Source organism: Roseococcus microcysteis (genome assembly GCF_014764365.1).
GTDB classification, from domain to species: domain Bacteria; phylum Pseudomonadota; class Alphaproteobacteria; order Acetobacterales; family Acetobacteraceae; genus Roseococcus; species Roseococcus microcysteis.
The window spans coordinates 1,511,681-1,727,823 of record NZ_CP061718.1 but is presented as its reverse complement, the minus strand read 5'-3'; the positions used below and the strand labels follow the sequence as shown (position 1 = coordinate 1,727,823).

At 71.2% G+C, this 216,143-nt stretch carries 232 protein-coding genes, 2 tRNA genes, 4 pseudogenes and 1 riboswitch (2 of these 239 running past the window's edge); of the genes and pseudogenes, 126 read left to right on the top strand and 112 right to left on the bottom strand.

From position 1 onward, the window contains the following. Window positions 1-351: the 3' portion of a glutathione S-transferase family protein gene (locus ICW72_RS08330; RefSeq protein ID WP_191085769.1), read on the top strand. It extends 630 nt beyond the left edge of the window; 351 of the gene's 981 nt are visible here — the last part of the coding sequence; the start codon falls outside the window, past its left edge; the stop codon is at window positions 349-351. 31 nt (window positions 352-382) lie between these two features. Here ICW72_RS08330 and atzF read toward each other — a convergent pair whose 3' ends face one another. The 5 genes from atzF to ICW72_RS08305 form a co-directional block, all read right to left on the bottom strand. Beyond that, the gene (gene atzF / locus ICW72_RS08325) at window positions 383-2,119 is read right to left on the bottom strand and encodes an allophanate hydrolase (RefSeq protein WP_191085768.1); all 1,737 of its coding nucleotides are present in this window, start codon (window positions 2,117-2,119) and stop codon (window positions 383-385) included. Beyond that, window positions 2,116-2,949, bottom strand: coding sequence for an alpha/beta hydrolase (locus ICW72_RS08320; protein WP_191086185.1), 834 nt, complete (start codon window positions 2,947-2,949; stop codon window positions 2,116-2,118). The genes atzF and ICW72_RS08320 overlap by 4 nt, the downstream gene beginning before the upstream one ends. Before the next feature lie 70 nt (window positions 2,950-3,019). Beyond that, complete coding sequence (locus tag ICW72_RS08315; RefSeq protein WP_223880914.1) at window positions 3,020-3,979, bottom strand: D-2-hydroxyacid dehydrogenase family protein; 960 nt, start codon at window positions 3,977-3,979, stop codon at window positions 3,020-3,022. A gap of 18 nt (window positions 3,980-3,997) precedes the next feature. Continuing rightward, on the bottom strand, window positions 3,998-5,800 hold the full coding sequence (locus tag ICW72_RS08310) for a heavy metal translocating P-type ATPase (RefSeq protein ID WP_191085767.1): 1,803 nt from the start codon (window positions 5,798-5,800) through the stop codon (window positions 3,998-4,000). Beyond that, entirely contained in the window at window positions 5,797-6,183 is a 387-nt protein-coding gene (locus ICW72_RS08305) for an acyl-CoA thioesterase (RefSeq protein ID WP_191085766.1), read from the bottom strand. Before ICW72_RS08305 ends, ICW72_RS08310 begins: the two co-directional genes overlap by 4 nt. Window positions 6,184-6,399: 216 nt before the next feature. Between ICW72_RS08305 and minC the strand changes: the two genes are divergently transcribed. The 8 genes and pseudogenes from minC to ICW72_RS08265 all read left to right on the top strand — a co-directional run bounded on the left by minC (window position 6,400) and on the right by ICW72_RS08265 (window position 13,677). After that, the gene (gene minC / locus ICW72_RS08300) at window positions 6,400-7,140 is read left to right on the top strand and encodes a septum site-determining protein MinC (protein WP_223880913.1); all 741 of its coding nucleotides are present in this window, start codon (window positions 6,400-6,402) and stop codon (window positions 7,138-7,140) included. 28 nt (window positions 7,141-7,168) lie between these two features. Continuing rightward, window positions 7,169-7,990 (top strand): septum site-determining protein MinD, encoded by an 822-nt coding sequence (gene minD, locus ICW72_RS08295; protein ID WP_191085764.1) that lies wholly within the window; start codon window positions 7,169-7,171, stop codon window positions 7,988-7,990. Continuing rightward, entirely contained in the window at window positions 7,987-8,268 is a 282-nt protein-coding gene (minE, locus tag ICW72_RS08290) for a cell division topological specificity factor MinE (RefSeq protein WP_191085763.1), read from the top strand. Before minD ends, minE begins: the two co-directional genes overlap by 4 nt. Continuing rightward, window positions 8,265-9,293 carry a serine hydrolase domain-containing protein gene (locus ICW72_RS08285; protein ID WP_191085762.1) on the top strand — a complete coding sequence of 343 codons (1,029 nt, stop codon included), beginning with the start codon at window positions 8,265-8,267 and terminating at the stop codon, window positions 9,291-9,293. Before minE ends, ICW72_RS08285 begins: the two co-directional genes overlap by 4 nt. Then, window positions 9,290-10,812, top strand: a pseudogene (locus tag ICW72_RS08280) (YifB family Mg chelatase-like AAA ATPase). The gene ICW72_RS08285 and the pseudogene ICW72_RS08280 overlap by 4 nt, the downstream one beginning before the upstream one ends. Then, a complete protein-coding gene (locus tag ICW72_RS08275; RefSeq protein WP_191085761.1) occupies window positions 10,809-12,470 on the top strand; it encodes a gamma-glutamyltransferase family protein in 1,662 nt (553 codons plus the stop codon). The pseudogene ICW72_RS08280 and the gene ICW72_RS08275 overlap by 4 nt, the downstream one beginning before the upstream one ends. 137 nt (window positions 12,471-12,607) lie before the next feature. Further along, window positions 12,608-13,075, top strand: coding sequence for a peptidase S1 (locus ICW72_RS08270; protein WP_191085760.1), 468 nt, complete (start codon window positions 12,608-12,610; stop codon window positions 13,073-13,075). A gap of 134 nt (window positions 13,076-13,209) precedes the next feature. Further along, a complete protein-coding gene (locus ICW72_RS08265; protein ID WP_191085759.1) occupies window positions 13,210-13,677 on the top strand; it encodes a peptidase S1 in 468 nt (155 codons plus the stop codon). Window positions 13,678-13,690: 13 nt separating this feature from the next. Here the strand turns inward: ICW72_RS08265 and ICW72_RS08260 are convergent, their stop codons facing one another. After that, the gene (locus ICW72_RS08260; protein WP_184386698.1) at window positions 13,691-14,023 is read right to left on the bottom strand and encodes a DUF1491 family protein; all 333 of its coding nucleotides are present in this window, start codon (window positions 14,021-14,023) and stop codon (window positions 13,691-13,693) included. 85 nt (window positions 14,024-14,108) lie between these two features. Between ICW72_RS08260 and ICW72_RS08255 the strand changes: the two genes are divergently transcribed. Beyond that, window positions 14,109-14,357: a hypothetical protein gene (locus tag ICW72_RS08255; protein WP_191085758.1), complete on the top strand. Its 249-nt coding sequence runs from the start codon at window positions 14,109-14,111 to the stop codon at window positions 14,355-14,357. 162 nt (window positions 14,358-14,519) lie between these two features. Here ICW72_RS08255 and ICW72_RS08250 read toward each other — a convergent pair whose 3' ends face one another. From ICW72_RS08250 to tsaD, 7 genes are all read right to left on the bottom strand, one after another. Next, a complete protein-coding gene (locus ICW72_RS08250) occupies window positions 14,520-15,260 on the bottom strand; it encodes a metallophosphoesterase family protein (RefSeq protein ID WP_191085757.1) in 741 nt (246 codons plus the stop codon). Between the two features lie 43 nt (window positions 15,261-15,303). Further along, window positions 15,304-16,704: a sensor histidine kinase gene (locus tag ICW72_RS08245; protein WP_191085756.1), complete on the bottom strand. Its 1,401-nt coding sequence runs from the start codon at window positions 16,702-16,704 to the stop codon at window positions 15,304-15,306. A 33-nt stretch (window positions 16,705-16,737) separates the two neighbouring features. After that, complete coding sequence (locus tag ICW72_RS08240; RefSeq protein ID WP_184386702.1) at window positions 16,738-17,418, bottom strand: winged helix-turn-helix domain-containing protein; 681 nt, start codon at window positions 17,416-17,418, stop codon at window positions 16,738-16,740. 149 nt (window positions 17,419-17,567) lie between these two features. Further along, window positions 17,568-18,644, bottom strand: coding sequence for a trypsin-like peptidase domain-containing protein (locus tag ICW72_RS08235; RefSeq protein WP_191085755.1), 1,077 nt, complete (start codon window positions 18,642-18,644; stop codon window positions 17,568-17,570). 123 nt (window positions 18,645-18,767) lie between these two features. After that, complete coding sequence (locus tag ICW72_RS08230; protein ID WP_191085754.1) at window positions 18,768-19,406, bottom strand: trimeric intracellular cation channel family protein; 639 nt, start codon at window positions 19,404-19,406, stop codon at window positions 18,768-18,770. A 2-nt stretch (window positions 19,407-19,408) separates the two neighbouring features. After that, window positions 19,409-20,623, bottom strand: coding sequence for an MFS transporter (locus ICW72_RS08225; RefSeq protein ID WP_191085753.1), 1,215 nt, complete (start codon window positions 20,621-20,623; stop codon window positions 19,409-19,411). Window positions 20,624-20,655: 32 nt separating this feature from the next. Then, entirely contained in the window at window positions 20,656-21,696 is a 1,041-nt protein-coding gene (gene tsaD, locus ICW72_RS08220; protein ID WP_191085752.1) for a tRNA (adenosine(37)-N6)-threonylcarbamoyltransferase complex transferase subunit TsaD, read from the bottom strand. A gap of 25 nt (window positions 21,697-21,721) precedes the next feature. Here tsaD and hemC point away from each other — a divergent pair, with 25 nt between their 5' ends. From hemC to ICW72_RS08200, 4 genes are read left to right on the top strand one after another with little or no spacing between them, the layout of a single operon-like run. Then, window positions 21,722-22,717, top strand: coding sequence for a hydroxymethylbilane synthase (gene hemC / locus ICW72_RS08215; protein WP_191085751.1), 996 nt, complete (start codon window positions 21,722-21,724; stop codon window positions 22,715-22,717). Between the two features lie 19 nt (window positions 22,718-22,736). Next, window positions 22,737-23,420, top strand: a complete 684-nt coding sequence (locus ICW72_RS08210; protein ID WP_191085750.1) for a uroporphyrinogen-III synthase — start codon at window positions 22,737-22,739, stop codon at window positions 23,418-23,420. 53 nt (window positions 23,421-23,473) lie between these two features. Then, a complete protein-coding gene (locus ICW72_RS08205) occupies window positions 23,474-24,388 on the top strand; it encodes a COG4223 family protein (RefSeq protein WP_191085749.1) in 915 nt (304 codons plus the stop codon). A 3-nt stretch (window positions 24,389-24,391) separates the two neighbouring features. Continuing rightward, entirely contained in the window at window positions 24,392-25,627 is a 1,236-nt protein-coding gene (locus ICW72_RS08200) for a heme biosynthesis HemY N-terminal domain-containing protein (RefSeq protein ID WP_191085748.1), read from the top strand. A gap of 15 nt (window positions 25,628-25,642) precedes the next feature. Here ICW72_RS08200 and ICW72_RS08195 read toward each other — a convergent pair whose 3' ends face one another. The 3 genes from ICW72_RS08195 to ICW72_RS08185 are packed head-to-tail and all read right to left on the bottom strand — an operon-like array spanning window position 25,643 to window position 29,185. Next, on the bottom strand, window positions 25,643-26,620 hold the full coding sequence (locus ICW72_RS08195) for an NAD(P)H-dependent glycerol-3-phosphate dehydrogenase (protein WP_191085747.1): 978 nt from the start codon (window positions 26,618-26,620) through the stop codon (window positions 25,643-25,645). Next, window positions 26,613-27,431, bottom strand: coding sequence for a 23S rRNA (adenine(2030)-N(6))-methyltransferase RlmJ (locus ICW72_RS08190; RefSeq protein WP_191085746.1), 819 nt, complete (start codon window positions 27,429-27,431; stop codon window positions 26,613-26,615). The genes ICW72_RS08195 and ICW72_RS08190 overlap by 8 nt, the downstream gene beginning before the upstream one ends. Beyond that, window positions 27,431-29,185: a glucan ABC transporter ATP-binding protein/ permease gene (locus ICW72_RS08185; RefSeq protein ID WP_191085745.1), complete on the bottom strand. Its 1,755-nt coding sequence runs from the start codon at window positions 29,183-29,185 to the stop codon at window positions 27,431-27,433. The genes ICW72_RS08190 and ICW72_RS08185 overlap by 1 nt, the downstream gene beginning before the upstream one ends. Window positions 29,186-29,314: 129 nt before the next feature. Between ICW72_RS08185 and ICW72_RS08180 the strand changes: the two genes are divergently transcribed. From ICW72_RS08180 to ICW72_RS08170, 3 genes are all read left to right on the top strand, one after another. After that, window positions 29,315-30,328, top strand: a complete 1,014-nt coding sequence (locus tag ICW72_RS08180; RefSeq protein WP_191085744.1) for a tripartite tricarboxylate transporter substrate binding protein — start codon at window positions 29,315-29,317, stop codon at window positions 30,326-30,328. Window positions 30,329-30,413: 85 nt separating this feature from the next. After that, window positions 30,414-31,397 (top strand): Bug family tripartite tricarboxylate transporter substrate binding protein, encoded by a 984-nt coding sequence (locus ICW72_RS08175; protein ID WP_191085743.1) that lies wholly within the window; start codon window positions 30,414-30,416, stop codon window positions 31,395-31,397. 4 nt (window positions 31,398-31,401) lie between these two features. Next, window positions 31,402-31,704, top strand: coding sequence for a hypothetical protein (locus tag ICW72_RS08170; protein WP_191085742.1), 303 nt, complete (start codon window positions 31,402-31,404; stop codon window positions 31,702-31,704). On the opposite strand, the gene ICW72_RS08165 is transcribed toward ICW72_RS08170, so the two are convergent. From ICW72_RS08165 to ICW72_RS08155, 3 genes are all read right to left on the bottom strand, one after another. Then, window positions 31,701-33,155 (bottom strand): M81 family metallopeptidase, encoded by a 1,455-nt coding sequence (locus tag ICW72_RS08165; RefSeq protein WP_191085741.1) that lies wholly within the window; start codon window positions 33,153-33,155, stop codon window positions 31,701-31,703. The genes ICW72_RS08170 and ICW72_RS08165 overlap by 4 nt on opposite strands. 57 nt (window positions 33,156-33,212) lie before the next feature. Beyond that, on the bottom strand, window positions 33,213-33,446 hold the full coding sequence (locus ICW72_RS08160) for a hypothetical protein (protein WP_191085740.1): 234 nt from the start codon (window positions 33,444-33,446) through the stop codon (window positions 33,213-33,215). A gap of 188 nt (window positions 33,447-33,634) precedes the next feature. Continuing rightward, entirely contained in the window at window positions 33,635-34,765 is a 1,131-nt protein-coding gene (locus ICW72_RS08155; protein ID WP_191085739.1) for a M20/M25/M40 family metallo-hydrolase, read from the bottom strand. Window positions 34,766-34,792: 27 nt separating this feature from the next. Between ICW72_RS08155 and ICW72_RS08150 the strand changes: the two genes are divergently transcribed. Next, window positions 34,793-35,524 carry an aspartate/glutamate racemase family protein gene (locus tag ICW72_RS08150; protein WP_223880912.1) on the top strand — a complete coding sequence of 244 codons (732 nt, stop codon included), beginning with the start codon at window positions 34,793-34,795 and terminating at the stop codon, window positions 35,522-35,524. Between the two features lie 230 nt (window positions 35,525-35,754). Here ICW72_RS08150 and ICW72_RS08145 read toward each other — a convergent pair whose 3' ends face one another. Both ICW72_RS08145 and ICW72_RS08140 read right to left on the bottom strand, forming a co-directional pair. Continuing rightward, on the bottom strand, window positions 35,755-36,690 hold the full coding sequence (locus ICW72_RS08145; protein WP_191085738.1) for a tripartite tricarboxylate transporter substrate binding protein: 936 nt from the start codon (window positions 36,688-36,690) through the stop codon (window positions 35,755-35,757). Between the two features lie 52 nt (window positions 36,691-36,742). Beyond that, window positions 36,743-38,182 (bottom strand): NAD(P)-binding domain-containing protein, encoded by a 1,440-nt coding sequence (locus ICW72_RS08140; RefSeq protein ID WP_191085737.1) that lies wholly within the window; start codon window positions 38,180-38,182, stop codon window positions 36,743-36,745. A gap of 194 nt (window positions 38,183-38,376) precedes the next feature. Between ICW72_RS08140 and ICW72_RS08135 the strand changes: the two genes are divergently transcribed. Beyond that, window positions 38,377-38,658 carry a YbaN family protein gene (locus tag ICW72_RS08135; RefSeq protein ID WP_191085736.1) on the top strand — a complete coding sequence of 94 codons (282 nt, stop codon included), beginning with the start codon at window positions 38,377-38,379 and terminating at the stop codon, window positions 38,656-38,658. 111 nt (window positions 38,659-38,769) lie between these two features. Here ICW72_RS08135 and ICW72_RS08130 read toward each other — a convergent pair whose 3' ends face one another. From ICW72_RS08130 to ICW72_RS08115, 4 genes are read right to left on the bottom strand one after another with little or no spacing between them, the layout of a single operon-like run. Then, on the bottom strand, window positions 38,770-40,107 hold the full coding sequence (locus tag ICW72_RS08130; RefSeq protein ID WP_191085735.1) for an NAD(P)/FAD-dependent oxidoreductase: 1,338 nt from the start codon (window positions 40,105-40,107) through the stop codon (window positions 38,770-38,772). Between the two features lie 7 nt (window positions 40,108-40,114). After that, complete coding sequence (locus ICW72_RS08125; RefSeq protein WP_191085734.1) at window positions 40,115-40,879, bottom strand: short-chain dehydrogenase/reductase; 765 nt, start codon at window positions 40,877-40,879, stop codon at window positions 40,115-40,117. Then, window positions 40,880-41,503: an FMN-binding negative transcriptional regulator gene (locus ICW72_RS08120; protein WP_191085733.1), complete on the bottom strand. Its 624-nt coding sequence runs from the start codon at window positions 41,501-41,503 to the stop codon at window positions 40,880-40,882. A 22-nt stretch (window positions 41,504-41,525) separates the two neighbouring features. After that, on the bottom strand, window positions 41,526-42,446 hold the full coding sequence (locus ICW72_RS08115) for a DUF429 domain-containing protein (RefSeq protein WP_191085732.1): 921 nt from the start codon (window positions 42,444-42,446) through the stop codon (window positions 41,526-41,528). 9 nt (window positions 42,447-42,455) lie between these two features. On the opposite strand from ICW72_RS08115, the pseudogene ICW72_RS21325 reads away from it, so the two are divergent. Beyond that, window positions 42,456-43,006: pseudogene (locus ICW72_RS21325) on the top strand (cytochrome b). 3 nt (window positions 43,007-43,009) lie between these two features. On the opposite strand, the gene aat reads toward ICW72_RS21325, so the two are convergent. From aat to aroQ, 4 genes are all read right to left on the bottom strand, one after another. Then, on the bottom strand, window positions 43,010-43,678 hold the full coding sequence (gene aat, locus ICW72_RS08105) for a leucyl/phenylalanyl-tRNA--protein transferase (protein ID WP_223880911.1): 669 nt from the start codon (window positions 43,676-43,678) through the stop codon (window positions 43,010-43,012). A 91-nt stretch (window positions 43,679-43,769) separates the two neighbouring features. Further along, window positions 43,770-45,113, bottom strand: a complete 1,344-nt coding sequence (accC, locus tag ICW72_RS08100; protein ID WP_191085730.1) for an acetyl-CoA carboxylase biotin carboxylase subunit — start codon at window positions 45,111-45,113, stop codon at window positions 43,770-43,772. 154 nt (window positions 45,114-45,267) lie between these two features. Continuing rightward, window positions 45,268-45,747 carry an acetyl-CoA carboxylase biotin carboxyl carrier protein gene (gene accB, locus ICW72_RS08095; protein WP_191085729.1) on the bottom strand — a complete coding sequence of 160 codons (480 nt, stop codon included), beginning with the start codon at window positions 45,745-45,747 and terminating at the stop codon, window positions 45,268-45,270. Next, a complete protein-coding gene (gene aroQ / locus ICW72_RS08090; protein WP_191085728.1) occupies window positions 45,747-46,199 on the bottom strand; it encodes a type II 3-dehydroquinate dehydratase in 453 nt (150 codons plus the stop codon). Before aroQ ends, accB begins: the two co-directional genes overlap by 1 nt. Before the next feature lie 139 nt (window positions 46,200-46,338). On the opposite strand from aroQ, the gene thiS reads away from it, so the two are divergent. Both thiS and ICW72_RS08080 read left to right on the top strand, forming a co-directional pair. Next, the gene (thiS, locus tag ICW72_RS08085) at window positions 46,339-46,581 is read left to right on the top strand and encodes a sulfur carrier protein ThiS (protein ID WP_191085727.1); all 243 of its coding nucleotides are present in this window, start codon (window positions 46,339-46,341) and stop codon (window positions 46,579-46,581) included. A gap of 1 nt (window position 46,582) precedes the next feature. Beyond that, window positions 46,583-47,374, top strand: coding sequence for a thiazole synthase (locus tag ICW72_RS08080; RefSeq protein ID WP_191085726.1), 792 nt, complete (start codon window positions 46,583-46,585; stop codon window positions 47,372-47,374). A 3-nt stretch (window positions 47,375-47,377) separates the two neighbouring features. Here the strand turns inward: ICW72_RS08080 and ICW72_RS08075 are convergent, their stop codons facing one another. The 3 genes from ICW72_RS08075 to ICW72_RS08065 are packed head-to-tail and all read right to left on the bottom strand — an operon-like array spanning window position 47,378 to window position 50,219. Further along, window positions 47,378-48,322 (bottom strand): Bug family tripartite tricarboxylate transporter substrate binding protein, encoded by a 945-nt coding sequence (locus ICW72_RS08075; protein ID WP_191085725.1) that lies wholly within the window; start codon window positions 48,320-48,322, stop codon window positions 47,378-47,380. Further along, window positions 48,319-49,203 carry a class A beta-lactamase gene (gene bla, locus ICW72_RS08070; RefSeq protein WP_223880910.1) on the bottom strand — a complete coding sequence of 295 codons (885 nt, stop codon included), beginning with the start codon at window positions 49,201-49,203 and terminating at the stop codon, window positions 48,319-48,321. Before bla ends, ICW72_RS08075 begins: the two co-directional genes overlap by 4 nt. A gap of 59 nt (window positions 49,204-49,262) precedes the next feature. After that, window positions 49,263-50,219 (bottom strand): Bug family tripartite tricarboxylate transporter substrate binding protein, encoded by a 957-nt coding sequence (locus ICW72_RS08065; protein ID WP_191085723.1) that lies wholly within the window; start codon window positions 50,217-50,219, stop codon window positions 49,263-49,265. A 72-nt stretch (window positions 50,220-50,291) separates the two neighbouring features. On the opposite strand from ICW72_RS08065, the gene ICW72_RS08060 reads away from it, so the two are divergent. Next, complete coding sequence (locus tag ICW72_RS08060) at window positions 50,292-51,578, top strand: replication-associated recombination protein A (protein ID WP_191085722.1); 1,287 nt, start codon at window positions 50,292-50,294, stop codon at window positions 51,576-51,578. 19 nt (window positions 51,579-51,597) lie between these two features. Here ICW72_RS08060 and ICW72_RS08055 read toward each other — a convergent pair whose 3' ends face one another. Beyond that, on the bottom strand, window positions 51,598-53,109 hold the full coding sequence (locus tag ICW72_RS08055; RefSeq protein WP_191085721.1) for an aldehyde dehydrogenase family protein: 1,512 nt from the start codon (window positions 53,107-53,109) through the stop codon (window positions 51,598-51,600). A 100-nt stretch (window positions 53,110-53,209) separates the two neighbouring features. On the opposite strand from ICW72_RS08055, the gene ICW72_RS08050 reads away from it, so the two are divergent. Next, window positions 53,210-53,713: a pyridoxamine 5'-phosphate oxidase family protein gene (locus tag ICW72_RS08050; protein WP_191085720.1), complete on the top strand. Its 504-nt coding sequence runs from the start codon at window positions 53,210-53,212 to the stop codon at window positions 53,711-53,713. A gap of 167 nt (window positions 53,714-53,880) precedes the next feature. Here the strand turns inward: ICW72_RS08050 and ICW72_RS21320 are convergent, their stop codons facing one another. Further along, on the bottom strand, window positions 53,881-54,072 hold the full coding sequence (locus tag ICW72_RS21320) for a hypothetical protein (protein ID WP_223880909.1): 192 nt from the start codon (window positions 54,070-54,072) through the stop codon (window positions 53,881-53,883). Between the two features lie 161 nt (window positions 54,073-54,233). On the opposite strand from ICW72_RS21320, the gene ICW72_RS21315 reads away from it, so the two are divergent. From ICW72_RS21315 to ICW72_RS08020, 7 genes are all read left to right on the top strand, one after another. Next, window positions 54,234-54,389, top strand: coding sequence for a YdeI/OmpD-associated family protein (locus tag ICW72_RS21315; protein ID WP_223880908.1), 156 nt, complete (start codon window positions 54,234-54,236; stop codon window positions 54,387-54,389). Window positions 54,390-54,435: 46 nt separating this feature from the next. Further along, window positions 54,436-54,987, top strand: a complete 552-nt coding sequence (locus tag ICW72_RS08040; protein ID WP_191085719.1) for a P-loop NTPase family protein — start codon at window positions 54,436-54,438, stop codon at window positions 54,985-54,987. After that, window positions 54,984-55,187 carry a CoA transferase gene (locus ICW72_RS21405; protein WP_456300182.1) on the top strand — a complete coding sequence of 68 codons (204 nt, stop codon included), beginning with the start codon at window positions 54,984-54,986 and terminating at the stop codon, window positions 55,185-55,187. Before ICW72_RS08040 ends, ICW72_RS21405 begins: the two co-directional genes overlap by 4 nt. Further along, window positions 55,184-56,188, top strand: a complete 1,005-nt coding sequence (locus ICW72_RS08035) for a CaiB/BaiF CoA transferase family protein (protein ID WP_456300181.1) — start codon at window positions 55,184-55,186, stop codon at window positions 56,186-56,188. The genes ICW72_RS21405 and ICW72_RS08035 overlap by 4 nt, the downstream gene beginning before the upstream one ends. Next, window positions 56,185-57,033, top strand: coding sequence for an alpha/beta fold hydrolase (locus tag ICW72_RS08030; protein ID WP_191085718.1), 849 nt, complete (start codon window positions 56,185-56,187; stop codon window positions 57,031-57,033). Before ICW72_RS08035 ends, ICW72_RS08030 begins: the two co-directional genes overlap by 4 nt. A gap of 205 nt (window positions 57,034-57,238) precedes the next feature. Continuing rightward, window positions 57,239-58,477 carry an NAD(P)/FAD-dependent oxidoreductase gene (locus tag ICW72_RS08025; protein ID WP_223880907.1) on the top strand — a complete coding sequence of 413 codons (1,239 nt, stop codon included), beginning with the start codon at window positions 57,239-57,241 and terminating at the stop codon, window positions 58,475-58,477. A gap of 15 nt (window positions 58,478-58,492) precedes the next feature. Beyond that, the gene (locus tag ICW72_RS08020; RefSeq protein ID WP_191085716.1) at window positions 58,493-58,840 is read left to right on the top strand and encodes a DUF5368 domain-containing protein; all 348 of its coding nucleotides are present in this window, start codon (window positions 58,493-58,495) and stop codon (window positions 58,838-58,840) included. 59 nt (window positions 58,841-58,899) lie between these two features. Here ICW72_RS08020 and hemB read toward each other — a convergent pair whose 3' ends face one another. From hemB to ICW72_RS07995, 5 genes are all read right to left on the bottom strand, one after another. After that, entirely contained in the window at window positions 58,900-59,910 is a 1,011-nt protein-coding gene (gene hemB / locus ICW72_RS08015) for a porphobilinogen synthase (RefSeq protein WP_191085715.1), read from the bottom strand. A gap of 117 nt (window positions 59,911-60,027) precedes the next feature. Next, window positions 60,028-61,314 carry an O-acetylhomoserine aminocarboxypropyltransferase/cysteine synthase family protein gene (locus tag ICW72_RS08010; RefSeq protein ID WP_191085714.1) on the bottom strand — a complete coding sequence of 429 codons (1,287 nt, stop codon included), beginning with the start codon at window positions 61,312-61,314 and terminating at the stop codon, window positions 60,028-60,030. 64 nt (window positions 61,315-61,378) lie between these two features. Continuing rightward, a complete protein-coding gene (locus ICW72_RS08005; RefSeq protein WP_191085713.1) occupies window positions 61,379-61,810 on the bottom strand; it encodes a hypothetical protein in 432 nt (143 codons plus the stop codon). A gap of 14 nt (window positions 61,811-61,824) precedes the next feature. After that, the gene (pyk, locus tag ICW72_RS08000; protein ID WP_191085712.1) at window positions 61,825-63,261 is read right to left on the bottom strand and encodes a pyruvate kinase; all 1,437 of its coding nucleotides are present in this window, start codon (window positions 63,259-63,261) and stop codon (window positions 61,825-61,827) included. 10 nt (window positions 63,262-63,271) lie between these two features. Beyond that, window positions 63,272-64,564, bottom strand: coding sequence for a glycerate kinase type-2 family protein (locus ICW72_RS07995; RefSeq protein WP_191085711.1), 1,293 nt, complete (start codon window positions 64,562-64,564; stop codon window positions 63,272-63,274). 99 nt (window positions 64,565-64,663) lie between these two features. On the opposite strand from ICW72_RS07995, the gene ICW72_RS07990 reads away from it, so the two are divergent. The 6 genes from ICW72_RS07990 to ICW72_RS07965 all read left to right on the top strand — a co-directional run bounded on the left by ICW72_RS07990 (window position 64,664) and on the right by ICW72_RS07965 (window position 69,427). Beyond that, complete coding sequence (locus ICW72_RS07990; RefSeq protein ID WP_191085710.1) at window positions 64,664-65,980, top strand: LLM class flavin-dependent oxidoreductase; 1,317 nt, start codon at window positions 64,664-64,666, stop codon at window positions 65,978-65,980. 79 nt (window positions 65,981-66,059) lie between these two features. Further along, window positions 66,060-67,046: a Bug family tripartite tricarboxylate transporter substrate binding protein gene (locus ICW72_RS07985; RefSeq protein ID WP_191085709.1), complete on the top strand. Its 987-nt coding sequence runs from the start codon at window positions 66,060-66,062 to the stop codon at window positions 67,044-67,046. After that, window positions 67,046-67,516 (top strand): DUF427 domain-containing protein, encoded by a 471-nt coding sequence (locus ICW72_RS07980; RefSeq protein WP_191085708.1) that lies wholly within the window; start codon window positions 67,046-67,048, stop codon window positions 67,514-67,516. The genes ICW72_RS07985 and ICW72_RS07980 overlap by 1 nt, the downstream gene beginning before the upstream one ends. Before the next feature lie 51 nt (window positions 67,517-67,567). After that, window positions 67,568-68,647 (top strand): tartrate dehydrogenase, encoded by a 1,080-nt coding sequence (locus ICW72_RS07975; protein ID WP_191085707.1) that lies wholly within the window; start codon window positions 67,568-67,570, stop codon window positions 68,645-68,647. 65 nt (window positions 68,648-68,712) lie between these two features. Then, window positions 68,713-69,063 carry a DUF1244 domain-containing protein gene (locus ICW72_RS07970; RefSeq protein WP_191085706.1) on the top strand — a complete coding sequence of 117 codons (351 nt, stop codon included), beginning with the start codon at window positions 68,713-68,715 and terminating at the stop codon, window positions 69,061-69,063. 64 nt (window positions 69,064-69,127) lie between these two features. After that, window positions 69,128-69,427, top strand: a complete 300-nt coding sequence (locus tag ICW72_RS07965) for a DUF2312 domain-containing protein (protein ID WP_184385649.1) — start codon at window positions 69,128-69,130, stop codon at window positions 69,425-69,427. A 7-nt stretch (window positions 69,428-69,434) separates the two neighbouring features. Here the strand turns inward: ICW72_RS07965 and ICW72_RS07960 are convergent, their stop codons facing one another. From ICW72_RS07960 to ICW72_RS07945, 4 genes are all read right to left on the bottom strand, one after another. Then, window positions 69,435-69,929, bottom strand: coding sequence for a response regulator (locus ICW72_RS07960; RefSeq protein WP_223880906.1), 495 nt, complete (start codon window positions 69,927-69,929; stop codon window positions 69,435-69,437). A 16-nt stretch (window positions 69,930-69,945) separates the two neighbouring features. Continuing rightward, a complete protein-coding gene (locus ICW72_RS07955) occupies window positions 69,946-71,019 on the bottom strand; it encodes a sensor histidine kinase (protein WP_191085705.1) in 1,074 nt (357 codons plus the stop codon). Further along, window positions 71,006-71,563, bottom strand: a complete 558-nt coding sequence (locus tag ICW72_RS07950) for a methanogen output domain 1-containing protein (protein ID WP_191085704.1) — start codon at window positions 71,561-71,563, stop codon at window positions 71,006-71,008. The genes ICW72_RS07955 and ICW72_RS07950 overlap by 14 nt, the downstream gene beginning before the upstream one ends. A 243-nt stretch (window positions 71,564-71,806) precedes the next feature. Beyond that, on the bottom strand, window positions 71,807-72,325 hold the full coding sequence (locus ICW72_RS07945) for a hypothetical protein (protein ID WP_191085703.1): 519 nt from the start codon (window positions 72,323-72,325) through the stop codon (window positions 71,807-71,809). A gap of 181 nt (window positions 72,326-72,506) precedes the next feature. Here ICW72_RS07945 and ispH point away from each other — a divergent pair, with 181 nt between their 5' ends. Genes ispH through rnhA form a run of 3 tightly spaced genes read left to right on the top strand, consistent with a single transcriptional unit; the run spans window position 72,507 to window position 74,922 of the window. Then, window positions 72,507-73,469 carry a 4-hydroxy-3-methylbut-2-enyl diphosphate reductase gene (ispH, locus tag ICW72_RS07940; protein ID WP_191085702.1) on the top strand — a complete coding sequence of 321 codons (963 nt, stop codon included), beginning with the start codon at window positions 72,507-72,509 and terminating at the stop codon, window positions 73,467-73,469. A 15-nt stretch (window positions 73,470-73,484) separates the two neighbouring features. After that, window positions 73,485-74,456 carry a homoserine kinase gene (locus tag ICW72_RS07935; protein ID WP_191085701.1) on the top strand — a complete coding sequence of 324 codons (972 nt, stop codon included), beginning with the start codon at window positions 73,485-73,487 and terminating at the stop codon, window positions 74,454-74,456. A 1-nt stretch (window position 74,457) separates the two neighbouring features. Further along, on the top strand, window positions 74,458-74,922 hold the full coding sequence (rnhA, locus tag ICW72_RS07930) for a ribonuclease HI (protein WP_191086180.1): 465 nt from the start codon (window positions 74,458-74,460) through the stop codon (window positions 74,920-74,922). A gap of 379 nt (window positions 74,923-75,301) precedes the next feature. On the opposite strand, the gene ICW72_RS20615 is transcribed toward rnhA, so the two are convergent. From ICW72_RS20615 to ICW72_RS07875, 13 genes are all read right to left on the bottom strand, one after another. Then, window positions 75,302-75,775, bottom strand: a complete 474-nt coding sequence (locus ICW72_RS20615) for an amidase family protein (protein WP_223880905.1) — start codon at window positions 75,773-75,775, stop codon at window positions 75,302-75,304. Further along, the gene (locus ICW72_RS07925) at window positions 75,742-76,704 is read right to left on the bottom strand and encodes an amidase (protein ID WP_223880904.1); all 963 of its coding nucleotides are present in this window, start codon (window positions 76,702-76,704) and stop codon (window positions 75,742-75,744) included. The genes ICW72_RS20615 and ICW72_RS07925 overlap by 34 nt, the downstream gene beginning before the upstream one ends. 56 nt (window positions 76,705-76,760) lie before the next feature. Then, complete coding sequence (locus tag ICW72_RS07920; protein WP_191085700.1) at window positions 76,761-77,132, bottom strand: cupin domain-containing protein; 372 nt, start codon at window positions 77,130-77,132, stop codon at window positions 76,761-76,763. After that, window positions 77,129-77,482, bottom strand: coding sequence for an acyl-CoA dehydrogenase family protein (locus ICW72_RS20610; RefSeq protein WP_223880903.1), 354 nt, complete (start codon window positions 77,480-77,482; stop codon window positions 77,129-77,131). The genes ICW72_RS07920 and ICW72_RS20610 overlap by 4 nt, the downstream gene beginning before the upstream one ends. Before the next feature lie 26 nt (window positions 77,483-77,508). Continuing rightward, the gene (locus ICW72_RS07915; RefSeq protein WP_223880902.1) at window positions 77,509-78,297 is read right to left on the bottom strand and encodes an acyl-CoA dehydrogenase family protein; all 789 of its coding nucleotides are present in this window, start codon (window positions 78,295-78,297) and stop codon (window positions 77,509-77,511) included. Window positions 78,298-78,574: 277 nt separating this feature from the next. Continuing rightward, complete coding sequence (locus ICW72_RS07910) at window positions 78,575-79,351, bottom strand: enoyl-CoA hydratase/isomerase family protein (RefSeq protein ID WP_191085699.1); 777 nt, start codon at window positions 79,349-79,351, stop codon at window positions 78,575-78,577. A 29-nt stretch (window positions 79,352-79,380) separates the two neighbouring features. Then, on the bottom strand, window positions 79,381-80,490 hold the full coding sequence (locus ICW72_RS07905; RefSeq protein WP_223880901.1) for an acyl-CoA dehydrogenase family protein: 1,110 nt from the start codon (window positions 80,488-80,490) through the stop codon (window positions 79,381-79,383). Then, on the bottom strand, window positions 80,487-81,131 hold the full coding sequence (locus ICW72_RS07900; protein ID WP_191085698.1) for a 3-oxoacid CoA-transferase subunit B: 645 nt from the start codon (window positions 81,129-81,131) through the stop codon (window positions 80,487-80,489). The genes ICW72_RS07905 and ICW72_RS07900 overlap by 4 nt, the downstream gene beginning before the upstream one ends. Window positions 81,132-81,177: 46 nt before the next feature. Next, a complete protein-coding gene (locus tag ICW72_RS07895; protein ID WP_191085697.1) occupies window positions 81,178-81,858 on the bottom strand; it encodes a 3-oxoacid CoA-transferase subunit A in 681 nt (226 codons plus the stop codon). A gap of 135 nt (window positions 81,859-81,993) precedes the next feature. Beyond that, window positions 81,994-82,809 (bottom strand): isocitrate lyase/PEP mutase family protein, encoded by an 816-nt coding sequence (locus tag ICW72_RS07890; RefSeq protein WP_191085696.1) that lies wholly within the window; start codon window positions 82,807-82,809, stop codon window positions 81,994-81,996. Between the two features lie 85 nt (window positions 82,810-82,894). Next, complete coding sequence (gene der, locus ICW72_RS07885; protein ID WP_191085695.1) at window positions 82,895-84,259, bottom strand: ribosome biogenesis GTPase Der; 1,365 nt, start codon at window positions 84,257-84,259, stop codon at window positions 82,895-82,897. Beyond that, complete coding sequence (locus ICW72_RS07880; RefSeq protein ID WP_191085694.1) at window positions 84,256-85,626, bottom strand: PQQ-like beta-propeller repeat protein; 1,371 nt, start codon at window positions 85,624-85,626, stop codon at window positions 84,256-84,258. Before ICW72_RS07880 ends, der begins: the two co-directional genes overlap by 4 nt. Beyond that, window positions 85,626-86,276 carry a tetratricopeptide repeat protein gene (locus ICW72_RS07875; RefSeq protein WP_191085693.1) on the bottom strand — a complete coding sequence of 217 codons (651 nt, stop codon included), beginning with the start codon at window positions 86,274-86,276 and terminating at the stop codon, window positions 85,626-85,628. The genes ICW72_RS07880 and ICW72_RS07875 overlap by 1 nt, the downstream gene beginning before the upstream one ends. A gap of 94 nt (window positions 86,277-86,370) precedes the next feature. Here ICW72_RS07875 and ICW72_RS07870 point away from each other — a divergent pair, with 94 nt between their 5' ends. Genes ICW72_RS07870 through ICW72_RS07855 form a run of 4 tightly spaced genes read left to right on the top strand, consistent with a single transcriptional unit; the run spans window position 86,371 to window position 88,121 of the window. Further along, window positions 86,371-86,769, top strand: coding sequence for a hypothetical protein (locus ICW72_RS07870; RefSeq protein ID WP_191085692.1), 399 nt, complete (start codon window positions 86,371-86,373; stop codon window positions 86,767-86,769). A 43-nt stretch (window positions 86,770-86,812) separates the two neighbouring features. Beyond that, complete coding sequence (locus tag ICW72_RS07865; protein WP_191085691.1) at window positions 86,813-87,388, top strand: helix-turn-helix domain-containing protein; 576 nt, start codon at window positions 86,813-86,815, stop codon at window positions 87,386-87,388. Continuing rightward, entirely contained in the window at window positions 87,385-87,906 is a 522-nt protein-coding gene (locus ICW72_RS07860) for a GNAT family N-acetyltransferase (protein WP_191085690.1), read from the top strand. The genes ICW72_RS07865 and ICW72_RS07860 overlap by 4 nt, the downstream gene beginning before the upstream one ends. Next, window positions 87,903-88,121 (top strand): hypothetical protein, encoded by a 219-nt coding sequence (locus tag ICW72_RS07855; RefSeq protein WP_191085689.1) that lies wholly within the window; start codon window positions 87,903-87,905, stop codon window positions 88,119-88,121. The genes ICW72_RS07860 and ICW72_RS07855 overlap by 4 nt, the downstream gene beginning before the upstream one ends. A gap of 1 nt (window position 88,122) precedes the next feature. On the opposite strand, the gene ICW72_RS07850 is transcribed toward ICW72_RS07855, so the two are convergent. After that, window positions 88,123-89,439, bottom strand: a complete 1,317-nt coding sequence (locus tag ICW72_RS07850) for a dihydroorotase (RefSeq protein ID WP_191085688.1) — start codon at window positions 89,437-89,439, stop codon at window positions 88,123-88,125. A 53-nt stretch (window positions 89,440-89,492) separates the two neighbouring features. Between ICW72_RS07850 and ICW72_RS21310 the strand changes: the two genes are divergently transcribed. Then, the gene (locus ICW72_RS21310; protein ID WP_408639223.1) at window positions 89,493-89,744 is read left to right on the top strand and encodes a DUF1289 domain-containing protein; all 252 of its coding nucleotides are present in this window, start codon (window positions 89,493-89,495) and stop codon (window positions 89,742-89,744) included. On the opposite strand, the gene ICW72_RS07840 is transcribed toward ICW72_RS21310, so the two are convergent. After that, a complete protein-coding gene (locus ICW72_RS07840; RefSeq protein ID WP_223880900.1) occupies window positions 89,716-90,585 on the bottom strand; it encodes a tetratricopeptide repeat protein in 870 nt (289 codons plus the stop codon). The genes ICW72_RS21310 and ICW72_RS07840 overlap by 29 nt on opposite strands. 79 nt (window positions 90,586-90,664) lie before the next feature. Here ICW72_RS07840 and ICW72_RS07835 point away from each other — a divergent pair, with 79 nt between their 5' ends. Continuing rightward, on the top strand, window positions 90,665-91,534 hold the full coding sequence (locus ICW72_RS07835) for an SDR family oxidoreductase (protein WP_191085685.1): 870 nt from the start codon (window positions 90,665-90,667) through the stop codon (window positions 91,532-91,534). On the opposite strand, the gene ICW72_RS07830 is transcribed toward ICW72_RS07835, so the two are convergent. Continuing rightward, window positions 91,484-92,098 carry an alpha/beta hydrolase gene (locus tag ICW72_RS07830; protein ID WP_332308986.1) on the bottom strand — a complete coding sequence of 205 codons (615 nt, stop codon included), beginning with the start codon at window positions 92,096-92,098 and terminating at the stop codon, window positions 91,484-91,486. The two genes, ICW72_RS07835 and ICW72_RS07830, sit on opposite strands and share 51 nt — an antisense overlap. A gap of 152 nt (window positions 92,099-92,250) precedes the next feature. Between ICW72_RS07830 and ICW72_RS07825 the strand changes: the two genes are divergently transcribed. After that, window positions 92,251-93,492, top strand: a complete 1,242-nt coding sequence (locus ICW72_RS07825; RefSeq protein ID WP_223880899.1) for a glycosyltransferase family 4 protein — start codon at window positions 92,251-92,253, stop codon at window positions 93,490-93,492. Here the strand turns inward: ICW72_RS07825 and ICW72_RS07820 are convergent. Further along, the gene (locus ICW72_RS07820) at window positions 93,423-94,268 is read right to left on the bottom strand and encodes an NYN domain-containing protein (RefSeq protein ID WP_191085684.1); all 846 of its coding nucleotides are present in this window, start codon (window positions 94,266-94,268) and stop codon (window positions 93,423-93,425) included. The genes ICW72_RS07825 and ICW72_RS07820 overlap by 70 nt on opposite strands. A 128-nt stretch (window positions 94,269-94,396) precedes the next feature. On the opposite strand from ICW72_RS07820, the gene thrS reads away from it, so the two are divergent. From thrS to ICW72_RS07735, 17 genes are all read left to right on the top strand, one after another. Further along, window positions 94,397-96,349, top strand: a complete 1,953-nt coding sequence (thrS, locus tag ICW72_RS07815) for a threonine--tRNA ligase (RefSeq protein WP_191085683.1) — start codon at window positions 94,397-94,399, stop codon at window positions 96,347-96,349. 68 nt (window positions 96,350-96,417) lie between these two features. Then, window positions 96,418-96,942 carry a translation initiation factor IF-3 gene (gene infC / locus ICW72_RS07810; protein ID WP_191085682.1) on the top strand — a complete coding sequence of 175 codons (525 nt, stop codon included), beginning with the start codon at window positions 96,418-96,420 and terminating at the stop codon, window positions 96,940-96,942. 364 nt (window positions 96,943-97,306) lie between these two features. Continuing rightward, window positions 97,307-98,677 (top strand): signal recognition particle protein, encoded by a 1,371-nt coding sequence (ffh, locus tag ICW72_RS07805; protein WP_191086177.1) that lies wholly within the window; start codon window positions 97,307-97,309, stop codon window positions 98,675-98,677. A gap of 21 nt (window positions 98,678-98,698) precedes the next feature. After that, entirely contained in the window at window positions 98,699-99,034 is a 336-nt protein-coding gene (gene rpsP, locus ICW72_RS07800) for a 30S ribosomal protein S16 (protein WP_191085681.1), read from the top strand. A 26-nt stretch (window positions 99,035-99,060) separates the two neighbouring features. Next, window positions 99,061-99,567, top strand: coding sequence for a ribosome maturation factor RimM (gene rimM, locus ICW72_RS07795; protein WP_191085680.1), 507 nt, complete (start codon window positions 99,061-99,063; stop codon window positions 99,565-99,567). Next, window positions 99,564-100,271 carry a tRNA (guanosine(37)-N1)-methyltransferase TrmD gene (gene trmD / locus ICW72_RS07790; protein ID WP_191085679.1) on the top strand — a complete coding sequence of 236 codons (708 nt, stop codon included), beginning with the start codon at window positions 99,564-99,566 and terminating at the stop codon, window positions 100,269-100,271. Before rimM ends, trmD begins: the two co-directional genes overlap by 4 nt. A gap of 23 nt (window positions 100,272-100,294) precedes the next feature. Beyond that, window positions 100,295-100,699 (top strand): 50S ribosomal protein L19, encoded by a 405-nt coding sequence (rplS, locus tag ICW72_RS07785; protein WP_184385713.1) that lies wholly within the window; start codon window positions 100,295-100,297, stop codon window positions 100,697-100,699. 68 nt (window positions 100,700-100,767) lie between these two features. Beyond that, window positions 100,768-102,198, top strand: a complete 1,431-nt coding sequence (gene leuC / locus ICW72_RS07780; RefSeq protein ID WP_191085678.1) for a 3-isopropylmalate dehydratase large subunit — start codon at window positions 100,768-100,770, stop codon at window positions 102,196-102,198. Window positions 102,199-102,201: 3 nt separating this feature from the next. Next, window positions 102,202-102,813: a 3-isopropylmalate dehydratase small subunit gene (leuD, locus tag ICW72_RS07775; RefSeq protein ID WP_191085677.1), complete on the top strand. Its 612-nt coding sequence runs from the start codon at window positions 102,202-102,204 to the stop codon at window positions 102,811-102,813. Window positions 102,814-102,895: 82 nt separating this feature from the next. Continuing rightward, complete coding sequence (gene leuB, locus ICW72_RS07770) at window positions 102,896-104,008, top strand: 3-isopropylmalate dehydrogenase (RefSeq protein WP_184385718.1); 1,113 nt, start codon at window positions 102,896-102,898, stop codon at window positions 104,006-104,008. 92 nt (window positions 104,009-104,100) lie between these two features. Next, window positions 104,101-104,176: transfer RNA gene (locus tag ICW72_RS07765), tRNA-Arg, on the top strand. Between the two features lie 171 nt (window positions 104,177-104,347). Next, window positions 104,348-105,286 (top strand): alpha/beta hydrolase family protein, encoded by a 939-nt coding sequence (locus ICW72_RS07760; RefSeq protein WP_223880898.1) that lies wholly within the window; start codon window positions 104,348-104,350, stop codon window positions 105,284-105,286. A 116-nt stretch (window positions 105,287-105,402) separates the two neighbouring features. After that, on the top strand, window positions 105,403-106,854 hold the full coding sequence (locus ICW72_RS07755) for an NAD(P)-binding domain-containing protein (protein WP_191085676.1): 1,452 nt from the start codon (window positions 105,403-105,405) through the stop codon (window positions 106,852-106,854). After that, window positions 106,854-107,279: a carboxymuconolactone decarboxylase family protein gene (locus ICW72_RS07750; RefSeq protein ID WP_191085675.1), complete on the top strand. Its 426-nt coding sequence runs from the start codon at window positions 106,854-106,856 to the stop codon at window positions 107,277-107,279. Before ICW72_RS07755 ends, ICW72_RS07750 begins: the two co-directional genes overlap by 1 nt. Further along, the gene (locus tag ICW72_RS07745; protein ID WP_191085674.1) at window positions 107,279-107,869 is read left to right on the top strand and encodes a peroxidase-related enzyme; all 591 of its coding nucleotides are present in this window, start codon (window positions 107,279-107,281) and stop codon (window positions 107,867-107,869) included. The genes ICW72_RS07750 and ICW72_RS07745 overlap by 1 nt, the downstream gene beginning before the upstream one ends. Next, a complete protein-coding gene (locus ICW72_RS07740) occupies window positions 107,869-109,122 on the top strand; it encodes an aspartate aminotransferase family protein (RefSeq protein WP_191085673.1) in 1,254 nt (417 codons plus the stop codon). Before ICW72_RS07745 ends, ICW72_RS07740 begins: the two co-directional genes overlap by 1 nt. A 42-nt stretch (window positions 109,123-109,164) precedes the next feature. Beyond that, window positions 109,165-110,424 (top strand): FkbM family methyltransferase, encoded by a 1,260-nt coding sequence (locus ICW72_RS07735; protein WP_191085672.1) that lies wholly within the window; start codon window positions 109,165-109,167, stop codon window positions 110,422-110,424. A 12-nt stretch (window positions 110,425-110,436) separates the two neighbouring features. Here the strand turns inward: ICW72_RS07735 and ICW72_RS07730 are convergent, their stop codons facing one another. The 8 genes from ICW72_RS07730 to ICW72_RS07695 all read right to left on the bottom strand — a co-directional run bounded on the left by ICW72_RS07730 (window position 110,437) and on the right by ICW72_RS07695 (window position 119,318). Beyond that, the gene (locus ICW72_RS07730) at window positions 110,437-111,501 is read right to left on the bottom strand and encodes a mandelate racemase/muconate lactonizing enzyme family protein (protein ID WP_191085671.1); all 1,065 of its coding nucleotides are present in this window, start codon (window positions 111,499-111,501) and stop codon (window positions 110,437-110,439) included. Beyond that, the gene (locus ICW72_RS07725) at window positions 111,501-112,487 is read right to left on the bottom strand and encodes an ABC transporter ATP-binding protein (protein WP_191085670.1); all 987 of its coding nucleotides are present in this window, start codon (window positions 112,485-112,487) and stop codon (window positions 111,501-111,503) included. The genes ICW72_RS07730 and ICW72_RS07725 overlap by 1 nt, the downstream gene beginning before the upstream one ends. Next, entirely contained in the window at window positions 112,484-113,482 is a 999-nt protein-coding gene (locus ICW72_RS07720) for an ABC transporter ATP-binding protein (RefSeq protein WP_191085669.1), read from the bottom strand. Before ICW72_RS07720 ends, ICW72_RS07725 begins: the two co-directional genes overlap by 4 nt. Beyond that, entirely contained in the window at window positions 113,479-114,366 is an 888-nt protein-coding gene (locus ICW72_RS07715; RefSeq protein ID WP_191085668.1) for an ABC transporter permease, read from the bottom strand. Before ICW72_RS07715 ends, ICW72_RS07720 begins: the two co-directional genes overlap by 4 nt. A gap of 1 nt (window position 114,367) precedes the next feature. Next, a complete protein-coding gene (locus tag ICW72_RS07710; protein WP_191085667.1) occupies window positions 114,368-115,285 on the bottom strand; it encodes an ABC transporter permease in 918 nt (305 codons plus the stop codon). 3 nt (window positions 115,286-115,288) lie between these two features. Continuing rightward, window positions 115,289-116,809: an ABC transporter substrate-binding protein gene (locus ICW72_RS07705; protein ID WP_191085666.1), complete on the bottom strand. Its 1,521-nt coding sequence runs from the start codon at window positions 116,807-116,809 to the stop codon at window positions 115,289-115,291. Window positions 116,810-116,886: 77 nt separating this feature from the next. Then, complete coding sequence (locus tag ICW72_RS07700) at window positions 116,887-117,924, bottom strand: uroporphyrinogen decarboxylase family protein (protein ID WP_191085665.1); 1,038 nt, start codon at window positions 117,922-117,924, stop codon at window positions 116,887-116,889. Next, the gene (locus ICW72_RS07695; protein ID WP_191085664.1) at window positions 117,924-119,318 is read right to left on the bottom strand and encodes a M20/M25/M40 family metallo-hydrolase; all 1,395 of its coding nucleotides are present in this window, start codon (window positions 119,316-119,318) and stop codon (window positions 117,924-117,926) included. The genes ICW72_RS07700 and ICW72_RS07695 overlap by 1 nt, the downstream gene beginning before the upstream one ends. Before the next feature lie 123 nt (window positions 119,319-119,441). Between ICW72_RS07695 and ICW72_RS07690 the strand changes: the two genes are divergently transcribed. Then, window positions 119,442-119,517, top strand: a tRNA-Glu gene (locus ICW72_RS07690). Window positions 119,518-119,519: 2 nt separating this feature from the next. Here the strand turns inward: ICW72_RS07690 and ICW72_RS07685 are convergent. The 5 genes from ICW72_RS07685 to ICW72_RS07665 are packed head-to-tail and all read right to left on the bottom strand — an operon-like array spanning window position 119,520 to window position 122,280. Continuing rightward, a complete protein-coding gene (locus tag ICW72_RS07685) occupies window positions 119,520-120,731 on the bottom strand; it encodes a tyrosine-type recombinase/integrase (RefSeq protein ID WP_191085663.1) in 1,212 nt (403 codons plus the stop codon). Further along, the gene (locus tag ICW72_RS07680; RefSeq protein WP_191085662.1) at window positions 120,661-121,041 is read right to left on the bottom strand and encodes a hypothetical protein; all 381 of its coding nucleotides are present in this window, start codon (window positions 121,039-121,041) and stop codon (window positions 120,661-120,663) included. Before ICW72_RS07680 ends, ICW72_RS07685 begins: the two co-directional genes overlap by 71 nt. Next, the gene (locus ICW72_RS07675; RefSeq protein ID WP_191085661.1) at window positions 121,034-121,228 is read right to left on the bottom strand and encodes a hypothetical protein; all 195 of its coding nucleotides are present in this window, start codon (window positions 121,226-121,228) and stop codon (window positions 121,034-121,036) included. Before ICW72_RS07675 ends, ICW72_RS07680 begins: the two co-directional genes overlap by 8 nt. A 34-nt stretch (window positions 121,229-121,262) precedes the next feature. Then, entirely contained in the window at window positions 121,263-121,751 is a 489-nt protein-coding gene (locus ICW72_RS07670) for a hypothetical protein (RefSeq protein ID WP_191085660.1), read from the bottom strand. After that, window positions 121,744-122,280, bottom strand: coding sequence for a hypothetical protein (locus tag ICW72_RS07665; protein WP_223880897.1), 537 nt, complete (start codon window positions 122,278-122,280; stop codon window positions 121,744-121,746). Before ICW72_RS07665 ends, ICW72_RS07670 begins: the two co-directional genes overlap by 8 nt. On the opposite strand from ICW72_RS07665, the gene ICW72_RS07660 reads away from it, so the two are divergent. Next, window positions 122,279-122,587 (top strand): hypothetical protein, encoded by a 309-nt coding sequence (locus tag ICW72_RS07660; protein ID WP_191086360.1) that lies wholly within the window; start codon window positions 122,279-122,281, stop codon window positions 122,585-122,587. The genes ICW72_RS07665 and ICW72_RS07660 overlap by 2 nt on opposite strands. 23 nt (window positions 122,588-122,610) lie before the next feature. On the opposite strand, the gene ICW72_RS07655 is transcribed toward ICW72_RS07660, so the two are convergent. The 13 genes from ICW72_RS07655 to ICW72_RS07600 form a co-directional block, all read right to left on the bottom strand. Continuing rightward, on the bottom strand, window positions 122,611-122,877 hold the full coding sequence (locus ICW72_RS07655) for a hypothetical protein (RefSeq protein ID WP_191085658.1): 267 nt from the start codon (window positions 122,875-122,877) through the stop codon (window positions 122,611-122,613). Between the two features lie 470 nt (window positions 122,878-123,347). Next, window positions 123,348-123,443 carry a TraR/DksA C4-type zinc finger protein gene (locus ICW72_RS21305; RefSeq protein WP_408639222.1) on the bottom strand — a complete coding sequence of 32 codons (96 nt, stop codon included), beginning with the start codon at window positions 123,441-123,443 and terminating at the stop codon, window positions 123,348-123,350. 10 nt (window positions 123,444-123,453) lie between these two features. Continuing rightward, the gene (dnaN, locus tag ICW72_RS07650) at window positions 123,454-124,596 is read right to left on the bottom strand and encodes a DNA polymerase III subunit beta (RefSeq protein ID WP_191085657.1); all 1,143 of its coding nucleotides are present in this window, start codon (window positions 124,594-124,596) and stop codon (window positions 123,454-123,456) included. Beyond that, window positions 124,589-124,792, bottom strand: a complete 204-nt coding sequence (locus tag ICW72_RS07645) for a TraR/DksA family transcriptional regulator (RefSeq protein WP_191085656.1) — start codon at window positions 124,790-124,792, stop codon at window positions 124,589-124,591. Before ICW72_RS07645 ends, dnaN begins: the two co-directional genes overlap by 8 nt. Next, window positions 124,782-124,991 carry a hypothetical protein gene (locus ICW72_RS07640; RefSeq protein WP_191085655.1) on the bottom strand — a complete coding sequence of 70 codons (210 nt, stop codon included), beginning with the start codon at window positions 124,989-124,991 and terminating at the stop codon, window positions 124,782-124,784. Before ICW72_RS07640 ends, ICW72_RS07645 begins: the two co-directional genes overlap by 11 nt. Continuing rightward, entirely contained in the window at window positions 124,991-125,221 is a 231-nt protein-coding gene (locus ICW72_RS07635; protein ID WP_191085654.1) for a hypothetical protein, read from the bottom strand. The genes ICW72_RS07640 and ICW72_RS07635 overlap by 1 nt, the downstream gene beginning before the upstream one ends. Further along, entirely contained in the window at window positions 125,221-126,756 is a 1,536-nt protein-coding gene (locus ICW72_RS07630) for a hypothetical protein (protein WP_191085653.1), read from the bottom strand. Before ICW72_RS07630 ends, ICW72_RS07635 begins: the two co-directional genes overlap by 1 nt. A 91-nt stretch (window positions 126,757-126,847) precedes the next feature. Further along, entirely contained in the window at window positions 126,848-127,345 is a 498-nt protein-coding gene (locus ICW72_RS07625) for a hypothetical protein (protein WP_191085652.1), read from the bottom strand. Then, the gene (locus ICW72_RS07620) at window positions 127,342-127,680 is read right to left on the bottom strand and encodes a hypothetical protein (protein WP_191085651.1); all 339 of its coding nucleotides are present in this window, start codon (window positions 127,678-127,680) and stop codon (window positions 127,342-127,344) included. The genes ICW72_RS07625 and ICW72_RS07620 overlap by 4 nt, the downstream gene beginning before the upstream one ends. Continuing rightward, window positions 127,677-127,922: a hypothetical protein gene (locus tag ICW72_RS07615; RefSeq protein WP_191085650.1), complete on the bottom strand. Its 246-nt coding sequence runs from the start codon at window positions 127,920-127,922 to the stop codon at window positions 127,677-127,679. The genes ICW72_RS07620 and ICW72_RS07615 overlap by 4 nt, the downstream gene beginning before the upstream one ends. Further along, window positions 127,919-128,074 carry a hypothetical protein gene (locus ICW72_RS07610; protein WP_191085649.1) on the bottom strand — a complete coding sequence of 52 codons (156 nt, stop codon included), beginning with the start codon at window positions 128,072-128,074 and terminating at the stop codon, window positions 127,919-127,921. Before ICW72_RS07610 ends, ICW72_RS07615 begins: the two co-directional genes overlap by 4 nt. After that, entirely contained in the window at window positions 128,067-128,465 is a 399-nt protein-coding gene (locus ICW72_RS07605; RefSeq protein WP_191085648.1) for a hypothetical protein, read from the bottom strand. Before ICW72_RS07605 ends, ICW72_RS07610 begins: the two co-directional genes overlap by 8 nt. A 105-nt stretch (window positions 128,466-128,570) precedes the next feature. Continuing rightward, the gene (locus ICW72_RS07600) at window positions 128,571-129,290 is read right to left on the bottom strand and encodes a helix-turn-helix domain-containing protein (protein ID WP_191085647.1); all 720 of its coding nucleotides are present in this window, start codon (window positions 129,288-129,290) and stop codon (window positions 128,571-128,573) included. Window positions 129,291-129,373: 83 nt separating this feature from the next. Between ICW72_RS07600 and ICW72_RS07595 the strand changes: the two genes are divergently transcribed. Next, window positions 129,374-129,601, top strand: coding sequence for a helix-turn-helix domain-containing protein (locus ICW72_RS07595; protein ID WP_191085646.1), 228 nt, complete (start codon window positions 129,374-129,376; stop codon window positions 129,599-129,601). Window positions 129,602-129,606: 5 nt separating this feature from the next. Here the strand turns inward: ICW72_RS07595 and ICW72_RS07590 are convergent, their stop codons facing one another. Continuing rightward, a complete protein-coding gene (locus tag ICW72_RS07590) occupies window positions 129,607-130,434 on the bottom strand; it encodes a hypothetical protein (protein ID WP_191085645.1) in 828 nt (275 codons plus the stop codon). Between the two features lie 45 nt (window positions 130,435-130,479). Here ICW72_RS07590 and ICW72_RS07585 point away from each other — a divergent pair, with 45 nt between their 5' ends. The 34 genes from ICW72_RS07585 (at window position 130,480) to ICW72_RS07425 (ending at window position 157,226) form a co-directional block, all read left to right on the top strand. Continuing rightward, entirely contained in the window at window positions 130,480-130,800 is a 321-nt protein-coding gene (locus ICW72_RS07585) for a hypothetical protein (protein WP_191085644.1), read from the top strand. Between the two features lie 197 nt (window positions 130,801-130,997). Then, window positions 130,998-131,312, top strand: a complete 315-nt coding sequence (locus ICW72_RS07580) for a hypothetical protein (RefSeq protein WP_191085643.1) — start codon at window positions 130,998-131,000, stop codon at window positions 131,310-131,312. Window positions 131,313-131,381: 69 nt separating this feature from the next. Then, window positions 131,382-132,014: a GcrA family cell cycle regulator gene (locus tag ICW72_RS07575; protein ID WP_191085642.1), complete on the top strand. Its 633-nt coding sequence runs from the start codon at window positions 131,382-131,384 to the stop codon at window positions 132,012-132,014. Window positions 132,015-132,105: 91 nt separating this feature from the next. Then, entirely contained in the window at window positions 132,106-132,384 is a 279-nt protein-coding gene (locus ICW72_RS07570) for a hypothetical protein (protein ID WP_191085641.1), read from the top strand. A gap of 221 nt (window positions 132,385-132,605) precedes the next feature. Further along, the gene (locus ICW72_RS07565; RefSeq protein WP_191086175.1) at window positions 132,606-132,872 is read left to right on the top strand and encodes a DUF2312 domain-containing protein; all 267 of its coding nucleotides are present in this window, start codon (window positions 132,606-132,608) and stop codon (window positions 132,870-132,872) included. After that, complete coding sequence (locus ICW72_RS07560) at window positions 132,872-134,362, top strand: DnaB-like helicase C-terminal domain-containing protein (protein ID WP_191085640.1); 1,491 nt, start codon at window positions 132,872-132,874, stop codon at window positions 134,360-134,362. The genes ICW72_RS07565 and ICW72_RS07560 overlap by 1 nt, the downstream gene beginning before the upstream one ends. 49 nt (window positions 134,363-134,411) lie before the next feature. Beyond that, window positions 134,412-135,257, top strand: a complete 846-nt coding sequence (locus ICW72_RS07555; protein WP_191085639.1) for a hypothetical protein — start codon at window positions 134,412-134,414, stop codon at window positions 135,255-135,257. A 17-nt stretch (window positions 135,258-135,274) separates the two neighbouring features. Then, entirely contained in the window at window positions 135,275-135,892 is a 618-nt protein-coding gene (locus tag ICW72_RS07550; RefSeq protein ID WP_191085638.1) for a hypothetical protein, read from the top strand. A 357-nt stretch (window positions 135,893-136,249) separates the two neighbouring features. Beyond that, on the top strand, window positions 136,250-136,783 hold the full coding sequence (locus tag ICW72_RS07545) for a hypothetical protein (RefSeq protein WP_191085637.1): 534 nt from the start codon (window positions 136,250-136,252) through the stop codon (window positions 136,781-136,783). Continuing rightward, on the top strand, window positions 136,761-138,740 hold the full coding sequence (locus tag ICW72_RS07540) for a phage terminase large subunit family protein (RefSeq protein ID WP_191085636.1): 1,980 nt from the start codon (window positions 136,761-136,763) through the stop codon (window positions 138,738-138,740). The genes ICW72_RS07545 and ICW72_RS07540 overlap by 23 nt, the downstream gene beginning before the upstream one ends. A 14-nt stretch (window positions 138,741-138,754) precedes the next feature. Continuing rightward, entirely contained in the window at window positions 138,755-138,964 is a 210-nt protein-coding gene (locus ICW72_RS07535; RefSeq protein WP_191085635.1) for a hypothetical protein, read from the top strand. Beyond that, window positions 138,961-140,541 carry a phage portal protein gene (locus ICW72_RS07530; protein ID WP_191085634.1) on the top strand — a complete coding sequence of 527 codons (1,581 nt, stop codon included), beginning with the start codon at window positions 138,961-138,963 and terminating at the stop codon, window positions 140,539-140,541. Before ICW72_RS07535 ends, ICW72_RS07530 begins: the two co-directional genes overlap by 4 nt. Beyond that, the gene (locus ICW72_RS07525) at window positions 140,541-141,989 is read left to right on the top strand and encodes a S49 family peptidase (protein ID WP_191085633.1); all 1,449 of its coding nucleotides are present in this window, start codon (window positions 140,541-140,543) and stop codon (window positions 141,987-141,989) included. Before ICW72_RS07530 ends, ICW72_RS07525 begins: the two co-directional genes overlap by 1 nt. 25 nt (window positions 141,990-142,014) lie before the next feature. After that, complete coding sequence (locus ICW72_RS07520) at window positions 142,015-142,569, top strand: capsid cement protein (RefSeq protein ID WP_191085632.1); 555 nt, start codon at window positions 142,015-142,017, stop codon at window positions 142,567-142,569. A 71-nt stretch (window positions 142,570-142,640) separates the two neighbouring features. Beyond that, window positions 142,641-143,597 (top strand): Mu-like prophage major head subunit gpT family protein, encoded by a 957-nt coding sequence (locus tag ICW72_RS07515; RefSeq protein ID WP_191085631.1) that lies wholly within the window; start codon window positions 142,641-142,643, stop codon window positions 143,595-143,597. Window positions 143,598-143,599: 2 nt separating this feature from the next. Next, on the top strand, window positions 143,600-143,914 hold the full coding sequence (locus tag ICW72_RS07510) for a head-tail joining protein (RefSeq protein ID WP_191085630.1): 315 nt from the start codon (window positions 143,600-143,602) through the stop codon (window positions 143,912-143,914). After that, window positions 143,908-144,639: a DUF6441 family protein gene (locus tag ICW72_RS07505; RefSeq protein ID WP_191085629.1), complete on the top strand. Its 732-nt coding sequence runs from the start codon at window positions 143,908-143,910 to the stop codon at window positions 144,637-144,639. The genes ICW72_RS07510 and ICW72_RS07505 overlap by 7 nt, the downstream gene beginning before the upstream one ends. Further along, a complete protein-coding gene (locus tag ICW72_RS07500; RefSeq protein ID WP_191085628.1) occupies window positions 144,636-145,097 on the top strand; it encodes a hypothetical protein in 462 nt (153 codons plus the stop codon). The genes ICW72_RS07505 and ICW72_RS07500 overlap by 4 nt, the downstream gene beginning before the upstream one ends. 11 nt (window positions 145,098-145,108) lie before the next feature. Continuing rightward, window positions 145,109-146,074, top strand: a complete 966-nt coding sequence (locus tag ICW72_RS07495) for a phage tail tube protein (RefSeq protein ID WP_191085627.1) — start codon at window positions 145,109-145,111, stop codon at window positions 146,072-146,074. Next, window positions 146,071-146,580, top strand: coding sequence for a hypothetical protein (locus ICW72_RS07490; protein WP_191085626.1), 510 nt, complete (start codon window positions 146,071-146,073; stop codon window positions 146,578-146,580). Before ICW72_RS07495 ends, ICW72_RS07490 begins: the two co-directional genes overlap by 4 nt. Before the next feature lie 23 nt (window positions 146,581-146,603). Then, on the top strand, window positions 146,604-146,774 hold the full coding sequence (locus tag ICW72_RS07485) for a hypothetical protein (RefSeq protein ID WP_191085625.1): 171 nt from the start codon (window positions 146,604-146,606) through the stop codon (window positions 146,772-146,774). A gap of 195 nt (window positions 146,775-146,969) precedes the next feature. Beyond that, a complete protein-coding gene (locus tag ICW72_RS07480) occupies window positions 146,970-147,455 on the top strand; it encodes a hypothetical protein (protein WP_191085624.1) in 486 nt (161 codons plus the stop codon). A gap of 99 nt (window positions 147,456-147,554) precedes the next feature. Beyond that, on the top strand, window positions 147,555-149,144 hold the full coding sequence (locus ICW72_RS07475; RefSeq protein ID WP_191085623.1) for a hypothetical protein: 1,590 nt from the start codon (window positions 147,555-147,557) through the stop codon (window positions 149,142-149,144). 127 nt (window positions 149,145-149,271) lie between these two features. Next, a complete protein-coding gene (locus ICW72_RS07470; protein WP_191085622.1) occupies window positions 149,272-150,042 on the top strand; it encodes a hypothetical protein in 771 nt (256 codons plus the stop codon). Then, on the top strand, window positions 150,033-150,617 hold the full coding sequence (locus tag ICW72_RS07465) for a hypothetical protein (protein ID WP_191085621.1): 585 nt from the start codon (window positions 150,033-150,035) through the stop codon (window positions 150,615-150,617). The genes ICW72_RS07470 and ICW72_RS07465 overlap by 10 nt, the downstream gene beginning before the upstream one ends. Further along, window positions 150,614-151,012, top strand: coding sequence for a DUF6950 family protein (locus ICW72_RS07460; protein ID WP_191085620.1), 399 nt, complete (start codon window positions 150,614-150,616; stop codon window positions 151,010-151,012). The genes ICW72_RS07465 and ICW72_RS07460 overlap by 4 nt, the downstream gene beginning before the upstream one ends. After that, entirely contained in the window at window positions 151,000-153,228 is a 2,229-nt protein-coding gene (locus ICW72_RS07455) for a phage tail protein (RefSeq protein WP_191085619.1), read from the top strand. Before ICW72_RS07460 ends, ICW72_RS07455 begins: the two co-directional genes overlap by 13 nt. Before the next feature lie 16 nt (window positions 153,229-153,244). Then, entirely contained in the window at window positions 153,245-155,089 is a 1,845-nt protein-coding gene (locus ICW72_RS07450; protein WP_191085618.1) for a sialidase family protein, read from the top strand. Window positions 155,090-155,098: 9 nt separating this feature from the next. After that, the gene (locus ICW72_RS07445; RefSeq protein ID WP_191085617.1) at window positions 155,099-155,842 is read left to right on the top strand and encodes a hypothetical protein; all 744 of its coding nucleotides are present in this window, start codon (window positions 155,099-155,101) and stop codon (window positions 155,840-155,842) included. Window positions 155,843-155,882: 40 nt separating this feature from the next. Continuing rightward, on the top strand, window positions 155,883-156,125 hold the full coding sequence (locus ICW72_RS07440) for a hypothetical protein (protein ID WP_191085616.1): 243 nt from the start codon (window positions 155,883-155,885) through the stop codon (window positions 156,123-156,125). Window positions 156,126-156,217: 92 nt separating this feature from the next. After that, window positions 156,218-156,493 carry a hypothetical protein gene (locus ICW72_RS07435; protein ID WP_223880896.1) on the top strand — a complete coding sequence of 92 codons (276 nt, stop codon included), beginning with the start codon at window positions 156,218-156,220 and terminating at the stop codon, window positions 156,491-156,493. Next, a complete protein-coding gene (locus ICW72_RS20605) occupies window positions 156,466-156,864 on the top strand; it encodes a hypothetical protein (RefSeq protein WP_223880895.1) in 399 nt (132 codons plus the stop codon). Before ICW72_RS07435 ends, ICW72_RS20605 begins: the two co-directional genes overlap by 28 nt. Continuing rightward, a complete protein-coding gene (locus ICW72_RS07430; protein WP_191085615.1) occupies window positions 156,857-157,066 on the top strand; it encodes a hypothetical protein in 210 nt (69 codons plus the stop codon). Before ICW72_RS20605 ends, ICW72_RS07430 begins: the two co-directional genes overlap by 8 nt. Window positions 157,067-157,082: 16 nt before the next feature. After that, the gene (locus ICW72_RS07425) at window positions 157,083-157,226 is read left to right on the top strand and encodes a hypothetical protein (RefSeq protein WP_191085614.1); all 144 of its coding nucleotides are present in this window, start codon (window positions 157,083-157,085) and stop codon (window positions 157,224-157,226) included. 3 nt (window positions 157,227-157,229) lie between these two features. Here ICW72_RS07425 and ICW72_RS07420 read toward each other — a convergent pair whose 3' ends face one another. The 8 genes from ICW72_RS07420 to ICW72_RS20600 form a co-directional block, all read right to left on the bottom strand. Next, window positions 157,230-157,406 (bottom strand): hypothetical protein, encoded by a 177-nt coding sequence (locus ICW72_RS07420; RefSeq protein ID WP_191085613.1) that lies wholly within the window; start codon window positions 157,404-157,406, stop codon window positions 157,230-157,232. Between the two features lie 690 nt (window positions 157,407-158,096). Further along, a complete protein-coding gene (locus ICW72_RS07415; protein WP_191085612.1) occupies window positions 158,097-158,795 on the bottom strand; it encodes a response regulator in 699 nt (232 codons plus the stop codon). After that, entirely contained in the window at window positions 158,792-161,449 is a 2,658-nt protein-coding gene (locus ICW72_RS07410) for a sensor histidine kinase (RefSeq protein ID WP_191085611.1), read from the bottom strand. Before ICW72_RS07410 ends, ICW72_RS07415 begins: the two co-directional genes overlap by 4 nt. Window positions 161,450-161,458: 9 nt before the next feature. Beyond that, a complete protein-coding gene (kdpC, locus tag ICW72_RS07405; protein ID WP_456300188.1) occupies window positions 161,459-161,971 on the bottom strand; it encodes a K(+)-transporting ATPase subunit C in 513 nt (170 codons plus the stop codon). Then, window positions 161,869-164,019, bottom strand: a complete 2,151-nt coding sequence (gene kdpB / locus ICW72_RS07400; protein WP_456300180.1) for a potassium-transporting ATPase subunit KdpB — start codon at window positions 164,017-164,019, stop codon at window positions 161,869-161,871. The genes kdpC and kdpB overlap by 103 nt, the downstream gene beginning before the upstream one ends. A gap of 10 nt (window positions 164,020-164,029) precedes the next feature. After that, entirely contained in the window at window positions 164,030-165,613 is a 1,584-nt protein-coding gene (gene kdpA / locus ICW72_RS07395; RefSeq protein WP_456300179.1) for a potassium-transporting ATPase subunit KdpA, read from the bottom strand. A gap of 100 nt (window positions 165,614-165,713) precedes the next feature. Next, a complete protein-coding gene (kdpF, locus tag ICW72_RS21300) occupies window positions 165,714-165,800 on the bottom strand; it encodes a K(+)-transporting ATPase subunit F (RefSeq protein WP_191086174.1) in 87 nt (28 codons plus the stop codon). A 234-nt stretch (window positions 165,801-166,034) separates the two neighbouring features. Next, window positions 166,035-166,742 (bottom strand): MFS transporter, encoded by a 708-nt coding sequence (locus ICW72_RS20600; RefSeq protein WP_223880894.1) that lies wholly within the window; start codon window positions 166,740-166,742, stop codon window positions 166,035-166,037. Between the two features lie 4 nt (window positions 166,743-166,746). Here ICW72_RS20600 and ICW72_RS20595 point away from each other — a divergent pair, with 4 nt between their 5' ends. The 8 genes from ICW72_RS20595 to ICW72_RS07350 all read left to right on the top strand — a co-directional run bounded on the left by ICW72_RS20595 (window position 166,747) and on the right by ICW72_RS07350 (window position 177,918). After that, window positions 166,747-167,016, top strand: a complete 270-nt coding sequence (locus ICW72_RS20595) for a DUF6950 family protein (RefSeq protein WP_223880893.1) — start codon at window positions 166,747-166,749, stop codon at window positions 167,014-167,016. Further along, window positions 167,017-168,441, top strand: coding sequence for a phage tail protein (locus tag ICW72_RS07380; protein WP_223880892.1), 1,425 nt, complete (start codon window positions 167,017-167,019; stop codon window positions 168,439-168,441). It abuts the gene before it with no gap. Between the two features lie 39 nt (window positions 168,442-168,480). After that, window positions 168,481-168,726, top strand: coding sequence for a hypothetical protein (locus tag ICW72_RS07375; RefSeq protein ID WP_191085608.1), 246 nt, complete (start codon window positions 168,481-168,483; stop codon window positions 168,724-168,726). Between the two features lie 171 nt (window positions 168,727-168,897). Then, window positions 168,898-169,197 (top strand): hypothetical protein, encoded by a 300-nt coding sequence (locus tag ICW72_RS07370; RefSeq protein ID WP_223880891.1) that lies wholly within the window; start codon window positions 168,898-168,900, stop codon window positions 169,195-169,197. 1,155 nt (window positions 169,198-170,352) lie between these two features. Next, on the top strand, window positions 170,353-172,587 hold the full coding sequence (locus tag ICW72_RS07365; RefSeq protein ID WP_191085607.1) for a coiled-coil domain-containing protein: 2,235 nt from the start codon (window positions 170,353-170,355) through the stop codon (window positions 172,585-172,587). Next, on the top strand, window positions 172,584-173,591 hold the full coding sequence (locus ICW72_RS07360) for an OmpA/MotB family protein (RefSeq protein ID WP_191085606.1): 1,008 nt from the start codon (window positions 172,584-172,586) through the stop codon (window positions 173,589-173,591). The genes ICW72_RS07365 and ICW72_RS07360 overlap by 4 nt, the downstream gene beginning before the upstream one ends. Beyond that, window positions 173,588-175,072 carry an EH signature domain-containing protein gene (locus tag ICW72_RS07355; protein ID WP_191085605.1) on the top strand — a complete coding sequence of 495 codons (1,485 nt, stop codon included), beginning with the start codon at window positions 173,588-173,590 and terminating at the stop codon, window positions 175,070-175,072. Before ICW72_RS07360 ends, ICW72_RS07355 begins: the two co-directional genes overlap by 4 nt. A gap of 14 nt (window positions 175,073-175,086) precedes the next feature. Next, window positions 175,087-177,918: a DEAD/DEAH box helicase gene (locus ICW72_RS07350; protein WP_223880962.1), complete on the top strand. Its 2,832-nt coding sequence runs from the start codon at window positions 175,087-175,089 to the stop codon at window positions 177,916-177,918. Between the two features lie 7 nt (window positions 177,919-177,925). Here the strand turns inward: ICW72_RS07350 and ICW72_RS07345 are convergent, their stop codons facing one another. The 7 genes from ICW72_RS07345 to ICW72_RS07310 all read right to left on the bottom strand — a co-directional run bounded on the left by ICW72_RS07345 (window position 177,926) and on the right by ICW72_RS07310 (window position 184,829). Further along, window positions 177,926-178,114, bottom strand: coding sequence for a hypothetical protein (locus tag ICW72_RS07345; protein WP_191085603.1), 189 nt, complete (start codon window positions 178,112-178,114; stop codon window positions 177,926-177,928). 107 nt (window positions 178,115-178,221) lie between these two features. Continuing rightward, complete coding sequence (locus ICW72_RS21295) at window positions 178,222-178,776, bottom strand: ASCH domain-containing protein (protein ID WP_223880890.1); 555 nt, start codon at window positions 178,774-178,776, stop codon at window positions 178,222-178,224. Window positions 178,777-179,782: 1,006 nt separating this feature from the next. Then, window positions 179,783-179,983, bottom strand: a complete 201-nt coding sequence (locus ICW72_RS07330; RefSeq protein ID WP_191085600.1) for a hypothetical protein — start codon at window positions 179,981-179,983, stop codon at window positions 179,783-179,785. Between the two features lie 96 nt (window positions 179,984-180,079). Next, window positions 180,080-180,823 carry an ABC transporter ATP-binding protein gene (locus ICW72_RS07325; RefSeq protein WP_191085599.1) on the bottom strand — a complete coding sequence of 248 codons (744 nt, stop codon included), beginning with the start codon at window positions 180,821-180,823 and terminating at the stop codon, window positions 180,080-180,082. Next, window positions 180,820-182,664, bottom strand: a complete 1,845-nt coding sequence (locus tag ICW72_RS07320) for a branched-chain amino acid ABC transporter ATP-binding protein/permease (protein WP_191085598.1) — start codon at window positions 182,662-182,664, stop codon at window positions 180,820-180,822. The genes ICW72_RS07325 and ICW72_RS07320 overlap by 4 nt, the downstream gene beginning before the upstream one ends. Next, window positions 182,661-183,536 (bottom strand): branched-chain amino acid ABC transporter permease, encoded by an 876-nt coding sequence (locus ICW72_RS07315; RefSeq protein ID WP_184385754.1) that lies wholly within the window; start codon window positions 183,534-183,536, stop codon window positions 182,661-182,663. The genes ICW72_RS07320 and ICW72_RS07315 overlap by 4 nt, the downstream gene beginning before the upstream one ends. Before the next feature lie 69 nt (window positions 183,537-183,605). After that, the gene (locus tag ICW72_RS07310) at window positions 183,606-184,829 is read right to left on the bottom strand and encodes an ABC transporter substrate-binding protein (RefSeq protein ID WP_191085597.1); all 1,224 of its coding nucleotides are present in this window, start codon (window positions 184,827-184,829) and stop codon (window positions 183,606-183,608) included. A gap of 287 nt (window positions 184,830-185,116) precedes the next feature. Here ICW72_RS07310 and ICW72_RS07305 point away from each other — a divergent pair. Next, a pseudogene (locus tag ICW72_RS07305) lies at window positions 185,117-187,500 on the top strand (xanthine dehydrogenase family protein molybdopterin-binding subunit). On the opposite strand, the gene ICW72_RS07300 reads toward ICW72_RS07305, so the two are convergent. After that, a complete protein-coding gene (locus ICW72_RS07300; protein ID WP_191085596.1) occupies window positions 187,501-188,136 on the bottom strand; it encodes an isochorismatase family protein in 636 nt (211 codons plus the stop codon). It abuts the pseudogene before it with no gap. Between the two features lie 113 nt (window positions 188,137-188,249). Between ICW72_RS07300 and ICW72_RS07295 the strand changes: the two genes are divergently transcribed. The 5 genes from ICW72_RS07295 to ICW72_RS07275 all read left to right on the top strand — a co-directional run bounded on the left by ICW72_RS07295 (window position 188,250) and on the right by ICW72_RS07275 (window position 195,659). Continuing rightward, entirely contained in the window at window positions 188,250-190,322 is a 2,073-nt protein-coding gene (locus ICW72_RS07295; protein WP_191085595.1) for a hydantoinase/oxoprolinase family protein, read from the top strand. A 10-nt stretch (window positions 190,323-190,332) separates the two neighbouring features. Then, entirely contained in the window at window positions 190,333-192,102 is a 1,770-nt protein-coding gene (locus ICW72_RS07290; protein ID WP_191085594.1) for a hydantoinase B/oxoprolinase family protein, read from the top strand. Then, the gene (locus ICW72_RS07285) at window positions 192,099-193,385 is read left to right on the top strand and encodes an amidase (protein ID WP_191085593.1); all 1,287 of its coding nucleotides are present in this window, start codon (window positions 192,099-192,101) and stop codon (window positions 193,383-193,385) included. Before ICW72_RS07290 ends, ICW72_RS07285 begins: the two co-directional genes overlap by 4 nt. A 10-nt stretch (window positions 193,386-193,395) precedes the next feature. Next, window positions 193,396-194,379 carry an isopenicillin N synthase family dioxygenase gene (locus tag ICW72_RS07280; RefSeq protein ID WP_191085592.1) on the top strand — a complete coding sequence of 328 codons (984 nt, stop codon included), beginning with the start codon at window positions 193,396-193,398 and terminating at the stop codon, window positions 194,377-194,379. A gap of 179 nt (window positions 194,380-194,558) precedes the next feature. After that, window positions 194,559-195,659, top strand: a complete 1,101-nt coding sequence (locus tag ICW72_RS07275; RefSeq protein ID WP_191085591.1) for a YihY/virulence factor BrkB family protein — start codon at window positions 194,559-194,561, stop codon at window positions 195,657-195,659. A 10-nt stretch (window positions 195,660-195,669) separates the two neighbouring features. Here ICW72_RS07275 and ICW72_RS07270 read toward each other — a convergent pair whose 3' ends face one another. The 5 genes from ICW72_RS07270 to ICW72_RS07250 form a co-directional block, all read right to left on the bottom strand. Then, window positions 195,670-196,422 (bottom strand): ABC transporter ATP-binding protein, encoded by a 753-nt coding sequence (locus ICW72_RS07270; protein ID WP_191085590.1) that lies wholly within the window; start codon window positions 196,420-196,422, stop codon window positions 195,670-195,672. Further along, window positions 196,415-197,386, bottom strand: a complete 972-nt coding sequence (locus ICW72_RS07265) for a FecCD family ABC transporter permease (protein ID WP_191085589.1) — start codon at window positions 197,384-197,386, stop codon at window positions 196,415-196,417. The genes ICW72_RS07270 and ICW72_RS07265 overlap by 8 nt, the downstream gene beginning before the upstream one ends. Further along, on the bottom strand, window positions 197,383-198,198 hold the full coding sequence (locus ICW72_RS07260; protein WP_223880889.1) for an ABC transporter substrate-binding protein: 816 nt from the start codon (window positions 198,196-198,198) through the stop codon (window positions 197,383-197,385). Before ICW72_RS07260 ends, ICW72_RS07265 begins: the two co-directional genes overlap by 4 nt. A gap of 77 nt (window positions 198,199-198,275) precedes the next feature. Then, window positions 198,276-200,462: a TonB-dependent receptor gene (locus tag ICW72_RS07255; protein ID WP_191085587.1), complete on the bottom strand. Its 2,187-nt coding sequence runs from the start codon at window positions 200,460-200,462 to the stop codon at window positions 198,276-198,278. A 4-nt stretch (window positions 200,463-200,466) separates the two neighbouring features. Then, window positions 200,467-201,252, bottom strand: a complete 786-nt coding sequence (locus ICW72_RS07250; protein ID WP_191085586.1) for a hypothetical protein — start codon at window positions 201,250-201,252, stop codon at window positions 200,467-200,469. A 28-nt stretch (window positions 201,253-201,280) separates the two neighbouring features. Between ICW72_RS07250 and ICW72_RS07245 the strand changes: the two genes are divergently transcribed. Genes ICW72_RS07245 through cbiB form a run of 3 tightly spaced genes read left to right on the top strand, consistent with a single transcriptional unit; the run spans window position 201,281 to window position 203,766 of the window. Next, entirely contained in the window at window positions 201,281-201,787 is a 507-nt protein-coding gene (locus ICW72_RS07245) for a Fur family transcriptional regulator (protein ID WP_191085585.1), read from the top strand. 18 nt (window positions 201,788-201,805) lie between these two features. Continuing rightward, window positions 201,806-202,810: a threonine-phosphate decarboxylase CobD gene (gene cobD / locus ICW72_RS07240; protein ID WP_191085584.1), complete on the top strand. Its 1,005-nt coding sequence runs from the start codon at window positions 201,806-201,808 to the stop codon at window positions 202,808-202,810. Then, on the top strand, window positions 202,807-203,766 hold the full coding sequence (cbiB, locus tag ICW72_RS07235) for an adenosylcobinamide-phosphate synthase CbiB (RefSeq protein WP_191085583.1): 960 nt from the start codon (window positions 202,807-202,809) through the stop codon (window positions 203,764-203,766). The genes cobD and cbiB overlap by 4 nt, the downstream gene beginning before the upstream one ends. Here cbiB and ICW72_RS07230 read toward each other — a convergent pair. From ICW72_RS07230 to cobU, 3 genes are read right to left on the bottom strand one after another with little or no spacing between them, the layout of a single operon-like run. After that, entirely contained in the window at window positions 203,726-205,207 is a 1,482-nt protein-coding gene (locus tag ICW72_RS07230; protein WP_223880888.1) for a cobyric acid synthase, read from the bottom strand. The genes cbiB and ICW72_RS07230 overlap by 41 nt on opposite strands. After that, window positions 205,207-205,812 carry a cob(I)yrinic acid a,c-diamide adenosyltransferase gene (gene cobO / locus ICW72_RS07225; RefSeq protein WP_191085582.1) on the bottom strand — a complete coding sequence of 202 codons (606 nt, stop codon included), beginning with the start codon at window positions 205,810-205,812 and terminating at the stop codon, window positions 205,207-205,209. Before cobO ends, ICW72_RS07230 begins: the two co-directional genes overlap by 1 nt. Continuing rightward, window positions 205,809-206,312, bottom strand: a complete 504-nt coding sequence (cobU, locus tag ICW72_RS07220) for a bifunctional adenosylcobinamide kinase/adenosylcobinamide-phosphate guanylyltransferase (protein ID WP_223880887.1) — start codon at window positions 206,310-206,312, stop codon at window positions 205,809-205,811. The genes cobO and cobU overlap by 4 nt, the downstream gene beginning before the upstream one ends. A gap of 52 nt (window positions 206,313-206,364) precedes the next feature. Beyond that, window positions 206,365-206,576: riboswitch (cobalamin riboswitch) on the top strand. On the opposite strand from cobU, the pseudogene ICW72_RS21290 reads away from it, so the two are divergent. From ICW72_RS21290 to ICW72_RS07185, 7 genes and pseudogenes are all read left to right on the top strand, one after another. Next, window positions 206,572-207,006, top strand: a pseudogene (locus ICW72_RS21290) (DUF1636 family protein); the annotation flags it as partial. Its footprint overlaps the riboswitch before it by 5 nt. Before the next feature lie 40 nt (window positions 207,007-207,046). Further along, on the top strand, window positions 207,047-208,087 hold the full coding sequence (cobW, locus tag ICW72_RS07210; protein WP_191085581.1) for a cobalamin biosynthesis protein CobW: 1,041 nt from the start codon (window positions 207,047-207,049) through the stop codon (window positions 208,085-208,087). A gap of 4 nt (window positions 208,088-208,091) precedes the next feature. Then, a complete protein-coding gene (gene cobN, locus ICW72_RS07205) occupies window positions 208,092-211,334 on the top strand; it encodes a cobaltochelatase subunit CobN (protein ID WP_191085580.1) in 3,243 nt (1,080 codons plus the stop codon). After that, on the top strand, window positions 211,334-212,419 hold the full coding sequence (locus ICW72_RS07200; RefSeq protein WP_191085579.1) for a nitrite/sulfite reductase: 1,086 nt from the start codon (window positions 211,334-211,336) through the stop codon (window positions 212,417-212,419). The genes cobN and ICW72_RS07200 overlap by 1 nt, the downstream gene beginning before the upstream one ends. Further along, a complete protein-coding gene (locus tag ICW72_RS07195; protein ID WP_191085578.1) occupies window positions 212,412-213,038 on the top strand; it encodes a precorrin-8X methylmutase in 627 nt (208 codons plus the stop codon). The genes ICW72_RS07200 and ICW72_RS07195 overlap by 8 nt, the downstream gene beginning before the upstream one ends. Next, on the top strand, window positions 213,035-213,754 hold the full coding sequence (locus ICW72_RS07190; RefSeq protein WP_191085577.1) for a precorrin-2 C(20)-methyltransferase: 720 nt from the start codon (window positions 213,035-213,037) through the stop codon (window positions 213,752-213,754). Before ICW72_RS07195 ends, ICW72_RS07190 begins: the two co-directional genes overlap by 4 nt. Continuing rightward, complete coding sequence (locus tag ICW72_RS07185; RefSeq protein ID WP_191085576.1) at window positions 213,751-214,506, top strand: precorrin-3B C(17)-methyltransferase; 756 nt, start codon at window positions 213,751-213,753, stop codon at window positions 214,504-214,506. The genes ICW72_RS07190 and ICW72_RS07185 overlap by 4 nt, the downstream gene beginning before the upstream one ends. On the opposite strand, the gene ICW72_RS07180 is transcribed toward ICW72_RS07185, so the two are convergent. Next, a complete protein-coding gene (locus ICW72_RS07180; RefSeq protein ID WP_191085575.1) occupies window positions 214,479-215,237 on the bottom strand; it encodes a cobalt-precorrin-6A reductase in 759 nt (252 codons plus the stop codon). The genes ICW72_RS07185 and ICW72_RS07180 overlap by 28 nt on opposite strands. Here ICW72_RS07180 and cbiE point away from each other — a divergent pair. Beyond that, a protein-coding gene (gene cbiE / locus ICW72_RS07175) for a precorrin-6y C5,15-methyltransferase (decarboxylating) subunit CbiE (RefSeq protein WP_191085574.1) crosses the window boundary here: on the top strand, window positions 215,236-216,143 show its 5' portion. Its footprint extends 313 nt past the window's final position; the window shows 908 of its 1,221 coding nt (coding positions 1-908); the start codon lies at window positions 215,236-215,238; its stop codon lies off the right edge, out of view. The two genes, ICW72_RS07180 and cbiE, sit on opposite strands and share 2 nt — an antisense overlap.

Genomic DNA, 216,143 nt, shown 5'->3' with positions numbered 1-216,143 from the left:
ACGCTGGACTGGCTGGAGGGCATTCTCTCGCGCCGCCGCTACCTCTGCGGCGACACCATCACCGAGGCCGATTGGCGCCTCTTCCCCACGCTGCTGCGCTTCGACGCGGTCTATGCCGGCCACTTCAAATGCGACCGGCGGCGCATCGCGGACTACCCCGCGCTGTCAGGCTATCTGCGCGAACTCTACCAATGGCCAGGGGTGCGGGAGACGGTGAACTTCTCCCACATCCGCCGCCACTACTATGAAAGCCACCGTGGCCTGAACCCGCATGGCATCGTGCCGGTGGGGCCGGTGCCGGATCTGGACCGGCCGCATGGGCGCGGCGGCGGCGGGATCGGCGTCGCCTGATCCACGCCCGCGGGCCTTCGCCCCGTGGCGATCATCCCTTCGCCGCCAGATGCGCGCGCCAGCCGCCCAGCGCCGTGATGTCCGGCGCGCTGGCCACGCCCTCGGCCTCGGCCAGGAAGCCCAGGATGCGGCTGCCATCCTCCAGCGCCACCTGGCCGAAACCGAGCGGCGGCGGGATTTCGGCGAGGAAAGGCCCGATGCTGGCGGCGGGCAGGGCCCAGACCTCGCCCGCGATCATGCCGCCGCCGGTCGCCACCCGCACCATGCCGGGCCGGTTGCCGAGGTCGTGCAGGCGATAGGCCGGCGCCGTGCGGGCCGCGCGCAGGAAGCGCCCGCCATGGCCCAGCAATTGCCGGTTCAAGGGCAGGCCGGCCATATGCGCGCCGATGGCGAACAGCGCCAGCTCATGCGGCGCCAGCGGCGCGGGGGTGGGCGGCAGCGGCCCGATGCCGGCCGCGTGATGGATGGCCGCACCCATGCCGCACAGCCGCCCCTCGCTATGCGCCGGCCCGACCAGCGTGACACCCGCTGGCGCGCCATCCGCCCGGAAGCCCGCGGGCACCGCCAGCGCCGCCAGGTCGCAGAGATTCACGAAATTCGTGTAGGTGCCCAGCCGCGAATTGGCCGCGATGGGCGCCGCCTCCATCGCCGCCAGGGTGGGGATGCCGGGGCAGGTGGGCAGCAGCAGCGCGTCCACCTCGGCGAAGAGGCGCCGGGCCAGCAGCCGCGCGCCGGCGGCCGCGTGGAAATCGTCGAAGGCGTCTATGGTGCGGCGATCGAGCCCGCCTTCCAGGATGGCGCGGGTGACGGGGTGCAGGGCGTCCGGCCGCCGCACGACCCATTCCCGCAGCGCCGCCGTGCGCTCGGCCACCCAGGCCCCGTCATAGAGGCGGCGTGCCACCTCCAGCAGGGGGGCGATGTCCACGCGGCGGATGGTGGCCCCCATGGCCTCGGCGCGGGCCAGCGTGGCGTGAAACACCGCCGCGTCGCCCGGCGTGTCGAAGACGAGCTGTTCCTCCAGCGGCGCGGCCAGGCGCGGCGCGGCGGGCGGTGCGTCCAGGGCGCGCCAGGTGGCGGGGGCGGGGCGGCTGTAGGGGTCCTCGGCATCGGGGCCGGCGGCGATGGCCAGCACGGCCGCCGCATCGGCCACCGAATGGGCGAAGATGGACACCACGTCGAGCGAACGGCAGGCCGGCACCACGCCCCGCGTCGGGATCAGCCCCAGGCTCGGCTTCAGGCCCACCAGGTTCTGCGCGGCGGCGGGCACCCGGCCCGAGCCCGCCGTGTCCGTCCCCAGGCTGAAGGCCGCGATGCCCGCCGCGACCGCCGTGGCCGAGCCGGAGGAGGAGCCCCCCGGAATCAGCTCCGCCCGGACGGCGTTGCGCGGGGTGCCGTAGGGGCTGCGCGTGCCGTTCAACCCGGTGGCGAACTGGTCCAGGTTCACCTTGCCCAGCAGCAGCGCGCCGGCCGCGCGCAGCCGCGCTACGGCGGGTGCATCGGCCTCCGGCACATGGGCGAAGTCCGGGCAGGCGGCGGTGGTGGGCATTCCCGCCACGTCGATATTGTCCTTCACCACGAAGGGGATGCCGTGCAGCTTGCCCTGCGGCAGGCGCGCCGCCTCGGCCATGATCTCGGCCTCGGGGCGCAGGTGCAGGAACAGCGCGGGGTCGTTGAATGCCGCGATGCGCGCCAGCGCCTCGGCCGCGATGGTGGTGGCGGGCGTGCCGGCGGCGAGGCGGGCGCGCAGCCCCTCCAGGGTGACGATCATCGCAGCATTTCCGCCGCCACGCGCAGCAACAGCCCGTCGGGCCGGCGCAGCGCCTCCAGAACGCGGAAATGATCGGCGCCGGGCACGGGCCAGAGCGGGCCAGGTGCTTGCGCCGCCGCGCGCCGCGCGTGGAAGTCGCGCGATTGGCGGCACAGCTCGGGCAGTTCCGCCCCGCCATGGACGATGGCCATGGGCTTCATCACCACCGGCCGCCGCATGGGGGAGAGGTTGATGATCTCGTCATCGGTCAGCTTCAGCGCCGCGTTCAGGTAGGTGTCGCGGATCGGCCCCAGTTCGAAGATGCCGGAGATGGCGACGGCCGCACTCACCGAGGGGTGTTCGGCCCCCAGCGCCGTCAAATGCCCGCCCGCGCTCCAGCCGGACAGCACCAGCGGCCCGCCCATGCCGTGCTCGGCGCCATGGGCGGAAAGCCAGTCCAGCGCCGTGTTCAACTGCCAGACGATGCGGGTCAGCGTGGCATCGGGCGCCAGGCTGTAGCCGCAGAGGGCCACGCCCCAGCCCATGGCCAGCGCGCCCTCGGCCACGCAGGCGAAATCCTGCCTTCGGTTCCATTGCCAATAGCCGCCATGGATGAAGGCCAGCACGGGGGCCGAGGGGTCGCGGCCCGGGAAGAGGTCCCAGGCCTCGCGCTCGGTGGGGCCATAGGGCAGGTTCAGGTGGCCGGGATGGGCGGCGCGGAAGGCTTCGGAGGCCTGGTTGCGTTCCTCGGTCAGCGCGGGGCTGTCGGCCACGGCCTTGCGGTTGTCATAGGCGTCGTCGCGTTCGCGCTGCGTGAGGCTTGCCCAATCCAGACCATTCGCCAGCTTCATCCGTGCCACCTCGGGGTTTTGCGGCGCAGCACACACCGCCGCGCCGCGCCTGTCCACCTTTCCCGGCGGTTCAGCCCGTGATGACGCGGATGGGGCTGCCCGCCTCATAGGCCTGGATGGCCTCGACCGCCCCCGCGAAATAGCTGCGGTAATTCTCCTGCGTGACGTAGCCCAGATGCGGCGTCAGCACCGTGTTGGGCGCCGACAGCAGCGGGTGGTCCATGGGCAGCGGCTCGATGTCATAGACATCAATGCCGGCACCGGCGATGCGCCCTTCGCGCAGGGCCGCGATCAGCGCCGCCTGGTCAATGATGGGCCCGCGCGAGGTGTTCACCACGAAGGCATCGGGCTTCATCAGCGCGAGTTCCGCGGCCCCCACCAGCCCGCGCGACCGCTCGGAGAGGATGAGGTGGATGGAGAGCACATCGGCGCCGGAAAAGAGCTCCGCCTTCTCGACGCGCGTCACGCCATGGGCGGCGGCGGCCTCGGCGGTGAGGTTCTGGCTCCAGGCGATGGTCTTCATGCCGAAGGCCTGGCCCACCTTCGCCACCTTCTGGCCGAGCTTGCCCAGGCCCAGCAGGCCCAGCGTGCGCCCCTGCAGCCCCACGCCCACCTCCGTCTGCCAGCGGCCGGCGCGCAGCGCGTCCTGCTGCCCCGGGATGCCGCGGGCGAGGGCGAGGATCAGCCCCCAGGTGAGGTCCACGGTCGGCGCGCCGAAGCTCGGCGTGCCGCTGAAGGTGATGCCGCGCGCGGCGCAGGCGGCGGCGTCAATGCCGCGGTTGCGCTCGCCCGTCGTGATCAGCAGCTTCAGGTTCGGCAGCCGCTCCAGCAGCGCGGCGGGGAAGGGCGTGCGCTCGCGCATGGCGAGGATGGCGTCGAAGGGCGCGAGGCGGGCCACCAGCGCGTCCTGGTCGTGCAGGGTGTCGCGGAAGACGGTGGTCTCGATGTGCGGCAGCTTCTCCCACGGGCCCAGGGCGAGGGTGACGCCCTGGTAGTCGTCCAGGATGGCGAGGCGCATAAGCTTTGGCATGGAATTTCCCCTTGGTGGTCAGGCTCTCAGCGCCCGTAGGGCATTGAGAATCACCGCCACGTCAATCGCCTCCTGCAACAAGGCGCCCTGCACGGGCGTGAGATAGCCCGCCGCCGCCGCGATCATGCCCAGGGTGGAGAGGCCAATGCCCGCCACCACGCTCTGCCGCGCGATGGCGCGGGCGCGGGTGGCGGCGGCCAGCACCTCCGCGAGGCGCCCCAGGCCATCGCCCAGCAGCACCGCATCGGCGGCCTGGGCGGCGGCGGCCCCGCGCACGCCGACCGCCACGCCCACATCGGCGGCGGCCAAGGCGGGCGCGTCGTTCAAGCCATCGCCCAGCATCATCACGGGGCCATGGGCGCGGGCGGCGTGCAACAGGGCGACCTTGCCCGAGGGGGCCAGCCGCGCATGGGCCTCATCGGCGCCCACGGCGCGGCCGATGGCCGAGACCCGCGCCTCGGTGTCGCCCGAGGCCAGTTCCACCCGCGCCACCCCCTGGCGGCGAAGTGCGGCGAGGAGGGCGGGAGCCTCCGGCCGCAGCCGGTCGGCGAAGAGCAGCACGCCGGCCACGCGCCCCTCGACGGCGACGAGGGAGCGGGTGGCGCCTTCCAACCCTTCCTCGGCATCCAGCGGGGGCGGGGCGCCTTCGGCGCGGGCCTGCACGAAGCCCGCGCCGCCCACCAGGACGCGCTGGCCTTCCACCAGGCCTTCCAACCCTTCGCCCGGGGTTTCGCGCACCGATTCGGGCGTGGCCAGCGCCAGCCCCCGCGCCCGCGCCGCCCCCACCAGCGCGCGCGCGATGGGGTGGGTGGAGGCCTGGTCCAGGCTGGCCGCCAGCCGCAGCGCCTCCTCGCCGCCGGCATGGGCCACCAGCTCCGCCTGGCCGCGCGTCAGGGTGCCGGTCTTGTCCATGATGACGACTCGGATGCGCGACATGGCCTCCAGCGCCGCCGCCGATTTCACCAGCACGCCGAGCTTCGCCGCGCGCGAGAGGCCCGCCATCAGCGCCACCGGCACGGCCAGGATCAGCGGGCAGGGGGTGGCGACGACCAGCACGGCGAGCGCGCGGGTGGCCTCGCCCGTCGCGGCCCAGGCGCCGCCCGCGATGGTGAGGGTCAGCGCCAGGAAGCCCAGCGCCCAGCGGTCCGCGAGCCGCGCCATGGGCGCGCGGCTCTCCTGCGCGGCCCGGACCAGGCGCAATATGCCGCCATAGGTGCTGGCCTCGGCATCGGTGGTGGCCAGCAGGTCGAAGGCCTCGCCCGCATTGGCGCAGCCGGACAGCAGGGCGTCGCCACGGGTGGCGCGCAGCGGCAGGGGCTCGCCGGTGACGGCGGCGGTGTCGAGCAGCGCCGCTTCGCCCTCCAGCACCCCATCCACCGGCAGCACTGCCCCGCGCGGGACCAGCAGCCGGTCGCCGGGGCGGAGTGCCGCGATGGGCACCTCCTCCAGGCCCTGGGCGCCGTGACGCAGCGCGGTGCGGGGCTGGCGGGCCAGCAGCGCCGTCATCTCGGCGCTGGCGCGGTGGCGGGCGTGGTCGTCGAGGAACTGCCCGCCGGCATACATCAGCGCCACCACATTGGCGGCGAGGTTCTCGTCCATCACCAGGGCGAAGCCGATGGCCAGGGCCGCGATGAGGTCCAGCCCGAAATCGCCGCGCCGCAGGCTGCGCGCCATCTCCGCCAGCAGGATGACCAGCACGGGCAGGGCGCCCATGGCGAAGGCGGCGCCCGGCACATGGCCCAGCGCCCAGAGCACCCCGCCCACGAGCAGGCCGAGCAGCGGCGGCGCCAGCAGCGCCCGCCGGTCGGCCAAAGGGGTCATGTCAGCAGGGCCTCGGCGGCGCGGCGCAGCGCCTCCGGCAGCGGCACGGTGCGGGATTGCTGGGCGCGGTCCACATAGACATGGGTGAAGTGGCCCTCGGCCGCGGCCTGGCCCTCCTCGTTGCGGAACAGGGCCAGCTCGTAGGTGATGGAAGAACCGCCCAGGCGCCGCAGCCGCAGGCCGCCGGTGACTTCGTCCGGGAAGGCCATGGGGGCGTGGTAGCGACAGCCCGTCTCGACCACGAGGCCCACATGGGGGCTGCGCGCCAGGTCCAGCACCCCATGCGCCAGCAGGAAGCGCGCCACCAGCGTGTCGAACAGGCTGTAGTGCTGGACGTTGTTCATGTGGCCGTAGATGTCGTTGTCCATCCAGCGGGTGGCCATGGGGCAGAACCATCTGTAGTCGGCGCGGCGGCCGGGGGGTGCTCTCACGCGGGGTTCCTTTCGGGGGTCAGGGACGCAGGATGTCCCGGTTCATCCCCGCTTTCCACCGGGCAAAAGACGGGAAGGGCTTCGCTCCGGCGCGCGGGGCGGCTATGCAGGCGCGTTGCAGCCTGGATGACACAAAGCCCCATGTCCGTCGCCGCGAGGCCCTCCCCCATGCCGGAAAGCTTCCGCCTGCGCGCGAGCAATTACAGCCTGCTGACGCTCCGCCTGCTGACGGGCCGCATCGAGGAGGTGCTGCCCGCGCTGGGCGACCAGTTCCAGAAGGCGCCCGGGTTCCTGCGCTTCGCGCCCATCGCCATCGGTCTCGATGACCTCGGCGATGACCGGGTGGATTTCCCCGCGCTGATCCAGGGGCTGCGGGCCCTGGAAATCCTGCCCATCGGCGTCACGGGCGGCACGCAGATGCAGCGCGCGGCCGCCGCCGGCGCCGGCCTGCCCACCCTGCGCCCCACCGGCCAGAAGGAGACGGAGGTGCAGGCCCCGGCGCCGGTGGCGGCACCCCCCGTCGCCATGAACCCGCCGCCCGTTTCCCCCGCGCCCATGCCGGCCCCCGTCGCCGCCGCCGCGCGCACGCTGGTCGTCGAGCAGAACATCCGCGCCGGGCAGCGGGTCCATGCCCAGGGGGCGGACCTCGTCGTCATCGGCACCGTCAATGCCGGGGCGGAGGTCATCGCCGACGGCAATGTCCACATCTATGGCGCGCTGCGCGGCCGGGCCGTTGCCGGCGCGGGCGATGACGGCGAGGCGCGCATCTTCGCACAGATCTTCGACCCGGAACTCGTCGCCATCGCGGGCTTCTATGCCGTGCGCGACGGGCTTTCGGGCACACCCATCGGCCGCGGCGCGATCGTCCGGCTGGAGGGCGAACAGCTTCGGTTCAGCCCGATCGGCTGAGCCGACCCAACCGGGAGGGATTTTCTTCATGGCGCAGGTGATCGTCGTCACATCGGGCAAGGGGGGCGTGGGCAAGACCACCAGCTCCGCCGCCTTCGCCACCGGCCTCGCGCAGCGGGGCAAGAAGACCGTCGTCATTGATTTCGACGTGGGGCTGCGGAACCTCGACCTCATCATGGGCGTCGAGCGTCGGGTGGTGTTCGACATCGTCAACGTCATCCAGGGCGAGGCGAAGCTCAACCAGGCCCTGATCCGCGACAAGCGGGTGGATGGGCTCTCCATCCTTCCCGCCAGCCAGACCCGCGACAAGGACGCGCTGACGCGCGAGGGCGTGCAGGGCATCATCGAGGAGCTGTCGAAGGAGTTCGACTACATCCTCTGCGACAGCCCGGCCGGCATCGAGAAGGGCGCGCTGCTGGCGCTGTATTTCGCCGACGCCGCGGTGGTGGTGACCAACCCCGAGGTCAGCTCGGTGCGCGACAGCGACCGCATCCTGGGCGTGCTGCAATCCAAGTCGAAGCGCGCCGAGGAGGGCAAGGAGCCGGTGAAGCAGCACCTGCTGCTGACCCGCTACGACCCCGCCCGCGTCGAGCGCGGCGAGATGCTGAAGCTGGACGATGTGCTGGAAATCCTGGCCATCCCGCTGCTGGGCGTGATCCCGGAGAGCGAGAGCGTGCTCAAGGCCAGCAACAGCGGCAACCCCGTGATCCTGGACAGCGAGAGCCCGGCCGGCCAGGCCTATGCCGACGCCGTGGCGCGCTTCCTGGGCGAGGAAAAGCCGCACCGCTTCATCGAGGCTGAGAAGAAGAAGGGCTTCTTCGGGCGCCTGTTCGGCGGGAGGGCGGCATGAGCTGGCTGAACTTCTTCCGCACCCGCCGCGACGAGGCGGCCGCCGCCACCAACGCCAACATGGCGAAGGACCGGCTGCAGGTCATCATCAGCCATGAGCGCGTCTCCCGCACGCGGGAGGATTTCCTGCCCAAGATGCAGCAGGAGCTGGTCGCCGTGGTCACGCGCTATGTCGCGGTGGACCCCGAGAAGGTGCAGGTGAACCTGGAGCGCGGCGCGGACCTCTCCACGCTCGCCATCGAGATCGAGCTGCCGGGCCCCAAGGGCAAGCTGACGTGAGCTTCCAGGACGCGGTGGCGCACGCCCAGGCGCACGAGACCCCCTGGCCGCGCGACATCCTGGCGCATCTGGAAAGCGGCTTCTTCGAGCCCGCGCCGGACAACGAGGTGCTGGGCCCGACCGCCCCGCGCGGCGGCCCGGCCGGCATCATCTTCCAGCGCGGGCAGCGCGTGGCCGAATGGGGTGACACGAGCCGCGCGGACATGACCTTCAGCGTGGCCAAGTCCTACCTGGCCATGCTGGCGGGCCTGGCCGTTCAGGACGGGTTGCTGCCGGACCTGGACGAGGAGGTGCGCCGCCGCGCCGCCCACCCCGCCTTCGACGGCGCGCAGAACGGGCGCATCACCTGGCGGCATTTGCTGACCAACACCTCCGAATGGGAGGGCACGCTCTTCGGCAAGAGCGACCTGATCGACCGCGGACGGAATTTGGGCGTGGAAGGGCAGGGGAAGAAGCGCAGCACGCGGCCCTTGCAGGCGCCGGGCGCCTATTGGGAATACAATGATGTGCGCGTGAACGCGCTCTCGCTTGGCCTGTTGCTGCTGTTCCGGCGCGCGCTGCCCGATGTGTGGCGCGAGCGGATCATGGACCCGATCGGCGCCAGCGCGGATTGGCATTGGCATGGCTATTCGACCTCGGGCGTCGAGGTGGATGGGCGCGTCATCGAGAGCGTCTCGGGCGGCGGGCATTGGGGCGGGGGCATCTTCATCTCGGCCGAGGACCAGGCACGCGTCGGGCTGCTGGTGGCGGCGGATGGCGAATGGAATGGCCAGCGCCTGATCTCCAAGGAGTGGCTGGACCTCTGCCGCACCCCCTGCGCGCTGAACCCGCATTACGGCTTCCTGTTCTGGCTCAACACCGGCCGCACCAAGTGGCCGAGTGCCAGCGAGGGCGCGGTGTGCTTCTCCGGCGCCGGCGGCAACACGACCTGGATGGAGCCGGAGGGTAACATCGTCAGCGTGACGCGCTGGCTCGATCCCGCGCAGCTGGATGGCTACATGGCGAGGGTGCGCGCCGCCGCATGAGTCTCGCGCGTGTGGCCACCTTCGCCTTCGCCGGCATCGAGGCGGTGCCGGTGGAGGTGCAGGTGCAGCTCGCCTCCGGCCTGCCGGCCTTCCTGGTGGTGGGGCTGGCCGACAAGGCGGTGGGCGAATCGCGCGAGCGGGTGCGGGCGGCGCTGACCGGCCTCGGCCTCTCATTGCCGCCCAAGCGCATCCTGGTGAACCTGGCGCCCGCCGACCTCGCCAAGGAGGGCAGCCATTACGATCTGCCCATCGCGCTGGCCCTGCTCGCCGCCATGGACGTGCTGCCGCGCGAGGAACTGGCCGGGTTCGCGGCCCTGGGTGAACTCGGGCTGGATGGCGCGCTGCTGCCGGTGGCCGGCGTGCTGCCGGCCGCGCTTGGTGCCTCGCAACGGAACCTGGGCCTGATCTGCCCAGCCCCCAAGGCGCCGAGGCGGCCTGGGCCGGGCGCGGCCAAGTGCTGGCGCCCGCCGACCTGCCGGCCCTGCTCAACCATTTCCGGGGCGTGCAGGTGCTGGCGCCGCCCGCGCCGCCGCACCTCGCGCCCGAGCCCTGGCGCGGCCCCTGCCTCTCCGAGGTGAAGGGGCAGGAGACGGCCAAGCGCGCCCTGGAAATCGCCGCCGCCGGGGGGCACAATTTGCTGCTGGTCGGGCCGCCCGGGGCCGGGAAATCCATGCTGGCCCAGCGCCTGCCCGGCCTGTTGCCGGACCTCTCGCCGGAGGAGGCGCTGGAACTCTCCCTGGTGCATTCGGTCGCCGGGCTGCTGCGCGACGGGCGCCTGCTGACGCGCCCACCCTTCCGTGACCCCCACCATTCCGCGAGCCAGGCGGCCCTCATCGGCGGCGGCAACAAGGGGCGGCCGGGCGAGATCAGCCTGGCCCATCACGGCGTGCTGTTCCTGGACGAGTGGCCCGAATTCCCGCGCCCCGCGCTGGAGTCGCTGCGTCAGCCCATGGAAAGCGGCCGCGCCGTGATCGCGCGCGCCAACGCGCATGTCACCTGGCCCGCGCGCTTCCAGCTCATCGCGGCCATGAATCCGTGCCGTTGCGGCTTCCTGGGCGAACCGGGGCGGGAATGCTCACGCGCACCGCGCTGCGGGGAAGAGTATTCGGACCGTCTCAGCGGCCCGCTGCTGGACCGCATGGACCTGACGGTGGAGGTGCAGCCCGTGCCGGCGGCGGAACTCTCCCGCGCGCCGGCGGGCGAGCCCACCGCCGCCGTCGCCGCGCGCGTGGCCGCGGCCCGCGCCGCCCAGCGCGCCCGCTATGGCGAGGACGGACCGCGCCACAACGCGGCAGCCGAGGGCGCCGCGCTGGAAGAAAAGCTCGTGCTGGACGAGATGGCGCGCCAGCTTCTGGAACAGGCGACGGAGCGGCTGGGGCTTTCGGCGCGTGGGCACACCCGGATGCTGCGCGTGGCGCGCACCATCGCGGATTTGGCCGGAAGTGCGGCCGTCACACGCGCCCATGTGGCCGAAGCCTTGGCCTATCGCGGCCGGCGCGGCATGCGGAGGATCGGATGAAGCGCTTCCTGCTGGCCTTCCTGTTCTGTGCGGCGCCGGCCTGGGCCCAACCCCAGCCGGCCAACATGGTCGTGGCGGGCCATCCGCTCGCCGCCGAGGCCGGCATGGCCATGCTGCGCGCGGGCGGCACCGCGCTCGATGCCGCCATCGCCGTCCAGGCCGTGCTGACGGTGGTGGAGCCGCAGGCCTCCGGCATCGGCGGCGGCGCTTTCCTGATGCATTGGGACGGGCGCGCCATCACCGCCTGGGATGGGCGCGAGGAAGCCCCCTCCGCGGCCACGGGCGAATTGTTCCTGCGCGACGGCCGCCCCATGCCCTTCCGCGAGGCGGTGGTGGGCGGCCGCGCCGTGGGCGTGCCCGGCGTGATGCGGATGCTGGAGGCGGCGCACCGCGAGCATGGCGTGCTGCCCTGGGCGCAGCTTTTCCAACCCGCCATCCGGCTGGCGGAGGAGGGCTTCACGGTCTCGCCCTATCTGGCCCGCGCCCTGGCCGCGACGGCGCCGGCCCTGCGGAGCGACCCCGGCGCGGCGGCGCTGTTCCTGACACCGGAAGGCGCGCCACTGTCCGCCGGGACCACCCTCCGCAACCCCGCCTTGGCCGAGACCTTCCGTGCCCTGGCCACGCGCGGCGCCGACGCGCTGCACACAGGCCCCATCGCGGAGGAGATCGTTCGCGTGGTGCGCGGCCACGCCAATCCCGGCCTGATGACGGCGGAGGATCTGGCGAACTACACCCCGCGCCGCACCCGGGCGCTGTGCATGCCCTATCGCGCCTTCACGCTGTGCGGGCCGCCCCCGCCCTCGGGGGCCGCGGTGGTGCTGCAGATCATGGGGCTGCTCGCGCATTTCGACCTGCCGGGCGTGCCCCCGGACAGCGCCGATGCCGCCATGCTGGTGGGCGAGGCCGGGCGCCTGGCCTTCGCCGACCGCAACATGTTCATGGCCGACCCGGCGCATGTGACGGTGCCCGTCGCCGGCCTGCTGGACCCCGCCTACCTGACCCAGCGCGCGCAGTTGATGAACCGCGACCGCGCCATCGCCGCCATCGCCCCCGGCAATCCCCGCTTCGGCGGCCCGCCGATGGCGAGCCAACCGCCCCAGCCCGAGGGCGGCACGGCGCAGGTCTCGATCCTGGACGCGGCCGGACGTGCCGTCAGCATGACCACCACCATCGAGGGCGTGATGGGCGCGCATGTGCTGGCCGCGGGCTTCCTGCTGAACAACCAGCTGACCGATTTCAGCTTCCCGCCGGAGCGCGACGGCCGGCCCATCGCCAACCGCGTGGCGGGCGGCAAGCGGCCGCGCTCCTCCATGTCGCCCATCCTGGTGTTCCGGGACGGGCGGCTGGAGGCCATCACCGGCTCACCCGGCGGCGCGCGGATCATCGGCTATGTGGCGCAATCCCTGGTCGGCCTGCTGGATTGGGAGATGGCGCCGCAAGACGTCGCTTCCATGCCCCATGTGGGCCCGCTCAACGCCACGGTGGAGCTGGAGGCGGGCACGCCCGCCGCCGCCCTCGCCCCCGCCTTGGCCGCGCGCGGGCTGGAGGTGGCGGTGCGCGAGATGCATTCGGGCCTGCACATCATCCGCCTCCGTCCCGGCCAGCCGCCCCTGGGTGGGGCCGATCCTCGCCGCGAAGGCGTGGTGGCCACGGAATAGGTGGGGTTGCCCTCCGGTTCACCCTGGCCCTAGCCTGCAACCACCGCGTGTCCCCGGCCTGGGGCAGCGGATGGGAGGCGAATGGGCGCGGGCGCCATCGGGGCGGACCGCACGCCGGCAAGCGGGGAGAGGCAGCAATGAAGCAGGGTGTTCTGGCGGCGGCGGCCGTATTGGCGGTGACGATGGGCCCGGTGGTGGCGCAGAACTACAACCTCCGTCCCTCCTTCGGCACGGTCAACCTCAACGCGAATTTCTATCCCGACCCCTATGTGATCCGCGTCACCGCGGGTGGCTCCATCCCGGCCGAGCGGCTGGGCGGTTCGCAATGCGTGGGCACCATCGCCGAGGCGCCGGATGTCCGGCTGAACTACCGGGCGGGGCAGGGACTGCCGCTCTATCTCTCGGCCACCGCACGCGCCGACATCACCCTGGTGGTGAACCTGCCCAATGGCCGCTGGGCCTGCAATGACGACTTCATCGGGACCGATCCCGGGCTCGTCTTCCCCAACCCCATGTCCGGCCAATACGACATCTGGATCGGCCATTACGGGCGCGGTTCGGGCGTGCCCGCGCAGCTGCGGATTTCGGAGATTCCGCCGCGCTGAAGTTTGGGGCGACTTCAATTTTGGGTTGATTTTCCCTCTTCATTGATCCTGCCCGATGCGCCAGGATCAAGGCGGCAAGGAGGGAACAGGCGGGCCACGGGGGCGCGCGCCTTCCGCGCCCACGGAAAAACGCCATGTCCGCCAGGCTTCTTGCCGCAGCCACCCTCCTCTCCGTGACGGTGGGGCCCGTCGTCGCGCAGAACTACAGCCGCCCGCCCTCTTTCGGTACGCTCAACCTCAGCGCGAATTTCGCGCCGGACCCTGTGGTGGTGAACGTCACCGCCGGTGGCAATGTCCCGGCTGAACGTCTGGGTGGGTCGCAATGCGTGGGCACCATCGCCGACGCACCGGATGTGCGGCTGAACTACCGCGCGGGGCAGGGGCTGCCGCTCTATATCTCGGCCACCTCGCGCGCCGATGTGACGCTGGTGGTGAACCTGCCCAATGGCCGCTGGGCCTGCAATGACGATTTCCGGGGCACCGACCCGGGCCTCATCTTCAACAATCCCATGTCCGGCCAATACGACATCTGGATCGGCCATTATGACCGCGGCAGCCGCGTGCCGGCGCAGCTGCGGATTTCGGAAATCCTGCCGCGCTGAGGCGGCGGGGCGGTCAGATCAGCCGCGCCTCGAAGGGCGGCAGCAGGTCGGGCGCGTCGAACTCGACCACCCAGAGGTCGGGGTCGCGCTTCACCTGGCGCGCCACATAGGCGTCGGCGGTGTCCTCGGCCACGGGGGCGTCGCCCGTGCCGCGCAGCCAGGCGGGGCGGCCCTCGGCATCGCGCGCCTGGGCCAGGACCACCTGCCCCTCGCGGCCCCGCAGCACGCAGAGGATGCCGCCCGAATCCGGGTCGCCCTTGCGCAGCACGGCGGCGCCGCGGCCGGCCATGTCCGACATCCGCACCGCCATCGAGACCCAGATATGCGCCTTGACCTTCGCGTCCATGCGGCCTGTGTGGCGCGCCACCCCGCTTGCGGCAAGCCCCGCGCCCGTCCACATAATGGGCTCCTCCATACATGGACCCACGGGCATGGACTCGATCAAGGTGACGCGTGAGACGCAGGGCCTGGCCTCTCTCACGCCCGGCCAGCGCGCCTATGAGGCGAAGCGCGCGGCGAAGGCCGGCATGACGCTGGAGGCCTGGATGCGCGACAAGGAACGCCGCGCCAAGGCCGAGGCCGCCGAAGCCGCGAAGGCGGCGCGCACCGAGGCGGCGCTGCCGGCCAAGAAGCCCGGCTTCTTCTCCCGCCTGATGGAACGCGCGCAGCGCCCGCTCTGAAGCCGTGCGCGGCTGACTCACGCCTTCGGTGAGCACCGAAGGCGATCAGACGCCATACGCCGCGCGGCCGATTCACGCCTTCGGTGAGCACCGAAGGCGATCAGACGCTACACGCCGCGCGACCGATTCACGCCTTCGGTGAGTACCGAAGGCGATCAGACGCTACACGCCCACGAAAAGCCGTTCGGCCAGCAATTCCGGCAGGCCGGCCGCGCGGATCTTGTCGGCCGCGCGCGCCACGTCATAGGCCACGCGCCGCTGGGTGATGAGGCGCGCGCCGGGGTCGAGCAGCGCGTAGCACGCCTCCGCCTGGCCGTTGCGCGGCTGGCCCACGGCGCCCACCACCGCCAGCCAGCGATGCGCGGCATCGAGGGCGAGGGGCCGGTCCTCCTCGAAGGGCACCGGCGCCACATGCTCCGCCCCCGACAGCCGCCACAGGGCCGGCACATGGGTGTGGCCGCACAGTGTCAGCCAGGCGGGCGTGGCCAGCAGGCTGCGCCGCGCGCTGCGCGAATCGGTGACGTATCGCCATTCGCCCGGGGCCGAGGCATCGGCATGGGTGAAGAGGACCTCCCCCTCCGCATGGGTCAGCGGCAGCCCGGCCAGCCATTCCCGTGCCTCCGGCGACAGGCGCTCCATGGTCCAGCGCATGGCGGCGGCGGCCAGGGTGGAGAAGCCCCGCGGCCCGAAGCTCGCCGCCTCGTCATGGTTGCCGCGCAGCACCACCGCGCCCTCGGATTGCAGGATGCGCGCGCGCGCCACCACCTCCCAGGGGTCGGCGCCATAGCCCACCAAATCACCCAGGAAGACGAGGCGCTCCGCCCCCGCCGCGCGCGCATCGGCGAGGCAGGCCTCCAGCGCCTCCAGATTGGCGTGGATATCGGTGAGGATCGCGACCCGCATGGGCGTCAGGCTTGCCCGGCCGGGCGGGGCTGGCAACCCCGCATCACCCCAGGCTGTCGGACAGGCGCAGGCTGACCCGCAGCCCGGGCGGTGCCACTCCCGGCCGCGCGTCTGCCAGCAGCACCTCGCCGCCATGCAACTGCGCCACCGCCCGCACCAGCGAGAGGCCGAGGCCCGAGCCCGGCGTGTTGCGCGAGGCATCGGCGCGGAAGAAGCGGTCTGTGGCGCGTGCCCGTTCCTCGGGCGGCAGGCCCGGCCCCGTGTCGCTCACGGCCACCTCGATGCCGCCCTCCTCCTGCCGCGCGGCCAGGCGCACCACCCCGCCCGGTGGCGTGAACTTGATGGCGTTGTCCAGCAGGTTCGCCACGGCCTGGAGCAGCAGGTCGCGGTCACCCACCATCACCAGATGCTCGGGCAGGGCGGTTTCCAGCCGCTGGTCGCGCGCCTCGGCCATCACCTCGTAGAACTCGGCGGCGTCGCGCAGCACCTCGGGCAGGTCCATGGGCGCGAAGGCGGCGCGGCGGGCGCCGGCCTCGGCCTCCGCGATCCGCAGCAGGGCCTGGAAGACGCGGCTGATGTTGTCGAGGTCCTGGATGCCCTGCTCGACAGCGGCCCGCCAATCCTCCTCGGTGCGGGCGGTGGCGAGGCTTTCCTCCAGCTTGCCGCGCGCGCGGGCGATGGGGGTGCGCAGGTCATGCGCGATGGCGTCGGAGACGCTCCGGACCCCGGCCATGAGGGCGGCGATTCGGTCCAGCATGTCGTTCATGGTGGAGGCCAGGCGGTCGAACTCGTCGCCATGGTCCGAAAGCGGCACGCGGCGCGACAGGTCGCCCCCCGCGATGCCCAGCGCCGTCACCACCGCCGGCCGCATCCGGTTCTGCAGGGAGCGGCGGACGATGTTCGCGCCCAGCAACGCGAAGAGGAACATCCCCCCCAGCGACCACGCCACGCCCTCGGTCAGCAGCAGGCGCAGCTGCACGCGCTCGCTCTCGTCGCGGCCCACCAGCAGGCGCAGCCCGGGCAGGTCACGCCGATGGACCCGCGCCTCTGAGATCACGCCATCCTGGTCGAAGCGGGTGCGGAACCACAGGCCTTCCTCGCCGATGGCGGTGGGCCAGCGTTCCAGGTTGCCCGCGAGCTTGATGCCCTCATCGTCCAGCAGGAGGTAGAGCGTCTCCGCCGCGGCATCGAGGGCGAGGCGTTCCTCGATGGCCTCGATCAGCCCGTGCAGCCCTTCCTCGCGGTGGCGTTCGGCGAGGGCCGCCGCGTCGGTGCGGATGGCGGCGATGGTCTGCCGGTCGAGCGCGCCCGCCGTCGCCCACCACAGCACCGCCACCAGCAGCCAGGCGGCGGCGGAGAAGGTGCCCATGAAGAGCAGGGCGATGCGGAAGGCGGCCGATTGCAGCAGCCGTGGCGGCGCGCTGCGTGGGAAGCCCTGCGCCATGCCCCGGAGGGGGCCGGGACCCTCCGCCAAGCCTCAGCCCTCGGCGCGGATCATGTAGCCGGCGTTGCGCACCGTATGGATCAGCGGCTTGTCGAAGCCGCGGTCGAGCTTCTGCCGCAGGCGCGACACATGCACGTCGATCACGTTGGTCTGCGGGTCGAAATGGTAGTCCCAGACCTTCTCCAGCAGCATGGTGCGCGTGACCACCTGGCCGGCATGGCGCATCAGATGCTCCAGCAGGCGGAATTCGCGCGGCTGCACGTCAATCTTCTTGCCCGCCCGGGTGACGGTGCGGCTGAGCAGGTCCAGCTCCAGGTCCGCGACCTTCAGGCGCGTGACGGGTGCCTCGCTGGAGGGGCGGCGGCCCAGCGCCTCGCAGCGTGCCAGCAACTCGGCGAAGGCGAAGGGCTTCACCAGGTAGTCATCGCCGCCGGCCTTGAGGCCGCGCACCCGTTCATCCACGCCGGACAGCGCCGAGAGGAACAGCACGGGCGTCCGGTTGTCCTGCTGGCGCAGGGTTTCCACGATGCGCACGCCGTCCACGCCGCCGGGCAACATGCGGTCCAGCACCAGCAGGTCGAAGGCCTCCGAGGCGGCGAGGAACAGGCCGTCGCGGCCATTGCCCGCCTGCTCGACGGTGTGCCCGGCCTCCTGGAGGCCCTTCTTCACGAAGCGGGCGACCTCGACATCGTCCTCCACCAGCAGGATCCGCATGGGCTGTTCCGTTTCCGTCCTTGTCGGGCGATGGGTCGCGGGCCGCCGCCGCCGCCGGGCACACCCGGGGTTGCGGCGCCGGCGGGCGCCTCATCGCGGAGATTCTAGCCGAAAACCCCGTCGGGCGAAATCTCCCGCACGATTCGGGCTCAGGCCGGGCCGCCAGGGCGCCGCCCCACCTGCAGGCGCAGTTCGATCTGCCGGCGGTCGCGCAGCACGGAGAGGCGCACCGTCTGCCCGGGCGGCATGGCCGCGATGTTGCGGACCAGGGTGCGCGAGGTCTCGATCGTCTCGCCATTGATGCCGGTGACAATGTCGCCCGCGCGCAGCCCGCTGCGGGCGGCCGGGCCGGCGCGGTCCACGCCCGCCACCAGCACGGCGCGGCGCCCGGCGCGGGAATCCTCGGCCACCACATCCTGCACCTGCACGCCGAGCCAGCCGCGCGCCACCTGGCCATCCCGCCGCAGCGTCTCGATCACCGGGCGCGCGAGGTCGGAGGGCGTCGCGAAGCCGATGCCCGCATTGGCGCCGGAGGGCGAGTAGATGGCGGTGTTGATGCCGATGACCTCGCCCGCCGTGTTGAACAGCGGCCCGCCGGAATTGCCCGGGTTGATGGCGGCATCGGTCTGGATGAAGTCGTCGAAGGGGCCCGCGCCCAGGTCGCGCCCGCGCGCCGAGACGATGCCCGTGGTGACGGTGCCGCCCAGCCCGAAGGGGTTGCCCGCCGCCATCACCCAATTGCCCACGCGCATTGCGGCGCTCGACCCCCAGGACAGGGCGGTGAGGTCCGTGCGCCCCTCGATCCGCAGCAAGGCGAGGTCCGTCAGCTCATCGCCGCCGATCAGCGTGGCCTGCACCTCCTGCCCGCCCTGGAGCGAGACGGTCAGGCGGGAGGCCTGGCCCACCACATGGTTGTTGGTGACCACGAGGCCCGAGGCATCGATGATGAAGCCCGAGCCCGCGCCCTGCACGCGCTCGCGCCGGTTGCGGAAATGGCGCTCCAGCGGCGTGCCGCGGAATTCGGGCGGGATGGTCGCGGCCTGTTCGCTGGTGACGGCGATGTTGACCACGGCGGGCAGCACGCGTTCGGCCAGGTCGGCGAAATCGGGCAGGACGCCGCGCTGCGCCACGGCCGAACGCGGCCCACAGGCGGTCAGGAGGGCGGGTAAAGACAGGCCGGCCAGCAGGGCGCGGCGACGCGGGAGCGCGGAAGGATGGGCCGCCATGACGGGTCCGGATTCTCCTGGGGCGCCCGGGGAGGGCGCCTTGGGGTGTTGCGCAGGGGCCGGCGGCGTGCCGGCCCTCTGGAAGGTTGGTCGCGCAAGGCCTTGCGTCAACTGAGCGCGCGCTCAGCGGTCCGGATGTTCGCGCCCGGGGCGGCCCTTGTAGGCGGGCAGGCTCCAGCCGCGCAGCAGGGCGAGGGCGCGGATGGTGAAGCAGGTCAGCAGGCCGAGCGCGAAGGCGGGTTCCCGCCACAGCCCGGCCTGGGTCAGCACCACGAAGCCCGCCGCACCGGCGGCGGCGGCGGTGACATAGATCTCGCGCCGCAGGATCAGCGGCACCTCGTTGCTGATCACGTCGCGGATGATGCCGCCGAAGGTGGCCGTCACCACGCCCAGCAGCACGGCGGCCCAGGGCGCGGCGCCCGCTTCCAGCGCGATCTCGGCGCCCGCCACGGCAAAGAGGGACAGCCCCACCGCATCGGCCCAGAGCAGGGCGCGGAAGCGGTTCTCGACCCGGTGCGCGATGAAGAAGACCAGCAGGCCCGCGGCGGCGGCCACCCCCACCACCTCCGGCGCGCGCAGCCAGAAGACCGGGGTGTTGCCCAGCAGCAGGTCGCGCAGCGTGCCGCCGCCGAAGCCCGTCACGCAGGCCAGCAGCACGAAGCCCACCGCGTCCATCTCCTTGCGCGAGGCGACCAGCGCGCCGGAGGCCGCGAAGACCGCGATGCCCGCCATGTCCAGCCATGGCAGCCATTGCTCCAGCATGGCTATTCGGCCGGCTGCATCCGGGGGGCCGGGGCGGACATGCCCCGCGCCGCGCCGGCGCAGAGCAGGGAAAGCCCCAGCAGCACCGCGACCGTGGGCAGCACCGCCCAGGCGAAGCCCAGGTCAATCAGGAAGCCCATGGGCACGGGCATGATGGCCGAGCCCAGCGGCAGGCCGGCGCTGACGAAGCCGAAGACCTTGCCGACCTCGCCGGGCGGGCAGGCCTCCTTCAGCATCACGTCGCGCGGGGTGCGGGAGGCGCCGAGGCACAGCCCCGCCGCGAAGGCCACCGGCAGCAGCAGCCATTGGCCCCAATCCACCAGCCCCATGGAGAGGATCAGCGCCATGGAGATGCCGGTCAGCACCACCACGAAGCCCAGCAGGTTGCCGCCCTTCTTGTCCGCCCACCAGCCGCCGACCAGCGTGCCGCCCGTCGCACCCGCCATGTAGCCCGTCAGCGCCACCGAGGCGATGGCGACGGGCGTGGCCCACAGCACCCCCAGCACGGTGATGAGGAAGGCCGTCACCCCCGAGCCCGCCATGGCCGAGAGCAGGAAGAAGGCGAAGAAGGCGAGGATGGGCTTGGAGGTCAGCAGCCGCGCCCCGCCCTCGGGTTTCGGGCCGCGCGCCTTGGGCTGGTCGCTCAGGATGCGCGATTGCAGCAGGATGGCCCCCACCACCGGCACGCCCAGCAGCCCCACCAGCAGCAGCGCCCCGCGCCAATCCATCACCAGCAGCAGCGTGGCGATGACGGGCGGCGCCATGGCGAAGCCGAGATTGCCCGTGAAGGTGTGCAGGGCGAAGGCGCGGCCCATGAACTCCTTCCGCACGGAGCCCGCGAGGATGGCGTAGTCCGCGGGATGGATCACGGAATTGCCGATGCCCGAGAGCACCGCCAGCACCAGGATCAGCCGGTAGTCGGTCACGAAGGCCATGGCGGCGATGGACAGCGCCATCAGCAGCGTGCCGCCCACCAGGTAGGGCCGCGCGCCGTGGCGATCCACGAGAAAGCCCACCGGCGTCTGGAGCAGGGCGGTGACGCCGCTCATCAGCGCCACCGAAAGGCCCAGCATGGCGAAGGAGACGTCGAACTCCGCCCGCCAGGCCAGGAACAGCGGCGGCAGGCAGAGCACGTAGAAATGGCTGAGGAAATGCCCGGTCCCGATCAGGGCGCAGATTTGCGCGTCACGGCGGGGGGACAGGGTCGTTTCGGTCATGTTTTTTATGGTGCGCCCGCCTCCTCCCTGGGTCAATGCGGAGCGGCGAGCTCCCCCAGCGGCCAGCGTGGGCGCGGGGCGAGGTCCATCGGGTCCCGCTGCCCCGCCCGCAGCCGCTCCAGCCCCGCCCAGGCCACCATCACGGCATTGTCGGTGCAGAGGCGCAAAGGCGGGGCGAGCAAGGGCAGGGGGGTGGCCGAGGCCAGTGCGGCCCGCACCGCCTGGTTGGCGGCGACGCCGCCCGCCACCACCAGCGCCGTCGCCTCGGGCAGCATGGCGTGCGCGTGGCGCGCGCGATCGGCCAGCACGGCGGCGACGCTGGCCTGGAAGCTGGCGGCGATGTCGGCATGGGCGAAGCCCTTGCCCACCGCCTGGGCCACCGCCGTCTTGAGCCCGGAGAAGGAGAAGTCGCACCCCACCCGCCCCAGCAGCGGCCGGGGCAGGGGCACGGCGCGCGCATCGCCTTGCGCGGCCAGCCGTTCCAGATGCGGCCCGCCCGGCCAGGGCAGGCCCATCAGCTTGGCGGCCTTGTCGAAGGCTTCGCCCACCGCGTCATCCAGCGTGGTGCCGAGGCGGCGGTAGCGCCCCAGGCCTTCCACCGCCACGCATTGGCAATGCCCGCCCGAGAGCAGCAGCAACAGGTAAGGGTAGGCCGGCGGTTCCGGAAACAGGCCCGGCAGGCGCGCGGTCAGGGCATGGGCCTCGAGGTGGTTCACGCCGATAAAGGGCAGGCCCGCCCCCATGGCCAGCCCCTTGCCATAGCTGGCGCTGACCACGAGGCCACCGATCAGCCCAGGCCCGGCCGTGGCCGCCACGCCGCCGAGATCGGCCACGGAAAGCCCCGCTTCCGCAAGCACCCGCCGCACCAGGCCGGGCAGGCGCGCCAAATGCGCCCGGGCCGCGATCTCGGGCACCACGCCGCCGAAGCGGGCATGTTCCTCCTGCTGGGTGAAGACCGCCTCGGCCAGGATGCGCCCCTCCGCGTCCAGCACGGCGGCGGCGGTTTCGTCGCAGCTCGCCTCAAGACCGAGAATCGGGCGCGGCAGACCTGCATATGGTCGGGTTTCGTTCATCGGATGCGACCTATATGACCCCTCCATGTCTTCCGCCATCTCCGGACCCCCGCGCGTGAACCACGCGCGGAAGCGAAGCCTGCCGCTGAGGGTGGGCACCCGTGCCTCGCCGCTCGCGCTCTGGCAGACGCGGCATTTCCTGGAAATCCTGACGCGCTTCTGCCCCGTGCTGCGCGCGATGGATGCCTTTGAGGAACATGCCATCACCACAACGGGTGACGCCATCCAGAACCGCCGCCTGGCCGAGATCGGCGGCAAGGGGCTGTTCGCCAAGGAAATCCATGAGGCGCTGGCCGATGGGCGGGTGGATTTCGCGGTCCATTCCCTGAAGGACCTGGAAACCGAGCTTCCCCCCGGCATCGTGCTCGCCTGCACGCTGCGGCGCGAGGATGCGCGGGATGCGCTGATCCTGGGGCAGAACACGGGCGCCCCCGACCCGGCCGATCCCTATGCCTGCCTGCCGCATGGCGCCGTCATCGGCTCCTCCTCGCTGCGGCGGCAGGCGCAGATGCTGGCCGTGCGGCCGGACCTGCAGGTGGTGACCTTGCGCGGCAATGTGCAGACGCGCCTTTCCCGCGTGGCGGGCGGCGAGGTCGCGGGCAGCCTGCTGGCGCTGGCGGGCCTGCGCCGGCTGGGGTTGGAGGATCGCGCCTCCCTGGTCCTGGACCCCGAGGTGATGGTGCCCGCCGCCGGCCAGGGCATCGTGGGCATCACCACGCGGGCCGACGACGTGGAACTGCGCGAGATGCTCTCCGCCATCGAGGACCAGGAGGCCGCCGCCGTCTCCAAGGCGGAGCGCGCCCTGCTGGCCGCGCTGGACGGGTCCTGCCGCACGCCCATCGGCGGCCATGCCCGCCTGCTGCCCGATGGCACGCTGCGCCTGACGGGGCTGGTGGCGCGGGAGGATGGCTCCTTCCTGCTCAAGCGCGAGGTGCGTGGCGACGCGACCGACGCCGCCCGGATCGGCCAGGCGCTGGGCGAGGAGTTGCGCGCCGACAGCCCGGTGGACATCTTTGGTTGACGAGGCGCCCCGGCGGGGCGTGCTGATCACCCGCCCCGAGCCCGGCGCGGCCGAGACCGCGTCCCGCATCGCCACGCTCGGTTGGTGCCCGGTGCTGGCGCCGGCCCTGGTGCTGACGCCCTGCCCGCCGGGCCCATTGCCGCCCGCCCAGGCGCTGCTGCTGCCCAGCCGGGCGGCGGCCCGCGCGCTCAGCCCCTGGCCCATCCCGGTCTATGCGGTGGGCGAGGGCACGGCCGAGGCCGCCCGCGCCCAGGGCTTCACCGATGTCGTGGCGGCGGAGGGGGATGCGGCCTCGCTCACCCGCCTCTGCGCCGCGCGGCTGGACCCCGCGGCGGGGCCGCTGCTGCTGGCGGTGGGGCGCGGCTATTCCATGGAACTGGCCAACAACCTGCGCGCCCTGGGTTTCCGGGTGATGCGGCGCATCGCCTATGCGGCGCGCGAGGCGCCAACCCTGCCCCCCGCGGCCGCGTTAGCGATCGGGCAAGGGAAGGTCGGGCATGCGCTGTTCTTCTCGCCACGCAGTGCCGCGTGTAGCTTGCGCCACCTTGCCGAAGGCGGCCTGACGGGGGCAGCCCCCGGCATGGTCGCCATCGCGATCAGTCCACGCGTCGCGGCGGTGCTCTCCGCATGGCCCTGGCGCACCGTCCGGATCGCTTCGCGGTCTGATCAAGATCATATGCTGGAGTTGCTAGGTAGCCCATGACCCAGAGCACGAAGCCCTCGCCGGCGAACCCTCCTTCGAGCCCGGATGTGACCATGCAGACGCTTGCGACCGGACATGACCACCCGCCCAGCGGTGGCCTGCCCTTCGACCCGGCCTGGCTCGCCATCGGCGTGGCCGCCATCGTGCTGGTTGGCGCCAGCTTCTCCGTGATGCGCGGCGGCGATGCGCCCGCCCCGGCCCCGCAGCCGCGCCAGGAGGCCCCCGCCGCCCCGGCCGAGCGCGCCACGCCGGCCACGCCCGCCCCCGTCTCGGCCGCGCCAGCACCGGCGGCGCAGCCGGCCCCGGCGCCGCAACCCGCGCCGGCCCCGGCCGCGGCACCTGCCCCCGCCGCCGACCTCTCCGACCTGCGCGCCCGGCTCGATGCCGCCGAGACCCAGGCTCGTGAGGCCGCCGAACGCCTGGCCGCCATGCAGAACAGCCTGACCCGCAGCGAGGCCGAGGCGCAGGCGCTGGCCGCCCGCATCGCCCCGCTTGCCGAGCGGCTGGAGGCCGCCGAGGCCAACACCGCCCGCCTCGTGCTGGTCGAGACCCTGCGCTCCCGCCTGGCGGCCGGGCAGCCGCTTGGCCCGGTGCTGGCGCGCCTGCCGGGCGAGGCGCCGCCCGCGCTGGCCCGCTTCGCCGAGACGGCGCCGCCGACCGAGCCCGCCCTGCGCCTCTCCTTCGAGGAAAGCGTGCGCGCCGCCCGCGCCCAGGTGGCCGAGGGCCAGCCGCGCGGCATCGGCAGCCTCTTCACCATTCGCCGCGGCGAGGACGTGATCTGGGGCGATGCCAACGAAGCCATGCTGGAACGTGCCCGCCGCGCGCTGACCGCCGGGGACCTGGCCGGCGCCGTGCGGCACCTGGGCCAGCTTCCCGACAGCCATCGCGCGCCCATGCAAGGCTGGATCGCGCAGGCGGAAGCGCTGGTCGCGGCGCGCGCCGCGCTGCGCGACCTCGCGGGGGGCTGAACCATGGCGCGCATCCTCAACTACGTCATCCTCATCGCGGTCGTCATCGCGGTCGTGGCCTGGGCGCTGGGGCTGAGTGGGCAGATCGAGATCGCGGCCGGGGAATACTGGATCGGTGTCTCGCTGCCCGTCGCGGTGCTGCTGCTGCTCGGCGCCTTCGTGCTGTTCCACCTGGGGCTGCGGCTCTATTCCTGGATGGTCCGCACGCCGGAGCGGCGGAAGCTGCGCGTGGACCTGGACAACCGGGCCATGGCCGAGATCGCCGTTACGCGCGCCATGGTGGCGCTGGCCGCCGGCCAGCCCGCCACCGCCCGCGCCGAACTGGCCGAGGCCAAGCGCCTGGCCGGCGAAACCGCGCCCCTGCTGGCCATGGAGGCCGAGGCCGCCCGCGCCCAGGGCGACGAAGCCGGCGTGACCGCCGCCTATGAGGCGCTGGCCGCCCGCAGCGACGCCAAGTTCCTGGGCCTGCAGGGCCTGATGGAACAGGCCAAGGCCCGCGGTGATGCCGAGGCGCAGGAACGTCTGGCGCGCGAGGCCGCGAAGGCCGAGCCCCGCGCCCAGTCGCTGCGCCTGGAGCAGGGCGAGGCCGCGATGCGCCGCCAGGATTGGCGCGAGGCGCTGGCGCTGGCTCCCGACGACGCGCCCATCGCGCCCTTGGCGCTGGCCGCCGCGCGCGATGCCGAAACCGCCGCCGAGGCCCGCGCCTTCGAGCGCCAGGCCTTCCAGGCCGACCCGGGCTTCGCCCCCGCGGCCCTGGCCCTTGCGGCCCGCTTGGGTGGCGATGCGGGCCTGTCCGTGCTGCGCCAGAGCTGGGAGGCCGCGCCGCACCCGGCCATCGCCAGCGCCTGGATCGGTCCCGAGACGGACCCCGCCGGAAGGCTGCGCCTGGTGGACGACCTGACGCGCACCCATGTGGCCCATCCCGAAAGCCGGGCGCTACGCGCGCTGGTGGCGCTGGGTGCGGGCCAGACGGTGCGCGCGCGACAGGATCTGGTGGCGTGGGAACAGTCGGGCGACCTCGACCGCCGCTGGTATCAGCTCATGGCCGCACTGGAGCGGTCCGAGCAGGGCGCGGGTTTCTCCGACGCCGCGCAGCAAGAATGGGACCGCCGCGCCCAGGAAGCCCCCCCGCCCCCCGCCTGGGTGTGCGAGGCCTGTGGCCATATCCATGCCAATTGGGAGCCCGCCTGCTCCGCCTGCGGGACGGTGGGGCGGATCGTGTGGCGCCGGCCGGGTTGAGGCTGAGGCGTCTGACTATTCGGCCTTGAGCGGCCGCTCCAGCAGGGCGCGCACGGCGCCCTGGACATCGAGCCGCCCCTCCAGCAGGGCGGCCACCGCGGCGCAGACGGGCAGCTCCACCCCGGCCTCCGCCGCGCGGGAAAGCAAGGCGGGGGCGGTGGCCACCCCTTCGGTCACGCTGCTGCGTCCGGCCAGGATGTCGGCCAGCGCCTCACCCCGCCCCAGCGCCATGCCGAGCGAGGTGTTGCGGCTGCCCGGCCCTGTGGCCGTCAGCAGCAGATCGCCCAGGCCCGAGAGGCCCGCCGCCGTCTCGGCCCGCCCGCCCAGGCCCACCACCAGCCGCGAGAGTTCCGCCAGCCCGCGCGTGATCAAGGCCGCACGGGCATTCTCGCCCAGCCCCGCCCCGGTGGCGACGCCGGCCGCGATGGCCAGCACGTTCTTCGCCGCCCCGCCGAGCTGCACGCCCAGCACGTCCTCACTGGCATAGAGGCGCAGCGCCGCGCCCGAGAGCAGGGCCTGGGCCTCCTCGCGCAGCGTGGCATCAGCGGCGGCAACGACGCTGGCCGCTGGCAGGCCGGCCGCCACCTCATGCGCGAAATTGGGGCCGGAGAGGATGCCCGCCGGATGGCCGGGGCGGGCCTGTGCCAGCACTTCCAGCGGCAGCAGGCCGGTGGTCGCCTCCAGCCCCTTGCAGGCCAGCAGCAGGGGCGGCAGGGCGGCGGGCAGGGCGGCCAGCACCTGCCGCAGCGGCTGCATGGGCACGGCCAGGATGACCAGCCGCGCGGAGGCCATGGCAGCGGCGTCGTGGGTGGCGTGCAGCCCCTCCGGGAAGGGCTGGCCTGGCAGGCGGCGCGCATTCACGCCCGCCGCCGCCATGGCGCGGGCGTGGTCCGCATCGCGCGCCCAGAGCGTCACGCGATGGCCGAGCCGCGCCGCATGGATGGCCAGCGCCGTGCCCCAGGCGCCCGCGCCCATCACCGCCACCTCACTCATCGGCGATGCGGGTCAGCGCCCAGCCGCCCCCGGCCTCTCCGGTGGCGAGCCGCGCGTGCAGGGCGGCCAGGATGTCGCGGGCCGCTTCCTCGAAGCCGAAGGGCGGGTTCACCACGATCAGCCCGCAACCGTTCAGCCGCGCCGCATCGGTGGGTTCGCGCAGATGGAGTTCGGCGGCGAGGATGTCGCGCACGCCCGTCTCCGCCAGCGCGGCGTGGAAGGCGCGCACCGGCGCGCGGCCCTTCACCGGATACCAGGCGGCCTGCACCAGGCCGCGGGCGCGGCGGTTCACCTCGGCGATGGCGGCGGTCAGGCGTTCGTATTCGCCGGGCTGCTCGAAGGGCGGGTCCATCAGCACCAGGCCGCGCTTCTGGGGGAAGGGCGTCAGCGCCCGCACCGCCTCCCAGGCGTCGCGGCGATGGATGGCCACGCGCGGGTCGCGGCGGAAGGTGGTGCGCAGCGTGGCGTGGTCCGCCTCATGCAGTTCCACCAGCGAAAGCCGGTCCTGTTCGCGCAGCAGCGCGGCCGCCAGCGCGGGCGAACCGGGATAGCCGCCCTCCGCCCGCACCAGCGCCACATAATCGGCCAGCGGCCCTTCGGTGAGGTCCATCAGCCGGCCAATGCCCGCGCGCCATTCGCCGGTGCGCTGGGCTTCCTCGCTGTCCAGGCTGTAGCGGCCGATGCCGGCATGGCTGTCCAGCACATGGAAGGGTGCGGGCTTGCGCGCCAGCGCCCGCAGCAGCCAGACCAGCAGCGCATGCTTCATGCAGTCGGCGAAATTGCCGGCGTGGAAGGCGTGGCGGTAGTTCATCAGGCCACGCCCGTCAGCTGCGTGCGCACCAGTTCCGCGAAGCGGCCCTCGGCAGCCACGAGCTGCTGGAAGCTGCCGCGTTCCATGATGCGGCCCTGGTCGAAGACCAGGATTTCATCGGCCTCGCGCACGGTGGAGAGGCGGTGGGCGATGATGAAGGTGGTCCGCCCCGCCATCAGCGCCCGCAGCGCCTTCTGCACCCGGGCTTCGGTGGCGGCATCCAGCGCGCTGGTCGCCTCGTCCAGGATCAGCACCGGAGGGTCCTTCAGCAGGGCGCGCGCGATGGCGAGGCGCTGCCGCTGTCCGCCCGAGAGGCTGGCCCCCCGCTCGCCCACCAGCGTGTCATAGCCCTTGGGCTGGCGGGTGATGAAGTCATGCGCCTCGGCCATGCGGCAGGCGCGCTCAATTTCCTCCTGCGTGGCGTCGGGGCGGCCCACCAGCAGGTTCTCGCGGATGGTGCGGTTGAACAGCATGCTCTCCTGGAAGACCACGCCGATATTGGCGCGCAAACTGTCCTGCCGGATGTCACGCAGATCCACGCCGTCCAGCGTGATGCGCCCGCCCGTGGGGTCCCAAAGCCGCTGGAGCAGCTGCATCGAGGTGGTCTTGCCCGCGCCCGTGGCCCCCACCAGCGCGATGGTCTGGCCAGGGGCCGCCACGAAGTCGAGCCCGTGCAGCACCTGGCCCGAATTGGGGTAGGCGAAGTCCACGCCCTCGAAGGCCACGCGACCCTCGGCGCGGCCCATCTCCCGCGCATCGGCGCGGTCGGGGACGGAGTTCTCCGCGTCCAGCACCGCCAGGAATTCCGCCATCGCCGGCGCCTGGAACAGCATGTAGGAGACGAAGGCGACGGCCGCCTCCAGCCGCGCCACCAGCAAGGTGGCGAAGCCCATGAAGCTGACGATCTCGCCCACGCTGGCCTGGCCGCGCAGGTGCAGCAGCGTGCCCAGGATGAAGATGAGGATGACGGTGATGGTGCTGGCCGCGCGCGTCAGCACATGCACCAGCGCCCACCAGTTCAGCACGGGGAACTGATGGTCCAGCACCTGTCGGCTGATCTGGCCGAACTGCCGCGCCTCCATGTTCAGCCGCGTGAAGGACTGCACGACCATCACGTTGGACAGCGCATCCTGCGCCGAGCCGGCCATGCGCGTGTGGAAGCCCTCCACCGCCATCTGCGCCACCTGCGTCTTGCGGATGACGAAGGCGGTCAGCACGGTGAACACCACCACCAGCGCGATCAGCAGCAAACCGAGCCGCCAGTTCAGCATCAGCGTCAGCGGCAGCAGCACCATGGCGCCCACGAAGGTGATCAGGTGCTCGCGGAAGAAGCCGAGCCAGAGGCCGAACAGGTTGTCGCACCCCACCACCATGATCTTGAGCAGCCGGCCCGACTGCACATCGCCATGATAGGAGAGCGGCAGCGCGAGCACGTGCCGGAAGTAGCGCGACATCATGGCCAGCCGGTTGCGGTGCGCCATGCGGTCGGCCAGCAACGAGACGGCGACATTGGCCGCGATGGCCGTCAGCCCCACCGCGGCCCAGATGGCCAGCAGGGTGAAGGCCTCGGCCCAGACCGCGCTTTCCGCCATGCGTTCGGAGCGCGCCAGCAGGTCAATGACGCGGCCGAAGAGCACCGGCTCCAGGAATTGCAGCCCGGCCAGCGCGACCGCCGCCGCCGCCAGCCCAAGGGCCAGGCGACGGTCGGGCGCGAGCAGGCCCAGAACGCGGGCATAGAGCCTCAGGAACGCCATCGGGGGTCTTTCATCGAAGGCTGCCGGGATACAGGGACCGTCACGGGGCGCAAGGCACTCCGGGCTTGAACCGCACGGGGCAAGGCGGCAGTCTCATCCGGCAAACAAAAAAATGTTCTGGAGACGTTCATGCCCCATCCGATCGCACGCCGCCACCTGCTGGCCGGCGCCGCCACCCTGCCGCTTGCCGTCCCCCTGGCCGCCCCCGCGCTGGCGCAGGCGCAATGGTCGCCCAACCGGCCCATCCGCCTCGTCGTCGGCTTCCCGCCGGGCGGCACCACCGACATCGCGGCCCGCATCATCGCCGACCCGCTGAGCCAGCGCCTGGGCCAGCCGGTCATCATCGAGAACCGCGCCGGCGCCGGCGGCAATGTGGGGGCGGATGCCGTCGCGAAGGCCGAGCCCGACGGCTACACGCTGCTGATGCAGACGGTCAGTTCCGGGGCCATCAACTACCAGCTCTATGGCGCGCGGATGCCCTACAAGCCCGAGGATTTCGCGGGCGTCTCGCTGGTGGTGCGGGTGCCCAACGCCATCTTCGTGCATCCTTCGGTGCGGGCGAACACGCTGGCGGAACTGATCGAGCTGGCGCGCGCCAATCCGGGGCGCATGAACATCGGCAGCTCGGGCATCGGCACCTCGCTGCACATGACGGGCGAATTGCTGAAGCTGGCCACGGGCATTGACCTCGTCCACGTCCCCTTCCGCGGCGCGGGCCCCATGCTGGCCGAATGCGTGGCCGGGCGCATCGAGGTGGCGGTGGACAACCTGCCCTCCGTCATCGGGCATTTCCGCGATGGCCGCCTGCGGCCGCTGGCCGTCACCACCGCCACCCGCTCGCCCCAGCTGCCCGAGGTGCCGACCACGGCCGAGGCCGGCCAGCCCAGCGTCGAGGCGACGGCCTGGTTCGGCGTGATGGCGCCGGCCCGCGCCCCGCGCCCCGCGATCGAGCGCGTGGGCCGGGAGATCGAGGCGGTGCTCGCCAACCCCGCCATCTGGGCCCGCATGGCCGAGCTGGGCGGGATGCGGGCGGACCTGGTGGAAGGCGGTGGCTCGACGCCCGCCACCTTCGACCAGTTCGTGCGGGCCGAGGTCGAGAAATGGACCGAGGTGGTGCGGCGTTCGGGCGCCACCGTTTCATAACGGAGCGCGCAACGAAGGGGACGGGAGGTGGATTTGTGGCGCCACCCCCGTTATCTCCCCCGGCAACATCAGCCGGAGGATATCCATGCCGTCACGCCGTTCGATTCTCGCCGCGGGCACGCTGCTCGCCGCCCCCGCCCTGCTGCCCGTCTCCGCGCGCGCCCAGGGCTGGACGCCCTCCCGCGCCGTGCGGATCATCGTGCCCTTCACCGCGGGTGGCGCCACCGACGCCGCGGCCCGCATCATGGCCGAGCGGCTGAGCGCGGTCATCGGCGGCTCCTTCGTGGTCGAGAACCGTGCCGGCGCCGGCGGCAATGTGGGCGCGGACGCGGTGGCCAAGGCCGAGCCCGATGGCCACACCCTGCTGATGGCCACGATCGGCACGGCCAGCATCAACCAGTTCCTCTACCCGAACATGCCGTTCAACTCGCGCACCGACTTCGCCTCGATCGCGATGGTGATGGGCGTGGCCAATGGCATCATCGTCCATCCGGGCGTGCAGGCCGCCGACTTCCCGGCGCTGATGGCCCTGGCCCGCAGCCAGCCCGGCCGCCTGACCTATGCGACGCCGGGCAACGGCACCTCCGGCCACATGTCGGGCGAGTACATGAAGTTCCGCGCCCAGGTGGACATCACCCATGTGCCGTATCGCGGCACGGGCACCATCCTGCCCGATTTGATGGCCGGCCGCGTGACCATGGCGGTGGACAACCTGCCCGCCTATCTGGGCGCCATCCGTGACGGGCGGCTCAAGATCCTCGCGGTGACGAGCGCGCAGCGCTGGTTCGCCGTGCCGGAGGTGCCGACGGTGGCCGAGAGCGGCATCCCGGGCTTCCAGGCCATTCCCTGGTTCGGCCTGCAGGCGCCGGCCCGCACCCCCGCCCCCGCGCTGAACCGCCTGCGCGAGGCGGTGGCGGGCATCCTGGCCGACACCTCCGTCCAGGGCCGCATCCGCGAACTGGGCGCCGAGCCCATGCCGCTGATCGGCGCCGATTTCGACCGCTTCATCGCGGAAGAGAACGACAAGTGGCGCGAGGTGATCCGCGCCGCCAACATCAGCCTGGGCTGACGCCATGGCGATGCCGCGCGCCAATGAGCGCAAGCTGCTGGGTGAGGCCGATTTCGCCCTGGTGGCGCCCAGCCACTACCCGGAGGTGGGGCGGCTCGACCGCCCCGCCCTCATCGAACTGGCGCGGCGGCTGCGGGAGGCGCGGGACGCTTCCCGCGCCACCCTCGCCACCATGCGCCGCGCCAAGCGCGGCAAGGGTGATCCGCGCGGCGGGCTGAACGACACGGGCGTGGCGGCGAAGAAGCAGGTCTTCGCCGCCGCGCTCAAGCGCGTGAGCAAGCTGCTGGACCGTAGCGAGCCGGCCTAGCCTGCTCGCCACTCTTCCGGCACATGCCGGAAGGGCAGGCGCGCCAGGTCGAGTGCCGCGGGCCCCGGCGCGTCGCATTCGATGATGGCGCTGCACCGCCCGGCGAAGGCGGCGCGGAAGTGGTTCTTGGCCTTGTTGGCCAGCAGCCGCACGCCGCCCAGGTCAATCCCGTGCAGGGCGAAGAAGGCGGGGTCCACCACCGCCTCCTTGCGGGTGGTCAGCACCACGCGCAGATGGCCGCGCCGCACCACGGCCGTCGGGCCGAAATCCACCGGCGCTCCATGTTCCATGGGGCCTGTGTTGAGGAATTGCCCCGCCGTCAGCACCTCCACCACGCCCTCGAAGGGCACGGGCGGGCCGAAATCCGTCGTGGCCTGGCCGCCGAGGGGGCGGTTGAAGGCGCCGCCCCGCCCGGCCACCTGCGCCGCGCGCACGGCCCCGGGGTCGTGCAGGAAGCAGAACACCGTCTCGACCTCCAGCGCCGCCTCGACCAGGGTGCGCAGCAGGCCCGGCGTGTCCGCCACCCCGCCCGAGAGCGGGTTATCGGCCGGGTCCAGCAGCGCGACCACGCCGGGAGGTGCGGCCAGCGCCTCGCGCAGCGCCACCTCGGGAGAGGCAAGGGTCACGGCGAAACGGGGCTGGCGCGCGGCGATGGAATCCGCCAGGTCCCGGGCCAGCGCCCGTGCCGCGCCATGCTCGCGCGCCCAGACCATGGCCGAGGGCCCGGCCCAGGGGCTGTCCCCCCAGGCGAAGCCGCCAAAGAGCGAGGCGTCCTGGATCACGCCGCCCTCGGCCGCCGCGGCCTCCGCCCAGACCTCGGCCATGGGGCCGGCCTCGTGGCGCATGTGGAAGCTGTGCAGCACCATGGGTCGCTTCACCAGCGCGCCGTGGAAGGTCTCGCCGTCCAGCGCGCGCTCCAGCATGGTCAGCGCGCGCCGGGCGGCCGCGTCCATGTCGATGTGCGGATAGGTGCGATAGACCGAGGCTCCGTCCAGCAGCCCCACCATCCGTGGCGAGGCATTGCCGTGGAAGTCGAAGCTGGCCGTCAGCCTGGCATGGGGCCCGATGGCCGCGCGGATGCGGCGCAGGATGGTGAGGTCCGCCTCGGGGTCCTGCTCGGTCACGCAGGCGCCGTGGAGGGAGAGATAGATGCCGTCGAAGCTGCCCCGCGCCAGGGGTCGTTCCACCTCGTCCAGCCAGGTGTCGAAGGCGTCCTGCGTCATGGGCCCGCCGGGCTGGGCCGAGGCGCAGCGCAGCAATGTCAGGTCCCAATGCGGGCGGGCGGCCACGAAGGCGTCCAGCGCGCCGATCTCGGTCGCGGTGCCGCGATAGCGCTGCAAGGCCTCTTCGCCGGCCACCCATTCGCGGCCCTGGAAGGCCGAGAGCGGCGTGGGAACAGGAGAGAAGCTGTTCCCTTCGAACCAGAGGCGGGCGGCGGCGATTCGCGGCATCGGGACCCTTGCGTGTCTGGGGTCCCTATCGGTGCGGGCAATCCCTGCCCGCGTCAATCAGCGCCGGGGCGGGGTGCTTCCGCCGGGCACATGGGTCAGCGCACTGGCCGGCGGCGGTGCCGAGTTGCGGGCGAGGCCGGAGCTGTTGAAGCCCTGGCCCAGGCGCTGCTGCATCTGCTGGCGCGTCATCCGGTCCCCCGCGGCGGTGCCGGAACGCGGTGCCAATTCGGGGCGGGCATTCAGGGCCTCGCCGGGAATCTGCCGCTGCGCGGCGGCGCGGGAATTGGCCACGCCGCCGGGTGAGAAGCCGCTCTGGGCAAAGGCCGGAACCGCGAGAAGCATTGAGGCCGCGAGAGCGAGGGGCAGGCGCATATCCATATTCCGCAGAGACAATACGGAGAAGGTAAATGAACCCACCCCGGATTGCATCAAAATAAACATTTGGTACGCAAAAAAATGCGGGACGGCGCCCTCAAAAATCAGACGCTCTGCAGCAGCCCCGCGAAGAGCTTGGCCCGCGGCACCATGGAGCTGATCTGCACATGCTCCTGCAAGGTATGCGCGAGCGCCCCCTGGATGCCGAGGCCGTCCAGCGTGGGGATGCCCATGGCCCCCGTGAAATTGCCATCCGACCCGCCGCCCGAGCTTTCATGCGGCAAAGCGAAGCCCAGCCGCTTCGCCAGTGCTTCCGCCTTGGCGTGCAGCGCCAGCACCTTGTCGTCCGGCTCCCACACCGGCCGCGTCACGCCGCGCGTGACATCGAGCTTCACCTCATTGCCCGTGGGCTTGAGCGACAGCATCCGCTCCACCGCAGCGTCCAGATCCTCCTGGCGCTTGGCCATGGAAAGCGCCTCGGCGTCGCAATGGGTGGCGACGCAGTTCACCCACTGCCCGCCATGGATGACGCCGACCGAGAAGGTGCAGGCCTCGGTCGTCATCTCCTCGATGGCGATGATCTGCTTGCACATCTCCCGGATGGCGCTGCGACCCTCGCCCAGCCGCGCGCCCGCATGGGAGGGCCGGCCCGTGGTCCGCAGGTTGAAGCGCGCGATGGCATAGCGGCCGGTGACCACGCCGCCATCGGGGCGCGCGGGCTCCGGCACCAGCACCACGCTGTGCCGCGCGGCCTCGGCCTCGATCAGGTCACGCGTGGAGGGGCTGCCCACCTCCTCGTCGCTGGTCAGCAGCACGGTCACGGGCTTGGAGGTGGGGATGCCGGCCTTGATGAGCTGGCCGATGGCCTCCACCGCCAGATAGGTGCCGCCCTTCATGTCCTGGATGCCGGGGCCATAGGCCTTGTCGCCCACGCGCTTGAAGGGCAGCCCCTCGGCCAGGGTGCCCACCGGATGCACCGTGTCGAGATGCGCCAGGACCAGGATGCCCTTCTCGGTGCTGGTGTGCGGAAACCGGGCGCGCACGCAGTCGCCAAACCCCTTCCGGCCCGGGATGGTCTCGACGGTCGCGCCCATCAGTGCCAGGTGGCGGCCCGCCATCGCCATCATGCGGTTCACCGCCGCGGCGTCATGGGTGGGGCTTTCGCACTCCACCCAGCGGCGCAGGCCGTTCAGCATCTTGTCCGCGTCGAAGGGCAGGTCGAGCTTGGCTTCCATGGTGATTCCCTCTTGGATGGGAAAATCATGCGCCTGCTCATCGCCAACGCCAACACCACCGAGGCCATCACGCAGCGCTGCGCGGACGCCGCGCGCGCCGCCGCCGCGCCCGGCACCGAGATCATTCCCGCCACGCCGCGCTTCGGCCCCGAGGTCATCTCCACCCGCGCGGAGAACATCATCGCGGGGCATGCGCTGCTGGAATTGCTGGCCCAGCATGCGGGCGCGGTGGAGGGCGTCCTTCTCGCCGTCAGCCACGACACGGCGCTGGAGGCCGCGCGCCAGCTCATGCCCTGCCCGGTGGTCGGCATGACCGAGGCCGCGCTGTTCGGCGCCTGCTTCCTCGGCGCGCGCTTCGGCCTGGTCACCTTCGGGGGCGTCGAGACCTATCGCGAACGTATCGCCGCGCACGGCCTGACCTCGCGCTGCGCCTCCCTGGTCGGGCTCGACGTGACGCCCCAGGACAGCCTGCGCGACCCCGATGGCGTGGCCCGGCAGGTGTTGGGCGGCATCCAGCGCGCCGTTGCCGAGGGCGCGGACGCGGTCATCATGGGCGGCGCAGCCCTGGCCGGCTTCGGCCCCCAACTCCAGCCGCAAGCCCCGGTGCCCCTGCTGGACGGCATCGCCTGCGGGGTGAAATTCCTGGAAGCCCTGGTCGCCCTGAACCCGCCCAAGCCCAGCCAGGGCAGCCTCGCCCCCCCGCGCGGCAGAGCCAGCACCAACCTGGACCCGAAGCTGGCCGCGCTGCTTCGGGGGTAGGGTGCGCCCTGCGAGGGGGCGCCGCCCCCTCGCGCTCCCCCGCCAGGGGCCAGTGGGCCCCTGGACCCGATGCGTTTGTCGGGTTTGCGGGGAGGGGCATGGCGTACGTGTGACAACCGGGGCGCCCGTGACGCCCCTCCCCGAAAACCCGACCAAGGTCTCAAGGGGTCCGGGGACCCAAAGTCCCCGGCGGGAGGGTCCGGGAGGGCGGCGCCCTCCCGCGGAGCCCCTTACCGCCCGATGCCGAGCGTCCGCATCAGTTCCTGGTTGGCCTGGCTTTCTTCCGTGAGGCGGGTGCGGAAGGCGGCGCCCGGGGTGAAGGCGGGTTCGGCGTTGAGGCGGCGTGCGGCGGCCTGGAAGGGCTCGCTGTTCACCGCCGTCTGGCAGGCCTGTTCCAGGCGCTGGGCGATGGCGTCGGGCAGCCCGGCCGGGGCGATGAGGCCGCCATAGGTCGAGCCGCGCATGGGCACGCCGAGTTCCGCGACCGAGGGCACGTCCGGCAGGCTCGGCATGCGCTGGTGGTCGATGGCGGCGAGGATGCCGAGGCCCGTGGTGGCCGGGATGGTGGCGGCCTCGGCGAAGACCATGATGTCGCCGGCCAGTGCGGCCTGCGCCATGGGGCCCGAGCCTTGATAGGGCACGAAGAGGCCCGTCACGCCCGCGCGTTGCAGAAGCTGCGCCATGACGAGGTGCGGCGTGCTGCCCTGGCCTGGCCCGCCATAGACCAGCGCCTCGGGGCCGGTGCGGGCATGCGCGATCATCCCCGCGAAGTCGCGGAAAGGCGCGTTGCGGGCGAGGACCACGACATAGGGGTTCTCATAGACGCCGCAGATGTAGCGGAACTGGTCCACGGCATAGGTGCCGGGCTGGAGGTGCGGCTGGGTGGTCAGCGCGTTGTTGGGTGAGAGGCCGATGGTGTGACCATCGGGGGCCGCGCGATGCACCTCGCGGTTGCCGATGGTGCCGGCGGCGCCGCCGCGGTTCACGGCCACCACGGTGCCGCCCAGGATGCGCGACATCTCCTGCTGCAGGGCGCGGGCCATCAGGTCCGTGTTCCCGCCGGCGGGGAAGGGGATGATCATCTGCACGGGGCGGCTGGGATAGTCCTGCGCCGCGGCCGGCAGGGCGAGGCCAAGCGCCAGGATCAGCGCGCAAAAGCGTTTCATCGTTTCTCTCCCGATCTCTGCCGAGGAGGGTAGGCGGGGCGGATGCCGATGGCTACTCCGCAGCGTGGCGGACGAGGCGGGCGGGGTCCAGCTCCACCTGTTTCTGCTCATAGGCGCGCAGGTCGGCGTAGAGGCGCGGCAGGTCGGCCTGGAACAGGCCGCGCGTGACGCCGGCGGCCACGCGCGGCGCGCTGATGGACATGGCGTTGATGGAACTGCCGGCCGGGCCGAAGCTCATCGTCGTGCCGATGCCGAAGAGGTGGATGTCCGCGATCCAGGGCGTCTCGCCGGGGCGGCGTTCGAGGAAGGCGCTGTCGGGGTTGAGGTAGGGGAATTGCGCGAGGCGCGGGTTCGCCTCCTCGGGCGGGGGCGTGTAGCGGTCGGCCCAGAGGGCGATGTTGTCCGCGCAATGGACCAGTTCGGGGCAGAGGCCCGGGTCCATGCGCGTGCCCGTGCCGGTGATGAGGAAATCCGCCGTGAAGGGGCCGGTGGGCGTGTCCAGCGCCACGCGGCCGTTCTGGATGGCGGCGCCCGTCCACTCACGGCCCACATGCATGTGGAAATTCGCGTGCTTCATCACCCGGTCGTAGTGGTCCTGCGCGAAGCCCTCGCGCAGGCCCAGGATGTAGGACATGAAGCGCCAGCGCCATTCATCGGGCATCTCGCCCATGTGGCGCAGGAAGCCCGCGAAGGTGAGCCAGCGATAGGGCTGCACCACCATGGGCTCGGCGCGGCGGCAGAAGAGGTGGACCTCGGCCGCGCCCTGCTCCAGGGCCACGGCGGCGTTGTCGAAGGCGCTAGCGCCGGCCCCCAGCACGGCCACCACCTTCCCGCGCAGGGCGTCGAAGTCGATCATCTCATTGGTGTGGGCGCGGAAGGGGCGGGGCAGGGCCTCGATCTGCGGCGGCATCCACCAGCCGCCCACACCCTCCTGCCCCGTGGCCAGCACCACCTTGCGCGCGCGCATCATGCCGGCGCTGGTGACGACCTCCAGCGCTGGCAGGCCGCAATCGGTGCGGATGGGGCGGATGGGGCCGGCCTCGACGCCGTTTCGGACGGGAATGCCGGTGACGCGGCGGAACCACAGCAGGTAGTCGTTCCAGAATTCCTTGGGAATCCAGCGCATGCGGTCCCAGTCGTCGCGGCCGAAGCTCGCCTCGTGCCAGGCCTGGTAGGTCAGCGAGGGCAGCTTGAGGTCCGGTCCCGTCTGGTCCTTCAGGCTGCGCAGGGCGCGCATCCGCGCATAGGTGACCCAGGGGCCTTCCTGGCCGTAGCCCGCGCGGTCCACGACCAGGATATTGTCCACCTTGTCGCGTCGCAGCGCGTGGGCCACCGCCAGCCCGCATTGCCCGCCGCCGATGATGAGCACGTCCAGGATGTCTCGGCCCCCCACCTGGCGCGGCACCAGCCAGGGCGCGCGGGGATGGGCCGTCAGCTCCAGGTCCCGCGCCACATCGGCTTCCAGTTCGGCGAGGTTTCGCGGTGCGGGCATGGGGTCCTCGATGGGCGACGGCGCATGGAAGCCGGGCGATGGGCGCGCTGCAATGCCCCGTTGCGAAGCTGTGGCCGGCTGCACGGAGACGCTGCCGGCAAAAGCGCCAGATGCGCATGGAACTGGCCAAAGCCGCCGCATTCCAGGCGGCGTCTCGCTTGAAGGGGGGAGGGGCAGGGGCCACCTCTGCCGCCATGGTCGTGCTTCGCCCTTCCCTGACCCGCAAGCTGCTGGGCTTCGGCGCCCTGTTCCTGGGCGTGATCGGGCTGATCCTGCCCATCATGCCGGGCTGGATCTTCCTGGCCCTCGCCGTGTGGATGCTGCGCGACCAGTATGTCTGGGCGGCGCGCGGCGTGGACAAGATCCGCGCGCGCTGGCCCCAGGCCATTCCCGCCATCGAGGAGCGCGAGCGCCGGGCGCTGGCCTGGTATGCCAGGCGCAGCCGGCCGATCCGGCGCATGTTCCGCCGGGCCTGAGCTTTGTTGAGCGGCTGAGTCACGCCTTCGGCGATTCCGCCAAAGACGATCAGACGCTTTGCCACGCGGCTGATTCACGCCTTTGGCGATTCCGCCAAAGACGATCAGACGCTAGATCCCCGCCGGCGCCCTCAACTTCGACCCGTCATGGAAGCGCGACAGCGCGAAGGCCGCGGGGTCCACCACGGGCGGCGCGCCGGTGGCGAGGTCCGCGGCCAGCCGCCCCGCGCCCGGCCCGATGCCGAAACCATGCCCGCTGAAGCCCGCCGCCACGACCATCCCGGGCAGGGATGCCACGGGGGAGATGACCGGCACCGCATCGGGCGTCGAATCGATCCAGCCCGCCCAGAGCCGCGCGGGCTTGAGCCCGGACAGTTGCGGGAAGGCGGCGGCGATGGCGTCCAGCGCCGGCTGCACGATGCTCGCCTTGGGCTTGGCCTCCAGCACGCGCATCCGCTCGAAGACGGTGGGTTGGTCGAAGGACCACTTGCCATGCCAGGCGTCCGGCCCCTCGAAGAAGGAGCGGCCGAAGCGCAGCTCCACCAGCTTCCAGTTCTTCCGCAGGCTGGGCAGGAATTGGCGGGCGTAGCGGATGCCGGCTGGCGTGAGTTCCAGCCGCCCGCGCGCCTTGGCCGCCACGAGATACCCACCATCGAGCAGCGGGGTGAGGATGACCTCGGGCGTGTAGATCGGCCCCTCGCTGACGCGCGGCCCGGGCGTGGTGGCGAAGATGGTCGAGTGGACCGAGGATTGGGGCATGTCCACGCCATGCCGCCGCAGGAACATGGATGCCCAGGCGCCCGCCGCCAGCACCACGGCCTGGGTGCGGATGAAGCCCTTCTCGGTGAAGACACCGCTGATGCGCCCGCCCGTGGTGTCCAGGCCCCGCACCGCGCAGTTCTGGTGCAGCGTCGCGCCGCGGGCGCGGGCGGCGCGGGCCAAAGCGGGGGCGGCCAGCGCCGGTTCCGCCCGGCCATCGCGTGGGGAGACGACGCCGCCCACCCAGTCCTCGCCGGGGCAGGGGGCGAGGCGTCGCGCCTCCTCGGCATCAATCATGCGCGCGCCCATCTGGTAGGGCCGCGCCATGTCCAGCCAGGCCTCCCAGGACGCGAGCTGCGCCGGGTCCTTGGTGACATAGACGAGGCCCGCGCGCCGAAAGCCCATCTCCGCGCCGATCTCGCCGGGCAGCGTGTCCCAGAGCGACTGGCTGTGCTGCATGAGCGGGATTTCCCGCTCGTCGCGATTCATGGTGCGGCACCAGCCCCAGTTGCGGCTGGATTGCTCGCCGGCCACCACGCCCTTTTCCAGCAGGGCCACCGAATGCCCGGCCTTGGCCAAATGCCAGGCGGCCGAAACGCCGATGATGCCGGCGCCGATGACCACCACATCGGCGGATTCGGGCAGCGGGTCATCGCCCTCCACGAGGTCGAGCGCGCGGGTTGCGACCATCAGGCCCTCACCCCTTGAACTGGCCGGCGCCATCAATGTCCACGACGGTGCCGTTGAGATAGCCCGCGCGGGCGGAACTGCCGAAGACGGCCATCTCCGCGATCTCCCGCGGCTCGATGGGTCGGTCATAGGGCAGGCCGGTCACCATCTCGCGCCAGCGCGTGGGGTCGCCCAGCGCCTGCTCGGCGCGGAAGCGGGCCTGGGTTTCCATGCGCTCGGTGCGCGTGACGGCCGGGTTGATGCCAAAGACGCGCACGCCATCCTTCTGCGCGTCGAAGCCCACCGCGGAGGTGAAGGCGATCAGCGCCGCATTGCCCGCCGTGCCCGCGATGTAGCCCGGCTTCCAGGCCCGCCCCGCCATGCCGATGATGTTGCAGATGACGCCCTGCCGCCGCGCCCGCATCGAGGCCAGGAAAAGCTGCGTCAGGTGGAAATAGCCGAAGACCTTGAGGTTCCAGGCCTCCATCCAGCGTTCCATCGAGATGTCCGCGATGCCGCCCGAGGGGATGGCGCCGGCATTGTTCACCAGGATGTCGGCCTCGGCCGCCACATCGTGCAGGCGGGCACGGTCCTCGGGGCGCGAGAGGTCGGCCGTCACGGCCTCGATGCGCAGCTGGAAGCGGGCGCGCAGCCTGGCCGCGGCCTCCTCCGGCTGGCGGGCGGCCAGCACCAGGTCGCAGCCCTCCGCCGCGAAGGCCTCGGCGCAGGCAAAGCCGATGCCCTTGGAGGCGCCCGTGATGACGACGCGCTTGCCGCGCAGACCCAGTTCCATTCACTCGCCCCCTTGCTGCGCGCGCATGGCATGGGCCAGCGCGGCCTGTTCCGTGGTCAGTCCGGCCAGCGCCCCTTCGCGGTCCGCGGCATTGCGGTTCTGCGAGAGCTTGCGCTTGCCCGTCAGCGTCTCGATCCGCAGCACCATGCCGACGATGCCCTTGAGCTGGCCCTGGATGAAGTCTTCCGGCGCGTCGGTCACGCGCCAAGGGTTCGCGCGCGCCCCCTCGTGCAGGTCGGTCAGGCTGCTCACGATCTCGTGCAGGCGCGCGGCGTCCTCCACGATCTCCACCGGGCCCTCCGCGAGCACGGCCTCGTAGTTCCAGGTCGGGACGACGCGGTGATGCTCGGCCTTGGAGGGGTAGGAGGAGGGCGAGATGTAGCCCTCCGCCCCCTGGAAGATGGCGATGGCCCGCCCCGCCGCGCGCAGCGCCTTCCAGTGCGGGTTGGCGCGGGCGAGGTGGCCCAGGATGATCCCTTGGCCCGGGCTGTGCATCAGCGGCAGCAGGGTGATGTCGGGCACGCCCCCCGCGCCGTTGGAGACCAGCGTGGCCAGGCGGGCCTGCGCCATGAGGCGGTGCAGGATTTCGGGGCGGTCCTCGCGGAAGGCGGGCGGCGTGTACATCACGCCAAGGTTGCCGCAGCCGTCACGCCAGCGGAAGGGCCTGGCCCAGCACCCAGCCCTCCCAGGCGCGCACCATGGGGTCGTCGGGGATGGTGTCCGCCCGCACCCCGTCCAGCACCGCGATGAGGCAAAGCAGGCCCAGCGTGCAGTCCAGCCGGTCCTCTCCCGCCGCATCGGCGCCGAAGCCCGCGCGCGCCATGGCGGCGAGCGCCGGGGTCGCTTCCACCCCCAGCGCCGCCATGCAGGCCAGCAGCGCTTCGGCCAGGGCGCGGCGCGGGGCTTCGGCGCGCTTGCTGCCCAGCAGCCGCAGGCCGAGTTGGCGCAAAGCCTCGGCCGGATAGACCTCCGCCAGGGCAAGCCGCCCGGGCCGCAGCAGCCCGTGCAGCGGGCCGGCGAAGGGCCAGAGGTCATAGGGCGCGCCCGCCGCCAGCGCCGGCGCCAGCCAGTCCCGCCAGGCGGTGATGGCGGCCTTGCCCGACTGGTTGGCGCCCAGCGTCCAGAACACCGGCGCGCCGGCCGGGCGCGTGGAGGTGGCGCGGTCGCACCAGCGGTTCAGCGCGGCCGGCCCATCCAGCCCCAGCGCCGCCGCATGCGCCGCCCGTGTCATGCCCTTCACCCCCCGCGCCGGATAGAAAGGGGCGTCCCGCCCCACGCCCTCCAGCCCCGGGTTCACGGTGAAGAAGCGCGCATCCCCGGCGCGGCTGGCCAGGAATTCCACGAAGCCGCCCTCGGGCCGGCCCGCCGCGAAGCCGCGTGGCACGCCGAGCGGCAGGTCGAGGCCCAGCACCGCCGGCATGCCCTCCGCCAGCAGCGCGGCAGCGAGGCGCGCGGGCTCGCCCACCGGCACGGGCGCCTCCATCCGCCAGCCTTGCGCGCCCCGCCGTGCCACCGCCACCCAGCGCTTGCGCGGCTCCATGGACCAATCGGCGTGCGCCGCGATCATGGCCATGGCATGATGCGGGTGACGGGGCAGGAGGCGCGCATGGGCTACACTTCCACGGCGAAATGGTTCCACTGGGTCACGGCCGCGCTGATGGCCGTGGCATTGCCGCTCGGCTTCGTCATTCCGCATGTGAAGGACGAGAGCAAGATGGCCTTCTACGCCATCCATGAAAGCGCCGGCTTCACCCTGTTCTTCGTGGCCCTCGCGCGGCTGGCCTGGCGGCTGCGGAACCCCGTCCCCCCAACCCCGCCGTACCGGATGGCATGCGCCGCGTGGCGGACGGCGTGCATCACGCGCTCTACGCCGCCCTCATCCTGCAGCCGCTGCTGGGCTTCTTCGCCACCAACGCCTTTGGTTTCCCCATGCAGGGCGCCACCGCCTATATGGGCCTGATCGACCTGCCGAAATTCATGGAAGCCAATGTGCCGCTGGCCGAATGGCTGCTGATGTTCCACCGCTGGCTGGGCTGGACCATCGCGGCGCTGCTGGTGGTCCATATCGGCGCCGCCATCTTTCACCAGGCCGTCCGCAAGGACGGGACGCTGCTGCGGATGGTGTAGCGCTCAGCCAGGCTTCTGCCGCATCCGTTCCAGCTCGGCCGAGAGAAGCGCGGGCTCCGGCGCCGCCTGGAACTCGGCGGGCTTCTCCACCGCATCCGCCAGCAGCTGCTTGTAGAGATTGCGCGGCACCTCGCGCGTGCCGAACTGCGCCAGGTGTTCGGTCTGGAACTGCGCGTCCAGCAGGGTGAAGCCCCCCAGCCTGAGCCGCGCCACGAGATGCACGAGCGCGATCTTCGACGCATCATCGGCGCGGCTGAACATGCTCTCGCCGAAGAAGGCCGCGCCCAGCGCCACGCCATAGAGCCCGCCCACCAGCTCCCCCTCCCGCCAGGCCTCCAGCGAATGGGCGTGCCCCTGGGCGTGCAGGGCGAGGAAGAGGCGGCGGATTTCCTCGTTGATCCAGCTGTCATTGCTGTTGGGGCGGGGTGCCGCGCAGGCGTCTATCACCGCCTCGAATTCCGTGTCCGCGGTGATGACATAGGGCGCTTGCCGCACCCGCCGCGCCAGGCGCCGCGGCAGGTGGAATGCCTCCAGCGGGATCACCCCGCGCTGCTCGGGGTCCAGCCAGTAGAGGGTCTGGGCGTCACGGCTTTCCGCCATCGGGAAGAGCCCGATACGGTAGGCGCGGAGCATCAGCTCCGGCGTGATTTCCATCTGGCGGCGGGTGGACATGCGTGATGCTCAGCCCGCCCGACGCGCTGGGACAGCTTTGGGCATGCACGGGATGATGCCACAATCGCGCCGGGAAGGCACGGGCTTCGCGTCAGCCGTTCCGGCCCACGAACCGTTCCAGCCAATGGATCGTGTAGTCGCCGGCCTGGAATTCCGGGTCTTCCATGATGCGCTTGTGTAGCGGCAGCGTGGTCTCGATGCCGTCCACCACCATCTCGTCCAGCGCGCGCCGGGTGCGGGCGATGGCCTGGGCGCGGGTGGGCGCATGGACGATCAGCTTGGCCACCAGGCTGTCGTAATGCGGCGGCACCGAATAGCCGGAATAGAGCGCGCTATCCACCCGCACGCCGAGGCCCCCCGGCGCGTGGTAGGTCGTGACGCGGCCCGGCGAGGGCGCGAAGGTCTCGGGGTGTTCGGCCGTCACGCGGCACTCGATGGCGTGGCCGGAGAAGCGCACATCCTCCTGGCCGTAGCCCAGCTTCTCGCCGGCGGCGACGCGGATCTGCTCGCGCACCAGGTCCACGCCGCAGACCATCTCGGTGACGGGATGTTCCACCTGCAGGCGGGTGTTCATCTCGATGAAGGCGAACTGCCCATCCTGCCACAGGAATTCCAGCGTGCCGGCGTTGCGGTAGCCCAGTTGCCGCAGGCCCGCCGTCACCTGGGCGCCCAGCGCGTCGCGCTCGGCGGGCGTCAGCACGGGGCTGCCCGCTTCCTCCACCAGCTTCTGGTGGCGGCGCTGGAGCGAGCAGTCACGCTCGCCGAAATGCACGACATTGCCGTGGGTGTCGGCCAGGACCTGCAACTCGATGTGGCGGGGGCGGTCGAGGTATTTCTCGAGATAGACCTCGTCATTGCCGAAGGCGGCCTTGGCCTCGGTGCGGGCCACGCGCCAGGCCTCCTCGAGCTCGGAGGCATCGCGGGCCACCTTCATGCCGCGCCCGCCGCCGCCCGCCGCGGCCTTGATCAGCACGGGGTACATGACCTCCTCGGCCACGGAACGCGCCTCCTCCAGCGAGGCCAGCGCGCCCTTCGACCCCGGCACCAGCGGCACGCCCAGGCGGCGCATGGTGTCCTTGGCGGTGATCTTGTCGCCCATCATGCGGATGTGGTCCGCCGTGGGGCCGATGAAGGTGAAGCCGTGCGCCTCCACCATCTCCGCGAACTTGGCGTTTTCGCTGAGGAAGCCATAGCCCGGATGGATGGCGTCCGCCCCGGTGATGGCGGCGGCGGAGAGGATGTTGGCGACGTTGAGATAGCTCTCCCGTGCGGGCGGGGGGCCGATGCACACGCTTTCGTCGGCCAGGCGCACATGCATGGCCGTCTCGTCGGCCGTGCTGTGGACGGCGACGGTGCGGATGCCCATTTCCTGGCAGGCGCGGTGAACGCGAAGCGCGATCTCGCCGCGATTGGCGATCAGGACCTTTTTCATCATGCCCTCAAGCGCCGGGCGCCGGCTCCGCCGGCTTGGCTACGCCGCGCGGCAGGCGCGCTGGTGGGCGGAGTCAGGTGGGCGGCGCCGGCCGCGGTGCGGCCGGATTCTCGTGGCGAGGTGCTGGTCACGGTGATGACGTGCCGTTCGGGCTGCATCACTCCACCAGCACCAGCGGCTCCCCGTATTCCACGGGCGTGCCGGCCTCGACCAGGATGCGCGTGACGGTGCCGGCCCGCGTCGCCTTGATCTGGTTGAAGGTTTTCATGGCCTCGATCAGCAGCAGGGTCTGGCCGACCGCCACCTTGCTGCCCAGGCTCACGAAGGGCGCCGCGCCCGGCTCGGGCGCCAGGTAGGCCACGCCCACCATCGGCGAGGTCACCAGCCCGGGATGCTTCGGGTCGAGCGAATCAGCAGCCGCCGCCGCCGCGGCGACGGGCGCCACCGGCACCGGGGCCGGGGCGGGCGCCTGGGGCGCCGGATAGTAGGCGGGGGCCGCCGGCGCCACCGTCACCACCCGCGCCACGCGGATGCGCGCATCCTTCTCGGACAGCTCGATCTCGGTCAGGTCGGTTTCACGCAGGATGTCCGCGAGGCGACGGATCGCCTCCGGGTCGAACTGGATTCCGCTGGTCATTATTCCTCGTCCTCACCATCCGCGATCAGCCCCGCCATGGCCTGGAGCGCCAGCGCGTAGCCGGCCACCCCGAGCCCGGCGATGACCCCCGTCGCCGCCTTGGAGACCAGGCTGTGCTGACGGAATTCCTCGCGTCGGTGGATGTTCGTGATGTGCACCTCGATCACCGGCAGCCCGACCGCGAGCAGCGCGTCGAGCACGGCCACCGAGGTGGTGGTGTAGCCCGCCGGGTTGATGACGATGCCCTGCGCATGGCCCCGGCATTCCTGGATCCAGGTGACGAGCTCGCCCTCGGAATTGGTCTGGCGGAAATCGATCGCCAGCCCCAGCTCCTCCGCCGCCTCGGCGCAGAGGGCCTCCACATCGTCCAGCGTGGCGGTGCCGTATTTCTCCGGCTCCCGCGTGCCGAGCATGTTGAGGTTGGGGCCGTTCAGGACGGCGACGAGCTGCATGGCTTGATCCGGACCGGTGACAAAAGGCGCGAGCGGTGCGGCTAGCACGCGCGCCCGCAGAGCGGCAAGCGGCCCGAGGGGAGGGCAGGGACGCGGGGGCGTCCTTGCCCTGATGGCGGGGCCTCGCCATGTTCCTCCCATGACGGACACCTCCCTGGCCGGGACGCGCACGGCCCCCACCCTCCGCCTCACGGTGAATGGCGAGGCCCTCTCGCTGCCCGCGGGCGTGAGCGTGGCCGGGCTGCTGGACCATCTGGGCCTGCCCCGCCGCAAGATCGCGGTGGAACGCAACCTCGAGATCGTCCCGCGCTCCCTCTACGACGAGACGTCGCTTTGCGATGGCGACCAGATCGAGATCGTCCATTTCATCGGGGGCGGCTGACATGAACGCGACCACCTTGGAGGATGACGGCTGGACCGTGGCCGGGCGGCGCTTCCGCTCGCGCCTCGTGGTCGGCACGGGTCGCTACAAATCGCTGGAGGAGACGGCGGCCAGCATCGCCGCCAGCGGCGCCGAGATGGTGACGGTGGCCGTGCGCCGGGTGAACCTCAGCGACCCCAAGGCCCCCATGCTGCAGGATTTCGTCCCGCCCACCCAGTACACCTACCTGCCCAACACGGCCGGCTGCCACACGGCGCAGGACGCGGTGCGCACCCTGCGCCTGGCGCGCGAGGCCGGCGGCTGGAACCTGGTCAAGCTGGAGGTTCTGGGCCCGCCGCCCTTCCTCTACCCTGACATGGCCGCGACCTTCGAGGCCGCCGCCGCCCTGCTGGCCGACAATTTCGAGGTGATGGTCTATTGCGCCGATGACCCCGTGGCGGCCAAGCGCCTGGAGGAGATGGGCTGCGTGGCCATCATGCCGCTGGGTGCCCCGATCGGCTCCGGCATGGGGGTGGTGAACCCCTACATGATCCGCGCCATCAAGGCCCAGGCGAAGGTGCCGGTGCTGGTGGATGCGGGCATCGGCACGGCCAGCGAGGCCGCCTTCGCCATGGAACTGGGCTGCGACGCGGTGCTGCTGAACAGCGCCATTGCCCATGCCCAGGACCCGGTGCGGATGGCGGCGGCCATGAAGCATGCGGTGATCGCGGGGCGCCATGCCTATCTCGCGGGGCGGATGCCGCGCGACTACCGGGCGGACCCCTCCAGCCCGACCACCGGCACCATCCGCTGAGCCTCAGTCGAGGCGGATTTCCTCCTCGGCGATGATGCGCGCCATCAGGGCGCGCTCCTCCGCCAGGAATGCCGCGAGATGGGCCGGGCCCCGCGCCTCCGGCTGGAGGCCGAGGGCGGCGAGGCGGGGCGCGATCTCGGCCTCGCCCATCGCTTCGATGGCGGCTTCCGCCAGGCGCGCGACCACCCCCTCCGGCGTGCCCGCCGGCACCAGCAGCGCCACCCAGTCGCCATGGGCGAAGCCGGGGAGGCCCTGTTCGGCGATCGTTTTGACGTCCGGCAGCGCCGCCGCGCGGGTGGCGGTGGAGACGCCCAGCGCCCGCAGCCGTCCGTCGGCCAGCAGCGGCGCGGCCAGGGCGAGCGAGGTGAAGCCGAAGGGCACATCGCCGCGCAGCATGCCCTGCACCTGGTCGGCCCCGCCGCGATAGGGCACGTGCTCGCCCGCGATGCCGGCGCGGCGCAGCAGGGCGGCGGCCGCGATATGGGTGCGCGAGCCCACGCCCACGCTGCCATAGCGCGCGTGGCGCGGATCGGCCCGCAGGCGTTCGACCAGGGCCGGCACATCCCCCACGCCGAAGCCCGGCCGCGCCACCAGCAGCAGGGGCAGGGTGGCCAGCAGGGTGACGGGCGCCAGGTCGCGCGCATAGTCGAAGCCGAGGCCGCGCATCAGGGCCGGGTTTACCGCCTGCCCCCCGGAATCGAGCAGCAGCGTGCCCCCATCGGGCGCCGAATGCGCCACATGGCCCGAAGCCACGGCCCCGCCCGCGCCGCTGCGGTTCTCGGGCGTCACCAGCGCGCCCAGCCGTGCCGCCAGGCGCGGCGCCAGCAGCCGGCCCAGGATGTCGGTGGAGCCGCCGGGCGGAAAGGCGATGACGAGGCGGATACTGGCAGGCTGCGCGCGCGCCGTGGCGGGCAGCAGCGGCAGGGCCAGCAGCGCGCGGCGCCTCATGCGGTGGCGGCCACCACGGCCGCGCCCAGTTCCGCCAGCGCCGCGTCCCGCGCCGCCATCGCGGCCGGGCCCTCGGTCAGGTAGGCCGTGACCAGGAGGGGCGGCCGCCCGCCAGGCGGCCAGAGCAGGCCGATGACGGCGCGGCTGTTGAAACCCCCGGCCCCGGTGCGGTCCCCGGCCTCCCATCCCGCGGGCAGGCTGGCGCGCAGCAGGGGGCCGCCCGTGCGGTTCGCGCGCATCCAGGCCAGCAATCGCGCCCGGCTGTCCTGCGAGAGCGCATCCCCCAGCGTCAGCGCCCGCAGCGTGCCCAGCATGGCCAGCGGCGTGGTGGTGTCGCGCGGGTCGCCGGGGCGGGCCTCGTTGAGCGCGGTCTCGACGCGGTCCAGGCGGGATTGCGTGTCGCCGATGCCGCGCAGGAAGGCTGTCAGCGCCGAGGGGCCGCCCAGCGCGTCGAGCAGCAGGTTGGCGGCGGTGTTGTCGCTGATGGTCATGCAGGCCTCGGCCAGGGCCTCCACCGTCAGCCCCGGTCCGCCCGCCGCGACTTCCGTCACGGGCGACCAGGTGACCAGCGCCTCCCGCCCGAAGGCGATGCGCCGGTCCAGCCGCTCCTGCCCCGCCTCCACCCGCGCCAGCACGGCCCCGGCCAGGGGCAGCTTGAAGGTGCTGGTGAGGGGAAAGCGTTCCTCGCCCCGATGCGCCACGGTCTGCCCCGTGGCGAGGTCCAGCACCGCGGCGCCGAGCCTTCCGCCGTGCCGCCGCTCGATGGCGGCGAAGGTCTCGGGCAGGGCGGCCCAGCCCTGGGCCAGGGCGACCAAGGGGGCGGCCAAGGGGGCGGCCACGGCCGTGGCCAGCCCCAGCCCCGCGGTGCGTCGTGTGATCATGCGCCGGCCATAGACCATCCGGCGCAGGGGCGTAATCGGCTATTCTTGCCGCCTGCCCGTCAGCCCTCCAGGCGGATGCCCTCGGCCTGGATCAGCGCGCCCATCTCGTCCCGCCGCTGGCGCAGGAAGTTGGCGAAGGCCTCCGGCCCATGCGCGGCGGGTTCCAGGCCGAGGCTGAGGAAGCGCTGCTGCAATTCCGGGTCGTTCATCGCCGCCCGCACCGCGGAGGCCATGCGCGCGATCGCCTCGCTCGGCGTGTTGGCCGGCGCGTAGATCGCGTGGAAGTCATAGATGGAAAAGCCCGGGAAGCCGCTTTCCGCCACGGTCGGCACATCCGGGTAGGCGCGCGCCCGCTGCGGTGTGGAGGCCACCAGCGGCCGGATGGCCCCGTCGCGGATCAGCCCCGCGATGGTCGGGATGGTGCTGAAGGTGGTGATGGTGTCGCCGCGCCGGATCGAGGTCAGCTGGTCCGCGCCGCCCCGATAGGGCACATGCGTCGCCTGCAACTGCGCCCGCCGCATCAGCAGCGCCCCTGCCAGGTGCGACCCCGTGCCCACGCCCGAACTGCCATAGCTGACCTGCCCCGGATTGGCGCGCGCATGGGCCACGAAGCCCTGGAAGTCCCGGATGGGGCTGTCCCCGCGCACGATCAGCAGGGCGGGCAGGATGGTGGCCTGGGTCACGGGCGCGAAGGCCGTCGCGTAGTCGAAGCCGAGGCCGCGCATGAGGTGTGGGTTGGTCGTGGCCCCGCCGGCATCGAGGGCGAAGGTGCTGCCATCCGCCGGCGCCTGCGCCAGGGCCGCCATGGCCACCGCGCCATTGGCGCCGCCGCGATTGTCCACCACCACCGTATGGCCCAGCTGCCGCTCGATCGCGGGCGCGATGATGCGGCCCAGGATGTCGGTGGACCCACCCGGCGGGAAGGTGACGAGAAGCCGCGTCACGCGCTGCTGCGCGATGGCGGGCGCGGCGAGCAGGCCCGCGCCGGCGATGAGAAGGCCACGTTTCGTGGGCATTGGTTTCCTCCGTTGCTGATCGGCGTAGGATGCCCCTATGCCCGTGCTTCGCAAGCCCAATCAGAGGTCATCATGAGCCTCTTCGCCGGCCAGGCGCCCCGGCCCCTCGCGGACCGGATGCGGCCCGCCCGCCTGGATGAGGTGGTGGGGCAGGACCACCTGCTCGGGCCCGAGGGGCCGCTCGGGCGGATGGTGGCGGCTGGCGCGCTGTCCTCGCTGATCCTCTGGGGGCCGCCGGGCACGGGGAAGACCACCATCGCCCGTCTGCTGGCCGAGGTGTCGGACCTGCATTTCGAGGCCATCAGCGCCATCCAGTCCGGCGTGGTGGAGTTGCGCAAGATCTTCGAGGCGGCGCGACGCCGGCGCGAGGGCGGGCAGGGCACGCTGCTGTTCTGCGACGAGATCCACCGCTTCAACCGCGCCCAACAGGACGCCTTCCTGCCAGTGGTCGAGGACGGGACGGTCACGCTGGTGGGCGCGACGACGGAAAACCCCTCCTTCGAACTCAACGGCGCGCTGCTCTCCCGCTGCCGCGTGCTGGTGTTGCGCGCCCTGGATGAGGCGGCGCTCGGCGCCCTGGTGGCGCGCGCCGAGGCGGCGCTGGGCGCGCCGCTCCGCCTGACGGAGGAGGCCCGCGCGGCGCTGCTTTCCCTCGCGGGCGGGGATGGGCGCTACTTGCTGAACCTGGTGGAACAGGTGGCCACCCTGCCGGGCGATGAGGTGCTGGACCCCGCGGGCCTCGGCCGCGTGCTCCAGCGCCGCATGGCGACGCACGACAAGGCGGGCGACGGGCATTACGACCTGCTGAGCGCCTTCCATAAGTCGCTTCGCGGCTCGGACGTGCAGGCGGCGCTGTACTACGCGGCCCGGATGATGGTCGGGGGCGAGGCGCCGGAGGTGGTGTTCCGCCGCCTGCTCTGCGCCGCCAGCGAGGATGTGGGCACCGCCGACCCCCAGGCCATGGTGCAGGTGATTTCGGCCTGGGACGCCTATGAGCGCGTGGGCTGGCCCGAGGCCAAGCTCTTCATGGCCCAGGCCATCACCTATGTGGCGACGGCCCCCAAGTCGAACGCGGCCTATATGGGCTTCACCCGCGCCTTGGCGGCCGCCGAGCGAACCGCCCATCTGCCGCCGCCGCTGTCGGTGCTGAACGCGCCCACGAAGATGATGAAGGAGCTGGGCTACCACGCCGGCTACCAGTACGACCACGACGCGCCGGAAGCCTATGCGGGGCAGGATTTTTTGCCGGAAGCGCTGCGCGCCGAAATCTTCTTCACGCCGAATGAGCGCGGCTTTGAACGCGAGATCCGAAAGCGCCTGGACTACTGGTCCGGCTTGAAGGCGCGGCGCGGCGGTTGAGGCCGCGCCGCACAGCCCATCAGGCCATATTCACCATGATGGTCTTCTTGTGGGTGAAGTGCTCCAGCATGGCCTCCAGGCTCGCTTCCTTGCCGAGGCCGGACGACTTCACGCCGCCATAGGAAAGGTTCGCCTGCACCACCAGGTTCTGGTTGATCTGCACGAGGCCCGCCTCCAGCCGGTGCGCGAGGTCGAGGCCGACCTTGAGGTTGTTGGTCCAGAGGCTCGCCGCCAGCCCGTATTCGCTGTCATTGGCTTCGGCCAGCACGGCCTCGGCGTCGTCGAAGGGCTGGATGACGGTGACGGGGCCGAAGATTTCCTCGCGCACCAGGCGGGAATTGCCATCCAGGCCCGTGAAGATCACGGGGCGCAGGAAAAGGCCCTTCTTCAGCGCGGGGTCGGTCGGCATGGCGCTGCACTCATGCGCGGTGGCGCCGGGCGTGCGCTTGCCTTCCTCGATGAAGCCCTGGACCTTCTCGAACTGGCCCTCGCTGATGATGGTGCCGATGTCGGTCTTCTCGTCCAGCGGGTCGCCCATCACCATGGCGTCCACGGCCTTCTTCATCTCGGCCACGAAGCGGTCGAAGATGGGGCGCTCCACATAGATGCGGCTTGCCGCCGTGCAACTCTGGCCCTGGCGGGTGAAGCGCATGGAGGTGATGGCGCCGGAGACGGTCTTCTCGAAATCGCAATCCGCGAAGACGATCATGGGCGACTTGCCGCCCAGCTCCAGCGTGACGGGCACGAGCTTGTCGGCCGCGGCCTTGGCCACGATCTTGCCGGTCTCGACGCTGCCGGTGAAGGTGACCTTCCGCACCTTGGGATGCGTGACCAGCGGCGCGCCGCATTCCGGCCCGAAGCCGCTCAGCATGTTGAAGCAGCCGGGCGGCAGGATGCGGTTCATCAGCTCGCAGATGCGCAGCACGGTCAGCGGCGCTTCCTCGGCCGACTTCACCACCACCGTGTTGCCGGCCACCAGCGCGGGCGCGATCTTCAGCGCCATCAGCAGCAGCGGCACGTTCCAGGGGATGATGGCGCCGACCACGCCCAGCGGCTCACGCACCGTCACGGACAGCACGTTGGGGGCGAAGGGGACGCTCTCGCCCTTCAGCTCGGAACCCAGGCCGCCGAAGAACTCGAACACATCGGCCACCACGCCCGCTTCCACGCGGCTTTCGGTGCGCAGCGCCTTGCCGGTTTCCAGCGCGATGAGGCGCGACAGCTCCTCCTGATGCGCCTTCAGCAGGGCCGCGCATTGGTGCACCAGGGCGCCCCGCTTGCGGGCCGGGACCTTGGCCCATTCCTTCTGGGCGCGGGCGGCGTCCTGGACCGCGGCGTCCACATCGGCGGCATCGCCCTCGGCGGCGCGGGCCACTTCCTCGCCCGTCGCGGGGTTCACCACCGCGAAGCTCTTGCCGGAGCGGGCCGGCACATAGCGCCCGCCGATGAAGTGCAGGCCGGACAGCGCCTTGGCCAGAGCGCGGCAATCCGTGGTGGGGTCGGCCGGGGTGGGGTGCGGCGTGTCGAGCATGGCGGTGTCCTCCGTAGGGGTCGGACCATGCGACGGATGGGGGGCGCCGGGCAACCCTGGCGGGCCGCCGCCGTTGCTTGGTCCATAGAGGAGACCCCCGATGACCGAGCCCACCACCCCTGATGCCATGTCGCGCGAGAAGGCCCGCGCCCTGCTGGACGATATCCGCATCGTCATGCTGGCCACCCATTCGCCCGAGGGCGGGCTGCATGCGCGCCCCATGCAGATCGTGGGCCTGGAGGGCAGCACCATCTGGTTCTTCACCGATGTGGATAGCCCGAAATCCATGGAGATCGGGCGCGACCATGACGTGCTGGTCGCCGCCTCCTGCCCCGAGCGGAAGGAATATGTCTCGGTGGCCGGCACCGCCCGTGTGGTGCAGGACGTGGCGAAGCAGCGCGAGCTCTGGACCGAGGATGCCCGCCCCTGGTTCCCGGAAGGCGCGCGGAGCGAGGATCTGGCGCTGATCTCCGTCACCATGCGCTCGGCCGAATACTGGGACAGCAAGCCCACCGGCGGCTTCCTGGCCTTCAGCTACATCCAGGCGATGCATGAGGGCGAGGAAGGCGAGGCCCAGCACGGCAAGGCGAAGTTCGGGGGCTGATGCCCCCGGCCGCAAGGCCGCTCGGGTAACGCCGGCTGATGACCGTGGCGCGGCGCGGCGATGACGCTGTAGTGAAAGCGCCGCCGCCCGGCCGGAGGCCCGATGCCCGACCACCCCCTTCTCGACCTTCCCGATCGCGCCGCTTGGCGCGCCTGGCTCGCGGAGAATCACGGCGCTTCGGGCAGCGTGTGGCTCGTGATCCCGCGCAAGGGCCATGGCGCGCTGACCAGCGAGGACGCGGTGCTGGAGGCGCTTTGCTTCGGCTGGATCGACAGCCGCCCGCGCAAGCTCGACGCCACGCGCTCCCTGCTGCTGATGTCACCGCGCCGACCGGGCAGCGCCTGGTCGGGCGTGAACAAGGCGCGGGTGGAGCGGCTGGCGGCCGCCGGCCTGATGGCCGCCCCGGGTGAGGCCGCCATCCGGCGCAGCATGCAGGATGGCGGCTGGACGCGCCTCGACGCCGCGACGGCGCTGACCGAGCCGGAGGCCCTGCTGGACGCGCTGCGCGACGCCCGGCGCCTTGGAGGCTTGGCAGGGTTTTCCGGCCTCGCACCGCCGGGCGAACCTCGAATGGGTGGCGCAGGCCAGGCGCCCCGCCACGCGGGCCGTCCGCATCGCCGAGATCGCGACGCGGGCGGCGCGGGGTGAGCGTGCCAACACTTGGAAGCGTCCCTGATTTCGCGCTTGCGCCGGCCATGCTGCAAGTGCGAAGGGGCCTTCCCATGGCGGGAGGTATCCACATCACCGGCGCGGCGGGGGCGGGGACCTCCACCCTGGGTGCGCGGCTCGCGCAGCGCCGGGGCTGGGCCTATGCCGAAACGGACGACGCGCTGTGGCTGCCCACCGAGCCACCCTATCAGGAGCTGCGTCCGGCGCCGGAGCGAATCCCCTTCCTTCGCACGCAGATCCCGCAGGGCCAGCCCTATGTTCTGGCCGGTGCCGTATTGGGCTGGGGCGAGGCGCTGACCCCGGAATTCCGCCTGGTGGTGTTTCTCGACACCCCGCGGGAGGTGCGGCTGGCGCGCCTCAGGCTGCGCGAGGCGGCGCGATTTGGCGCGGCGGTCGCGCCTGGCGGCGCACGCCGGGCGGAATACCTGGAATTCCTGGCCTGGGCCGCCTCCTATGACGCCGGCACCGAGCCGGGGCGCAGCCGAGCCCGGCACGAGGCCTGGTTCACCACCCTCCCTTGCCCCCTGCTGCGCCTCGAAGGCACTCTGCCGCCGGATGAACTGGTGCGCCGCACGGAAGCGGCGCTGGAGAAGATATTCGCATGACCAATCCTTCCGGCCCGCTCAAGGGGCTTCGCGTGCTCGACCTCACCCGCGTCCTGGCGGGCCCCACCTGCACCCAGATGCTGGGGGACCTCGGCGCCGAGGTCATCAAGATCGAACGGCCCGAGGCGGGCGACGACACGCGCGGCTTCGCCCCCCCTTCTGGCCGGAGACGAAGGAGAGCGCCTATTTCCTGGGTGTGAACCGCAACAAGCTCTCGGTCACGGTGGATATCGCCAAGCCCGAGGGCCAGGCGGTGATCCACAAGCTGCTGGAGCATTGCGACATCCTGGCCGAGAACTTCAAGGTCGGCGCCCTGGCCAAGTACGGGCTGGGCTGGGAGCAGCTGAAGGAGAAGTACCCCCGGCTGATCTATTGCTCCATCACCGGCTTCGGCCAGACCGGGCCCTATGCCCCGCGCCCCGGCTATGACGCGCTGATCCAGGCGATGGGCGGCGTCATGTCCCTGACGGGCGAGCCCAATGGCAGCCCGCAGAAGGTGGGCGTGCCCGTGGCGGACCTCTTCGCCGGCCTCTATGGCTGCATCGGCATCCTGGCCGCGCTGAACCATCGCAACGCCACCGGCCAGGGCCAGCAGATCGACATCGGCATGCTGGACACGCATGTGGCGTGGCTGGCCAACCAGGGCATGAACTACATCGCCACCGGCGAGAACCCGCCGCGCCTGGGCAACCAGCACCCCAATATCAGCCCCTACCAGGAATTCCCGACCAAGGATGGCTACATGATCCTGGCCGTCGGCAACGACCCCACCTTCGAGCGCTTCTGCAAGGCCTTCGGCCAGGAGGCGCTGCTGGCCGACCCGCGTTTCGCCACCAACCCCCAGCGCGTGGCCAATCGCGACCTGGTGACGCAGACGCTGACGCCGCTGACCAAGTCCAAGACCACCTCCGAATGGGTGGAGGCGCTGGAGGCGCTCAAGATCGCCTGCGGGCCGATCAACACGCTGGAGCAGGTCTTCGCCGACCCGCACGTCCAGGCGCGGGGGATGCGGGTGAAGATGCCCCATGCCTCGGGGCAGGAGATCGAGGTCATCGCCAACCCCGTGAAGCTCTCGGCCACGCCGCCCGACTACCGTGTGCCGCCGCCGGTGCTGGGCCAGCACACGGAGGAGGTGCTGCGCGGGCTGCTGGGCATGGAGGCGGCCGAGGTGGCCGCGCTGAAGGAAAAGGGCATCCTGTGACGCCGCGCGCGGGGCAGCTCCAGGCGCAGACACCGGCCGGCAGTGTGCTGCTGCGCTGGGTGGAGTGGGGGCCGGCCGATGGCCGACCCGTGCTCTGCGTCCATGGGCTGACCCGCAACGGGCGCGACTTCGACGCACTGGCCATGGCGCTGGCGGAGCAGGGCCGGCGCGTGGTCTGTCCTGATATTCCGGGGCGTGGCGCGTCGGGGTGGCTGCCCGGTCCCACAGCCTATGCGGTGCCGACCTATCTCGCCGCCCTCGCCCCCCTGCTGGAAGGGTTGGGCGAGGTGGATTGGGTGGGCACCTCCATGGGCGGGCTGATCGCCATGGGACAATGCACGGTGCCCGGTGCGCGCATCCGGAGGCTGGTGCTGAATGATGTCGGCCCATACCTGTCGGCGGAGGCCACGATGCGCCTGCGCGACCATCTGCGCGCCGCGCCCGCCGACTTCGCGGACATGGCCGCCTATGAAGCCCATTTGCGCCGCGCCAATGCGGGCTTCGGCTCGCTGACCGACGCGCAATGGGCGGCCATGGCCCGGCATGGCGCGCGGATGACGCCCGGTGGCCGTGTGGTGGCGCATTTCGACCCGGCCATCCTGGTGCCACTGATGAAACCTGTGCTTGCCGATGTGGATCTCTGGCCGCTCTGGCCCATGGTGGCGAAGCGGCCGGTGCTGGTGCTGCGCGGCGCGCACTCCGACCTCCTGGCGCCCGAGGTGGCGGCGCGCATGGCCCAGAGCCCGGGCGTGCGGCTGGAAACCATCCCCGAATGCGGCCACGCGCCCTCCTTGATGGACAGCACCCATGTCGCCCTCGTGGCGGGGTTCCTGGCGCGCGCCTGAAACCAGAGATTTGATCTGGATCAAAGGCCGCCGCGCCGAAGCCGCCTAGTTTGTCCTTTATTAAGGACATTCAGATATACGGAAACGCTCAGATAAAGCGATCCGTCGAGGAGGCGGCATGCCGGTCTCAGCAGAAATTCTCCGTGCGGCCTTGGGCCGGCGCGGCCTTTTGGTAGGCGCGGGCGCCCTGGCAGGGGTGGGCGCCGTGGCGCGCGCGCCCCAGGCGGCGGTCGCCACCTCGGCGCGGATCATCGTGATCGGCGCCGGCGCGGCCGGCCTCGCCACCGCCTCCCGCCTCGCCATGGGGCTGTCGGGGGCCAGCATCACGATGCTCGACAAGCGGCGGGAGCATCACTACCAGCCGGGCTACACCCTGGTGGCCGCGGGGCTGAAAAGCCCGGACTATGTGCTCTCCTCCACCCGCGAATGGGTGGCGCGCGGCGTGAACTGGGTGGAGGAGGCCGCGGCCGAGATCGACCCGGTGGGCAAGACCGTCACCACCGATGCCGGCCAGCGCCTGCCCTACGACTTCCTGGTGGTGGCCACGGGCCTCACGCTCGACTACGGCGCCATCGAGGGCATGGATGTCTCCCGCATCGGCCAGAACGGGCTGGGCAGCGTCTATGCCGGCCCCGCCCAGGCCGCAGCCACCTGGCGCGCCATGTCGGACTTCGCGGACAAGGGCGGGCAGGGCGTCTTCCTGCGCCCCGCCACCGAAATGAAATGCGCCGGCGCGCCCCTGAAATACGCCTTCCTGACCGATGACTTCCTGCGCCGCCGCGGCAACCGGGGCCGCGCGGAACTCACCTACAACGCGCAGAACCGCGTGCTGTTCAGCGTGCCGATCGTGGCCGAGCGGGTGCGGATGCTCTATGCCGAGCGCAACATCCGCGTGACGCATGACCATGTGCTGCGCAAGATCGACCTGGACCGCCGCATCGCGACCTTCCGCACGCCGCAGGGCGATGCCGAGCAGCAATACGACTTCATCAACGTGATCCCGCCCATGCGCGCGCCGGAGGTGGTCCGCAACTCGCCGCTGCCCTGGCAGACCGGCCCCTGGGCCGCCGATGGCTGGGCGGAGGTGGACCGCCACACGCTCCGCCATGTCCGCTTCCCGGAGGTCTTCTGCGTGGGCGACATCGCGGGCGTGCCGAAGGGCAAGACGGCGGCCAGCGTGAAGTGGCAGGTGCCGGTGGCGGTGGACCACCTCATCGCCACCATCCAGGGCCGCGAGAGCGCCGAGCGCTACAACGGCTACACTTCCTGCCCGCTCATCACGCGGGTGGGCCGGGCGATGCTGGTGGAGTTCGACTACAACGACAATCTGGTGCCCTCCTTCCCCGGCGTGATCGCGCCGCTGGAGGAGCTCTGGATTTCCTGGATCATGAAGGAGGTGGGGCTGAAGCCCACCTACCTCGCCATGCTCCGTGGCCGCGCGTGAAGGGGGGGTGAACCCATGAAGGAACTCGATCTCGCCACGCTGGTGGCCGTCTTCCAGGAAATGCTGGGCTGGACCTTCTGGCCGCTGGTGGCGTTGGCCGCCCTGGCCACGCTGGCCTTCCTGCGCGTGCTGCTGCGTGACCGTTCGCTCATTCCCCAGCGGCTGGTCTGGGCCGAGGCGCTGGGTGTCATGGGCGGCGTGGTCGCGGTGCTGGTGATGTTCACCGTGACCAGCTCGGGCTTCGCCGACCTCGGCGGGCCGATTGATTGGCTGCTGGTGCTGGCCATCTTCGGCTTCGGCACCGTGGGCACGGCGCTGGGGCTCTACGCGGCGCTCGGGCTGTTCCGGCGCCGCGTGGCGTAGCGTCTGATCGCCTCCGGTGGCAGCACCGGAGGCGTGAATCGGCCGTGCGGCTTGAGAGGTCAGCCCGCCTTGAGCAGCCGCGCGGCCTTGACCGCGAAATAGGTCAGGATGCCGTTGGCGCCGGCGCGCTTGAAGCAGATCAGGCTTTCCATCATGGCGCGGTCATGGTCCAGCCAGCCGCGCTCGACCGCCGCCATCAGCATCGAATACTCGCCGCTCACCTGATAGACGAAGGTGGGCGCGCCGAACTCCCGCCGCACCCGGTGCACCACATCCAGATAGGGCAGGCCGGGCTTCACCATCACCATGTCCGCCCCCTCGGCGAGGTCCAGCGCCACTTCGCGCAGCGCCTCGTCGGTATTGGCCGGGTCCATCTGGTAGGTCTTCTTGTCCTTGGGCCCGGCGCGGTCTGGGCCGGTCAAGGAGCCGATGGCGTCGCGGAAGGGCGCGTAGAAGCCCGACGCATACTTGGCCGCGTAGGACATGATGCGTGTGCGCTGCAGCCCCTCGGCGTCGAGGGCCGCGCGGATGGTGCCGATGCGGCCATCCATCATGTCGGAGGGCGCCACGATGTCCACGCCCGCCTTGGCGTAGTTGATGGACATGGTGACAAGCGCCTTCACGCTCTCCTCATTGTCCACCTCGCCATTCCGCACCACGCCGTCATGGGCGTGGCTGGTATAGGTGTCGAGCGCCACGTCGCCGATGACGCCAAGCCCCGGATGCGCGGCCTTCAGCGCGCGCGCGGCGCGGCAGGTGAGGTTGTCGGGGTCGAGCGCGCCCGTGCCGTCCTCGTCGCGCGCCTCCATGGGCGTGTAGGGAAACAGCGCCACCGCGGGGATGCCCAGCGCGGCGGCCTCGGCCACATGCTCCGCCACCACATCGGGGCTGACGCGCAGCACGCCGGGCATGGAGGGCACCTCGACCCGCTGGCCGGTGCCTTCCGTGAGGAAGATGGGCCAGATCAGGTCGCCCACATGCAGCGCGTTCTCGGCCACCAGGGCGCGCGTCCAGGCGTCCTGACGGTTGCGCCGCATGCGGGTGGTGGGGAAGCTTCCCGCGTAGTTCATCACGCCTCCGATGGCTGGAGCGCCCGCAGGGCGCGGAAGGCTGAATCGGCGGCGCGCATCACGCCTCCGATGGCTGAAGCGCCCGCAGGGCGCGGAGGACTGAATCGGCGGCGCGCATCAGTTCAACGCCTGTTCGAGATCGGCGATGATGTCGTCAATGTGCTCGATGCCGATGGACAGGCGCACATAGCCCGGCGTCACCCCGCTCATCGCCTGCTCGCTCTCGTCGAGCTGGCTGTGGGTGGTGGTGGCCGGATGGATGGCGAGACTGCGCGCATCGCCGATATTCGCCACGTGGTAGAACATCTTGAGCTTCTCGATGAAGGCCTGCCCCGCCTCCTTTCCGCCCGCCAGCTCGATGCCCATCAGGCTGCCCATGCCGCCCTTGAGGTGCGCGTCGGCGCGCTTACGTGCCTCGCCCTCCGCGAGCGAGGGGTGGATCACCTTCGTCACCTTGGGGTGGGCCGCCAGCCAGGCGGCGGCCTTGATGGCGTTGCTGCAATGCCGCTCCATACGCAGCGGCAGCGTCTCCAGCCCCTGCAGGAACATGAAGGCGTTGAAGGGCGACATGGGCGCGCCGATGTCGCGCAGCAGGCAGGTCCGCATCCGCAGGATATAGGCGATGGGGCCGAGCGGCTTGGCCGCCTGCGACCACACCGCGCCGTGATAGCTCGGGTCGGGCTTGTTCAGCGTCGGGAACCGGTCGCCGCCCGCCTCCCAGTCGAAATTGCCGCCATCCACCACGATGCCGCCGATGGAGGTGCCATGCCCGCCGATCCACTTGGTGGTGGAGTGCATGACGATGGCCGCGCCATGCTGGAAGGGCTTGCAGATGATGGGCGCCGCCGTGTTGTCCATGATCAGCGGCACGCCGAGCCTGCGCCCGATGGCCGCCACCTCCGCGATAGGAAACACCTGCAGCTTCGGGTTGGGCAGGGTCTCGGCGTAATAGGCGCGGGTGCGGGCGTCGGTGGCGCGGGCGAAGCCCTCGGGGTCGGCGGGGTCCACGAAGCGGACCTCGATGCCGAACTGCTTCAGCGTGTTGGCGAAGAGGTTCCAGGTGCCGCCATAGAGGTCGGTGGAGCTGACGATGTTGTCGCCCGCCTCGCAGAGGTTCATCACGCAGAAGGTGGTCGCCGCCTGGCCCGAGCCCACCGCGAGTGCGGCCGCACCCCCCTCCATCGCCGCGATGCGCGTCTCCAGCGCATCACAGGTGGGGTTCATGATGCGGGTGTAGATGTTGCCCAGCTCCGCGAGCCCGAAGAGGCGGGCGGCGTGGCCCGTGTCCTGGAACTGGAAGCTGGTGGTCTGGTGGATGGGCACCGCGACGGAGCCCGTGTTCGGGTCCGCGCGGTGGCTGCCGCCGTGGAGGGCGATGGTCTCGGGGTTGGTGTACTGGCTCATCCTGGCATCCCTCGCATTTGCCGCGAGGGTGCCATCAGTTGCCCGCCGGCGAAAGGGTTGCGGCTCAGGGGCGGGCGGGGGCCTGGGTGCCGGGGGTGACGCCCGGGGTGATGCCCGGGGGCGGCGTCTCGGTGGCCGGGCGCAGCGTTTCGCTGCCATTGCCCTGGGCGCCCATCAGCGTCCAGCTGCCCTCCATCACGTCACCGTCGCGCAGCTCATAGATGCCCATGCCGGTCATGTTGCCGGCGGTGAAGGCGGTGGCGAAGGTGCGGCCGGAGACCATCCCCACCCCCTCGATCGTCTCGCGCCCGATGTTCCAGATCAGGTGGAAGCTTGTCAGCCCCACCTGCCGCAGTTCCAGCAACCCCCGGTATTCGGAGCCGTCGAGGTTGCGCCCCGTCACCTCATAGACACCGCTGCGCTGGGCGGCGGCCGGGGCGGCGGCGGCCCAAAGCAGGGTGGGGGCCAGCAGCGCGGCCAGGAAAAGGCGCTTCATCGGGGCGGGTATCCTCATTTCACCAGGGCGACACGGAGCGAGTTGGTCGTCCCCGGGGTGCCGAAGGGAACGCCCGCGGTGACGACGATCTCCTCGCCCGTCCTCGCGAACCCCTCCTGCATGGCGGCCCGGGTGGCGCGCGCCACCATCTCCGTCATGGAGTGGATATCCTGGACCACGAGCGGATGCACCCCCCACACCACCGCCAGGCGCCGCGCCGATTCCATGCGGGGCGTCAGGCCCAGGATGGGACAGTCCGGCCGCTCCCGCGCCACCCGCAGGGTGGTGCTGGCGGTGGAGGTGAAGGTGGCCACCACCTGCGCACCGATGGTGCGCGCCACCTGGGCGGCCGCGGCGGCGATGGCGCCCGCGCTGGTGCGCTCGGCCTCGGGGCGGCTCTGGTCGGTCTGGGCGCGCCAGCCGGCATCCTGCTCGGTGCGGGCCACGATGCGGTCCATGATGGAGACGGCCTCCAGCGGGTATTGCCCCGCCGCCGTCTCGGCCGAGAGCATCACCGCATCCGCCCCGTCGAACACCGCCGTCGCCACGTCACTGGCTTCGGCGCGGGTGGGGGAGGGGGCGGTGATCATGCTCTCCAGCATCTGCGTCGCCACCACGACCGGCTTGCCCAGCGCCCGGGCGGCGCGCACCAGTCGCTTCTGCACCAGCGGCACCTCCTCGGGTGGGAGTTCCACGCCAAGATCGCCGCGCGCGACCATCACGGCATCGGCCAGCGCCAGGATGCCGTCCATGTTCTCGACGGCCTGGGGCTTCTCCATCTTCACCATGATCCAGGCGCGTCCGGCCGCGATCTCCTGCGCCTCGGCCACGTCCTCAGGGCGCTGCACGAAGCTGAGGCCCACATATTCGATGCCCAGCGGCAGCACGAAGTCGAGGTCCGCGCGGTCCTTGGCCGTCAGCGCCGGGATGGGCAGGGCTACGTCCGGCACGTTCACGCCCTTGCGGTCCGACAGGGGCCCGCCCACCACCACCTCGGTCTCCAGGTGGTCGCCCTCCACCTGGCGCGTGACGCGCAGCTTCAGCTTGCCGTCATCGAGCAGCAGCGTGGTGCCGATGCGCGCGGCGGCGATGATCTCGGGGTGGGGCAATTGGGCGCGGCGCACATCGCCCGGCGTGGGGCTGAGGTCGAGGCGGAAGGGCTTGCCGGGGGTGAGCTGCACGCGCCCGGCGGCGAACTTGCCCACGCGCAGCTTGGGCCCCTGCACATCGGCCAGGATGCCGATAGGCCGGCCCAGGCGCTTCTCCACGTCGCGGATCATCTCGATGCGCTGGGCGTGGTCCTCATGGCTGCCATGGCTGAAATTCAGCCGGAACACGTCGGCGCCGGCGCGGAACAGCTTCTCGATCATCTCGACCGTGCTGCTCGCGGGGCCGAGGGTGGCGATGATCTTGGTGCGCCGGTGGCGCCGCATGGGAATGCGAGGGGGCATCGCGTCTCCTTCAGGCGCCGATCAGGATGGCGCGGACGTCGTTCACATTGGTGAGGGTGGGGCCGGTCCGCAGCGCGGTCCCCGCGGCCTCGAAGACGTCGAGGCTGCGATGCTCCTCCAGGCAGGCGCGCGGGTCGAGGCCTTTCTGGCGGGCGGCGGCGAGCGTGCCCGGTCCCGCGATGGCGCCGGCGGCTTCCGACCTTCCGTCTATCCCATCCGTGTCGGCGGCCAGCGCCCAGGTGGCGGGGGCGCCGTTCAGCGTCAGCGCCATGGCCAGCAGGCAGGCGGTGTTGCGCCCGCCGCTGCCCTTCGTGCCGGCAGGGAGGGTGACCGTGGTCTCGCCGCCCGAGAGCAGCACGCAGGGGGCGGGCAGGGGGTGGCCATGCGCGGCCACGCTGCGCGCGATGCCGGCCAGGGCCGTGCCGACATGCCGGGCCTCGCCCTCCAGCGCATCGCCGAGGATGAGGGGGGTGAGGCCTTCCGCCCGCGCGGCCTCGGCCATGGCCCGCAGCGCCATCATGGGGGTCGCGATCATGCGGAATTCGGCGGTGGCGAGGCGCGGGTCGCCGGGCTTGGGGCTTTCCTCCGCGCCCGCCTCCAGGTGGCGCCGCACCGCCTCGGGCAGCGCCATGCGGTGATGGGCGACCAGGGCGCGCGCCTCGGCGAAGGTGGTGGGGTCGGCGACGGTGGGGCCGGAGGCGATCACCTCCGGGTCATCCCCCGGCACGTCGGAGATGGCGAGCGTCACGACGCGCGCCGGATGCGCCGCCGCCGCCAGCCGCCCGCCCGAGAAGGCCGAGAGATGCTTGCGGATGGCGTTCATGGCGTGGATGGAGGCGCCCGAGGCCAGCAGCGCCCGGTTGGTGGCGATCAGGTCCTCCAGGGTCAGCCCCGGCGCGGGCAGAGTGGCCAGCGCCGAACCCCCGCCCGAGATCAGGGCCAGCACCAGGTCGCGCTCGGTCAGGCCGTCCAGCATGGACAGGATCTCGCCCGCCGCCGCGGCCCCCCCGGCATCGGGCACCGGATGGGCACCGAAGCGCAGCGCGATGCGCGACAGCGGCAGCCCCGCCCCGTGCGGCGCGATGACGAGGCCGGTCAGCGGCACATCGGCCCAGGCGGCTTCCACGGCCTGCGCCATCTTGGCCGCGGCCTTGCCGACACCCACCACGATCACGCGGCCCTGGCGCGGGGGCTCGGGCAGATGGGCGGCCAGCACCGACAGCGGATCGGCCGCGCGCACGCCCGCCGCGAACATTGCCCGCAGCGCGGCCTCGGCCCGCGCATCATCCCAGCCGCCAGACATGCCTTGCCCTCCTCTTCCTCCCACTATGGACAAGGATGCGCGCCACGGCCACCGGGGCGCTGATTGACAGGGCAGGGCCGTGGCTTTTCAGTCGCTTCCATGAACGCCCTCGCTCGCCCCATGCGCCTTGGCCTCTTCCTCCAGGGCGCGGGCCACCACGTCGCCGGATGGCGCCACCCCGAGGCGGAGTTCGGCGGCGAGAACCTGGGCCTGATCCAGCGCATCGCCGCCACGGCCGAGGCGGGGCATTTTGACCTGCTCTTCCTTGCCGATGGGTTGACCACCAGCGTCGATGCCCACCCCTCCTTCGTCGCGCGGCTGGAGCCGGTGGCGCTGCTTTCGGCGCTCGCCATGGGAACGCGGCACATCGGCCTGGCCGCCACCATGTCCACGACCTACACGGAGCCCTTCCACTTGGCCCGCGCCTTCGCGAGCCTGGACCACATCAGCGGCGGCCGGGCCGCGTGGAATGCCGTCACCACCTCCTATGCGCGGTCCTCGGCCAATTTCATGCGGGGACAGCACCCCTCCCATGACGACCGCTACGCCATTGCGGAAGAATTTATCGATGTCGTGCGCGGGCTTTGGGACAGCTTCGCCGATGACGCCTTCGTGAAGGACAAGGCGCGGGGCGTCTATGTCGAGCCGGGGCGCGTCCACACGCTGAACCATCAGGGCGAGTTCTTCACGGTGTCCGGGCCCCTGAACGTTTCGCGGCCGCCGCAGGGGCATCCGGTCATCATCCAGTCGGGTTCCTCCGGGCCGGGGCAGCGGCTGGCGGCGCGGGTGGGGGAGATCATCTTCACCGCCCAGCAGACTGAGGCCGAGGGCCGCGCCTTCCGCGAGGGCCTCCACGCCCAGGTGCGCGAGGCGGGGCGCGACCCCGCCCATGTGATGGTGCTGCCCGGCGTCTGCCCCGTGATCGGCGGGACCGAGGCCGAGGCGAAGGCGCTCTACGCCCAGCTCCAGGGCGGCATTGACCCCGCCGCCGCCATCCTGCTGCTGAGCGACCGGCTGGGCCATGACATCTCCGGCTACGACCTCGACGGCCCCCTGCCCGACCTGCCGCAATCCGACCAGTTGCAAAGCCGCGCGCGGCTGCTGACCGACCTCGCCCGGCGCGAGAACCTGACCCTTCGGGAGCTCTACTACCTGGTGGCCGGGGCGCGGGGGCACCGCATCGTCTGGGGCACGCCCGAACAGGTGGCCGATGCGCTGGAGGAATGGTTCCGCGGCGGCGCGGCCGATGGCTTCAACATCATGCCGCCCTTCTTCCCGACCCAGTTCGAGCGTTTCGTCGAGGATGTGGTGCCCATCCTGCGCCGGCGCGGCCTGGTGCGCGGCGAATATGCGGGCGCCACCCTGCGGGAAAATCTGGGCCTGCCACGCCCACCCAACCGCTTCTTCCCCGGCTGAGGCGCCCGCAAGCCGTTCCCTTGCGGGCGATCGTCGTCCTAACCTCCTCCCCAACAACAAGCAGGAGGAGAACACCAGGATGGCGATCCACACATCGCGCCGCGTGGCGCTGGGCCTGATGGGGGCGGCGCTGCCGGCCGCCGCGACCCGCGCGCAGTCGGCCTTCCCCGAGCGGCCCATCACCGTCATCGTCCCCTTCGCACCCGGCGGCTCGCCCGACATCGCGGCCCGCCTCATGGCGCCGCGCATGGCCGAACTGCTGGGCCGCCCGGTGAATGTGGACAACCGCCCCGGGGCCGGTTCCACCATCGGCTCGCGCGCCGTGATGCAGGCGCAGCCCGATGGCCACACCATCATGATGGCGCCCATCTCCTTCCTGACGGCGCCGCTGACCATGGATCCGCCGCCCTTCGACACGGCGGCGAGCTTCCGCGTGATCAGCCATATCGCGACCGTGCCCTACATCCTGGTGGTGCGGAATGACTTCCCGGCGCGGGACATGGCCGAGTTCCACCGTTACGTGGCGGCCAACCCAGGGCGTCTCAACTATGGTTCGTCCGGCAATGGCACGCCGCTGCACCTGGGCGGCGAGATGTACCGGATGATGATGGGCGCCGACATCGTGCATGTCGCCTATCGCGGCTCAGGCCCCGCCATCGCGGCGCTGATGGGCGGGCAGGTGCAGATGGTCTTCGCCGACCTGCCCGGCGCCGGCGCGCAGATGCGGGCGGGCACCATCCGGCCCCTGGCCTCGCTGGTGCAGGCGCGCATCCCGGGATACCCCGACGTGCCCACCATGGCCGAGACCGACCAGCGCCTGGCGGAATACGAGGTCTACACCTGGGTCATGCTGGTGGCGCCCAAGGCCACGCCCGATGCGGTGGTGAACCGGCTGAACGAGGTGGCGCTGGCCGCCGCCCAGGCGCCCGAGATCGCCCCGCGCCTCGCGGAACTGGGCTTCGCGCCCATCCACTCCAACCCCGCGGATGGCGACGCCTTCCTGGCGCGGGAGCAGGCGAAATGGGGTGCCCTGATCCGCAGCGCCGGCATCCGCTCCACCTTCTGATGCCCGCCCGCGAACGCGCCCCCGACTACCCCCGCCCGCCCCGGCTGGAGCCCAGCACGCGCCGCGTGCGGGTGATCCTGGGCGGGGAGGTGATCGTGGACAGCCGGGAGTGTTGGCGGGTGCTGGAAACCTGGCACCCGCCTTCCTGGTATATCCCCGCCGCCGCCTTCGCCCCCGGCGCGCTGCGCCCTGCCCAGGGGTCGAGCTTCTGCGAATGGAAGGGCAGCGCGCGCTATCTGGACCTGCTGGGCGGCGGGAAGGTCGCGGCGCGCGCCGCCTGGTCCTACCCCGACCCCACGCCCGAATTCGCCGCCATCGCCGGGCATGTCGCGCTCTATGCCGGCCGGGTGGACGCCTGCTGGGTGGACGAGGACCGCGTCGAGCCCCAGCCCGGCGGCTTCTATGGCGGTTGGATCACCCCCGATGTGGAAGGGCCCTTCAAGGGCGCGCCCGGCACCCGGGGCTGGTAGGCCCCGTCCGGCCATGGCAATGCGGCGGGGAAGGCAAGGAGGCACCCCCCAATGCGGACCCACAAGATCGCGGCCATTCCGGGCGATGGCATCGGCCAGGAGGTCATTCCCGCCGGCCTCGCCGTGCTGCGGGCCCTGACCGAGCGCGCCGGCGATTTTTCCCTCGACGTGACGGAATTCCCCTGGGGCAGCGACTACTACCGCGCCAATGGGCGCATGATGCCCGAGGACGGGCTGGACCAGCTCAAGCGCTTCGATGCCATCTATTTCGGCGCGGTGGGCGACCCGCATCTGCCCGATGACCTGACGCTGTGGGGCCTGCGCCTGGCCATCTGCCAGGGCTTCGACCAGTTCGCGAACATCCGCCCCACCCGCGTGCTGCCCGGCCTCGAAAGCCCGCTGCGCGGCCTGGCGCCCGGCGCCATTGACTGGGTGATCGTGCGCGAGAACAGCGAGGGCGAATATGCCGGCCATGGCGGGCGCGCCCATCGCGGCCACGCCATCGAGGTGGCGACCGAGACCTCCATCTTCACCCGCGCCGGCGTGGAACGGATCATGCGCGCGGCCTTCGCCATCGCGGCCTCACGCCCGCGCAAGCTGCTGACGGTGGTGACCAAGTCCAACGCCCAGCGCCACGGCATGGTCTTCTGGGACGAGGTGGCGGCCAAGGTCGCCGAGGACTTCCCCGAGGTGCGCTGGGAGAAGGAGCTGGTGGACGCCATGGCGGCCCGCATGGTCCGCAAGCCGGCCGGCATTGATACCGTCGTGGCCACCAACCTGCACGCCGACATCCTGAGCGACCTGGCGGGCGCGCTGGCGGGTTCGCTGGGTGTCGCGCCCACCGCCAACCTGGATCCGACCCGGCAATACCCCTCGATGTTCGAGCCCATCCATGGCTCGGCCTTCGACATCATGGGACAGGGCGTGGCCAACCCCATCGCCACCTTCTGGACCGCCTGCATGATGCTGGAGCATCTGGGCGAGGCCGCCGGCGCCCGCCGCCTGATGCGCGCCATCGAGGCCGTGACGGCCCAGGGCGTGCTGACGGCCGATCTCGGCGGCACCGCGCGGATGGATGACGTGACCCAGGCCGTCATCGCCGCCATCCGGGGCGACAACGCCCCGGATTGAAGCCCCCTCGTTGAAGCGGGGCCCCTTCGGGCGCATCTGGGGCGGGAGAGCAGAGGAGAGACGCCATGCCCGCCCCCCAGCCCGAAGCCGACCTGGCGCTCGGCGCCGCCACCAGCCTGGACCAGGCCACCCGTGACCGCATCGAGGCCGCGGCCTTCCGCAAGCTGGTCGCCCATCTGCGCGACCGGACCGACGTGCAGAACATCGACATGATGAACCTGACGGGGTTCTGCCGGAATTGCCTCAGCCGCTGGTACCAGGAAGCCGCCGGCGAGGTCGGGCTGCCCCTGGAGACCCCCGCCGCGCGCGAGATCGTCTACGGCATGGACTACAAGGCTTGGCAGGCCGCCCACCAGAAGGAGGCCAGCCCCACCCAGCAGGCCGCCTTCAAGGACGCCATGGCCAAGCACGGCTGACGGCTTTCGCGCAGGGGGTTTTGGGGCTAGACCCAGCCCCCCTGAACGGCCCAAGGAGGCGCCCATGTCCGACACGCCCGACACCGCCGCCGAGAGCCGCGCCCGCCAGGCCAAGGCCGCCGAATCCGAGGTGGGCGGCATCGCGCCCGAGCGGCTGCGCTCCATCATTGACCGGATCGAGCGGCTGGAGGAGGAGCGCAAGGCGCTCGCTTCCGACATCAAGGACATCTACGCCGAAGCGAAATCGGCGGGGTTCGAGCCCAAGGTGATCCGCCAGCTCATCATGCTCCGCCGCAAGGAGCCGGCGGAGGTGGAGGAGCAGGAGACCCTGCTCGACCTCTACAAGCGCGCGCTGGGGATGTAGCGGCGCCTCAGCCGCGTTCCTGCCGGTAGCGCAGCAGGGCGCGACCGAGGGCGTTGGTGACTTCGGTCCGCGTATAGGGCTTGGACAGCCAGCCGAGCGGCGCCGCCGCCACCTCCGCCCGGTGGCGGGTGGTGGGGTCCGAATGGGCCGTGGCGAAGACGGAGGGGATGCCGAAGCGGTCGCGGATTTCGGCCGCGGCATCAATGCCGTCCCGCCGGCCGACGAGGCGGATGTCCATCAGCACGATGTCGGGCGATTGCGATTCGGCCAGGGTCACGGCCGCCTCCGCCGTGGCGGCGATGCCGATGACGGTGAAGCCGGCGGCCGTCAGGCTGTCCTCGGCATCCATGGCCACGAAGAACTCATCCTCGACGATCAGCACACGTCCGCGCGGGAGCTCGACGCCGCCCTGGCGGTCATCGGCCGCGCGCACCATGCGCCCGGGCCGTTCGGCATCGCCCTGCGCCATGACGGTTTCGCCGCGATCCTTCACCTGCGACATGTCCGTCGCACTCCTTTCATTCCTTCGGCGGGTCGACCGATGCCGGAAAACGCAGCACCGCGCAGGTCCCTCCCACCGCGCCCGGTGTCACCGACAGTTCACCATTTAACTGCCGCGCAAGTCCGAGCACCAGCTTCAACCCGGTTGCGCCCACGCGGGTTGCGGCGTCGAGCGTGAAGCCGGGTCCATCATCCTCGACCCGCAGCTCGACCAGCGCACCCTCAAGGCGTCGGAGGGAGACGCGAATGCCGCCTGGCTCCACGCCGTCCGGGCAGCCATGCTTCACGGCATTGACCAACAATTCGTGAAGAACGAGGCCGAGCGGCACGGCGGCATCGTTCGAGATCTCGAGCGGGTCCGCCGAGAGGCTGACGCTGTGGGGCACCCCCATGCTGGCCAGCACCGCGCCGGCCACCTGTTGCAGGAAGGTCTCGCCCGGTACGCCACGCAGATTGTCGCCCAGGTACAGCATCTGGTGGACCGTGCCGACCGCCGCCAGGCGGCGCGAGGCTTCGGCCAGCACCGCCTGCGGGTCCGTCGCCCAGGCCGCGGCGCGACGGGTCATGGCCAGCATGCCCACCAGCATCTGGATGTTGTTCTTCACCCGGTGGTGCAGCTCGTTCAGCAGCACGTCCCGGTCCTGCACCGCGACCTCAAGGGCAAGCTGGGCGCGCCGCCGGCGGCTGATCTCGATGTTCAGTTCGTCGAGCTTGCGGCCCAGCAGGGGGAAGCGGTCATCCTCGCGGTCCACCAGGCGCAGCAGAAGCTTGGCGCGGCTTTCGGCCCCCGCGGGGGCGAGGATGGCGCCGAAGCCACGGAACCGGGTCACCTGGCCGTCGGCGCCGCGCAGCTGCAACGCGCCCGGCAGGGCGGTGCGGCTGCCCGAGCAGCGCCGCAGCCATTGCCGCATCCGCTCGGCCGCCGCCGGGTCGGGGCCCAGGGCGGTGAGGTCCGCGCCCGCCTCCACGCCCGCGCCGAAGCGCGCCCGCGCCGCCCGGTTCGCGAAGCCGATCCGCGCATCGGTGCCCAGGACGAGTGCGGGTTCGGGTAGGGTCTGGAGCACCTGGGCCGCGCCTTCAGCCAACGTCATCTCGACGAAAGTACTCCCGGGCCCCTGGCGTTGCAGCCTCGTCGGGGCGGAGCAGCACGACCACCCGGCAGGCGGGGTCTCCGGCCGCGATCGTCCGCTCCAGGCGCACGGCCGCATAGCCCTGGCTCTCGGCCGCGATGGCGCCGAAGACGTTGGAGGTCATCATGCAGAGCGAGGGCCGCCCCTGCACGAAATCGCCGAAGGGGCAGGCGGTGTTGCCGAAGACGATCTGGTTCTCATCCTCCTCGAGGATGGAAAAATCGCCATGGATGCGGCGCTTCAGGTCCACCAGGACCTCGGCAAGCTGCCGGCGGTCGAGGCGCCCTACCGCCAGGGCGCGGCGATATTCATCGTGGATGTGCTCGCCCATGGCGGCGCCCACGAGGCTGATGTAGCCCGAGGCCTCTTCCAGCCCGACCACATCCTCGAGGGCGCCCGAAAGCTCCCGCAGCAGGCGGCGGAGGAAGACGTCCCGCTCCAGCGGCACGGCGAGCCCGGCGACATCCCCCGGGGGCGGCGATACGGGGGAGTGATGATCGGACATGTCCACATCCCCCATCGAGAGAAGCCAAAGGTGCGGGAATCGCACATTTACGTGCCGTGCCTCGGAACAGCTCGGTGTCCCTTGGAACAAATAAGTTTGCACGGACCAATTATGGTGGCCAAGGGCCATCCGGGTCAAGGAAGTAGCTGGAGGTTCCCGCGTGGCAAACCTCAGAAGATTTCACCCGGGATCTTTGCCGCTTGATTCTTGGGTGTTTCGCCGGGCGGGTTTGCGCCTCGCATGTCAGCGTGGCCCGCGCGTCCGGTTGAGCGCCAATTCCTCCGGCGTCAGCAGGAAGCCCACCATGATCCGGTGGTCCTGGATGCGACGCTCGGCCCGGAGGGGGAAGACCAGTTCGAATCGGGGCGAGGTCACGGTCGCGACCGTCGTGTTGGGGGCGAAGGTCACGCGCTGGACGAAGGTCTGGCGGTTCAGGATCGTCTCCGTCCCGTCCTCGACGATGGCGATGAACCAGGGCAGGTCCACGCTGCGCTCCGTGCCCGCGGGGCCGCGTTCCACCTGGAAGCGGGCGGCGAGCGAGACGGAAACGCCCTCGCCGCGCCGCGCGCCGCGGCAGGTGCCGTCCAGCGCCTGGATGCGGGCGTCGAGCAGCAGGGTCGAGAGGTCCGGCGGCGTGCCGGGGCGGTGGCGCGAGAGATCGGCCACGTCCGAGGGCAGGCTCAGCGTCGGGCAGGCGATCAACAGGTTGTCCACGCGGGGTTGCGAGCATCCGGCCAGCCCCAGCGCGGCCAGAAGAACCATCCCCAAACCCCAGAACTTGCCCCGCATCGCCACTTCCCTCTGTTCCACGCGCAGCCCGGCGCCCGCATGACTTGTCGCGGTGCCGGGGCGGCGCCATGTCTCCGGCGCCTCACGTCTGGCACCGATCGCGCCGAAGCGGTAGTCTCGGGTGCTCGAACACGCGCTGGGAATACAACCATCCATGGACCAAAAGCCCACCCTGAAGGTTCTGCTCGCCGGTCCGCGCGGCTTTTGCGCCGGGGTGGACCGCGCCATCAAGATCGTCGAGGAGGCGCTGAAACGCTACGGCGCGCCGGTCTATGTGCGGCACGAGATCGTCCACAACCGTTTCGTCGTGCAGTCGTTGGAGGCGCAGGGCGCGGTCTTCGTGGAGGAACTCGACGAAATCCCCAATGACGGCCAGCCCGTGGTCTTCAGCGCCCATGGCGTGCCCAAGGCCATCCCGGCCGAGGCCGAGCGGCGCCAGATGTTCTTCCTGGACGCCACCTGCCCGCTGGTCAGCAAGGTCCACCGCGAGGCCGAGCATCACTTCACCCGCAACCGCCACATCTTCCTGATCGGCCATGCGGGCCACCCGGAGGTGATCGGCACCATGGGCCAGCTGCCGCCCGGTGCCATCACCCTGGTCGAGGACGAGGCCCAGGCCCGCAGCGTGGAACCCCCCGCCGGCCACGACCTCTCCTTCATCACGCAGACCACGCTCTCGGTGGATGACACGGCCGAGATCGTGGACATCCTGCGCGAGCGCTTCCCGCAGATCTCCGCCCCCGCCAAGGAGGACATCTGCTACGCGACCACCAACCGCCAGGCCGCCGTGAAGGAGATCGCGCCGCGGGTGGAGATGATGATCGTGGTGGGGGCGCCCAATTCCTCCAACTCGCTGCGCCTGGTCGAGGTGGCCAGCCGTTCGGGCTGCAAGGCCGCGGTGATGGTGCAGCGCGGGCGTGAGCTGGATCTGGACCAGGTGGCCCGGTATTCCAGCCTCGGCATCACGGCCGGCGCCAGCGCGCCCGAGCTGCTGGTGGAGGAGGTTCTGGCCAGGCTGCGTGAGCGCTACAGCCTCGACATCGAGGAGGTGGTGGTGGCCGAGGAAAAGATCATCTTCAAGCTGCCCTCCGCCCTCGCCACCGCGCCCGCCGCCTGACCTGCATCCTGTTCAGTGGCGGTCTACACCGAGGTCACGGATGAGGCGCTGCGCGCCTTCCTGGCCGAATATGGCATCGGCGAGCTTCAGGCCTATCGCGGCATCGCGGAAGGCGTCGAGAATTCCAACTACGCGCTGAAGACGACCCAGGGCGACTTCATCCTGACCCTGTATGAGAAGCGGGTGGACCCGGCGGAACTGCCCTGGTTCCTGGGGCTGATGCGGCATCTGGCGGCGCAGGGCATCTCCTGCCCGGAGCCGGTGCCGGGGCGGGATGGCGCGGCGCTGCGGCAACTGGCGGGGCGGCCGGCCGCCATCTGCACCTTCCTGCCCGGCTTCTGGCCGCGGCGGGTGCGGCCCTCGCATTGCGCGCCGCTGGGCGATGCGCTGGCGCGGCTGCACGCGGCCGGCATGGGCTTCCCGGCCACCCGGAAGAACGGGCTGGGCGCCGATTCCTGGGCCCCGCTGCTGGACCGCTGCCGGGCGGATGGCGAGCCCGGCCTGATCGTGGAACTGGACGCCGCACTCGCCGCCATCCTGGTCCAATGGCCCGCCACGGGCGCCCTGCCCATCGGGCATATCCATGCCGATTTGTTCCCGGACAATGTCTTCTTCCTGGAGGATGCGGGGCGGCGGCCGCGCATCTCGGGGCTGATTGATTTCTACTTCGCCTGCACGGACATGCTGGCCTATGACATCGCCATCGTGCTGAACGCCTGGTGCTTCGAGAGCGACTACCAGTTCAACGTGACCAAGGCGCGGGCCATCCTTTCCGCCTATCAGGCGCGGCGCCCGCTGAGCCCGGCCGAATGGGCGGCGCTGCCGGTGCTGTGCCGGGGGGCCGCCATGCGCTTCCTGCTGACCCGCCTCTATGACTGGGTGAACACGCCCCCGGGCGCCATGGTCACGCGCAAGGACCCGCTGGAATACCTGCACCGCCTGCGTTTCTTCGCCCATGCGCGCGACGCCGCCGCGATCGGGGGCTGAGATGGTGGAGACGCCGGAGAACACGCCGGGCGGCGTGGTCGAGATCTGGACCGATGGCGGCTGCAAGCCCAATCCGGGCCCGGGCGGCTGGGCGGCCATCCTGCGCTTCGGCGCGGCCGAGCGGGAACTGACGGGCGCCGAGCCCGCCACCACCAACAACCGGATGGAGCTTTCCGCCGCCATCGCGGCGCTGGAGGCGCTGAAGCGCCCTTGCCGCGTGGTGCTGCACACGGACAGTGAATATGTCCGCAACGGCATGGAGCGCTGGATCAAGGGCTGGGTGCGCAACAACTGGCGCAACGCGGCGCGCGAACCCGTGAAGAATTACGAGCTGTGGCAGCGCCTGCTGGCCGCCGCCAAGCCCCACCAGGTCGAGTGGAAATGGGTGCGCGGCCATGCCGGCGACGTGATGAACGAACGCGCCGATGTGCTGGCGACCCAGGCGCGGGAGAGCCTGGGCCGGTAGCGCCTGATCGGCCGCTCGGCAATCAATAGCGCCGGCCTACCGCTCCGGCTGCAAACTGCGCGGCCCCACGCGCAGCACGGGCGTTGCGCAGACCTCCAGCCCCGCCATCTCGATGGCGCTGCCATCCACGAAGACCACCCGCACCGCCTGCGGTTCGGCGCCCGCCGGCGTCTGGAAGGTGCCGCCGGGGGCAGGAGGTTGGGCGCCAGCCGGTCACGCCCCCAGCCGGCCGGGCCGGTGCCGCTGACATAGAGCTGTTCGATGGCCTGGCCCGCGCCATTGCTCACGCGCAGCACGGCGTCGCAGCGGCCCATGGGCGTGCCGCCGCCGGCCGCCACGCAGCCGGCCAGGAGGAAGAGGGGAAGAACGCGCCACATGGTCAGCTCCAATTCGGGTCAATGGCGGGGATGGCGCCGCCGCCGGTGATGGCCTCGCCGGCCGCCAGCAGCGCATCCTCGCGGTAGCGGGGCCCGGCGAGCTGCACGCCCACCGGCCGGTCGCCCGCCATCCCGGTGGTGATGGCGAGCGCCGGCACACCGATGAAGGGCAGGCCCACCTGGGTCAACTGCGCTTCCAGGAGTTCCCGGAAACGGTCGAAGCCCTTGGTGTCCTCCTCATTGTCGAAGGGCAGTTCACCACAGACCGGCAGCAGCACCACGGGGTATTGGGTGAAGAATTGCATCCACTGCCGCACGAAGCCCGCGCGGGCGGTCAGCGCGTCCTGCAACTCCGCGAGGTCGGCCGGCGGCGGGGTCAGCTTCGCCAAATGCCGGTAGACGGCGAGCGAGGCGGGCTCGTTCTCCTGCTCCACCGCGGCCATCACGCCCCGGTGCAGCAGCTCCATCCAGAGCATGCCCTGCAGGCGGGCGGGCTCGCGCAGGGGGGCAGGGCGTCCACCTCCTCCACCACCCAGCCTGCTTCCTTGAGGCGGGCGGCGGCCTCGCGCAGGGCCTTCTCGATGGCGGGGTCCACCTTCATCCCCTCCGGCGCCACGCAGAGGGCGGCGCGGCGCGGCAGCTCCGGCCCTTCATGGGGCGCGGGCACATACCAGGGGTCGCGGTGGTCGGGCAGGCTCATCGCATGCAGGCCGAGGCGCACATCCGCCACGCTGCGCGCCAGCGGGCCGCTGACCGACATCAGCTGCGGGCCGATGTCGCGTTCGGGCAGCGAGGGGTTCCACACCGGAATCCGCCCCAGCGTCGGCCGCAGCCCATGGATGCCGCAGACATAGGCCGGGTAGCGCACGGACCCGCCGATATCCGTCCCATGCCCGATGGCGCCGATGCCCGCCGCCGTGGCCGAACCGGCCCCGCCCGAGGAACCCCCCGGCGTGATGTGCTTGCCCAGCGGATTATAGGTCGCGCCATGGATCAGGTTCGAGCAGAACCAGCGCACCGAGAAGGCGGGCGTGTTGGTCCGCCCGATGATGACGGCGCCGGCCTTCTTGAGGTTCGCCACCACCGGGTTGTCCTCGGTGGCGCGGTGGCTGGCCTGGGCGCGCAGCCCGTTGGTGGTGGCGAAACCCGCCTGGTCCACATTCACCTTGATGGTGACGGGCACGCCGGCCAGCAGGCCCGGCGCCTCGCCCCGTGCCAGGGCGGCGTCCACGGCGTCGGCGGCGGCCAGGGCCTGCTCCGGCATGGTCTGGACCACGGCGTTGAGGCGGGGGTTCACGGCATCGAGCCGCGCCAGCGCCGACTGCGCCACCTCCCGCGCCGAAACCTTGCGCGCGGCGATGGCCGCCACCGTTTCGCTGGCCGTCCAGCCCCAGATCTCCGTCATCGCCGCCCCCGTGCTCGGTTCTCCCGGCATCATCGCCGGGAGGGGCCGGGCGTCAATCAGCCGGTGCCGAAGCCCGAGCCCGGCTTGCGGTATTCCGGGCGCGGCGGGCTGAAGATGTCGAGCACGCGGCACCCCTCCGGCCCTGCCCGCATGGTGTGGGGCACGCCGCCGGGCGTGCGCCAGAAATCGCCCTTCTTCACCTCGATGGCCTCATCGCCCTGGAAGCGGATCGCGCTGCCTTCCAGCAGCACGCCCCATTGCTCCTCCGGGTGATGGTGCATGACGCCCTCGGCGTTGGGCGCGATCTCCACCACCGAGAGCATGGCCTGCTCGCCCGCGAAGATGCGGGTGGTCACACCCGGCGCGAGTTCCCGGAACAGGCCGGCCGCCGTGTCGGTGAGGCTGTGGAATTCGTCGCGCTGGCTCATCCCGGCAGTTCCAGCACGTTCTTGCTCAGGATGTTCCGCTGGATCTCGTTGGTGCCGCCATAGATCGTGGTCGGCCGCGCCTGGATGTAGAGCGCGCCGGGGTTGAGGTTCCGGTTGCCCTCCATGGGGCCGAACAGCCCGGCATTCTCGCCCGCCACCTCCAGCGCCGTCTCGGTGATGCGCTGGAACAGTTCCGACTGCACGATCTTGAGCTGCGAGACATCGGCGCCCAGCGGGCGGCCCTGCTTCAGCACCTCCACATAGCGGGCGTAGAGGGCCTTGAGGTCCTCCAGATCGGTGCGGTGGCGGCCGTAGCGGTCGGCAAACAGAGGGTCGTCCGCCAGGCCCATCCGCTCGGCCAGCTGCCGCAGCCGGGTCAGGGCGTAGGCGGATTGGCGGGGGAGCCCAGGTAGATGCGCTCGAAGCTCAGCAGCGCCTTGGCCATGTCCCAGCCCTTGTTGAGCTGGCCGACCAGGTTCTCCTTCGGCACCTTCACATTGTCGAAGAAGACCTCGCAGAACTCGTCATGCATCTCGAGGTTGATGATGGGCCGCACGGTGATGCCGGGCGTGTTCATGTCCACCAGCAGGAAGGAGATGCCCTCCTGCTTCTTCGCCGCCTTGTCGGTGCGGACCAGCAGGAAGATCCAGTTCGCGTCCTGCGCCAGCGTCGTCCAGGTCTTCTGGCCGTTCACGACATAATGGTCGCCCATGTCCACCGCCTCGGTGCGGAGGCTGGCCAGGTCGGAGCCGCTGTTGGGCTCCGAATAGCCCTGGCACCAGATATGCTCGCCATTCAGGATCTTGGGCAGGAAATGCTGCTTCTGCGCCTCGGTGCCGTACCGGATCACGAGCGGCCCCAGCATGATGATGCCGTGGTCGTTGCAGCGCGCGCAGCCCCAGCGCTCCAGCTCCTCGGTGAAGATGATCTGCTTCGCGGGCGACAGGCCAAGCCCGCCATACTCCCGCGGCCAGCCGGGGCAGAGCCAGCCCTTCTCGGCCAGCTTGAAATACCAGACCTTGTTCTCCTCCCAGTGGAGGCGCTTCTCGGGGTTCCGCAACTCCGCCGGATAATTGGCCTCGATCCAGGACCGGATGTGCAGGCGGAAGGCCTCGTCCGGCAGGGCGTTCAGATCATCCGGCTCACGCGGCGTGATGGCATTCATGGGGCTTCTCCCGGGAGATGATGGGGGCGGTGCGGCGGTTGCTGGGGAAGGCGCCGCCTTCCCCAGACCCTATCCGCCGGGGACTTTGGGTCCCCGGACCCCTCTCGCTGTGTATTGGGTTTGGAGGGAGGGGGCGTCGAGGTCGCAGCCTTGGGGAAGGGCGCGCGCGGCCCCCTCCCTCCAAACCCAACCCCGGTGAAAGGGTCCAGGGGCCCACTGGCCCCTGGCGGGAGGGTTTGGGAGGGCAGGGCCCTCCCAAGCGCCACCCGCGCCACCCTCATCGCCCCTGGAAGCTGGGCTTGCGCTTGCCCAGGAAGGCGGCGCGGCCTTCGCGGAAGTCGGCCGTGGTGAAGAGGGTGGCCTGGAAGTCGGATTCGCGGGCGAGGGCGGTTTCGAGCTCGTCCGCGAACCACTGCTTGGTGAAGGCGATGGGCAGGGGCGCTTCCTGGGCCAGGGTCTGCGCGCGTTCGAGCGCCACTTCCAGGGCCTTGCCCTTGGGCACCACGTGGTCCACGAGGCCGATCGTCTTGGCTTCGGTGCCCAGATACTGCGTGTGGAACAGCAGCATGTCGCGCGCGCGGCCCACACCAATACGTGCCGGCAGGGTGGCGGGCATGCCCATGTCCGACATCAGGCCGATCTTGTGGAAGCCGGCCATGAAGCGCGCATCCTCGGCGGCCACGATGTGGTCGCAGAGCAAAGCGAGCGAGAGACCCGCGCCCACCGCCCAGCCTTCCACGGCGGCGACGATGGGCAGGTTGCCGCGGGCCAGAAGGCGCACCAGGCGGTGGGTGCGGCGCATCCGCTCCCGCCCGTCATAGGCGCTTTCGATGTCCATGCCCGAGATGTCGCCCCCGGCCGAGAACACGCCCTCGCTGCCCGTCAGCACCAAAGCGCGCGTCTGCCCATCGGCCGAGGCGCGTTCGAGGGCCTGTTCGAGTTCCACGCGCAGCGGCACCGCCAGGGCATTGCGGCGCGCGGGGTAGTCCAGCGTCAGCACCACCACCGCGCCATGGCGCTCCTCGGTGATGCGCATGCGGGTCTTGGGGTCCATGCCGTCCATTGTTTCCTCCCGCGCGGCGCTCAGGCCGCTTCGTCCTCGGTCTCGGGTGCCAGTTCCATGAAGCGGCGGCGGTGCAGGTTGGCACCGCCATAGGCCGGCGCCAGCACCATGGTCCGCCGCAGATGCAGCCCCACATCGTATTGGTCGGTGTAGCCGATGCCGCCATGCAGCTGGACGCAGGCCTGCTGCACCGCCATGCCGGCCTCGCTGGCGCGGGCCTTGGCGCGGCTGACCAGGGCGCGGGCGGCGTCGCCGGTCAGGCCATCATCGAGCGCGGCGGCCGCCTGCTCAACGGCGGCGCGGGTCAGCGCCACCTGGATCTTGGCGTCGGCGGCCTTGTGCTGCAGCGCCTGGAAGGTGCCGATGATCTTGCCGAATTGCTGGCGGGTGCGGAGGTAATCCAGCGTCATGGTGAACGCCGCCTCCATGCCGCCCAGCAGCGAGGCCGCGGTCAGCAGCGCCGCGCGGTCGAGCCCCTCGGCCAGGGCGGCGCCCACATCGTCGGCGATGTGCGTGCCGGGCCCATGGCCGGTGAAGGGCAGAGGGCGAACGGTGCCGTAATGGCCGCCATCCTGGGTATGTTCGGTCGTGATCTCGACCTGGTCGCGCGTCAGGAGGTGGAGCGCCACGCGCCCGCCCTCGGCCACGGGCCAGAGGATATGCGTGGCCCCCGCCGCCATGGGCACGAAGCGCCGCGCGCCGTCCGCCGAGGTGGCGGGCGAGAGCGTGTGCGCGCGGTCCTGCCAGGCGGTCAGCACCACCGCCTCGCCGGCCAGGAGTTGTGGCAGGACGGTGGATTCCCCCGCGGCCGCCAGCAGATGGGCCGAGAGCATCAGCGCCACCACGGGTTCGGGGGCCGAGGCGCGGCCCACCTCCTCGGCCAGGGCCACGCCCTCGCCGAGGCCGAGCCCCGTGCCGCCGGCTTCCTCAGGGACGGAGAGGCCGATCCAGCCCGCCTCGCCCATGGCGCGCAGCAGGGCCGGGTCGAAGCCCGGTTCCTGGAAGCGCAGGGCGCGCACGCGCGCCATGTCGGTGCCGAGAAGCCCGCGCGCGCTGTCGCGGATCATCTCGATGCTCTCGGCGCGGTCGCCCTCGAAGGGCGCCACGCCGGCGGCGAGTGCGGCGCTCACGAACGGGTGTGCAGCTTGGCCGCACTCTTCGCCTGGAGTTCCTCGAGGCTGATGCCGGGCGCGATGTCACGCACCACGAAGCCAAGCCCCGGCTCGATGTCGAGCACCGCCAGGTTCGTATAGACCCGCCGCACATTGCCGGGCGCGGTCAACGGATAGCCGCAGCGCTCCACGATCTTGGGGCGGCCATCCTTGGTGGTGTGCTCCATCACCACCCAGAGCTGCTTGGCGCCCACGCCCAGGTCCATGGCGCCGCCCACGGCGGGGGCGGTGTCGTTCTCGGAGGTGGCCCAGTTGGCGAGGTCGCCATTCTCCGCCACCTCGAAGCCGCCCAGCACGCAGAGGTCAATGTGCCCGCCGCGGATCATGGCGAAGCTGTCGGCGTGGTGGCAGAAGCTGCCGCCCGGCCGCAGCGTGATCATCTGCTTGCCGGCATTGATCAGCCAGGGATCCTCCTTGCCCTTCTCGGGGGCGGGGCCCATGCCCAGCACGCCGTTCTCGGACTGGAAGATGACCTCGCGCTCCAGCGGCACATGGTCGGCGATCAGCGTGGGAATGCCGATGCCGAGATTGACGACCCAGCCTTCGGGAATGTCGGCGGCGGCCTTGGCGGCCATCTGGGCGCGGGAAAAGGGCTGCATGGCGTTTCTCCTCGTTGGGGAGTTTAGGTCAGGAAAGAGCCGGCGGTCACGCCCAGGGCGCGCCGCGATCCACGCGCACCACGCGCTTCACATAGATGCCGGGGGTCGCGATCATCTCGGGGTTCAGCTCGCCCAGCTCGCGGATGTGCTGCACCTGCGCGATGGTCAGGTCGGCGGCCATGGCCATCACCGGGTTAAAGTTCCGGCCCGACTGGTTGTAGGTGATGTTGCCCCAGCGGTCGGCCTCCCAGCCCTCGATGAGGGCCACATCGGCCTTCAGCGCGTGCTCCATCACGTATTTGCGGCCGTTGAACTCGCGCTCCTCTTTGCCCTTGGCCAGAAGCGTGCCGGTGGAGGTGGCGGTGTAGAAGGCCGGGATGCCGGCACCCGCGGCGCGCATGCGCTCGGCCATGGTGCCCTGGGGGACGATCTCCAGCTCGATCTTGCCCTCGCGGTACAGCTCCTCGAAGACGACGCTGCCGGCGCTGCGCGGGAAGGAGCAGATGATCTTCCGCACCCGGCCCAGCTCCATGAGCCGCGCGAGGCCCACATGCCCCGTGCCCGCATTGTTCGCGACGCAGGTGAGGTCGGTGGCGCCCTGTTCGATCAGCCCCTCGATGAGTTCATCGGGCTGGCCCACGCTGCCGAAGCCACCGATCAGGACGGTGCTGCCATCCTTCACGCCCGCCAGGGCTTCCGCCACCGAATTCACGATCTTGTTGATCATCCGCTTTCCTGCCCTCAAGTCCCGGGCGCGAGGCACGCCGCAGCCCGGTGGGCGGCGCACCGCGCGCCGCCGCTACTCTGTCGGCGCGGATTGTGCGGGCAGGGGCCGCGTTCTCCAAGGGGGCGCGGCGGATTTTCAGCCTTTTGCGGGCGGCAGCAGCGCCGTGACCTCGGGCGTCGTCACCGCCCCCTGCATGAAGTCGAAACGCCCGGCGCGGAGTTCGCGCGCTGCCCCCACCAGCGCCCCCATGGCGTGGCGGTAGAGCGCCCCGCCCAAGGAGACGCGCCGCACGCCCGCCGCCGCAAGTTCCTCCAGGGGCACGGGGCCGGAGCGCGGCCCGAACACCACGTTCACAGGGCGCGGCGCCACGGCGCGGACCACGGCGCGGATGCTGTCCATGTCCGGCAGGCCGGGGGCGTAGAGCACATCCGCCCCCACCTCGGCGAAGGCGACCAGGCGGCGGATGGTGTCGTCCAGGTCCGGCCGCCCGTGCAGGAAATTGTCGCAGCGCGCGGTCAGCAGGATGCGCCCGCGCGCGGCCTTCGCGGCGGCCGCGACGCGAGCCACCGCGTGGTCGAAATCATGGATGGGCCGCGCGGGGTCGGTCGTGATGTCCTCGATGCCCAGCCCCGCCAGGCCGGCGGCGATGGCCGCTTCCACCGTCGCCACCACATCCTCGGGCGCGGGGCCGAAGCCATCCTCCAAATCGCCATTCACCGGCAGGCCGGTGAGCCGCCCGATCAGCGCCGCATTGGCGATGGCGGCCTCGCGGCTGATGGCCGCCCGCGCATCGGGCACCCCCGCCGCGAAGGCGATGCCGAGCGAGGTGGAGGCAAGCGCCGGAAAACCCTCCCGCGCCAGCAGCACCGCGGAGGCGCCGTCCCAGGGGTTGGGCATGACGAAGCCGGGGCCTTCATGCAGGGCGCGGAAGGCTTCATAGGCGGCGGACATGGCGGCGTCTCCTCGGCGCGGGCGACAAGCCTGCACCGGGAGGGAGCCTCAACGCTTCGGCATTCTGCGAAACCCTGCCGTGCGCCTATTCGGCCTCGGCGTAGGGGTTCTCGGTCCCGCGCAATTGCAGCCGGATGGGCACGCCCGGCATGTCGAACTCCGTCCGGAAGCCGTTCAGCAGATAGCGCTGGTATTCCAGCGGCAGCTGCTCGGCCCGCGTGCCGAAGATCACGATGGTGGGCGGGCGTGCCTTCGGCATGGTGGCGTAGCGCAGCTTGAGGCGCCGCCCATCCACCAGCGGCGGCTGGTGCTTTTCCAGCATGTGCTCGAACCAGCGGTTCAAGGCGCCCGTGCCGATGCGGCGGTTCCAGCGTTCATGGGTGCGGCGCACCGCGGGCATCAGCTTGTCCACCCCCGCGCCCGTGGCGGCGGACATGGTCACCACCTCGATGCCGCGCAGCTGGTTCAGCGAGGTCTCCAGCGTGTCCGCCACGCGGCCCCGCGCCGCCGCGCGGTCCTCCACCGCATCCCACTTGTTCAGCGCGATGACCACGGCGCGGCCCTCGCGCTCCGCCAGGCGGGCGATGCGGATGTCCTGCTCCTCCAGCCCCAGCAGGGCGTCGAGGACCAGCACCACCACCTCCGCCTCGCGCAGCGCGTTGATGGAGGCGGCGACACTCATCTCCTCCAGCCGGTGGGTGATGCGGGCGCGCTTGCGCATCCCCGCCGTGTCCACCACGCGGATGCGCCCCACCTCATCCTCGAATTCCGAGGCGATGGCGTCGCGCGTGAGGCCGGGCTCCGGCCCCGTGATCATGCGTTCCTCGCCGATCAGCGTGTTCAGCAGGGTGGACTTGCCGGCATTGGGCCGGCCCAGGATGGCCAGGCGCAGCGGGCGGTTGTCCTCGTCCTGGCCCGTATCCTCCGGTGGGGCGGGCAGGTGTTCCGCGATCTCGTCCATGAGGGTGCCGATGCCCTCGCCATGCTCGGCCGAGACGGCGATGGGGTCGCCCAGGCCCAGCTCATAGGCCTCCATGGCGGCGGAGGCGCCGCCGCGGCCCTCGGCCTTGTTGGCCACCAGGATCACGGGGCGGCGGGCGCGGCGCAGCCAGTTGGCGAAGGCGCGGTCGGCCGCCGTGATGCCCGCGCGGACATCCACCACGAAGATGGCCACGTCCGCCATGTCCAGCGCCGCCTCGCTGCTCGCGCGCATGCGGCCGAACAGCGTCTCGGGGGCCGCTTCCTCCAGCCCGGCCGTGTCCACCAGCATGACGTCGCGGCCGGCGATCATCGTCTCCGCTTCCTTGCGGTCGCGCGTGACGCCGGGCGTGTCGTCCACGATGGCGATGCGCCGCCCGACCAGCCGGTTGAACAGGGAGGATTTCCCCACATTCGGCCGGCCCAGAATGGCGACGACGGGCAGCCCGCCGCCCTGTTCGGCCGTGCTCATCCCACGCCGCGCAGGGCGACGACGCTGCCGCTGTCCACCAGCAGATAGGCGCCTTCCAGCGCCAGCGCCGGCTGCAGCGTGCAGCCCGAGGGCAGGCGGGAGCGCGCGATGATCTCGCCCGCATCTGCGTCCACCTCGATGGCCTGGCCCGTGCTGCTGGTCAGCAGCAGGCGCCCGCCGCCGAGGACGGGCGGGCCGTAGAGGATGGGGTCGCGCCGCCGGTCCGGGTCGCCGAAGGAGGGCAGGGCGGTGATCCAGCGGATGCGCCCATCCTCGCGCCCCATGCAGATCAGTTCCGCTTCGCGCGAGAGCAGCCACACCCAATCGCCGGCCGCGGCCACCGTTACGGGTCCGCCCACATCGCGCTCCCATACCCGCCGGCCCGAGCGCAGGTCGAGCGAGGCGCTGGTGCCGCCCACGCTGGTCACATGCACGCGCCCACGGTCAATGACGGGCATGGCGGTGATGGCGCTGATGTCGGAGAGCGAGGGTGCGCCGGAACGCGCCATGCCCAGGCTCTCGGTCCAGACGGTGCGGCCATCGGCCACGCGCAGCGCCACGATCTCGCCCGAGGCGAGGCCCACCACCGCGATGTCCCCGTCCACGGCGGGGCTGGGCTGGCCCAGCATCAGCGCCTGCACGGGCGTGCCGCGGAAGGACCAGGCGCGGCTGCCATCCTGGGTGGAGAAGGCCACCACATTGTTCTCGACATTGGGCACCAGGATGCGCCCGCCCGCCACCGCGATGCCGCCGCGCGCGGCCGAGGGCATGGGCGCGCGCCAGCGGATTTCGCCCGTGGCGGGGTCCAGCGCCATGACCTCGGCGAGGCCGGTGACGACGTAGAGGCTGCCCTCATGCAGGGCCATGGCGCCGCCCAGCGCGCCGCCGCGCGAATCCTCGGGGCGGGTGTCGCGCTGCCAGCGGCGGTTGCCGCGCGCGATGTCGAGCGCCGAGACACGGCCCATGGCGTCCATGGCATAGACGGTCTCGCCCTCGACCAGGGGCGGCGCGGTCATGCGCTGGCGGTAGCCGGTGCCGGTGCCGATGGAGCTGCGCCACACCTCGCCCAGCGGGCGGGCGAGGGCCAGGTGCCCCGGCGCGTGGCCGGCATTGCCGCCGGGCGTGGTCCAGGCGGTGTTCACCACGGGGGCGGGCAGTGTGAAGGGGCGCGCCTGGGCGGAGGCATCCACCCCCAGCGTGCGCTGGGCCGAGAGCACGGGCGCGCGGGCGCCGGGCAGCGGCTCCTTGCGGGTGCCGAGCAGCCGGTCGGTCGCGTCGGTGATGGTGTCGCAGCCGGCGACCAGCGCGGCGGCGCCCAGCAGGGCGGCGCGGCGGCCCCAGAGAGGGGCATTCACGGGCTTGTCCATCAGCTTCCCATTCCTTGCATCAGGCGGTTCGCGCGTTCCCGGATTCCGGGCGGCGTCGCCGCATCGGCCAGCAGGGCCTGAAGATGTCCCCGCGCCTCGGCATTGCGTCCGGCGCGCAGCGCGACCAACGCCAGCACCTCCCGCGCGGAGGCGCGCCAGGGGGCGGCATCGCCCGCCAGCGGGGTGAGGCGGGCCGTGATCTCTCCCGCATCGGCCACGTCCACCGCGTGCAGGCCCCATAGCACGGTGGCGAGGTCACGGTAGAGGCTGTCCACCCCGCCATCGCCGGCCAGGGCGTTGTAGGCGGCCAGCGCCTCGTCACGCTGGCCCGTCTCGGCCAGCAGGGCGGCGGCGCGCAGCCGGGCCAGGGTGCGGTAGCCGGGGGGCGCCTCGGCGGCGATGGCGTTGAAGCGCTCGGCGGCCGCGCGCATGTCGGCGCCCTCGGTAGCGGCCTGCTGGGCCACGGTCAGGAATTGCGCGGCGGCCTGGCCGGCCTGGCGATTCTCATACCAGCGCCAGCCCTGCCAGCCGGCCACGCCCGCCAGCACCAGCAGCAGCGCCCCGGCCAGCAGGCTGCCATAGCGCATGGCCAGCCGCTTGGCGCGTTCGGCGCGCAGTTCCTCATCAACTTCGTCAACAAGATCGGGCAAGGCTCTGGGCTTTTCCGGATGTGGGCCGCGTGGGAGCAGGGGGTATAGCTTGCGCTTCGCCTTGCGTTAAGGCTGGGCGTGCTGGAAGGGGGGAATGGCTCCCTTTCCCCGGCGTTTCCTCCCCCTGCTGCTGGCCCTGGCGCTGCCCGCCTGTGATGGCCCGACCCTGGTCGGGCTGGGCGCGGCGACGGTCGTCTCCCTCCCGCTGACGGGCCGCGCGCCGCCGGATTTGATCGTCAGCGCCGTCACGGGGCGGGATTGCTCCATCGTCCGGCTGGACCGCGGCATGAGCTATTGCGCCGCCGCCGCCCCCGCGCCCGGCAACGCGCCCTATTGCACGCGCAGCCTGGGCCAGACGGATTGCTGGGTGACGCGGCCGCCCCTGCTGGGCCCACCTTTGGCCAATGGCCCGCGCGGCGTGGTGGACGGCCCCACCGGCCTGACCCCGGCGCAGGAGGCCGACCGCACCGCCCGCTGGCCCGGACTGTTCTGAGAGGCGCTTGACGCGGCATCTTGTTGGTGAGAAATTTTCTCACATGCAAGACGCCACGCTGGTGGATGACCCGCTTGAACGCCGCCTCGCCGCCCGCCTGGCCGCGCTGCGCGCCGAATCCGGCCTGTCGCTGGAGGAGCTGGCCCAGCGCAGCGGCATTTCCCGCGCCACCCTCTCCCGCCTCGAACGCGGGGAGACCAGCCCCACCGCCGCCATGCTCGGCCGTCTCTGCGCCGTGCATGGCTGGACCCTCTCGCGCCTGATGGCCGAGGCCGAGGGCACCGCCCCCGCGCTGGTGCGCCTGGCCGACCAGCCCCGCTGGACCGACCCCGAGACGGGCTTCCGCCGCCGCGCCGCCTCGCCCCCCGGGGCGGGGCTGCGGATGGAGATGGTGGCGGGCGAATTGCCCGCGGGGGCGGCCATCGCCTACCCGGCCCCGCCCGTGCCGCGGATGGAACAGCATTTGCTGCTGACGGCGGGCGCGCTGCGCTTCGAGCATGGCCCGCAGGGCTGGGATCTGGCACCAGGCGACTGCCTGCGCCTGATCCTGACCGGCCCCACAAGGCTGGCGGCGGGGCCGGAGGGCGCGGCCTACCTCATCGCGATCGCCGCGCCATGACCATTCAGGAACTGGACGCCACCGCCGCCGAGGCCGCGCTGCCGGCCCTGTCCGAAATCCTGCATGGCTGCGTCCATGGCGGGGCCAGCGTGGGGTTCATCCTGCCCTTCGCCGTTGAGGATGCTGCCCACTGGTGGCGCGCCAAGGTGCTGCCCGCCGTGGCGGCGGGCGAACGCCGGCTGCTGGTGGCAAGCCGCGCGGGGCGCATCCTGGGCACCGCCCAGCTCGACCTCGCCACCCCGCCCAACCAGCGCCACCGCGCCGAGGTCTGCAAGGTGCTGGTCCGTCCCGATTCCCGCCGCCAGGGGCTGGGCCGGGCGCTGATGCAGGCGATGGAGCCCATCGCCCGCGCCGAGGGGCGCAGCCTGCTCACGCTGGACACCGTGGCGGGCAGCGCGGCGCAGCCTCTCTATGAATCGCTGGGCTATGTGTTGGTGGGCGTGCTGCCCGGCTGGGCGCGCGCGGCGCGGGAGGACCGGCTGGAGGGCACGGCCATCATGTACAAGCGCCTCGCGTGACGGCCCCTCTCGGCCACAATGGCGGCCCGCCGCTGGAGGAGGAGGACCCGGGCGGCGCCTCCTGGCGGCTATGGGCCTGGCGCCGCGCGCATCGCCGCGCCTGGAAGACGCCGCCGCCGGAGATCGCGCTGCGGCGCCTCGCCCGCGCCGAGGAGCTCGGCATGACCTACCGGGAGTACACGCTCGAAATCCTGGAGCGCGGCAAGTTCCTGTGACCTACCTGAACTGCACGGGCTTGCCGACCGGCGCGCCCAGCACCTCGCCCTCGCGCATGACCGCATGGCCGCGCACGATGGTCCCCACCGGCCAGCCCTGGCAGCGATAGCCGGCGAAGGGCGTCCAGCCGCAGGGGCTCGCGATCCAGTCCTCGGTGATCTCGCGGCTGGCGGCCATGTCCACCAGGGTGAAGTCGGCGTCATAGCCGACCGCGAGCCGCCCCTTGTTCACCGCGCCATAGACCCGCGCCGGCCCCGCGCACATCAGGTCCACCAGCCGCATGAGGCTCAGGCGCCCCTGGCTCACATGGTCCAGCATGACGGGCACGATGGTCTGCACGCCGGTCAGGCCCGCCGCCGTGTCGGGCCAGGGGCGTTCCTTGGCGGCGCGGCTGTGGGGCGCATGGTCGCTGCCCACCACGTCCACCGTGCCGTTGCGGACGGCCTCCCAGGCGGCCTCCAGGTGGCGGCGGTCGCGGATGGGGGGGTTCATCACGGCATAGCCGCCGAGGCGGTCATAGGCCTCGTCGGTCTGGGTCAGGTGGTTCATCAGCACCTCGACGGTGCAGAGGTCGCGGAAGCCGGCCAGGTATTCCAGCTCCTCCGCGCTGCTCACGTGCAGGATATGGGCGGGGCGGCCGGTCTTGCGGGCCAGGGCCATCAGGCGCTTCGTGCCCAGCATGGCGGTCTCGACGTCGCGCCACTCCATGTGGTTGCGGTGCGGCATGCCGGAGGTGAAGAGCTTCTTGCGCTCCTGCAGCCGGTATTCGTCCTCGGAATGGTAGCAGATGCGTCGGCGGCCGGAGCGCATCACGGCCTCCAGCGTCGCGTCATCCTCGATCAGCAGGTCACCGGTGGAGGAGCCGGCGAAGACCTTCACCGCGCAGACATTGTCTTCCGCTTCCAGCGCGGCGAGGTCGGCGATGTTCTTCTTCGAGGCGCCGACATAGATGCCCATGTCGCACCAGGCGTGTTCGCTCACATGGCCGCGCTTCCAGGCCAGCTGGTCGCTGTCGGTGATGGAGGGGTTGGTGTTGGGCATGTCGAACACCGCCGCCAGCCCACCCAGCACGGCGGCCCTGGTGCCGGTGGCGATCGTCTCGACATTGGGGTCACCCGGCTCGCGCAGATGGACATGGGCATCAATCAGCCCGGGCAGGACATGCAGTCGCGCGCAGTCCAGCACCTGCTCGGCCTCGGCTCGGCGGAGGTCGCCCATGGCGGCGATGCGCCCGTCGCGCACGCCGATGTCCAAAGGCTCGATGCCCCAGGGCAGGACGGCCTGGCCGCCGCGCAGGATCATGTCGAAATGGGGCATTCCACTCTCCGGTCAGAAACGGGCGGGCAAGCTATCCCGTGCATCCCGGACGGATGCAAGCCATGGACAGGGGGGCGAGGGCAGGGCACATGCAGCGCCCCATGGCCACGCCCTCGCCCTGCACCGGAGAATGCCGCGTCGGCGCACAGGGCGTCTGCCGTGGCTGCGGGCGGACGCTGGACGAGATCGCCGCCTGGTCCACCGCCACCGAGGCGCAGCGCGCGGCGATCGTGAAGGCCGCGATGGCGCGGCGGCCTATCGAAGGTGGAGCCCGCCCTAGCGCGACGCCGGTCCCACCTCGCTGAGGGCGATGTTCTGCGCGGCGAGGTTCGCCGCCATGCTCTCCGGCGCCACGGTGATCACGCGCTCCCAATCCTGCCGGGCCCCGGCGGCGTCGCCGCGCAGCTGCCGCAGGATGCCGCGTTCCAGCAGGGCCTCGGCATTGTCGGGGGCGAGGTTCAGCGCGCGCTGGATCATGTTCACCGCCTCGGTCGCGCGGTCGAGGTGGCGCAGGGCGGCGGCGCGGAAGACCAGGGCCTCCACCCGGTCGGGCTCCAGCGCCAGGGCGCGGTCCAGGTCGTCCAGCGCATCGCCGTAGCGGGCCAGGGCCGCCTGGATCACGGCACGGTCCACCAGCAGGTCGGGGTCGTTGGGGGCCAGGGTCAGCGCCATGGTGGCGGCGCCGAAGGCGCGGTTGGCGTCACCCGCCATCATCCAGGCCTGGGAGGCCTGGCCATAGACCGCGGCGCGCGCGAGCCCGCCCGCGCGGCTGCCGGCGCCCAGCCGTTCCAGCCGCTCGGCCGCGGTGTCGGGCTGGCCCAGGCCGATCATGGCGAGAGCGGCGCAATGCAACGCGCCATCGCCACCGCCGGTCGCGTCCCAGGCCTGGGCGAAGCGCATCGCCTCCTCCGGGTCGTCGCGCAGCAGGGCGAGGCAGTTGTCGTAATCCGGCCCGTCGCTCAGCCGTGGCAATTCGGGCGGCAGGGGCAGGGGAAGCTCCTGGGCGGGGCTGGGGCTGGGGGTTGCGGGCGGCGGCGGGGCGGCGACGTTCACCACCGGCGGCGGTTCGCGCCACCACAGCGCGCCGAGTGCCAGGAGCACGAGCAGCGCGGCGAGGCTGAGCAGCAGGGGGAGGCGGCGATTCACGCCCGGAACATAGGGCGTGATGCGCCGCAGCGGAATCAGCCCCGTTGCCGAATTTGCGACGATCCTTCCAGATGGGCGCATGACACAGACCCTGACCCTGATCGGCCTTGGCTATTCCGGGCGTGCCCTGGCAGAACGCGCCATGCGCGGCGGCTGGCGCGTGCTGGCCACGGCGCGCGACCCCGCCCGCGTGGCCGCCCCGCGGGGCGTGGAGGTGGTGCCCTTCGCCGACGGCGCGGCGCTGCGGGCGGCCACGCACCTCGTCGCCACCGCCCCGCCCGGGCCGGAGGGCGACCCCGTCTGGGCCGCGCATCGGGAGGCGTTGCGGGCCGCGCCCCTGCGCTGGGTGGGCTACATTTCGACCACCGGCGTCTATGGCGACCGCGGCGGCGCCTGGGTGGACGAGACGACGCCCCCAGCGCCTACCCAGGACCGCAGCCGGCGCCGCGTGGCGGCGGAGGGGCAATGGGCCGAGCTGGCCGGGCGCGCGGCAGTGGACCTGTTCCGCACCGGCGGCATCTACGGCCCCGGCCGCAGCCCGCTGGACGAGATGCGGGCCGGCACGGCGCGGCGGGTGGTGCGGCCCGGCCACCGCTTCAGCCGCATCCACCGGGATGACATCGCCCGCGCCCTCTTCGCGGCCGCCAGCCGCCCGCCCGCGCCCGGGGTGCGGGTGCTGCACCTGGTGGATGACGAACCCTGCACCGGCGCCGAGGTGGTGGAGGAAGCCGCGCGCCTCCTGGGCATGACCCCGCCGCCCGAAATCCCCTATGCCGAGGCCGCGCCGCGCATGAGCGAGATGGGCCGCAGCTTCTGGGCCGAGAGCCGCCTGGTTTCCAGCGCCCGCACGAAGGCGGCGCTGGGCATCGAATGGGCCTATCCGAGCTTCCGCGAGGGGCTACGCGGGATTCTCGCCGAGGAGAGACGCCAGGGTGCGGCCCAGCAGTGACAGCTCGGCCGGGCCGGAGAGGCGGTGGTCGCCGCCCTTGACCAGCGTGACCTGCACATCCTGCCCCGTCACCTGCTCGGCGATGCGAAGGGAGTGCTGCCAGGGCACGTCCGCATCCGCCTGGCCGTGCAGCAGCCGGATGGGCATGTCGAGGACGATGGGGGTGCGGAGCAACAGGTGGTTCCGCCCCTCCTCGATCAGCGCGCGGGTGATGGGGTAGGCATCGCCATAGGCGCTGGGGCGCAGCCATTGGCCTTCCGTCAGGATGGCCTGGCGCACCGGCTCGGGCATCTCGGCCCACATGAGGTCCTCGGTGAAGTCCGGCGCGGGGGCGATGCCGACCAGCGCCCGCACCCGCCCAGGGTGGCGCAGGGCCAGCAGCAGCGCGATCCAGCCGCCCATGGAGGAGCCCACCAGGATTTGCGGCCCCTGGGTCAGCGCCAGCAACGCTGCCTCGGCATCGCTGGCCCAGCGGCCGATGGTGCCCTCCTCGAAACGCCCGCCCGAGGCGCCGTGCCCGCTGTAGTCCAGGCGCAGATAGGCCTGCCCCGCGCCGCGCACCATTCGGCGAGGAACTGCGCCTTGCTGCCCGTCATGTCGCTGTGGAAGCCGCCCAGGAAGACGATGCCCGGCCCGGAACCCTCCAGGCGCCGGAAGGCGATGGGGGTGCCATCTGGGGCGGGGAGGGTGCCGGTGATCTCGTCCATGGGGCCGGCATGACACCGGGCCGGGCGGGCGACAAGCGGGGGCATGGCCTTGAGGTGGCGGCGCGCCTCCCCTACCACCGGGGGATGGAACGCCCCGCCACCATCCTGCAGGTGCTGCCCGCCCTGGAGGCGGGGGGCGTCGAGCGCGGCACGCTGGAGATCGCGGCCGCGCTGGCGGCGGCGGGGCACCGGGCCGTCGTGGCCTCGGCCGGCGGGCGGCTTGTGCCGGCGCTGGAGGCGCTGGGCGCGCGGCATGTGACGCTGCCGCTCGCCACCAAATCCCCCTGGGGCATCTGGCGCAACGCGGCGCGGCTTGAGGCGGTGATCGCCGCCGAGGGCGTGTCGCTGGTCCATGCGCGGTCCCGTGCCCCGGCCTGGTCGGCGCTGTGGGCGGCGCGGCGGGCGGGCGTGCCCTTCGTCACCACCTACCACGCCACCTATTCCGAGAATTTCCCGGGCAAGCGCGCCTACAACGCGGTGATGGCGAAGGGCGACCGCGTCATCGCCATCAGTCACCACATCGCCGACCATATCCGCGCGCGGCATGGGGTGGGGGAGGACCGGCTGCGGATCATCCCGCGTGGGGCGGACCTTACATTGTTCGACCCGGCGCGGGTGGACCCGGCGCGCGTGGCCGCGCTGCGGACGGAATGGGGGGTGCCGGAGGGCGCGCCCCTCATCCTGCTGCCCGGCCGCCTGACGCGCTGGAAGGGCCAGGCGGTGCTGGTGGAGGCCCTGGCCCGCCTGCCCGGCGCCCGTGCCGTGCTGGCGGGCGATGCCCAGGGGCGGGAGGGTTTCGTGGCGGAACTGCGTGCCTTGGCGGAACGTCTGGGGGTGGCCACGCGCACACATATCGTGGGCCATGTGGCCGACATGCCCGCCGCTTTGCTGGCCGCCGATGTCGTGATCCATGCCAGCACCCAGCCGGAGGGCTTCGGCCGCACCGTGGTCGAGGCCCAGGCCATGGGCCGCCCCGTCATCGCCTCGGACCTTGGCGCCCCGCGCGAGACGGTGGAGGAAGGGGTGACAGGGTGGCGCGTCCCGCCCGGGGATGCGGCGGCGTTGGCGGACGCCATCGCCCATGTGCTGGCGCTGGATGCCGCCGCGCTGGCGCGGCTGGGGCGGGCGGCCCGCGCCGCGGCGCCCAGCGTGGCCGCGATGCAGGCGGCCACGCTCGCGGTCTATTCGGAGATGCTGGCCGGCTCGGCGGCGGGCTCCGGTGCCGCAAGCCATTCGGGGCGGAGCACATAGCCGCCGCCCGTGCCGTCCTGGCGGACATAGCCGCCCGCCGCCTCCAGCATCGCATCCACCGAGCCGAAGCCGGCATAGTCGCTGCCGCGCAGCGTTTCGCCCGTGCGGTCGCGGACGATCTGGCCGAGGTCGGGCAGGTGCAGGGGCTCCGCCGCGCCCTCCATGGCCTCACGGATCACGCCGAGAATGGCCTGGTTCAGGTCGGGGCCGAAGAGCTGGTCCCGGTTGGCCTCGCGCTGCCAGCCCAGCGCCTCGGCCAGGGCGTCGAGGCCCAGCACCTCATCGGCCGCAGCGCGCACCACCCGGCCCAGCTCCGGATGGGCGACCAGCCGCGTGGTCCGGTCCGCCGCGCGCAGCCGCAGCAGCAGGGGCACGAAGTCGCTGTCGGAGGAGAGCAGGGTGAACTCGTCGATATGGGCGAGCGGCGAGGCCAGCGCGTCCATGACGTCCAGCGCGATCCGCAAATCCGCGCCATTCTTCATGCGGGTCAGGCGCGGGCAGTCCACCACCTCGAAGCCCGCCGCCTGGAAGGCATAGCGGAAGGAGCTGAAATAGCGGCGCATGCCGTCGGCTTCCTCGAGGTAGCCGGCCGGGTTCATGTAGCAGCGGCGCAGCAGGAAGCGACGGGGCACGCCCTGGCTGAGCCAGGCGAGCCACTCCTCCGGCGCCTCCGCGAAGTGGCGCGCCACCTCGACCCCCGCGCCCTCGCGAAGGCCTGACAGGACGTTGTCGAAATCGACATAGATCGCGCTGCGCCGCGCATTGGTTTCGCTCATGCCCCCAATCTGCGCGCGGGCGGGGGGCGCCGCAAGCGCTGGTCGCGAATGGCCGCCCTTGACCGCGGGGCGGGGGGTGCCCATGGTCCCGCCCCTTCGCGCAACCCCTGTTCTATCGTGAGTCCCCGATGCCCGTGATCACCCTGCCCGACGGTTCCACCCGCCCCTTCGACGGCGCGGTGACGGGCACGACGGTGGCCGCCAGCATCGGGCCGGGCCTGGCCAAGGCGGCCTTGGCCATGGAGGTGGATGGCCGGCTGATGGACCTCTCGGCCGAGATCGTCGCCGACGCGAAGCTGCGCTTCATCACCCGCCGCGACCCCGAGGCGCTGGACCTCATCCGCCATGACTGCGCCCATGTGCTGGCGGAAGCCGTGCAGGAGCTGTTTCCCGGCACCCAGGTGACCATCGGCCCCTCGATCGAGAACGGCTTCTACTACGACTTCCACCGCAATGAGCCCTTCACCCCCGAGGACTTCCCGGCCATCGAGGCCAAGATGCGCGAGATCATCGCGCGCGGGGCCGCCTTCCAGCGCCGGGTGGTGAGCCGCGCCGAGGCCGTGGACGTGTTCGTCAAGAAGGGCGAGCGCTTCAAGGTGGAGCTGATCCGCGACCTGCCGGCCGACCAGGTGATCACCCTCTACAGCCAGGGCGAATGGACGGATCTCTGCCGCGGCCCGCACATGCGGACCACCGCCGACATCGGTCCGGCCTTCAAGCTGCAGAAGGTGGCCGGCGCCTATTGGCGCGGCAAGCCCGAAAACCCGGTGCTGAGCCGCATCTACGGCACCGCCTGGCGCGACCAGAAGGAACTCGACGCCTACCTCACCATGCTGGAGGAGGCCGAGAAGCGGGACCACCGCAAGATCGGCCGCGAGATGCACCTCTTCCACCTCCAGGAGGAGGCGACGGGCAGCGTCTTCTGGCACCCCAAGGGTTGGAAGCTGTATCGCACCGTCGAGGACTACATGCGCCGCCGCCTGGACGCGGCCGACTATGAGGAGGTGAAGACCCCGCAGCTGGTGGACAGGCGCCTCTGGGAAGCCTCCGGCCACTGGGAAAAATTCCGCCACGCCATGTTCCTCGCCAAGGTCGAGGACAAGGACGAGGCGGACCGCACCTATGCGCTGAAGCCCATGAACTGCCCCTGCCATGTGCAGATCTTCAACCAGGGCATCCGCTCCTACCGCGACCTGCCGATGCGGATGGCGGAATTCGGCGCCTGCCATCGCTTCGAGCCCTCGGGCGCGCTGCACGGGATCATGCGCGTGCGTGCCTTCACCCAGGATGACGCGCACATCTTCTGCGAGGAGCACCAGATCGCGGCCGAGACGGTGCGCTTCGTGGACCTGCTTTCGGGCATCTACCGTGACCTGGGCTTCACGGATTTCCGCGTGAAGTTCAGCGATAGGCCCGAGGTGCGCGCCGGCGAGGACGCGGTCTGGGACCGTGCCGAGGGCGCGCTGAAGGAAGCCTGCGTCACCGCCGGCGTGGAATATGAGCTGAACCCGGGCGAAGGCGCCTTCTACGGCCCCAAGCTGGAATTCGTGCTGCGGGATGCCATCGGCCGCGACTGGCAATGCGGCACGTTGCAGGTGGATTTCGTGCTGCCCGAACGTCTGGACGCCACCTATGTGGCCGAGGACGGCACCCGCAAGCGCCCCGTCATGTTGCACCGCGCCATCCTGGGCAGTTTCGAGCGCTTCCTGGGCATCCTGATCGAGCAGCACGCCGGCCGCTTCCCGCTCTGGCTGGCGCCGGTGCAGGTGGTGGTGGCGACCATCGTGGACGACGCCACCCCCTTCGCCCAGCAGGCCGCGGCCGCCCTGCGCGCCGCCGGGCTGCGCGTCGAGACCGACCTGCGGAACGAGAAGATCAACCGCAAGGTGGTGGACCATATCGAGCAGCGCGTGCCCGTGCTGGCCGTGGTCGGAAGGCGCGAGGCGGAGGAGGGCAAGCTGGTTCTCCGTCGCCTGCCGGGCCGCGAACAGGAGGTGCTGCCGCTCGCCGAGGCCGTGGCCTTGCTGCGCCGCGAGGGCATGGCGCCCGATTTGTCAAGCACCCCCGTTGCAGCGGAATGAACGCCGCCCCATAAGATTGCCCAATTGCCTCGCAACAGACACAGGAGAAGACCATAGCCCGTGGCCCCATGCCGCCCTCGCCGCCCTCGCGCGAAGGCCCCCGCGTCAATGAAGAAATCCGCGTCCCGCAGGTCCGCCTGATCGACGAGAATGGCGAAATGCTCGGTGTGCTGAGCATCCGCGATGCGCTGTATCGCGCCTACCAGTCGGGCCTGGACCTGCTGGAGATCAGCCCCAACGCGGTTCCGCCCGTCTGCAAGATCACCGACTACGGCAAGTTCAAGTACGAACAGCAGAAGAAGGCCAACGAGGCCCGCAAGAAGCAGAAGGTCGTCGAGATCAAGGAAATCAAGGTTCGCCCGAACATTGATGACCATGACTACGAAGTGAAGATGAAGCAGGCGAAGAACTTCATCGGCGAGGGCGACAAGGTGAAGGTCACGCTGCGGTTCCGCGGGCGCGAGATGGCGCACCAGGAGCTGGGTGTGAAGCTGCTGGAGCGGATTCGGACCGAGCTGGCCGAGATCGTGAAGGTGGAATCCATGCCCCGCCTGGAAAACCGCCAGATGATCATGGTGCTGGCGCCCAAATAACGGCAAAGCCGTTATTTGGTGTTTTTGCCGCCCTCAAACGCCGGGCGAGTCTTCTCGCCCTCAAACGCCGGGCGCGCGCTCCGCGCGCTTGGCTTGCGCGCCGCTGCTGGCGCGCGGGCTGCGAGGTTGGTTTGGGCGCGCCGGCCGCCTTGCGGCCGGATCCTCGCAGGGCCGACCTGATCTTCCATAGGTCGTTTTTGTGAGGGCCGTTGGCGGTCCTACTCCCAACCATTGACTCTCCGGGCCCCGGCGCCTATTCGCGACACTCCGGCCCAAGGCCGACCCCGGTCCCGCCCCATGCGGGATCACCGTCGCTCCGCGAGTTTCGCGCAGCGGCGCATTTTCGTTTGGAGGCGTGTTCATCGTGTTCGAGGCGTTGGGTTCCAAGCTGCAGGGTGTGTTCGACCGCCTGCGCGGCCGTGGCGCCCTGTCCGAAGCCGATGTGAACGACGCCCTGCGCGAGGTGCGCGTGGCCCTGCTGGAGGCCGATGTCGCGCTTCCGGTCGTGAAGGACATCACCGCCAAGGTGCGGGAGCGCGCGGTGGGGCAGGAGGTGATCCGCTCCATCCAGCCCGGCCAGATGGTGGTGAAGATCGTCCATGACGCGCTGGTGGACGCGCTGGGCGGCAAGGATGGCGCCAAGGGCATTGACCTCGCGGCGGCCGCCCCGGTGCCCATCCTGATGGTGGGGCTCCAGGGCTCGGGCAAGACGACCACCTCCGGCAAGATCGCGCTGCGCCTGCGCGGGCGTGAGCGCAAGAAGGTGCTCCTGGCGAGCCTGGACGTGCACCGCCCGGCCGCGCAGCTCCAGCTGGAGACGCTGGCGCGTCAGGCCGAGGTCACCTCGCTGCCCATCATCGCCGGCCAGACACCCTTGCAGATCGCGCAGCGGGCCATGGAGACGGCGCGCGGCGAACTCTATGACGTGGTCATCCTCGACACCGCCGGCCGCCTCGCCATTGACGAGGCGCTGATGGAGGAGGTGGCGGCCGTGAAGGCCGCCGTGAAGCCGCACGAGACGCTGCTGGTCGTGGACGCCATGACCGGCCAGGACGCGGTGAACACCGCCCGCGCCTTCAACGAGAAGGTCGGCGTCACCGGCATCGTCATGACCCGCGTGGATGGCGATGCGCGGGGCGGTGCGGCGCTGTCCATGCGCGCCGTCACCGGCGCCCCCATCAAGCTGCTGGGCGCGGGCGAGAAGCTCGACGCCCTTGAGGATTTTCACCCCGACCGCATCGCCGGCCGCATCCTGGGCATGGGCGACATCGTCTCCCTCGTGGAGCGCGCGGCCGAGACCATTGACCAGGCGGAGGCCGAGAAGCTGGCCGCCCGGATGCAGAAGGGGCAGTTCACGCTGGAGGACTATGCCTCCCAGCTCAAGCAGATCAACAAGATGGGCAGCCTGTCCGGAATGCTCGGCATGCTGCCGGGCGTGGGCAAGCTGAAGGCGCAGCTCGAGGGCGCCAACCTCGACCAGACGATTTTGAAGAAGCAGGCGGCCATCATCTCGTCCATGACGGTGAAGGAACGCCGCGCCCCGGACCTCATCAAGGCGTCGCGCAAGCGGCGCATCGCGGCCGGTTCAGGGTCCTCCGTGCAGGAGGTGAACCGGCTGCTCAAGCAATTCGAGGACATGCGCGACATGATGAAGCGCATGAACAAGATGGGCCAGAAAGGGCTGATGCGCGGCGGTCTGTCCGCGCTCCTCCCCCAAGGCAAGCGTCCATTCTAGACCGACAGGAGAAGTGAGTTCATGGGCCTGAAGATCCGCCTCGCCCGCGCCGGCGCCAAGAAGCGCCCCTACTACCACATCGTGGTGGCCGACAGCCGCAGCCCGCGCGACGGCCGCTTCATCGAGAAGCTGGGCAGCTACAACCCCATGCTGCCGGCCGAGCACGCCGACCGCGTGCGGCTGCAGAACGAGAAGATCGCCGAATGGGTGGGCAAGGGCGCCCTGCCGACCGAGCGCGTGGCGAAGTTCCTGGGCAAGGCCGGCATCATTCCCATGCCCGTCTACAAGGAGCAGCCCATCCAGTCCGCGCCGAAGAAGAAGGCGCAGGAACGCGCCGCCGCGGCCGCGCGCGGCTGAGGCAAGGGGGCGCATAGGGCGGCACCATGGGCGCGGGAATGATCCTGCTGGGCGAGATCGGGCGGCCGCACGGCGTGCGGGGCCTGGTGCGCGTCCGCAGCTTCGCCGCGGCGCCCGAGGGCCTGACCGCCTATGGGCCGCTGGTGGATGAGGCCGGCCGCAAGCTCGTGCTGACCCTGGTCGCCGCCGACCTGGCCCGCGTGGAAGGCATCACCGACCGCGACGCCGCCGCGCGCCTCACCGGCACCAAGCTCTACGTCCCCCGCGAGGCCCTGCCGCCGCCGGAGGAGGAGGAGTTCTACCTCGCCGACCTCCAGGGCATGGCCGCCTTCACCGAGGCGGGCGAAAGCCTGGGCGAGGTGCGCGCGGTCGAGGATCATGGCGGCGGCGCCTTCCTGGTGCTCTCCGGCCCGCCCGAGCGCCTCATCCCCTTCACCCGCGCCGCGGTGCCAGTGGTGGATGTGGCGGCGCGGCGCCTCGTCATCGTCCCGCCCACCGAAAGCGTGGCGGGCGGTGCGGAGGACGCGGCATGAGCTTCCACGCGACGGCGCTGACCCTCTTCCCCGAGATGTTCCCGGGCCCGCTCGGCCTTTCCCTCGCCGGGCGTGCCCTGCGGGAGGGGATCTGGCGGCTCGACGCCCAGGACATCCGCGCCCAGGCGCGGGATCGCCACCGCACGGTGGACGACACGCCCTTCGGCGGCGGGGCGGGGATGGTGATGCGCCCCGATGTGGTGGACGCGGCCATCGCGGCTGCCATGCCGGAGGGGGACACGCGCCCGCTGGTCTACCTCACCCCGCGCGGGCGCCTGCTCGACCAGGCGCTGGTGCGGGAGATCGCTTCGGGGCCGGGCGTGGTGCTGCTCTGCGGCCGATATGAGGGCGTGGACCAGCGTGTGATCGAGGCGCGCGCCATGCGCGAAATCTCGCTCGGCGACTATGTGCTGAGCGGGGGCGAGATGGCGGCGCTGACCTTGCTCGACGCCTGCGTGCGGCTGCTGCCCGGCGTGATGGGCGGCGCCGAGAGCGCGCTGGAGGAAAGCCACTCCGCCGGCCTGCTGGAATACCCGCACTACACCCGGCCCGCCGAATGGCAGGGCCGCGCCGTGCCGCCCGTGCTGCTCTCCGGCCACCACGCCGAGGTGGCCCGCTGGCGCCGCGAACAAGCCGAGGCCGCGACGCGTGAGCGGCGGCCTGATCTGTGGAACCGCATTGCCGCCGGCGCTGCCGCGGCCTAGATGAATTGAGAAAGGACTGACCGATGAACCTGTTGCAGCAGTTCGACGCCGAGCAGAAGGCCAAGCTCGTCGCCGCCCGCCCCGTGCCGGAATTCGACGCCGGTGACACGGTGCGCGTGATGGTGAAGGTGGTGGAGGGCGAGCGCGTCCGCACCCAGGCCTATGAGGGCGTGGTGATCGCGCGCTCCAACCGCGGCCTGCACAGCAACTTCACCGTGCGCAAGCTCTCCTATGGCGAGGGTGTGGAGCGCGTCTTCCCGCTGCATTCGCCCGCCATCGCCGAGATCACGGTGGTGCGGCGCGGCAAGGTGCGGCGCGCGAAGCTCTATTACCTGCGCGGCCGCACGGGCAAGTCGGCCCGCATCGCCGAGAAGCTGGGGCTGCGCGGCACCAAGGACACGCCGGCCACGCCGGCCGCCGAGGGCTGAGCCTTCCAAGGCCGCGCCGCGAGGCGCGGCCTTTTTTGACTGTGACGATCACTTCCGGGGGAAGCACCATGGCCGAGAACAGGCCCCGCACACTCTTCGACAAGATCTGGGCGCACCACGTCGTCGAGACGCTGCCCGATGGCACCGCGCTTCTCTACATCGACCGTCACCTCGTCCATGAAGTGACCAGCCCCCAGGCCTTCGAGGGGCTGCGCGCGGCCGGCCGCCCGGTGCGCCGCCCGGATGCCACCATCGCCGTGGTGGATCACAACATCGCGACCGACAGCAGCCGCCGCACCGGCATCACCGACCCTGAAAGCCGCGTGCAGGTCGAGACGCTGGAGAAGAACGTCGTCGAGTTCGGCGTGCCCTATATCCCGCTGCTCGATGCGCGGCAGGGCATCGTGCATGTCATCGGGCCGGAGCAGGGGCTCTCGCTCCCGGGCATGACGATCGTGTGCGGGGACAGCCACACCTCGACGCATGGCGCGATGGGCGCGCTGGCCTTCGGCATCGGCACCTCCGAGGTGGAGCATGTGCTGGCCACCCAGACGCTGCTGCAGAAGCCCGCCAAGAACATGCGCGTGACGGTGGATGGCAAGCTGCCCCTGGGCTGCACCGCCAAGGACATCGTGCTGGCCATCATCGGCAAGATCGGCACCGCGGGCGGCACGGGGCATGTCATCGAATTCGCGGGCGAGGCCATCCGTGCGCTGGACATGGCGGGCCGCATGACGGTCTGCAACATGTCCATCGAGGCGGGTGCCCGCGCCGGCATGGTGGCGCCGGACCAGACCACCTTCGACTATGTGAAGGGCCGCCCCTACGCCCCCAAGGGAGAGGCCTTCGACCGCGCCGTCGCCTGGTGGTCCACCCTGCCGTCCGACCCCGGCGCGGTGTTCGACAAGGAGGTGTTCCTGGACGCGGCCGAGATCGCGCCCATGGTCTCCTGGGGCACGAGCCCCGAGGATGTGGCGCCCATCACGGCCACCGTCCCGAACCCCGCCGAGGCGCCCAACGAGACGCGCCGCGCGCAGCTCGAGCGCATGCTGCAATATATGGGCCTGACGCCCGGCCAGAAGCTGACGGACCTCAAGGTGGACGTGGTCTTCATCGGCAGCTGCACCAACAGCCGCATCGAGGACATCCGCGTCGCCGCCGCCATCGCCAAGGGCCGCAAGGTGGCGGACGGCGTGCGCGCCATGGTGGTTCCCGGCTCCGGCCTCATCAAGCAGCAGGCCGAGGCGGAGGGGCTGGACCGCATCCTGACCGAGGCGGGCTTCGAGTGGCGCGAGGCCGGGTGCTCGATGTGCCTCGGCATGAACCCGGACAAGCTGACGCCGGGGCAGCGCTGCGCCTCCACCTCCAACCGCAACTTCGAGGGGCGGCAGGGGCCGGGCGGGCGCACGCATCTCGTCTCGCCCGCCATGGCCACCGCCGCCGCTTTGGCCGGCCACCTGGCCGATGTGCGCGACTTCCAGCCGCAGGGGAGCCACTGAGCCATGAAGCCCTTCACGACGCTGACCGGGGTGGCGGCACCGCTGCCCAAGGCCAATGTGGACACGGACCAGATCATCCCCGCGCGCTTCCTCAAGACCATCGCGCGCACGGGTCTGGGCAAGAGCCTCTTCGCCAATTTCCGCTATGATGAGCAGGGCAAAGAGAACCCCGACTTCGTGCTGAACCAGGCGCCCTACCGCCAGGCCGAAATCCTCATCGCCTTCGAGAATTTCGGCTGCGGTTCGTCGCGTGAGCACGCGCCCTGGGCGCTGCTCGATTTCGGCATCCGCTGCGTCATCGCGCCGGACTTCGCGGACATCTTCCACAACAACAGCTTCAAGAACGGCATCCTGCCCGTGAAGCTGCCGCGCGAAATCTGCGCGGCGCTGATGGAGGATGCGAAGCTCGGCGGCAATGCGCGCATCACGGTGGATTTGGAGCGCCAGGTGGTGGTGCGCCCGAGCGGCGAGGAAATCCCCTTCGAGGTGGACCCCTTCCGCAAACACTGCCTGCTGAACGGTTTGGACGACATCGGCCAGACCATGCAGCACAAGCCCGCCATTGATGATTTCGAGGCCCGCCAGCGCGCGGCCCAGCCCTGGCTCTACGCCTAACCTGAAGCCCGCCCCGGCCTCGGCCCCCACCGCCCGGCGTCAGGGTTGGTGTGGCGGCTGATGCCGGGCGGTGGAGAAAAGAATGTCCGCCAACAAGAAGCTTCTCGTCCTGCCCGGTGACGGTATCGGCCCCGAGGTGATGCGCGAGGTCCGCCGCGTCATTGACTGGATGGAGCACCGCCGCGCCGCCCGCTTCAGCATTGATGAGGGCCTGGTCGGCGGGGCCGCCATTGATGCCACCGGCCAGCCCTGCCCGGATGCCACCCTCGAAGCCGCGCGCCAGGCCGATGCGGTTCTGTTCGGCAGCGTGGGCGGCCCGAAATGGGACAGCCTGCCCTTCGAGCAGCGGCCCGAACTCGGCATCCTGCGCCTGCGCAAGGAACTGGGCCTCTTCGCCAACCTCCGCCCCGCCGTGGTACTGGACCCGCTGGTGGACGCCTCCAGCCTCAAGCCCGATGTGGTGCGCGGCCTGGACATCATGATCGTGCGCGAGAGCACGGGCGGCATCTATTTCGGTGAGCCGCGCGGCATCCACAAGGACGCCGCCGGCAAGCGCGTGGGCATTGATACCGAGGTCTATTCAGAGGACGAGATCGCCCGCGTGGCCCGCGTGGCCTTCGACCTGGCCCGCCAGCGTCGCAACAAGGTGACCAGCACCGAGAAGGCGAACGTCATGCAGTCCGGCCGCCTCTGGCGCGCCGTGGTGAGCGAGGTCCACAAGGCCGAATACGCCGATGTGGAGCTGGAGCACATGTACGCCGACAACGCGGCCATGCAGCTCTGCTCGCGGCCCAAGCAGTTCGACGTGATCCTGGGCTCCAACCTGTTCGGCGACGTGCTGTCCGACCTCGCGGCGGCGCTGACGGGTTCGCTCGGCATGCTGCCCTCGGCGACGCTGGGCGCGGTGCAGCCCTCGGGCAAGCGGCATGCGCTGTATGAGCCCATCCATGGCTCGGCGCCGGACATCGCGGGGAAGGGGGTCGCGAATCCTTCGGCCCAGATCCTTTCCTTCGCCATGCTGCTGCGCATCTCCTTCGGCATGGAGGAGGATGCGAAGCTGATCGAAACGGCGGTGGAGAAGGTGCTGGGCGGCGGCCTTCGCACGGCCGACATCATGCAGCCCGGCATGGCCCGCGTCAGCACCAGCGTGATGGGCGAGAGCGTGGTGCGGGAGCTGGAGAAGCTCGCCAACTGAGGCGGCGCGAAACCCGGGCCTGATGCGCAGAAAGCGCGGGGCCCGGGGCTTGCGCTTCCGCACGAGGGACGGTAACTCCCCCGTCACGGCCAGCGCCCGTAGCTCAATGGATAGAGCATCAGACTACGGATCTGAGGGTTGGGAGTTCGAATCTTCCCGGGCGCGCCACTTTCCCACAATTGACTGACCATCGCGCCAAGATTTGCGCGTCTTTCTGCCATCCCCACCCATGCCTAAGATGTCCATCCGGGCGGCACGAGAAGGCCGACGCCGCGGTGTGTGGCATGGGGGCAGGGCGTGGACGAAAGGCCGGGGCATGCGACGGCGCCGAACCCTCCCTTGGCGCGCCAGGAGGGCGTCCCGGTGCGGATGCGGGCGGCGGATGGCACGGTGCTGGGCGGGTTCGTCTGGCGCCATGGCGGCCGTGGCCCGTCGCGCCCCATCGTCGTGGTCGCGCCCGCGACCTCCGTGCGGTGCCGCTACTATGCCCGCTTCGCCGCCTATCTCTTCGCGAACGACCATGACGTGGTGCTCTTCGACTACCGGGGCATCGGCGAATCGCGCCCGCCCAGGCTTCGCGGCTTCGGTGCCGATTGGCTGGATTGGGGCGAGCAGGACCTTGAGGCCGCGCTGGGATATGCGGCGGCGACCTTCCCTGGCCAGCCCATGCATCTTGTCGGCCACTCCATTGGTGGCTTCGCCATCGGCCTCGCGCCGTCGAACGGGAAGCTCGCGCGGGTCCTGACGGTGGGCGCGCAATACGCCTATTGGCGCGACTACGCCGCGCCGCAGCGCCACCACATGTATGTGAAATGGCACCTCCTGATGCCGGCGATCACGCGGCTTTTCGGATATTGTCCCGCGCGCCGCCTGGGCTGGATGGAGGACACGCCCGCCGGCGTCGTCCGCGACTGGAGCCGGATGAAGGCCCGGTTCGAGGACAGCCTGGGGCCACATCATCGCCGGGGCGATGCCGGCGCGCTGCTGCGCCGCTTCGCCCATGTCACCGCGCCCATCCTGGCGATCGGGTTGGAGGATGACCCCTACGGCACGCCCGAGGCGCTGGACCGGCTGCTGGCCTATTATCAGGCCAGCCCCCGCCGGCATTGGCGGATCGCGCCGGCCGAGATCGGCGCGGAGGCCATCGGGCATTTCGCCTTCTTCCACGACCGCTTCAGGGACAGCCTGTGGCCAGTGGCCCTCGCCTGGCTGCGGGCCGGCGAAATTCCGGCCGGGGCACCGGGCCGCGCCTGGCCGCCCGCTCCGCCTCGCGCCTGACCATCAGGCGGCTGATGCCCATGGAAGGCCCGCAGCGGCCGTCGCATGGACAGGGCAAGGGGGTGGTGACAGAGTGCCGCGATGCAGCAATGCCGCCCCTTGCCCGAGGACGCCGCATGAACCAGACCACCCGCTTGGCCAGTGGGGCGCTGGAGGCGCGGGTCCGCCGGGACCTCGAATTCCTGAACCTGCCGCCGCGCAACTGGGTGCCGCCCCGCGCCCGCCAGGGCGAGGCCGTGCTGGATGTGGTGGTGGTGGGCGCGGGCATGAACGGCATCGCGGCCGCGGGCGCTCTCATCCATCGCGGCATTTCCAACATCGCGGTGCTGGAGGCGCGGGAGCCGGGGCGCGAGGGCCCCTGGATGACGACGGCGCGCATGGACACGCTGCGCTCGCCCAAGACGCTGCCGGGGCCGTGCCTGGGCATCCCCTCGCTCACCTTCCGCGCCTGGCATGAGGATCGCTTCGGGCCGGAGGCCTGGGGGGCGCTGTACAAGATCCCGAACGCCATGTGGCAGGACTACCTTTCCTGGCTGCAGCGCGTGCTGGAATTGCCGGTGCGCCATGGCCTGCGCGTGACGGACATCGCCCCCGAGGACGGGCTGCTGCGCCTGGCGGTGGAGACGCCGCAGGGGCCGCAATCCCTGCTGGCGCGGCATGTGGTGCTGGCCACCGGGCGCGCCGGGGCGGGCGGGCTGGTCTGGCCGAGTTTCGTGCCGCTTTCCCTGGTGCCCGACCTCGCCATCCAGGCCTGCGAGCCGCTGGATTTCGCGCCGCTGGTCGGCAAGTCGCTGGCCGTGATCGGCGCCGGCGCCTCGGCCTGGGACAATGCCGCGACGGCGCTGGAACGCGGCGCGGCCTCGGCCACGCTCTATGTGCGCGCGAAGTCGTTGCCGCAGATCAACAAGGGCCGCGGCAGCACTGGCCCGCACTACTTCCACGGCTGGGACGCGCTGACGCCCGAGCAGCGCTGGGAGTTGATGGGCTACATGCTCGACGTGCGCTCGCCGCCGCCGCATGAGACGGTGCACCGCGCGCTGCGCCTGAAGGGCTTTTCCATCGTCTTCGGCGCGCCAACCCTGGGAGCGCGGCGCGAGGGCGCGCAGGTGGTGCTGTCATTGGGCGGCGAGACCCCGCGCGAGGTGGCGCATGACTACCTGGTGGTCGCCACCGGCTATCGCGTGGACCTGGACCATGTGCCGGAACTGGCCCGCTTCGCGCCGCATGCGCAGCGCTTCGGCGACGTGATCCCGGATGCCGCCACGCGGCCCGACCTCGCGGCCTTCCCCTTCCTGGGCACGGGCTTCGAACTTCTGCCGCGCGGCGCCGACGCGCCGTCGGAACTGGGCCGCATCCACCTGATGAACCATGGCGCCATCGCCTCGCTGGGCGCGATCTCCAGCGACATCCCCGGCGTCATGGTGGCGGGCGAGCGCGTGGCCCACGCCATCCTGCGGGCGCTGATGCGGGCGGAATGGCCCGCGATCCGCGAGGCGCTTCAGGCATTTGACGAACCCGAGCTGGAAAGCACACCCTTCTACGTGCCGCGAGACATGGAACCCAAGTGATGCGTGACCTCCTGGACGAACTCGCCGGCATCGAACCCGGCAGCCGGCTCGATGGGCTGCGCGCCCTGCGCCCCGATGTGCGCGCCGCCGTGGCCGGCAGCGAGGCCGCGATCTTCGAGGGCGAGAGCGGCCTGACCACGGAAGAGCGCCACGCCGTGGCGCAGGCCGTGGCCGAATGGAACGGCGAGGCCGCCCTGGCCGCGCACCACGCCGCCCGCGCCGGAGCCTCGCCTCGCCTGCCCGCCATGCTGGCGCATGCAGAGATGCTGACGAAGCGTCCCGACCAGGCCACGCCCGCCGCGGTCCAGGCCCTGGCCGAGGCGGGCCTCGCGCCGCGCGACGTGGTGATGCTCTCCCAGCTTGTCGCGCACATGAACTTCATGGCCCGGATGCTGGCCACCTTCCGCCTGCTGGAGCGCGCCTGATGCCGTCCACCCATGATTTCGGCTTCCCCATGCAAAGCCTGGACTGGGCCAGCTGGGTCCCCGTCCTCGACCTCGACAAGGCCACGCCCGACGAGATCAAGGTGCTGGAGGAAAGCCACCCCAAGGCCAAGGAAAACCCCTACTACCTGCTGCTGGTGCAGGAGGCGGAGGTGCTGCGCCAGCGTTCCAAGCTGTTCAACACCATCATGTATGGGCCGCGCGGCGCCTCGCGCGCCGAGCGCGAGCTGGCCGCCACGGCGGAATCCCGGTTGAACGGGTGCCCCTACTGCGCCTCGGTCCATGCGCTGCGCTATGTGCAGATGAAGGGCGACCCGGCGCTGATGGCGCGGCTGATGAAAGACGGCGTGGAGACGCCCATGGAGGCCCGCCCCCGCGCCATCGTGGACTTCGCGGTGAAGCTGGCCGCCACTCCCTCCGCCGCCACCGAGGCCGATGTGGCGCGGCTGCGCGAACAGGGGCTGGAGGATGCGCAGATCCTGGACATCGCCATGTCGGTCGCGATGTTCGCCAATGCCAACCGCCTCATGCAGACCCTGGGCGAGGCGGTGATGCCGAAGGACGCCGCCTGATGAACGAGATGGTCCAGCTGGCCCACCGCGTCCTCCCCGGCGGGCATTTCGGCAACATGGCCTCCGACATCGCGCTGGTGCGCGGCGAGGGCGGGCATGTCTGGGACAGCGAGGGCCGCGAGTACATCGACTACCTGCTGGGCTCCGGCCCCATGTTCATAGGCCACGCCCACCCCGAGGTGACGGCGGCGGTTCTGGAGCAGATCCCGCGCGGCACCACCTTCTTCGCCAACAACCCGGCCGGCATCGAACTCGCCGCGGCCATCGTGGACGCCATGCCCTGCGCGGAGCAGGTGCGCTTCCTGGCCTCCGGCACCGAGGCCGACATGTACGCCATGCGCGTGGTCCGCGCCTTCCGTGGCCGCGAGAAGATCCTGAAGTTCGAGGGCGGCTACCACGGCATGAGCGACCACGCGCTGATGTCGCTGAACCCCCGCCGCCCCGGCAACTTCCCCCACCCCATCCCCGACAGCGCCGGCATTCCGGCCCGTGTCCAGGACGAGGTGCTGGTCGCGCCCTTCAACGACGCCGATGCCGCCGTGGCGCTGATCGAGGCGCATCACGACGAACTCGCCGGCGTGATCCTGGAGCCCTTCCAGCGCCTGATCCCGCCCGTGCCGGGCTTCCTCCAGGCCATCCGCGACGTCACCGCGCGCCTCGGCGTCCCGCTCATCTTCGACGAGGTCGTCTGCGGCTTCCGCTTCGGCTATGCGGGCGCCCAGGGCCACTACGGCGTCACGCCCGATCTCTGCACGCTGGGCAAGATCATCGGCGGGGGCTTCCCGCTGGCGGCCCTCTGCGGCCGCGCCGACATCATGGCGCATTTCGACCGCGCGAAGGTGGGCGAGGAGGGGTTCCTCATGCAGGTGGGCACCCTCTCCGGCAATCCGGTGGCGGCGGTGGCGGGCCTCGCCACCTTGGCCGTGCTGCGTCGCCCCGGCGCCTATGACGATGTCTTCGCGCGCGGGCGCCGCATGATGGCGGGCCTCACCGAGGCGCTGCGCCGCCACGGCGTGACGGGCCAGGTGGTGGGCGAGCCCGTGCTCTTCGACGTGGTCTACGCCACGGGCGAAATCCGCAATCACCGCGACACGCTGCGCGCCGATGGCGCCGTGCAGGCCGCGGTGAACCGCCATCTGCGCGCGGGCGGCATCATGAAGGGCGACAGCAAATACTACCTCTCCACCGCGCACACTGATGCGGATGTGGACCGCACCCTGTCGCTCTTCGACGAGGCGCTGGGGGCGCTGTGACGCGCGCTTGACCAGGCCCGCCGCGCCAGGGATACCGCTTCCATGAACGCCGCCAGCCAGACCCCCGTGGCGCAGACCGACATGGTGGCCGCCGTGCGCTGGGCTTACCGGCTGGTGCTCGGCCGTGATCCGGAAAGCGACAAGGTCATCGCCAATTGGGCCTCCCTGCAAGACCCCCAGGCCGTGCTGCGCCACCTGGCGCGCTCGGGCGAGGCGGCGGAGGTCGCGGCCACGAACCGCCCGCTGATCGGCACCTGGCCTGATGCGCCGCTCGATGCCGAGGCCATTCGCGCCACCGGCCTTCTGCTGCATGGGACACTGCCGGCGCCGGAGGAGGTGGAGGCCACCCTCCAGCTCTGCCCGACCGGTACGGCGCTGCGCGAGGCCTTCCTCGACAGCGCCGCCTATGCCGCCGCACGCGACGGACGCGAGGCGCCTGTGCCGGTCGAGGCCGCGCCCCAGCCCTTGCCGCCGCATAGCGAGGCGGAGGTGACGCTGGACGGGCGTCGCCTTCGCATCCGTGGCCAGGAGGAAGACGCCTATTGGTCCGCCCTGCGGCATGGGGTGGTGGAAAGCTCCGTCATCTCGCTGCTGCGCGTCACTCGGGCCCATCTGGCCGGGGGCGGGCAGGGGGCGGTGCTGATGGATGTGGGCGCCAATATCGGCCTCGCTTCGCTGGCCATGGCGCAGGCCGCACCCGGCCATGCGGTGCTGCTGGCCATCGAGCCCAATGCCGCCAATGCCGGCCATCTCCGCCACAACCTTGCGGCGAATGGCCTGCCCCGCGCCCGGGTGGAGGAGATGGCGCTGGGCGCGCGTGGCGGCGAGGCGGAGTTCATGGCCGATGCCCGTAACTCCGCGACCGGCCATCTGGTCGCGCACGAGGCTGCCGCCGCCGGCGCCGGGCGCACGGTCCGGCGCGTTCCGGTGCAGCGGCTGGACCGGCTGCTGGCGGACCATGGCTGCGAGCGGCTGGACGTGCTGAAGGTGGATGTGGAGGGCGGCGAGGACGAGGTGCTGGCCGGTGCCGGAGACCTGCTGGCGCGCTACCGGACCCTGGTGCACATCGAGTTCAACCTCTGGACCATCATGGCCATGGCCGGCGCCAATCCGCGCCGCGTGCTGGAGAACTGGGCCGCCGCCTTCCCGCACATCGTGGCTTTCGGCGATGACGGCAATCCCGCCCCGCTGAAGGACAATGCGCTGCTGATGTGGTTCCTCTACGTCACCACCACGAAGCGGGGCGGCATGGGCGACTTGGTGCTATGCCATGACCTGGAATGGCTTAAGCGCTGGAAGTAGTCCCGCGCCCGCTCAGCGGAAGGCGAAGCCGATGCCGGGACGGTCGGGCAGGCGCATGACGCCGCCTTCGGCCACCATGTCCTCTTCCAGCATGGCGCGCAGCGAGGCCTGGGCGCCGTGCATCTCCAGCCAGCCGCCCGCGCCATGCGCCGCCAGCGCGGCCGCATTGGCGATGTCCCAGCCGCCCGCATGGGCCACGGGCACGCCATGCGCCTCGGCCAGCGCGAGCACCCGCAGCAATCCCGTGATGCCGCCGCAGAAGGCCGCGTTGGGCTGCACCCAGTCGAGGGCACCCCGCGCCAGCGCCTCGCGGAACCAGGTGAGAGAGTGCATCATCTGCCCCGCGCCCAGCGGCATGCGCACGGCGCGGCGCAGCGCCACCAGCCCCTCGATGTCGTTGTCGCGCAGCGGCTCCTCGAACCAGGCGATGTCGCATTCCTCGACCATGCGGGCGAGGCGCTTGGCATCGCCCAGCTGCATCCCGCAATTGGCGTCGAGGATCAGGCACGCATCGGGCCCGATGGCCGCGCGCACGGCACGCACCCGCGCCGCGTCCTCGGCCACGGAACGCCCGCCGGCGGCCACCAGCATCTTCACGCCGACATAGCCGCCCGAGATGGCATCGCGGCAGACCTGCACCAGCTGTTCCTCACTGTAGCCGGGCAGGCCCACCGTGGCGTAGCAGGGCACCTCCGTCCGCGCGCCGCCCAGCAGCCGCCACAGCGGCTCACCCAATGCGCGCGCCCGCAAATCCCACAGCGCCATGTCGAGGGCGGAGATCGCGGCGGTCAGCACCGTGCCCAGGCCGCGCGGGTTGAAACGCGCGGTGAGCATGGGCCCCACCGCCTCGATGCGCCGCGCATCCTGCCCGGCCAAAGCCTCGGCGATGCCGGTGTTGAGCAGTTCCGCCACTTGGGGCGCCAGGAAGCGGCCCGTGACGCCCTGGCCGACCAGCCCGTCCTCACCCTCGACGCGGCAGAGCACGAAGGCGGGCGCGTCCAGCGCCGCATAGCCGCGCGCCGCGGTGCCAAGCTTGGCGAGATGCCGGATCTCGGCCGAGACGCCGCGAATCTTCATCAGGCGGGCGCCATGGCCGCGTCCTGCTCCGCCGCATGGCAGGCGGCGCGCGACGCGCCCTGGTGGTGGCGCAGTTGCGGGGCCTCAACCTTGCAGCGGTCGAAGACCAGCGGGCAGCGCGGGTGGAAGGCGCAGCCGGGCGGTGGCGCCAGCGGGTCGGGGAAGACGCTGCCGAGCCTTGTGTCGGGCAGACCCAGGCGCGGGTTGGGCGTCAGCACCGAGGCGAGCAGCCCGCGGCTATAGGGGTGCTGGGCCCGGACCATGACCTCGGCGGTCGGGCCTTCCTCCACCACGCGGCCCAGGTACATCACGGCCACGCGCGTCGCGAGCATCTGCACGACCGCGAGATTGTGGCTGATGAAGAGCGAGGTCAGCCCCAGCCGCGATTGCAGATCCATCAGCAGGTTCAGGATCTGCGCCTGCACCGAGACGTCGAGGGCCGAGGTGGGTTCGTCGCAGATCAGCAGTTGCGGCTTCAGGATCAGCGCGCGCGCGATGGCCACGCGCTGTCGCTGCCCGCCCGAGAGCTGCGAGGGATAGGCCGCGGCATGGCGGGGGGAGAGGCCCACCAGGGCCAGCATCTCCGCGACGCGCGTCTCGCGTTCGGCCGCACTTCCCTCGCCATGCACGGCCAATGGCAGGCCCACGATGGAGGCGATGGTCTTGCGCGGGTTCAGCGAGGAATAGGGGTCCTGGAAGACCGGCTGCACCAGCCGCGCGCGTTCCAGGCGCCCCAGCTGCGCGATGGGGCGGCCGTCAATCAGCACCTCGCCCTCGGTGGGGGTTTCGAGGCCCAGCACCATCTTGGCCAGCGTGCTCTTGCCGCAGCCGCTTTCCCCCACCAGGCCCAGCACCTGCCCGCGCGGCACGGAGAGCGAGACGCCCCCCACCGCCATCAGCGGCCGCTTGGCGGCGAACATGCCGCGGCCCACGGAATAGCGCTTCACCACGTTCCGCAGTTCGAGGATGGGCTGTTGGTCGCTCATGCCGGGTTCTCCAGCAGGGAGGGCACCGCGGCGGGCAGGATGCAGCGCCAGGCATGGCCCTCCGCGCCGGTGACGACGGGGACGGGGCGCGTGCAGGGTTCGGTCGCGAAGGCGCAGCGGTCGCGGAAGGCGCAGCCCTCGATGCCGCCCACCAGGCTCGGCACCAGGCCCGGGATGGTGCCCAGCGGCACGCCCGGCTTGCTGCGCGCGGGGATGGGGATGCAGTCGATCAGGCCGCGCGTGTAGGGGTGCCGCGGCTCGTCGAAGACGGTGACGGTGGGGCCGCTTTCCACCACCTCGCCCGCATACATGACCGCCACGCGGTGCGCCACGCGCGCCACGATGCCGAGGTCGTGCGTGACCAGCAGCAGGCCCATGCCGAACTCCCGCTGGAGTTCCGCCAGCAGATGCAGGATTTCCGCCTGGATGGTGACGTCGAGCGCGGTGGTGGGCTCATCGGCCAGGATCAAATCGGGGCCGCACATCAGCGCCATCGCGATCATCACGCGCTGGCGCAACCCGCCCGAGAGCTCATGCGGGTATTGCCCGAGGCGGCGGGCGGCGGCGGCGATGCCCACGCGCTCCAGCAGGAAGACGGCGCGGTCGGTGGCTTCCCGGCGGTTGCCCTTGCCGTGGCGCAGGAAGGGCTCGGTCAGCTGGTCGCCGATGGTCCAGGCCGGGTTGAGGCTCGTCATCGGCTCCTGGAAGATCATGGCCATGCGGTTGCCGCGCAATTCTCGCAGGCGGCGCGGCGTGACGGAGAGCAGATCCTCGCCGGCGAAGCGCATATGCGTGGCGGTGCGGCGCGCGGAGCCCGGCAGCAGCCCCATGACGGCGAGCGAGGTGAGCGACTTGCCGCAGCCGCTCTCGCCCACCACGCAGAGCGTCTCGCCGCGCGCCACCGTCAGCGTCACGTCGCGCACCGCGTGCAGCACGCCATCGGCCACCGGGATCTGGACGGCGAGCTGCTTCACATCGAGGACGGGCGTGGTCATGAGCGGCCCTCCGGCGCGGTCGCGTCACGGATGCCGTCGCCCAGCATGTTGATGGCCAGCACCAGGATGCAGATGGCGAGGCCCGGCAGCAGGATGACCCAGGGGTCGAAGAGCATGACCTCCTTCGCCTCCGCCACCATCAGCCCCCAGGAGGGGAGCGGCGGCTGCACGCCAAGGCCGAGGAAGGAGAGCGCCGCCTCCAGCAGGATGGCCTGCGCCATCTCATAGCTGGCCACGACCACCAGGGCGGGGATGAGGTTGGGCAGGATTTCGCCCACCAGGATGCGCGGCGTGGAACAGCCCACCGCCTGCGCGGCCGCCACGTATTCGAGGTTGCGCAGCTGCATGGTCGCACTTCGCATCACCACGGCGAAGCGGTCCCACAGCAGCAGGCCCAGCACCAGCACCACCACCTGCAGCGACCCACCCGCCACGGCCACGACGGCCAGCGCCACCATCACCACCGGCAAGGAAAGGCGCGTGGTGATGAGGAAGGACACCACCGTGTCCACCCGCCCGCCGAAATACCCGGCCGCGACCCCCAGCACCGTGCCGATGACGCCCGAGACCAGCATGGTCAGCAGGCCGATGAGCAGCGAGATGCGCGCGCCATAGATCAGGCGCGAGAGGTAGTCGCGCCCGAGATTGTCCGTGCCCAGCAGGTAGCGCGGGTCGGCCATCTCGGCGTCGATGAAGGCGGGCGGGATCAGCCGGTCGTCCAGCGTCTGCGCATAGGGGTCATGCGGCGCGATGAAGGGCGCGAAGATCGCCATCAAGGTGATGAGGGCGAGGACCGTCGCGGCCAGGATCAGACCGGAATTGCCGAGGATGCGGCCGCGTTTCTTGCGAAGCTTGGGGCCGGCGGGTGCGGTGATGTCGCTCATGTCAGCCCCTGCGGATGCGCGGATCGAGCCAGGCGTTCAGGATGTCGGCCAGCAGGGTAAGCGCCACGTAGAACAGCGCCACCAGCAGCAGGATGCCCTGGACCACCGGGAAGTCTCGGCGGGAGATCGCCTCCCAGGCGAGATAGCCGATGCCCTGCAGCGCGAAGACCGTCTCGATGATGACCGAGCCCGAGAGCATGTTGCCGAACTGCACGGAGCACAGCGCCACCACGGGGATGATGGCGTTGCGCAGCGCGTGCTTCAGCACCACGACGCGGGCCGGCAACCCCTTGGCGCGGGCGGTGCGGATGTAGTCGGAGGTCATCACCTCCACCATGCCGCCGCGCGTGAGGCGCATCAGCACCGGGGCGGAGAACCAGCCCAGCGTGATGGCCGGCAGGACGAAGTGCAGCCAGCTGTCGGAGCCCGAGATGGGCAGCCAGCCGAGGGTGAGGCCGAAGAAGAAGATCATCAGCAGGCCGAACCAGAAATTCGGCATGGCCTGGCCGATGACCGCGATGCCCAGCGCGCCGCGGTCCACCCAGGTGTTGCGCTTGAGCGCGGCGATGATGCCGAGCGGCAGCGAGATCAGCAGCGCGATGACGAGGCCCGCGCCCGCCAGCGTCAGCGTCACCGGCAGGCGCGACATGATGAGGTTGGCGACGCTCTCCGGATAGAAGAGCGAACGCCCGAGATCACCCCGCACCGCCCGCCACAGCCATTCCGCGTATTGGACGATGATCGGGCGGTTCAGGCCGTATTGCTCGCGGATGCGTTCGACATCCGCGGGGCTTGCATCCTCTCCGGCGAGGGAGATGGCCAGGTCGCCGGAGATGCGCAGCAGCATGAAGGCGATGGCGGAGACGGCGACGCCGACCACCAGCGCCAGCAGCAGCCGGCGTAGGGTGAAACGCAGCACCGATCAGCGCCGCCAGCGGGCCGAGTAGAAGCGCGGCACCTCATCGGCCGTCGGCGCGAACTCCAGCTGCGAGTTGAAGGCGTAGGTCAGCGGGAAGGTCCACAGCGGCGCCCAATAGGCCTGCTCGGTGATGCGGCGCATGGCGGCCGTGTAGGCCTCGCGCCGGGCGGCGGGATCGGTGTTGTTGTCGCCACGCTCCAGCAGCGCCATCACCTCCGGGTCCCGCGTCATGTCGTCGGTGGAGCCGCGGAAGAAGTAGGAGGTGGAGTTGGCCACGTCGAACAGCGAGGTCGAGCCCCAGGAGCCGTAGGCCAGCCGCACCTGCCCCTCGCGCGTCGCGCGCTGGTAGGCGTCGTATTGCTGCCATTGCAGGTTCGCGGTGATGCCCACGGCGCGCAGATTGCCGATGATGGCCTCGGCCCAGGGGCGTTCGCGATAGCCCATGATGTTCACGGTGAAGCCGTTGGCGAAGCCCGCCTCGGCCAGAAGCTGGCGTGCGCGCTCGGGGTTGTAGTCGTAGCGCGTGATGCCGTCCTGCACGCAGCCGAACTGGTCCGGGTGGCAGGGGGTGTGCAGCGGGTCGGAGCCTTCGCCCACCAGGTTCCGCACGATGCCCGTGCGATCAATCGCGTGGTTGATGGCCTGGCGCACCCGGATGTCGCGCATCGGGTTGTCCTGCTCGCCGGTGCGGCCGGCGGCGTCCATCTGCAGATAGTGGAAGCGCACCGTGCCACCGGAGGCCACGGTCACGCCGCGGCGGCGCTGCAGGTTGCGCGCCTGGTCGGGTGTCACGCGCCACACCCAGTCCACGCCGCCGGTCAGCAGCTCGGCCACGCGGGTATTGGCCTCGGGCACGCGGCGGAAGACCAGGCGCTCCACCTCGGGCTGGCCCTTGGCGCCGCCGAAATAGCGGTCGAAGCGCTCGAAGACGATGCGCTGGCCGGCGCTGAGCTCCGTCACGCGATAGGGGCCGGTGCCGATCGGGTTGCGGCCCATGCCCTCGCGCCCGGTGGCGAGCGAGGCGCGCGGGATGATCAGCAGCGTGGTGAGGTATTCCTGCCAGGGGCCGAAGGGTGCGGGGGTGCGCAGGCGGACGGTGTGGTTGTCCACCAGCTCCGCGCCCGCGAGCCAGCGCGCGCGGCCGCCATTGGTCACCTGGTTCGCCGGGTCGAGGGCGAATTCGACGGTGGCCACCACGTCGCGCGCATCCACCGTGTCGCCATTGTGCGCGACGATGCCCTGGCGGATGCGCAGCTCGATCGTGGTGTCGTCCACGATGCGCACGGATTCCGCGAGGTGGTTCTCATACTCGCCGGTGCGGAGGTTGCGGTAGAGCGGCGCGTCCCAGACATGGAAGCCGAAGATCACGCCCTCGCGCGTCGAGTTGAAATAGGGCGAGACGTTCGCGGGCTCGGTGTCGGAGAACCAGCGGATGGTGTTCTGCGCCGGCTGCGCCAGCACGGCGGGTGCGCCGAACGTCACCGCGGCGGCCATGGCCACGGCCCCCAGAAGATACCTTCTCATGCTTGTGCCTCCTTGTTGTTCTTGACGATAAGGGCCTTGCCCGCAGGGTCAACCGCGAAGGCGGGCGCGCGCCGTATTCAGCCGAGTTCCGCGCGCACGATCGAGGCACCTTCGGACAGCGCGCGGAGCTTGGCGAAGGCGACATCGCGCGGCAAATATTTCATGCCGCAATCGGGCGCGGGGATGAGGCGTTCGGGCGGCAGCACCTCCAGCCCCGCGCGGATGCGCGCGGCCACGATCTCGGGCGTCTCCACCTCCCGCGTGCCGAGGTCGATCACGCCCAGCATCACCGCCTTGCCTTCCAGCTCCCGCAGGATGCCGAGGTCGAGCTTGGGCTGAGCCGCCTCGATGGAGATCTGCGCGGCGGTGGTGCCCGACAGTTCCGGCAGGAAGGAATAGCCCGAGGGCTTCTCGCTCACCATCGCCGCATAGCCGAAGCACATATGGACCACCGTGGTGCCCTCGATGCCTTCCAGCGCGCGGTTGATGGCGGGGATGGCGAAGCGGCGCGCACGTTCGGGGAAGGCCTGCATCCAGGGCTCGTCGAGCTGGATGACGTCGGCGCCGGCCGCCTTCAATTCGCGGATTTCCGCATTCAGCGCCACGGCGAAATCCATCGCGAGCTCCGCCTCGTCGGCGTAGAACTCGTTCTTCGCCTGCGCCGTCATGGTGAAGGGGCCGGGCAGGGTGATCTTGATGGCGCGATCGGTGTTGGCGCGGGCGAATTCCACGTCCCGCACCTCGACGGCGCGGGTGCGCGCGATGCGGCCCGTCACGCGCGGCACGATGGTGGGCTTGCCGGTGCGGCCGATGACCTCGCCAGGGCTGCCATGGTCAATGCCCTCCAGCGTGGAGGAGAAGTGGTTGCTGTAGCTTTCGCGCCGGATTTCGCCATCGGTGATGATGTCGATGCCCGCGCGCTCCTGGTCGCGGATCGCGATCAGGGTGGCGTCGTCCTGGGCCTGCTCCAGATAGGCCTCTTCCACGCGCCAGAGCTCGGGCGTGCGCACGCGCGGCACCAGGCGCCCGCGCAGCTTCGCCTGGTCCACGAGCCAGGCCGGCTGGGGGTAGCTGCCCACGACCGTGGTGGGCAGGAGGGGAAGTGTCTTTTGCATCAGCCGCGCTTTCCTTCGCCGATATCCCACCAGATGCCCGCCATCAGCCGCAGCCCTTCGCGCAGCAGCGGCGCGAGCGCGTGCTCGTCCGGCCCGTGCTGGTTGCAGCCGGCATAGGAGTTCGGAATCCAGAGCACGGGTAGGCCCAACTCCTCGATGAACATGTCCGACGGGTTGGAGCCCGAGGAGTTGGGCACGATGTTGGGCGCGCGGCCGGCGGTCAGCGTCATGCTTTCCGTCACCACGCCGACCCAGGGGTTGTAGGGGTCGGTGCGGGCGGCGCCGAAGACGTCGCGCTCGGCCACGGGGATGATCTGCACGCCCTCGAAGCCGCGCGCGTCCAGGTGCGCGCGGAGCGCCGGCAGGAAATCCTTGGCCGGCACATCGGCGGTGTGGCGGATTTGCAGCCGGGCGCGGGCCTCGCCCTGCACGGCGTTGGTGGGCGCGTCCGGGTGGCCCGTGATCTGCGCCAGCACGATGACGCTGGTCCAGCCGAAGATTTTTTCAGCTTTCGTCAGCCCGGGTTCGCCCCATTTGGGGTCGGCTTCGGGCAGGCCCGGGATGTCCTCGAAGACCAGGCCCGCGATGGCCTGGCGCACGCCGGGCGGGACGGATTTCGGCGTCCAGCCTTCCACCAGGATCTTGCCGTCCTGGTCCACGATGCTGGCCAGCGCATGCGCCAGCACGAAGCCCGGGTCGCGCAGCACGCCGCCCCAATGGCCGGAGTGATGCGCCTCGTTCCGCAGATGCACCACCAGATCGAAGGCGATGCCCCCGCGCGCGCCGAGCTTCAGCTCGGGCATGAAGGTGGTCTGCCGCGGGCCGTCCAGCCCGATGAACACGTCGGCCGCCAGCGCGTCGCGCTCCCGCACGATCATGTCGCGCAGCCCGGGCGAACCCTGTTCCTCGCCCGTCTCGACCAGCACCTTGGCGTTGAAGCCGAGCCGCCCGCGTTCCGCGATCACCGCGCGCAGCGCCTCGATGGCGATGAGGTGCTGGCCCTTGTTGTCCACCGTGCCGCGGCCATACCACTTGTCGCCCTTGACGGTGACGGCGAAGGGGTCGAGCCCGTCCGTCCACTTGCCGGCCAGGCCGCGCACCACGTCGCCATGGCCATAGACCAGGATGGTTGGCAGGGCAGGGTCCTCGATGCGGGTGCCGACATAGACCGGGCCGAAGCTCGGGTTCGGGTTGGGAATGACCCGGCCCTCGAAGCCCATGCCTTCCATCAGCGCGGGGATGGTCTCCTCGCAATATCGGATCAGGGCGGGCTGGCTGCCGGCCATTTGGCTCTCGGTGGGCACGGCGACCAGCCGCCGCAGCGCCTCCAGATAGGCGCCGCTGTCGAAGCATTCCTCCGCGCGCCGCAGCGCGCCGTCCCGGGACGGTTGCATCCTTGCCCAAAATCTCCCTGCCTTGGCGGGGCGGATGCTGGCACCGGCCACTGTATTCCACAACCGAGGGCCACCCCGGCTTGACCTATGGCGGGGGGGCCTCTATGCGACGGCCCAGCGCTTGTCCCGTTCGTCTAGAGGCCTAGGACACCAGCCTTTCACGTTGGCAGCACGGGTTCGAATCCCGTACGGGACGCCACCTTAGACTTTCGCCACTTTGCGCCTGTCTCGCCCATGGTCTGAGTTGCCAGTTGCCAGGGCAGTTTCCACCTCAGACCGGACCTTTTTCGCCGCCGCGCGGCCCGTCACGCCGGCATAGCGGCGGGTGTTGCCGGCGGCCTCTGCGGCCTCGATTGTCGCGCCGAAGACCTCCTCCAGCGTCTCCTGCACCGCCCGCGCGGAGGTGTAGCCGCCCGCGCCGCGCAGATAGATCTCCAGGTTGCTGTCGCTGGTGTGGCCCGTCAGCTCGCGCAGCATGCGATTGTCCAGGCCGCGCAGTTTCGCCGCGGTGGGGCCCGTGGCCCGTAGCCCGTGCAGCGTGTAGCGGGGCAGGCCCAGCTGTTCGAGCAGCCGCCGTAGCGTCTCCTGCGCGTTCAGGACGGTCCAGGGCCGGCCGCGCGGTGTCGCGAACAGCCGGCCATCGGCGCGCCCCTCCGTCAGGCGGAAGGCCTCGGCCAGCGCCTCGGGCACGTGCAGCACGCGCTCCACATCCGTCTTGCCCTGCACCAGGTGCAGTTGGCGCTCGGCCTCGCGGTAGGCGCTGCGGCGCCACCCGGTCACATCTCCCCCTCTCTGCGCGGTCAGCAGGTAGCCGGTCAGCAGCGCCCGGAATTCGGGCGTGGCGGCCGCCATCACCTTCGCCAGCACGTCCAATGGCCAGGCGCGGTTCTGGTCGCTGCGGCCCGTCTTGAGGCGCTTCACCTCGGCCAGTGGATTCGCGGTGACCAGGTGCGGGTTCATGCGGCGGTAGAGCGCGACCACGTCCTTCATGCGGGCGCGCAGCCGGTTCCAGGCGTCGGGCGCCGCCACGTGCTTTGCGCGCAGGGCCTCCCACCACCCGGCGTCCAGCGCCATCAGCGGCAGGGCGCCGAAGGCCCCCCGGAAGCCGTCCAGCACGCGGCGATAGTCCGCCTGCGTCTTGGGGGCGAGCTGCAGGAAGTCCGCGCTGGCGAGGTAGAGCGTGATTGCCGCGTCCACCGTGCCCGGCTGCTGGCGAGGCGCGGCGGCCTGTAGCGTGCCGTAGGCGGCGTGCACCCGCTCATAGGCCAGCAGGAAGGCGGCGCTGCCCTCGGGGCCCGGCAGGGCCCATTGCTGGCGCCCGCGCCGGTAGTAGAGCCAGACCCTATCCCCGCGTCGGACGCGCTTGAGGTGTCGCAGCTCGGGCGGGGCGGGTGCGGGGCGGCTGGAAGGCATGCAGGGCGTCCAGGGCGGTGATGCGGGCGGTAGCCTGCCCCACGCTGCCCTGGCCCTCCAGCCCCCACAGGCGGGCGGCGTGGGCCTCGATCTCGCCGCGGTGCCAGAGGGGGCCCAGGGTGGCCAGGCGGGCGGCGTGGGCGGGGTCCAGCAGGCCGGCGGCGGCCATGTCGCTGGGGCGGCGGCCGGCGGGCACAAGGCCCGCGGCGAGGGCTGCGCGAAAGTCCCGCTGCGACATGGAGAGGAAGCGCGCGGCGCCGGCCTCGTCCAGCAGGAGCGGCCAGGCGGGCGGGTGGTGACCGTCAGGCATTGGGTGCGACCCACGCGGGCTTCCCGTCGCGCGGCCCCTGGTAGGAACCCTCGCGCACCACCCGGACGATGTGGTGCATGTGCTTGGCCTTCTTCACGCCGCCCTCCATCATCGCCTGCACGACGGTGAGGCCATACTCGTGCACGCAGGCGCGGATATCGGCCGGCATGGCGTCGATCCGGGCCATGCGCTTTGCGCGGCGGGCCTGGGATGGGTCGGCGTCAGGCATCGGGGGCCTCACATCGCAGCGGCGCGTTGGCGAGTTCCAGCAGCCGCGTCGCTTCATGCGCCGTCAGGTCCTCAACCGCCTCAACGGCGGCGAGCAGTTCGTAGGCCTGCTCGGGGCTTAGCGGCCCCTCGGCTTCCATGAAGTGATTGAGCTCTTCCAGCGCGCCAAAGTCGGACAGGGTGTAGGCCAGAGTCTTGCCGCAGGTCGCGCACGCTATCGAGCAATCAACGCATGCCGCCTTGTAGCCCCCATCCTCGTGTGGTGGCTCTAAGGTCGGATCATCGCACCAAAGCCCCGACACCCCGGCCGACGCGACGGCCGCCCCAATGTGATCGGGGCAGTAGTTCTCGCACACGAAGCGGTTGGCCACATCCCACACCCAATAGGCCCCCGGAGGGTCGAAGTCGCGGGTTAGGGATCGGAGCCTCTCGACCAGCGTTTCCTGCGGGGACGGCGGCCCCATCGGCTCGACCTCAGCCATGGTCGATGTTCCGCTGCGCCACGGTGAAGGTGATGGCCACCACCTCCGGGTTGTCGGCCCAGGCGTGGGGCGGCTTGTGGAGGGTGTTCCAGAGGCCAGAGAACCAAAGGACCGCGTTTTGCCCGCAAGGCACATAAGGATCGGCGCCTCGCCAGTCATAGCCCTCGGCCTTGGCATCCGCCTCGCTGATCGCCTGCAACCGCTCCACCCGCACCGCGGTGACCGTCAGCGTCAGGCGCGAGGCCCAGCGGGGCATGTGGATGGAGGGGCGCCAGCGAAGTTCGGCCGGTACGACGCTGTCTGCCGCGTAGTAGGCGTGCACGCGCAGGTCGGGGCAGGCGTGGATGTCGTCGGGGTTGTCGCCCACGCGCGCATAGTTCTCGCGAACCCACAGCCGGTCGCCGGGCTGCACGCGCTTCCATGAGGTCGCGTTGAGGCCATAGGTCTCGCCGGCCCGGTTCGTCGTCGTGTCCCGGTAAGCCAGCCGCCGCGTCTGCGTCTTCCGGCCGGCCAGAAGGGCGCGCACCATGGGTGCGCTGAAGATGATGGGGAGATCACGCATGGTTGGTTTGACCGACCTCCTGGGGCTGCTGGACAGGTGGGACGAGTGGAAGAAGCTCAAGGCAGCCCCTGACCGCATCGATGCGCTGGAGCGAGAGCTGGCAGACCTTCGTGAGCGGTTGGGCCCGCCTGACCGGTGGCCGCCCGATGTGTGCAAGGCATGCGGCGCGCGGGCCCTGCGTATGCGGCGCACGTTCCCCCAGCCGGACATGCGGAAAATCATGCAGTTCTGGCGGTGCGAGGCGTGCCAAGTGGAGGAGCGGCGGCTGGCCTAGGCTTTGCGGCGGCGCGTCAGGCATCACTCACCGTCCGTCCACACGAGCCAGTCCGCCATCTCTCCCTTCTCGGTGAGGCCCCAGAGCCACATGTCGAAGCTGCGGATGATCTCGACCACGCGGGCGGGCTCCAGCTTCGCTGATGCCGCCAGTTCCTTCACGGTGACGAAATCGCCGCGCTTGACGGCCTTGTTCTCCAGGCGCGTCAGCAGGCTCATCAGTCGGCGCGCCTCAATCGTCTCGGGGTCCGTGATCACGCGGCCAAGCCGGTCCACATAGCGGTGTGCCATCACCCACCCCCTTCGCGCGTGTCCTGCTGGGCGGGCGGAAGGAACGGTTCACAGGGCCGAACGCGGACGGCGGCTTTTGCGGCTTCCCATCTCCGGTAGCTCTGCGCCGCCTCGTGGATTGCGCGGCGGATGCTGCCCTTCGGCATTTCAATCCAGACCACAGCGCGCGCCTCGTCGTCAGGCGGCATCGAATCATGGGTCGGCATCGGGCAAATCCTTGTCGTTGATAGCGCTCCGGGTCCCGCGCACGATATGGCCGAGCCACCGACCGAACGTGTGAGGCCACAGCCACGCCCACAGCAGAAACGCGCACAGAAAAAGGCCAAAGCTATCCATTCCGCGCCTCCATCTCATCCGCCTCGCGCCGCAGCGTCGCCGCCATGTCGCGCAGGTGCTGGGGTGTGGCGGTGGGTAGGATGTGAACCACCACGGCCCCATTCGCGTGGCCGCGGATCGGGGTGGGCTTTGGATCACCGCCCATGACGGCTCTCCCGTGCCTGCTGGCACCTAACGCAGCACACGGCCCCGGGCGCGGCTTGGCGGCGCGGTAGCGGGGTGCTGGCCATCCCCACCCCCCTAAACCCGCATCGGCATCAGGACGGCCAGGCCCTCCGCGCCCTCCACGCGGATGGGGCTGCTGCCGTCCTGCACGCGCATCCGGAAGCCCGTGCGGAAGGTCGCGCACAGATCCTGCATGTAGCGGGCCTGCACGCCGAAGGTGTGGTGCGGCCGGTTGCTGGCCCAGGCCGCCGTCTCGGCCGGGACGGTGGTCGAGACCTCGCCCTCCTCGGCGCTGCGGCCGGTCAGGCGCACGCTGTTCCCATCCCCGTTGGAGAAGGCGATGGGCCGGCTGCGCTCCAGGCTCAGCGCCGTGGCCAGGGTGATGGCGCGGGAGAGGGCGGCGGCATCCTTCACCTCCACCGGCGTGCCATCGCCCGTGGGAATCACCCGCCCGTAGTCCGGGAAGGTCCCGTCGATCACCTTGCTGCGCAGCGTCCAGGCCCGGCCGGGGGTGATCTCGATGGTGGTGTCGCTCTGCCGCACCGTCAGCGGGTGGTTGTCCGGCAGGCGGGGCAGCAGCGTCAGCAGATGGGCCAGGGTGGCGCGCGGGATGATCTGGGCGGGCATGGTGCCCTCCAGCCCCTCGGGCATGTCCGTGTGCGCCACCATCATCCGGTGCCCATCTGTCGCGGCGGCGCGGAGCTGGCGCTGGCCCTCGGCCTCGGCGGGGTGGAGGTAGATGCCGCGGAGGTAGTACCGCGTCTCCTCCGTGCTGATGGCGTGGAAGGGGCGGCGCAGCAAGGTGCGCAGCGCGCCGGCCTGGATGGTCCAGGATGCGGTGGGCGTCCACTCGCCGCCGGTCGGCATGTCCTCCGGCGGCATGGTGAAGAGCTTGGCGCGGGTGGCGCCGGCCGAAAGCTCCAGCTGGCCGGCCTGGGCGATGGAGAGTTCCACCGTCTCCTCCGGCGGCAGGATGGCCAGCATGGTCAGCAGCGGGCCGGGGGCCACGGTGACGGCCGGCAGGTCGCCGCTGCCTTCGGCGGTGGTGGTGAAGTGCACCTCCATGTCCGTCGCGCGCATGGTCAGCCCGCCCGCCTCGGCCCGCAGCAGGACGTGGGAGAGGATGGGGATGGTGTTGCGCCGGGAGATGATGCGCGGGGTGAAGGCCAGCGCCTGGCGCAGCGCGCCGGCCTGGATGGCGAAGGGGGTGTCAGGCATTGCGGTTCTCCAGGGCGGATTGGCAGCGGATGCAGCGCGTGGCCGAGGGCAGGGCCTGGCGGCGCAGCTCGGGGATGGGTTCCTCGCAGTCCTCGCAGAGCAGGCGGCCGGGCTGAGGGCGCGGGCGGTGGGCCTCGATGGTGCGGGCGAGCCACACGGATTCACGGTCGGCGGCGAGGTCGGCTTCATCGGGCATGGGCGTCGTCCTTCGCGGAGTGCTCGCCGCACCATTGGAGGGCGGAGACGCGCGGCCATTCCGCGCGAGGCTCGATCCGGTCCATGGCCAGCGCCATGACCATCTGTGGCGGGAAGCGATGGCAGAAGCCGTCCGATCCGCGCGGGAGGCCGTTGGGCGGCTTGCTCCACCAGCGGCAGGTTTCGCAGGTGGCGGGCATCAGACCCCCTCCGGCACGCTGACGAAGGCATGGCCGATGGCCGCCTTCCCGCCAATGAGCATGATGGGCGCCTCGCTCTCGTCCAGAACGACATGGCCTTGGTCGTGCAGCGCGCGCAGCTTGACCAGGGCCTCGTGGTTCATGACCGGCGCCTTGCCCGGCGTGCGGTAGAGGTCGGTGCCGTAGGCGTTCCGGATGGCGCCCTGGACGCGGGGAATGTCGATCGCCATCACGCCGCCCTCCCTTCCTGGCGCTTCTCGCCGCACCACCGCTGCCACCAATCCAGGCGGCCACCGAACTCCTCGTGCATGGCCTTGGCGCCCTGGCCGGCGCGGAGCATGGCCAGGGCCTCGGCCTCGGCCTCCTCCGTCAGGCGGTAGGGGTTGGTGCTGGCCCAGGGGCTGAGCGTCGCGGCCACGGGGGCGACGGCGGCGGCGATCCAGGGCGTGGTGGCCTTGAGGCTGCGCGGCGCCGGGGGCGCAACCTTTGAGGGCGGCTGAATGGTTGCTGGGGTGGCAACCTTCACGTCCGGCTTGATGGTTGGCGCTTCGGGCGGCGCTTCCTTGCCGGGTTCGACCATCTTGCGCGCGTCCGCAAAATGGTCGGGCTTGGGTTCCAGCGCGGCGGCGGTGCCGTACTCAGCTTGGGCCAGGTCCTCGGCCACCTGCTCGGGCGCCTGGGCGGTTGCGGTGGCGATGGCGATGGGCGTGGCCTCCGGCCGCAGCATTGCCGCGCGATGGCCCGCGAAGCGCGGCGCGATGCGGGGCCGCACCAAGCCCAGGACGCGGGCCTTGTAGGACATGCTGTCCACGCTCGCGATCGGGTTGCCGGGCATGGCGTTGATGCGCCCGCGCAAGTCCTCCAGCGTCGGCGCCGTCGCATACTCCGCGCGCAGCAGCGCCAAGCGTTCCGGCGTCCAGTCAGCCGCGCCGGAGGCGACGGCCAACAGGCGCATCTGTTCGGCCCGCGCCGCCGTACGTTCGGCCTCCGACATGTCGGGGGTGATGGCCGGGCCGGGCATGAGGGTTGTGACGCCCAGCACACGCAGCCGCTTGCGCATGCTGTCCGCTGTGGCGATGCGCGGGCCGGGCAGACGATTCAGGGCCTCCCACAGGGCCCGGGTGGTCATGCGCGGCCCATGCTCGCGCGCGAAGGTCTTGCGTTCCTCGGTCCAGACGGAGCCATAGGTGCGGGCGTTCGGGTCGGGCTCGATCTCGCGGCGGTTGGCCGGCGCCGCGGGCGTGGCCTCGGCCACCGCATCCGCGAGGCCGTCCTGGGTTTCCTCGGCGCGCTGGGCGGCGTCGTCGGCCTGGTAGCGCAGCCAATCGAGGCGGGTGCGGATGGCGGCGCGGCTGTCCAGGCGCGGGCCGGGGAGGGCGTTCACCACCTCCAGCAACAGCACGTCATCCTGCGTGGTGGCGCCCCACTCCAGCAGGGCGGCGTCGCGCTCCGGCGTCCAGGGCCATTCGGCCTGTTGCGGGGAGAGGAGTGCCGGGGCGGGATTGGAAGCCTGCCACGCGCGCAGCTCGGCCTCGGCCTCGGGCGTCAGGGCGCCGCGCACCACGGCCGGCGTGGGCAGGGGCCGCCGCAGTTTCAGCAGGCCGGGCATCATCGCCGCGCGCTCCTCCAGCACCACGCGCAGGGCGGGGGCGTGGGCGATGGCGGGTTGAGGCGCCACGCGGTCCAGCAGGTCCAGCACGTCCTTCAGGCAGGCCGCGTAGCCGTCGAAGGATTCGGCGGGGAGGGTGAGGAGGCGGGGGGTCATGGCAGCAACACCGCCTCGGCCATGGCCATGAGCCAGAGCCAGCCGTAGATGGCGGCGGCGAAGGCCGTGCCGCCCAGGATGTCGCGCAGGGTCATGGGGGCAGCTCCTCCGCGAGGGCGAGGACGATGGACAGCAGGTCGGCGTAGGCGTCCGTGCGGCCGAAAGTCGCGACACCGGCGATTGAGCGCCGAAGCGCCGCGGCCTCGCGCAGGGATTGGAGCTGGCCACGCGGCAGGCGCAGCGCCTCCAGCAACTCCTGCACCTGCGCCGCGCTGGGGTAGGCGCGGCCGTCATCGGGCGGCGTCAGGTGCACCCACAGATGCGAGGCCGGCGGCGTGCCGAGCGTGTCCTCCACGCTGCGCGCCGGGGCCTCGGGCAGGGGCGTGGCGCTGTAGAGGGGGGCGAGGGCGCGCAGGGCCTCGGCCACCTCGCGGGCCTCCTCGCGCGCGTTCGCGCCCTCGGGCGAGGCGTCGTGCGGGTGCTGGATTTCGTCCAGCGCATCCGCCAGCAGCAGGCAGGCATCGCTGGTCAGGCCCGGCTGGCGCAGCGCCGCGCGCACCAGGTCATGGAAGCTGGCGGGCGCGTTCATGGCACCGCCCTCCCGCACCGCAGCTTCGGCACCTTGCCCCACCACAGCAGCGACTGGCGCCGATGGTGGGCGGCGGTGTCGGCATCGCCACGGGCCAGCGCGCGCCAGGCCTCCGCCCGGTGCTGCGCGTGCTGCGTGCGTGCCTCCATCGCGGCATCCTGGGCCGCCGCCTGGCTGTAGCAGGCCCGGAACAGGCCGATGGCCTGCTGGTAGGCCAGGGCGCGCGCATCCCACTGCGCGGCGCGCTTCCGCCGGTAGGGCTGGCGGTCCCGGAACCACAGTGCGGCGGCGTTCGCGGCCACCGCCAGGGCATCCACGGTCTGCTGCGCGTTCATGCCGGCACCTGCGCGGCCAGGGCGGCGCGGAGCGCGGCGGCCTGGAACGGGTCCAGCTCCAGCGCGTTGCGGTGGCCCTCGATGGTGATGATGAGGCCGCCGGCCTCCACCTGCGTGAATTCGACGATGCGCTTGTCGCGCGTCACGGCGCGGGCAATCGGCCCATAGACCTGCGCGGGCGGGATGAGCCAGCCGGGCGCGGTGGGGACCGGCGCGGCCTCGGGCGCGGGGGTGTCGGTCATGGCGTGGGGGCCTTCTGCTGCCCGGCCGCGCTGGCGGCGAGGGCGGCGTTGAGCAGGGAGAGGCCGTGGCGCGTCCAGGCCTCGCGCGCGGTCTCGGGGGTGTTGGGCGCGTCGTTGGCCGCGGTGGGCGCGCCGGGCAGCGCGTCAGCCATCGGTGCGGGCCTCCGGCGCGGTCCAGGGCATGAGGGTGCGGCTGTCGAAGCGGCGCAGGACGGCGTCGCCATCCCGCCCCAGCGTGATGCACAGGGCATCGCAGCGGTGCGCCATCTCGGTCGCCTCGAAGGCCCGGCTGGCGTCCGTCCCGGCGTTGGGGTCCAGCTCCACCAGCAGCATGGGCAGGCCGGCGCTGGGTTCCGTCCGGCATTCCCAGCCGGGCTTCATCGCCACCAGGTCTCCGGGCGCGAGGTCGTGGCGCTGCATCAGCGCCGCGTAGCGCTCACGCAGGGTCGCGGCGGCGGCCTCGGGCTGGGGCTTGGCGGGGGCATCGCCGTCGCTGCTCAGGCGCAGCAGGGCGGCGATGCCGGGGGTGTTGGGGTGCATCATGTGCCTCCAGGTTGCGAAGGCATCATGTGCTTAGTGCATATGCTTAGTCAAGGCATATGCGTAAGTGTGCGAGACGAAGTTGCGGTAGGCGCTTTGGCGGTGCGCCTATCCCAGCAGCTCCGCCCATTCCAGGATGCGATACCGGTCCATGATCTGAAGGGCACCCAGGTCCAGGAAGGCACGTGGGCCGTGCAGATACCAGCCTTCACGCCGCCGCTGCGCGATGAAGGCGAGGGAGGGGTCATTGGGGCGCGCCGGATCGATGCATTCAACCAGCGCGTGATTCATCAGGGCAATCGGCCGGTTTGGGTCGAGGTAGATGGCCTCGCCCGCCATGCGCCAGGGCTCCATGCTTTCATCGGGCATACGGATGCAGGCGAGGCGGGCGATGGCGGCCCCGCCTGGCGGGCGCTTCGCGTGGTCCAGCGCCGCATGGTTGACGTGGAAAAAGCCCGGCCGGTGCGTCTGCACCGCGCCCCAGATCGGCACGTCATTCGGGCCGGATGGCGCGGGCGGCAACTGGCCAAGGCCGGTGATCATGGGTGCGGCCGAGTAGCGGCGGCGGCCCGGTTCGACGCTATCGAGCACATGCTTGGGTATCTCCACCCCGTAGGCGCGAGACAACTTCTCCAGCGTGGCCTGAGTCAACTTACCATTTTGTGCGGGGTTCATCGCCCGCGTGAGGGTGCTGGTGGCGATGCCGGCGCGCCGGGCGAGGTTGGATAGCTCCTGCTGCTTGTCGTGGGCGAGGCGCAGCACCCATTCTCGGGCGGCGTCCTGCCCCAGCATGGTCAGCGCGGGGGTGGGGGTGCGGGTGGTGGACATGCGCCGCAGGCTGCCCGCATGGCATATGCTTAGTGAGCGGTAAGCGCTTGCGCTTAGTGCTATGCTATGCATATGCTTAGGGTATGGACCACGTTGCCGCCATCGCCGAAATCGAGCGACGCCTTGTTGAGCGAGGTGTTTCCGTCTCTTCCGTGTGTCGGGAGGCGGGGCTCGATCGCGCCACCTGGCACCGATGGAAGCATGAGGGTGTCAAGCCCCGGCTGGGCAAGTGGGAGCAGGTGCAGGCGGTGGTGGCGCGGGTGTTGGAGACGCCCGCGGAGCCCCCCGCATCGGCGCCGGAGGCCGCGTGATGGCATCACGGTTCCCCGGTGCGGACATGCAGGGCCTCGACCCACTCGGCCAGCGCCTTGCCTTCCAGGGCCTCGCCGCTATCGGTCTCGATGCCGAGCAGGTGGCGCACGCCCGTGCCTTGCGGGTCCAGGAAGTACCAAGTTTCTTCGCCGTTCCCGCGAAGGGGCCGGGCCAGAATCCCGGCCGCGCCGCGGTCCATGTGCATGTAGGCCAGGACCAGGGCGTGGGTGGTCCGTTCCTGGCCCTTGCCGCCGGCCGTGCGCCAGCGCAGGCGAACGCGCGGTTGCTCATCCTCCGCGAGGTCAATGGCGTTCTCATCGGCGCGGTCCAGCGCGCGCGCGCCCTCGAAGCGGCGGTCCTGGGCGGTGGCGTGGCCGGGGCCGGAGAGGAGGCGAAGCAGGCCGCGAATGGCCGCCGGTTCCGTCAACTGGTCGCCCGTCGAGACCTCGAACAGGCTGATGATGCGCGACACGGCGAAGGTCCGTTCCTCCTTTCGCAGATGGCACCAGCCGCGAATGGCGTAGGGCCAGGGCGCGCCGTCCACCATGCGGGCCTGCACCTCATGCAGCGTGAAGAGGCGGTTGGTCTCCTCGCCATTCGCGTCGCGGTAGTGCAGCCCGAACTTGGGGCCTGTGCCCGGGCCGGTGAGGGGCGCGGCCGGCGCGGCCGGCGGGGTTGGCGGCGTTGCGGCTGGGGCCGGTGCGCGGTTGGCCGGTGGGGCGGCGGCGGGGCGTCGTGTCGTGCGCGGCGGCGCATCGCGCGTGCGGCGCATCAGGATCAGCAGCGCGCCACCGCCCAGGCCGAGCAGCGCCAGAAGCGTCAGCGGTTCCATGTCCACCACTGATCCGGGAAAGCGATGATGCCCGACAGCTCCAACATGTTCCCTCCGCCGCAGGATTGGCACGCAGCGCCCGAGATCGTGCTGCGGCATGAGGGGGCCGTCCATAAAATCCATGTGGGGTGCCACCCGTGCGGTTCTCGCCTGCTGCACATCACGAAGGATGGCGCCAGCGTGTTCACGGCCGTGCTTCCGGCCGGCGCCGCCGCCGTGCTGGGCGGCCTGCTGGCCGGTGAAGCCGGTGATGCCCAGGAGGCGCGAAATCAGGCCTGGGCTGTCGAGTTGGAGAATGCCGACATCCTCGCCCGCGCCGAAGCGGAGCGCATCGCGGCCCTGCCGCGCGCGAAGGGTGAAGACTGAATGCCCCGCCGCCGCGCCACCCGCCGCCGCGTGCCGCGCCACTGCGCGCGCACCATGCGGGCCCTGGTGGCGCATGCCATGGACCAGGTCGTGAAGAAGATGGCGCGGAGGGTTCCCGCCCCCCGCGCCATCCGGCCGCCTTTCGTCAGCCCCTCTGGTGATCCGCTGCATGGGTCCCAGGATGGAGGTTCGCGCCCATGAGCGCATGGAAATTCTATTCCGCACCTGAGGTTGAGGACGTGGTGGCCTTCGCCGTGCGCGTCTTCGGCCGGAAGGCGGGCTACGGCCTGGCCGCCGATGCCCTCGGCATCGCGGAGCGCACCGCCCGCGGCATCGCCTATGGCGAGGCGAAAGGCGCCTCGGTCCCGGAGGAGCGCATCCATGCCGCCCTTTCCACTCTGCGGCGCGCCCGCGCCGCCCAACTGCGCGCCGAACTGGCGGCGCTGGAGGTCCACTTTGCGACGAGTGAAAGCCTGGAAGTGGTTGGGAGGGGTCTTCGTGGCGCTCGGTGACGGGTTCCACTGGCTCGGCGAACGCTGCCGCGAGCGCGCCAGCCGCGGCTGGCGGCGGAGGTGGTGGCGATGACGGACTGGACGCCGGAGATGGTGGCCAAGCTGCGCGAGCTGTTGAGCGACGGCTACAGCACCACCGAGATCGCCCGCCGCATGGGGCTCACGAAGGGCCAGGTCACGGGCAAGGCGCACCGGCTGCGTCTGACGGACCAGGGGATGCCCGTCCCGCGCGGCGGGCAGAAGCGGGGCGCGGCAGCGGTGGCCGAGGCCGCTGCGCGTGCCGCGGCGCCGCGCGTGGTGCTGCCCAAGGCGCAGTCGGTGGGCAAGTCGGAACAGGTGGTGGCCCATGCGGCCGCGCTGGCGGCCGGCCTGGGCGCGGCGCGTTCCATGGCCGCCACACCCGCCATCGCCCGCACCGTGCAGGAGCTGGCCGCCAAGGTCCGCGCCTCCGCCATGCCGCGCGTGGCGCCGATGCGCGCCGGCGAGGGCTGCCGCTATCCGCTCTGGGGTGAGGAACGCCGCCCGGCCCTGCGCCGCTTCTGCGACCAGCCCCGCCGCACCGGGCGCGATGGCGTGCCGAACAGCGCCTATTGCCCGGCCTGCCACGCGCTGACGCATGTGGCGCCCAGTCAGCAGCGGCTGGAGGACAAGCGGCTGCAATGGTCCGTGGCCTCGGCCTTCGCGCGGGCGGCGGGCCGATGATCGCGCTCGGCCTCCTCCTCGCCGTCACGGGTGCCGCCTTCGTGGCCCTCATCATCGCCCATGGCCGCGCGGCGGCGGAGGAGATGCGCCGATGACCTGCCCCACCGCCACCAACGCGCAGCACGCGGCCGATGTGGAGCGTGCGCGCCAGTCCGTCCTGGCCGCGCTGGCGCCCCTGCTGACGCGCCACGGCACCGCCGCCACCGTCGCCGCCACCGCCCATGTGCTGGGTGAGATGATCGGCTTCGCCAAGGTCCATGGCCAGCTGGGCGGCACCGTCGCGGAGCAGCTGGCCCATGTGCAGACCATGGTGGGGCTGGGGCTGCGCCAGGCCAGCGCCGCCCTCCACGCGCCGGAGGGGCGGGCGTGATGCGCGCCCGTGCCAGGGTCAGCCCTGACCAGCGTGCCCGCGCGGACAGGGCCGCGCTCCGCGAGGCGGAGCGAATCACGCCCATCTCGGCGTCGTTCCGGATCATCGGCACGGGCAGCCTTGCGGAAGAGGTCCGCGACGCCGTCCAGAAGATCCACGGCGCCGCCGCGCGCGAGGCCGCGACAGGCCAGCCCCAATCCGACCTGGAGGAGTTCACCGGCGTGGCCCCCGAACAGCAGCAACGCGAGGCCGAGGCCGCGCCCATCTCGGCCGAACGCCTGCGCTCCATCGTGGAGCGCGTCGAGCGGTTGGAGGAGGAGCGCAAGGCCCTCGCCGCCGACATCAAGGACATCTACTCCGAGGCGAAGTCGGCGGGCTTCGAGCCCAAGGTGCTGCGCCGCCTGATCCGTGAGCGCAAGCGCGAGCCGGCGGAGCTGGAGGAGGAGGAAACCCTCCTCGAACTCTACAAGCGCGCGCTGGGCATGTGATGGACGGCGCCCACTCCCTGCTGCGCCACCCCGAGGCCGTGCGCCTGCCGCCCGCCAACCTGGAGGCGGAGCAGGCCTGCCTGGGCGCCATCCTGGCGAACAACAAGGCGTATGATCGCGTGGCGGATTTCCTGCGCGCGGACCACTTCGCGGACCCCGTCCACGCCCGCATCTACGCCGCCATGCGCGCCCGTATCGAGGCCGGGCAGCTGGCCGATGCGGTGACCCTGCGGAATGTCTTCGAGCATTCGGGCGCGCTGGATGACGCGGGCGGCCCGGCCTACCTGGCGCAGCTGCTCTCCGCCATGGTGGGCATCATCAACGCCGGGGAATACGGCCGGCTGATCCATGATTGCTGGCTGCGCCGCCAGATCATCGAGCGCGCCCAGGACGCCATGGAGCTGGCCTATGGCACGGCGGAGCCCGAGCTGGCCGCCGCCGAAATCCGCGACCGGGCCGATGCCTCCTTCGCCGCCCTGGCCCAGGACGGCGCGCCGGGTGCGGTCCAGGACATGGCCACCGTCGCCGGGCAGGCGGCGAACAGCATGGCCGCCGCCATCGCGCGCGGGGGTGGGCTGGCGGGCGTCTCCACCGGCCTCGCGGGGCTGGACCGCATGACGGGCGGGCTGCGCGGCGGGCAGCTGGTGGTGGTCGGCGCCCGCGCCTCCATGGGCAAGACGGCGCTGGGCGCGCGCATCGCCATGGGCGCGGCGGAGGCCGGCGCGCGCGTGCTGTTCGTGACCATCGAAATGGTGGCCGAAAGCATCGTGGCGCGGATGATGGCGGGGCGCCTCGGCTACCCGTTGAACGCCGTGCTGCGCGGCCTCGGCCTGGACAGCCTCGGCGAGCCCCGGCCGCTGACCACGGACTCGCCCGATCTGCGCCTGGTGGGGGAGGAGGCGCGGCGCATGGCGGCCCTGCCGCTGACCTGGCTGCACCACGGCGCCCCCACCACGGCCATGGTGCGCGGCCATGCGCGCGGCCTGCAGCGCCGCGGCGGGCTCGATCTGGTGGTGGTGGACTATCTGGGCCTGCTGCGCCCCGCCGAGCGCGTGCGCGACGGCAACCGCGTGCAGGAAATCGGCCTCGTCACGCGGGAGCTGAAGGCCATGGCGGTGGATTTGGCGCTGCCCGTGCTGGCGCTGGCGCAGCTCTCCCGCGCCGTGGAGAACCGGGAGGACCAGCGGCCCCGCCTGTCCGACCTGCGCGATTCCGGCGAGATCGAACAGCACGCCGACATCGTGGGGCTGCTCTACCGCGAGCACTACTACCTGAAGCGCGCCAAGCCCGCCCGCAAGCCGCGCGAGAAGGAAGAGGATTTCCTGGAGCGCGTGCACCAGTGGCAGGAGCGCCTGCGCGTGACCGAGGGGCGCGCGGAACTCGACATCGCGAAGCAGCGGCAGGGCCCCGTGGGGCCGGTGCGCCTGCGCTTCCATGACGTGAGCGCCTGGTTCGACGACGACGGCCGGCCGCCGCCGGATGGGGATTGAGCCCGGCCCCGATCCCCGCCCCAGAAACCTAGAAAACCGGAAACGAACCATGTCCAGCCGCTGCCTCTGCGCCCGCCTCGAAGCCCTGCTGATGGGGCTGCCCCTGTTCATGGTCGCGCCGGCCGGTGCGAAGTGGCTCATGCTTCAGCTCGTGAAGCGCATGGCCGCGCCGGAGGCGGGCGGGGTCATTCCCTTCTCGGATGCGCCCCGGCTTTCGCTTCTGGTTTCCGTCGCGGTTTCCGAGGTGGAAACCTATCTCGGAAACCTGCTGGAAACCGGGTTGCTGGTGCGGGACGCGGCGGGCGCGCTCTCCTGCCCCGCCCTGGAAGGGCTGCTGGCCCGCACCTCCCGCGCGGCGGAAAACGGCCGGAAAGGCGGGCGACCGCGCAAGGGCGAGACGCCGGAGGAGGCCATGCGGCGGCGCCAGGGCAACCTCCTGCTGCCCGTCGAGGGGAAACCCACGAAACCAAAGCCGGAAAGCTCGCACGCGTCTGATTCAATCAAGGAAGTATCTTCTCAATCAGACGCGCGCGAGGTTTACGCCCTGACGGAGGAGCTGGCCTCCATCGCGGGCATGGACCCGGCGCGGGGCGGCTACAACGGCTCGCTGATCCGCATGTGGCTGGCGCGGGGCGCCACGCCGGACCTGCTGCGGGAGGTGGTGACCCGGGTGCGAGGCCGCAGCCAGGCCACCATCACCAGCTTCGCCTACTTCACCAAGGCGGTGGAGGAGGCCCTGGCCGAGCCCCGGCCCTCGCCCGCGGCTTCGACCAGCGACACGCCGGAGGGCCAGGCCTACCTGCGCGCCCTCGATCGCTGGCTGGAGAACGGGCATGACGCCGGCCGCTTCCCCACCCTGGCGGAGTGGCGGGCGCGGCAGGCGGTGGCCGCGTGATGGCCGGGGTGCGGCGCATGGTCCGCCCCCTCCGCCAGCCCATCCCCATGGACCGGCTGCTGGTCTGGACCTACCGCGACCAGCGGGCCGATGTGGTGATCGGGCGCGGCGTCGGCCTGCACGGGCTGGAGGCGGCGGCCGATGGCGTGGAGGTCCACGGAAGCAGCTCCTGCGGCTGCGCGGCCGTGGCCCGCATCGCGGAGCTGGGGGTGCGGGTGGACCGCCTGGGCCATGATCGCGGCGACCTCCACCCCGATGCCGAGCTGGTGCATCGGGCCGTGATGGAGCTGGGCGGGAAGGTGGCGGGGTTGCCGGTGGCGCACCTGGTCATCCGCTGCGCCTCCCGCGGCGAGGTGCCGGACGCCATGGTGGGCGAGGTGCCGCAGGCGCGGCCCTACATCCACGAGGCGAATGGGACGGTGAAGGTGACGTGGCTGGACAAGGGGCGGGACTACGGGTTCTGCCCCATCTCGTGGTCGCCCTCCTGGGCCGAGATCGATGCGGCGCGCGAGGAATACCGGGTGTGGTGGAGCGCGGTGCGCGCCCTGGCCTTCGCCCTGGCCGGTGATGGGCGGCTGACGCGCTGGCACCCCCTGCTGCCCGAGGCGCGGGCCGAACCGTGGATTGGGGCTTGACCTCCGATCAGCATCTTGACTAGATGGGGCAGCGATAGTTGCGCCCGAAGCCGGAAGGCCTCGGGCGTTTCGCGTTTCTGGCGCCGCTTTCACCCGCCAGCCGTGCCCGCCTGGCGTATCTCCCTGTCCAGCGGCGTTCGCCGTCAACGCCTTCGGCGCCAGAGCGCATCGAAGCGGGGCGATGTATGGGAGCGGGCACCAATTTTCGCGCTTTCCGTGCCGGTTTCGGTTGACATGCGCCCGGCGCTGGACAAAGGGCCGAGCCATGCGCGCGGGTCCCTCCGGCGCTGGGGCGTATGAGGGCGGCGAAAGCCCGGGACCGCGCTAGTCGGGTGGTCATGAAATGAGGTTACGGTCATGACGGGCGTAACGGGTGAAGGTGACGGGGTTACCTTCCAGGCCTACGCCGACATGATCGGCAAATCTCGGCCCTATGTGTCCAAGCTGGTGGCGCAGGGCGTGATCCGGCCTGCGTCCATGACGGCGGATCGCAAGATCATCCCGCACTTGGCGGACGCGGATCGGGCGGCGTCGGCAGACCCGGCCCGTGCGAAGCCTGGTGGGGCTGGGCAGGGCCTGCTGCCGGCCAGTGAGGATGCGACCTTCAACGCCCAGCGCACCCGCAAGATGGCGGCCGATGCCGAGCGGGCGGAAATCGAACTGCGCGCCCGCAAGGGGGAGCTGATCGAGCGGTCGCAGATCCAGCAGGTGTGGGCGCCGCTGCTCCGCCAGCTGCGCGATGATCTGACCGCTGTGCCGCGCGACGTGATCACGGACCCCGTCGAGGTGGCGGATTGCGAAACCGCCCTGGCCGCCGCGCTGGAGGCGTTCTGCGCCCGCCTGGAGGCCGGCGCTTCGGAGAGCAACCATGGAGGTGATGCCGCCGCCTGACGACGGCGCTGACTATCTGCGCGGCCTCTTTGCGGAGGCCATGCGCCCCGACCCCCGCCGGAGCGTTGCGGAGTGGGCCCAGGCCGAGCGCATCGTGGCGGAGGGTGCGAGCCAGGGCCGCTGGCGCAACGAGCGCGCGCCCTACCTGGTCGAGATCATGGAGGCGTGCTCGCTGCACAACCCGACGCGGCGCGTGTCGCTGCTGGGGTCCGCGCAGCTGGGGAAGACGCAGGTGGGTCTGAACCTGTTGGGGCAGATCCTGTGCGAGACGCCCGCACAGGCATTGGTGCTGCTGCCCAGCCTAAACAGCCTGCGGATGTACAACCGCGACAAGCTGGACAAGATGATCCAGGCTACGCCGAAACTGCAGCGCGCCGTGGCGGATGTGACGGAGCGCAGCGCCCAGGCCTCGACCAACGCGGTGAAGATTGGCGCCAAGGGCGCGCAGGTGGAGCTGGTGACGGCCTCGTCCTCGCGCGACCTCCAGTCGCGCACCGCCCGCGTTCTCGTGAACGAAGAGATCTCGGAATACGAGGCCGATGTGGGCGGCCGAGGCGACCCGGTGGACCAGGCGCTGGCGCGGACGATCCAGTGGCGCAAGCGCGGCGAGAAGGTGGTGGACATCTCCACCCCAGCGGTGAAGGGCAAGTGCCGCATCACCAAGCTGTTCGAGACAGGCTCGGGCGGCATCTTCATGGTGCCTTGTCCGCATTGTGACCACCCGCAGGAATTGAGAATCGCCAACCTGCACTGGACGCCGGGTCAGCCCGACACGGCGGCCTATGCGTGCGAGAAGTGCGGATCACTGATCGAGGAGCGGGCGAAGGGCAGGATGCTGGCCAGGGGCGTCTGGGTGCACGCGCGTCCGGCGCTGCGCAGCCGCCATGCCAGCTACCGCATCAATACCCTCTACAGCCCCTTCACCCCATGGTCGGATGTGGCGAAGGAGTACGAGAAGGCCGAGGGCGACCCGACCAAGGCCAAGGCCTTCGTGCAGCAATGGCTGGGCGAGGCCTGGGACGAAACGCAGGACCTGCCGAAGGCGGAAGTGCTGCTGACGCGGCGCGACCGCTGGCCGCCAGGCCGCGTGCCGCCGCCCGTGCTGTTCCTGATGGGCGCGACGGACGTGCAATCGGATCGCCTGGAATGGGCGGTCTGGGGGTTCGACCGCGACTTCGGCCAGTGGCTGATTGACAAGGGCGTGCTGGAAGGGGACCCGACGCGCCCCGAGGTGTGGAAGCTGCACGACCAGCTGCTGCGACGGCATTGGCTGGATGGCTGGGGCAAGCCACGGAAGCCCGCCGTGTGGGGCGTGGATTCGGGCTACCTGTCCACGCACGTCTATGCCTATGCCCGCCGCCACGCGGCGGATGTGGAGCCGGAGGTGCGGGCGCTGGACGGGCGGCCGAAGTGGCGGCTGCCCGCCATCGGCACGCCCTCCACGCGCGACGTGGACTGGAACGGCCAGAAGATCGGCCAGGTGCGGCTGTGGCCGGTGGGCACCTGGGACATGAAGAGCGAGCTGGCCACGGCGCTGCGCCTGACGGAGCAGGGGCCCGGCCCGGAAGGCTGGCCGCCTGGCGCGCTGCGCTTCAACGAGATGGCGGATCGGGACTGGCTGGAGCAGCTGCTGGCGGAGCAGTGCCGCGAGAACCCCCGCACGGGCGAACGCTTCTGGGTGAAGGTCAACCCGCGCAACGAGGCGTGGGACCTGGCCGTCTACACGCGCGCCCTGGCCCGCCAGGCAAGCGAGCGGCTGACGCCGGAGGACTGGGCGCGGCTGGCCGCGCGGGTGCTGGGCGAGGGCGAGCCCGACCAGGGCGACATGGGGGCGCTGTGGGCGCCGGGGCTGGGCCGCGAGGCCACGCCCCCGCAGCTGCCCGCGGCGATGGCCCAGCGCGCCGTGCAGGCGGGCGTGGGCAGGGGCGTGTCCGGCATGGGCCGGCGCGTCGGTTGAATCAGGAGGTTGCGGTGTCCCACAGCTATGCGGCGGAGCTTGAGCGCGTGCGCGCGGCCATCGCCGCGATCGAGGGCGGCGCGCAGTCGGTGGCCTTCGAAGGGCGCAATGTGACCTATGCGGATCTGCGCGCGCTGTACGCGCGGGTGGAGCGGCTGGAAGGCTTGGCGGCGCGCGAGGCGCGGCGCGGCGGCATCAGCATCAGCCTGGGCGCGGGCCGATGAAGCGCCGCGCGGCGGAAGCCCGCCGCACCGGTCTGGCGCCGGTGCAGCGCGAATCGGGCATGGCGGTGGCATCGGGCGCCGGGCCCTCGGGCTACCAGGCGGCCAAGCGGGAGCTGGCGGCGCTGCGCAACTTCGTGGCCCGCCCGCGCACGGCCGATGAGGACGCGCTGCCCGGCCTGCCGGAGATGCGCGCGCGGTCACGCGAGATGATGATGAACGCGCCGCTGGCCAGCGGTGCGGTCAAGACGGTGGTCACGAATGTGGTGGGCACGGGGCTGCGGCTTTCGGCCCAGGTGAACCGGCACATCCTGGCGGGCATCGGCATCAACGCCGCGGCGGCGGAGGAGTACGAGCACGCGCTGGAGGCCGAGTGGCAGCTCTTCTGCCGCCGGGAGAACGCGGACCACGCGCAGCGCCTCTGCTTCGAGGAAATGCAGGAGCTGGCCTTCCGCTCGGTGCTGGGCAGCGGGGATTGCTTCGTGGCGGCGGTGGCGCGGCCGGCCGGCGCGGATTTCGACTTCGCGCTGCAACTGATCGAAGCCGACCGCGTCTCCAACCCCGGCCGGAAGGCCAGCACGGAGACGCTGGCGGACGGCCTCGAATACACCGAGGCCGGCGTGCCCGTGGCCTGCCATGTGGCGGAACTGCCGCGCACGGGCACGGGGGCCCGCAACTGGCGGCGCCTGCCGCTGCGCGCGCCGGATGGCAGCCCGCGCGTGCTGCACCTGATGCATGGGGAGCGCATCGGCCAGTCGCGCGGCGTGCCCTACCTGGCGCCGGTGGTGGCCACGCTGAAGGATCTGGACCGCTATTCCCAGGCGGAACTGACGGCGGCCGTGCTGAATGCCTGCATCGCCATCCTGGGCGAATCGCCGCAGGGCGACAGCCCGCTGAAGGCGGGCGCGGCTGCGGGTGGCGGCGGGCTGCGCCGGGCCGACATCAACTTCGAGTCCGGCATGGTGCTGGAAGGCTTCATGCCGGGCGAGACGCTGAAGAGCTTCGCGCCCGACCGGCCGAGCCAGGGCTTCGACCCCTTCGTGCTGGCCGTGCTGCGCCAGGTGGGCGTGGCGCTGGAACTGCCCTTCGAGCTGCTGGTGAAGCACTTCACGGCCAGCTACAGCGCGGCCCGCGCGGCGCTGTTGCAGGCCGCCGGCTTCTTCAAGGTGCGGCGGGTCTGGTTGGCGCGAAACATGTGCCAGCCCGCCTATGAGCTGGTGGTCCGGAATGCGGTGCTGCGCGGCACGCTGGTCCTGCCCGGCTTCCTGGAGGATTCGCGGCTGCGGATGGCCTGGCTGGGCGCGCGCTGGACGGGCGACAGCTTCGGCCAGATCAACCCCGAGATCGAGGTCCGCGCGGCCGAGCGCCGCATCCGCCTGGGCCTGTCCTCCCGCACGCGGGAGACGGCGGAGCTGACCGGCGAGAACTGGGAGGCGGTGGTGGCCGAGGCGGCGGCGGAGGCCGCGCTGCTGCGCGAGCTGGGGCTGCCGCAGGGCGACGCGCTGGACGATGCGCCCGTGCCCGACATGCCGATGGATGGTGACTTGGAAAACGCGGCGACGCCGCGGCAGGGGGGCTGATGAGCGCGCGCATCCTGGACCGCATCGCGGGCGTGCCCTGGCTGATTCACGAGGGCGCCTTCCAGACCATCGTGGAGATCGCGGCGCGGGAGCCGCTGGACCTGACGAACCTGGCGGAGTGGAAGGACCGGCTTTCGACCGAGGCGCTGGCCACCCGGCCCGCCAGCCCGCTGCCCGGCGCGCGGCGCGCGGAGCTGCGCGACGGCGTGGCCATCCTGCATGTGGCGGGGCCGATCTTTCGCCATGCCGGCCTGATGACCGAGCTGTCCGGCGCCACGGCGGTCGCGGACCTGGCCATGGACCTGCAACTCGCGCTCGATGATTCGCGCGTGCAGGCCATCCTGCTCGACGTGGACAGCCCAGGCGGCGAGGTGACGGGCATTCCGGAGATGGCCGCGGCGCTCCAGGCCGCGCGGCAGCGCAAGCCCATGATCGCCCATGTGGGCGGGGGCGCGCTTTCGGCCGGCTACTGGCTGGCGGCGGCGGCGGGCGAGGTCTGGGTTTCGCCGGTGGCGAACCTGGGCAGCCTGGGCGCCATTGTCGGCATCACGGACACCAGCGAGCGGGATGCGCGCAGCGGCGTGCGGCGGGTGGAATTCGTCTCCAGCCAGACGCCGAACAAGCGGCCCAACCCGAACACGCCGGACGGCCGCGCCTCCTTCCAGGCGATGGCCGATTCCCTGGCGGCCGAATTCCTCGGCGCCGTCGCGCAGATGCGCGGCATGTCGGAGGAGGCGCTGCTGGAGGCCACGCGCGGCGGCGGGATCATCCTGGGCCGTGCGGCGGTGCAGGCCGGCATGGCCGATCGCCTGGGCGATTTCGAGGGAGTGATGGCGGAGCTGCGGGCCCGGGCCGCGCCGTCGCGCATGAGCAGCAACCAGGCGGCGCCGCCGCGCAACCGACAGGAGGCCCCCATGGCCCTGAGCAACAGCGAGACCAACCCCGAGACCGGCGCGCCCGTGCCGGAGGTGAAGACGGAGGGCGCCCCGCCCGCGCCGGTGGAAACCCCCGCGCAGCCGGAGGTGAAGGCCGAGGCGACCACGCCGGCCCCGGCGGCGCCGCCCGCCCCGGATGCGGCGGCGGCCGAGCGGGCCCGCTGTGCCGCCATCATGACCGCGGCGACGCCGGACGCCCGTGCCCTGGCGCAGATGGCCATCAATGAGGGCTGGACGGCCGAGGCGTTCATCCAGGCGCAGACGGCCGCGCAGGCGATGGCGCAGGCGATGGCGCAGCGGCAGGGCCTGGCGGGCTTCCAGGCCAGCATGCCCGCCCCCGTGGCCGGCGCCGACGCGCCGGCCGATGCCTCCACCCTGCCGCCGGAGGAGCGGGCGAAGGCGGAGTGGGATGGCAACGCCAAGCTGCGCGCCGAATACGGCAGCATCGAACGCTACACCGCCTTCCTGAAGGCGGAGCAGCGCGGCGCCATCCGGCTGATCTCCAAGCGCTGAAACACCCCAACCCAGGAGAACCACCATGGCGCAGCTTTCCGCCAACCTCGCCCGCAGCTTCGAGCTGGGGGACTTCACCGACCTTCCCGTGGCGGCCTCGGCCGTCATCTATGAGGGCAGCGCCGTCGGCATTGCGTCAGGCTATGCCCGGCAGCTGAATGCCGGTGACCTGTTCGCGGGCTTCGCCCATATCGGCGTGCCCGTGGCCCCCGCCGCGAATGGGGACCTGCTGGTGCGCGTGCGCCGCATGGGCCTGATCGTGCTGACCATCACCAGCGTGGCCGTGACCGACATCGGCAAGCCCGTCTATGCGAGCGATGGCGACACCTTCACCCTCACTTCCGGCAGCAACAGCCACATCGGCCGCGTGGTGCGCGTGATCGCGGCGAACACCGCGCTGGTGGCCTTCGACGCGGATGCCGCGGGCCTCGGCACGGTGGCGCCGCTGACGGACAATTCCGGCGGCACGGCCGGGGACACCATCGCGGCCATCGGATCGAGCTATGTGCAGGCGGAGGTCCGCAACGCCATCGCCAGCCTGGCGGCCCGCGTGAACGCCCTGGCCAAGCAGTTCGGCTGACGCCGGGCGCATGACTGCCCGGGCCTTCCGGCCCGGCCTGATCCTCAACCCCACAGCAAGGAGGTCCGGGCATGTCCGGCACCATCACGGGCGCGCTCGGCTCGCGCGCCATCATCGGTCAGTTCTACGCGACCCTGGAGCAGACGCAGCTGCCGGCCTGGGTGGGCGGCACCAGCTTCATGGTCCCCTCGAACCAGGAGACCGAAGAGTACAAGTGGCTGGGCATGACGCCGGCCATGCGCGAATGGATCGGCGCGCGGCAGGCCAAGGGCTTCCGCCAGAACGGCCTGGAGATCAAGAACAAGGTCTTCGAGAGCACCTTGAAGGTCTCTGTCGACGACATGCGCCGCGACAAGACCGGCCAGATCATGGTGCGGGTGGATGAGCTGGCGGTGCGTGCGGCGCTGCACCCCACGCGCCTGCTGTCCGACCTGATCAACGCGGGGGAATCCACCCCCTGCTACGATGGCCAGTTCTTCTTCGACACGGATCATGTCGAGGGCAAGTCCGGCACGCAGTCCAACGACCTGGTCTATGACATCAGCGACCAGGACACGGGTGGAACGCCGACGGCCCCCACGCCGGCCACCATCCAGCGCGCGGTGCTCCAGGCCGTGGCCGCCATCCTGGGCTTCAAGGATGACCAGGGCGAGCCGATGAACGAGACGGCGAGCGAGTTCATCTGCATGGTGCCGCCGCTGTTCATGGGCCCGGCCATCACGGCGCTGACCTCGACCACGCTGAGCCTGGGCGAGGACAACCCGCTGGGGCGGTCCGGCGTCGGCTTCACGGTGCGCCCGGCCGTGAATCCGCGCCTGAACTGGACGGACAAGCTGGCCGTCTTCCGCACCGATGGCCGGGTGAAGCCCTTCATCTGGCAGGAGGAGGAGGGCGTGCAGATGCGGGCCGTGGCCGAGGGCAGCGAGCTGGAGTTCAACAACCGCGAGCACCACTATGGCGTCACGCGGATCTGCAACGCCGGCTATGGCTACTGGCAGCACGCCTGCCTGACCACGCTCCAGGCCTGACGATGAACGCCTTCGCCGCCGCCGCGGCCGTGCTGTGTGCCAACCCTGATCTGGGCGACGACGCCGAATACTACGTCGCGCCCTGGAACGTGCGGCACCAGGTGCGGGTCATTCTCTCCAGGCCGGACGTGGCGGCGGTGGGGTTCCAGCTGTCCTCCACGGTGGGCAGCTACACGATCAGCCTGCCGGTGGCGGCGCTGCCCGAGGCGCCGGTGGAGGGCGGGCGCTTCGACGTGGCGGGTGAGATCTATGAGGTGCGCCAGGCCCAGCGGGACGAGACGCGCACCATGTGGGTGGTGGAGTGTTCGCTGTGCTGAACGTCCGTCGCGTGGGCATGGACCTCAAGCGGCAGATGGAGGCCGAGATCAAGGCCGGCCAGCAGGCCGCGCGCGCGACGGTGCAGCTGGTGGGCGAGGAGACGCTGGGCACGATGCGCGACCAGGCGCGCGCCGGCTTCCCCATGGCGGCCGAGCGCATGGCGCGGACGTGGCGCCTCCAGGTATTTCCGCGCCCCGGCAAGCCCACCTTGCGGCCCACGGCGCTGATCAGCAGCCGGGCGCCCACCATCGCGGATGGCTTTGACCGCGGCGCGACGATCCGCGCCAAGGGCGGCAAGTTCCTGGCAGTGCCGACGCAGGAGAACCGAGGCGGCGGGCTCCGCAACCGCAGGCCGCGCATCACGCCCGCGCAGATGGTCGCGGCCAAGAAGCAGACCTTCGTGCTGCCCATCAAGGGCAGCCAGAACAAGCTGTGGTGCATCCGTGTGACCGAGGCGAACAGCCGCACCAAGGCGGGCCGGATCCAGCGTCAGGCCATTGCGGGAAACCGCGTCAGGGTGGGCGCGCGCCGGACCAGCATCGGCGGCCGGTCCCTGTCGGCCGGGCAGTATGGCGCGCGGCTGCTGGAACAGGGCTTCGTGCCGATGTTCCTGCTGCTCAGGCAGGTGCAGCTCAGGAAGGCCTTCGACATCGCGGGCACGGCGCGGCGGGCGCATGACCGGATGATGCAGGTGCTCCGCACCAGCTACGCGGCCCAGCCATGACCAGCCTGCGCGAAACCGCCCTGCTGGCCCTGCTGGCGCGGGTGGAGGCTGCGGTGCAGCCGGACCCGCCGCCGGAGCCTGAGACGCCCGCCCCCGCCCCGAAGGTGGTGCGGAACGAACAGCGCGCGCCGACCCTGCCCGCGGCGGGCATGGTCTGCGTCTTCGATGGTGAGCTGCAGGACCAGGAAACCATCCTCTCGCCGCTCGGCTACATCATCACCTGGCGGGCGGAGGTGGAGGTGCATTTCCGTGCCAAGGACGCCGACGCGCGCGCGGCCGGGCTCGATGCGCTGGTGGGGCAGATCAGCGCCGCGCTGGCGGCGGACAGGCTGCTGGGCGGCGCGGTGGAATGGCTGGACGTGGGCGCGGTGCAGCCCACCGAGGCCGAGGGCGACGTGGCGGCGGCGCTGCTGCCGGTTGAGATGCAATGGACGTCCTACGGGACGCCGAACGCCTGAAGGGGTGAACCATGGCAGTCGGGGTGATCGGGGCGGCGGTGTCCCTGTGGATGCTGAAGGAAGCGACCTACGGGGAGGCCGCCAGCGGCAACTATCACCAGCTGGGCCTGATGACGGGCGCGCTGGCGCCGCGGCAGGAACTGCTGGACGTGCCCGTGCTGGGCCTCGGCACGGGCCGCAACCCGACCGACCCCATGCTGGGCGAGGTGACGCTGGAGGACACGATCAACGTGCCCGTCACCACGGACGGGTTCGGGCACTGGTTGCGGCTGCTGATGGGGGCGCCCACCAGCACGGGCTCCGGCTCCGCGTTCACGCATGTGTTCAGCTCGGGCGCGGCGGCGCTGCCCTCCAACACGCTGGTGCTGGACTATGGCCCGCGCCTGGGCAGCAACCGCTACATGCGGGGCCTGGGGGTGCGGGCGGCCTCGGCCGCGCTGGAATTCAGCAATGCCGGCCCGGCCCGCGCGGACATCGCGCTGGTGGGGCAGGGGGGCGAGTATGTGTCCTCGCCCGGGACCGGCACGCCGGCGCTGTCGCATGGCGCTGTGTTCAACCGGGCGGCGGGCGTGATCAAGCTGGGGGAGACGTCGCTGGGCAAGGTCACGTCCAGCAGTCTCAACCTCTCCAACGGCATCCAGTCGCTGCGGACCATCCGCAATGACCGCAAGATCGAGGAGGCGGAGGAAGGGCTGTTCACCGGCACGGGCAGCGTGACGCTGCGCTTCGCGGAGGGCGGGCTGCTGCCGGCCTCGCTCGCCGGCACGCCGGTGGACCTGTCCATCGGCTTCGAGGTTTCGGAGACGCGCAGCCTGATGTTCCGCATGGAGCGCGCCTTCCTCAGCCGCCCCGGCCCGCGCATCGAGGGGCCGCAGGGCGTGGACGTGACCTATGAATTCCGCGCGAGCGGCGAGGGCCTGGCGGCGGCCGTGGTGGCCACGCTGAAGAACGGCGTGGCGGGGACGGCCTACGCATGATCACGCTGGACCTTGCGGCGCTGGACGCGCCGCGCTGGGTGGACCTGCCGCGCGGCGTGCGCGTGCTGATCAAGCCCGGCACCACGCCGCTGATGGAGGCCGCCCGCATGGCGGCGGGCAAGCGGCTGCGCGAGATGGATGAGGCGGTGCGCCAGGACAAATCCCTGGCGATGGGCCTGGGCTTCCAGATCCTGCTGGAGGAGCTGGGGCGCTACGCCATCATGGAATGGGAAGGCGTGCAGGCGCGCGATGGCGCGGCCCTGCCGGTGACGCCGGAGGCCATCGCGGCGCTGATGAAGCATGACGAGGTGGGCAGCGCCTTCTTCCAGGCGGTGGCGGCGGGGCCGGAGGCGGTGGCCGCGGAGGGAAACGCCTCCGGGCCCGCGCCGCATGGCACTTCGGCCACGGGCCCGAATACTGCCGGGGGTGCGAAGCGCTCGGCCAGGAGTGCGGCGGGGCGTGCCCCTACGAGCGGGAAGCGCCGGAAAGCGTCCAGGGCGCACTAGCCTGGCGGGCCTGCGGCCTGGCCGTGACGGCGGGCATGGGCGGGCTGGATTTGAACGCCGCCGCCGCCCTGCCGGTGCTGCTGGCCGAGCGGGTGCCCGCCTGGATGGCGATGGAGCTGGTGGCCGCGGTGCGGCAGGGGATTGGTGAGGCGCGGCGGAAAGAGGCGTCAGGTGGCGAAGAGGTGGCTGGTTGAAGTTGTGCAGCCGCGCCGTGGATGTGGCATATAGCGCCCCGTGGACGGTGGGGGTTGATGATGGGGCGTCTCTCTGCTGCGCGGCCGGTGGTGCTTCTGGCGTTCGCCGGTCTGTTGGTGGCCGGCTGCGTGCCTGCCGCGCGTGAGGTGGCGCCCCCGGCCATGCGGCCCGCGGAGCCTCCTCCCGTGCCTAGCGTGACCCAGAACCTGGATTATGCGTTGCGGGCGTCCCGTGAGGCGCCGCTCACTCCGCGCCAGGTGGCGGGGCGGTGGCGCGCCGATTGCGCTTTGGACCGCGCCCGGGCCGTGGTCACCTGTTTTGCCACGCAGGTTGCGCGCTCGGGTGAGCGGTTGAGGGTGATCTTCTCGGGAGGTGTTCTTCTGGTCGAGGTGGGCGGGCGCAACACAGCCAGCTCCATCCTGACGATGCCGGTGGTTCGGGTGGATGGTGGCCACCCCCGGCCGCTCGACAGCCTCCGGACGGGCGCCTGGACTGAGAACTCGACCTTTGTCGTGCGAGATATGCTTCGGGGTGAGCGGGTCTATTCCGCGCGGATCAACTATCCGTTCAACAACTCTCTGACGGGCGAATATGAGGCGGCGGGGCTGCGAGAGGCCTTGCTTTGGATGCGGGAGGAATATGCCCGCCTCCACCCGCAGGTCCGGGCCCGCTTCAACTAGGCGCCGCTTAGGCGCGCACAGCACATCGAAAACAGAACGGCCTCAGAGCGTCAGCTCCGGGGCTTTTCGCGCATGCGCGCGAGAGAGGGGGCTTGCGGCATGAGTGCGACTGTTCGTCAGGCCGGCATCCGCCTCTCGCTCCAGGGCGCCCAGGAGGTCACGCGCGGGCTGCGCGAGATCGGTGACGCCGGAGAGCGGAACCTCCAGCGCGTCACGCAAGAGGCTGGCACCGCGGCCCGTGCGCTGCAACTGCTGGGCCCGCTGCTGGGCGGCCTCGGCGCCGGGCTCGGGATCGGGTCCGCGCTGGGCCTGGCGCAGAGCGTGCTGACCGATATCGGCAACCGCATCGTGGCCATGGGCCGCGACGTGCTGGGCGTGGGCGAGGCCGCCGAGACGGCCCGCCGCGCGGCTGATGAGTGGATGGCCAGTCTTCGGGATGAGGACAACCGGACGCGTAACACCCTGCGCGAAGTCAACGACCTGCTGCTGACCTCGGCCGAGCGTGCGGCGCAAGCGCAGAACGTGCTTCGGCAGGGCTTGCGGGATCAGGTGGAGGCGGACCTCGCCACGCGGCTGGCCAGGCAGGGCGATGTGCCCGTGCAGCTTCAAGGCCTCGATGCGCAGATAGCGGCGGCACGGCGGACTGTGGCGACGGAGGAGGCCATCGCGCGCAGCGCTGTGAATAGCGCCCTCGGATCGCCCACCGATGGTACGTCGTCGGCTCGTGCGCTGCTAGATCGCCTTCAGGCCGAGCGCAACAACTTGGTGCGCCAGCTTGAGGTGGACCAGCGGAACATCACCCAACTGGAAGAGTCGCGGCGGCGCCTTGCCGGCTCCTACGGCGTGGAGGAATTCGGCCCGCCCGCCCCGCCGCGCGCGGCAGGTGGCGGGCGCGGGGAGGTGGACACCACCGGCCGAGACCTCGCCCGAGACCTGGCGCAGCGCCGCCAGGAGGTGGAGCGAATCACCCAGGCCTACGACGCCTACAATCGGCAGATCAATCTGCAGAATGCCGGCCTGGATCGCGCCGGGCCGGTGCTGGATGCCTATGCGCGCGAGATGCAGAACCTCGACAGCTTCCTGCGCGAAGGGCTGATCACGCAGGAATTCTTCGAGGAGCGCGTGCGCCTGGCCAGTGAGGCGCTGGGCGAGCAGATGGAGCAGGCGCAGCGCGCGGGTCAGGCGGTCAGCGACCTCTCGCGCCAGACATCGCGCTTCGCCGCGACCGCCGCGGGTGACTTCCTGAAGGCCGCCATCGCGGGCAAGAACCTCGCGGATACGCTGTCCAACATCCTCTCGCGTCTGGGCGATCTGTTCCTCAACAGCGCCTTCCAGAGCATCTTCGGCGGCGGCAAGGGCGGCGGCTTCGACCTGTTCGGCTGGCTGGGCGGCGCCATCTTCGGGGGCGGCGGTGAGGCGCTGGCCGGCAAGCGCGCCATGGGCGGGCCGGTGGAGGCCGGGCGCCCCTACCTGGTGGGTGAGCGTGGGCCGGAGATCTTCGTCCCGCGCCAGTCGGGCGGCATCGTCCCGAACGGCCAGGGCGCCGCGCCGACCATCGTGAACAACTACGACTTCCGCGGCGCCACGGTGGATGAGGTGAAGTTCCGCCGCATCGCGGATGAATCGGCACGGCGTGCCGTCGCGGGTCTGGTCGAGGGCCGCCGCGAAAGCCGGTCGGTGCTGGCATGACCTGCTCTCTGCGCATGCGCATCGCACCCCGCGCCTGGGTGCGCCTGGGCCTCCTTGGCGTCCTGCTGGCGTGGGTGGCGCTTCGCTGCGGCGTGCCGGTGCGGTGGCTGTTCCGGATCACGGTCGCATGACCCTCGTCTACCGCTTCCCCCGCGTGGGCATCCAGGCCTTCGACTGGCCCGCGCCCGTGCAGCCCATCGCGCAGTCGCGCAACCTCTTGAACGGCCGCCGCTACGTCACGGCCGCGAAGCGGGAGAGGCGGGTGTGCAGCCTCACGGTGTCGGGCCTCTCGCGCACCGGCGCCGGCTACATGGAGGTGCTGAAAGACTATTTGCGCGGGGGCATCAACCTCGTGCGCCTCACCAGCATCCGGAACCCGCTGCTGGAGGCCGATGTGCCGGACGCGCAGCGGCGCCTCACCGTCATCAACTGGACGCAGGGCGAGACCGACTATCCGCTGTCCTGGCAGATCGGCAGCGGACCGGACCCGCTGGCCTGGGTCACGGGCACGGCGCTGCCCGCCACGGTGGTCACGGACAGCGCGGGCTTCCCCGCCATCCAGATCAGCAACCTCCCGCCCAACCGCCTGGTGGCGCGCGTCGGCGAATTCGTGGAGGGCCGGCAGGACCTGGTGGTGCGGCAGGTGCGGCGCGTGGCCCGCAACGCGTGGTCCAACGCCAGCGGCGTGGCGGTGGTGCGCGTGACCCGGGCTTTCACGCTCGGCACCATCGTGGGCGCCAACCTGGCGGCCGAGGATGAAGGCGTGTTCGAAGTGGTGGGCAACCTGCCGCGCGCGCCGCAGCCACCCTACCGCGACTTCTCGTATAACTGGGAATTCCAAGAAGTGTTCGCCGACGAAGTGACGGGCGGCTTCGAGGAGGTGGACCCGTGGCGCTGACGCGCGGCATCGGCTCCGCGCTGCTGGCCGAGATCAGCAAGAGCCACTGGTATCCCGTGGTGCTGGTCTATCTGGACTGGCCGGGCGGCGCGGTGCGGGTGCATTCGGGCGTCGGCAACATCACCTGGGCCTCGGCCACCTGGCAGGGCGTGGGCGGCGTGGGGCGCATTGACATCCCCGGCGAGGGCATCAGCGGCGTGGCGACGCGCGCGAGCCTGACCATCTTCGGGCCCGCCGATGTGCTGCTGACCCAGGCCGACGCGCAGATCCGCAACCGCCCTGGCGCCATCTATCTCGGCGCCGTTACGGCGCCCGCCGGCAACACCCTGGTGGGCGACCCGGTGGAGATGTTCTCGGGCTACATGGACGCGCTGCGCTTCACCATCAGCGGTGAGGGCGACGTGATCCAGCACGGGCTGCAACTCGACCTCGGCACCGGCCCGTCCATGCGTCAGATGGCGGCCATCCTGCACAGTGATGAGGACCAGCGCCTCCGCTTCCCCGGCGACACGGCGGGGCGGCACCTGATCAACATCGAGGCCAGGGTGAGCACGCTGCGATGGCCTGCTTCGTGACGCCCGCCGCCGCGGCCTCGGCCGTGATCGAGGTGATGGACCGGCCTTGGCAGTGGGGCGCGGCGGATTGCTGCACCTCCGCCTGCGAGGCCTTCGCGCTGCTGCACGGGCTGGACCCGATGGAGGCGCATCGGGGCACCTATGACACCGCCCAAGGCGCGGCGGCGCTGGTGGCCCGCCTGGGGGGCTGGGAGGCCATGTGCGAGGCCGTGGCGGCGGAGGCGGGGCTGCGGCCCGTGACGCCCCTGGAGGCGCCCGTGGGCGCGCTGGGCCTGGCGCGCATCGGGGAGCGGCACAGCCTGACGCTGAAGGTGGGCGCCGCGTCCTGGGCGGGGAAGGGCTTGCGGGGCTTCGTGTGGCTGACGGCGGGGGTGTATCGCGCATGGTGCCGGTGATGCTCGCGCTGCTGGTCTGCGTGCTGTGGTCGGTCCCGGTGGGGGCGGAGCCGATCACGGCCAGCATCATCGTCAGCCTCAAGGCGGCGGGCATCGCGGCCGGCACGGCGGCCGTCATCGCCTCGGCCGCGGTGTATCTGGTGGGCGCGCTGGCCAGCTTCGCGCTCTCGGCCATCATGCGCCCCGGCGCCCCGCGCGCGCCGGAGCTGATCCGGGACCTCGCGCGACCGCAATCGCTGCCGCCCTATCGCTACGTCTATGGCCGCGCCCGCGTCTCGGGCAGCCCGGCGCCGATGCTGGTGCGGGGCCGCCTGCTGTGCCTGTGCATCATCCTCAACAGCCGGCCCAGCAATGCCTTCGAGGAGCTGTATCTCGACAAGCGCGCCGTGGGATGGAGCGGCGACCCCTATGACTTCACCACGGGCGGCGGCGCGCTGATCACGAGCGAGCCCTTCTCCAGCGGTATCCTGGGCCTGATCGGGGCTGAAAACCGCTTCTGGATCGGGCTTGGCAACCAGACCTCCCCGCCGGCCGATCTGCTGGCCGCCTTCCCCGAGCTGGCGGCGACCGATGGCTGGCAGGGCCGGACGGTGCTGTGGGCGCAGCTCAACGCCGGCCCCAATGAACGCCGCGCGGAAATCTGGCCCCGCACCCCGCCCGAGGTGGAGGTGGTGATCCAGGGCTGCCGCGTCTGGGACCCCGCCGACATCGCGCAGGACCCGGACAATGAGGCCACCTGGACATGGACGCCCAACCGCGCCCTGTGCCTGCTGGACGCGCTGCGCACCAACCCGGTGCGGCCCTACCCGCTGGCGCAAATCCACTTGCCCAGCTTCCTCGCGGCGCGGGCGAGCGATGCCGCGACGGTCGCCAAGCTGGGCGGCACGGAAAGCCGCTACCGCGCCGATGGCGTGCTGATCTGGACCGACCGCGAGTTGGAGGACCAGGTGGCGCCGCTGGTGGATGCCGGCGGGTCCCGCCTCGTGCGGATCGGCGGCAAGCTGGGCCTGACCGAGGGCGTGTGGATCGCGCCCACGGTGACGATTGATGAGGTGCTGGATGAGGGGCTGAGCTTCCAGCGCTGGAAGCCCGGCCGGGACCTGGCCACCACCGTGGCGGCCACCTATCTGGCGCCCGCGCGAGATTGGCAGATGGCGGCCGTGCCGCCCTATCGCGTGCCCGGCGCGCAGGCGGCGGATGGCGGGCCGGAGGTGGTGCGGGACTTGGCGCTGCCAATGGTGACCAGCCCGACCCAGGCGCAGCGCCTGGCCAAGATCACGGCGTTCCGGAACAGGGCGCAGCGGCGGCTGGAATTCGTGGTGCCACCGCGCTTCCTGAACCTGGTGGCGGGCGTCAACGTCACGGTCAGCCTGCCCGCGCCCTATGCGGCGATGAACGGGACCTATGAGGTGGTGTCCGCCGCGCCGCGCCTGATCCCGGAGCAGGATGACGCCGTGGCCGCGTCCATGTCGGTCGAGCTGCTGGAGACCAGCGCGGCGGTGTTCGCCTGGGACCCGGCGACGGAGGAACAGGCGGTGGATGAGGGCGAGCCCGTGGTGGCCACGCCATCGGCCATCGCCGCGCCCACGGGGCTGACGCTGGTGCCCGGCGAGACCTTCGCGACCGGCGAGACCATCCTGCCCGCCATCCGCGTGCAGGTGAACGCGCCCACCGATGCGCGCGCGCAGTGGCTGGATGCGGAATGGCGCGTGGGCTCGGGCGGGTGGGTGGCGCTGCCCTCGCTGGAGTACGACTGGCAGGGCGCGCCCGCCACAACGAGCGTCTTCATCGTGCCGGCGGAACCGGGCGTGACCTATGAAGTGCGGGCCCGCTGGGCAGCGCTGGGGCAGGCCTCGGCCTGGGTGTCGGGCAGCGTGGTGGCGGGGGCGCCCAGCGTGTCCCTCAGCGCGCCCATTGACGGCACGGTGGGCGGCGCCACCAGCAACAGCATCGATGTCAGCTTCCGTCTGCCCAACCAGCCGGAGGTGCGCGGCATCAGATTCTACTTCGCCACCGTGGGCGCGACCAGCAGCGCCACGCTGCTCGCGGGGCCGATCTTCGCGGGGGCCAACCAGGTGGTGGGCATCACGGCAACCGGCCTCGCGCCCAGCACGCAGTACTACTTCTGGGCGCGCACGGTCGGGCCCTTCGACGCCCTCTCGAACTACTCGGACAGCGTGACCACCACGACGGCGGCTGACGGAGGCGGGGAATGATCATGGAGCAACACGCATGAGCGCACCGACATTCAACCTGCCCGTCGCATCCGGCATCGCCACCGAAGCGGGGCTGGAGGCGCAGATCAATGCGGGCTTCACGGCGCTCTACAATGGCACCGTGGCCGAGGCTGAGGCGCGCGCCGCGGCCATTGCGGCTGAGGCATCCACGCGCGCCGCCGCCATCACCGCTGAGTCCGCGGCGCGTATCGCGGCCGATGATGCGCTGCAGGATGACATCGAGGCGGAGGAGGCCGCGCGTATCGCGGCTGATGAGGCGCTTCAGGATGCCACGAAGGCCCTGCGCATTACGGGCGATACCGTGTTGAGCGACACTGCCTCGGACCTGGTTGCCGTGGTCACGGCGGGCGGGCGCGTGGTTACTCGCACCAAGACCGATGGCTGGTCCGAGGCGGCGGCAGGGTTTCGCGCGGCGGAGGGGGACTTCGCGCGTGTAGATGCGGGCGAGGTGGTGGCCGAGCTTGGCGACTTCGACGTGGTGGAGGTGGGCGACACCTCGTTGGATGTCGGCGATGACATCATCAGCGTGATGACGCGCGGCGGCCGTGTGCTGTGGCGAATGGCCCCTGACGGGCTCATGCAGATGGCGCGGTTGAACGTGCGTGATGAACTGATCGCGCCGCCGGGATTTCTGCCGCCTGATCCGGTCAGCCCCGTGCTCTCCACACCGAGGCTGGTCACCTCGACGGTCCTGGGCTGGGTGAACGCTGCGGGCGCCCTCAACCGTCCAAGCGCCACGCACCCGCCGGGCAGCCTCTCGACGGACACCGAGGCCTACGGCGTCCGCGAGGCGCACCTGGCCCCTGGCATCGCCGTCACGGAGGGCCCCGGCCCGACCGGCAAGCGCATCTGGGTCGCGGCCTACGGGCAGAACACGCGGCCCGGCGAGGGCGGCGAGGGCGATATGGGGTTCACGTTCCTCCGCTTCTCCGACGACAACGGAGCGACCTGGTTCGAGTGCCTCTACATTGCGCCGGCCTTCGTGGAGGGCAGTGAGCGCGCCAACATTGACCCGCAGCTCTACACCGTCCCGGACGGGCGGCTGCTGGTGCTGTATGGCACCAGCAACCCGTCCGGGTTTGCGCGCTCGGCCTACGGCTTCCTGATCAACAACCCCAGCGCCGAGGCCGGCGCATTCGAGATCGGGCGCCAATACTGGCTGGGCTACGGCATCCCCATGCTGCCCTTCCTGATCGGCCGGGCGGTCCATGTGCCGATTGACCAGTGGTCGGTGAACATGCGGATCAACCGGCTTGATTTCAGCGGGTGGGACGGCATCACGTCCACGGTCATCAGCGAAAGCGGCCTGATCGCGGGTGTGACGAACAACATCTTCGAGAGCAGCGTCGTGGCGCTGGCCGGCAACCGGCTGCGGCAATGGCGCCGCACCGCCAGCGGCACCTACACCAGCCGCAGCGATGACGGTGGCGCGACCTGGGGCGCGTGGTCGTTCTTCTCGCAGGGCGGGCAGGTGCAGAGCCGGGCATGTGCCGCGCGCAGCCCGAGCGGGCGGATTGTCCTGGTCCAGAACTACAACCTGGTGTCCGCGACGCGGATCAACATGACCTGCTGGCTGTCGGAGGACGAGGCCGAGACCTTCTCCGAAGACACGCGCTTCACTTTCGACAGCCGCGCCGTCTCCAACGATGGCGGCCCGACGAAACGCCCGCAGTATCCGGTGGTGACGTGGATCGGGGATGAGCTGCTCTGCGCGGTCGACTTCGGCCGGTTGGCCGCGAGCAACCCCAAGGAAATCGTCTTGCAGCGGTATTCCGAGCGCGCGCAGGCGGCCGGCACCATCACTGAGTCTGACGTGATCCGTCAGACCGTAGCGACCTAGGAGCAGACAATGGCGGGCCTACGCATTCAGACCTCGGGCGCGGTCAGCAGCCCCTTCCTCGCCATCAGCCCCCGCGTGGGCGCGGGCCTGACGGCGCTGCACACGCCGCGCAGTGGCGCCCCCGACACCACCCGCAACTACGCGGCAGGCGGCAGCGCCGGCACCATCACGGGCACGCCGACCTATACGGATCGCTGGGCGCGGTTCACCTCGCAGTCCGCGTACATGAGCCTCGCGGCGGCGGAGCTGGACGTGTTCACCGTCATGGCGCTGGCGCGGCCAGCGGCAGAGCCGGTCGGCAACACGACCGGCTTCCCGATCCTGAGCAACATCACGCTCGGGACCAGCGGCTTCCTGTTCGGCTTCATTTCGACCGGCGGGGGGCCGAGACTGCTGGCCCGCCGCGTGGTCCTGGAAGCGGGCAACCCCACCAATGGCTCGACGGCGGAGGTGTCGATTTCGGCCGCGCCGACCGCCTGGCGGTTTTGCGTGGCGAAGTTCACCGCGGCCGGGTGGTCGGTCCACGACCTGACTGCCAGCACCTCCAACACGCGCACCGACGCGCGCACACCCGTCAAGGCGACGGGCGCCCTCCCGCGCATGGGGTCGAGCCTCAACACCTATACCGGGCAGGGGGATGTGGCGTGGCTCCAGGTGTTCAACCGCGCGACCTCGCTGGACGAGGACGCGGCCATGTACGCGCAGGTGCAGGCGTTCTTCGAGGAGGAACCTGTGCCGCTGACGGGGTTTTGACGGCAATGCGGGTGATCCTCGTGGCGCGGAAGGGCGTAGGATGAGCGGTTCGGACCCCAGCGCCGCCGCCATCGCTCGGCTCGAAGAGCGGTTGATGCACATCACCACCACTCTGCAAGAGGAGCGGGCCGAGCGGCGAGTGATGGCCACAAAGCTGGATGCCATCGAGAAGAAGATGGACGAAGGCGCCGGCGGCCTGACGGTCATCAAATGGTTCTTCCCGACATCATTGGCCGGCGCGCTTGCGCTGGGAGCGATGGTCTACAGCTGGTTCAAGTCGTGATCCGCCCCTCCCTCGCGCGGTCTCTCCCGCGCCGGGACACCCTCGCGCGGCGCTAGGCCGCAATCCGCACAACCTCAAGACAGGAGGGCGCCATGAGCGACCCCACGCAGTCCCGCGGCTATCGCAATCGCAACCCGGGGAACCTGGACTATCACCCCTCCATCAACTGGCAGGGCCAGATCGGGCGCGGCGACCACTGGTTGCCCGTGGCGCAGCAGCGCTTCGCGGCCTTCGAGACGCATGAGCACGGCATCCGGGCCCTGGCGCGCAACCTGGTGACCTACCAGGAGCGGCACGGCCTCAACACCGTGCGCGGCATCATCAACCGCTATGCCCCCCGGTGGAAAACGACACGGGCGCCTATGTGACCGCAGTGGCGCGCGCCCTGGGCATCGGTCGGGATGAGCCGCTGGACGTGACTGACTGGGCGGTGATGCGCCCGATGGTGGAGGCGATCATCCGGCACGAGCTTGGGGGCAATCCGTATCCGGCTTCGGTGATCGATAAGGGCGTGGAGATGGCGAACATCTTCCGCCCGGTGACCTCGGTGAAGGAGGCCGCCGCCTCGGGCACCGGCAAGGCCGCGATCGAGACCGGCGCGATCGCCGCCGCTGCCGCTGCCGCCGCGCCGGTGGTTCAGGCCATGGCCGGACTGCCGCAGTGGACCGGCGTGGCGCTGGTGCTGGGCGCCGTGCTGCTGGCCATCCTGTTCATCATCATGAGGCGGCGTGATGCATGAGCTTTATGCCGCCCTGGCTGCGCTGGCTGCCTTCCTGGTCGCCCTGGTGGGCGCTTGGGCCAAGGGCAAGCGAGACGGGGCCACGCAGGCGCAGGCACAGGCCGCGCGCAAGAATCAGGAGCGAACCCATGCGGGCAATGAAGCGGCTCGGGCTGCCGAGCGTGATGGTGCTGCTGAGCGGATGCAGCGCGGGGATTACTGAGCGGCCGTGCCCCAGGGTGACGGAATTCCCCATCGGGGTGCAGCGAGAGGCCAGCCGACAGCTCGCGCAGATGCGTGCCGAGAATCCCGGCTCGGCGCTTGAGCGGATGGTGGAGGCCATGGGCGTGGACCGGGCCTTCAACCGGGCGATCTGCCGGTAGCCGCTACTCCTCCAGCGTCACCGGCAGCGGCCCCTCCCGCTCCTTCTGCACCTCACCCCTGGTGTCCGCACAGAGGGTGATGATGGCACCTCGCCCGCCACAGCGGGTGCAGCGCAGCCTCCCCAGCCATTCCTCGGTGGACTGCCCGCCGGCAAGCCTGACGGCCCGGCGGATGCCCATTTCGGCGCGGTGGCCGCAGCCGCGGCACGCCAGGCTGAAGTAGGTTCGGTGGGCGTAGGGCAGGGCTTGCGCGAGGGGGAGTTTGGGGGCTGGGGGCACCCGTCAGCATTGCGCGCCCCAATCGCTTTGGGCAAGCGTGCTGCATTGCCAAGTTTAACTTATTGAATTGATGGCCGTATTTGGCTCCACGTTGGCAGCACGGGTTCGAATCCCGTACGGGACGCCACATTTCCTCCATATGGCGTTGAAATTGCTCGCTTATCGGTGATTGGATGGGGGCGTACCCCCAAGCCTACCCCCATCCCGGCGCTGGCTTGGCGTAGCTGCATGTAGATGTGGGCGCGCTGCGCGTGCGCGCATTCGGGCGTTGCTCGCGACCTCTCCAGCGGCAGCAGGATCAGATCGGGAAGGACGAACTCCTCCGCTTCGTGCCTTTGGAGGTGGTCGTGCCCCATCAGGCTCGCCACGGCCGTCTGGCGAGTTGTACGGCTCGCGGCGACGCGATTAGAGGCTGACGTGGGCAAAGGGTCGGTTGAGCCTGCCGCCGGGGCGCGGCGCTCATCGCCGTCAAGGTGAATGCCGAGGAACGTCTCCGGCGCGATGTTCGGTCTGGTGTCGGCAGCACTGTCGGTGGGGCGGGGACGAAGCGGCAGTGCCGTGATGCGGAGGAAATGCCGTTGCCCAATGACCTCACGAATCCTCGCCAAACCGATACCCAACGCCGGGCTCCGTGCGGATGAGGGAGGCTGCCTCGCCCAGCTTCTGACGCAACTGCGCGATGTAGACGCGCAGATACTGCGTGTCCTCCAGATGGGCCGCGCCCCAGACGGTGGCCAACAGGTGGCGCTGTGTCACGACACGGCCATCGCCCGCCCGTGCCAGCGCCGCCAGCAACTCCCACTCGCGAGGCGTCAGGCGCAATGCCTCCTGCCCATCCAGGCGTGCGATGCGGCGTGCAAGGTCCACCTCAAGCGGCCCGAAGCGCAGCACTGTCGCTGGTTTCGCCCCCGCAGGCGCCATGCGCCGCAGTGCGACCCGGATGCGGGCCAGCAGCTCGGCCAGGGCGAAGGGCTTCTCCACATAGTCATCTGCGCCGGCATCCAGCGCCTGCACCTTCTCCATCTCGCGCTCCCGTGCGGAGACGATGATAACCGGCACCAGGCTGAAGGCGCGCAACCGCATCAACACCTCCTGCCCATCCATATCGGGCAGGCCCAGGTCCAACAGCACGAGATCTGGCGACTGTGTCGCGCTCAGGCGCAGCGCCTCGGCGCCGCTTTCCGCGCGCAGCACCGCGAGTCCTGCCGCCTCGAGCGCCGGCTTTAGAAAGCGATGGATCTGCGGCTCGTCATCCACGACCAGGATCCGCGCGGCATCCCTCGTGGTCATGCGGGGAAGCGCAGCGTGATGCGCGTGCCGCCGCTCTCGTGATGGATGGGGCTCTCCGCCGCGATCCGCCCGCCCATGGCATGCGCCAGCCCCCGGCAGATGGCGAGGCCGAGGCCCGTGCCGGCGGCCACGCGGTCGGCGCGCGTCACGCGGAAGAAGGGGTCGAAGACGCGGTGCAGATCCTCGGCCGGAATGCCCGGCCCGTCATCCTCCACCGCGATGGCCACCTCATGCCCCTCGCGCCGCGCCGTCACGCGCAGGGGCGCTTCCGAGAATTTGAGGGCGTTGTCCAACACATTGCCCAGGATCTGGTCCAGCAGCGCGGGGTCCAGGCGCGGTTCGGTCAGGCGTTCCCCGACGGTCACGGTGATCTCGCGTCCCGTCGCGCGGCGGGCGCGCGCCACCGCCACCTCCAGCGCCTCCGGGATGTTCACCGGCTCACGCCGCGGCTCCAGCTGCCCGTGCTCGATGCGCACCATGTCCAGGATGTTCGACAGGTAGCGCGACAGCCGCGCCGTCTCCTCCTCGGCGGCCAGTAGCAGGTCGGCGCGGGTTTCCGCCGGCAGCGTCTCGCCCGTGGCGCGTAGCGTGCCCAGCGCGCCACGTATGGAGGTCAACGGCGTGCGGAGGTCATGACCGAGCGAGGTCAGCAGCGCGGTGCGCAGCTGCTCGGTCTCGGCGCGGGCGGCGCCGCGGGCCTCGCGCTCCATCAGCTGCGCGCGCTCGATGGCCACCGCCGCTTGGTCGAGCAGGGCGGTCAGGGCCTTGTCCGTCTCGCCCGCCAGGGGCTCCGCCCGGTCATCGAGCTTCACGCCCACCAGCCCCACCACGCCGCGCGCGGTCCGCATGGGGCGGAACTGCCAGGATGCCGTGGGCAGGGTGTCGGTGTCGCGACCGGCGGGACGGCCCTGCGCCAAGGCCCAGCGCGCGGCCGCCATTGCCGTCTCGTCCACCTCCATGGTCACGGGCATGGCGGCCCGCACCACCGGTTCCGGCGCGGCGCCCGGCAGCAGCGGCTCCAGCGGCATCACCACCGCGCTGGGCGCGCCGGCCACGCGCGTGGCTTCCTCGGCCACGGCGGGCAGCAGCTCCGGCAGCCCGCCGGGCCCACCCAGGCGGCGGCTGAACTCCACCAGGCGCCGCAGCGCCAGCATCCGCGCCCGCGCCGTGCGGACGGACCGCCCCAGCCTGCCCGTGGTGCCGGCCAGCAGCAGCGCCACCGCGGCGAAGGCGCCAAGGCCGACCAGGTCCGCGCCGTCCAGCAGCTCGAAGGTGTAGCGCGGCTCCAAAAAGAAAAAATTCCAGCTGAGGAAGCCCAGCACCGCGCCCAGGGCCGCATGCCACGGCCCCAGCAGGGCCGCCAGCGCCACCACCACGGCCAGGAACACCATGCCCAGCGTGCGCTCGGCCAGCAGCCCCTCCGCGCCATAGCCCAGCGTGACCACCAGGGCGACGGCCGCCGGCACGGCGCCCCAGCCGAGCCAGGGCGGCAGCGCGGCCGGCGCGGAGGGCGCCGCGCGCGCCTTGCCGGCCGGGCCGGGCACGATGTGCAGCGTGAAGTCGGTGGCCCGGCGCGCCAGCGTCGCGGACAGCGTCCGCCCCAGCCAGCGCCGCCACACCCCCGGCCGCCCCCGCCCGATGACGATATGTGAGGCGTTCCGCGCCCGCGCCTGGGCCAGGATGGTGGCGGGCAGGTCCGCCCCCACCACCGTCTCCACCTCGGCGCCCAGCTCCTCCGCGAGGCGCAGGGTGGGCGTGGGGTCGCTGGAATCCACCTCCCCCGGGCGTTCCACATGCAGCACCACCAGCGGCGCGCGCAGCGCGTCCGCGATGCGGCGGCCCTGGCGCACCACCGTCTCGGCCGAGGCATCTGCGCCCACCAGCGCCAGCACGCGGTCCCCCGCCGGCCATGGCCCCGCGATGGCATTGGCGCGCATGTAGCCGGTGACGTCGGCATCCACCCGCTCGGCGGTGCGGCGCAGCGCCATCTCGCGCAGCGCCGCCAGGTTGCCCTCGCGGAAGAAGCCGCGCATGGCGCGGGCGGCCTGGTCGGGGCGGTAGATCTTGCCCTGGCGCATCCGCTCCAGCAGCTCGGCGGGCGGGATGTCAATGAGTTCCACCGCGTCGGCGCCGGCCAGCACGGCATCGGGCACCGTCTCGGCCACGCGGATGCCCGCGATGCGCGCGACCGCGTCCGACAGGCTCTCCAGGTGCTGGACGTTCATGGTGGTCCAGACCTCGATGCCGGCGTCGCGCAGCTCCTCCACATCCTGCCAGCGCTTGGGGTGGCGGCTGCCGGGGGCGTTGCTGTGCGCGAGTTCGTCCAGCAGCAGGATGTCGGGGCGGTGCGCGAGGGCGGCGTCGAGGTCGAATTCCTCCAGCACCTGGCCGCGATGTTCGAGGCGCGCGCGCGGCAGGATGGGCAGGTCGCCGATCTGGGCGATGGTCTCGGCCCGGCCATGCGTCTCGATGATGCCGGCCAGCACCTCCGCGCCGCCGGCCATGCGGCGCCGGGCCTCGGTCAGCATCTCATGCGTCTTGCCCACGCCGGGCGCCGCGCCGAGGAAGACCTTGAGCCGCCCGCGCCCCTCCCGCGCCGCCAGGGCCAGCAGCGCGTCGGGGTCGGGGCGGTCCGGGTCGCGGGGATTGGCCATCTCCCTTTTCTAGCGCGGCGCCACGGGCGCACCCAGGGCGAGGTTCAGCCGCAGCACATTCACCCGCGGCTCACCCAGGAAGCCCAGCAGGCGGGGTTCCGTGTGGCGGTCCACCAGCGCCTGCACCTGGGCGGGCGGCAGGCCGCGCGCCGCAGCCACGCGGGCCACCTGGCGCGCGGCATTGGCCGGGCTGATGTGCGGGTCGAGGCCGGAGCCCGAGGCCGTCGCCGCATCGGCCGGCACGTCGCGCTGGCCATCCACCCGGGCGCGCACCGCCGCCAGCAGGGCGGCGCTGGTGGCGCCGAGGTTGCTCGGCCCATCGCCTTCCGCATCGCCGGAGGGGCGGGGCTGGAACCATTCGGGCCCCTCCATGCGCCGCACGACGAGGTCGGAGCCGACCACGCGCCCCTCCCGCACGATCAGGCTGCCATTGGCCTCGCGCGGGAACAGCGCCTGCGCGACACCGGTGAAGCCAAGCGGGACCAGAAGGCCCAGCAGCAGCGTGAATCCGCCCAGCAGCACCAGGGCGGGACGAAGCAGGGTCCACATGGTTCAGACGATCCCCAGGAAGGTGAGACACAGGTCAATGGCCTTGATGCCGAGGAAGGGCACCAGCAGCCCCCCAGCCCATAGACCGCGAGGTTCCGCCGCAGCAGCGCCGCCGCGCCCAGGCCGCCACGCCCCACGCCGCGCAGCGCCAGCGGCACCAGCGCCACGATGATGAGCGCGTTGAAGATGACGGCGGAGAGGATGGCGCTTTCCGGGCTGGTGAGGTCCATGACGTTCAGCGCCCCCAGCCCCGGATATTGCGCGACGAAGATGGCGGGCAGGATAGCGAAGTACTTCGCCACGTCATTCGCGATGGAGAAGGTGGTCAGCGCGCCGCGGGTGATCAGAAGCTGCTTGCCGATCTCCACCACCTCGATGAGCTTGGTGGGGTCGCTGTCCAGGTCCACCATGTTGCCGGCCTCGCGCGCGGCCTGGGTGCCGGTCTGCATGACCAGGCCGACATCCGCCTGCGCGAGCGCCGGCGCGTCATTGGTGCCGTCACCGGCCATGGCGACGAGGCGGCCCTCGGCCTGGGCGCGGCGGATGTAGTTCAGCTTGTCCTCGGGCGTGGCCTCCGCGAGGAAATCATCCACGCCCGCCTCGGCGGCGATGGCGGCGGCGGTGAGGCGGTTATCGCCCGTGACCATGACGGTTCGGATGCCCATGCGGCGCAGCGCGTCGAAGCGTTCGCGGGTACCCGGCTTGATCACGTCCTTCAGCGCGATCGCGCCCAGCACCTGGCCGTCGCGCGCCACCACCAGCGGCGTCGCGCCCGCGCGGGCAATGCGCGTGACGGCGTCGGCCAAGGCGGGCGGGGTGGCGTCGGCCATGCGGTCGGCCGCCGCCTTGCGGAAGCTGCCGCGCCCGGGCAGGTCGAGGCCCGAGACGCGGGTCTGCGCGGTGAAGGGGATGATGGTGGCGCCCTCGGGCACCGCCTCCGCCGCCACGCCGTGCTTCTCGCGCGCCAGCACGAGGATGGAGCGGCCCTCCGGCGTTTCGTCGGCCAGCGAGGCCAGGACGGCGGCCTCGGCCAGTTCGCGCTCGGTCACACCCGGGGCGGGGATGAAGCTCGCGGCCTGGCGGTTGCCGAGCGTGATGGTGCCGGTCTTGTCCAGCAGCAGCACGTCCACATCGCCCGCCGCCTCCACCGCGCGGCCGGAGGTGGCGACGACGTTGAAGCGCACCAGCCGGTCCATCCCAGCGATGCCGATGGCGGACAGCAGCCCGCCGATGGTGGTCGGAATCAGCGTGACCAGCAGCGCCGCCAGCACCGGCACCGAGGGCGGCGTGGCGTGGAAGCTGGCCAGCCCCACGATGGTCGCGACCGCGATGAGGAAAACTATGGTCATGCCCGCCAGCAGGATGTCCAGCGCGACCTCATTGGGCGTCTTCTGGCGGGAGGCGCTCTCCACCAGCGCGATCATCCGGTCCATGAAGCTGTTGCCGGGGGCGGCGGTGACGCGCACCACCAGCCAGTCCGAGACCAGGGTGGTGCCGCCCGTCACGGCGCTGCGGTCGCCGCCGGATTCGCGGATGACGGGCGCGCTCTCGCCCGTCACGGCGGCCTCGTTCACGCTGGCGACGCCCTCGATGGCCTCGCCATCGGCGGGGATCAAGTCGCCGGCCTCGACGAGGATCAGGTCGCCCTCGCGCAGATCGGCGGCGGCGCGGTCCTGCCATTGGGTGCGATCCGCGGCGCGGGCCAGGAGCTTGGCGCGGGCCTCGCCGCGGGCGCGGCGCAGGCTCTCCGCGCGGGCCCGGCCGCGGCCCTCGGCCAGCGCCTCCGCGAAGGTGGCGAAGAGCACGGTCAGCCACAGCCAGGCGGCGATGCCGGCCTGGAAGCCCCAGGGTTCGCCCCGCCAGGCCGCCAGCAGCGCCAGCAGCGTGACGAGGAGGGAGACCACCTCCGTCACGAAGATGACGGGGTTGCGGATGAGGTGCGCGGGGTTGAGCTTCAGCACCGCGTCCCGCAGCGCGCGGGCGAGCAGCGGCCGGCCCGGCGCTTCCGTGATGGTGTTCATGTCAGCTGCCTCAGAAGGTCTGGCCGGCCATCAGCGCGAAATGCTCCGCGATGGGGCCGAGGAAGAGCGCGGGCAGGAATTGCAGCCCGCCCAGGATCAGGATCACGCCGCAGAGCAGCCCCACGAAGAGCGGCCCATGCGTGGGGAAGCTGCCGGTGGATGCGGCGACGCGTGGCTTGGCCGCCAAGCTGCCCGCGATGGCCAGCACCGGCACGATGATGGCGTAGCGGCCCAGCAGCATGGCGATGCCCAGCGTCGTGTTCATCCAGGGCGTGTCCGCCCCGAACCCCGCGAAGGCCGAGCCATTGTTCCCCGCGGCCGAGGAATAGGCGTAGAGGATCTCGGACAGCCCGTGCGGCCCCGCATCCTGCACACTGGCCAGCGCCGCCGGCAGCACCGCCGCCACCGCGCTGAAGCCCAGCACGCAGACCGGCACCACCAGCACCGCCAGCATGGCAAGCTTCACCTCGCGCGCCTGGATCTTCTTGCCGAGATATTCCGGCGTGCGCCCCACCATCAGCCCGGCGATGAAGACCGCCAGCAGCACGAAGACCAGCATGCCATAGAGGCCCGAGCCGACGCCGCCGGGCAGCACCTCGCCCAGCTGGATCAGGAACATCGGCACCAGCCCGCCCAGCGGCGTGAAGCTGTCATGCATGGCGTTGACGCTGCCATTGGAGGCGCCGGTGGTGGCCACCGCCCAGAGCGCGGAAAGCGCCACGCCATGCCGCACCTCCTTGCCTTCCATGTTGCCGTCGGCGGGGTTCAGGCCGGCGGCGATGTGCAGCGGGTTGCCCGCGGCCTCGGCGGCATAGGTGATGGCGGTGCCGGCGACGACGAAGATCATCATCACCGCGAACAGGGCCCAGCCCTGGCGCATGTCGCCCACCATCCGCCCGAAGGTCAGCGTCAGCGCGAAGGGGATGGCGAGGATGGCCCAGAGCTGCGCCAGGTTGGCGAGGGCCGTCGGATTCTCGAAGGGATGCGCCGAGTTCACGCCGAAGAAGCCGCCGCCATTGGTGCCGAGCTGCTTGATGGCCACCTGGAAGGCGGCGGGGCCAAGCGGCAGCACCTCGCCGCCTTCCAGCGCGGCGCCGGCCGCGAGCGTCTGCGGCACGCCCTGCGCCACCAGCAACAGCCCCAGCAGCAAAGCGAGCGGCAGCAGGAGGTAGAGCGTGATCCGCACCAGGTCCGCCCAGAAATTCCCCAGCGCCTGCACGCCGCCCGCCGCCAGCGCGCGCGTCAGCGCGAGCGCCAGCGCGATGCCCGTGGCGGCCGAGAGAAAGTTCTGCACCGCGAGCCCGGCCATCTGCGACAGGTGCGACATGGCCGTCTCGCCGCTATAGGCCTGCCAGTTGGTGTTGGTGACGAAGCTGATGGCGGTGTTGAAGGCGAGCCAGGGCGAGAGGCCCGGCAGCCCCGCCGGGTTCAGCGGCAGCACGCCCTGCAGCCGCAGCAGCGCGTAGAGCAGCAGGAATCCCGCCGCGTTCAGCGCCAGCATGGCCAGCACATAGCGCTGCCAGCCCATGCCCTGCGCCGGGTCCACGCCGGCGGCGCGGTAGAAGCCGGCCTCCAGAGGATGCAGGAACCGCACCCGCCCCCGGCCACGGCCGCGATGTAGCGGCCGAGCGGCACGGCGGTGACGAGCACGAGGGTGAGGACGAAGGCGATCTGCGCCCAGCCGGTGAGGGTCATCACAGAACCTCCGGCCGCAGCAGCGCCCAGACGAGGTAGCCGAGCAGGAACGCCGCGACGGCGCCGCCCAGGACAAGGTCCAGCATGGCGGCCTCAGACGCGGGCGCAGGCGCGGGCGTAGAGGCCCATCAGCGCGAGTCCCCCGAGGCCGAGGGCGAGGAGAAGAATGTCAAGCATGGTGGCTCCCTCCCGGACGAAGGGCGCCCGGGTCAGGGTGACCATCCGTCCGAGGGGCGCAAAGGGGCCATTCGGAATGCCGGCCCGACGCATAAAGGCGGCGTAAAGGCGGAGCAGATGCTGCCTCGGTCAGAGCACGCCGGTCATGTGCGCGCTGCTTGCTTCTCCGGCGGCCTGATGTGCCGGAAGGCCCAGAGCAGCGTCAGGTCGTAGGCGATCTTGAGCACACCGCAGAGGATGAAGGGCGCCGTCGGATAGCCTGCCGCGATGATGGCGCCGGCGATCGCCGGCCCGGCCGCGGCCGCCAGGCTGCGCGGCACGGCCGTGAAGCTCGCCGCCGCCGTCCGCTCGGCCGGCGTGACGACGGCCATGACGTAGGAGGCGCGTGTCGGCACGTCCATCTGCGACAGCGCCGCCCGCACCAGCAAGAGGCCCAGCGCCCACTCCACCGAGGGCGCCAGCACCGCCGCGATCAGGCATAGGCTCGACGGGATGTGCGTGTAGACCATGGTGTTGATCAGCCCGACCCGCCCCGCAAGCCAAGCAGCCACCGGGAAGGAGAAGGCCGACAGCACTCCAGACCAGAAAAAGAACAACCCTGCCTGCGCCAGCGACAGACCGAAGCGTTCGAACAGCCAGAGCGCGAGCAGCGCCTGCACCGCGAGCCCGCCGGCGAAGCTGTCTACGCTGAACAGCGTCGCCAGCTTCACCACGATCCCGCGGGAGGGGCCCAGCGGCGCGTGGCGGATGCGCCGGTCCGTGGCCGGCAAGGGCGGGAGGGCGCGATACGCCACGAAGCAGGCGACCCCGAGAAGGGCGTAGAGCAGGAAGGCCGAGCGCAGTGCCGCCACCTCCGTGACACCGGTGCGGGCCCTCGCGGCAGTGGAGGCGGTGACCGGCACCCGGCCACAGATCCGCGTGCTGCCGGACCTCGCTGCCGCCGCCGACAGCGCGGGCTTTTCCCGCATGCAGCCGGCCTTTGCCCGCATGGGCGATGTCGTACTCGCCCCGGAGCCCGATCGGCTCGGTGTGGTAGTGGATGCAGGGCGGGCCGCCTTCCTCGGGCCGCGGGGCCTGCTGCGCGTGCCGATCACCGCCTGCACCACCGCCTGGAGGATTGGCTGAATGCCCGCTGCCATCCCCCTCATCGCCGTCGTCGCCGGCGGCGTGGCCTCCGCGGCCATCGGCGGCGGCCTGCTCGGCGCGCTGGTCGGCGCCGGCGCGGCCTTCGTAGTCTCTTCCATCGGCGCCTCGGTCTTCCCCGCCAAGCGCCCGACCGCGCCGACCCGGCCCGGCGACGATGCCACCGCCCCCGGCGCTGGCCGCACCCAGTCCTTTCGCCAGCCCATCACCGAGCACCAAATCGTCTTTGGCCGCTGCAAGGTCGGCGGACCCATCGTGTTCATCCACTCAGCACCGGACGACGAGGGCCGGGCCGATGGCTGGTTCTATTCGGTGGTGGTGCTCGCCGCGCACCGCGTCCGCGGCATTGGCGATGTCTGGCTGGGCGACACGCTGGCCACGGATCCGAAGTTTGCCAGGCTGGTCAGGATCGACCGGCACCTGAGCACAGTGGACCAGCTGGCCGATACCAACCTCATCGCCGAGACCGGCGGCAAATGGATCGCCGAGCACCGCGGTCGCGGTCGCGCCTATGTCGCGCTGCGCCTGAAAATCACCGCCGAGGCCTTTCCCGCCGGCCCGCCCAACATCGCCGCCCTGGTCGAGGGCGCCGACACCATCCTCGACCCGCGCACCGGCACCGTGGGTTGGTCCGACAACCCGGCGCTCTGCCTCGCCTGGTACCTCACCGCGCCCTTTGGCTGGAAAGCCTCCTGGGACGACATCGACATTCCCGCCCTCATGGCCGCCGCCAACATCTGCGACGAGCTGATCGGCACCCGCGCCGGTCTGCATGAGCGCCGCTACACCGTGAACGGCCGCGTCTCGCTCGGCGAGGGCAAGATTGCCATCACCCGCAAGCTGGTCGCCGCCATGGCCGGGGCGATGGTCGTCTCGGGCGGGCGGTTCTTTATCCATGCGGGCGGACCCGCGCTGCCTTCGGCCACACTCACCTCGGACGACCTGCGCGGCGACGTCACCATCCAGGGCAGCCGGCCGCGGCGGGATCTCCCCAACGGGGTGCGCGCCGTCTATGTCGACCCCGCGAAAAACTGGCAGCCCACCGACGCCCCGCCGCTGCTCGCCGCCAACTACGTGGTCGAGGATGGCGGAGAGGCGATCTACCGCGATCTGGAGTTCCCGCTCACCACCTCGGTCGCCACCGTGCAGCGGCTGATGAAAGCCGAGCTGGAGCGGGTCCGGCGCCAGCGCGAGGTGGCGTTTCCGGCGAACCTGTCGGCGCTGCGGCTGCGGCCCTGGGATGGGGTCACGGTGGCGCTCGACCGGGTCGGGGCCTTCCCGGCGCGGGTGACGGGCTGGCGGCTGTCGCCGGATGGCGGGGTGGACCTGGCGCTGTCCGAGGAGGACCCCGCTGTCTGGAACTGGAACCCCGCCGTGGACGAGCGCGCGGCCGGCGACAGCCCCTAGCCGGTCTTTGGGTCGGGGCGGCGGGAGTTCGCAGCCGAGGTGTCTTGGGACCTGCCGAGCCTGGCGCCGGGGGCGACATCGCTCATCGACGTCACGGTGAACGGGGCGCGGGCGGGCGACCTGGCGCAGGCGTTGCTGGTGTCGTCGACGCGGTTCATTGAGCTCGATGCCGCGGTGTGGTCGAACAACACGGTGCGGGTGATGGCGCGGAACATCTCCGCGGCGACGTTTGACCTGACGGCGGCCACGCTGTCGGTGGGGGTGGTGAAGCGGCGCGTGCCATAACCTCATTCGCCTGCGAAAGGTGGATAGGCGTGCCAGGCAGCGTCTTCATACCGGGCAGACGGTGCGGCTCGGCGTGAACGTGGCCTTCGCGCAGATCGGCATCATCGGCTTCGACGGGCAGATCGAGCTCGAGGCGCTGCGGCTCTACGGCCTGCCAGAGGATGCGCCGCGGTGCTCTACGGCTGCCCGTCGCTGCCTGCCGGGACGCGGACGCTGGCGCTTGAGACCAGCTGGGACCTGCCGAGCCTCGGGCCTGGCGCGACGGCCAACGTGGACGTCACGGTGCCAGGCGCGCGGCGGGGCGACTTCGCGGACGCCTCCCTCGACAGCAGCGGCATCGCCTTCGTGCTCGACCGCCATGTGTGGTCGAACAACACCGTGCGCGTCACAGCGCGGAATGTCAGCGCGTCGACGGTGGACGTCGCCGCGGCGCCGCTGGCGGTCCAGGTCATAAAGCGTAAGCTACCCTAAGCTGATCAGAATCAATGTTAAGCCCGCGCCCCTGTCGGCGGCCGGAGCAGCAATGAGACGGACCGTGCTTCGGCACCGTGGTTCGGCCGTTCAGGCCTTACGCTTCAGCCAACCGATATCTCGAGGCTGTTCTCCCTTCCAACCCAGGAGAACCTCCCACTGTCGAGCCGCGGGATCGAAGCGAGCGTATGCTCGGCCGCTGTCGTCTTGACCGGTCGAGACATGCCGTTCCCACCACCGCTCTGCCCCGCGGAGTGCCTTCCACCCGTCCGGCCGCCCTCCCGTAACGGGCAGTTCTTGGAGCATCTTGTAGAAGGCTCCGCGCGAGGCGAACTCGCCAACCGCGACCTGGATGCTGTCGCGAAGCAGGATGATATCTGGCCTCAGTGTTGTGAGCGCGGCTGTAAGTTCCTCCTGTAGTCGGATCGCAGCTGATCGCGTCGGCGCTGCCCGCGGTGGGACCGCGTCTAGCCGCGTCTCTAATTCCCGGATCTTTTCGAGAGCCGCTTCAAGGGCAAAGTCGCGCTCGGGTGCGGCGGGAGGACGAGGTTGCGCTCGCGCAGGAGGCACACGCACCGCGTCCTTGAGCTGCTCCGCAAGGCTGGCGAGTGCTGCCCGCATCTCAATAAGGTGCTGCTCAAGAACAGCGACCCTTGCCTCGGCGGAAGCGCCGTCCACTCGACTCGCGCCAAGCACCTCCGCAACCTGATCTGTCCCGAGCACACCCTCACAGCGCAAGAACCAGTCGAACGCGACGTCGCTAACCGTATCGCCCAACCACCTACCGGTCCGTGAGACGCGGATACCCGCCGCCTCAAGGCGGGCTTGCGTTTCGTTGAGCGTGCTGGCCAGCCCCCGAACCAGTACCCAGGTCGATCCCTCGCCAGGGAGGACCACGAATGACTGCTCTGCTCCGGCCTGGTCCTCTGGGGCTCCGACGTCGATACGGTCGCCGGGAAGCAGGGGGTACACGATACCGCGCCAAACGACGCCGGGACGGCCATCGGGCAGGTCCCGGGGGGTACAGGGGCAACGCTGAACCAGCGTTTCGCCATCGAAAATTGCGACTTCGATCTCGCTTCGCATAGCCGGTAGGTTGCTACATAATGGGGCGCTATTCGACTCAGGGTTTGATTTCCTAGGGGGCGTCCCAGAGTGCTTACCGAGTTACTGCGGGCGCTTGCGCCCTATCTGGCCTGGGAGCCAGTCATTTATTCCATCTTAGCCAGCCTGGTCATCTGGGCCGGCTACTCCGCGTTCCAACTGAGGCGAGCAACCTCGGCCGTAGCCGCCGCCTTCGCCGGCGGACGTCGAGCTCTGGGCGACGAAGCTGACCCTGTCGTTTTCGCCGCGTCCTACGAAACGGCATCGTCAGTGCTGGCGCAAGACAGGCTCCTCGGAGGCTCTTGGCGCGGCCTTCGCCAAAGCCTGATCGTTCCATCTGGGCCTGGGCAGCCGGTCGTGGCAACGACCGAGCCTCGCCGCTGGTTCGACCTTGCCACGCTGGTCCGCGCTGCCGGCGCGGATCTCCGATACCACGCTGCCCTTCCTGGCTTGCTGGTCGGCGCCGGACTCTTCGTCACGTTTCTCGGGCTCGCAGCGGCGCTGTCGGCGGCAGGCGAGGTGGTCGCAGAGGGCGTCGATCAGGCGCGCAGGAACGCTGCACTTCGTGACCTGCTGGGCTCCGCATCGGTCAAGTTCGTGACGTCGCTTGCCGGCCTCGGTCTCTCGATCGGGTATGCGCTGTACCGAAAGAGAAGGTTGCAAGCCACCGAAGCAGCAATGGCGGGCTTTCTCGCAGCGCTGCAGGAGCGACTTCCTCTAAAAACTCAGGCGGCGCTGCAGGCCGAGGCCAACGCAATCCTTGCGAAGCAGTATGCGGACGTCCAGCGCATCGGCAGCGAGTTCTTCGTCAATCTCGGCAGCACGCTGGAACGCGAGTTTGATGCGGGCCTACAACAGCACATCAAACCCCTAGCGGAAGCGATCGAGAAGCTCTCGTCCGGGCTCGCGAACCAGAACGAGGACGCTCTGCAGACTATGCTGAAGGCGTTTCTCGAGAAGCTTGAGGGCGCCGTCGGCGAGAGCATGCGCAGCACCGCTGCTACACTCGAAGCTCTCGGGACTCGCCTGGACGGCCTGCAGGGAGCGATGGACGCAGCCGCTCTGCGCATGGGCCGGGCCGCAGAGGATATGGCGTCCCGCCTTGGTCGCGGCACGGAAGCCGCGCTCGGCGGGATCACCGAGCAGATGGCGGCCTTGGTCCGGGGTCTTCGCGACGCGGCCGAAGAGGCCGGGCGGAGCAATCGTGCGGCTGGAGACGATCTGGCACGTCGCATGGCTGAAACAGCTGCGGCCCTCACGTCAGCTGTTGCCGCCTTCCAGGCGCGGCTCGAGGACGGCGCTGCTGACGGGATCTCGCGCCTGACAGGCCCCATCGAGGCTTTGCTCCAGCAGTTGCGGGAACTCGCAGAGAGCCAGAGGCGTGCTGGCGCCGAGTCCACCACCGCGCTTGCAGCGACGATCACCCGAACGGCCGAGGCGCTCGAGGCCACAGCAACGAAGGTGGCCGAGACGCTCGGCGGCGGAGCAGCCGACGCGAGCGGGCGGCTGGTTGCCGCCACAGAGGCAATGCGTGACGACTTGCGTGCGGTCCTGGACCGCTTTGGCGCCACGCTCGACGACAGCGGCCGAGCCCTGACTCGCGGCGCGGAAGCGGGTGGAGACGCCCTACGCGGTGCCGCTGCCGACCTTGGGAAGGACGTGACGGCGGGCGCGGCCAGGCTGCGGGAGGCGGCCGAGGCAGCTGGCGCCGCCCTGCGCGACGGTGCAAGCGCTGCGAGCGCAGGCATGACTTCGGCCGCGAGCACGCTGCGTCAGGGCAGTGAAGGTCTCGGGGAACGGCTCGGTGCGCTTGGCAACGCCTCGGCGGAGCTGGCGCGTCAGGCCGAGGCCCTCGACAAGGCGCTGCGGGCAGCAACTGCGCCGATGTCGGCGGCGACGACGGACCTCCGTACGGCGGCGGAAGCGGCCCGGGATGCACTTGGGCCCTGGCGCGATACCGCTCAGGCGCTCCGGAGCGCCGTGGACGGCTTGCTCGGTGCAGCGGCATCGATCGAAGCAGCCCAGCGCGGCGCGAGCGACCTTTCCGCGCGTCTCGCCCAGGCGTCCGAGCGCTTCGGCGGGCTCGACGAGGGGCTTGCGAAGACGTTGCGCGCCTTGCAGGAGGCGCTGGGCGGCTACCAGCGACAGATCGCTGAATTCGTCTCCGGCCTCGATCAGGGGCTTCAGAAGAGCGTCGGTGGCCTCCTAGCAGTCGCCCAGAGCCTTGAAAATTCCGTCGAGGAAATTGGTGGCGCGCGACCGCAGCGCCGGGCGAGCCAAGGATGAGTGGAGCCGGACTGGCCGAGGAGGGCGAATCCGAAGGCTATTTTGCCTCCGTCAGCGACTTGATGGTGGGCGTCCTCTTCGTCTTCCTTCTCATGCTGACCGTCTTCGCGTTGAACTTTCGTGATGATAGCGCAAGCCTCGACAGGCTTCGGGCGGAGTTGCAGCGCGCGGAGCAGGCCGCTCAATTGGAAAGGGCCAACGCGGAAGCTGCGCGCGCGATCGCGGAAGCCGCGCGGATCGAAGCCGAGCGACAGCTAGCCGAGGCCGAGCGGCAGTCGGCTCGGGCCCGCGCACAGGAGGAGGAGGCCGCCCGCCTCCGAGCGCAGAACGAGATGCTTCGTGCGAGGTTGCAAGAGGCCGCGGACAAGCTCCGGCGCGAACTTGCGGACCGCGAGGCGGCACGGAACGCCCTGCTGCAGCGGCTTGCCCGAGGGCTGGAGGCGCGGCGGATCCAATTCATCCTGGATCCCAGGTCGGGCGTCCTGAGGCTGTCTGACGCGGTGCCTTTCCCGACCGGTGGCAGTGACCTCACCGATACGGCGCGACGCACTGTGACTGCTCTTGGCGAAGTGCTGGCTGAGGTGCTGCCATGCTTCTCGTATGGCGCGCCGCGTCAGAACTGCGAGCAGGCTGATATCCCGATCCTGGAGGCGATGCTCGTCGAGGGGCACACGGATCGCCAGCCCTTCGCGAACATGACGGCGGCTGATTCCCAAGCAAGGAACGACCTGCTCTCTACCGCTCGGGCGCTGACCGTCTTCGCCCAGATCCGGCAGCAGCAGCGCGTTCTCGACGAACTTCGGAACCCGTCCGCCCAGCCACTACTAGGCGTGTCCGGATACGGCCAGCGGCGACCGCTTCCCGAAGCGATGACGCTCTCCGAGGCGCACCTCGCCCAGAATCGTCGTATCGATCTTCGCTTCATCCTCTCAGCGCGCACCTCGGACGAGATCCGACGACTGCTGGAGGACATCGCCGCTCTGCAGCAGGGCGGCGCCCGATGACGGAATCCACCGCCGCCCTGCGTGAGCTTGCTGCGCTCCAGGATCTCCTCCAGCGAAAGCCCGCTCTGCCAGAGAGACCGGCGTGCCTCCGCCAGGCAGGAGAGCTGTTCCGCAAGGACGAGGCTGCGGCACTTCCGTCCGGTGAGGTTCTGGAGATCCTGCGCGAGGAACTCCGCAAGGCTTGTGCGGCCGGTGCACTGGCCAGCATCCCAGTGCGGACACTCCGCCGTGCCCCGATGGTCTTTTGGGACCGCGATCCGCAGGCCGCCGCGTTCCCCGGGCTCCTGGAGGCGTTCTTGGCAGGGGCGGCTGCCAGGCCTCGCTGGCTTCGCGAGCTGGTCGAGGCTTGGCTGCGCGACTTCGGCCCGGACCGGGCGCGCCTACCCGAGGCTGGCCGCGCGGCGGCGAACCTCCTGGCGCGTACGCAAGACCCCCGGCTTCAGCCCTGGGACCGCGCGCACAGGCGCTACTCCATGTTCGACGCCGCACGCGGGCCCGAGCGCGTCGGATCTGCTCTTCTAAGCGGTAGCGATCCTGTCGAGGCGGTCCTCTCGGAAACCGGGATGGATGACCCACTCCGGGCCGAGGGACGCTTCTTTCGTGCAGCCGTTCGGGCGATGCTGGCGGCGCTGCCAACCGCGCTTCGTGGGACTGGCGCGCGCGAGGCCTGGGCTAGAGCCGCTGTCATCCTCGAGATTGAGCGCGTCCGTCGCGACAGATCGGGGCGCGAGATCGCCGAGCCGGCACTGCGAGTCGCCGACCTCGCGGGGGAGACGATCGCCGCATGCCTCGACCCCTGGCTGCGCGACCCGCCGGCGGCGAACGCGCCGAGGGAAGAGATAAAGGCCTTCCTCCTCCGAGTCGTCGGAGACCCTCGACTCCGGCCTGAGCGGTGGCGTGCAGCGCCTGAGGCCTGCGCGCAGCTCATGCGCAGTTGGCTTGCCGCCGCCTCGCTTGAGACCTTCTTTGCGCTGATTAGCGAAACCAACAACGACCCACAGTGGCAGTACCGGCGCGCGTTCTGGCGTGCCTGCCTCCGCAAGATGCCCGGCCACCAGCCTGCCGAAGTCTGGGTCGTGCTCGGCCCCGGCATGGCAGCCCGGGCGAAGGCTGTGAAGGACCTAGCGAGTGCCCATGGGCGCATGGAGGTCTCGGGCCAGTACGGCGAACAAGCTGTGCTCCTGATCAGGCTCGGGAACATTGTACTCAGCGAGTGGAGCAATGTTGGGCCGGTGCGGGCGTGGGAGATCGGCGACCCACGTTGCCCTGCGCTTTACCGCACGCACTACGAGGCGCGGGACCTTCGGGCGAAGTGCCTCGACTTCCCTGATCATCCGATCAAGGGCAGGGGGGGCGCCTTTGACGGCGGAGGGCTCTGGCACCGGGATCCGAAAGGCTACCTCTGGCAGGGATGTGCTGCCGCTTTCCTCCAGAGCCACACGCAGCTGCGGCTGGTGCCAGAAGACTACAAGCTGAGATGACGCCCGTGCTTCGCATGACCGCCGTGCCTGCGCCAGCAGGTACCGAGCTGCGCCTCGCTTCGGGCGCAGACGTACTTCCGCCGGCGTCGTGGGGCCTCTCGGGCCATCGGGGAGCCGACATCGCGCGCCGCCTCGTCATTGAGGGCGCAGCGATCGAGGCCGATGACTACCTTCTGGTGGAGCACGCTGCGGTGGCGCGCCTCACGGCGGCAGAGGCGGCGCGGCTGGACTTGCCACCGGCTACGTCGCTGCGTGCTGTAGTCGAGGGCAGCGGCATCATGCTGCGGTCCGACTTCACCGCTTCTTTGCGTTGGACGCGCCCTGGCGGCCAGAACGTCCTCGGCGTCGAGCGCGTCGGGGCTTGGCTGCGGGAGGCTGACGGCTGGCGGAGGCTGCCTGAGACACTCTTTGCCGTCGCGGAGGCTGTCGACCGTTACGCGGCGGCTGCAGGCCAGGGCGATGCGCCCCGATTGCGCGCACTCGCCGCGCTCAGGGAAGCCCTTCCGACCGCGGCATTGACCGGTTCTGCCGAAGCGACCGGGTTGCTCGGCACTGTCACCATCCTCGAGGCGGACGCTCTCTCGCTAGACGCGACCGGCGCCGGTGACGACCTGCAGATTGTCCCGGTACTGCACCGTGCCGGGGCCGGCGACGCTCCGCTCCTGCCGGAAGACCGCCAGCGCGCGTTCGGGAACGACCAGTTCCTTCGCTGGCCGACCGCACGGCCCGTGTACACTCTGCCTGGGGGCGTCTACGTCGTCCTATCACCGCCGTTGCGGCAGGCACTTGAAGTAGCGCGCCGCATCGCCGCAGGCCCGCCGGCTGAACGACGCTCGTTTCTGCGCGAACCTCGCGCTGCGATCCGCGCAGCGATCGGCGACGAGGCCGACGCTGCCCTGCTTGACTCTCTGGTCGTCGAAACGCCGGCCTGGTCCGACCGGGTTGTCGGCCTTGGACTGTGGCAGCCTCGTGTGCTCCCGTGGATCGAACTCTCGGGGAACGATTGGTTCGGCAGCAGCGCACCGAATGGCACAGGCGGGGGAGAGAGCCCAAGCCAGCGCGGCATCGTCGTTGGTGATCAGCGCATACCGCTGACGCCAGAACAGGCTGAGCGGCTGTCGACCGACATCAGGGAAGCCATCGCTGTAGGGCGGCCAACGGTGCAGGTCGAAACGCCCGACGGACCCGTCCAAGTTCCAGCGAGCGATGCGACGGTCGCGTCCCTCGCGCCGCTGTTGCCTAGGTCGCGCGATGGAAGCGGCACCGCTGAGCCCTCGCCCACCGAGGTCCTGCTCATCAAGCCGAATGAGACGGCGAGGGACATTGAGGCGCTGGTGCAGCGGAGGCCGACGCCTCGCGCAGCGGCTCCAGCGTCGCTCCGGACGCCGCTGAAGGAGCACCAGCGAGAGGGGCTCGTTTGGCTGCAGCGCAACTGGGCCGTTGGCAGCCCGGGGGTGTTGCTGGCGGATGATATGGGGCTTGGCAAGACGCTTCAGGGCTTGGCGTTCCTCGCATGGTTGCGCGAAGGAATGACGGCGGGCCAGGTCACGCGCGCACCCCTGCTAATCGTCGCACCGACGGGGCTCTTGGAGAACTGGCGCGCGGAGCACGACCGCCATCTTGTCGCACCGGGGCTCGGGCGGCTCGTGCAGGCCTACGGGAAGGGGCTCGCGGGCCTGCGTCTGCCATCCGGCGGAGCGCCCGGCCTCGACCTGGCGGCGCTGCGGGACGCCGACTGGGTCCTGACCACGTACGAGACACTGCGTGACCATGACCGCGACTTCGGCGCAGTGCGCTTCGCGGCGATGCTGCTGGACGAGGCGCAGAAGGTGAAGACCCCAGGGATTCGGCTGACTGACGCGGCCAAGGCAATGAATGCCGACTTCCGGGTAGCTCTGACTGGAACGCCAGTAGAGAACCGGCTGGCGGATCTCTGGTGCATCGTGGATGGCGTCGCCCCCGGCCATCTCGGGGACCTGCGGCGGTTCAGCGCCACGTATGAGGCAGCTCCGACAGTGGAGCGCCTTGCTGAACTCAAGGCGTCGCTGGATCGCTCGATTGGCGGCCGTCCGCCGCTTCTCCTCCGTCGCCTCAAGGAGGACCGCCTTCCAGATCTGCCGCCCCGCAACGACGTCGTCATGACGGCCGAAATGCAGGGGGCGCAACTCGCGGCTTACGAGGAGGCGGTCGCCCTCGGTCGGAGTGATCAGGGCGCAGGCCGCGTTCTCGAGGCGCTTCAGCGGCTCCGTGCTGTCAGCTTGCACCCCGACGCCGACGCCGCTCCCGACGATGCCGAGCTGATCGCCGGCTCTGCCCGCCTTCGCCTGGCGCTTCAAGCCCTAGATGCCATCGCCGAGCGCGATGAGCGTGCGTTGGTTTTCTTGGACGACCTCACGATGATGGCGCGGATTGCGGGGCTGCTTCAGCGCAGATATCGGCTGCCTGCGGCACCGATGACGATTAGCGGCAAGGTTGCTGGCGCGGCGCGCCAGGCTCGTGTGGACAGGTTCCAGGAGGCACCGGGCGGGTTCGACGTCATGCTGCTCTCCCCGCGTGCGGGCGGGGTCGGCCTGACGCTGACCCGGGCGAATCACGTCGTGCACCTGGCCCGGTGGTGGAACCCGGCGGTCGAGGACCAGTGCACTGGCCGGGTACTCCGGATCGGACAGGAGCGTCCGGTGACCGTGCACGTACCCCTCGCGGTCTTGCCCGGCGGCAGACCATCCTTCGACGAAAACCTGCACGCGCTGCTCGAGCGCAAGCGGAAGCTGATGCGAGAGGCACTGATGCCGCCGGACGCACAGCCGGACGACCTCGCCTCGATGCTGCGCGACAGCCTCGCCTGACTCTCCGCTATCCTGCCGCGCGGAGCAGAGCGATCCTCAGCGAGTACGGGCCGGTCCGCTCGATGATGACATCGTCGCCCTCACGTGCTGCAGCGTCCGCGAAGAACTCACGGACCGGCCCCCGCTGACGCAGGATCATCTTGTCGCCCGCAACGTCGGTCGTGATCGTCGGTCCCGGCTCGAAGGTGACGATCAATTGGCTGGGTGCCGCCGCTTCGGCATTCGGCCCGCTGATGACGTCATCCGGCAGCAGGTGCCTGGCCCTACGCAGGTAGATGTGGCCGTTGCGGATATTGCCGCCCGTCAGCTGGACGATGGCGCTCGCCGGTTCACCGCGGACGGGCAGCGCGCGTGCGGGCGGCCCTGCCGATCTGACGGCAGGCGGCGAGGAGGGTATTGGCCTGTCGGCCCAACATTCCGGGCAATGGCGGTCGCAGTCGTCGCGACGGCGAGCGGTGCGCGCCCGGCGATCGCCTCTGTGACCGACCGATCGAGAACCACCCAGCCGACGGCACCTGACGGGTGTCGGTAAGGCACGGGCGCAGCAAGCGGGCGCGCGTCGCGGAGCACCCATGGAATCACCCATCCAGCAGCGAGGGCGTCCTGCTGCCATCCGGGGTCGATACGGTGCCTGTCGACTGTTGCTGCCATCGCATCAGCGTCGAGCGGCGCCAGACAGTCGGTGAGGTCGGCGGTTCCCACGACGAATCCAGAGCGCTTCCTGATCAGCGCGATGCGACCGCGAAGGCTCGTTGGGCGCGACCGCATCTCCCAGGTCTTCGCGCCAGAGAGGATCATGCTGACCCACGGTTCGTCGACGACAAGGCCCCGCGTGGGAGCGCCATGTAGCGAGGTCACACTAGTCGTCCGGAAACAGCCTCCGCATCTGGTCCGGATCTAACGGGATACGTTTTGGTGTCCCTTGGGGGCGATTTGCTCTTTTGTCGAGCTCCGTGATCTCCGCCTCGGCCCGCTTGGGGTCGACGACAACCAGCAACCGGCGCGGGGGCTTAAGGGAACCGCGTGCGTGTCGTGCAGCCATATCCTTGGCCTTCTTGTCATAGTCGCTCACTTGCGCTTGTCCCGCCGTAGCCATGCGTGGGTGTATTCCGCCGAGCCTTGCCGGCCGTGCACCGTATTGGATAGCTGAGCAGTAGGATTTGCGCTCCTCGTTCGACCAGCCTTCACTTCCGCAGTGTAGGGTTGGTCATTAGCAAATCCTATTGCGTCCGGACCAGGACTCTTCTCGCTGTCCTTCAGGGACCAGTCCACGTCCGGATACTGATCCCGCAGCACTGCTTCGCCGACCTCCTCAGCCCTGCGCGCTCGTGAGACGGGCTGATTTGATCCATCACGTCCGATACTGTTCAAGCGTTCGGTGAGGGACTTCTTAGGGGGCTTCGCCATAACGTGCCTGGCTCAATGGAAGCCAGACTGTAGCGGGCTGTCTGCCAGCCCTTCAACTTCGTTCCGACCACGGCCATCCGAGCAGTCGAATAGGCGGGCGAGTGGGCGAACGTCAGCGACAAGCTGCGAGAGACGCTTCCGTATGGGTTTCGCTTCCTACGCCACTTCCACTTCCACCCATGTCTCCCTGCCTGGCGGCCACGCCGGTGGCGCAGATATTTCCGCGATTTTTGCGGACGGGCCGGCCATGGCGCCGGAGGGGATAAGCGCCGAGACAGCCTCTCTCCGTGCCCGCATTCTCCAGACTGGTGACTGGCCGATTATCGAGCCGCATGGAAAGTTCTGAAAAAGCTGATTTTTCGGAAACGGAAGCGTGGCGAAATTTATGAAGCGGAGGCGCCGTCGAAGAGTGCTGGCACCAAATCCTTGATCGGTAGCCCCCTCTCCGAGACGACGATCAAGCCGCCCGTGCCGTTGACAGCGCCTCGGCCTGCCGCAGGAGCGTATGGCCGGCCGCGTCCCGAAGGTCCGACGGATCGCCATAATTCCGGAGGATCCGCTTCACGAGCATCTGGGCCGGCAGCCGAAAGGCGCCGCCCTCCATCATGCCAGCCGCCACCCGCCGCGGGGAAGCATCCGCGACGAAGCTGGGCAGCACGTTGGTGGCATGGCGCGCAGGCCTGACGAAGGCGTGATGGAGATTGCCGATTCCATCCTGTGACAGGGCGGATTGCGGCCCCGATCAGCGGCCGCCTCATCCCCGCGCGTGGGACCGGCGGCCGAGATAGGCGTCCAGCACCCGCTCATCATGGGCGAGGTCCGAGGACTTGCCCTCCAGCAGCACGCGCCCGTTCTCCATCACATAGGTCCGGTGCGTGACGGAAAGGGCGTAAGACGCCATTTGCTCCACCAGCAGGATGGACAGGCCCTTGCGGTTCAGGTCGATCAGCACCGGGAAGAGCATGTCCAGGATCTTGGGCGCCAGGCCCAGCGACAACTCATCAATGACCAGCAGGCGCGGGCGCGACAGCAAGCCCCGCGCAATGGCCAGCATCTGCTGCTCCCCGCCCGAGAGCGTGCCGGCGGATTGGTCTATGCGTTCGCCCAGGCGGGGGAACATCGTGATGGTCTTCTCGATGTCCTCATCCACGCCGCGCGGGTCGGTCTTGATGCGGGTATAGGCGCCGAGCACGAGGTTGTCGCGCACGCTCTGGTCGGAGAAGACCATGCGGCCCTCCGGCACCATCGCCAGGCCGCGTGCCACCATGCGGTGGCTGGGCTGGCCGGTCACATCGCTGCTGTCGAAGGTCACCGCGCCGGCCGCCGGCTTCACCACGCCTGAGATCGCGCGCAGCGTGCTGGTCTTGCCCGCGCCGTTGGACCCGATGACGCCCACAAATTCGCCGGCGCCCACATGAAGGTCCACGCCGCGCACCGCCTCGATCCGACCGTAGGAAACGCAGAGGCCCGAGACCTCCAGGATGGGGCGTTCGGTCATTTCGCGGCCTCCAGCGAGGGGGTGGCGCCTTGCCCGAAATACGCCTCGATGACCTTGGGGTTCGCCTGCACCTCGGCCACGGTGCCATCGGCGATCACCTCGCCATAATCCAGCACCGTGACGCGGTCGGAGACGGCCATGATCATGTCCACATGGTGCTCGACGAGGATCACCGTCATGCCACGGTCCGCGAGGCCGCGGATGAGGGCGATGAGGTCCTCGATTTCCCCATGGGTGAGGCCGGCCGCGGGTTCATCGAGCAACAGGAGCTTGGGCCGCAGCGCCAGCGCACGGGCAATCTCCAGCCGGCGCTGATGGCCGAAGGGCAGGTTGCCCGCGGCTTCGTCGGCGAATTCGGACAGGCCCACGAACTCCAGCAGGCGCAAGGCTTCGGCCCGGGCCGCGCGTTCCTCACGGTGGAAGCGCGGCAGGCGCAGCAGCGTCTCCGCGAAGGTCGCGCGGAAGTGCGGATGGGCGCCGACCAGCACGTTCTCCAGCACCGTCATCTGCGAGAACAGTTCCGTGTTCTGGAAGCTGCGCGCCACACCCAGCCGCGCCAGCGCATAGGGGGGTGCATCGCGCAGGCGCTCGCCGAACAGGGTCACGCGCCCTTCGGTCGCCTTGTAGAAGCCGGAGATGACATTCAGGAGGGAGGATTTCCCCGCGCCATTGGGTCCGATCAGCGCATGGACGGTGCCGGCGCGGACCTCCATGTTCACCGTGTTCACGGCGGTGAGGCCGCCGAAGCGCAGCGTGACGCCCTCCGCGAGAAGCGTCGCCTGGCCCCGCGCGTCAGAGCGCCCGATGACGGCTTCCAGCCCAGTGCCCCAGTTGGGCCAGCCGCCGGTGGCGCGGGGGCTAGGCTTCGTCCAAAGCCGCGCCGGCAGCCTGCCAAGGGACCCCACGATGCCCTGAGGCAGGGCGAACAGCACGACCGCCAGCAGCAACCCATAGCCGAAGGTCTGCCACTGGCCGAGGCCCTGCAGGAATTGCGTCGCCGTGAACAGAACGGTGGTCCCGACCAGCGGCCCCGCCATGGTGCCCGACCCGCCCAGGATCACCATCAGCAGCAGTTCGATGCTGGTGGTGAAGGTGAAGGTCTCGTAGTTCACGAACAGCGCCAGGTTCGCGAACAACCCACCGCCCAACCCTGCGAACCCGGCCGAGATCGAGAACGCCATGGTGCGGATGGCCACGACGTTGATGCCCAGGGCGCGCGCCGCATTTTCGCTTTGCGCCGCGGCGCGCATGGCCCGGCCGTAGCGGCTGTAGGTGATGGCGTATTGCGCCCAGACGGCCAGCAGCAGGCAGAGCAGGATCAGGTAGTAGTAGTTGAAGCTCGTGCGGCGGACCGCCATCAACGGCTCGCCGAACAGGGTCGGACGGGGAATGCCGGCGAGGCCCGAGGCACCGCCCGTGAAGCTCACCCATTCCCGCAGGATGTTCACGAAGATCAGCCCGAAGGCGATGGTGATGACGGCGAGGTACACTCCGCGCACCCGCACCGTCGGAAAGGCCAGCACCGCGCCCATCATGGCGGGGATAAGGATGGCAAAGGCCATGCTTTCGGCGAAGGAGAAGCCCGCGCGCAGCGACAGCAGCGCCGCCACATGCGCGCCCAGCCCATACAGCGCCGCCTGGCCGAGCGAGACCAGGCCAGCCAGCCCGACAAGAAGGTTCAGACCGATGACCACGATGGCGAAGATCATGGCACGCATGACCAGGCGCAATTCGTAGCTGGTGGGGAAGCGTTCGCCCGTCAGGTCCCCATACCAGGGGAAGCCCGCGATGATCGCGGCAAGGAGCAGCAGGGCCAGCCATCCGGCGCGGTGCGCGTTCATACCTTGCGGACCTCCTTGCGGCCGAACAGGCCTTGGGGAAACAGCAGCAGTGCCAGGATCATGATGGTGAAGCCGATGGCGTCGCGCGCCGCACTGGACAGGAAGCCCTCGATGAATCGCTCCAGCACGCCGTAGAGGATGCCCACCACCACCACGCCCTTGGCGTTGGCGATGCCCGCGATGATGGCCACCATGAAGCCCTTCAGCCCCACAACCACGCCCATGGTGGAGGACGCCTGCACCACTGGCGCGATGAGGAAGCCCGCCAGCGCGCCGATGCCGCCGGCGAGGCCGAAGGCGAACAGCGTGATGCGGTCCGCATCAATGCCGACCAACCCGGCCGCGGTGCGGTTCAGGGCCACGGCACGCAGTGCGCGGCCCAGCACGGTGCGGCGGTAGAAGGCCTCCAATCCGAAGGTCAGCACGATCAATGCCACCGGAATGAGCAGTTCCTGCGCGTAGATGCCGGCACCGCCGATGCGCAGCGGCTCCTGCATGAAGGGCGTATCGAGCGGGCGGCCGAGCGGACCATAGGTCGCGGTGGCGAAGCTCTCCATCATGATGCCGACCGCGATGGTGGTCAGCATCCAGCCGATGGCGTTGGCGTCGCGATTGAAGGGGCGCACGAAGACACGCTCGATGACCGCCCCCGTCAGCGTCGCGATGGCGATGGCTCCGCCTGCCGCGACCAGCAGCGGCATGCCCAGCTCCACCAGCACCACGGTCAGCACGCCGCCCAGCATGAAGACGTTGCCATAGGTGAAGTTGACGGCCTTGGCGGCGCTCCACATCACGTAGAAGCCCAGCGCCACCATGGCGTAGACGCTGCCCACGGAAATCCCGGTCAGCAGATATTGCAGGATCGCTTCCAAGCGGGCCTCCGTGCGTGAAAACAGACACGGCGCGGAGCTGGCGCCCCGCGCCGCGAAGAGCGTCTTGCCTCAGTTCGTGCGTGCGCGGCCGTAGGGCGTCTGCGCGATCGGCAGCAGCTGGCCATCATGGAAGGCAAAGAGCTGGTAGGCGCTGGCCTGGATGGCGTCGTGCCGCTCCTGCCGCCGCTCGAACGCGGGCGCGTAGTTGGCGACGATGCCCTGGTAGTTCACGCGGAACAGCGCCTCCCGGAAGGCCTCGCGGTCGAAGCGGCCGGCCAGCTTGATGGCTTCGGCGATGATGAAGGTGGCGTCGTAGGCGTTGGCCGTGCCTGAGGGCAGCGGGATGTCGGCCGCGGTGCGGATCTGCGGGAAGCGCGCCTGAATGCGCTGCAGCACGCCGGCGGCGCGCGGCGGAAGTTCGCCCATCCAGGTGTAGGTGCCGGCGACGATCACCCCATTGGCCAGCGGCCCCGCGGTCTGGGCGAACTGGACGCCGACGCCCCAGGCCGAGACGATCTGCGGGCGGTAGCCGAGGCGGTCCATGGAGCGCAGCAGGTTCGTCGCCTCGCGGTCCACGCCGTAGAAGATGATGGTGTCCACGCCGGCATCGCGCAGCCGGATGAGCTGGGCGGACATGTCGGTGTCGGCGATGTTGAACGTCTCCTGGCCGGCCAGCGAGATGTTCGCCGCGCGCATGGCCGCCGTCACGTCCGGGACGGCGCCCTGGCCCCAGGCGGTGCCTTCATAGACCAGCGCGATCCTGCCCGAGGCGCTGCGTGCGCGCGCGGCATCCACCAGGAAGGGCGCCACCCAGCGATCCTTCATGGAGACGCGGAACATCCAACGGTTCGCGTTGTTCGGGTGCTCGATGACGCCCGTGCCGGCCGAGATCACGCCCATCCAGGGCAGGCCCATTTCGTCCAGCGGCTCGCGCAGGGCGATGGCGTTGGGGGTGCGGAAGCCGCCCATCATCACGATGCAGTTGTCGCGTTCGCCGATGCGGCGCGCATTGTCCACGGCGCGGGCCGGTTCGCCCTGGTCATCATAGGCGATGAGCCGCAGCGGCTGGCCGAGCACGCCGCCAGCCGCATTGATCTCCTCAATCGCGGTCTCGACGGCGATCCGGATGGAAAGGCCCGTGTGCGCCAGGGGGCCCGTCAGCTCCCAGGATGCGCCGATGCAGGGCTGCGCGCGCTGCGCGGCGGCCGGTGCGGCCGCACCAAGTGCCAGGCCAGCCAGCACGCCAAGGCCCAGCAGTGCGCGGCGCGGCGCGAAGGGGGGAATTCGTGACATCTGGATCGTCTCCTTGGTCCCGGGTCCGGCCGTGCCGGAGGGTGGCCTGCCGAGGCAGCCGCCAAACCCTAGGGGCTGTCCGGAGGCGGCCGCAACGCGCCGCAATGGATCAGCTGCGCGGTCTGGCGGCATGCGGACAACGTCATGCATAGATTTTGTGCTTTTTCCCACAAAATTGCCTTCAGTGCGTGCGAAAAACGTTCTTCGTCGGCCGAACGACTTGTTCTTTGCGCGCCATTCCGCCCGTTGCTCGTCAACACTTGGCGTCCCACGGGAGGACATGAGGCATGGCGCAGAGCGGCATCGGGTCATCGGTTCGGCGGAAGGAGGACCACCGCTTCATCACCGGCCGCGGGAACTATGTGGGCGACATGCAGCGGCCGGGCATGGCGCATGGGGTGTTCCTGCGCTCGCCGCACGCGCATGCCGTGTTGAACGGGCTGGATGTGTCGGCGGCGCTGGCCGCACCCGGCGTGCTGGGCGTGATCACGGGGGTGGATTTGGCCGCCGCCGGCGTGGGCGGGCTGCCCTGCGGCTGGGGCATTACCGGCAGCGATGGCCTGCCCATGAAGGAGCCGCCGCACCCCGCGCTCGCCATCGGCAAGGTGCGCTACGTGGGCGACGCGGTGGCCTTCGTCGTGGCCGAGACGGCGCACCAGGCGCGCGACGCCGCGGAACTCATCACCGTGGACTACTCACCCCTGCCCGCGGCGGTTGACCTGGAAAGCAGCGTCGCGCCCGGCGCGCCGCAGATTTTCGACGATGTGCCGGGAAATCTGTGCTGCGACTGGTCCATCGGCGACGCGGCGGCCACCGATGCCGCCTTCGCCCGCGCCGCCCATGTCACGCGCCTCAAGCTGGTGAACAACCGCCTGGTGGGAAACCCGATGGAGCCGCGCGCCGCCATCGCGGAATATGAACCCACCACGGGCCAATACACGCTGTGGACCACCAGCCAGTTCCCGCATGTGGTGCGGCTGCTGATGGGCAATTTCGTGCTCAACATCCCGCAGCACAAGCTGCGCGTGGTGGCCCCCGATGTGGGCGGCGGCTTCGGCGTGAAGCAGTTCCACTATGCGGAGGAGGCCGTGATCACCTTCGCGGCCAAGCGCCTTGGCCGTGCGCTGAAATGGGTTTGCGAGCGCAGCGAGGGCTTCATCAGCGACGCCCATGGCCGCGACCATGTGACCGAGGCCGCGCTGGCGCTGGACGCCGAGGGGAAGTTCCTCGGCATGAAGGTGCTGACCATCGGCAATATCGGTGGCTACATCTCGACCTTCGGGCCGAACATCCCCACCAACCTCTATGCGCCCCTGCTGGCGGGCGTGTACACGACGCCCGCCATCCATTGCCAGGTGAAGGTGGCCTTCACCAACACGGTGCCGGTGGATGCCTATCGCGGCGCGGGCCGCCCCGAGGCCACCTTCGTGGTGGAGCGCCTGGTGGACATGGCGGCCATCGAGATGGGCATTGACAAGGCCGAGATCCGCCGCCGCAACATGATCGCCCGCAGCGCCTTCCCCTACCAGACGCCGGTGATGATGAAGTACGACAGCGGCGACCCCTTGGGCTGCCTCGACCGTGCGTTGGCGCTGGCGAACTGGGAAGGTTTTCCACAACGCCGGGCTATCGCGAAGCAGCGCGGCAAGCTTCTGGGCGTGGGGCTGTCCACCTATATCGAGGCGTGCGGCCTCGCACCCTCGCGCATCGCGGGGCAGTTGGGCGCCCGGGGCGGGCTGTATGAGAGTGCCACCGTGCGCGTGCACCCCACCGGCCATGTCACGGTGCTGATCGGCACCCACAGCCATGGCCAGGGGCACGAGACCACCTTCGCGCAGATCGTGGCGGAAAAGCTGGGCGTGAAGTTCGAGGACATCGACATCGTGTTCGGCGACACCGACCGCGTGCAGTTCGGCATGGGCACCTACGGCTCGCGCTCTCTGGTGGTGGGGGGGCCGCGCTGGCAAAGGCGTCGGACCGCGTCATCGCCAAGGGTCGCAAGATCGCCGCCCACCTGCTGGAGGCGAGCGAGGTGGACATCGAGTTCTCCGAAGGCCGCTTCACCGTCGCCGGCACCGACCGCGGGAAGTCCTTCCAGGAGGTGGCGCTGGCCGCCTATGTCCCGCACGACTATCCGCTGGAGACGCTGGATCCCGGGCTGGAGGAACAGGCGTTCCACGACCCGGTGAACTTCTCCTTCCCGGGCGGCGCGCATGTGGCCGAGGTGGAGATCGACCCTGACACCGGACACATCACGCTGGTGAACTATGTCGGCGTGGATGATGTGGGGACCGTCATCAACCCGATGATCGTCGAGGGGCAGTTGCATGGCGGCGTGACCCAGGGCATCGGCCAGGCGTTGCTGGAACACTGCGTCTATGACCCGGCGACGGGGCAGATGCTCAGCGGTTCCTTCCAGGACTACTGCATGCCGCGCGCCGATGATGTGCCGAGCTATTCCATGAAGAACCATCCCGTCCCCTCCACCGACACGCCCATGGGCGTGAAGGGATGCGGCGAGGTGGGTTCCATCGGCGCCCCGGCGGCCGTGATCAACGCGGTGGTGGATGCGCTGTCGGACTATGGCATCACGCACATCGACATGCCCGCCACGCCCGCGCGCATCTGGCGCGCGATCAAGGCCGCGGAGATGCCGATGGCGGCCGAATGATCAGCGACTGTTGCTGGTGCGCCATTCCTCCAGCTTCGCGATCATCGCATCGGCGGTGGTGATGTCGGCATAGCGGCGGCCGACATCCTTGATGTTCTGGTCATGGGCGGCCTGGTCCTGGTCGCCCACGCAATCCTCTGGCACCTGCACGCGGAAGCCCAGCGAGAAGGCATCGATGATGCTGGCACGCACGCAGCCGGAAGTGATGCAGCCGGTGACGATGACCGTATCCACCCGCTCCCGCGTCAGGATGGCGCCGGCGGCCGTGCCGAAGAAGATCGATGGCGCCGTCTTGGTCAGCACCACGTCCGGCCCCTCGGCGGCGATGCGCGGGTCCAGCGTGGTGCCCGTGGTGCCGGCCAGCAGATCCAGCACGGGCGGCACCTTCCAGTGCGGAGCCCCCTTAGGCCCGTCGAAGGCGATGACGCAGGCGATGATGGGCGCGCCCGCCGCCTTGGCCGCACGCATCAGCCGCACGGTGTTGTCCAGCGCGCGATCCACCAGCGGCGCGCCGCCCATGGGGAAGGCCGGATCGGTGAAGCCCGTCTGGAAATCCACGACCACCAGGCCGGGCTTCTCACCGAAGCCCACCCCCTTCGCGCCATAGCCGCGCGCCGCATAGACGTCTTCGCTCATCCCGTTTTCACCCAATGTTTGAGAGCGTGTGATTCCCACATGGGACCGGCTTGCCAGCCCCCGGGCCCGATGCACCATCGCGAAAGACAGGCATTGGTCCAAAGGAAAGCGGCATGGCGTATCGGATTTCCGTGGATACCGGGGGAACTTTCACCGACATCGTCGTGCTTGATGATGCCGGGACGCTGCATATCGGCAAATCCCTCACCACGCCCGACCGGATCTTCGAAGGAATGAAGGGTGCGCTTTCGGTGGTTGCCGCTGATCTGGGCATCAGCCTGGGCACGCTGCTCGCGGAGGCGGCAATCCTGATCTACGGCACCACGCGCGCCACCAATGCCGTGGTGACGAAGCGCACGGCGCGTACCGCCTTCCTGACGACGCGCGGCTTCCGCGATACGCTGACCCTCAAGGAAGGCGGCAAGCACGGTCCGCACGACTACAGCTACGACTACCCCGATCCCTACATCCCGCGCCGCCTCTCCTTCGAGATCACGGAGCGCATCAGCGCCGAGGGCGAGGTCGTGATCCCCTTCGACGAAGCCCAGGCGCGCCAGGTGATCGAGACGCTGAAGGCGCGGCGCGTGGAGGCCGTTGCCGTCTCGCTGCTGTGGTCCATCGCCGAGCCCGCGCATGAGCTGCGACTGGGCGCGCTGCTGGACGAGATGATGCCGGGCGTGCCCTACACGCTGTCGCACCAGCTGGTGCCCATCCTGCGCGAATACCGGCGCGCTTCCGCCACCGCCATCGATGCCTCGTTGAAGCCGCTGATGCAGAAGCACCTGGGCGAGATGGCCTCCGATCTGCGCGGGGCGGGCTTCACGGGCGACCTGCTGGTCAGCACCTCCGTGGGCGGTTGCCAGGCGGTGGAGGAACTGATCGCGCGGCCCATCCACACGCTGAAATCGGGCCCGGCCATGGCGCCCGTGGCGGGACGCGCCGCCTGCGCGGTGGAGCGTCTGGGCGGCAACGCCATCGTCTGCGACACCGGCGGCACCACCTTCGACGTGGGCCTGGTGCGCGACGGCGGCCTTGTCTACACGCGCGACGCCTGGCTGGGGCAGCGCTGGCTGGGCGACATCATCGGCACTTCCACCGTGGACGTGCGGTCCATCGGCGCGGGCGGCGGTTCCATCGCCTGGCTTGATGCGGGCGGGCTGCTGCGGGTGGGGCCGCAATCAGCCGGCTCCACGCCCGGGCCGGCCTGCTATGGGCGCGGCGGCGACCAGCCCACCGTGTCCGACGCGGCGCTTTTCCTGGGCTACATCGACCCTGCCTACTTCAACGGCGGGCGGCTGGCGCTGGACGCGGACGCGGCGGCCCGCGTCATCACGCGGCTCGCGGGCGAAATCGGCCGCACACCGGACCAGACGGCGGCGGCCATCATGACCATCGCGAACGAGCTGATGATCAAGGCCATCGGCGAAATCACGGTGAACGAAGGCCTGAACCCGCGCGAGAGCGTGATCGTGGCGGGCGGCGGCGCCGCGGGCTTCAACATCATGCCCATCGCGCAGGAACTGGGGTGTGCGACGGTGGTGCTGCCGCGCCTGGCCTCGGCGCTGTCGGCCTGCGGAATGCAGTACAGCGCCATCGTGTTCGAGGCGACGCGCAGCCGCTTCACCGACAGCACGGGCTTCGACATTGCCGGCGTGAACCGCGCGCTGGAGGAGATCGAGGCCGAACTCGCCGCCTTCCGCCGCGGCCTGCAGGGCGCGGATGGCGCGGAAGCCAGCGTCGAGCTCGTGGTCGAGGCCCGCTACCGCGCGCAGGTCTGGGAACTGGACACGCGCCTGCCCGTCAACCGCATCACCGCGGCCGATGTCGCCGGCCTCGCCGAGGCCTTCCACCAGGCGCATGAGCGCGTCTACGCGGTGCGTGACGAAGGCAGCCCGGTGGAATTCGTGAACTGGAAGGGGCGCATGTCCATCAGCCTCTTCGCGCCGCCGCCGCCGCCCGACGTCGTGGCGACGCCGCACAAGCCCGAACCCGCCACCCACCGCCCCTGCTACTTCACCGAGACGGGGCGCGCCCCCACGCCCATCTACCGGGGTGCCACGCTGCAACCTGGGGCGCAGATCGCGGGGCCGGCCATCATCGAGGAACCGACCACCACCATCGTGGTCTATCCCGGCCTGTCGGCGGAACTCTCCGCCGCCGGCAACTACATCCTGCATTGCGCGTGAGGAGGAACCGATGATGGATCCCGTCCTGCTCTCCGTCATGGCCAATCGGCTCGACGGCATCGTGCGCGAAATGACGAACACCCTGCTGCGCGCCGCGCGTTCGGCCGTGATTTCCTCGGCGCGGGATTTCTCCTGCTGCCTGGTCACGGGCGATGACCAGCTGCTGGCGCCGGCCGAAGGCCTGCCCGTGCACATCTTCGGCTGCCACATCCAGACGGCCAACATGCGCCGCTATCATGCGGGCGACATCCGGCGTGGCGATGCCTATCTCGACAACGACCCTTACGGCGGCAACACCCACCCGGCCGACCACACCTTCATGGTGCCCATCTTCTTCGAGGGCGAGCACCTCTTCACCTCGGTGGCGAAGTGCCACATGGCGGATATCGGCAACTCCATTCCGTCGAGCTATTTCGTGCTGGCGCGTGATGTGTACCACGAGGGCGCGCTGGTCTTCCCGGGCGTGCGCATCCAGCGCGATTTCAAGAACATCGAGGACATCGTGCGGATGTGCCGGGCGCGCATCCGCGTGCCGGACCAATGGTATGGCGACTACCTGGCGGGCCTCGGTTCCGCGCGCGTGGCCGAGCGCCGGCTGGAGGAGTTCTGCGCGAAATACGGCGTGGCCACCGTGAAGAATTTCATGGCCGAGTGGTTTGACTACTCCGAGCGCCGCATGGTCGAGAACATCCGCCGCATGCCACGCGCGAAGCTGGTGAATAAAGGAAGGTCGGACCCGCTGGAGGGTATCCTTCCGGGCGGCCTGGAACTCACGGTCAAGATCGAAATCGACCCCGACGCGGCGATGATCCATGTGGACCTTTCCGACAACCCGCCCTGCGTGGATGTGGGGTTGAACACCTCGCTGGGTGCGGCGACCTCCGCCGTGGTCGGCGCCATCTTCAACGCGCTGGACAAGGATCTCCCCCGAAATGCCGGCAGCTTCCGGCGGCTGACGTTCAAATATGCGGAAGAGAGCGTGGTGGCCGCGCCGAAATTCCCGCACTCCTGTTCCATGGGCACCACCAACGTGTCCGAACGGCTGGTGAACGTCACCCAATCCGCCTTCGCGCAGCTTGGTGACGGGCATGGGCTGAGCGAGGGCGGCACCGGCCTCGGCGCCGGCATGGCGGTGATTTCCGGCAAGGATCATCGCCGCGGCGACGCGCCCTTCGTGAACCGGATGATGCTTTCCACCAATGGCGGCCCGGCCTCTCCGGTGGCCGATGGCTGGGTGAACTACGCCATCCCCGTCATCGCCGGCCTCATGTACCGCGACAGCGTGGAGGTGGATGAACTCAAGCACCCCATCCGCGTGAACAGCCTGGAGATCGTGCCGGACAGCTCCGGCGCGGGGCGGCATCGCGGCGCGCCGGCGCAGCAGATCGAGCTGGCGGCCACCGGCAATCCCGTCACCGCCGTCATTTCCTGCGACGGCCAGCACGCGCCGCCGCGCGGTGTGGTGGGCGGGCATGACGGCACCGCCGGCAAGACCTGGCTCGTGGGCGAGAATGGCGATGCCGCGCGCCTGCCCAATGTGGTCCAGGTCTCGCTGCAGAAGGGCCAGGCGCTGCGCGGCCGCGACAGCTCGGGCGGCGGCTATGGCAATCCGCTGGACCGCGGCCCGGACCGTGTGCTGCACGATGTGCTGGAGGGCTGGGAGAGCCGCGAGAAGGCGCGCGACGTCTATGGCGTGGTCTTCACCGGCGAGATCGAGGATGAGACGCTCGCCGTGGACATCGCCGCCACCGAGGCGCGCCGCGCGGAGCTGCGCGCATGAACAAGCTGGTTCAGGACCCCGGCCGGGTGCGCGACCTCGGCGCCGCCATGGCGCGCGGCGAACTGACCTCCGAAGCGCTGGTGCAACGCTGCCTCGACCGCATCGCCGCCGTGGATGGGGAGGTGCAGGCCTGGCTGCATGTGCTGGCCGAGGGCGCGCTGGCCCAGGCCCGCGCGCTCGACCGCGAAGCCACGAGGCGCGGCCCCCTGCACGGCATTCCCATCGCGGTGAAGGATGTGATCGACGTGCGGGGCCTGCCCACCCGCGCCAACAGCCTCTCCCGCGCCGATGCGCCGCCCGCCACGGCGGATGCCACCGTGGTGGCCCATCTCCGGGCGGCGGGCGCCGTGGTGCTGGGCAAGGTGCACACCACCGAATACGCCTATTTCGCCCCTGTCCCGCCCACCCGGAATCCTTGGGATCCGGCGCGCACGCCGGGCGGCTCCTCGGCCGGATCGGGCGCCGCGGTGGCATCCGGCATGGTGCCGCTGGCGCTGGGCACGCAGACGGCGGGCAGCGTGAACCGGCCCGCCGCCTATACCGGCACGGGGGCGTTCAAGCCCTCCACGCTGTCCATCGGCGGCGTGGGGGTGGTGCCCCTGGCGCCGAGCTTCGACACCATGGGCGCCTTCGGTCAGACGGCACAGGACGCGGCCTTCCTTGCGGCTGGCTTCGCCGCGGATCACCTCGGCCTGCCGGGCGCGCAGCCCACCCGCCCGCGCGTGGTGGTGCTGCGCGACGACATGCTGGCCCGCATGACGGCCCTGGGCACGGCGGCCCGCGTGGACGCGTTTGCCGCCACGCTGAAATCAGCGGGGCTGGAGGTGGTGGAGGCCCGGACGCCTGTCCCGCTCGAGGCCCTGCTCCTCGCCCACCGCCAGGTCCTGCTGGCCGAGGCCGGACGCACCCATGCGCGCCTGCCGATGGACCGCATTTCGCCGCGTCTCGCCGCGGACATCGCCACCGGCCTGGCGATGAGCGATTCCGAGTACCACGCCGCCCTTCGTGACCTGGCGCGGATGCGGCGCGCCTTCTGGGCCGACTTCGGCGACAATGACGCGCTGCTGATGCCCGCCGCGCCGGATGTCGCGCCCGCCGATGGCACCACCGGCGACCCTTCCTTCGTCATCCCCACCACGGCGCTTGGCGGGCCCGTCGCGAGCCTGCGCGCGGGGCTCGATGCCGGCATGCCGGTTGGAGCGCTGCTCTTCGCAGCCCCGGGCCAGGATGCGCGGCTCGCCGGCTTCCTGTTCTCCGACCTCGCCACCGAACTGGACCTGTAGAAAGACTGCCATGCTGCTGAACGTCCCCGTCATCAACGTCGCGCCCTTCCACGGCGGCGATCCCGCCACGAAGCGCGCCATCGCGGCCGAGGTGGGCCGCGCCATCCATGACATCGGCTTTCTCGTCATCACGGGCCATGGCGTGGATCCGGGGCTGATCGCGAAGGTGCAGGCCGCGTCCAACGCCTTCTTCGACCTGGACGCGGCGGAGAAGAACCGCGTTCTGCGCCCGGCACCGGACGTCACGCGCGGCTACATCCCGCTGGAGGCCGAGAGCGTGGGCCGCAGCCAGGGCGTGGACGTACCGGGCGACCTGAACGAGAGCCTGATGATCGGCCCGGTGGACGTGCCGGACACCGCGTATTTCCACGGCCCCGCCGCCGGGAAGCACTTCCACCCGAACCTCTGGCCTGAGAACCCGCCCGAACTGCGCGCCCTCTATGAGGAATACTTTCGGGCGATGGGCGCGCTGGCCGAGGACCTCATGGCCATGTTCGCGCTCGCGCTGGACCTGGAAGAGGATTTCTTCGCCGCCAAGATCAACCACCACATCAGCCGCCTGCGCGTGCGCAACTATCCCGCGCCGAAGGTGCCGCCAAAGCCCGGCCAGTTGCGAGCGGGCGCCCATGCCGACTATGGCTCCCTCACCATTCTGCGCGCCGAGGACAAGCCCGGCGGCCTGCAGGTGCTGAACCGCGCGGGAGAATGGGTGGACGTGCCCATTGCGCCCGACAGCTACATCATCAACATCGGCGAGTTGATGGCGCGCTGGACCAATGGCCAATGGAAGGCGACATTGCACCGCGTGGTGAACCCGCCGGCGGAACTCGTGGCGGGCAGCCGGCGCCTTTCGCTCGTCTTCTTCCACAACCCGAACTACGACGCGCCGGTGGCGGCCCTGCCCGGCACCGTGCCCGAGGGCGAGGTGCCGAAGTTCGCTCCCACCACCTCGGGCGAGCATCTGCGGGCGCAGTTCGTGCGCACGCAGGTGTGACGGGCAGGGTTGCCGGCGGAGACCGGCGCCGCCACCGGCTCGGGCCGTCACGCGCGGTTAAGGCGCTGATGTTCCACGCCTCGCCCAAAAACATCCGCATCAGCCCATGAAATCCGACCTCCACGCGCCACCCGGGCCGCCCTCCGGCGTTGGCTTCGCAGGCAAGGCAGGGGTTCGGCATGGCGGGCTGGGAGCGATATGAGGATGAGCGTGGCGCGCGACGGGGCGACTGGCTCCTGGGCGGCGCCGCGCTGGCGGCGATTCTGGCGCTGGGCGCGAAGAGTTCCCTCACGTCATCCCCACGCCAGCCGATCGCGCCGCAGAGGATGGCCCACCAGCCCGCCGGCTCCGGCGGCGCGGCGCGGAACCCGTCCGACATCCCCCCGCGCGGCTGGTGGCAAATCCTGAAGCGCACCGCGCAGCAGGCCAATGAGGACCGGCTGATGATGGAGGCCGCCGCCATCACCTTCTACACCCTGCTGGCGCTGTTCCCGGCGCTGGCGGCCCTGGCCTCGCTCTACGCGCTGTGGACGGACCCCGCGACCATCCAGGGGCATCTCTCCGCGCTGGCCGGCTTCGTCCCCGAAGGCGGCATGCAGATCATCGAGGAACAGGTGACGCGCGTGACCGAGACCGCCGGCGGCACGCTGGGCTTCGGCGCGGTGGTAGGCCTGCTCATCTCGCTCTGGTCCTCCAACCAGGCGGCGAAGGCGATGTTCGACGCGCTGAACATCGTCTACGAGGAGCGCGAGAAGCGCAGCTTCGTCAAGTTCACGGCCGTGACGCTGGCCTTCACCCTCTGCCTTATCCTCTTCGCCATCCTAACCATGATGGGCGTGGTCGCGGTGCCGGTGGTGCTGGGCATGGTGGGGATGGGCAGCACGGCGGAGACCCTGCTGCGCTACGGGCGCTGGCCCTTGCTGCTGCTCATGGTCGGGCTGGTGCTGGCCTGCCTCTATCGCTGGGGGCCGAGCCGGGCGAACGCGAAATGGCGCTGGGTGAGCTGGGGCAGCGCCTTCGCCTCGGTGGCCTGGCTGGCCGGCTCGGCGGCCTTCTCCTGGTATGTCTCGAATTTCGGCACCTTCAACGAGACCTATGGCTCGCTCGGCGCCGTGATGGGCTTCATGACCTGGATCTGGCTCTCGGCCCTGGTCATCCTTCTGGGCGGCGAGCTGAACGCCGAGATGGAGCACCAGACGGCCCGCGACACGACGGACGCGCCCGACAAGCCGATGGGCACGCGGCATGCCGCGATGGCCGACCACGTGGCGGCGAGCTAGGCGGGGCGCCTCAGCCTCCGCCGCGCGCGGACAGCAACAGGCCCCCCTCCGTCCGCACCCGGACGAACTCCACGCCGAAGGCGGCGTCCAGCCGCGCATCCTCGGCCAGGGCCGCCGCCGCTTCCAGCGCGCGCAGGCGTCCCTGGTGCAGCAGCGCCAGGCGGTCGCAGCCGGCCAGCGCCAGGTTCAGGTCATGCACCACCACGGCCACCGCCGCCCCCTCCCGCGCCGCCGCGCGCAGCCGCCGCATGAGGGCGAGGGACTGCCCCACATCCAGCGCCGCCGTCGCCTCGTCGGCCAGCACCACGCCGGGCCGCGTGGCCAGCACCGAGGCGGCCAATACGCGCGCCCTCTCCCCGCCGGAGAGGCTGGACCAGCGCCGCGCCAGCAGCCCCGCCACGCCATGCAGGGTGGCCACCTCCTCCAGCCCCGCGGCGCTGCCGCCCCGCTCCAGCCCCAGGCGCAGCAATTCGCGCGCCGTGTAGTCCCAGTGCGGCGCGAAATGCTGCGGCAGGTAGCCCATGCGCCGCGCACGCTCCCGTGCCGGCCAGGCGGGCAGGGGGCGGCCGTGCAGGCGCACCTCTCCCGCGGCGGGGCGCAGCAGCCCGGCCATCAGGCGCAGCAGCGTGGTCTTGCCCGCGCCGTTGGGGCCGATGAGGCCCAGCACCTCGCCAGGATGCAGGTCGAAGGACACGTCCTCGACCAGTGTTGCCGCGCCGGCGCAGTAGCCCAGGCCCCGCAGGCTGAGCGCCGCCTCAGCCACGCCGCGCCTCCCGCGCCAGCACCAGCAGGAAGAAGGGCGCGCCGATGGCGGCCGTGACGAGGCCGAGCGGGATTTCCGCCGGCGGCAGCAGGGCGCGTGCCGCGCCATCACACAACATGGCCAGCCCCGCGCCGATGGCCGCCGCGCGCGGCAATAGCCCCCGGTGCAGCGGCCCCGACGTCCAGCGCGCCAGGTGCGGCGCCATCAGCCCCACGAAACCCACCAGCCCGCCCCACACCACGCTGACCGCCACCACGAAGGCGCCCGCCAGCACGGCCAGCGCCACGAAGCGCCGCACCGGCAATCCGAAGGATTCCGCCACCGCCTCGCCCAACCCCAACAGGTCGAGCCCCCGCGCCAAAGCGAGGCACAGCCCCAGCGCCGCCGCCGTCAACGCGGCCAGCACCGCCAGCTCGCGCCAGGAGGGCGTCTGCACGCCCCCCAGCGCCCAGGCCAGCACGGCCTGCAGGCTGACCGTCTCGTCAGAGAGCGCCAGCATCAGGAAGGAGCGCACCGCCCCCAGCAGCGCCGCCACCGCCACGCCCGCCAGCAGCAGCGCGGCGATGGAGGTGCCATCCGCCAGCCGCGCCAGTGCCAGCACCAGCCAGGTGGCCCCCCAGGCGCCGCAGAAGGCCAGCAGCGGCAAGGCCAGCCATTGCGGCAACGGCAGCGCCACCAGCAGCGCCACCGTGGCGCCCACGGCCGCCCCGCCCGCGCTGCCCAGCAGATAGGGCTCCGCGAGCGGGTTGCGGAACACGCCCTGGAACACCGCGCCACCCAGCGCCAGCAGCGCCCCCACGCAGCCTGCCGCCAGCACGCGCGGGAGGCGCCATTGCCACAGCAATTGCCCCAGGGGCTGCACGGGATCGGCCAGCAGGGACAGCGCCTCGGCCGGCGTCAGCGTCACCGCCCCCAGCATCAGCCCCGCCAGCAGGCCGAGCGGCGGCAGCAGCCAGGCGATCATGCCGCTTCCCCATGCAGCAGCCGCGCCAGGTTCTCCACCCCATCCACCACGCGCGGCCCGGGGATGAGGAATTGCGCGCGGCTGACCACATGCACACGGCCACCACGCACGGCCGACAGCGCCGCGAAGCCGGTACGGTGCGGCACCTCGGCCGCCTGATCGGGCCGGCCCGCCACCAGATAGAAGTCGGGATCCGCGCGCAGGATGGCCTCGCCGGAGACAAGCGGCGGGCCGTTCGGCGAGACATCGGGAAACACGCTCTCGCCGCCTGCCAGCCGCACCGCGTCGAAGGAGTAGCTGCCGGGGCGGATGGTGCCAAACACGCCGCGCCCGGTGCTGGAGGTCTCCATGAAGACCCGCACGGGCGCACGCCCCGCCAGCCGCATTCGCACGGCGTCGAGCCGCGCTTCCAGCCGCGCCACCAGCGCCTCCGCCACCGTCTCCTGCCCCGTGGCCATTCCCAGCAGACGCAAATTGGCGAAGATCTGCGGCAGGTCGCGATGCGTCACCACCAGAGTGGGCACGCCGATGCGCGACATGGGCTCGGTCAGCGCATGGGCGGCGTTGCGGGCGGGCGTCATCACCACCAGGTCCGCCTCCAGCCGCGCAATGGCCTCGGCCGAGAAGCCGAGCCGCCCGCCCACCAGCGGCAGCCCCTGCACCTCTGGCGGGAAGCGTGTGTAGGCTTCGACGCCCACCACACGGTCCAGCGCGCCGATGGCCGCCAGCATCTCGGTGTTGGAGGCGAAGATGGCCACGATCCGCCGCGGCGGCCGCGCGAGGACGACGCGCCGCCCCAGCCCGTCCGTCACCGCGCGCGGCCAGGAGGTTGCGCGCGCAACCGATGGCGCCAGCAATGGCGCGGCCAGCAGCGCGCGGCGTGGCAGCGTCAGAATGTGACGCGCATCCCGGCCGTGAACTCCCGCCCCGGCATCGAATTGCCGAGCCCGCCATTGGACAGGCGCGCATCGCCCAGGAAGGGCTGCCCCGCCGTCGCGATGAAGAGCGCGTGGTTGTTCACGTCGAACAGGTTGTTGATGGCGCCGAAGATCCGCAAGCCCGGCGCCTGCTCCGGCAGGGGCTGGAAGCTGCCGCGCAAATTCCACACCCAGAAGGGGCCCTTGCGGTGGATGTATTCGCGGAAGGGCTCGGCCGCCGGGATCAGCAGGTTCTCCTCGGTGTCGTAGTGGACGGGGCCGCGCAGGATGCCCAGCACCGAGACATCCCAGCGCGCCTGCCCCACCGTGGTGCCGATGGCCGCCTGGTAGCGATACATGCGCTGCGCCGTGCGCGTGTTGACCGTGGGGCCGAGGCGCGCGCCCTCGTCGATCATGTCGAAGTTCCAGGACGCATTGGCGAAGGCCGTCCAGCGCCAGCCCTGGATGCCGAAGGCGCGCGCCATGTCGGCCTGGAACTGCACCTCCAGCCCGCGCACCAGGATGTCGCCGGGGTTGTTCACATAGTCCGAGGTATTGGCCACGCCGGGCCGCGCGCGGGTCGTGATGCGGTCCTGGATGGTGTTCTGGAACAGCGCCACATCGGCGCGCCAGCCGGGGCGGAACAGGGCGGCACCGAGTTCATATTGCGTGCTGGTCTCGGGGCGCAGGTTCGGGTTGCCGAAGACGCGCCCGCCGCCCAGCGCGGTGAAATCCGCCGCGAGGTCGGTGGCCGTGGGCGCGCGGAACCCCGTCGCGGCATTGGCGCGCAGCACGGCGCCCTCCGCCACGCGCAGGCTGGCGCCGGCCGACCAGGTGGTCGCCTCGTAATCCGCGCTCCGCAGGCGCAGCGCCGGCAGGTTGGGGGTTGCGTCCACCTGGGTCTCGCCCCAGGTCCGGCGCACGCCGCCGCGCAGCGTCAGCCGGTCATCCCACAGGCGCTGAGACAATTCGGCGAAGAGGCCCAGCGTCCGCTCCGTCTGGTCATTGTCATAGGGCGGCACCTGGGTGGTGATGCCGCTGCCCGGCAACCCCACGCGCCAGCGGGTGGAGCGCAGGGTGGAATGCTCCAGGTCCAGCCCCGTCACCAGCTCCGCCCCCTGCCAGAGCCGCATGGAGGGCTGCAGGCGCAGGCCCAATATGTCCAGCGTGCGGTGGTTGCGGTCCGCGTCGGTGCCGATCACCGGCAGGCCGGTGCCGCCCCGCTGGACGGGCGAGCGCCAGCGGAAATGGTCCACGTCGCGCACCGCGTAGAACTGGCCGAACCAGCGATAACGGCCATCCTCCGTGCCGCCATCCAGTGTCACGTCCAGGGAGGCGTTGCTGCGGTCGTCGCGGTTGGTGGTGTTCCAGGAGGAACCACGGAAGCCGGCGCCGTAGAGGCCATCGGTGCGCGCCGTCACGCCCACACGCCCCAGCCCGGTCTGCACGCCGAGCGCGCCCAGCGCCCCCAGCCGGTTCCATTGCGTGCCCGCCTGTTCGCCCCCGCCGCCCGCGCGGTAGGAATCGCGCCGTCCGCCCGCGAAGCCCAGATAGTAGTCCACGCCCGCGCCCTCCAGCGCGCCGCCATAGCCCGCGCGGCCTTCGACCAGACCCCAGGAGCCGCCGCGGATTTCCGCCCGCCCGCCCGGTGAGTTCACCCCGTCCCGCAGGATCAGGTTGATGACGCCGCCGAGCGCCTGGCTGCCATAGACCACGCTGGCCGGGCCGCGGATCACCTCGATGCGAGCCACTTCGGAGGGGCTGAGCTTCGACAGGTTGGCCGTGCCCGCGCGCCGCCCGTTCACCAGCACCAGCACCTGGCTGCGGAAGTCACGCCCCTGGCCGTCGGTGGCGCCGCCGCGGATGTTGATGCTGGTCTGCGCCGGCGTCCATTCGCTGAAGAAGCCGACCGCGTTCTCGGCCAGCAGGTCGGTCAGGTTCTGGGCGGTGCTGTTGCGGATGGTGGCTTCGTCAATCACCTGCACGGTGCCGGCGAGGGAGGAACGCGGCTCCGGGCGGCGGGTCGCCGTCACCACCACCTCGTCGAGGCTGGCCATGGGGGGCAGTCGCACCTCGGGCCCCGTGCCCTGCGCGCGGAGGGAGGTGGCGGGCAGGCCCAGCACGGCCAGCGCCGAGCCGGTGAGGAGAAGCTGTCGCATCGGTTCAGAGATTCCAGAGAAGAAGGGCCGAGACCTTGGGCGCGGCGAGTTCGACGCCGCCGCAGGGCAGGGGGCGGGCGGCCGCCTCCACCGCGGCGCGGCAGGCGGCGGGCGGCAGCGCCAACTGCGCCGCGCAATAGCGCGTGGCGGCGTCGAGCCCCTCGAAGCGCGCGCGGAAGGTCCAGGGGGCGAGGCGGATGTCGTGCGGCTGGTCCGGACCCAGGGCGGCCAGCACGCCGCGCAGGGCGGGTGTTTCGTCCTCGCCATGCAGGGTGGCGGGCAGGGCACCGGCCAGGCACCAGCGGCGCGGGCCGTGCTGGGCCGGCACCACCCAGGCCACCCGCGCCCGCGCGAGCGCCCGCATGTGGCCGAGCAGGGTCCGCGGTGCCTGGAGCGTGCCGCCGATATTGGCGGCGAAGGCCCAGTGGTGCGGGGCGAGGCCCAGTTCGGGCAGGGCTTCCCAGCAGGCGTTCAGCGGGCGCAGGGCGGGACGGCCCGTCCGCCGCAGCCGTCCCAGCCGGGCGCGCAGGTAGCGATTGGGCTCCAGCGCGGTCCAGGCCGCGCTGGCCGGCAGCCAGGGCAGGACCGGGTGGCCGGCTCCGGCGCCGATGTCGAGCAGGCTTTCCGGCGCCTCGCCGCGCAGGGCGCCCGCGATGGCCGCGCCGTAGTCGGAGCGGTCCAGCGCCCGCGCGTAGAAGCGCGCGGCGTGGTCGGGCCAGACGGAACCTCGGCCCGCATTCGGGGAGAGGCTGCCCTCCGGGTGCTGATCGGGGTTAAACTGCGGTGCCATCCGGCCGATCCTGTGATAAGATCACATCATGTGCAAGAGCATCCCCTTTCCGCGTTCGCTTTCCGCCTCGGCGCGCGGCGAGTTTTTCGCCAGCGCCGCCGCGCCGCCGCTGTCGCGCAACCAGGCGCTGGTGATGGGCGTGCTGCGCGCCGCGACCGGTCGCGCGCTCACCGCCTATGAGGTGCTGGAACGCCTGCGCCCCGAGGGTATCCGTGGGCCGCAGACGGTGTACCGCGCGCTGGACGCGCTGCGCGAGGCCGGGCTGATCCACCGTATCGAGAGCCTGAACGCCTACACTTCCGCCGTCAGCGCGCGGCCGAGCTGCGGCTGCACGCCCGCCCCCTATGACGACCACGCCCACCCCAGCGCCTTCGCCGTCTGCCGGGGTTGCGGCGCGGTGAATGACCTGGAGGATGCGGCGCTGGCAGCTGTGCTGGGAGTCGCGGCCGATGGCAGCGGCTATGCGGTGGAGCGCAGCGTGGTGGAACTGGTCGGCACCTGCCCCGATTGCACCCGGGCCGCGGTGGAGGCCTGACCGCACGGCGTGTGTGTGATGGTATTCAATAACATTGACGGCTCGGCCGTGCCGCATGGTGGCAATCTGGATGCCGCGCGGCGGCGCTTTCCGGGGGCGCCGGAGCCATTTCTGGATCTCTCCACCGGCATCGCGCCGCGCGCCTATCCGCTGCCGCCCCTGCCGCCGGAAGCCCTGACACGCCTGCCCGAACCCGCCGACCATGCCGCGCTCTGCGCCCTGGCCGCGCGGCGCTGGGGCGTGCCGGCGGGCGCGCGGGTGGTGGCGGCCCCTGGCACGCAAATCCTGCTGCCCATGATCGCGGCGCTGCGCCCGCCGGGCGAGGCGCGCATCCTGGGCCCCACCTATGCCGAGCACGCCCGCGCCGCCGCCCTGGCCGGGCATGCGGTGCGGGAGGTGCCGGTCTTGGAAGCGTTGACGCCGGCCACGGTCATGACGGTGGTGAACCCCGACAACCCCACGGGCCGCGTGCTGCCCTTCGCCGTGCTGGAGGCCCTGGCCGCCACCCAGCGCGCAACGGACGGGCTGCTGGTGGTGGACGAAGCCTTCCTGGATGCCGCGCCGGACTTGCCGACCGCCCTGCCGCTGGTGCCTGGCGGCGGGGTGGTGGTGCTGCGCTCCTTCGGCAAATTCCATGGCCTTGCGGGCGTGCGTCTGGGCTTCGCCGTGGCGCCCGAGGCCATCGCGGCGCGGCTGGAGGCGCTGCTCGGCCCCTGGTGCGTGGCGGGGCCGGCGCTGCATGCGGGGTTGGCGGCGCTGGCCGACGACGCCTGGGCGGCGGCGCAGCGCGAACATCTGCGCGCGGCGGCGGGGCGCCTCGATGCGGTGGTGGCGGCCGCAGGGCTCACCGTGCTGGGCGGCACGCCGCTGTTCCGCTTCGTGGTGGCACCCCCCGGCACGGGCGCACGGCTGGGCCGCGCCGGCATCCTGGTCCGCGAATTTCCTCATTGGCCCGACCGTCTGCGCCTCGGCCTGCCGCCCGATGAGGCCGGCCTTGCCCGGCTGGCGGCGGCGCTGGCGTGACGGGGCTTGCCCTTCTCGCGCTGCTGATCGAGGCGGCCATCGGCTACCCGCAGCGCGTGGTGGACCGCATCGGCCACCCCGTCATCTGGATTGGCCGGCTCATCGCGGCCATGGATCGCGGCTGGAACCAGGCGGCGCGCAGCTTCGCCGCGCGGCGCGCGGCGGGAGTCGTGGCGCTGCTCGTGCTGGTGCTGGTGGCGGGTGGCGTGGGCCTCGCGCTGCAATGGGCACTGCTGGCGCTGCCCCTGGGCCTGCTGGTGCTGGCGCTGATCGCCAGTAGCCTGCTGGCCCAGCGCAGCCTGCATGAGCATGTGGCGCGCGTGGCCGCCGCGCTGGAACAGGGCGGGCTGGAGGCGGGGCGCGAGGCCGTCTCGCATATCGTGGGCCGCGACCCGCTGTCGCTGGACGAGGCGGGTGTGGCGCGCGCGGCCATCGAGAGCCTCGCGGAGAATTTCTCCGACGGCGTCACCGCGCCCGGTTTCTGGCTGGCGATCGGCGGGCTGCCGGGGGCGGCCATCTACAAGGCCGTCAACACCGCCGACAGCATGATCGGCCACCGCACCGCCCGGCACGAGGCCTTCGGCTGGGCCTCCGCCCGCTGCGACGATGTGCTGAACCTTCCGGCCTCGCGCCTGACGGGGCTGGCCCTCATCGCCGCCGCGGCGCTGCTGCCGGGGATGGATGCGCGCGGTGCCTGGCGCGCCATGTGGCGCGACGCGAGGCGCCACCGCTCGCCCAATGCCGGCTGGCCGGAGGCCGCGATGGCGGGTGCGCTCGGCCTCGCGCTGGCGGGTCCACGCCGCTATGGCGGCGTGCTGGTGGAGGATGCCCTCATGGGCGATGGGCGGCGTGAGGCCAGTGCCGCCGACATCCGCGCCGCGCTGCGCCTCTACCGGGTGGCGGATGCCCTCCTCATCACGCTGCTGGCCCTGGCCTTCCTCGCGCTGCAAGCCTGAGCAGCGCGTCGAAATCAAGATGCGCCTCCAGATGCGCGGCCAGCGCATCGAGCGCCGCCTCGACCTCCGCCTCATGGTCCAGGCGCGGGGCGCCGGCGTCGAAGCGGGCGAGCCAGGCGGCGCGCTGCGCCGTGGCGCCGAACAGCCCGTGGATGTAGGTGCCGGTGACGCGCCCATCGGGCGAAACGGCGCCCTCCGCGCCGCCATCCTCCAGCGTGGCGAAGGCGCGGGCGCGTGCGGGGCCATCGGTACGGCCCATATGCATTTCGTAGCCGGAGAGCGCCGCGCCGTCATGGCTGTGGCCGCGCACCGGCACCAGGCGCTTCTCGCCCGACAGCACCGTGTCCACGGCGAGCAGCCCGAGACCCGACGCGCTGCCGGGCGGGCCTTCGACGCCCTCGGGGTCCGCCACGCTCTGGCCCAGCATCTGGTAGCCGCCGCAGAGCCCCAGCACATGCCCCCCGCGCCGCAGATGCGCGGCGATGTCCACGTCGAACCCCGCCGCGCGCAGCGCGCGCAGGTCGGCCAGGGTGGATTTGGAGCCGGGGATGATGACGAGATGCGCGTCGCCCGGCAGGGCCTGGCCGGGGCGCACGCGGATGACTTCCACTTCGGGCTCCGCGATCAGCGGGTCCAGGTCGTCGAAATTGGCGATCGCGGGCAGCACGGGCACGGCCACGCGCAGCTTGGCCCCTGGCTTGCGCGCCAGCGGATGGTCCAGCGCCAGCGCATCCTCGGCCGGCAGCTTCGCGGCATCGGGCAGATGCGGCACGAGGCCCAGCGCCGCCCAGCCCGTGCGTGCCGCGATCAGCGCCATGCCATCGGCGAACAGCGAAGGGTCACCACGAAAGCGGTTGACGAGAAAGCCGCCGATCATCGCCGCATCCGCGGGTTCCAGCACCGCATGGGTGCCGACCAGGGACGCGATGACGCCGCCACGGTCAATGTCGCCGATCAGCACCACGGGCACATCCGCCGCACGCGCGAAACCCATATTGGCAATGTCATTGGCGCGGAGATTGACCTCGGCCGCACTGCCGGCACCCTCGACCAGGACGATATCGGCCTCGGCGCGCATACGGGAAAAACTGTCCAGCACCGCGGCCATGAAGCCGGGCTTGAGGCGCTGATATTCCGCCGCCCGCGCCTGCCCCACCACGCGCCCCTGCACGATGATCTGCGCGCCCACCTGGCTTTGCGGCTTGAGCAGCACGGGGTTCATATGCACCGAGGGCGCCACGCCAGCGGCGCGCGCCTGCAAGGCCTGGGCGCGGCCGATCTCGCCGCCATCGGCCGTGACGGCCGCGTTGTTGCTCATGTTCTGCGGCTTGAACGGCCGCACGCGCAGGCCGCGCCGGGTGAAGGCGCGCGCCAGCCCCGCCACGATGAGCGACTTGCCGACATCCGAGCCCGTGCCCTGGAACATGAGTGCCAGCGACATCAGAACTCGATGCCCTTCTGCGCCTTCACGCCCGCGGCGAAGTGGTGCTTCACGGCGCCCATCTCGGTGACGAGGTCCGCCGCCTCGATCAGCGCGGGCTTCGCGTTGCGGCCGGTGACGACCACGTGCAGCAGTGGCCGCCGTGCGGCGAGGTCCGCCAGCACAGCCTCCAGCGGCAGGTAGTCATAGCGCAGGGCGATGTTCAACTCGTCCAGCAGCACCAGGTCCAGCGCCGGGTCTACCAGCATCGCCCGCGCCATCTCCCAGGCGCGGGTCGCGGCGGCCACGTCGCGCGCGCGGTCCTGGGTTTCCCAGGTGAAGCCCTCGCCCATGGAATGCCAGCGCACGCGGTCGCCGAACTGGGTCAGGGCCGCGCGCTCGCCCGTCTCCCAGGCGCCCTTGATGAACTGCACCACGCCCACGCGCCCGCCCGCGCCCAGCATCCGCAGCGCGAGGCCGAAGGCGGCGGTGGACTTGCCCTTGCCCGGGCCCGTGTGGACGATCAGCAGGCCCTTTTCCGTGATGGTCTTGGACGCCACCTCGGCGTCCTGCACGGCCTTGCGCGCGGCCATCTTGGCGCGGTGGCGCGCTTCCTCGTCACTCATGGCTTCACCCTGAGCGGGATGCCGGCCACCACCAGCTCCACCTGGTCGGCGAGTGCCGCCATGCGTTGGTTCAGTACGCCTTGGGCATCGCGGAAGCGGCGGCCGAGCGGGGTGGCGGGCACGATGCCCTGGCCCACCTCGTTCGAGACCAGCACCACCGACCCCGTGCGGGCGCGCAGTGCCGCCTCAAGGGCATCCGTCGCCCCGCCGAGATCCGCCTCGGCCAGCATCAGGTTGGACAGCCACAACGTCAGGCAATCCACCAGCACGGGCGGGCCGGCGCGCCGCAGCGCCTCGGGCAGGTCACGCGGGGCGTCAAGCGTCTCCCAGCCCTCGGCCCGGCGGGCGCGATGGGCCGCGATTCGCGCTTCCATCTCGGCGTCGAAGGCCTCGGCGGTGGCGATATAGGTCCAGGGCGGGGGCAGGGCGGTGAGGAGGGCCTCCGCGCGCCGGCTCTTGCCCGAACGCGCGCCCCCCAGGATCAATGTCAGGCTGTTCACCGCGTGATCATGCCCCAGGACAGCGTCATTGACACGCCCCGCGTCACTCCGCTTGATAGCCCCGTTCGAAGGTTCCCCGGGGACGGGGATGAAAAGGGAATCCGGAGCGGGCCATGCGCCCGAGGCCGGAGCTGCCCCCGCAACTGTGAACGGTGAGCGGGCATCACATGTCACTGGGCGAACCCATCGCGAGATGGGGCCCGGGAAGACGATGCCCCGCGGTGATCCGTGAGCCAGGAGACCTGCCCTCGAACACAGAATGCGCCGGGCGGGGTGCCTCGGCGCAGGGCCATTCCGGCAGGGGCGTGCGCGCGCGCCCTGGATGCACCCCTTTGCCCTGTCGTTGGGGCCGGAGCATCCGCGCGTGTCCTCCGACGTCGTGATCTTCGTCTGCACGAGCTGCAAGCGCGAGGGCGATGCGCCCGACGCCCCCCGCGCCGGCGCCGCCCTGGGCGAGGCCGTGGCCGCGGCCGGCCCGCACCGCGTGCAATTCGTGAAATGCCTGTCCAACTGCTCGCGCGGACCTTCGGCGGCGCTCGTCCGGCCGGGTGGCTGGAGCTACATCTTCGGCAAGCTGGAGCAGGAAGGCTCGCCTGAGGCGCTGCATGCAGGCGCGGCCCTGCTCGGCGCCTCCGAGGACGGCACCATGCCCTGGAAGTCCCGCCCCGAAATCCTGAAACGCCAGATGATCGCGCGCATCCCCCCTTCGACTTCACCCCCGCGGAGAGCGCGCCATGAGCACCAGCCTGGACAAGACCCCCTGCACCATCGTCACGGGCTTCCTCGGCGCGGGGAAGACCACGCTGATCCGGCATCTGCTGGAGAACCCGGGCGGGCGGCGGTTGGCCGTCATCGTGAACGAATTCGGCGACATCGGTATGGACGCCGAAATCCTCCGCGGCTGCGGCGTCGAGGCCTGCGCCGAGGCCGATATCGTGGAACTCGCCAATGGCTGCATCTGCTGCACCGTGGCCGATGACTTCGTGCCCACGCTGGACGCGCTGCTGGCCCGCGAGCCGCGGCCCGACCACATCCTGATCGAGACCTCGGGCCTCGCTCTGCCCAAGCCGCTGGTGCAGGCCTTCCATTGGCCCGCCATCAAGGGCCGGGTGACGGTGGATGGCGTGGTGGCGGTGGTGGATGGCGCCGCACTGGCCGAGGGGCGCGTCGCGCATGACGAGGCGGCGCTGGCCGCCCAGCGCGCCGCCGACCCCTCGCTCGACCATGACGACCCGGTGGAGGAGGTCTTCGAGGACCAGGTGGCCTGCGCCGATTTGATCGTGCTGACCAAGGCCGACCTGCTGGACGAGGCCGGGCTGGCCCGCGCCCGCGCCGCGCTGGGCGCCGCCCTGCCGCGGCCCATTGGCGTGCTGGAGGCACAGTCTGGCCGCATCTCGCCGGCGCTGCTGCTGGGCCTGGGCCTCGCCACCGAGGCCGAGATCGAGGCCCGCCGCACCCATCACGACAATGAGGAGGACCACGACCACGAGGATTTCGCCTCCGTGGTCCTGCCGCTGCCCGAAGTGACCGATGCCACCGCCCTGGCACAGCGCGTCGCCGCCGCCTGCGCCGTGCCCGGCGTGCTGCGCGCCAAGGGCTTCGCCGCCGTTGCCGGCAAGCCGATGCGGCTGCTGGTGCAGGCGGTGGGCCAGCGTGTCGGCCATCATTTCGATCGCGCCTGGGCGCCGGGCGAGGCGCGTTCTGGCCAGCTGGTCGTGCTGGGCCTGCATGGCTTCGACGCCGCGGCGGTGGCGGAGGCGCTCGCCGCGCCCTGATGCCATGCACCTGCTGAACACCTCCACCGCGACGCTGGACGAGCAGACGGAGCCCGTTGACCTCCGCCAGCCGCCCGCGCCCATGGCGGTGCTCAGCTTCACTGACAGCGACCTGGCGGGCCTCGCCGCGGCCTGGGAGGCGGAGCGCGACATCCTGCCCGCGCTGCGCCTGGTGCCGCTGCGGGAATTGCGCCACCCCATGTCGGTGGACCTCTGGCTGGACCGCACGGCGGTGGGGGCCCGCATCATCGTGCTGCGGCTGCTGGGGGGGCTGGACTGGTGGCGCTATGGCGCCGAGCAGCTGGCCGGGTTCTGCCGCGCACGCGGCATCACGCTCGCGGTTCTGCCCGGCGAGGACCGCGCCGATCCACGCCTGCCCGCCCTCTCCACTTTGCCGGCGGAAGAATGCGCGGCGCTGCTGGAGGGCTTCCGCGCCGGCGGGGTGGCGGCGCTGCGCGGCGTGCTGCGGCGCATGGCGGCGCATTGCGGCGTGGCGCTGGAGGCCGCCCCCGCCCAGGCCCTGCCGCCCGCCGGCTTCTGCGCGGAATGGCCCGCGCCCGACGGCACGCGGCCTGCGGTGCCCATCATCTTCTACCGGTCCATGCGGCTCGCGGAGGACATGGCGCCCGTCACGGCGCTGGCCGAGGCGCTGGCCGCGCAGGGCGTGGCCCCCGTGCCCATCTTCGTGGCCAGCCTGAAGGAGCCGCATTCGGTGGCCTTCCTGCGGGCCGAACTGTCGCGCCTCAGCCCCGCCTTGATCGTCTCCTGCACCGCCTTCGCGGAAGGGCAGGCGGAGCCGGTGCTGGCCGCCTGCGGCGCACCGGTCATCCAGGCCGTCATCGCCACGACCGCGCGCACGGCCTGGGAAGGCGGTGCGCGCGGGCTGGGTGCCGCGGACCTTGCCATGCATGTGGTGCTGCCGGAGCTGGACGGGCGCGTGCTGGGCGGCGCCATCGGCTTCAAGGACGCCGCCCCCAGCGCACCGGAACTGGGCTTCACCCGCCAGGTGAATCGCGCCGAGCCCGACCGCGTGGCGCAGCTGGCCGCGCGCGTCATGGCGCTGCTGCGGCTGCGCGAAACGCCGCCCGCGCAACGTCGCCTCGCCGTGCTGCTGCCCGACTATCCGGGCGCCGGGGGCCGCACGGGCTATGCGGTGGGGCTGGACGTGCCGGCCAGCGTGCTGGCGCTGCTGGAGGATTTGCGCGCCGCCGGCTACGACACGGGCTCGCCGCCCGCCTCGCCGCGCGCCCTGCTCGACGCCCTGGCCGAGCCTTCCGCCAGCTGGCCACTGGCGGACTACGCCGCGCCGCCCGACGCCGCCTGGGGTGCGCCCGAGGAAGACCCGGACGCCGTGGCCGGCGCCTTCCGGTTCCGCGCCGTGGAGTGCGGCAACATCCTGCTGGCCGTCGCCCCCGACCGTGGCCGCGCCGCCGAGCGCCGCGCCACCTATCACGACCCCGCCTTGCCGCCGCGCCACGCGCTGCGCGCCTTCGGCCTCTGGCTGCGCCGCGCGCGCGACGTCCACGCGGTGGTCCACATGGGCGCCCATGGCACGCTGGAATGGCTGCCCGGCAAGGCGGTGGCACTCACGGCCGATTGCTTCCCCGAGCGCGTGCTGGGCGCGCTGCCCGTGGTCTATCCCTTCCTCGTCAGCAACCCGGGCGAGGCGGCCCAGGCCAAGCGCCGCATCGCCGCCGTGACGCTGGGCCACCTGCCCCCGCCGCTGACCACGCCAGCCCTGGCGCCGGAACTGCATGAGCTCGACCGGCTGCTCGACGAATTCGCCGCCGCCGACGGGCTGGACCGCCGGCGGCGCCAGCGCCTGGCGCAGCTCATCCAACAGCGCGCCGCGGATGTGCCCAGCCTGCCCGCCCTGCCCGAGGACAGCGACGAACGTCTGCGCGCCCTGGACGCCTGGATGTGCGATGTGAAGGAACTGGCATTGCAGGATGGGCTGCACATCTATGGCCGCGCCGCCCCCGGCGCCGGGCCCGAGCAGCAGGCCTGCGCGGAGTCCGAACGCGCAGGCCTGCTGGCGGCCCTCGATGCGCGACACATCCCGCCCGGCCCAGCCGGCGCCCCCGCGCGCGGCCGGCGCGACGTGATGCCCACGGGCCGCAACCTCGCCACCACCGACCCGCGCGGCCTGCCCACGCCGACCGCCATGGAACTCGGGCGGCTGGCGGCCGCCGAGGCGTTGCGCCTCTACGCGCAGGAGCATGGCGAGATGCCGCGCCGCCTGGTGCTGGACCTCTGGGGCAGCGCCACCCTGCGGACGGGGGGCGAAGAGATCGCGCAGGGCCTCGCCCTGCTGGGCTGCACGCCCGTTTGGGAGGCGGCGACGGGCCGCGTCACCGGCATCGAGGTGCAGCCCCCCGCCGTGCTGGGCCGCGCGCGTGTGGACGTGACCTGGCGCATCTCCGGCCTGTTCCGCGACCTGTTTCCGGCGCAGATCGCGCTGCTGGATGCTGCGATCCGCGCCGTCGCCGCGCGCGACGAGACGGAGGAGGAAAACCCGCTGGCCGCCGCGCGCCGCGCGGGCGAGCCGCTCGCGCGCATCTTCGGCGCGGCCCCCGGCGCCTATGGGGCGGGTGTGGAGGAGGCGCTTTCCTCCCGCGACTGGACCGCGCGCGAGGAGCTGGGCCGCGCCTATCTCGCCGCCGCCTCGCACCGCTATGGCGGGCCGGGCGGCGAGGCCGTGCCCGATGCCGGCTTCGCCGCGCGCGTGGCGCAGGCGGACGCCCTGCTGCACCCGGGCGACGATCCGGCGCGGGACCTGTTGCAGGGCGGCGCCGATGTCGCGCACCTCGGCGGCTTCGCGGCCGCGGCGGCGGTATTGGGGGCCATGCCCGCGCTGATCACGCTCGACACCACCGACCCCGCCCGCCCGCATGCGCGCGGGTTGGAAGAGGCGCTGCGGCGTCTCGTGCTCGGACGTGCCGTGGACCCGCGCTTCATTGCCGGCCAGATGCGCCACGGCCCGCGTGGCGCCTCCGAACTGGCCGAGACGGTGGACCGGCTGGTGGCCTTCGCCGAGACCACGCAGGCCGTGGACAGCGCGCTGCTGGACCGCCTCCACACCGCCTATGTGCGGGATGCGGCGGTGCGCGACTTCCTGCGCCGCGAGAACCCCGCCGCCGCACGGGCCATCGCGCTGCGCCTGGGCGATGCGCTGCGGCGCGGCCTCTGGCACCCGCGCCGCAACGCCACGCCGGCCGAACTCGCCCTGCTGACGGAGCCCGCCTGATGCGCCGCGGCGCCTGCCCGAGCCTCGCCGCCCCCATGGAGACGGGCGATGGCTTGCTCGCCCGCCTGCCCCCCGCCGCCATGCCGCCCGCATCCTGGGTGGCGCTGGCCGAGGCCGCCCGGCGCGCGGGCAATGGGCTGCTCGACATCACCGCGCGCGGCAGCGTGCAGCTGCGCGGGCTGCGCACCGGGACGCTGGACCTCGCGGCGGAACTCGTGCCGGCGGACTGGCCGCGCGGCGCGCTGGTGATGACGTCGCCCCTGGCCGGCGAGGCGCTGGACGAGGTGCGCGACCCCCGCCCGCTCGCCGCGCGCCTGGCCGCCGCCGCGCCGCCAGGCCTGCCGCCCAAGGCCACGGTGCTGGTGGATGGCGGCGGCACATTGCATGTGGCGGCCGAGGCGGCCGACCTGCGCCTCGTGGCATCGCCCGAGGGCTGGCGGATCGGCCATGGCGCGGAATGGCTGGGCGTGGCCCAGGAGGACGAAGCCTTCTCCATCACGCTGGACCTGCTGCGCGCCATGGCGGGTGATGGAACCCGCGCGCCGGGCGGGGGAAGGGCAATAGCGCCCGAACCCATCGGCCTGCACCGGCTGCGCGACGGCGTGGCGCTTGGCTTGGGGCTGCCCTTCGGGCGGGTGGACGCGGACACTCTCATCGCCCTGGCGGAAGCCAGCGGCGCCCGCGCCCTGCGTGGCGCGCCCGGCCGCGCCCTGCTGGCCATCGGCGTGCCCGACGCCGACGCGCTGCGCCGCCAGGCCGAGGCCCTCGGCTTCATCACCGACCCGGCCGACCCGCGCCGCCGCGTCGCCGCCTGCCCGGGCGCGCCCGGCTGCGCCGCGGCGCTGACGGAAACTCGCGCCCTTGCCGCGTCGCTGGCGCCCCTGGTGCCGGTGGGCGCGCTGCTGCACGTCTCGGGCTGCGCCAAGGGCTGCGCGCATCCCCGCGCGGCCACCCGCACCCTCGTCGGCATGGCACGGGGGCTGGGCTTGATCCGGCGCGGGCGGGCGGGCGACACAGTGGCGGAGATGCTCGACCCCCAGGAGGCTTGCGCCGTGCTGGCGCGGGAGTTTGCCGCCCATGCATGACTACATCCGCGATGGCGCGGCCATCTATGAACGCTCCTTCGCCATCATCCGCGCCGAGGCCGACCTCTCGCGCTTCACGGCCGAGGAGGAGGACATCGCGGTCCGCATGATCCATGCCTGCGGGCTGGTCGAAGCCGCCGCGCATTTCGCCTTCGCGCCCGGCTTCGTCGCCGCCGGGCGCGGTGCCTTGCAGGAAGGCGCCGCCATCCTGTGCGATGCCGAGATGGTGGCGCGCGGCGTCACCCGCGCGCGCCTGCCCGCCGACAACGCCGTGATCTGCACCCTGCGCGACCCGCGCGTGCCGGAGATGGCGGCCCGCATCGGCAACACGCGCTCCGTCGCCGCCATGGCGCTGTGGGAGGCGCATCTGGCAGGCAGCGTCGTCGTCGTCGGCAATGCGCCCACCGCGCTGTTCCACCTGCTCGACATGCTGGAGGCCGGCGCGCCCCGGCCCGCCGCCATCATCGGCATGCCGGTGGGCTTCGTGGGGGCCGCCGAATCCAAGGAAGCGCTGATGGCCGCGCCGCATGGCATCCCCTGGGCCGTGGTGCGCGGGCGCATGGGCGGCAGCGCCATGGCGGCGGCGGCCCTGAACGCGCTGGCGAGGCCCGGGCTGTGACGGGGCGGCTCTACGGGCTGGGCCTCGGCCCCGGCGATCCGGAACTGCTCACGCTGAAGGCCGCGCGGCTGCTCGATGCCGTGCCGGTCATCGCCTATTTCGCCAAGCAGGGCAGCCCGAGCAATGCGCGCGCCATCATCGCGGACCGGCTGCGGCCGGGGGTGGTGGAATTGCCCTTGCTCTATCCCGTGACGACGGAGATCCCGCGCGCCGACCCAGGCTATCGCGCGGCGTTGGACGCCTTCCACGACGCGGCCGCCGCCCACATCGCCGCCCATCTCGAAGCCGGGCGCGACGTCGCGGTGGCGAGCGAGGGGGACGCGCTGTTCTACGGCTCCTACATGCATCTCCATGTGCGGCTCGCGCATCGTTTCCCCACGGAGGTGGTGCCCGGCATCACCGCCATGTCCGGCGCCTGGGCGCTGGCGGGCCTGCCCATCGCCCAGGGCGATGACGTGCTGACCGTGCTGCAGGGCACGCTGGACGAGGACGCGCTGACCCAGCGCCTGCGCGGCACCGAGGCGGCCATCATCATGAAGCTCGGTCGCAACCTGCCGCGCGTGCGGGCGGCGCTGGCCCGCGCCGGACGGCTGGAGGCGGCCTATTACGCGGAGCGCGTGGGCACGTCCGCGCAGCGCGTGCTGCGCCTCGCGGAACGCGACGAGGCGCCCGCGCCTTATTTCTCGCTCATCCTCGTGCCCGGCTGGTCGCGATGAGCGGCCGGCTGGACGTGGTGGGCATCGGGCCGGGCGAGGCGGCGCTGGTCACCCCCGCCGCCCACGCGGCGCTGGCCGAGGCACAGGCGCTCTACGGCTACGGCCCCTATCTCGACCGCGTGCCGACGCACCCCGGCCAGGCCCGCCACGCCAGCGACAACCGCGAGGAAATGGACCGCGCCGCCGCCGCGCTCGACGCGGCCAGCGCAGGCGCGCACGTGGCCATGGTGACGGGCGGCGACCCGGGCGTCTTCGCCATGGCCGCCGCGGTGTGCGAGGCCATCGAGCATGGCCCGCCCGCATGGCGCGCGCTGGAGGTGCGGGTCCATCCCGGCATCACCGCCATGCTGGCGCTGGCGGCACGGGCCGGTGCGCCGCTCGGGCATGATTTCTGCGCCATCTCGCTCTCGGACAACCTCAAGCCCTGGGAGGTGGTGGAGCAGCGCCTGGCCGCCGCCGCCGGGGCGGGCTTCGCCATCGCGCTCTATAACCCCATCAGCCGGGCGCGGCCCTGGCAGCTGGGGGCGGCCTTCGCCTGCGTGGCGCGCCATCTTCCGCCGGAGGTGCCGGTCATCTTCGGCCATGCCGTGGCCCGCGCGGCGGAGCAGGTGGTGATCACCCCGCTCGCGGAGGCCGCCACCCAGCCCGCCAGCATGGCGAGCTGCATCATCATCGGCACGCGGCAGACGCGGGTGGTGGCGCGGCCGGGCCTGCCGCCGCTGGCCTACACGCCGCGCAGGTTCAGCGCATGAGCGAGCCAGTCCAGCGCGGCCCGCACATTCGTCACGCAGGGTGCGTCCGGCATGTCGGGGCGTCGCAGCATCAGCACGGGCAGGCCGCGCGCGCGGGCGGCGACCAGCTTGGCGTGGCTCGCCGTGCCGCCGCTGTTCTTGCAGACGATGATTTCAATGCCGTGCGCGTCCAGCAGCCGCGCCTCATCCTCCAGCGTGAAGGGGCCGCGGGCGGTCAGGCAGGTCACGTCCGGCATGGGCGGGGGCGGCGTGATGGGATCCACGCTGCGGATCAGGTAGCGGTGCTGGGGTGCCGAGGCGAAGCCCGCCACCTCCTGCCGCCCCAGCGCCAGGAAGACGCGGCGGGGGGCAGCCCCCAGCGCGGCGCAGGCGGCGGCCACATCGGCGACCGGGCGCCAGTCATCGCCGGCTTCCGGCACCCAGGCGGGACGCGCCAGGCAGAGCAGCGGCACACCCGCCCGCCGCGCGGCCAGCGCCGCGTTGGCCGAAATCCGCGCGGCATAGGGGTGCGTGGCGTCCAGCAGCGCCGCCACCCGATATTCGCGCAGCCAGGCCTCCAGCCCCTCCGCGCCGCCGAAACCGCCCACCCGCACCGGCACGGGCATGGCCAGCGGGTGTTGCGTGCGGCCGGCCAGCGAGAGGGTCACGTCGAGATCGCCGCGCCCGGCCAAGGCTTCGGCCAGGAGCCGCGCCTCGGTGGTGCCGCCCAGCAGCAGGAGGTGGGGTCGCATGGATGAGGCTTCGCGCGCCGTGCCCTGGTTGTCCATCATCGGCATCGGCGAGGACGGGTTGGCGGGGCTGGGCACGGCGGCCCTCGCGGCACTGGCCGGGGCGGAGACCGTGTTCGGCGGCGCGCGGCATCTGCGCCTCGCGGCCGGGGGGATCACGGGGGAGGCGCGAACCTGGCCCTCGCCCTTCAGCGTGGCGCCTGTGCTGGCCCTGCGCGGGCGGCGCGTGGCGGTGCTGGCCTCGGGCGACCCGATGTGGCACGGCGCCGGCGCCAGCCTGCTGCGCGAGATCCCGGCCCATGAGGCGCGGGTGTTTCCGCAGGCTTCGGCCGCCAGCCTCGCCGCCGGCCGCCTGGGCTGGCCGCTGGCGGAGGTGACCACGCTCTCCCTGCACGGGCGCGACATGGCCCTGCTGCGCCCGCATCTGCACCCCGGCGCGCGGCTGATCCTGCTGACCAGCGGCGCCGAGGCGCCCGCCGCCATCGCCGCCCTGCTGGCGGGTTCGGGCTTCGGCGACAGCCGGCTGTCGCTGCTGGAGGCGCTGGGCGGGCCGGAGGAGCGCCTCCGCACCGCCAGCGCGGCGGGCTTCGCCCTGGCGGCGCCGCACCCGCTGAACACCCTGGCCGTGGAGGTGGTGGCGGCGCCGGATGCCACCTGGCTGCCGCGTGCGCCTGGCCTGCCGGATGCCCTGTTCCAGCATGACGGGCAACTCACGAAGCGGGAGGCGCGGGCGCTGGCCTTGTCAGCCCTGCGGCCTTTCCCAGGTGCGTTGCTCTGGGATGTGGGGGCCGGTGCCGGTTCCATCGGAATCGAATGGATGCTGGCGCACCCCGCCTGCCACGCCATCGGCATCGAGGCGCGGGAGGATCGTGCCACGCGCGCCGCCGCCAATGCCGCGGCGCTGGGCGT

Bases quoted from the DNA above. Each gene is read 5' to 3' on its own strand.
- ICW72_RS07865 (WP_191085691.1), top strand. From the start codon at position 86,813: ATGCAAGACGCCACGCTGGTGGATGACCCGCTTGAACGCCGCCTCGCC.
- ICW72_RS08245 (WP_191085756.1), bottom strand. From the start codon at position 16,704: ATGGCGCAGGGCTTCCCACGCAGCGCGCCGCCACGGCTGCTGCAATCG.
- ICW72_RS07740 (WP_191085673.1), top strand. From the start codon at position 107,869: ATGAACGAGATGGTCCAGCTGGCCCACCGCGTCCTCCCCGGCGGGCAT.
- ICW72_RS07325 (WP_191085599.1), bottom strand. From the start codon at position 180,823: ATGACCGAACGCCCCATCCTGGAGGTCTCGGGCCTCTGCGTTTCCTAC.
- ICW72_RS07895 (WP_191085697.1), bottom strand. From the start codon at position 81,858: ATGATCAACAAGATCGTGAATTCGGTGGCGGAAGCCCTGGCGGGCGTG.
- ICW72_RS08135 (WP_191085736.1), top strand. From the start codon at position 38,377: ATGGTCGTGCTTCGCCCTTCCCTGACCCGCAAGCTGCTGGGCTTCGGC.
- ICW72_RS07185 (WP_191085576.1), top strand. From the start codon at position 213,751: ATGAGCGGCCGGCTGGACGTGGTGGGCATCGGGCCGGGCGAGGCGGCG.
- ICW72_RS07860 (WP_191085690.1), top strand. From the start codon at position 87,385: ATGACCATTCAGGAACTGGACGCCACCGCCGCCGAGGCCGCGCTGCCG.
- ICW72_RS07605 (WP_191085648.1), bottom strand. From the start codon at position 128,465: ATGATGCACCCCAACACCCCCGGCATCGCCGCCCTGCTGCGCCTGAGC.
- ICW72_RS07255 (WP_191085587.1), bottom strand. From the start codon at position 200,462: ATGCGACAGCTTCTCCTCACCGGCTCGGCGCTGGCCGTGCTGGGCCTG.
- ICW72_RS07880 (WP_191085694.1), bottom strand. From the start codon at position 85,626: ATGGACAAGCCCGTGAATGCCCCTCTCTGGGGCCGCCGCGCCGCCCTG.
- ICW72_RS07550 (WP_191085638.1), top strand. From the start codon at position 135,275: ATGGTCCGCCCCCTCCGCCAGCCCATCCCCATGGACCGGCTGCTGGTC.
- ICW72_RS08005 (WP_191085713.1), bottom strand. From the start codon at position 61,810: ATGAAGCGCCTTTTCCTGGCCGCGCTGCTGGCCCCCACCCTGCTTTGG.
- ICW72_RS07490 (WP_191085626.1), top strand. From the start codon at position 146,071: ATGATCACGCTGGACCTTGCGGCGCTGGACGCGCCGCGCTGGGTGGAC.
- ICW72_RS08170 (WP_191085742.1), top strand. From the start codon at position 31,402: ATGGCGATGCCGCGCGCCAATGAGCGCAAGCTGCTGGGTGAGGCCGAT.
- ICW72_RS07965 (WP_184385649.1), top strand. From the start codon at position 69,128: ATGTCCGACACGCCCGACACCGCCGCCGAGAGCCGCGCCCGCCAGGCC.
- ICW72_RS07355 (WP_191085605.1), top strand. From the start codon at position 173,588: ATGACGGAATCCACCGCCGCCCTGCGTGAGCTTGCTGCGCTCCAGGAT.
- accC (WP_191085730.1), bottom strand. From the start codon at position 45,113: ATGATGAAAAAGGTCCTGATCGCCAATCGCGGCGAGATCGCGCTTCGC.
- ICW72_RS07540 (WP_191085636.1), top strand. From the start codon at position 136,761: ATGGAGGTGATGCCGCCGCCTGACGACGGCGCTGACTATCTGCGCGGC.
- ICW72_RS08305 (WP_191085766.1), bottom strand. From the start codon at position 6,183: ATGGCCACCCGCTGGATGGACAACGACATCTACGGCCACATGAACAAC.
- ICW72_RS07360 (WP_191085606.1), top strand. From the start codon at position 172,584: ATGAGTGGAGCCGGACTGGCCGAGGAGGGCGAATCCGAAGGCTATTTT.
- ICW72_RS08185 (WP_191085745.1), bottom strand. From the start codon at position 29,185: ATGGCGTTCCTGAGGCTCTATGCCCGCGTTCTGGGCCTGCTCGCGCCC.
- aroQ (WP_191085728.1), bottom strand. From the start codon at position 46,199: ATGCAGCTCGTCGCCGTCCTGAACGGCCCCAACCTCAACATGCTCGGC.
- ICW72_RS07850 (WP_191085688.1), bottom strand. From the start codon at position 89,439: ATGCCCCATTTCGACATGATCCTGCGCGGCGGCCAGGCCGTCCTGCCC.
- ICW72_RS08120 (WP_191085733.1), bottom strand. From the start codon at position 41,503: ATGTACACGCCGCCCGCCTTCCGCGAGGACCGCCCCGAAATCCTGCAC.
- cobD (WP_191085584.1), top strand. From the start codon at position 201,806: ATGGTATTCAATAACATTGACGGCTCGGCCGTGCCGCATGGTGGCAAT.
- dnaN (WP_191085657.1), bottom strand. From the start codon at position 124,596: ATGCCTGACACCCCCTTCGCCATCCAGGCCGGCGCGCTGCGCCAGGCG.
- ICW72_RS08040 (WP_191085719.1), top strand. From the start codon at position 54,436: ATGGCGGGAGGTATCCACATCACCGGCGCGGCGGGGGCGGGGACCTCC.
- thiS (WP_191085727.1), top strand. From the start codon at position 46,339: ATGACGGACACCTCCCTGGCCGGGACGCGCACGGCCCCCACCCTCCGC.
- ICW72_RS07735 (WP_191085672.1), top strand. From the start codon at position 109,165: ATGAACGCCGCCAGCCAGACCCCCGTGGCGCAGACCGACATGGTGGCC.
- ICW72_RS07580 (WP_191085643.1), top strand. From the start codon at position 130,998: ATGAGCGCATGGAAATTCTATTCCGCACCTGAGGTTGAGGACGTGGTG.
- ICW72_RS07985 (WP_191085709.1), top strand. From the start codon at position 66,060: ATGGCGATCCACACATCGCGCCGCGTGGCGCTGGGCCTGATGGGGGCG.
- ICW72_RS07835 (WP_191085685.1), top strand. From the start codon at position 90,665: ATGACACAGACCCTGACCCTGATCGGCCTTGGCTATTCCGGGCGTGCC.
- ICW72_RS07510 (WP_191085630.1), top strand. From the start codon at position 143,600: ATGAACGCCTTCGCCGCCGCCGCGGCCGTGCTGTGTGCCAACCCTGAT.
- ICW72_RS07750 (WP_191085675.1), top strand. From the start codon at position 106,854: ATGCGTGACCTCCTGGACGAACTCGCCGGCATCGAACCCGGCAGCCGG.
- minC (WP_223880913.1), top strand. From the start codon at position 6,400: ATGCCGGAAAGCTTCCGCCTGCGCGCGAGCAATTACAGCCTGCTGACG.
- ICW72_RS07350 (WP_223880962.1), top strand. From the start codon at position 175,087: ATGACCGCCGTGCCTGCGCCAGCAGGTACCGAGCTGCGCCTCGCTTCG.
- ICW72_RS07450 (WP_191085618.1), top strand. From the start codon at position 153,245: ATGAGCGCACCGACATTCAACCTGCCCGTCGCATCCGGCATCGCCACC.
- cobW (WP_191085581.1), top strand. From the start codon at position 207,047: ATGAGCACCAGCCTGGACAAGACCCCCTGCACCATCGTCACGGGCTTC.
- atzF (WP_191085768.1), bottom strand. From the start codon at position 2,119: ATGATCGTCACCCTGGAGGGGCTGCGCGCCCGCCTCGCCGCCGGCACG.
- ICW72_RS07960 (WP_223880906.1), bottom strand. From the start codon at position 69,929: ATGTCGCAGGTGAAGGATCGCGGCGAAACCGTCATGGCGCAGGGCGAT.
- ICW72_RS08265 (WP_191085759.1), top strand. From the start codon at position 13,210: ATGTCCGCCAGGCTTCTTGCCGCAGCCACCCTCCTCTCCGTGACGGTG.
- minD (WP_191085764.1), top strand. From the start codon at position 7,169: ATGGCGCAGGTGATCGTCGTCACATCGGGCAAGGGGGGCGTGGGCAAG.
- pyk (WP_191085712.1), bottom strand. From the start codon at position 63,261: ATGCCCCCTCGCATTCCCATGCGGCGCCACCGGCGCACCAAGATCATC.
- ICW72_RS08255 (WP_191085758.1), top strand. From the start codon at position 14,109: ATGGACTCGATCAAGGTGACGCGTGAGACGCAGGGCCTGGCCTCTCTC.
- ICW72_RS08190 (WP_191085746.1), bottom strand. From the start codon at position 27,431: ATGAACTACCGCCACGCCTTCCACGCCGGCAATTTCGCCGACTGCATG.
- ICW72_RS07420 (WP_191085613.1), bottom strand. From the start codon at position 157,406: ATGGGCATCCGCCGGGCCGTCAGGCTTGCCGGCGGGCAGTCCACCGAG.
- ICW72_RS07745 (WP_191085674.1), top strand. From the start codon at position 107,279: ATGCCGTCCACCCATGATTTCGGCTTCCCCATGCAAAGCCTGGACTGG.
- ICW72_RS07730 (WP_191085671.1), bottom strand. From the start codon at position 111,501: ATGAAGATTCGCGGCGTCTCGGCCGAGATCCGGCATCTCGCCAAGCTT.
- ICW72_RS07655 (WP_191085658.1), bottom strand. From the start codon at position 122,877: ATGGCACACCGCTATGTGGACCGGCTTGGCCGCGTGATCACGGACCCC.
- ICW72_RS07525 (WP_191085633.1), top strand. From the start codon at position 140,541: ATGAGCGCGCGCATCCTGGACCGCATCGCGGGCGTGCCCTGGCTGATT.
- ICW72_RS08180 (WP_191085744.1), top strand. From the start codon at position 29,315: ATGCCCCATCCGATCGCACGCCGCCACCTGCTGGCCGGCGCCGCCACC.
- ICW72_RS07570 (WP_191085641.1), top strand. From the start codon at position 132,106: ATGACCTGCCCCACCGCCACCAACGCGCAGCACGCGGCCGATGTGGAG.
- ICW72_RS07665 (WP_223880897.1), bottom strand. From the start codon at position 122,280: ATGGTGCGCGCCCTTCTGGCCGGCCGGAAGACGCAGACGCGGCGGCTG.
- ICW72_RS08250 (WP_191085757.1), bottom strand. From the start codon at position 15,260: ATGCGGGTCGCGATCCTCACCGATATCCACGCCAATCTGGAGGCGCTG.
- leuD (WP_191085677.1), top strand. From the start codon at position 102,202: ATGAAGCCCTTCACGACGCTGACCGGGGTGGCGGCACCGCTGCCCAAG.
- ICW72_RS07945 (WP_191085703.1), bottom strand. From the start codon at position 72,325: ATGGTTCTTCTGGCCGCGCTGGGGCTGGCCGGATGCTCGCAACCCCGC.
- ICW72_RS08200 (WP_191085748.1), top strand. From the start codon at position 24,392: ATGGCGCGCATCCTCAACTACGTCATCCTCATCGCGGTCGTCATCGCG.
- ICW72_RS07925 (WP_223880904.1), bottom strand. From the start codon at position 76,704: ATGACGGAGATCTGGGGCTGGACGGCCAGCGAAACGGTGGCGGCCATC.
- ICW72_RS08130 (WP_191085735.1), bottom strand. From the start codon at position 40,107: ATGGTCGCAACCCGCGCGCTCGACCTCGTGGAGGGCGATGACCCGCTG.
- ICW72_RS07635 (WP_191085654.1), bottom strand. From the start codon at position 125,221: ATGGCGATCGACATTCCCCGCGTCCAGGGCGCCATCCGGAACGCCTAC.
- ICW72_RS07610 (WP_191085649.1), bottom strand. From the start codon at position 128,074: ATGGCTGACGCGCTGCCCGGCGCGCCCACCGCGGCCAACGACGCGCCC.
- ICW72_RS07545 (WP_191085637.1), top strand. From the start codon at position 136,250: ATGACGGGCGTAACGGGTGAAGGTGACGGGGTTACCTTCCAGGCCTAC.
- trmD (WP_191085679.1), top strand. From the start codon at position 99,564: ATGAGCTTCCACGCGACGGCGCTGACCCTCTTCCCCGAGATGTTCCCG.
- aat (WP_223880911.1), bottom strand. From the start codon at position 43,678: ATGTCCACCCGCCGCCAGATGGAAATCACGCCGGAGCTGATGCTCCGC.
- cobO (WP_191085582.1), bottom strand. From the start codon at position 205,812: ATGAGTGACGAGGAAGCGCGCCACCGCGCCAAGATGGCCGCGCGCAAG.
- ICW72_RS07300 (WP_191085596.1), bottom strand. From the start codon at position 188,136: ATGAGCGAAGACGTCTATGCGGCGCGCGGCTATGGCGCGAAGGGGGTG.
- ICW72_RS07200 (WP_191085579.1), top strand. From the start codon at position 211,334: ATGCGCCGCGGCGCCTGCCCGAGCCTCGCCGCCCCCATGGAGACGGGC.
- ICW72_RS07280 (WP_191085592.1), top strand. From the start codon at position 193,396: ATGCTGCTGAACGTCCCCGTCATCAACGTCGCGCCCTTCCACGGCGGC.
- ICW72_RS07520 (WP_191085632.1), top strand. From the start codon at position 142,015: ATGGCGCAGCTTTCCGCCAACCTCGCCCGCAGCTTCGAGCTGGGGGAC.
- ICW72_RS07685 (WP_191085663.1), bottom strand. From the start codon at position 120,731: ATGCCTTCCAGCCGCCCCGCACCCGCCCCGCCCGAGCTGCGACACCTC.
- leuB (WP_184385718.1), top strand. From the start codon at position 102,896: ATGTCCGCCAACAAGAAGCTTCTCGTCCTGCCCGGTGACGGTATCGGC.
- ICW72_RS21405 (WP_456300182.1), top strand. From the start codon at position 54,984: ATGACCAATCCTTCCGGCCCGCTCAAGGGGCTTCGCGTGCTCGACCTC.
- ICW72_RS08150 (WP_223880912.1), top strand. From the start codon at position 34,793: ATGCGCCTGCTCATCGCCAACGCCAACACCACCGAGGCCATCACGCAG.
- ICW72_RS07440 (WP_191085616.1), top strand. From the start codon at position 155,883: ATGAGCGGTTCGGACCCCAGCGCCGCCGCCATCGCTCGGCTCGAAGAG.
- ICW72_RS07900 (WP_191085698.1), bottom strand. From the start codon at position 81,131: ATGCAGCCCTTTTCCCGCGCCCAGATGGCCGCCAAGGCCGCCGCCGAC.
- ICW72_RS08075 (WP_191085725.1), bottom strand. From the start codon at position 48,322: ATGAGGCGCCGCGCGCTGCTGGCCCTGCCGCTGCTGCCCGCCACGGCG.
- ICW72_RS07575 (WP_191085642.1), top strand. From the start codon at position 131,382: ATGACGGACTGGACGCCGGAGATGGTGGCCAAGCTGCGCGAGCTGTTG.
- ICW72_RS07625 (WP_191085652.1), bottom strand. From the start codon at position 127,345: ATGAACGCGCCCGCCAGCTTCCATGACCTGGTGCGCGCGGCGCTGCGC.
- ICW72_RS07250 (WP_191085586.1), bottom strand. From the start codon at position 201,252: ATGGCACCGCAGTTTAACCCCGATCAGCACCCGGAGGGCAGCCTCTCC.
- ICW72_RS08320 (WP_191086185.1), bottom strand. From the start codon at position 2,949: ATGAAGCTGGCGAATGGTCTGGATTGGGCAAGCCTCACGCAGCGCGAA.
- ICW72_RS07320 (WP_191085598.1), bottom strand. From the start codon at position 182,664: ATGAACGCGCACCGCGCCGGATGGCTGGCCCTGCTGCTCCTTGCCGCG.
- thrS (WP_191085683.1), top strand. From the start codon at position 94,397: ATGCCCGTGATCACCCTGCCCGACGGTTCCACCCGCCCCTTCGACGGC.
- ICW72_RS07500 (WP_191085628.1), top strand. From the start codon at position 144,636: ATGACCAGCCTGCGCGAAACCGCCCTGCTGGCCCTGCTGGCGCGGGTG.
- ICW72_RS07695 (WP_191085664.1), bottom strand. From the start codon at position 119,318: ATGCAACCGTCCCGGGACGGCGCGCTGCGGCGCGCGGAGGAATGCTTC.
- ICW72_RS07470 (WP_191085622.1), top strand. From the start codon at position 149,272: ATGACCCTCGTCTACCGCTTCCCCCGCGTGGGCATCCAGGCCTTCGAC.
- minE (WP_191085763.1), top strand. From the start codon at position 7,987: ATGAGCTGGCTGAACTTCTTCCGCACCCGCCGCGACGAGGCGGCCGCC.
- rimM (WP_191085680.1), top strand. From the start codon at position 99,061: ATGGGCGCGGGAATGATCCTGCTGGGCGAGATCGGGCGGCCGCACGGC.
- ICW72_RS07705 (WP_191085666.1), bottom strand. From the start codon at position 116,809: ATGAGAAGGTATCTTCTGGGGGCCGTGGCCATGGCCGCCGCGGTGACG.
- ICW72_RS07455 (WP_191085619.1), top strand. From the start codon at position 151,000: ATGGTGCCGGTGATGCTCGCGCTGCTGGTCTGCGTGCTGTGGTCGGTC.
- ICW72_RS08020 (WP_191085716.1), top strand. From the start codon at position 58,493: ATGAAGGAACTCGATCTCGCCACGCTGGTGGCCGTCTTCCAGGAAATG.
- ICW72_RS07530 (WP_191085634.1), top strand. From the start codon at position 138,961: ATGAAGCGCCGCGCGGCGGAAGCCCGCCGCACCGGTCTGGCGCCGGTG.
- rpsP (WP_191085681.1), top strand. From the start codon at position 98,699: ATGGGCCTGAAGATCCGCCTCGCCCGCGCCGGCGCCAAGAAGCGCCCC.
- rplS (WP_184385713.1), top strand. From the start codon at position 100,295: ATGAACCTGTTGCAGCAGTTCGACGCCGAGCAGAAGGCCAAGCTCGTC.
- ICW72_RS07380 (WP_223880892.1), top strand. From the start codon at position 167,017: ATGCCCGCTGCCATCCCCCTCATCGCCGTCGTCGCCGGCGGCGTGGCC.
- ICW72_RS07295 (WP_191085595.1), top strand. From the start codon at position 188,250: ATGGCGTATCGGATTTCCGTGGATACCGGGGGAACTTTCACCGACATC.
- ICW72_RS07670 (WP_191085660.1), bottom strand. From the start codon at position 121,751: ATGGCTGAGGTCGAGCCGATGGGGCCGCCGTCCCCGCAGGAAACGCTG.
- ICW72_RS08010 (WP_191085714.1), bottom strand. From the start codon at position 61,314: ATGAGCCAGTACACCAACCCCGAGACCATCGCCCTCCACGGCGGCAGC.
- ICW72_RS08055 (WP_191085721.1), bottom strand. From the start codon at position 53,109: ATGCTCGACACGCCGCACCCCACCCCGGCCGACCCCACCACGGATTGC.
- ICW72_RS08240 (WP_184386702.1), bottom strand. From the start codon at position 17,418: ATGCGGATCCTGCTGGTGGAGGACGATGTCGAGGTCGCCCGCTTCGTG.
- kdpB (WP_456300180.1), bottom strand. From the start codon at position 164,019: ATGAACACCATCACGGAAGCGCCGGGCCGGCCGCTGCTCGCCCGCGCG.
- ICW72_RS07595 (WP_191085646.1), top strand. From the start codon at position 129,374: ATGGACCACGTTGCCGCCATCGCCGAAATCGAGCGACGCCTTGTTGAG.
- ICW72_RS07830 (WP_332308986.1), bottom strand. From the start codon at position 92,098: ATGGTGCGCGGCGCGGGGCAGGCCTATCTGCGCCTGGACTACAGCGGG.
- ICW72_RS07180 (WP_191085575.1), bottom strand. From the start codon at position 215,237: ATGCGACCCCACCTCCTGCTGCTGGGCGGCACCACCGAGGCGCGGCTC.
- ICW72_RS07680 (WP_191085662.1), bottom strand. From the start codon at position 121,041: ATGCCTGACGGTCACCACCCGCCCGCCTGGCCGCTCCTGCTGGACGAG.
- ICW72_RS08310 (WP_191085767.1), bottom strand. From the start codon at position 5,800: ATGACCCCTTTGGCCGACCGGCGGGCGCTGCTGGCGCCGCCGCTGCTC.
- ICW72_RS21310 (WP_408639223.1), top strand. From the start codon at position 89,493: ATGCAAGCCATGGACAGGGGGGCGAGGGCAGGGCACATGCAGCGCCCC.
- ICW72_RS20615 (WP_223880905.1), bottom strand. From the start codon at position 75,775: ATGCTCTGGATGGAGCTGCTGCACCGGGGCGTGATGGCCGCGGTGGAG.
- ICW72_RS07560 (WP_191085640.1), top strand. From the start codon at position 132,872: ATGGACGGCGCCCACTCCCTGCTGCGCCACCCCGAGGCCGTGCGCCTG.
- ICW72_RS07555 (WP_191085639.1), top strand. From the start codon at position 134,412: ATGTCCAGCCGCTGCCTCTGCGCCCGCCTCGAAGCCCTGCTGATGGGG.
- ICW72_RS08115 (WP_191085732.1), bottom strand. From the start codon at position 42,446: ATGATCGCGGCGCACGCCGATTGGTCCATGGAGCCGCGCAAGCGCTGG.
- ICW72_RS21305 (WP_408639222.1), bottom strand. From the start codon at position 123,443: ATGGCCAGCACCCCGCTACCGCGCCGCCAAGCCGCGCCCGGGGCCGTG.
- ICW72_RS07715 (WP_191085668.1), bottom strand. From the start codon at position 114,366: ATGAGCGACATCACCGCACCCGCCGGCCCCAAGCTTCGCAAGAAACGC.
- ICW72_RS07195 (WP_191085578.1), top strand. From the start codon at position 212,412: ATGCATGACTACATCCGCGATGGCGCGGCCATCTATGAACGCTCCTTC.
- ICW72_RS07495 (WP_191085627.1), top strand. From the start codon at position 145,109: ATGGCAGTCGGGGTGATCGGGGCGGCGGTGTCCCTGTGGATGCTGAAG.
- leuC (WP_191085678.1), top strand. From the start codon at position 100,768: ATGGCCGAGAACAGGCCCCGCACACTCTTCGACAAGATCTGGGCGCAC.
- ICW72_RS07920 (WP_191085700.1), bottom strand. From the start codon at position 77,132: ATGAGCCAGCGCGACGAATTCCACAGCCTCACCGACACGGCGGCCGGC.
- ICW72_RS07700 (WP_191085665.1), bottom strand. From the start codon at position 117,924: ATGCAAAAGACACTTCCCCTCCTGCCCACCACGGTCGTGGGCAGCTAC.
- ICW72_RS08195 (WP_191085747.1), bottom strand. From the start codon at position 26,620: ATGAGTGAGGTGGCGGTGATGGGCGCGGGCGCCTGGGGCACGGCGCTG.
- ICW72_RS08205 (WP_191085749.1), top strand. From the start codon at position 23,474: ATGCAGACGCTTGCGACCGGACATGACCACCCGCCCAGCGGTGGCCTG.
- ICW72_RS08260 (WP_184386698.1), bottom strand. From the start codon at position 14,023: ATGGACGCGAAGGTCAAGGCGCATATCTGGGTCTCGATGGCGGTGCGG.
- ICW72_RS20610 (WP_223880903.1), bottom strand. From the start codon at position 77,482: ATGGGCCTGGCGGACGACCCTCTGTTTGCCGACCGCTACGGCCGCCAC.
- ispH (WP_191085702.1), top strand. From the start codon at position 72,507: ATGGACCAAAAGCCCACCCTGAAGGTTCTGCTCGCCGGTCCGCGCGGC.
- ICW72_RS07590 (WP_191085645.1), bottom strand. From the start codon at position 130,434: ATGGAACCGCTGACGCTTCTGGCGCTGCTCGGCCTGGGCGGTGGCGCG.
- ICW72_RS07615 (WP_191085650.1), bottom strand. From the start codon at position 127,922: ATGACCGACACCCCCGCGCCCGAGGCCGCGCCGGTCCCCACCGCGCCC.
- rnhA (WP_191086180.1), top strand. From the start codon at position 74,458: ATGGTGGAGACGCCGGAGAACACGCCGGGCGGCGTGGTCGAGATCTGG.
- ICW72_RS07955 (WP_191085705.1), bottom strand. From the start codon at position 71,019: ATGACGTTGGCTGAAGGCGCGGCCCAGGTGCTCCAGACCCTACCCGAA.
- ICW72_RS07755 (WP_191085676.1), top strand. From the start codon at position 105,403: ATGAACCAGACCACCCGCTTGGCCAGTGGGGCGCTGGAGGCGCGGGTC.
- ICW72_RS07515 (WP_191085631.1), top strand. From the start codon at position 142,641: ATGTCCGGCACCATCACGGGCGCGCTCGGCTCGCGCGCCATCATCGGT.
- ICW72_RS07675 (WP_191085661.1), bottom strand. From the start codon at position 121,228: ATGGCCCGGATCGACGCCATGCCGGCCGATATCCGCGCCTGCGTGCAC.
- ICW72_RS08140 (WP_191085737.1), bottom strand. From the start codon at position 38,182: ATGCCCGCACCGCGAAACCTCGCCGAACTGGAAGCCGATGTGGCGCGG.
- ICW72_RS07445 (WP_191085617.1), top strand. From the start codon at position 155,099: ATGGCGGGCCTACGCATTCAGACCTCGGGCGCGGTCAGCAGCCCCTTC.
- ICW72_RS07640 (WP_191085655.1), bottom strand. From the start codon at position 124,991: ATGCCCGCCACCTGCGAAACCTGCCGCTGGTGGAGCAAGCCGCCCAAC.
- hemC (WP_191085751.1), top strand. From the start codon at position 21,722: ATGTCTTCCGCCATCTCCGGACCCCCGCGCGTGAACCACGCGCGGAAG.
- ICW72_RS07825 (WP_223880899.1), top strand. From the start codon at position 92,251: ATGACACCGGGCCGGGCGGGCGACAAGCGGGGGCATGGCCTTGAGGTG.
- ICW72_RS08315 (WP_223880914.1), bottom strand. From the start codon at position 3,979: ATGCCAAAGCTTATGCGCCTCGCCATCCTGGACGACTACCAGGGCGTC.
- ICW72_RS07725 (WP_191085670.1), bottom strand. From the start codon at position 112,487: ATGAGCGACCAACAGCCCATCCTCGAACTGCGGAACGTGGTGAAGCGC.
- ICW72_RS07435 (WP_223880896.1), top strand. From the start codon at position 156,218: ATGAGCGACCCCACGCAGTCCCGCGGCTATCGCAATCGCAACCCGGGG.
- ICW72_RS08225 (WP_191085753.1), bottom strand. From the start codon at position 20,623: ATGACCGAAACGACCCTGTCCCCCCGCCGTGACGCGCAAATCTGCGCC.
- ICW72_RS07720 (WP_191085669.1), bottom strand. From the start codon at position 113,482: ATGACCACGCCCGTCCTCGATGTGAAGCAGCTCGCCGTCCAGATCCCG.
- ICW72_RS07620 (WP_191085651.1), bottom strand. From the start codon at position 127,680: ATGAACGCGCAGCAGACCGTGGATGCCCTGGCGGTGGCCGCGAACGCC.
- ICW72_RS07820 (WP_191085684.1), bottom strand. From the start codon at position 94,268: ATGAGCGAAACCAATGCGCGGCGCAGCGCGATCTATGTCGATTTCGAC.
- ICW72_RS07310 (WP_191085597.1), bottom strand. From the start codon at position 184,829: ATGTCACGAATTCCCCCCTTCGCGCCGCGCCGCGCACTGCTGGGCCTT.
- ICW72_RS07600 (WP_191085647.1), bottom strand. From the start codon at position 129,290: ATGTCCACCACCCGCACCCCCACCCCCGCGCTGACCATGCTGGGGCAG.
- ICW72_RS07990 (WP_191085710.1), top strand. From the start codon at position 64,664: ATGAACGCCCTCGCTCGCCCCATGCGCCTTGGCCTCTTCCTCCAGGGC.
- ICW72_RS08165 (WP_191085741.1), bottom strand. From the start codon at position 33,155: ATGCCGCGAATCGCCGCCGCCCGCCTCTGGTTCGAAGGGAACAGCTTC.
- ICW72_RS07910 (WP_191085699.1), bottom strand. From the start codon at position 79,351: ATGGACCCCAAGACCCGCATGCGCATCACCGAGGAGCGCCATGGCGCG.
- ICW72_RS08145 (WP_191085738.1), bottom strand. From the start codon at position 36,690: ATGAAACGCTTTTGCGCGCTGATCCTGGCGCTTGGCCTCGCCCTGCCG.
- ICW72_RS07230 (WP_223880888.1), bottom strand. From the start codon at position 205,207: ATGTCGCTGGCACTCATGTTCCAGGGCACGGGCTCGGATGTCGGCAAG.
- ICW72_RS07475 (WP_191085623.1), top strand. From the start codon at position 147,555: ATGAGTGCGACTGTTCGTCAGGCCGGCATCCGCCTCTCGCTCCAGGGC.
- ICW72_RS07585 (WP_191085644.1), top strand. From the start codon at position 130,480: ATGTTCCCTCCGCCGCAGGATTGGCACGCAGCGCCCGAGATCGTGCTG.
- ICW72_RS07415 (WP_191085612.1), bottom strand. From the start codon at position 158,795: ATGACCACGAGGGATGCCGCGCGGATCCTGGTCGTGGATGACGAGCCG.
- ICW72_RS07975 (WP_191085707.1), top strand. From the start codon at position 67,568: ATGCGGACCCACAAGATCGCGGCCATTCCGGGCGATGGCATCGGCCAG.
- ICW72_RS08275 (WP_191085761.1), top strand. From the start codon at position 10,809: ATGAAGCGCTTCCTGCTGGCCTTCCTGTTCTGTGCGGCGCCGGCCTGG.
- ICW72_RS08270 (WP_191085760.1), top strand. From the start codon at position 12,608: ATGAAGCAGGGTGTTCTGGCGGCGGCGGCCGTATTGGCGGTGACGATG.
- ICW72_RS07995 (WP_191085711.1), bottom strand. From the start codon at position 64,564: ATGTCTGGCGGCTGGGATGATGCGCGGGCCGAGGCCGCGCTGCGGGCA.
- ICW72_RS08060 (WP_191085722.1), top strand. From the start codon at position 50,292: ATGAGCCTCTTCGCCGGCCAGGCGCCCCGGCCCCTCGCGGACCGGATG.
- ICW72_RS07265 (WP_191085589.1), bottom strand. From the start codon at position 197,386: ATGATCGCCTGGCTGCTGCCGCCGCTCGGCCTGCTGGCGGGGCTGATG.
- bla (WP_223880910.1), bottom strand. From the start codon at position 49,203: ATGATCACACGACGCACCGCGGGGCTGGGGCTGGCCACGGCCGTGGCC.
- ICW72_RS07630 (WP_191085653.1), bottom strand. From the start codon at position 126,756: ATGACCCCCCGCCTCCTCACCCTCCCCGCCGAATCCTTCGACGGCTAC.
- der (WP_191085695.1), bottom strand. From the start codon at position 84,259: ATGAGCACGGCCGAACAGGGCGGCGGGCTGCCCGTCGTCGCCATTCTG.
- ICW72_RS07980 (WP_191085708.1), top strand. From the start codon at position 67,046: ATGCCCGCCCGCGAACGCGCCCCCGACTACCCCCGCCCGCCCCGGCTG.
- ICW72_RS07890 (WP_191085696.1), bottom strand. From the start codon at position 82,809: ATGTCCGCCGCCTATGAAGCCTTCCGCGCCCTGCATGAAGGCCCCGGC.
- ICW72_RS08050 (WP_191085720.1), top strand. From the start codon at position 53,210: ATGACCGAGCCCACCACCCCTGATGCCATGTCGCGCGAGAAGGCCCGC.
- ICW72_RS07430 (WP_191085615.1), top strand. From the start codon at position 156,857: ATGCATGAGCTTTATGCCGCCCTGGCTGCGCTGGCTGCCTTCCTGGTC.
- ICW72_RS07970 (WP_191085706.1), top strand. From the start codon at position 68,713: ATGCCCGCCCCCCAGCCCGAAGCCGACCTGGCGCTCGGCGCCGCCACC.
- tsaD (WP_191085752.1), bottom strand. From the start codon at position 21,696: ATGAACGAAACCCGACCATATGCAGGTCTGCCGCGCCCGATTCTCGGT.
- kdpF (WP_191086174.1), bottom strand. From the start codon at position 165,800: ATGCTGGACCTTGTCCTGGGCGGCGCCGTCGCGGCGTTCCTGCTCGGC.
- ICW72_RS07245 (WP_191085585.1), top strand. From the start codon at position 201,281: ATGTGCAAGAGCATCCCCTTTCCGCGTTCGCTTTCCGCCTCGGCGCGC.
- hemB (WP_191085715.1), bottom strand. From the start codon at position 59,910: ATGAACTACGCGGGAAGCTTCCCCACCACCCGCATGCGGCGCAACCGT.
- cobN (WP_191085580.1), top strand. From the start codon at position 208,092: ATGCACCTGCTGAACACCTCCACCGCGACGCTGGACGAGCAGACGGAG.
- ICW72_RS08080 (WP_191085726.1), top strand. From the start codon at position 46,583: ATGAACGCGACCACCTTGGAGGATGACGGCTGGACCGTGGCCGGGCGG.
- ICW72_RS07290 (WP_191085594.1), top strand. From the start codon at position 190,333: ATGATGGATCCCGTCCTGCTCTCCGTCATGGCCAATCGGCTCGACGGC.
- ICW72_RS08175 (WP_191085743.1), top strand. From the start codon at position 30,414: ATGCCGTCACGCCGTTCGATTCTCGCCGCGGGCACGCTGCTCGCCGCC.
- ICW72_RS08155 (WP_191085739.1), bottom strand. From the start codon at position 34,765: ATGGAAGCCAAGCTCGACCTGCCCTTCGACGCGGACAAGATGCTGAAC.
- ICW72_RS08230 (WP_191085754.1), bottom strand. From the start codon at position 19,406: ATGCTGGAGCAATGGCTGCCATGGCTGGACATGGCGGGCATCGCGGTC.
- ICW72_RS07285 (WP_191085593.1), top strand. From the start codon at position 192,099: ATGAACAAGCTGGTTCAGGACCCCGGCCGGGTGCGCGACCTCGGCGCC.
- accB (WP_191085729.1), bottom strand. From the start codon at position 45,747: ATGACCAGCGGAATCCAGTTCGACCCGGAGGCGATCCGTCGCCTCGCG.
- infC (WP_191085682.1), top strand. From the start codon at position 96,418: ATGCCGCCCTCGCCGCCCTCGCGCGAAGGCCCCCGCGTCAATGAAGAA.
- ICW72_RS07915 (WP_223880902.1), bottom strand. From the start codon at position 78,297: ATGAATGCCATCACGCCGCGTGAGCCGGATGATCTGAACGCCCTGCCG.
- ICW72_RS07275 (WP_191085591.1), top strand. From the start codon at position 194,559: ATGGCGGGCTGGGAGCGATATGAGGATGAGCGTGGCGCGCGACGGGGC.
- ICW72_RS07950 (WP_191085704.1), bottom strand. From the start codon at position 71,563: ATGTCCGATCATCACTCCCCCGTATCGCCGCCCCCGGGGGATGTCGCC.
- ICW72_RS07410 (WP_191085611.1), bottom strand. From the start codon at position 161,449: ATGGCCAATCCCCGCGACCCGGACCGCCCCGACCCCGACGCGCTGCTG.
- ICW72_RS08125 (WP_191085734.1), bottom strand. From the start codon at position 40,879: ATGGAACTGGGTCTGCGCGGCAAGCGCGTCGTCATCACGGGCGCCTCC.
- ICW72_RS08235 (WP_191085755.1), bottom strand. From the start codon at position 18,644: ATGGCGGCCCATCCTTCCGCGCTCCCGCGTCGCCGCGCCCTGCTGGCC.
- ICW72_RS08065 (WP_191085723.1), bottom strand. From the start codon at position 50,219: ATGCCCACGAAACGTGGCCTTCTCATCGCCGGCGCGGGCCTGCTCGCC.
- ICW72_RS07870 (WP_191085692.1), top strand. From the start codon at position 86,371: ATGGCTCCCTTTCCCCGGCGTTTCCTCCCCCTGCTGCTGGCCCTGGCG.
- ICW72_RS07645 (WP_191085656.1), bottom strand. From the start codon at position 124,792: ATGCCCGATGAAGCCGACCTCGCCGCCGACCGTGAATCCGTGTGGCTC.
- ICW72_RS07660 (WP_191086360.1), top strand. From the start codon at position 122,279: ATGGGTGCGCTGAAGATGATGGGGAGATCACGCATGGTTGGTTTGACC.